Genomic DNA, 230686 nt, shown 5'->3' with positions numbered 1-230686 from the left:
GCGCTGCCTGACACAGTGAAAGACTTCGCCTCATGTATGTCTTTGGTACTGATCTGGCTGATCTTTTCTTTGCTAGGCTACAGCAGGTAGATGTAACGGCTACTTGCTTTTACTGACACATTGTTTTTCGTATCCGCCGCAATGGCATCAAATGCGTTTTTCTGCTGTATCAGTGTGCCTGCCATCAGGTTGTAGTGGCTCAGGGTTCCGTTACGTTCAGTCAAAATAACCGACTCTCCCTTCATGTCTTTCACACAGTCCAGCAGCTCTGCCGTCTCAAAGATAGGAGTCAGCTGGTTATTGTCGATATCAATGATGTAGGCTCCTTTGCTAGCAGTATAACCAATAAATTTATCTGCTCCTTTGGCATAAAAGATAGACCCGATCCACGCTGTACCGAAAGAAGCGGGATACTCGATCAGGTGCTGCTCACCGCTGGCTTCTACAACCAGTATGCCGCTTGCAAAACCGAACAGTACAGCTTGTCCATCTGAGGCATTGCCATGAATGCCTGCAACCTGAAGGGTCGATGCATGGACGATTTTGCCTTCGTTGTCAATGATTCTCACGCGCTCAGGAAGTACTCCCGATATACTACCGTCTTTTTCAGCTTAATTTAGTAAGGTAAGAAAATGCTATAACAGATGTAACGGAAGTGGGAGTTAACCTAGACAGAGATGGATTTGTAGTAGCTCAAGAAGAGCATGAACACGCTATCCATTTTCGTCAATGATCCTTACTCAATTAGGAAGCGGGTCTGAAATACATCCATCTTTCTCAGGGATTACAGACAAACCTTTGCTGAACATTTAGTATAGCTCATGATGTGTACCACACTAGTTTAAACCTGCTTAAAATTGACGTTGGTTCCATAAAAATTCCCCTCATTTCTGATACTCAAAGTCACATTCCCATTATTAATAACGATCATCTCTTAAAAAGTATATCCGATACTCAATAGGTAGTTTCTTGGCGCACCCGGGAACAAACGGGCATAGCTGTAACCGCCAACCCAATATGTTTTATCAAATACATTGTCTACGGTAAGCGCAACTTTTACTTTATTGACCTTATAGGAAATTCCTGCATCAAAAAGTGTATAGGCTGGAAGCTGTAAGTCCTGATCAAAGGTATTTCTATTCGAAACGAAGTGAGCGCCCACATTTAGGTTCAAACCACTTAGTCTTCCGTCAAAGGCATAGTTGGCAAAACCGCCACCAGAATGGAGAGGTGCATTTTCTTTGATTTTCCCGATCAGTGCTTCGTCCGAATCTTCTTCAATTGTCGCCTTGTTATAGGCATAGTTGGCTGTAAGGCTTAGGTTACTGCCAATGCGACCGTTAACGTCTACCTCTATACCCCTTGATCTTTCCGCACCTCTTTGTTCTACCAGTCCTGTATTAATGTTGGTTGTCAGGATATTCGTATTGGTAATATCGTAGGCTGCTAAAGTTGCAGAAAGACGATCGTTGAAGAAGGTACCTTTAGCACCGATCTCTAGCATTTTTCCTTCTGAAGGATCATAAGATCCCTCAGTGGCCGTTGCGATAAGGTCAGTAGGGTTTTGTGGCTGGAAGCTTTCTGTATACGTACCATATAGGTTTATAGCTTTATTCAAGGCATACACTACCCCAACTCTTGGTAAGAATTTTTGGTGTACAGTTTCTTCCTCATCATTCTGCTGGTAGTTATAGATGTCTGTGTAAAATTCCTGACGTAAGCCTAACAGTACCTGTAAACGTCCCCACTTCATCTGATCCTGAATATATACCCCTTGCGTATAGTATCGGGTAGACGGTAACTCATAAGGGTTAAGTATATAATCACTCGTATACCCGATGGTATAGTCCGGATTTTCCAAATCGAAGTGAGGTATATTAGGTTGAGGTAAGCCGTCTACCATGATATAATTCTCAGGGTTCTCAGGGTCATATGCTGCCAAACCTCCATCTACAGTACGGTAAATGGAACTGCCACTTGTATAGATTGCAGAACCTCCTACAGGCCGTATGCTTTGGATAAAATCATAACCAAACAGCACCTTGTGCTCAATACCTCCCGTTTGCGTATCCCATACAAAATAAGAGCTAAGGTTATCATTGATCTGCTGTTGCAGACGTGCCGATATACGCATTCCCATTAAGGTTGGAATTTCATTTCCTTCAGTGTCCACTGCATAGTTACTGGAAGTTCGGTGCTCATACAAATCCTCTTCATAGGCATAGCGCATATAAGAAGCATTGAAGCTAAAGTTGTCAGCAAACTTATGGTTCATAGACAATGTGCTATAAACAACATTGGTCTTGTGGTAATCATTGGTTGCTCCAATAGCGAAAGAAGTTGGCGTAGAGTAAAGGTTTGTTCCTGCCGTTCCACCGAAGATTGGTTGTCCACGGTCCAGTTTGCCATCAAAATCGGTAATCACCAAATCAAAGTTGATACTCGTCTTGTCAGTAGGGATAAATGAGAAGGAAGGAGCAATCATTAAAGACTTGAATTCCTGTAAGTCTCTAAAGCTGTCTGCATTCTCATAGGCAACATTCAGACGGTAAAGCAGGGTTTTCTTCTCGTTCAATGATCCAGTAAAATCAAGGGTAGAACGAAGGGTATTGAAGCTACCTGTAGTGAAGCTAATGGCTTTACGCTCCTCTTCCAATGGCTTTTTGGTAACGCGGTTCATGGTTCCACCCGGAGAAGAGTTTCCGAAGACAGCAGAAGCAGGACCCTTGATCACTTCTACACGCTCAAGATTGGCTGTTAAAGTTTGAGGACCGAAAAGGGTAGGTACTCTCAATCCATTGATCAGCTCTTGCTGAGACTGAAACCCACGGATAGTGAAGTTATTGTAATAAGAATACTGACTAACACCACTGATGTTTTCTACTACATCGTTTACCCTATAGGCTTGTCTGTCATCCATCACCTCTTTGGTTACAAAACCAATTGCCTGAGGCGTATCTTTAATAAGGGTAGCTGTTTTGGTTGCGCCGAATGATGAGCTATTGTCATAGCTTATACTTTTACGTCCCGTAATCTCAACTGTCTGAAGCTCGGTACTGCTTTCCGTAAAGTCAAAATCAACCTGTAGCGCTTGCCCGGCAGATAGCTCAACTGTTTTTTCCTGTTTCAGATAATTGATAAATGAAGCAACTAAGGTATAACTGCCTGCACTTAGGTTCTCAAGCTTGTATTCTCCATCCTGATTGGTCGTGCTACCAGTAGAAGTGCCTTTTATGGTGATGTTGACAAATTCCAGAGGTTTTCCACTTTCGTCTTGAACGGTACCGAAGATAGAACCGTCTTGTGCAAATGCCATACTGTGAATCAGTAGGATTAAACCTAGCAGTAAACTTTTTTTCATAGTTTGGTTGTATAGTATGTATATCGAATTCGTTCCTGAATATTTAAGCCTAAAAATACTTGATCAACTTCGAGGAACTCTGACGTTTATAAATGGAAAACCATTTTGTTGGATAGTACAGAACGACTAAAAGTATGACGGTAAATAACCAGATCTGCCAGAGTGCGTCAAACCCAAAGTACTCTCCTTGTTGGATGCCATAAACCGCGACAAATATTTTGTAGAGGATAAGCAGAACGTATAAATGTAAAATGTAGAAAAACATAGGGGCTGCCCCAAAGATCCTTAAATTCTCTGTCCACTTAGATTCAGTTTGTTCAAACCAAGAAAGCAGTAAACAGGCAATCCCAATTGTCAGCAACAAGTAGTCTAAAGAAGGAGGATATTTAGTGAAGTTCAGGAAAGACATGACTGACTTGATCAGCGTCTCTTGCGGTTCCCAAGGCAATGTTTCCCCATAGAGATTAAATCCTCTCAAGATCAACAACAAGGAAAGCAAGCCAAGTCCCAGACCAATTAATAGCTTGTTTCTTTTCGAAGCCGATATTTTACTGCTGTAAAGCGGACCCGCAAAGTAGCCAAGTAATATCACGCCAATCCATGGCAATACCGGATAAGACGCTTTTATCTTGAGTGCCCCATCAGAGATAAGATACCCTCTGTCATGTAGAATGGTCCACAATGTGTAACCCCATTCACCTGCTTCAAAAGAAATCGGAACCAAAGTGTTATGTCCAAAAACAATCAAAGCGCCAATACCCCCGATCCAAAATCGGTTCAGCTTACACAGTACAGATAAGCTGATCATGCTGAGTCCTATTGCCCAGATCACTTGCAGATACAGCGTCTGATAGTAGCCAAACCATGATAAGTTGATGACAGTTACCTCAAGCAAAACTAAGAAAAGACCTCTTTTAAACAGAAAAGAACTGGCTGAGCGAGGAGCTTTACCTTTAGGGTTCGCATATAACCAAGCAGACAAACCCGTCAGGAATACAAAAACAGGAGCGCATAAATGTGCCAATATCCGAGTAAAGAATAAGGAGGCACTTGTTTGTTCTATATCAATAGGATCACTGATTGGAATATGGTAAAAGAAGCGTTCTCTTACATGATCCAACAGCATAATCATCATTACAAGACCTCGTAAAATATCAATAGATGAAACTCGTGATGTTTTGCTTGTTTGTTTTTGTCGTTCCATTAGGACATGATAAATTCAGTAATAGTCTAGTCAGTTTTTCATAGTGGTTGTCATTCTCATCTTTTACAATGTCAATGCAACGTAGTCGCAAATATAATGAGGTGTGAGTTAAATGCAATAATGTTGCATTTAACTTGTTGCTGATAATGCTAAAAATGAAAAGTAATTAGGAGACCTAACCTGAACTCTATAAAGAAAAATCATGTAACAGCTTTATTAGATCATCAAAAGACGATCTTGAATAGGTTGCTTTCATTTCAACTGTTGCATTGTCCTTGAACACGATTTGGCTGATCTGACCGTTTTTGTGGTCCAGTGAAGTAATCTCTTTTTCGATGATTGGAGTACTGGAATACGATTCTGATTGATTTTTTCAATCTGTTCTAGGGTAAGGGAGGATTTTCCATTCGTGAAAATCGTAAGGTCTTTTGTCTAATTACGGATGAGTAGAATGAAATGTAAAGCTCCTGTTTGCCATAATTCCAGTTTTTTCATTTCTGACTTCGTAACCATGACAGTATGGACAATGAATCACCGAAATACTCCAACACTCCAAAAAAATCTTTGATGTTAGGCATGATGTCTTTGACTCCTGTTGCAAACGCAAGTTGCTTGGCCTTAAATAGCTCACTTGATTTTGTGGTAATTTCAAAACCATTTTCGCTTTTCTTTCCACTCACCGCAAAATCATTTAAGAATTCGACGGTATTGTATTTCAGGACTTGTACTTTCGTCTTTTCCGCAAAGCTCTACCTAAAGCCATGGCAGCGAACAGCCCTGCATGGCTGCCCCCACAATGACCACATCAAAATTTTTATTCATAGATTAAATTTCTGTTGGAAATAGATCGTTGAATCGAATATTGTTGTCAAACAGGTGCTGTTCGCTGTCCTGCAGCAGGCATCTTTCCAGATCAGCAATCATTTTCGGCTGATCGATATCCTGTCCGATAAACACCAGTTCATTCATACGATCGCCCCATTGCTTGCTCCAACGGCTTTCAATAAAATCCCTGTTCTCGACATAACTTGGATAGAGCATTCTGTCACCGTGAGGCATGCTGCACCACCAGACACCTGCTCGTTCCATTCGGGAGGAGCCGCCTGCCTGTGAGAAGTTAAGGGCATCATTCGGTCTTGAAGCCAACCAGAACAATCCTTTTGCCCTGATAATGCTATGCGGGTATTCCTCATTGAGGTATTTCCAGAATCTTTCAGGGTGGAAAGGTTTCTGAGTGCGGAACACAAAGGAGCTGATGCCGTACTCTTCCGTTTCGGGTGTATGGCTTTCGGCTTGCAGCTCTTTCTGCCAACCTGCTGAATTTTGGGCTTCCTCAAAATTGAACAGCTTTGTATTCAGGATTTCTTTCGGTGCCACTTTCCCGAATTCGGACGTGATAATCTTGGCATCTGGGTTAAGCTTGTGGATGGCGGCTTTCAGCAAGCCTAACGTATCCTTGTCAACCAGATCGGTCTTGTTCAGGATAATGACGTTGGCAAATTCCACCTGATCGGTCAGTAGGTTGACAATGGTACGGAAGTCTCCGTCTATATCGGTCAGGTCACGCTCTAGCAACAGATCGCTGGAACCGAAATCCTTGAAGAAGTTCAGGGAGTCCACGACCGTTACCATGGTGTCAATATAACTGAATCTGGAAAGGTCAATGCCGTTTTCCTCATCTACAAAAGAAAAGGTTTGCGCTACGGGAACGGGTTCACTGATGCCTGTGCTTTCGATCAGCAGGTAATCGAATTTCCTTTCCCTTGCCAGCTTCTCAACCTCTACCATCAGGTCTTCCCGAAGGGTACAGCAGATACAGCCGTTGCTCATTTCCACCAACTTTTCTTCCGTCCTTGAAAGGGTATTTTCATTTTCAACTAACCTTGCATCCACGTTTACTTCGCTCATATCATTGACGATAACAGCTACTTTCAATCCTTCTTTGTTATGCAGAATATGGTTGAGTAAAGTCGTTTTCCCTGCTCCTAGAAAACCGCTCAAGACGGTTACTGGAAGTTTATTTTCTGAGATCATATGTATTAAATGATTGATGATTTTTGTCCTGATTAGCCTTAAGTTCTGTTGTAGACAACATTCGTTAGGGTTGATAAACTTTAATGGTCTGAGAGTTTATGGGAGTTTCAATTCGCTTCTATATATGCGACATTGTTGCAATATAGCTCTAACTTTTATAAATGCAACACTGTTGCATTTGCGTTTAAGGTAAAAAGTGAGATATGAAAGAAAAGTAGGGTAACCTATTTTACTGACGCAATAATTAGTACTATAAAACTCACAAAAAAAGACTAGCGGTTTAAAACCACTAGCTTTCATTTTAATTAAAAACTGATCATTCAGTCTTTTGGGATAAACTATTTACTAAAACTTCAAGATAATACCAGGGTCACCCTGAGTTGTAATGATTGGTGCTGATGGTCCTTCTTCTGCATTCGGATCATATGTATAAATTCCCACTCCATCATTGCCGGATATTCCAAACAATATCTCTGTGTCCGTTACCAAAGGAGAAGCTGCATAGCTATTGGAAAATGGAAGATCCAATACTTCTATTGTTTGGTTATAGAGATCTAACTTAAAGCTACCAAATGTACGGTCATTGATATAGTCAGGTGGATTACTTGCTAGTGCATAAACATTTCCTGAACTGTAAAGCATTCCATTGCCAGCATATGTAGGTCGGTAAAGGTAATCAACATGATTTCCCTCAATACCCTCAATCAAGAAGTCTGTAGTGTTGAAGAAGTAGGAATCATCAAATGCCAATTCACCACTCTTTATTCTTAAAAACCCTGCTTTTTGACCTGGTCCAAAACCATAAGAGCTCACACAGTAAATATAGATATCACCTTTCTCATCCATGAACAATGAACCGGGAGTTTCTACACTTCCTGCAAATGATGCACGATCATCCGTAATACTGGTTACCGTATTGTTGTTTGAAAGGTCAATCACTAAAATCTCAGCAGGATTAGTACTTGTAAAAGTATCTGTCGTTTGAGAGACTGCAACATAAAGTAAATTGTTATGCAGTAACATCACATTTGGATCAGGACTACCATCCCCTTTTGCAAAAGAAGAAAGGTCAATGGTTTCCGTAAGCGTCATGCTGGAAGGATCCAACACTGCAATTTGCCCTGTGTTATAAAGTGAGCAAAATGCACGTGAGCTATTCTCTACTAATACATGCATAGGTTGTGAATCTGCAGGCATGGTGATTCTTCCACTTTCTACCAGATTACCGTCTTCCGTACGTGTATATTTGATCACCTGATCTCCTTCCCTGTTTTGAGTAACAAAAACATCATCCCCAAAAATACTTACAAAAGGATAAGAAGTTGTTTGATATGCATTTGCATTCGTATAGCTCCCAACAGTAAGGTCTTTAAATGTTCCCAGGTAAGAGTTTACATTAGAAGTTGTCGTAATATTGGATACGATAAGGTACTCATGCTTTCCATCCGCTGTATTAACTCCCTCTTCCTCACTACAAGAAATGAAGCCAGTCGTTAGTAGTATGGCAAAAAGTATTCGATTGAAAACTTTCATAGTGTATTGATAATTAATTTTAAAAGTGTTTTGTTTTATTCGTCTAGCAATAAATACCTAAGCTTTATTCTAAAGATTCTCCCTGCCAATGGCTGATTCCAGTTATTAATAACAACGGCATTGGTCAGATTCTGAACCTCTCCTGTAATCGTCCATCTTTGATTGCGCAAACTATGCTCTAAAATAATATTATGCGTCAGAGAAGTAGGTATCTTGAAATTATCATTCCGGCTCAACTCAAAGCCATAGTTATAGGCATGTACATATCCCCCTTCATAAGTCAATCGTGTTCGGGAATCCTTCCCAACGATATTATCAGCATGGTATTCCAAGCTCCAGTTAGAAAAAAGTTTAGGGATATTAGGAATCTCCTTATCATAAGTTGGATTCTCAACATTATTGGTTCCCGGAATATACTTATTGACATCCTTTACAGATTGGTAGGTAGCATTACAGCTTACATAAAAATGCTTGGACAAATCAAACTTCCAATCCATGTCCATCCCCACTATTTGTGCTTGAGCATAATTCGTATACCCGGTTGTTAGCCCCGATCCTGCAAGCTGAATTAAGTGGTCGACCTCAAGGTAAAAGACGTTAGACTCCAATTGAAGTCTTCTATCTTGTTCTTGATACCTATCATACACCATTCCTATCGAATAGTTATAGGCTTCTTCTGGCTTGAGGTAAATAGAAGGAGTAATCAAGGCTCCATCACCAAATAACTCTGAAGACAAAGGCAAACGAATGGCTAATTCATGACTCGCTTTCAGGAAAAGTGTTTTGGTAAAATTATACCTCATCCCCATATTATAGCCCAACTTATTGGTTGTATAAGACACCTCATCAGGATCTCCTTGTATATAGAGGTTGGTATTATAACCTGTTACCAGGCTGTAGTAATGCTTAATGGCTCCTGATAATAGAAGTCTTTTGTTCAGGGTTTCAATTTCTCCGGTAAATCCCAATACAGAACTTTCAAGATAGCCATCATAGTTATAAACATTCCTACTTGCATACTCATTTCCCAAATCATCTTTAGGATTGAAATAGCTCGTCCTGAAGTTATGATTAAGGTTTAAAGATAAAGATGGGGATACCTGATAATTAAAGTTTGCTCTTGCCCTGAACTCATCTTGTTTGGTTTCGGATAAATTTGGACCAATACCCAGCTCCCCACGACCTATTAGACTAGCTACTCGAGTACCATCCCAGTTATAAGCATAGACACTGGTATCAGTAAAAGTACTATTGATATTGAGCTTCAGGAGATTGATTTTCAAATCAAGCTTATCATTAAGAAGATCTGCTTTTTCCAGTTTACTGGCGATTACCATTGTTTGGGCAGTAGAGGTCACATGCTGAATATTTCTCTGTATTCCCTGATGTTCTTTATAGACATCATTATGAGCAAATTCTACTTCCACCTCATCAAACCATAATTTGTGAAAACGAACCGATGCCCCTATGAGCAGATTATGAAACTTGTCATGGTCCCTTTTTATATCCATATTCTCTTGGTAAGGAGACTGCATGATATAATCATTGTCACTACGGTTATCGAAAATTCCTACCCCTGCTTCTATTCCTGCCTTATCAAATGCTTTCTTTACGATCAACCCGGTATTCGTCGTGTTAAAGGACTGCCTTGCAATATTGGCATCAATATAACTGTAGTTACGGTGCTTGGTCACTACATTGACAGCACTGCCTAGCCCATCCCCTCCCAGATATGCGGGAATCGTGCCTTTATAAATCTCTACCCTTTCAATTAACTGTAAAGGAATATCATTGATACCAAAACTACCATCGGGTGTATTTACAGGATTACCATCTATAAAAACCTGTACACGCTTCCCTTCCAGCCCTCTTACTGAAATGGTAGCAGTGGAACCAAAACCTCCTGAACGCCTGATCTGTACGCCAGCTTGTCTCGTTAGCAACTCATTCAGGTTACTCGCCCTATTTTCAAATTCCTTGGAAGTAATCACCGTCACCGGCATCACTTTTTGTTTTACTTCCTTCGCTCTTTGTACTTCCTCTGATATCCCAAATACCTTCACTTCCTCAAGACTTTCTGATGATTCAGCTAGTAAAACTTCAAGACTGGTACTAGGCTTATCTATAGTAATAAGACGCTTTTGCTCCTGATGACTTACATAGGATACTTTTAACTCATAGGTTCCGTATGGAATACGCTCTATTGAGAACCTCCCAACGCTGTCAGTATAAGCTCCTTTTTTAAGGTCATGGATAGACACAGTAACAAACTCCAGCGGATTCTCACTTGACTTATCCTTTACAACACCTTTTAAAGTACCCTGTTGAGCTTGTATAGAATAGTTCAGAAAAAGAATAAGTATTGTCGTTAGCCAGAAAGAAAGTTTTCTATAAGGATACTTTGTAACGTTCATTTTTTTGATAATAACAAGCTGAAGACAATCAATAGATAGACAATAAAACAAATTGCTAACCTAGTGGAGCAAACGTTAAGTCTACTGATAGTAAATTCTATCTATAAGTAAACTTAGCGATCAATTCATCCGCAATAGATTATATTTCGCATATGCAATCATGTCGCAAATGTAAATATTAAATAATCATATGCAATCATGTCGCATTTATTTTTAAGACTATTTGCTGATAAGACTTCAATTAAATCATAAACACACGAATTCACTCTTTCTATGTTCATATAACACCACATTAAATAAATGCAACATTATTGCAATTGGGAATCACTTTTCTATATTTGCAACAATGTCGCATTAATTAATATTTACTCATGATAGAGATACAAAATGCAGGAAAATCATTTAAGGGAATGACTGCTGTTAAGGATTTAACTATACAAGTTAAAAAAGGAGAAATTCTAGGGCTTTTGGGAGCCAATGGAGCAGGTAAGTCTACAACCATCAATATGCTGTTGGGTTTTTTGGAGCCTGATTCGGGAAAGGTAAGTATCAATCAGCTGGATACTTTCCGTCGTGCTCATGAGGTTCGTAAAATGATTGGGTACATTCCTGAGAATGTGAACCTGTACCCGTACCTGTCCGGGGTGGAAAACTTGGATTACTTCTGCCGTCTAGCGGGACTGAAATACACCAAGGCTGAGTTGGAAGTGTTTCTTCTGGGTTGTGGTTTGCAGAAAGGGGCGCATCACAAGAAAGTGTCTGGCTATTCGAAGGGAATGCGACAGAAAGTGGGCATTGCGATTGCCTACGCCAAAAAAGCGCAGGTCTACCTGCTGGACGAGCCTGCAAGTGGTCTGGACCCTTTGGCAAGCAATGAGCTGTCTGACCTGTTGAAAAAACTGGCTGCTGAAGGCGCAACGATCGTTATGGCTTCCCACGATATTTTCCGTGTTCGGGAAGTGTGTCACCGTATCGGGATCCTCAAAAACGGATGCCTGGTCAAGGAGCTTCGCAGTGAGGAAGTAAGTGCGAATGAACTGGAAAAACTGTACCTGAACTTTATGCAAAACTAATCGGAACTATGTGGCAAATCATTAAGAATGAATGGCATTTTCTGATCAGGACAAGTGCCTTTCTCCGAATCAGTATTGGCTTTCTGCTGACATTGCTATTGGCGGTTTATCTGGGGAACCTTCAGTTTGATCAGCAGGAGATTCATTACCAGATAGCTAAAGATCACCTTCGAGCACAGTGGGAAGACATTGACGAAATGAATCCGCACAGTGCCGCCCACTATGGAACGTATGTGTTCAAGCCTGTTAACCTGTCCAGCAGTCTTGACGAGGGGATTTACTGCGTTACAGGAAATGTACTGCGTGTAGAGGGACATGTACAGAACGAGGTCGTTCATTCGGAAGCGTCCCAGATGCAGGCAGTTTCCAGGTTCGGAAAACTAAAAAGTGCGTTGCTGCTGCAGTACATTCTTCCGCTGCTGCTGGTATTTCTGGCTTTCCATAGCGTTAGCAGCGAAAAGCAGAGCGGAAGACTCAAGCTGCTGATACTTCAGGGAGCAAAGCTGTCTTCTCTTGTCTGGGCAAAAGCACTCTCGGTCTGGTTGTACGGCATTGGACTGCTGACTCTGACAGTATGGGCATATGCCTTCGTCAATCTGACAGAAATCAGTACTGAAGTGATGGTCAGGACACTCTTTTTCTACCTGTCTTACGGCATGTATTATTTTATAGTCAGTACACTTACCATCTACCTTTCTGCCCGTTGGCAAAACGCCACCGTTGCCCTGACGTCAATGCTGGGCATCTGGATTCTCTGGACGGTTTTCCTGCCCAACATCCTGATGAGTGCCGTAGAGAGTTGGTACGAACTGCCCAGCCGCAATGTATTTCAGGCTGCGATGAAAGAGGACCGTTCAAAAGGTCTGGACGGGCACAACCCTGCTGATGATCGGACTGCAGCGCTGGAAGAGAAGGTGTTGAAGCAATACGGGGTGGACACTATCGCCCAGCTACCCATTAATTTTGATGGCATTCTGATGCAAGCGGATGAGGAATATGGCAATCAGGTGTGGGACAAGCACTTCGGAAACTTGAGGACGACACTAAGACTGCAGAAACAACGCTATCAGCTGGCAGGCATCATCAATCCGTTTATTTCCCTGCAGAATGCCAGTATGGGCTTTGCGGCAAGCGACAACCTGCATCATCATGAATTTTTAGTTCAGGCAGAAAATTACCGAAGAGATCTGATCAAGGCATTGAATAACGAGCACGCTTACGGGGGCTCCAGAACTGGCGATTGGAGTTGGAAAGCGAACAACGATTTTTTTAGATCAATTCCTGACTTTGAATACAAGCCGGTTGCGCTGGTCTCTGTTTACTCACATTACGCAATGGATATGGCTATGATGGTCGTCTGGGTACTTTTCGTGAGTGGTTTATTGTTTGTCGGAACCCAAAAAATACAGATACTATGAGAGGTCTTCATATATTTTTTTACGAATGGAAGCACTTTACCCGCAGTCCTTTCAAGATAGTCGCTTTGCTGCTATTTATCGTGACTAGTGGTTATGGTCTTCACAATGGTGCCAACCTCTTCCGAGATCGTTTGGCTGAAATTGAACATATAGAGGCAAAAGCTGAGAAGGAAACCAAGGAATACCTCTCACTCTACGAAAAAGGAGAAAGTAGCCCCGAAGGTCGTCCGTGGGTTAACCTGTCAGATCCTTTCTGGGCAATCCGATACAGCAATATTTACCATATAAAGGCACCCTCGCCGGCACTGGTTTACAGTATTGGACAGGCGGAGGAATACGGTTACTACAAACATGTTACCTTGTCGGCAAGCCCCTACGATGCGGACATGGCCAAGGAAATTGCAAATCCTGAGCGTCTGCTGACAGGAACCCTGGATTTTTCCTTTTCCTTGCTTTACTTTCTGCCCTTGCTTTTGCTGATATGGCTTTACAACCTGAGAAGTGCCGAAGCGGAACAAGGGTTCCTGCCGTTAATTGAAGTGCAGACAGCTTCACAGCACACCTGGATGCTTTCAAGAATTGCCTTTTACTTAGGGTTACTTTTTCTGGTTATTGTAGGGCTGCTGCTGTATGGGGCAATGCTGACCAACATTCTAATCACTGCAAGTGGTGCTTTTGGTCAAATGGTGTTGTACAGCTTTTTGTACCTCGCTTTCTGGTCAGCGGTTTATTACCTGCTCCTGAGAAAGGGGAAAAGTATTATGGGTAATACCCTTAAGATGGTAGCCGTCTGGCTGTTGTTTGCTTTCATTGCCCCAGCCATTGCCCATCAGTGGATCAGCCTGACCCATCCAACTAACTTGATGGTGGACCTGATTGATGTTCAGCGGGACAAACGCGAAACGCTATATCAGCTTCCCAATGGTACATTGCAAACCAAACTCGATGCTTTGTTTCCTGAACTGGCGGATAGCCCAGTAGCACAAGATGCTGAAAAAGCAGGCATGATGACAAGACGATCGGTGCCTGCTCTGGTCAATGAGATGATGAAAGAGAGCATTGCTGCCATTGAGGATGACCATTTGGAGAAAAACAGGTTGATCCGCGTGTCTTTTTGGTTCAACCCGATTCTTTTTTTCCAGAATCAATTCAACGCAGTCTCTCAAAGTCACTACGATGATTACCAGACTTACCGGAATGAGCTTCAGGAATTAATTGATCAGCAAATCCAAACGATGGTGATGGATATCTGGCATGAAGTGAAAGTGGATAAAACGAAGTTTTTAGAATATAAGAAGGGGTTATCGAAAAAGTAAACCTCACTAGTAGATCATAGTACTACCCTGTTAAGGAGTGGATGGTTGAAAAGAAAATCCTGAGTTAGATCTTTGTAGTGTAAACAAGAAGATCAATGCTCAGGATTTTTTTGTTTGAACGACCAATATCTTGGGTACGATCATCATTTGTTCGGCAAATTGTTTTTCTATCATTCTTTTGTTATAAATGCAATAAAATTGCATTTGCGATTATATTGAAATAATTTTGCTGTGGAGCCATTTACAAAAACTTATAAAGTGTAGGATTACATGAAAATTCAACCGTGTGTGTTGTTATGCTGCTTGATAATGGGAGCATGTGGTACAAAACATGAAAGGGATGAAAAGACCCTAAAACAGGCTGCTGAAATTCACAATGAAATGATAAAATCAGCCCATATTCTTGAGGAACGCTTGGAAGATTATGGACGAGATTCTCTCAACAATGCTTTAACAGATTCAGTTAAAGTTTGGAAAAAATATCTCGATACGTGGGAAGAAGATGTTGTTGAGGTTCCTGGTAACAAAGATCATCATGATCATGAAGGCGGGCACCACCACCATGATCACCAGCAAGTGAAGGTTACTCCGAATCAGATGCTTGCCATTCAACAGGAATTAAAAAAACGTCTTGATCAACTTCACCAACGCATGAGTATCGTTCGTTCGTCACAATTAGATGACCGTGAAAGAAATTGATTCTCATTTCTTCATAAGGTAGTATTATAGAATAAATACCTAAACGCCTTTTGGTTGTTCTGTCCTATTTAGGATGAGACGACCAAAAGGCGATTTTTCTTTATCAATCAACGGTCAAATAAAAAGGATACCGTTACTGAATCAGCTGAAGAAAGCTCTCCCTTAATGCTTTGTCATTGAACTCACCCCCGTATTCCAGCGTCACCGTTGAGCTGGTCGGGTCTTTTATTCCCCTGCTTGAAATGCATAAATGCTCCGCTTCCACGACCACTATCACACTCTCTGTCTGCAGTGCTTCCTGAAGGGTGCGGCATACCTGCAGCGTCATACGTTCCTGCACCTGCGGGCGCTGACCGAAATATTCCACCAGCCTGTTGATTTTTGAGAGACCGATCACTTTTCCGGAAGAGATATACCCGACATGTGCCTTGCCGACAATCGGCAGGAAATGATGCTCACAAGCCGAATGGAAGGTGATATTCTTTTCGACCAGCATCTTGCCGTACTGGTACCTGTTGTCAAAAACCGATAGGGAAGGCATATTGTCAGGGTTCAGCCCGCTGAATATTTCCTTCACATACATCTTCGCTACCCGATAGGGGGTTCCTTTCAGGCTGTCGTCCTTCAGGTCCAGCCCAAGTGTTTCCATGATACCGGCAAAGTACTCCTGTATCGTGGCAATTTTTTCCTCATCACTGATATTAAATGCCTGAGGCAACATAGGCGTTTCTATATTGCTCATCAGGTGCTGATCACCCTGTTCCTCAAAGAGCAGTTGTGCTTCCTTGTTCTTGTCCATTTTTATTATTTCTCTATAAAATCCAGTTGTTCTTCTTCGATATCGTACCGGCGGTAAAAACAGCTCTTGCGGGGTTTCCCGGACTGACTGAAGGTATGGCACGCACCGTTCCTCTCCATGGTGACCTGATAGACCAGTGCATCCTGGTCACAGTCCACCAGTATGTCGACCATCTGTAAATATTCACCGGAGGTTTCACCCTTGGTCCAGAGCGCCTGCCGGGAAGTTGACCAAAAAGTGGCTTTACCGGTTCGGATCGTTTTTTCGAATGCCTCTTTGCTGACGGAAGCCAGCATCAGGATCTGACCGGTAGCGTGTTCCTGCACTGCGACAGGCAGCAAGCCACCTCGTTTCTCAAACTGAAGAAGGCATTGGTTCCCTTCTTCAATGGCTATTAATGACGTTGATAGCATAATAAGGGGGTAATAAATAGGTACAGGACTATGACGAACCACGAGGGATCAAAAAATGTCACCAGCCCTGCACAGTTTTTCTTATTGGATATTCAGCACAAATGTCAGATCAAAGTCAGTGTCACCGTCATTAGCGCCAGTAGACGAGGACTTGATGTCTGGCTGGTGCTGAAGACGTACCGTAAAGGTTCCATCGGACAGTGCGTCGGAAGAAGTCGTCCAGGTGGTTAATAACCCTACCGGATTGTTATTGTCATCCGAGTCGGCATAGTTGACCGGGTCCGAGGTGTTATCGATATTGCCGTTCCCTGTCGGGTCTGAGAAAGCATCTTCTGTAAAGCTGAAAAAGAACTGGTGTTCGTCATCCTCTTCGGCAATCTCTTCCCCGATATCCTCACCCGGAGAGTCCAGGTTATTCTCAATCTCAAACGTCAGCGTGTAGGTGGTACCTGCCGTCAGGTTAATCTCATCGATGATTTCCAGGTCATCCACGCCTTCTCCGTCAGGATCTTCAGCCCGTGCCGTTACTACATCGCTAGGGTCGGCATCATTGGTAAAGACCAGGGTGACGTCCGTGATTACTTCCGTCTCGTTTTCAGGTGCTGGCGCATCATCGTCATCATCACAACCCATAAAAGCCAGTCCGGCAAGCAGTAGGGCATAGCGTCCAAATCGTTTTAAGTTTTCCATTTTTGAGTCATTAATTTTAGTGAATAATTGAGTGAAAAAGCTTGATGGCAACTGCCTGTCATCAAAACAATACTATAGGAAGGAGGCTTCGAAATAGACTGATGAAGCGCTCCGGTAAATCCAAGAGGGTTTATTTACTGCAAAAGGTAACGGACTGTCAGCAGGAAGTTTCTGCCAGGCTCGTCAGCGAAGTACCGCATCTCATTCAGATAGTTGCGGTAGCGGGTATTAAGTAGGTTCTGTACCGCAATATTGGCTGCGAAATCTCCCACTTTGAACCCCCAGGAGATATCGAGCAGAAAGTAACCGTCCGGTGCATCCCTGAAATCGAATATTTCGGAATCGGGTGTGATGGTGACCGAACCGTCAATGATCTGGTCGGGAGAAACGGTGCGGGGTGCCTGGAACTGCCGGAAGGTATAGCTGGGTTTAACCGTTAGGGTGGATTGCCTGATTTCCCAGAAATCGGGCGTCGTCCATTCCAACTTGTAGGCAGTAGTGAGTGGAGGCTGATTGATCAGTACCTCATCGTCCTCAATATTGCGGAACCATAGGTAGCTAAGGGAATAGCGCCCCTGTAGCGAAGGGCTCCATTGCTGCTGCCAGGTAAAGTCCGTTCCCAAGAAGAGAGCGTCCGCCTGTTCAAAGATAAAGACAGGCATAGGACCTCTGACAGAGCCTGTGACGGTAACAGGTCGGTCATAAATAAAGTTCTGTATGTAATGGGAATAGGCTGTCAGGGTAAGGGAATGATCCTGTTGCTGTGTTTGCCATTCGTTGATCCACTTGAATCCCCTTTCAGCCTCTATGTTGCTCTCATTCAGCTTTGTCACTTCATCAGTGGTGAGTCTTCCGTTTTCTACTCCGTAACGTAACAGTCCGAAAGAAGACTTGAAGCCATGCTGACCGAAGCTGTACAGCTCTGCCATATTGGGGGTACGCCAGGCGGTTCCGAAATTGGTGCGAAAGGTCGAGCTTTCAGACAGCTCACGGATGTACCCCAGCGAAGCCGTCAGGTTGGTGAATTCGTAATCATCCCGGAATATATCCTGATTGGTTTCACGTCCTCTTACATTGTTATGCTCATAATCCAGGCGCAGCCCCACCTCAAAAGTATTCTGCTCTTTTCTGAGGCGCTCAATGATAAAACCACTGTAGCGGGTCGAATTGTAGTTGGGCACAAAAGGAGTAGTACCTGTACCGGGATTGTTGTCATTGTTCTGGGTAAAAAGTTGCAAGCCCACCAGTCCGTCCAGACGGGCCCAGTCCGGGTGTTTCCATTCCAGCTGATAATCCGCAGTCAGCAAATCTAAATCAATGATGGGGCTGTTCGCGTTTCTTCTCACGTCAAATTCCTGCCGCTTGTTGAGCTGCAGGCCTGTCCTGAATGTCAGCTTCCCGTTTTCGGCATAGTGCCAGTCTATTTCCGCTTTTCCCAGGTGGTGGACAGTCAGCTGATTGGGTTCATTGATGTCGTACGAGAAAGGAAATATGTAAAGCGGTTCATCTGAATTGATGGCATTGGCAAAAGCATCACCGCTGTCTGCAATCGATGAGCACAGGAGCGCCAGATTTTGGTCTACAAAGCTGTAATAAAGCTTGGCGCTCCAATCCTTGTGGCGGTAGCGCAAGCCTCCTTGCAATGACAGCTCTTCCTTTCCGGAGTTCGTCAGAGAGTAGTCCGGCGCGTGGCGGTCCCCAATTCTGGTGTAGCTGCCGCCCACTTGATAACTCCATTTTTCGCCTCCTTTGCCGGTTTTGAGTGAGGTCAGTATTCCTCTGCCATTGGACTGGAAGCCTGTCGTTGCCTCCAGTTCGAACGGTTCGTTCAGGTAAAGGGGAGCCGATTCCACCAGCAGCGCTCCTCCCAGTGCTTCCGGACCGAAACGCACACCGGCAGCACCTTTCAGAACCGTTACGTTGTTAGCTGCGGCCAGTGAAATCTCAGGTGCATGGTCGGTGCCCCAGTTTTGGAAACCGTGTTTCAGTCCGTTGTTCAGGACGAGAATCCGGTTGCCATAAAGCCCATGAATAACAGGAAGTGCCACATTCGGGCCTGTGGAAGTAAACGTCACACCAGCCTCCTCCGAGATGGCGGCTGCCAGTGACTGCGTCAGATCCTGATCGATTACACCGCGTCCGAGTGTTGCCTGAGCAAGGCTGGCAGTGCCGGTGGTCTCTACAGGAGAAGCCGTAATAACGACCCCATCCAGCTCTCGCACTTCCTGCCTCAGGTAGATATGCGGAGATTTGCCATGCTGATGATTCTGTTCACAAATTGAATCGCAATACCCGAAACATGAAATGATCAGGGTCTGTTGCTGCTCACAGAGTTCTTTCAGGACGAAATTACCCTCAAGATCAGTCAGCGTATATTGATTGGAATCCTTTACCTTGACCGTCACATAAGGAATGGGTTCCTTCGTTTCGGCATCTAGTATTTTGCCCTGCATGTTATAAGTGCATTCCTTTTTCTGTGCCTGAAGGGAAGCTGAAATGCTGAAAAGTATGATCCAACTGAAGAGACGTCTCCAAAATTTCATATCTGATTTACCTTACTTGATTGATCTATGAATGCAAATCATTCGCCCTTTGCCATTTCACTTTCTGCTCTGATTTAGTTTATGGCAACTTTTCACTAAAACAATTTTTTGCAACTATTTTGTAAATAGCGGCTATTTTTCTAATCACTGTTAGTGATTTACGCTTTCAACTTGACAGCATTGGGCTTTACATCGGCATTGCTGAAGATTATAAAAATGTAGCGTAATCAGGGTAAGAGCCGGTACATAGATCAGGTAAAAAGGAAGTTCTATCTCTAGGGTATACTCTTGAATAACCAGGAATGCCAGAATTAGCCAAGAGAAAAGCAAGCCTGTACTGACCCATTTAAGAGGAGAGGTTTGAACGCTTTTCACAACTGCCATAAATGAAAGAACCAGAAAAAAAACATCTGTCCATACCCACCAAACAGGACTCTGCTGACAGCCATGCATCGAACAGCTCTTAACGGCAAAAAGAAATGGGGTTGCCACACAATGCAGTAGACAAACTGCCGAACTCATAATTCCGATATGGTCTGATTTCTTATGAAGAGATGCGATCATGATGATAAATAATCTTTTTTAAATGCAACTATGTTGCAAATATAGAAGATATTTCAATAATGCGACACTGTTGCATATATTATTTTTTTCACCTTATTTTGTCAAAATAATTTAGACTATTATGACCGAACCAAAGACTCTCCTTCATCAACATCAGCTCAGAAAAACAACTTTCAGAATTGAACTGCTGAAACTTCTAGGAGAATGTAGTCATGCGTTATCAATTGGTGAGATCAAAACCCGATCAAAAGGCAAGGCGGACAAGGCAACGATCTATCGAACGCTGGCTACCTTTCTGGAGTGTGGACTCATTCACAAGGTACCGGAAAAGGATAACGTAGCCCGGTATGCTTTGTACTATCCTGAAGATACCGAAGAAGGAAACGTCAGGCAGCATGCCCATTTTATCTGCCAGGCATGTGACAAGACTTTTTGTATGCGAGAAATATCAGTGCCTGCTGTCTGTGATACTGCTGGATTTCAAGTGAATACCTGCAGCCTGACGCTGGAAGGAATCTGTATGGAATGTTCTTAATTATACACTTTGTCTATTTTTTTATTGACCAAGAGAGCAGAGGAACGGTTTAATAGCGTACTGTTGTGTTTTATGAGTATTGACTAACGATTAAAAAAGCACCAATCCAATAGACATGAGAAAATACCAGCACATAAGATTTACCAAATTTTTACAGCGTATAGCATTCACTTTCATTTTTGCAGAAGGCATTATAGGCGGACTTTTAGCGCAAACCAACACCACCATTGAGGGATGGAAGCTTTTCAAGAATGTCAAGTTTACTCCCAAGTACATAGAGGAATTTGGAGGAGAGGTGCTGCACCCTTTCTTTACAGACGACATCAAAGCGTACGAGGGAAGAAAAGTTAGACTCAAAGGCTATGTCATGCCGTTTGATTATACCGGAAAAGACATGATAGTACTTTCTAGGTTTCCTTATGACCAATGCTTTTTCTGTGGAATGGCTGGTCCAGAAACAGTAGCAGAGGTTTACCCAACCGAAAAAATCACTTACGAGGAATACCGTAAGCCTATCATTATGGAAGGTGTGCTAGAGTTGAATGACCATGATATCCAGTATATGAACTTTATACTCCGGGAAGCTTATATTGTGGATGCCTCCCAATGAGGGTAGTTAGCAGTATTTGGTATACAGGCAACCTGTTTAAGCTGCTGGCAATTTATCATTATTTTATTTACTCCATTGAAACGAAATCACAGGATGTATCAAAACCCTCCAGAAAATATAAGTGAAACGATCTTCTATTTACTGGAAAAGTGCCAATTGCAGAAGAGCATGAATGCTCTAGAGGCTGTACTGCAAATATAACTTATGGTCGAGAAGGTCAGCCCTCCTCCACCAACCGAAACCTCCTCGGAATTCCATATTCACTCTGAAACCGTTCAAATTCTACAGGCGATAGCCGTTCTCTGGTATCAATCCCGATACGTTTGCAGAGGGCGGCTACTTTGTTTCTGCCGATGCCATACAGAAAGGACAAATCTTCTTTGGATACAAAAGGGCCGATGTTCATTTTCATCGCTTGAGTTAGTTTTAGTTGTTTGTAGTTTTCAGTTCCGTGATCATTGTTTGTCGAAGTAGCACGAGTCTAAAGAGTCATTAGATCACGATGATGATGCAATATAATCTTTCCAAGATAGACTAATTTTCGGATTTGCCACAACTTGCTTTCATTTGCATCAAGTGCGCTATTTTGCCTTTTTTTAGCTCATTTCCTCACTCCCTGCTTTGTCTTTTTTAAAGATGATCTCCTTTGAAATCAGCGATTTGCAAGCCTTGATTTTCCCTTTCATATTTGACATGAGTATTCTGAAGTGGCATTGTGAAACCAACAAACTACTTCATGAAAAATTTAACCTGGATTGCAGGAGCGGGAGGATTGGCTGCCTTGGCTTATTGGTACTACAACCGTGTAGTGGAAGAGGTCAAGAACAGTGTCTCTACCAGTATACAGTCTTTCAAGATCCATAAGGTCAGCCTTCAGGAATTGACTTTTAAGCTGCAGGTCAGCATTCGGAACGATTCTCCTTATGGCTTCGATATGGAACACCTCAACGTGTCTGTTGCGGTGATGGAGGACAGCGGTACCACGACTGAAATTGCCAATGGTGTCCCCTTGCAGAAAGTGCGGATTGAGGGAGGTGGGAAACCGATCCTGCTGCCTGAGATTACGATCAAGGCTTCAACCTTGAATGTAGGGGTACTGGCCTTGTCGTTTCTGAGTAGCAAACAAAAACCGAAGCTGCTGGTGTCGGCCAAGGCGAAGGTGGGCGGTGAAATGATTGAAGAAACAAAAGTATTTGACCTGAATGAGCGGAATGAGAATTAAGTACCTGGATGGGGGACTGGGAGTGGTCGCCGACAGGAAACGAAAGCTTCGCTCCGGGAAAGAATACGAGCATCTGTTTCCCAAGCCCAACAAGCTGGATCCTTACCTGAAATACAATGGTGATACCTATGACACGATTGCCTTTATGGAGGATATTGTCCGCAAGACTTTGCCCGACACAAAGGGAATCGCAGCGGTGCTTCAGGGAGATTCCCTGAAGAAGACCAGCCAGAACATCTTTGACTTTATCTATCGTCATATCCAATACAAGCCGGACAAGGCAACGGAAGAAGAACTGAGACGTCCTGCCCGATCGTGGGCAGACCGAAAGACAGGTGTGGACTGTGATTGTTACAGCATCTTTATCTCAAGTGTGCTGCACAATTTGGGTATTCCGCATGCTTTCCGGAAAACGAAATATTATGGCCGAAGCTATTTTCAGCATATCTATGTGATTGTACCAAAGCAGAAGGGGCTTTCCCTCAACAAACGAGAAAATTACATCACCATAGACCCCGTGCTGGACCACTTCGATCAGGAGAAACCGTTTTCCCAGAAGCATGACCGAATCATGATTCCATCCCCACTTGCATTGAATGGCTTTCCCTCCGGTTTGGGAGGGCTGGAGGGAATGCCCATTCGTTATTTGGATGGCCTGAGAGGAAGTATACCTGAACATGTCTATTACAGTACCGATGCGGCTAACTACCAGCGTCGTTTTGGATTGCAAGGAGCAGTTTACTTCGATGGGGTGGATTACTACGAACCACTTCTGGCCTTGAATGGACAGCCGCAACTCGGCTTCCTGAAAAAGCTGAAAAACTCCAAGTTCTGGCAAAAGGCCAAATCCTTTGCCGGTAAAGTAGTGAAGGTGGCAACGCCTCTGGTAGCCTCCATTATTCCGGGAGGTGGCGCTGTGATGAACGTCGCTTCCAATCTGCTGAATAAGGATGGCAGTCAGGCCACGCAACCTCAACTTACCCCTGTTTCAACTGTCACACCAGCTGTTCAGGCACAAGCTGCTTTACCGATTCCCAAAGGAAACACAGCCGTAGAAAAGCTGCTGGCCAAAGTGGAAGACTACAAAAGTCTGGCAGGCAAGTATCGCTCTGTGCTGGATGCAGTCCAGCAAGGGAAAGGGGAAGACGGAAAACTGCAGATGAAGGAGGTCTTTGATATCGTCAGCAATGTCAGTAAAGGCGTTTCGCATGAGGAGGTGATGAACCTCTCAAAAGCAGTTGGGGTATCAGCAGAAGATGCCCAGAAGTTTGCAGCCCTCTTTGCCAAGAAGGAAGTCAGCGCCCTGGAAGCCAAAGCTGCCACGAAAGATGAGGTAGCCGCTAAGCTGGACAAAGGGGATGCTGAAAAACTGATCAAGGCAGAGGCGAGCAAAGCCTATGCGGCATCGAGACTTTCGACAGAAAAAACAGTGTCCAAAATGGAGAAGGAACTGCTTGCTGCCAAGGCATCGGCGGACCTTGCCAAGATGGAAGCCAAACTGGAAGCGAAAGAAATGGTCGATAAGGCCAATCAGGAAACACAGCTTCGATTGGCTGAGCTGGAAAAAACACGGGACGACGACAAGAAAAGTCAACAAATGCTGCTGATGGGCGGACTGGCGCTGGCAGGAGTCATCTATTTCATGCAGAAAAAGTAATGCAGTCCATTTCCCCAATACAGCAAATCCATTATCAATCAAATCAATAAACAATTAGCAACTTGAAAGACAACTATCAAAAAGCACTGACCCACGGTGGTGCGATTGCTGCAGGTGCTGCCCTCGGAAAGCTGACGCTCTCCAAGATGCCTAGCCCCATTGTAGCATTGGCAGCGCTGGCTGGAGGGGCCTACCTCTATGCCTCCGGCAAGGGAAACCCGGCAATCGCCACCGGGGTCATGACTGCAGGGGTGATGGGCACCCTTTCCCATGCAGCCGTGCAGGCGAAGCTTCCATTTCTGAAAGGATTGGACGGTAACGGCCTGAATGGCGTCAATGGAGGTGTGGGACAAATCATCTTCGACGCACAGGGCAATCCTTACCATGTCAGTGGTATCAACGGAGCCATGGCTGGCGGCGCACAACTCGTGCAGGACCAGTATGGCAACAGCTACTACACGGTAGGCGGACTGGCCGGTGAAAATGACTTCGATGACTTTGAGGACCTGAGCGGTACCGAAGCAGAGATCGACAAACTTCTGGGAATCACTGCCGGTATGGAAGGTGATTACGATGCGTATGAAGACCTGGACGGTTTCTACGGAGACTATGAGGATGACCTGATGGCAGACCTTGAAGGCCTCAATGGCGAAGATGAAGCCATCATGAACATGATGTAAGCCTATCTATTTTAAGCGTCCCTCTGCAAAGGGGGACGTCCTTTCTACTTCATTATCAATCAACAAACGAACAAACAACTTGAAAACACAAGACACGACCAGAGAGCAGCGCTTCCTCTTTAAGAAAGCGCAGAAGCCGGGTGATATCTTTGAGGCAACCCGTAAGGAAATTCTGGAAGGCAAGGCCCGATTTATGGATGCCGACGTAACGCACCGCCATGATATTTCCAATGGTGCCGGTATCTACAACTTGCTTTTGCCGACCAACGACAAGATTGTCGGAATCTCTGATTTTCAGGGTAACCAACTGGATCCGGGTATGAACGTGGCGGCTGGTAGAATCAAGATCGGTTACGGCAAAGCGGCGTCGGCAGGCAATCCAAAACCGCAGGATATCCTGTACTCAAGTAAGAAGACAGACTTCCCTAAAGAGCTGTTGAATGCCAACCCGATTGATGCAGGAACGGCCAAGCTACAGAAGCTGGTAGGCAGCAGCTGGGTGACGGTCAATACCATCGATTCCTTGTATGCCGATGGTAAACATGTGGACTTGGTACCCGCCAATACAGAAGTGGAATACCGCATTACCTACCAGTCAGGAGGGAAGCCTTACACCGAGCAGGCACTTGTCTACGTGATGGCAACTGACTTTAGCACGCTAAAGCTGGAAAAGGATTCCAACAGTGTCAACCTGCTTTGGAACCTGACGGATAATGACGGACAGACCCAGACAGATTTCAGGGTATACCGAAAGAACATCACCGATGGAGAAGCCTATTACCGTGAGATTGATCCAACCAGAACGGGAGGAGCAACCAACTCTTATTCAAATCTCAATACGGGTACGGATAAAGTAGATGCCGGTAAGGAATACAGCTATGTACTTGAGGTGATCAAGACAGGAGGTATCGTGTATCAGGTTTACCTGGGAGAAATCACTTTTTAACCAAAAACGCACCAATAAATGGCAAAGACGATTACAGAAATAATCGGGTTGTCCGTAGATGGCAACGAAAAAATAAACCTAAGGCTTAAGCAACCACATGTAGCAACTGCTTCCTTTCAGCTGCGAATGCTGGTCAGAAGACATACAGATAATATGCTGCTGATTTCAGAGGCTTACACTTTCCCTGCAGGCACGTATGAAAGCATTCAGTTTGATGCGGGCACTTTTTATAACAACGCTTCTCCGGCAACAGGAAAAGATGTGATTTATAGACTCTCAGGAACGGGTGTATTCAGTGTACTGGCCATCTCAACGCCATATGGCTTTACAGATTCCCTGAATGCTTTTGCAACCAAACACCTGATGTACGAAAGGTCTGCCGGTAGCCGTAACAGTGCAGCTTCCAAAACGACAGCTGTGGCAGAAAGCGTCCTGGGTACCTATGAGCTGAAGAATGGCAAGAAGCAACTTCGTGTCACAACCCGTGGACTGGTAGAGGAAGGCAGAGCCTTGTTCGATCCGAAAAAGGCAACTTACCGGGTGCTCAATATGGTAGGCAACAGGATCTATGGCGCTAAGAAAAGTGCTGCAGATTTTATGAGAGGCATTACCACTGTGAGAGCAGGTAAATCGCTGCCTATGGTAGATGTAAATGGCAATGTGGTGGAGGTTGCTTCCACAACTTACCTTTCTGATGGTAGCCAGCAGGTGTCCTTCAATAATGTCTATAGGCTTCCTGTTCCTTTGGCGGCTGGTGTTGTGGGTGAGGCAAGAAGAAAAGATCCTGAATCAGGGATTGAAAAAGTCAATACTTCAGAGAGTCCATATATCACTATCCGAGTAGCTCAGACTAGAAAAGCACTGAGGAATAAATACACGGCTATTCCTTCCAACTTTAAGGGTATCAACTATGTATTGAGGTTCCCATCCAATACAGTTGGAGGTGCTTATGAGTGGGACTTTTATATTCATTCGGATGAGTTTGCGCACACCACTGATGAGGACCTGATCACCAACCAGGTACTGGACGGTGCCGTGATTCCTTATACACACACTTTGCAGGCCTACTACATCAAGAGTGATAACTCGTATGTCTCGCTGGCCATGATTTCAGACTTCCGAAGTGAAATGGAGTTGGCACCTTACAAGGAAAGCGAATTGAATGCTTACAGTGTAAGTAATCCTGCAGCTGCTCATTCTTCTATTGTGGCAGGTGCCCTGATGCCGGGTATCAGCTGGGTGGTATCAAAGTTCCTTCCGCTGAGAGAGCTAAGAGCTTACTATCACGGCAGAGATCTGAGCGATAACTTTGTGATAGGTTTTGGTTTTGACGAAGGAATGACCCGACTGAATAATGGAGCGTTTACCCCAACAGCCAAATTCCCTTCAGATTTTCCGGATAATGTGGCCTATGTCAGGCCTCAGTTGAAATACACAAGAGAGTATGACAATGGCGCATTCTGGACAAACGGAGGAAATATTCAGGTACCTATCTCACCATTCTCCGTTAGCTGCAACGTAAGCACGATTACTTCAAAAACGCAGAGCATTACGTTATCCTGGAATGCCAGAGGCAGAAGGGTGACTTCTTACAAGGTAGAGGTGCAGGAGGGAAGAGGTTATGTAACGCTTCAATCAGGCACTGTAGCCAGCACAATCAATAGCATCACTTTACCGGCAGGCTTGCAGACGACCGGTACAGGAACGGTTACTTACCGTGTGACCCTGACCAATGATAGAGGTTCGGTATCCAGCACCAAGACAGTCAATAAGAATATCGTTACGCCTATCTCGGTAAGTGTAACTTACTCTGACAACGTGGTGCAGTCCTCAAGTGAAACTGTTCAGCTAACGATAAACGGTTCAGGTCCGATTGGACGTCTGGAAATTCTGACCGATAGAGGCAGTGAAACAGCGCAGGTATCCTGGGTATTGACTCAGCAGTTTAACTCCCCATCTTTCCCGATGACAGTCAATGTCAAACCATCCAACGGTTGGAACATGAACGCTACCAATGGAGGTATCAAGTTCATCGCCTCTGAGCCTGTGTACGGACAAAGTAAAGAGTACCAAATGGCTGTGTGGATTGTCCAATAACCGCTTATCACTATGATGTCACTTATAGATAAAATAGGAGTCGCCACCATTTCGATGGCGGTTCCTTTAAGTATGATCTCAACGATCAGTAATATCCGGCTGACCATGGACGATGTGGATGCCATTACGCTGATCATCACGTCTTCTCTCTCTACCACCTGGCTTCTTCTTAGAATTTATCGAGAGAATAAAGAGATCAAGAAACTGAAAAAAGAAGAACATGAGCGAGAAAATAAAACGCCTTGAGCCCATCCCAACCATTCGGGTAAATGCGCAGCGCAATCCCGTAGCCCAGCAGATTATTCAGGAAAAGAATAAGCAGCAGCAAGCACAAACGGTGAACTCTTTAAAATCAAGAGTAGGGAAGTTGACGCAGTTGCTGCAAAGTGCCCAGAGCAAAAACAAGCAAGCCATTCAGCAGCTCCAAAAGGAGCGAAAGAAGGGAGGCGTCAGCAACCAAAAGGTCAGAACCTACATGGGGAAGATCAAGCAGCAAAATGCAATGATCTCCAGGCTTAAGAAAAAGCTTTCGGTACTGAGTCAAAGAGCCAAAAGCAATACTTCAGCCAAAGGTAAAAGGACAGTACTCAGACGTAAGAAAAGCTTGTTGGCTAAACGTAGGATCGCTTTACTGAATCGTAGAAAACCAAAGCCTAAAAAGCCTACGTCTTTACCCAAAAACAGAGTCGTAGTTGCAAGACCAAAAAAGGTCGTAGCACCTAAACGAAATGTGAAGGTTCAAAGACGCAAAAAGGTCTCTTCCGTAGTCCAAAGAGCGCTCGGCCTGAAATACAAAAAGGCTTTGGCCAATAAACTGAGAGCTGCACTGAAACGAAGACGTAGCGCAAGAAGAAAAAGAAGATAATACCCAATACTTGGCTTATGCAAGCAAACTAAACGATAACGCCCCGATGAACACCACCACCATTAATCAAATCAGTAAAATTCTGGCCTTGGACGAATATGGATTTGATATACTCGCTGACCTGCAGGGAGAACGCAAACTGCTCTATGAGAATATCAAAAAACATGACGCTAGTGATATCGCCCATTTTCTCCGGAACATCGCCAATAGCTTCGAGCTGGACCAGCTCCATATCCAGCGAAGGAAAAAGAATGGATCCTCAGCCAAGCTGTTGGATTACTATACCACCATTCGCTTATCGGAAACGGAGTATCCCGGCTTGTCAGGAGTAGCGGTTACCGCACCTCCAGCAGCGCCAGTGGCTCACCCGGGTATGGATGACTACAAAAACTTTGTGATCAACCGCTTGGAACGGGAAAACAATTCCCTTCAGAGCAAACTGGAATATCTGGAAAAAGAAAACCAGGAACTCCGCAAGGACAACTTCAATCTCGAAAAGCAATCTGCTTTTAAGGACAAGGAGTTTGAGCTGATCCAAAGGCAGGTGGAGTTGGAGAAAAGTGGTGGCATGAATGGGGTACTGGAGAAAGTCGCTGCCAACCCTGTTTTGGCAGGACTCGCAGGAACAGCACTCGCCCGCATTATGGGAATTGATCAGTCACCGCATGCGACACTTCCGATGACCATGAACGGAGAACAGGATGAAATGCCTCATGTGAAAATGGAAGGCGCTGATGAAAGTGTGGCTGCAGAAGTGGGAGAGAAGGTGAAAGAGTGGCTCAAAACGCAAACAGAGGAAGTGGTGAGTAAGTACTATGTGCTGACGCAAATCATCGGGGCTAACCCATCGGTATTGGACAAGATATTATCAAAATTCAAAGTAAACCATGAAGGCAAAAGTAACCATTACCCTGGAGGTGAAGAACCAGGAAGAGGCGCTGCGGAAAGCTAAGGCCTTGCAGCAACTGGGCAATAACCTGACGGAATCTTCTCTGGCCATTGTAGCGGCGAAAAGTGGCCTGAATGGCATCAACCAAAAGATTAAGCTATTCCAGAATATGATATGAGTAGTCTCATCAATCTTACCCCTCAGGGGATAGCTGCCAATGCGGCCAAAGACGTACTGCTCGACAAGAGAGTACTGCTCGGAGCAGGCGCATTGGTGGTGCTTGGCATCGCATGGTATTGGTCCAGCAGGGCCAATACCGATGCCAAGATCAATGAAGTCAGCAAGCAGGTAGGAAGCGGCACCCGGGAAGGAATGGCAGTCGAGCTGGCCATGCGAATGTATGCAGCCATCAGCGGATGGGGAACCGATGAGGAAGCCCTCTATGAAGCGGCCAAACAGATGCGCCTGTACCAAATTCCTTTTTCCGAAGTGGCCAGCTATTATAACAAACTCTACCAAGAACATCTGATCAGTGACCTGCAGGGAGACCTGAGTGCTTCACAGATGGTCAAATTCAACCAAATACTCAACCAACGAACGACACTATGACCGGACTTCTAATTGGAGGGGCACTGGTAGCGGCATACCTGATAAGCAACAGCAGCAAACGGCTGGAAATTGCCACACCTGTACAGCCCTCAGACCCTTTAACGATTGTGCCCAAACCCGCCTCATCACCTTTCCCATTACGCTACGGATCCCAAAACAGCTATGTCAAGCAACTGCAGGAAGCCATGCTCAAAATCGGAGACAGCTCCGTAAGACAGGCGATCAACAGTACAGGAGGCGCCGATGGCAAATGGGGACCGGGCACCGACAGGGCAAGAGTGCATATGGGTTTTCCAGCTCAGATTGATTAAGCCCTTTTCCAATCCATCCTCGGTATGGCCGCCACCAATCAGAAAACGGATGCTTCCAGCTGGTGGAACTGGCTCCCATAAAACAACGCTCACCTATGAAACGATTTGAACGATCAAGAAACGGACACCTCTATACCAATATGACAACCTTCGAATACATTTTCAACAAGACGATGAGCCACGAAGGCTATTACGCCAATGTTGCTCAGGACCGTGGTGGGGAAACCTACCGGGGCATTGCCCGAAAGTACTGGCCCAACTGGGAAGGCTGGAAGATTGTAGACCAGGAAAAGCGCAACAATGGAGGTAGCCTTCCACACAATTACCGCATTGTAGATGCCACGTTGGATAAGCTGGTGCTAAGCTTCTTCAAGACGCATTACTGGGAAAAACCACTATTCGACAAGGTAAGAGACAAACAGTTGGCAGGTTTGCTGTTTGACTTCTATGTCAACTCCAGCAGCTCAGCCATACGAGTGGTACAGGACACCCTGAATAAACACTTCGGGCAGATGCTGAAAGTAGATGGCGTAATGGGCAACAATACTCTTGCAGCCATCAATGCAGTGAATGGTTATATGCTATTCAATCAGCTGGTGGAAGAGCGCAAAGCCTTTTATCAACGCATAGTAGCAGCCAACCCCTCACAGTCCGTCTTCCTGAAAGGATGGCTGGCAAGAGCCCAAAGCTATGCTTACGAGTCGATCAGTGGCTTGCTAATCCTGACAGCAGGGGCAGCCTTCTATTGGTTCAAATACAGATAGTAAGAAATTTAATTGCTTCAGAATACTCAAAACAGCCCAGCCGTCGTGTTGGGCTTTTTTAAAACTATACCACTAGTAATATGATGGAAATAATTGCCATTGCAGGCTTAGGTTTATTGCTGCTTAGCTCAGGAACCAAAAAGAAAAAAGAAAGCACACTGAAAGGAGTAGACACCAAACAGGTACCCTCCAAGCTAAAGGGAAAAGTAAGAACCTTCGAGCTATGACACTGGAAGCGATCTCAGACAAACTGATAAAGGGAGGGACACTCACCACAGCAGAAAAAGACTGGCTACGCAACTACGACCCCAAACGAGGCAGCGGACAAGGATTGCTCTACGAATACTTCACCCCAACCTATCTATGTGACTTGATGTACCGCCTGGCAATACATTATGGCTACAACGAGCAAGGAACAATTCTGGAACCAGCTGCAGGAATCGGTCGCTTCCTGGAGGTAATCCCCGAACACCTGCATTCTAATGTTACCGCTTTTGAGATTAACCCACACTTATACCATGCAGCCAAGGTGCTGTACCCGGAAGCAAAATGGCACAATCAATACTTTGAAACAGCCTTTCTACAGCCACCTCGTTTTACGACAACACTGAAAGAGTCAGCCACCTGGTTACCGGATGCTCCTTACGATTTGGTAATAGGTAACCCACCGTATGGAAAGCGACAGAACCGTTATAGCTTCTACTTCAAAACAGAAACTTTGAATGGACAGAAAGTGAATGTAAAAGGGACTTTTCCACAATTGGAGACCTTCTTTATCTACAAGAGTCTGAAGCTATTGAAAGAGGGAGGGCTATTGGTATTTATTACGGCGTCAGGGTTTCTGCGGAATGGAGGGATCTATGATAAGAGTAAAGAAGTGATTGGAGAAATAGCAGAATTGGTGGATGCTTATCGGATGCCGAAGGTGTTTGGGAGTACGGATGTGCCGACGGATGTGATTATTTTGAGAAAAAAATAAATTAAAATTAAATCGTTGTGTATTTTGTTATATATTAAAGGTGTGGAATGAAAAAATTAGATTTTCACATAAAATGGGGATAAAGCAATTGCGTTTTATTTCCTTTTTTTTGGAATAAACACCATTTGACGTTTATCAGATTCTTGGCATTAATAATAAAACTAAAACATAAGAAAAATGAAACACGGACAAGTACCTAATGACTTTAAGAAACTCATTAACCTAAAAGCACAAGAACATCCAAATGAAGTTTTTTTGGCAATGGCCAGTATTATGGGACCGGCGGATGAGCCCAATGTAGAAACACCATCTGGTTGGACATATTTCGGTCAATTTGTTGATCATGATATCACTTTTGACAAAGGAGAGGGTATCAATGCAAGGACACCAATATTTGATTTAGATAGTTTATATGGAAATGGTCCCGGCTCGCAGGAACATTCAAATCTTTATGAAGGTGATGAGGGTAAGGAAACATTTATTGTGGGTAACGAAAGAAACCCTGAAGGAGATCTTCAGCGAGATGAAAATTTCAAAGCCATGATTCCTGACCCAAGGAATGATGAGAATATTATCGTCGCTTCCTTACAACTACTCTTCCAACGGTTTCATAACAAACTCATTAACAAAGAAGATCTTAGTTTCCAAGATGCGAAAAAAACAGTTCTTAAGGATTATCAATTTGTAGTGTTAAACGAGTTTCTTCCTTTAATCATTGGCAAAGAACGTGTTGAATCCATAATCTCTAATGGAAGGAAATTATTCATAGCATCAGACCTTTCAGAGGTTTTTATGCCCCTAGAATTTGCTGGAGCGTGCTACCGTTTTGGACATAGTATGGTTCGAGATCGGTACAGTTTTAACGATACTTTCAACAATAGTTTCAGCAACCCTCGTTTGTTCTTCGATTTCCCTGGAGGACGACCAGTTGATGGTGGTCATCAGATTACCGATATTTGGACACTTCAAGGAAATGGCAATACCTTGATGAGGTTTTTTGACCCAACAATTTTAAGACCATTAGTTGATGCTGATAACTTTGCCGGTAAAATAGACACAAAGTTACCTCCGGTGCTCTTTAATCTGGAAGTTGCGCCCAGAGAAAACAACATTTTAGCCCATAGAAATCTTATATCTGGTCAGAGATTTGAACTCCCAAATGGACAGCAAGTAGCAACTGCTTTAATTGATCTTGGCATTGAGGTCACAAGACTTTCACAGGAAGATATTTTAGAGAATGAAGCACCGAGTGCAATCGCGAATAATACACCTCTTTGGTATTACATCCTAAAAGAAGCTGAAAAACAACATTCAGGTAAACATCTAGGTGATGTTGGAGGCACAATCGTAGGAGAAACAATTATTGGGCTACTACAAGCAGACCCAAACTCAATAATGAACGACAATTCAGAATCGCCATTTAATATCCCAACGGACGAGGAAAAACTGTCAATAAAGGATATCATAAAATATGTTTCGTGAATAAAAAAAGAAGGTATGCCTAGTAAAATTTTAAATATTTCAGATGTAAGTCTGGAAATCGAGAAAACAAATCCTCTTCGTTTGCTTATTAAGGCAAAGGGAACCGTTCCAACTGATGGTTGGACAAATGGAATATTAGTCCCTTTTGTTTATGTCGTTCCACCTATTGATGGTATCTATGAATTTGACTTTGTTGCTGATCCGCCGACAGGCATATCAACGCAAGCAATTTCTAAAATTGATGCTGAATTTGTTTGGGAAGATTTTCCAGTTGATTTAAGAGGGATTAAAATTTATGCCTCTGAAAATTCGGTGGTTACTATGATAGATGCCGAAACTAAAAACAACCTTGATGAAAGCAGCACTCCTTCAACTTTAAGAAAAGTGACAGCAAGTGAATTACTGGAAGCTAAAAAAGCAAGCAATCATTTTTCAATAGTTAATGCTTTTGTCTGGGAGAAGATGCTTGAAGTACAAGTTCGCTTTGGTGGCGGATGTAAAGAGCATGATTTTGAATTATTATGGGATGGAACTCAAAAAGAATCTTTTCCACCAATTATACCTCTTGTTATTACTCATGACAACAACGGAGATCCATGTAAAGCAATTGTTATACAAAATCTCCAGTTCGATTTAACTGATGTCTTCGGAACAGAAATCATCATAGAGCTAGAAGGATGGGGTGAAAAGCTAAAAATGTAATGGGTTATGGCACTTATAGATAAAGTAAAAGACATTCTTGATGAACTTGGTCCACATGGTTGGGAGACGTTATTTAATGAGTTTGGCTTAGATATTACAGTCGACGACTTAGAACATGAATTACATAAAGAACTGAATATCGATAGAGACTTTCCTGGATTTAAAGATTTTTCTTTGATCGGTACGAAGGCTATTGAACCTGGAAAGCCAGAATTAAGTCTACTATATCATGCATTTGCATCTCCGAATGTAGTCTGGGTTGACAAAAATGCGCAGAACAAAATCCCTAAGTTCCCAAGCTATGAACAACTGGAAATCATTGAAAATTACATCTATGCTTCTTCTCAAAAATCACTCGATGATTTTTTAAGTGCTCATGCCAGCGGAGACCTAGCCATTGTTGTATTTTCTAATCAATATCGGACTGCAGTTGATACTCCTCATGAAATGCATGCAGATATGGTTTATTCTCGGACCGGTGTAGCAAGACTTGGTAATGCTAGCTCTTTATACAATGCTGAAAAGCGAGGATTTGAACCGCTTACTAAAAATCCGAATGAGATACGCGTGCTGCCGGCAAAGTACAATTTGTATATTGGATTAAGACAAAATGGTTCATCAGATATCCTTGGAAAACGATTTAATCTAACCTTACCCATTGACTTTACTAATACTCCTAGCGATGAAAATCTAAGTTTTTGGGTTCCAATTCATAAACTATTTAATGGAGATGAATGTCTTGAAGGTATAAACTTAAATTTCAATCTAGATTCTGTGCATAGCAACGAAAAAATTGCCAGAATTCACAACTACATTTCAAGTGCATTTTCTTCTGATACAGGAAGTAATCCTGCAGATCGGGATTCTTATCCTTACAAATTTGAAGAGAACATTGCCGTATTCGACAAAACGAATAACCTGGTTCAACCAGTTGTGCATCCGGCATTGGTTGAAAAAGCTGAAAAAAATGGAATCAATTTCACGTTAAAGAAGCGTTTTAAAATACCGGTGAACTCAGAAGGAAGGCCAAGACCTCTGATAAGAAACAATAACTCTTTGGCACTATTCAGTTCAAGCTTAGAGATGAGAGAAAGCGGTCGAGTAAACCCAATTTCTCAGGTGAGTACAGGTGATCAGCGTTCAGTACCTGAATACGCTCACATCAGAACAGAAATCAATAATGGAAGTGAAACGGATTTAAACAACCTTGCTAACATTGAAGCTGAGCTTGCTAGAAAAGATTACGAATCAATCCACTACGTAGATTTTTCAGGTGATGGTTTTGTTGGTGTCAAATTTGATGATGGGTCATTCGACTTTGCCAATTGGAGAACAATCAATGCATATTCAATAGTTGCTCCACCTGATTATTTTCCGTACTGTGATCAAGTAGAGCTTTTTGACTCTTTAAGGCACAGAAGAGTTTGGTCGAGAGCAGCTCAAGCTCTCTGTGACTTAAGACTTCTTCCTAATATTCAATCGCATCAAGAACTTCTTTTCGAGGGTATTGAGGCGTTCGATACATGCACATCACTTATTTGCGCAAACACATCAAATGGTCGAACACAATCAGGTCATGAAACTAAAATTGAGCATAGGATTTCTTATTTAACTGATGCCGCTTCCGGCGTTTTTGCACCTGGATGGGATACAAGCTTTGACATGGTTTCAAATGGTCAAGTGAACATTCCTCATCTTGCAGCTTATGGCTTGGGAAGTCCGTTCCCTGAAGATGCAAAACTTTGTGCTGCTTTAAGCTCATTTTGGCCAGCTGTTGCTCCAGATATTGCACGATCGTTCTTCTGGAATGGACGAATAGGAAACACAATCATCCCTTTGACTGATGAAGAAATCGGTTCTAATGGCGACTTGGGCTGGGATGGTGAGCATGGACCTGTTATTACAGTAGTTGAGGGAGAAGAATTAATAAGATTTAAAAAATTTGAATATGTAGACTACACGATCAATGCTTTTGAAAATAAATTTGACTATCACAAATTGGCAAAGATTGATACGGAAGAATATTTAAATCGTGTTAATCGCTTCATTCAGGTAAAATCTAGAGTTCAAAATAGTGAAGGGCTAATAAGTTTCAATATCAAAAACAATGACTACATCTTTCGTTTTTTACTCGATTCCTCTGTTGACTCAGAGGGGATGGACTGGATTACATTAAAGATTAAAGATAGTGTCACTATTGTCGTTGACTCAAACAATCAAATTCAAGTAACTTGAGTAAAATCATTATTCTAGGAGCCGGTCCTTCCGGCTCTTCTTGCGCCATATCGCTGCTGAAAGCTGGTCATGAGGTTACAATCATAGACCGCTCTCACTTCCCAAGAAATGCTCCTGGTGAAACCCTGCATCCTGGCATAGAACCTTTGTTAAAAGAACTAGGTGTTTCTCGTATTCTTGAAAACGGCTACTTTATGAGACATGAGGGAATCGAATCATTAAAAGAAAGCCAATCAAAGTTCATCGCATATAATGAAGATGAAGCCTGGAAAGGTTTTCAGCTTTTTAGAGCAGATTTCGACCATCAACTTCTGAATGAAGCAATTGGCCTGGGCGCTCAATTCATTCCAAAATGTACCATATCCAAGTTAAGTACGAATCAGGGATTTGTAGAATCTATTGAAGTAAACAATACCGTCATAAATGTTGATTTTATAATTGATGCCACAGGGAAAAGAGCTTGGCTGGCTAACGAGTTGGGGGTGAGATTTAGCTGGAAAGGTGCTCAAAAGATTGCATACTACGGTTATGTAAAAGAAGCTTCGTTTCAACCCGAAAATCCAAGAATCGAATGGGATGAAAATGGTTGGACATGGATTGCGCGGGTTAAGGATGATCTTACGGCTTGGGTAAGGTTAGATTTGGATGTGCACCGAAAAGTGGATAATGATTGGATTCCAACAAAACTCAAAGATGGTAAGTCAACGGGAGGAAGAAAAGCGGTGGATGTAACTTGGAGAATTGCCGAGCCATGCAGCTTTGCTAATTGCTTCTTAGTAGGCGACGCGGCATTTGTTTTAGATCCAGGAGCTTCTCACGGCGTGCTGAAAGCTATTATGAGTGGCATGATGGCTGCCCATTTGATTGAGCAATCGAAAACTCACTCCATGGCAAAGATTCATGAACACTACAATTCATGGATGCAAAACCAATTCGATCATGATGTTACGAAATTGAGGGAATTGTATGAAAAATATGAGGTTAAAACTAATGCCAACAATGTATAAAAAGCATTAAAACGCCTTGTTATACTAAACGTTACGAAACAACAAAATGAACAACTCGCTATGAAACCCCTAAGAAACCACATCCACACAGCCCTCTCCCAAACCTCCCCAACCAAAGCGCCGAAAGTCCACAATCTCCTCCAAACCACCAAGGGCTATCAAAATATCGAACAGAAAATCATTGAGATGATGGTGCAGGAGCATATCTCAGCCACTGCCTGTATTCCCCACTTGGAAGCACAGCTATGACAAAAGATGCCAGCTACTATCGGGCAAGGAATCACTTATTGGATCACCGGAAAAAATTGCTCTATGAGCCGTTGGGTTTGGATCGGGAAGAGGAAAAGGAATATGAGAAGAAGTACTACCAGCAAGGCGTAATTCCCAAAGAGCATGAATCCATTTTCAATGAGCAGCTAACCAAACTACTCCCCAGCACAGCTAACAAGCCCTTATCCTTTTTTGAGCTAAGCCGCCACGATACCTATTTCAACTTATATCCTGAAAAAATTGCCGGAACACCTTTTTATACTACCTCCCTGTACTTTCCGGTACAAGTAAGAGGTACCAAAGAAGAGGTGATCCGTACCATTGAGCGAACGATTGGTCCTGCCAAAATACCCTCCTCCCTTTCCGTCCTGGAAGCAGAAGCCGTCGCCCTAGCACTCGAATTGTTTTTACTAGACCTATGATAAAACGATACAGGGGCCAACTTGCGCCCCATATACAGCAACTGATCCGTACCCACCAAAAATCCTTGGAGGCACTGATCGCTTCAGTGGATGGATTAGGCAATGCACCTGCCGGAGATTTTGACACCACCGTCCAGCGCCTGAACAAAGGCATTACCGAAGATGAAATCAAAGCTTGGGTATGGTACAAACGCCAGCAGAATGTACCGATGACCAACTGGCTGCAATCCCAGAAGTACTTGCTAAAAGGCACTGAAAAAGACCTGCAACAACTGGTGAAGCGAAAGGCGTTATACGTAACCGAAAAAGGTTATGTGCCTTATGCAGTTTTCACCTATGGCAATATGTATGACCGCCTGAAAGAAGTGGAAGCGTTGCAGGAAACGATTGTCAAACAGTTTGGGGAAGTGATCTATCAGCACCATCTGGAGGTGATTCAGAAGAACACCCCCAAGCGGTTAACCATTACCAACCCTCAGGCATCCGAAAGACCAAAGATTCTATCCATTTCTCAGTTTGCCCTGAACTTTAAGGTCAGCACTTTGCGAGATGAGACCGGTGTGATTCTGGAAGAGGAGCGCACGCTGCAGGAAGCTTATTCAAGCTGGTTGTATGCGATTGACTCCAATGAAATCAAGGGAGGCATTTCGGCCAATGATATTGTCAATTACTATCTGCTGTCTAATCCGAAACCCCGTTATGTGGATAAGGAAGCCTGGAAGTCGATCAAGAAACTGACCCGGGATGAAGGCGAACGTCTTTTTTCAGAATTCCTTTACCGTGCCTTGGAGATCAGCGATCAACAAAAGATCGATATTCACTGGAACCGTCTTTACAATGGACATTCTGATGTCAACTATCAGAAGGTACCGATTGCCTTGGATGTGTCGCCTACTTTCCATGGCTTTCCTTTTGAGTTGCGGAAAGCACAGCGGGAGGGAGTGGCCTTTATGGAAATGACAGGCTCCGGCATTATCGCCTATGATGTCGGCGTGGGCAAAACGATCACCGCTATTTCAGAGTTGGCTTCAGCCATTCAGTCCGGAAAATGCAAACGTCCGCTGGTGGTGGTACCCAACCCGACTTATAGCAACTGGATTGCGGAAATGGTTGGCAAGCATGAAGGAGGGGAGCAGCTGAATGGCATCTTGACCGGCACAGGTATTACGATCAATGAGTGGTATAACTTAGGCGCAGGCATTGAAAAGTCGATCGACCTTAACAAAGTACTTCCGGCTAAGTCCATTACGCTGGTGACTTACGAAGGCTTTAAGAAATTGGGCTTTGGTGACAATGTGGAAATGCAGTTTATCAATGAGCTGTCCAATATCCTGGATCAGGAAGATTTCTCTGAACGTGCCAAGGAAAAAGCCAATGAGAAATACCGTGAAAAGATAGGGGTGGGGCAGTCGGGTACCATTGCGGATGTGGAGACCTTGGGCTTTGACTATATCGTAATCGATGAGGCCCACAATATGAAAAACATCTTTACCAGTGTCAAAGGCAGGTCCGAAGAAGAAGACGGTAAATCCGTTAAGCGATTCCATTTGCAGAACGGTTCCGAACCGTCTTTTCAAGGGTTGAAAGCCTTCTTTATCTGCAACTATATTCAGCGAAAGTTTGGCCGCAATGTGATGCTGCTGACTGCAACTCCCTTTTCCAATAGCCCGCTGGAAGTTTATTCCATGCTTTCCCTGGTGGCTCGTGAGCAACTGGTGCAGATGGACCTTTTCAATATCAATGATTTCTTCGAGACGTTTGTGCTGGAAACAACTGAATATGCCGTTGGGGCTGATGGTCGGATTGTGGAGAAAAACGTGGTACGCTCTTTCAATAACCGATTGGTATTGCAGAAACTCCTTTACAACCATATCAACTACAAAACCGGAGAGGAAGCAGGTGTGCCAAGACCTTGCAAGATCAACCTGCCGAAAGTAAGCGAGGTGCGCAATGGGGAATTGGTTAGGCTGCCTGTTAAGGAGCAAACGCTGACTTACCTGCAGATGACACCAGAGCAAAAGGAAATACAGGATAAGCTCTCTGAACAAGCCTCCAAAGGAGCCAGTCGTAACGACCCCGGACGATTGCTGCGCATTATGAATGACTCGCTGAACAATGCGCTGTCGCCTTATATTTACAAGGGTTCAGCGCCTAAGAGCTATATGGATTTTGTGGAGTCATCACCCAAGATCAAATATTCGCTGGACTGTATTCAAAGCGTGAAGCAGTATCATGAAAAGCGTGGAGAGGCAGTGTCGGGGCAGGTACTTTATATCGACCGGGGCAAAGACTATTTCCCATTTATCAAGCAGTACCTGGAAGAGAAAGTAGGCTTCAAGCGAAACATCACCACCAAGTTTAACCCTCGTCAGAAGGTGGACGAAGTGGAGATTATTTCCGGTGGCATTTCGCAAACTAATAAGGAAAAGATCAAGAATGCTTTTCTGGAAGGAACCTGTAAGGTGCTGATCGGTACCTCTACGATCAAGGAGGGAATCAACCTGCAGAAAAAGGGAACGGTGATTTATAACTGTTATCCCAATTGGAACCCCACCGATATCCGTCAGCTGGAAGGAAGGATCTGGAGACAGAAGAATGAATTTGGCTTTGTACGTATCGTGATGCCACTGGTGGAAAACTCCATGGACGTATTTGTCTTTCAGAAGCTGGATGAAAAGTCTGCCCGTATCAATGACCTATGGTACCGCTCTGATCGTGGCAACGTACTGGATGAAGAATCGCTGGATACCAATGAGGTGAAGTATGCTCTGATCTCGGATGAAAAGGTACTCGCTGAACACGATATCAAGATCGAATACAAGGAGATTATTGGACTGAGAAGTCAGGTGCAAAGCAATATTGAATTGCTGGAGGAATTTCAGTCAATCAAAAGCAATTATCACCACTACCGGGATGAAGTGCTGAAAGAAATCCGTACCCGATTCGAACGGTTGGAAAGCTATGACTTTATCCGCAACAAGCCTTCAGAGGAAGAAATCAAAAAGCGGTTTGACACCAAGAAACTGCAGGATGAAGCCAGAAAGGGAATTGCGCTGCACGAAGAAACACTGGAGAAAGTAATAAAAAGTTCTTCGATCAATGACAAGGACATTATCCGCATACGAACCATTTTCAGTCGCCTGTACAAAGAATTCTATGGAGGATTAAAGGTGGAGAAATTCAAGGAAGCACTTAAGAAGTACAACAAGATTATCTCTCAAATTCTGACGCCAAAAGGCTTAACGCCTGAAGATAATATTCAAGGACTGATCGATGAACTGAAACGGGAATATCAGGCTATTGAAAAGGACCGTCAGCGTATTCAGTCGGATAACTACTTTCTGGAAGTCGCCAGACGAATTGCCCAAAAGAAAAAGGAAATGGCAGTGTCCGGAGCTTCTATCGAGCAGCGGGTAAAGGAGTTTAAAAACCTGAATTACCTGCTGAGTTATCAGTTTAAGGATATTGATCATACCCATTGTGTCATTCCAAAGACAGAGAATAAACCAAACTCACGACCAAAAGAGGAAGCTACAGAGCTGGCACTGATCGAAGTAGAAGCCTTAGCCCTGGAACTAGAACTAGCATTGTTGGAAATCTAATAAACGAACTACCATGTCAATCACAATTAAAAACTATCTCACCCAACGAAAAGATATCAACTTCTCCCAACTGCCGGACGCTTTGCAAAAGACAGATCAGCAAATGGAAAAACTGCTTCCTGCATACAGTCAGAGTGAAGCCATTAAGCGTGTTGTGGATTTATACCTGGACAAATTGAATAAGGCTGTCGATAAACAGGAAAAGCCCAAGGCAGCACCTAAAACAAAAGCAAGTAAGGCTACTGCTGCAGCAAAAAGCTTGGCGGAACTCAAACGGTTTCTCAAAAAAGGAATGACGCTTTACGTCGTGTATGGAGGTAAGTCTACCTTCTTTAATGAGAAGAATATCTCGCACTTTACGCTATCATCAATCAAGGAGAAAGTATTTGCCGAAAAGGAGAAGTTTAAGCGTACCGTGACAAAAGTCGGGACTTCTGATTTTACCACCAGCTACGAAGGCAATAAAGATTCAGGTGTTTCCATGACTTGGGGAAAAGCCACTGAATGGAAATTTGAAAAAGGATATGTCCAGTGGATAAGCAGCCACAAAGACGGAAACGATGTATTTTTCTTCTTTGAAGACCCTATCAAAAGCGGGTTACTTCAGTCTAATAAGGAAGGTGCTACTTCTATTGCAAAGACGGTTAAAAAGGCTCCTGCACCGAAAGCCGCAACAACCAAAAAGCAACCTACACTGATCTCTCATTTTACTGAAGATATCCGTTTGCTTCGCCGTTTTAAAGCGCTAATCGGAAAAGAAAAGACCCGTAAACAGCTATTGGGAGTGTATCAGGATATGGAGCGAAGGATGGTAGAGCAGAAGGTGCAGAAAGAAGCCAAGTATGCCTCACTGCTGCAGCAAGCTCATCAACTATTGGCGCAAATACTCAAGAATACCAAAGAGGAAGAACTGGTTAATGTTGAAATCAAGAGTAAAGCAGGTCAAGATTTCTTTGAAAAAGTGGTTCATGCAGCCAATGAGAACCGGGTAAGAACCTCTGTCGTTTTGCTCAAATCCTTTATCGGTTTGGAAGGCAGCATCAACCCTGATAAGCCTAAGGTAGAACGTTTGCTTAACCGCATCAACAGTGCTTTGGGAAAAGAGCAGGTGACGTCTAAAGATATTTTCCATAAGGAAATCAAGGAAGCCAAATCAGCGCTCAACCAATACCTGCAGGCCAAGGAAAGCATGATTCCAATCTCACCTATGGCACTGAATGGCATTCACTGCGCCTGTGGATTGTCAAAAAAGTAAATGCTACCAACCCAAGCGGGGCAACCGTTGGTAGCATTCCCCAAAGCCAAGCCCAAAAACAACAGTCCAAGGTTATCGGAAATCTAGTGCCGATTGATACGGTAGGCCACAACAGCCAATTGATCTATCTGGATGGAGACATTGGCAAATTCCTTCATGCCGTCGAACGAAAAGAATATGCCTTGGTACTCAGAGGCGTTAAAGGAGCCGGTAAAACCCGCTTTCTCTATCAGCTGATGAATGCTTTTGCCAAAAAGCATTTTAAGGTGGCTTACTTCTCCCTGGAAATAGACCGCAATTCCAAGCTGGTCAAATCCATGACCGATGCCTATATCCAAAAAGGGTACCAGCCCAAAGTCTATATCACCTCAGACGCTCCCAATGGCATGCAAGATATCCGAAAAGCAGCCAAACAATTTGATGTAGTCGCCATCGATTCATTCAGCAAAATTAAAGGCGTAAAACAGGAAGATTTCGACAAGCTACGCAAGGAATTTCCGAATACTTTCTTCCTGGTCATTTTTCAAAGTACCACTGGCGGAACGGCTAGGGGAGGACTGATGAGTGAATACGATGCACAAGCCGTGATCCAGATTGAAAAAGGAGGGATTGCGGTGGCGGAGAAGAACCGCTATTCGGAAGGGGAGGATTATAAGTATAGTGTATTTGAAGAAGAGTTGATAGACAAGAAGTAAGATGATAATAGAGTTACTAGCCTTGTCAGGGTTAGGGTTTGTCTTAACCCAAAATAAGGCTCCCAAAGTATTGGTTGCATGTGAGGAATCTCAAACAGTGACCAAGGCATTTAGAGATATTGGCTTTACTGCTTTCAGTTGTGATATAAAAGAAACATCAGGGCAATATCCCGAATGGCATATTCAAGGAGATGCTTTAGAAGAAGCATACTCCGGCAAGTATGATATGATGATTGCACATCCTCCATGTACGTACTTAGCAGTAAGTGGCAATGCATGGTTATATAATAAGAATGGAACCAAAAATAAGGATCGATGGCATAAACGGAAAAAGGCTTTGGAGTTTGTTAAAGATCTGATGGAAGCTCCAATTGATCACATTGCAATTGAAAACCCTGTTTCCGTGATAAGTTCACAAATAAGAAGACCAGATCAGATTATACAACCCTACCAGTTCGGTGACTCATTTCAAAAGAAAACATGCTTATGGTTGAAAAACTTGCCTGCATTAGAGTTTACCAATGTCGTCTCCTCAGGAGACTTTGTGACATGGGTAGATAAAAATGGCAAAAAGAAAAAACAGCCCAAGTGGTATTATGAAGCTAGCTTCAAACCTAAGGAAGAACGACAAAGAATTAGGTCGAAGACATTTCAAGGAATTGCTAATGCAATGGCTGATCAATGGAGTAAATGCCTTATCAAAGATAACTAATGGATTGGATTAAAAAACTACTAACTGCTTCTGCTGGAGAACTGATTGAAAAAACGGATCACCTGATTGACAATATTACCACTACCAAAGAGGAGAAACTACAGCTTAAGCACCAATTCTCTGATATGATCTTACAGCATCTTACACAACTGACACACCTTAAAATGCAGATAGTGATGGCAGAGACCAATGGCAATATGCTCCAGCGTCTTTGGCGTCCTATCCTGATGCTCAGTTTTGGCTTTGTGATCTTGTACGCCAAGTTTGCAGCCCCAGCTTTTGGGTTGCCTAACACGGAACTAGAGCCTCAATTTTGGGAACTGCTGGAGCTAGGAATTGGAGGGTATGTGATTGGTAGGAGTGTGGAAAAAGTTTCTGAAAAAATTGTAGAGAAAATGGACACTATCCCACGGAAGTAGGATTAATAGTTATTAGATAAGGGCTACTGATCATAGATCTTATTTCACCATTGTCTCGATTTGAAATACAGTTGATCTACGAGGTGATCACGCCTGACCTCAGCGTGAAGACCTATGCTAGCATGCTGATGAACTCATGAGAAACTATATGTTTGCGGGGGTAAGCAGACAGCTGAAAATTCAGTTATCTTCATGTCTTATTCATGAATTATAAAACCTATGGTAACGATCCATACGAATGGCTCAAGGTTGTACTAAGACAAATTCTCTCCCATTCAATCAATAGGATAGTTGAAATCGCTTAATTGACTTAAAAGCTGGCCCTTCCTCTATTTTGCTGATTTATAGTTAGTCAATATGGGGAATCCTATCTCTTTTGATAGGCGAGTCAAAATGAAATAGGGGAGACTTCTAATTGAGGCATCATACTAGATTTTCGATCCTAATTGTTTTGGAGAGTCTTTAGATTATTAACTTACGTAACTGAAAATCGAATGCTATGGATAAAATACTAATAATGTAGTTTGTTGAGTGGCTAACCTCGCCAATTACCGATTACTTGACTGATATAAGAGTGTTTGCCATCATCATTGTTGTTTTTGGTGTTCCTATGTGACTTGACGCTAAATACTTTGAAAGGAAGGTAACCAAAGGAAATAAGGAACATGAGGAAGGGCAAAGAAAGAAGAAAAAGAATATTCCGTAACTTCTCTACCAAAAGCTATGCCTGACAAATTCAGTAGCGAAGTGCGAAGTAAAATCATGTCCTCTATCAAAGGTAAGAATACGAAACCTGAGCTAATTATTCGTCGGTTCCTACATCGTTATGGGTTTAGGTTCAGGCTTCATGGCAAATATAGAGGTCGGTTGCTTTCTGGGAAGCCTGATATAATCTTACCTAAATACAAGACCGTGATTTTTGTGCATGGTTGCTTTTGGCATGGGCATCAAAACTGCAAGTATTTCAGGCTCCCTAAATCTAATACAGAGTTTTGGCGTTGGAAAATTGCAAGAAACCGTGCTAATGATATTATCCATAAGATGGATCTTTTGAGAGAAGGATGGAATGTAATTACTATATGGGAATGTGAAATAAAATATAATGAAGAAAAACAAAATGTGATTTTGAATAAGCTCAACGGTTTTCTAAGAAGTATACAGTTACCCCACAAATCGGACTGCCGCTTAAATCAATAATTTATTTAGTTGCAGTACCATGAAATGCAAAAGAAAATTCACCCTAGAATTTAAAACTAAAGTAGACAATCCAAAGACCATGCAAGAATGTATCGAGACATATGATAGGCCCGAGATCGTCAACATAGACCAAGGGGCGCAGTTTACTAGTGAAGTACTCACCAATTAGCTGATTGACGAGGGCGTGAAAATCAGTATGGATGGAAAGGGAAGAACCACCGTAAGTGGTTCTGGTGGAGCCTCAAATATGAGAAGATTTACAAATACGCTTATACTAACGGGCAGGTGCTAATGTTGGCAGTGATAGAGTTAGTGAGCTGCCCCAATGGATTTGCGTGGTAAGGTGGCCGGTATCAAAGCCAAAAGTAAAATCCGAACCCACGCCTTGTAAAGGCAAAGACAAGTGGTCTGCCGCAGACGAACACAGGCCAGTCTTTACAAGACGCTAGTTGGATTTTGAAAAAGGCTTGAATTTGCCTCTTCGAAGAAAAATAATTACTATAATACCTGAGGCAGTCCAGCGGTTGGGAAGAACCTCATAGAGGTCTAAAACTTAATCTATTTTAGCTTTCATTAACCTAGATAAAGTAACAGAAAAAGGTAATGCGGATTCTCCAGCATCCTTATATTCTTGGAGTTTCTTAATATCCCATGATTTACCTTCTAGTCCACTCTCAATTACCTTTTGTATTTTATAAACAAGATAATAATCTTGTGATGGAGTCGATGGATATTCATTTTTCAAAAGCTCCTGCTTTGAAAATACGCGTGGACCTTGTTCTATAATTTTAAAAAGCTTACTTGTCTCACTTTCACTATCCGTATGCAATAATACATAATTAGCACCGGCTTCACTCGGTCCTAGCCTCAAAGAACCTCTGCTACTATCAATTCTAATATTATATAAGCCTTTTTCAATAATCCATTTATAGTTACTCTCTCTATAATAACCAACTAATACGTATGTTTGATCCGGTAATAAATGCCTATTGTTTCCATATGGCTCAGGTAAAGACTCATGAAGTTCAGATCCTTTAAAGGGTTTGTCTTTAAATATATCAAATGTTCTAAAAGCGATTTTTTCCCTTTGTGAAGCTCTATTCTCGAAATGGTTAATAACAGACAAAATAAAAGACTTTAACTCACCTATTCCATCATTCAATTTTGAGGGGCGAACGGGAAAAGCCCCTAACCCAGGTATCACCTCATGAAATCCCTTTCTATTTACAGACACATCTCCAGGGTATAAAACATATGCCCCACCTGTTCTTCTAATTGCATCTTTATAGGCATGCATTTTAAGCAAATCTGCATTCTTATAAATTCCCTTTCTATTTTCTTCTTTCTCTATCTCTAATACATCATTACTTGAGCTATGTAATAAATCTGGAAGATTTGCTATTTTATATTTTGCATCAAAGTGGATATGTACTATCAACTCTTCCAATTCGGCATTTTTTTCGGGTACGCCTTCTGGCCAAAATGATAAGGTATAATCTGGGCGCATAGTAGTTGTCCAGCTCCCTCCAAGTGGATAGCCTTTCTTACCACTAAATGATTTATTATAGTTAAAACGAACATTCAATTTACGATTTCCTGTATCGTAAACACCCTTTAGGGCTGTATGATTTCCTTGCTTTAATTGAAGACTTAACCCATCATTAGTTTCCTTAATCAAATTCGATATGTCTTCTTTTTTTATTTGAAATATCTCTTCAAATAAAGATAGTAACTTAAAGAATACCCAATATTCATATAATGTAGCAATATCTTTTTTTCCACCCTCATAAACGTCCTCTCCTCCATGCCAAACCAACTTAGTTGCTAAATCAAACATTAACCATACCTTAAGTATTTCTCTATACCCTTCTTTTCGTTGAAGTATAGGACTATTCAACTTCAGTGTATGAGGCGATGATATTTCTTTAAAAAGAGAATGATGTAAAAAACTCTCTAGTTTATTCTCTAACAAAAAAGACTCTTTCCATAATCTCGAATCTTTTGCTGAGCGTTTATTTATTTCAGAGCAAAATATAAGGAAGCTCTCAAGAGCAAACTTAACAAATCGATTTTCGGGAGTATCCACTGAGTCTACCTTACGGCTAGAATATAGTTTATCCGGTATTGTCTTCAATCCATATCGACTACGTAAAAAGTGTGACTTAGATAATTCAGTACGTTTAGAGCCTCCAAGAAGATCTTTGATATGAGAATTTTTAAAACGTCTCACGTTCCTAATGTCTCTCTCTGAGGTGATTTCTTTCCATTGGGTCACTGGAGCAGATACAATTTTATGTACAGACTCAGAAAACTCATCTGTCTCCATAATTGATCTTATAAAAGTGAATTTTTGATAAAGAGACTTACTATCTTGATTGAAATCGGTTTCAAAGTTATGAGTTACAGGAGAATTAACTTGTAATAATAAATCCGTACACTGTTGTGTTATAAACTCTAGCATATCACGATAATCACTTCGATAGCTAGATTTTAGTGATTGCACCTCTAAAAGTACTTTCCCTACTTGTTTATCATCGCTATAAACAAATAAGCTTAGTGTCCCGACATAAATATTCGGTGAAATCGTGCCAATATGGTGTTTACGTGTATGTGGCTGAACAACAATATCTTTTAAAAATGAAAACCTATTGTCATTAAACTCATAATCATAAGTAAAGCTTTCTTGTAATTGATACTCTACCTCTCCATTTTCAGCCGCATCAGGCACATAGAAAAGAGTGTTTTTAGTTTTTGCATCAATTGTTAGTGTCAGTCCATTCTCAATAAAGTCTAAGTTTATTTCGATATTATTTCTCACTTCCATAATTAAGCCTCAGCATAACTAGCAAAACCATTATCTATTGCCCCACGATACATTCGATATATCTTGTTTAAAGAAATTGGATACATAATTCCTTTCTTATTTTCATCAAACGATTCTGCATTGAATATATCCTTTTCGACATCAGTAATCACCTTACGATCTACACAAAAGCTAGCCAATATTTCCAAAACGGGACAAAGCTTTCTGCGTGAGCCATGAAGTTTAGGTAATAACTTCTGCATGACAGCAATATCTATCTTCTCACTCTCTTTTAATTTTGTATCTACAACTGTCAGTTGATTAATCAAAAGTATCATTTCTGATGCAGTCCTATAGCCAAACTCGGCTCCAACTTTTTTAAGCTCCCCAAAAAAGTCTACAAAAACTTTATATGTATCGCTCAAATCCTGATTATTAAATCGTCTATTCATCGATAGTTTTAAAAAACTTGTAACCATCGAGACACCTTCTGATTTAAGTTTCGATAATGATATTTCCTGTTGGTTGTTAAAAAAGTTTTCTATTTCTTTTTCAGTTACTCTAAACTCAATAGTATTTGCTCGGTCTAATACCTTGGGACTAAACATATACGTAGTCTCATCAATATTAACCGTACCAATAATAAATAAATTAGGAGGAAGCGTTATACTTGATGGGATCCCTTGGATATCTGATTCTTTTGAGTGTAGTGATATCCCATCTTTGGACTCCATGACACTTAAAAAATCTGCAAAATACCTTTCAACATGACTCAAATTCATTTCATCTAAAATGAGAAAGTAAGGTAACTCAGGATTCTTACTAGCCTTTACCAGGATATCTAAAGCCCCATTATCCGGTCTAACATATTCATCCGAATTTAATGCATTAGGATACCCTAATAAAGGTTCTCTATTTGTCCAATCAGCTCCAACAGGGACAATACAATATTGACTATCATCTTTAGTGATCCATTGTACAAATGATTGTGCTAACTTTGTTTTTCCAGACCCAGACAAACCAGTTAAAAGGACAAAAGGCTTCGTCAACAATGATGATACAAACCTTTTAATTAAAAGAGGTTCAAACAGTAATCCAGATTCTTTACAAGCCAATTGAAAAGATGATATATCGAAATCATCATCACTAACTGAAACTGATGAGTCACTTTCAGACTCATCAGTTTTACCTTCATTTACCACAATCTCATGATTCCCTTTTTTCAGAATATCTTTAAGATATTGATACTCTGGTGAGGCTTGAGGAAAAAATTCAAATTCATATGAATCCTCTTTTTTCTTCTTAAATAGAAGAATATCATCTATCTGTGCATCTAAAGTTTCTCTTAAAAAACTCTTTAGTTCTCCATCAATACGTGATTCACTACGTTCGGCATATAGACGAGTTTTTATTACTTCACCATTTTTATTAGAGTAGTGTAACCCTGATTTTTGCTCTTTAAAGCTAAACTCTATTTGTCGATCTTCATCAGGTTTTTGATAATCAAAATTAAAAAAAACATTAGATATCGCTTTTGTAAATGCTATCTGCTTTCCATCACGTAAATCTTGCTTAAAAATATTCCTTATATAAATCATTCTATGATCTAATTTTCATGAGTTAAACCTTCATAAACACTCTCTGCAATCGCTTTTGCCATAATTGGAGGTACAGCATTACCTACCTGTACATAAGTATCTTGTTGATTACCTACAAAAGTAAAATCGTCTGGAAATGATTGTATTCTTGCAGCTTCTCTCACAGAAAGTGTTCTCAATTCTGTTGGGTGGATGTACATATAACCATCCATACCGATATGAGCCAAAATAGTCCATGAAGGATTTTTTAAAACCAATCGTTTTAATCTGTCCTTAAATATATCTTCTCTAAATGGTAAAATTTGACGAACTTCTTTTGGTAAATCCATGTAAATATCACCTTGCTTCATATGAGCAAATACTTTTTTTGCTCTCTCATTTGACATTCTACATATATTATTCGCTACTGTACCATTTGTATTTTGGCGCATTAATTTCTGATAATCATCAAGGTCCCCATGCTTAGAGTATTCACAAATACTCACTCTCCAATTATCTGTGATATTAGGTAAATCAGATATTGCACTTTCGACATTTACATGAGGCTTCAAGCTATTTATATCAATATCGTCATCGTTTGGATTGATATTAAAATTAGAGCCTTTATACCAATGAGTAATAGTAGGATACTTAAAACTATACCCCTTAAGGTGTCCTATCAATATCATTCTCCTTCTACTTTGAGGAACACCATAGTTTACGCTATTCAACACCTTAACATTCTCAACAATGTGGTAATCAGGTAAATCTCTCTCTATAATCCTCTTAACCTCCTCGAATGTTTTTCCTTTATATTTTGTCAAAAACTGAGGAACATTCTCCATGACAAACATCTTTGGTTTGAAATACTTCACATATTCCAAATAATCCATGAATAAAACATTACGAGGATCTTCAGTAATACAGCCCCCATTATCCTTATTAACCGATTGAATCTTTGCATGTCCAATTGTACTAAAAGTTGGACATGGAGGGCCTCCAATGACTACATCAACATCTTGATAATTAATCATTTTATGAAACTCCTCAGGTGGGAGCTCCCTGATATCTGCATGGACAGATACAGAATTCTTAAAATTTAATTTATGTGTCTCAACTGCTGCTTTCTTATTATCGATCCCTCCAATACATTTAAACTGATTAGACATCTCAAACCCTTTAGCAAAGCCACCTGCACCACAAAATAGATCAATAAATTTATATACTTTATTTGCCATAACCACTCTAGTAAACCTCTTACACTTATGATAGTGAAAAATTATTTTATGAATTCCTTAATAGCTTTAGCTATTTGCTTTGCCATTAATGGAGGTACTGCATTCCCTACTTGTTTGTATTGATTGGTTCTCGACCCTACAAACTTAAAATCATCTGGGAATGATTGTATTCTAGCAGCCTCCCTCACAGTAAATGTTCTATTTTGCTTATGATCAGGATGTATAAATAAATTTCCATCCTTATATAAATGAGCTACAACAGTTCTACCTGGTTTATCTTCTACTTGAACAGTATATCTATTGCCAAAATGTTTAGGGTCATGATGAATTAAATCTGGTCGGACTTCTGCCAAATCCTTAAGCTGCCACTTATTTTTGCTTAACAGCCTATATCTTTCTTTATCTAGGTCATTATGTTTTCTAGCTACATGATTAAAAAGCTGAGAGGCACTATTAGGCCTAATAGTACTTAAGTAAGCATTCTTTTTTTCTACCATATGATTAACCACTTCCTTCCCTTCTCCCGGTAACAGCTTCGGTAAATCATATATTGCATCTTTTACAGTTAGATACTTCTTAAGACCTAACGTTTGATTCTTGGCTTCCATTTCAGGGCAATAATGAGTTTTCTCAATTGCCTGATACACTTCTAAAGGATCTATATTCAAATCTTTTCTTACTCCAATTAGAATTACTCTTTTTCTGATCTGTGGTACACCATAATGAACAGAGTTTAATAAAATAGTTTTTTTATTATCACAAAGAGAATAATAGTCAGACATGCCATCGATAATTTCTGGGAAAATATAATTCCCATTTGGTTTAGCAGAAAGCAACCCTGAAACGTTTTCGAAAACAAATATTTTAGGCTTATGTTTTTCTAAAATTTCTAAGTATGATCTAAATAGATAGTTTCTAGGGTCATTTCGCATAGAATGTTTGTCCTGTGCTCTTCCTACAGAAGAAAATGATTGACAAGGTGGACCTCCTACTAAGACATCAATTTCTCTAGATGCTATTACATTGTCAATTTGTTTATGTACCTCTTTTGAGGTCAAGTCACCACAAATTACTGACTGTTCTATTGAACTCTCTGAGTAATTATAATGGCGCATTCTTTCCTTGATAGTTTCGCAAGCTGGGGCATCAAAATCAACATGGACAACAGATTCAAATCCTTCTTGATAAAACCCTTCACTAAACCCTCCACAACCTGCAAAAAGGTCTATAAATGTTAATTTTTTACTCATGTTCAACTAATAAGTCTTTAACACTGATATTTAATATTTCAGCAATCTTGTAAAGATCTTCAATACTAGGTTGTCTTCTGTTTTGAGCATAGGAGTTAACCATGTTATAGCTTTTTCCTAATTGTTCAGCCAACCAAGTTTGTTTGATACCTTTTTCTTCTAAAACCACTTTTATTCGGTTCATCTGCGAATTATTTAATTCAAGCAGTAAAATTATGGATTATTCCTTGATATCTCATCAAATGAGTGTTAAATCAATCATGTTATTTGTATGAGAGTATGCCTTCGAATTTTTCAATAAACTTTGCAATATATAGGTAATGATCCCTGACTCTTATTAAAATTCTTGATTAGCATGCTCTTTCAGACTCCATGTGTTAATACATAATACCTGTGAGTGTGTTAATTTTTAGCAATACTTATTGCTGTGTTTCTTTTTTTTACAAGAATAAAAGAGCAGACCGTAAATGAATTACGATCTGCTCATTTCTAAAAATATTACAAAACTTTCCTCATCTCATCAATCACCCCCTCCAGCATCACCTCCGCATAATGCGATTGGGTAATCCTTGTGTCCGAGTGCCCCAACATCTTCGCTACAGCTTCCATACTGATCTTCTTTTGGTTAACCATATGGGTGGCAAAAGTCCTTCTGCCCATATGGGAAGTCAGACGGTCAGGAGCGATGCCCAGTTGTACCGCAACCTGCTTGAGCTTTTTGTTGTAAACCTGGTTACAGTAAATCTTCTTCACTCTAAAGTGACCAGAAGCAGGAAGTTGCCCTCCCCAACGGTCCAGGATTACCTTTGCTTTCAGTGACAACGGCACGACAAAATCACGGTCCGTCTTGGAGCGAGTCATACGGATAAACTGTATATCATCACGCTCGAAGATATACTGCTGCTGGTCAAAGCGGGCCAATGTTTCGTAGCTCAACCCGGTATAGCATTGGAACAGGAAAAGATCTCGGACCTTTTGCAAAGGAACACTTGCTGGCTGAAAGGCTTCCAGTCGTTGCAGCTCCGCAACACTTAGTGCATCGATCTTCTTTCGCTTCGCCTTCGGCAAACTTAATTGGATAAGTGGGTTAGAAGCCATATATCCATTCTCTACTGCCAGACGCAATGCCGCTCTGATTGATCCAATAAACAGTCGAGCGGTCACCAGCGAGGTGTGTGTTTGGAAATCCATATACCAGGACAGCATTTTTCGTCCTTCCTGAATGGTCATTTCCTGTACACCCAAACTCAATAGCTTATGCTCCGAGAGGTATTTCTGCAGCAATCCCTTAAAAGTGTGATAACGCTTTAGCGATACCGGCTCCAAGCCCTCTACCTTTTGCTTCAGCTCAATCAGGTCATCGTATGCATTCAGCAGTGTAGGTGGCTTCTGAAAACCTTTTCTGTACACCATACCCACTCTTCTGGCTGTTATATTTTCTTCCTTGATTCGTAATTCTGTAAACACTCTCAGCAACTCTGAACTCATCACTTGCTGTTGCTGATTATACTGGTCCGCCTCCTTTAGTTTCTTACTCACCTGCTGTCTCAACTTATCCCAATATGCTGGGCATATTTTAATCCCAGTTGACACTTCTGTTCTGTTACCATTGATCGTAATTCGACACGTAATGATCGATTTTACTGATGCTCCTCCAGCTTTCCTAAGCCAAAAAAGTAATTGCATTTTTTCTATTTTCTTACTCTTCATAATCATTGATGATTAAGTGGGAGTAAAAATATAAATGGGTTTGAAACATCAAATATGCATTGTTTGATATGTTTATTTGTAGTGAGCTTTGTTAATTAGGTGAAGCCTCTAAACTTGTACTTTTTCCTTTTTTGAGTTCCTGGAAAAGACCTTGCAAGTCAAAAAGCAAAATATTTTATGGATGCTGATAGTAGTGTGTTTTAGTTATATTTTGTTAAATGAACGTTAACGGTCCCTTTTCTGCTCTTCCAGCATTTTTTCAAGCTCAAACTTCAGTCTTTCGATAGTCACTTTGGCGTAATGAGACTGTGTAATCCGGGTGTCTGCATGCCCCAACATTTCCGCAACGACCTCCAGACTGACACCCTTATCATTCAACATTCGAGTGGCAAAAGTACGCCTTCCCATATGTGTCGTCATGCGCTGAGGTTCAATCGAACAGTCAATGGCAAGCTCTTTCAGTTTGCGGTTATAATTGGTGTTGTGGTAAATTTTATGCTTGGAAGGACGGTTGGAAGCAGGCGGCAATCTTTTGCCCCACCGCAACAGGATTGTTTTGGCTGGATGGAATAAAGGTACGACAAAGTCCCGCTCTGTTTTGGCCCTGGTCATAATGATATATTCAATACCTTCTTCCAGGTGGACATGCTCATCGTACTCAAAGCGGGCTAATGCCTCATAGCTGAGCCCGGTATAGCACTGAAACAGGAACAGGTCCCGCACTCTGCGAATATCTTCCGTTTTAGGATGATAATCTTCAATCAATTTCAGCTCTTCTTTGCTTAACGCATCGACTGTTTTCTTTCCCTTCACTGTTGGAAAGCGTAAATCACTCAAAGGATTGAAAGGAATATGCCCATTCTGAGCTGCCAATCGCAAAGCCGCACTGATGGAACGCACAAAGAGTTTGCTGTTGAAAAGTGATTCATGCGTGCTTTGCTTAGCATACCAGGTAAAGATCCGTAACCCATGTGCCGGTACAACTTCAAGTGCCAGCATACTGGGATATTCTTGTTCTTCCAGGTACCGCACCAATACCCGACGGAAAGTATAGTATTTTTTAAGGGTACTCTTTCTGAGCTGCTCAATATTGATTTTATATTCAATCAGCTGATCATAGGCATCGATCATTTTAAGCGGCTCTTCAGTTCCCTTGCGGTAAATCTTAGAGATAAGAGCAGGTGTGACTGTTTTGCCTCTCCGCAACTGTTCCTGATGAATCTCGAATAATTGAGCTTCCATCATTAGTAGTTGCTGATTGTAGCTAGTATGTAGTGGTTCAGACTTCTTTACTTTCTTTTTGTCCTGATCCCAATCTTCTCCTTTGACAGAAATACCCGTTGAGATTTCTGATCGCTTATTCCCAATGGAAATGCGACAAGAAATATGAAAGTTGTCTCCGGCATGTTTCCCTTCCGAAGCTCTTTTCCAGAAACTAATAGTCATTTCTATGGACTGTTTTGTAAGAAAAATTGAGGTGAAACAGTCACATGATCTGCTCAGAAATTTTGCCGTAACCTAAATCGGCTGCCGTAACCTCAGCCGTAACCTGAAAGCGCATGTAACCGAATCTGTAACCTCGAAAATTACAAATCCATAAAAGGTTGGAATACAGCTATGTGGGAGCTATTTGCATAAAAAAACAGCTATTTAGCGAGGGGCCAAATAGCTGTTTTTGTCTCAAAATCAATGGTTCAGTAGCACCACCAGGAATCGAACCTGGATCTAAGGCTCCGGAAACCCGCGTGTTATCCATTACACCATGGTGCCATTGCCTAAAAAAGCAATGCGAATATAGAAAAGTTTTAGCTTCGTTAAAACCTAACTATATCTTAAAATATTCACATAGCAATGTGGAGAATGATTAAATACTCATTCTCATAGAGTTATTTAATAAGGATTACTGAACTTATTTTTTTAACTCATGATCATCACGGTGAACGGTTTCAACGGAGAATGCATCCAAACAGACTGCAATATACTCAGCACCACCTTCATAAGGTGAGCTGTACTGTACCCATTGATATTTCGGTGCTACAAAAGCTTGTCCTGCTCTCACATCAAAGTTACCTTCTTTGGTCTTGATATGGAGCATTCCGCTAAGTACGAGTGTGTATTCATCGAATTCTGGCGTTTGACCAGGCTCTTCCCACCCTTCGGGGCTTACCATTTTGGCAATGCTTATTTCAGGTGTACCAGTGTTAACTCTGCCGACAAATTCTTCGATCAACTTGATTTTATTGCCAGCTGCTTCTATGACTGTTGGTTTAGCAATTACTTTGGCCATGGTTACTTTATTGTTGCTATTAGAATAATAGTGCAGTTTACGAATTTAACCCTATATGTGTGTGCTGACAAAAGCCACCTTTTGTTAATGACTTTTGTTATGTTAAACTCTATTAAGTTTACTCTTACGAGTTTTAATTAGTTTTTGCTTTTAGAATTTTCTTAAGGATAATTATTTTAATACTTCTTGTTATTATGGAATAAATAGGACTTTTCGGTTAATATTGTGCTGTTTTTAACACTCTGTATATCATTATTTTAATACTAAAATCCACAAATGGTAGGACAGTACCCAATTTTAGGGATTCTCAAGAATGGTTTTCGGAGAATATTTTCCTACTGATTATAGAATTTTACCGCGCCTACTGTATACACCGATCCAACCTCAGAAAAATTAAAGGTTAATCTTTAGTTGAAACTATTGATCATGACAGAAGGAAAAGTGCATGGAGTCTTTGATATCTATAGTGCTTTGCTATATATCCAAATATCGGGGGCTTTTCCTTTGTTAGGATATCCCACCGAAAAAAACGCTAACTTTGCTGCCGTTTTAATAATCAGCAACATACATGACAATTGATATATCCCGCTTTGATCTGCCTGTAAAGGAGATTGTTTCTGACGTGCAGCAGCAGCTAACCGATAATGTAACCCTGATCGTAAAAGCCCCTCCAGGTGCAGGTAAGAGTACCCTGCTGCCACTTGCTTTATTGGAAGAAGAATGGCTAGGAGGCAGGAAAATCCTGATGCTGGAGCCAAGGAGGTTAGCGGCTAAGTCTATCGCTACCCGTATGGCATCCATGTTGGGAGAAGATGTGGGGCAAACAGTGGGCTACCGTGTACGCTTCGATAACAAGGTAAGCAAGGATACCCGGATTGAGGTACTTACAGAAGGTATTCTAACCCGAATGCTGCATTCTGACAATGAACTGGAAGGTGTGGGGATGGTGATATTTGATGAGTTTCATGAGCGAAGCTTGCATGCCGATGTGGCCATGGCACTTTGCCGTGAGTCGCAGCAGGTATTACGTTCTGATCTCAGGATTTTGGTTATGTCCGCGACACTGGATATGTCACGTTTGTCTGCATTGCTTAAAGCCCCAGTAGTGGAGAGTGAAGGCAGAATGTACCCTGTACAAATGGAATATGTAGGGGAAGCAGACCGTTACCTGTTGCCGGAACTGACGTCTCGGGCTGTGTTGAATGCAGTCCGTAAACATGAGGGAGATACATTGGTATTTCTTCCGGGAGAAGGTGAAATCAAGAAGTGTGAAGCAATTCTGAGAAACGAACTGAAGGACTTTGCGATCCATCCTTTGTATGGTCAGTTGCCACAGGGAAAACAGCATGCGGCAATTATGCCCAACAGGCAAGGGAAGAGAAAGGTGGTATTGGCTACTTCTATCGCCGAAACCAGTTTGACTATTGAAGGGGTATCTATCGTGGTGGATACCGGATTGGGAAGGACATCACAATTTGATCCAAACACAGGACTTTCAAGATTGGAAACCGTTCAGGTTTCCAAAGATGCCGCCGACCAGCGTGCAGGTCGTGCAGGAAGATTAGGTCCTGGTGTATGTTACCGTATGTGGACAAAGGGAACACATGACAGGCTAGCGGAACACCGAAGCCCTGAGATTGAGCAGGCTGACTTAGCTCCATTGGTTCTTGATATGGCACAATGGGGAATTGTGAATGCAATGGAACTGACCTGGCTGACACCTCCACCAAGAGGTTCGCTGGCACAGGCTTCCGATATGTTGCATCAGCTGGAAGCTTTGGATAGTAACAGGCTGACGGAACATGGTAAATCCATTCATAAGTTACCTTGTCATCCGAGGATTGCCCATATGTTGGTCAATGCGGAAGAGAACGATCACTTGGCATTGGCTACCGATATTGCAGCTATTCTGGAAGAGCGTGACCCATTGCCAAGGGAGGCAGGCATTGATATTAACCTGAGAATAGAAGCTTTAAGACGTTTCCGTAAAGAAAACAGGCAGGGAGGTAAAATGGCACGCATCGAGAAGGTGGCTGCTTCGTACCGAAAGCTGTTTGATCTGGAAGCGGAAAATGGTCCTGTTGATCCTTATGCGACTGGTGTGTTGCTGGCATATGCCTATCCGGAAAGAATTGCCTGTGCGAGACCGGGCAACAATGCACAGTTCCAGCTTTCCAATGGGAAGATTGCTGCGGCTGGACATAAGGATGAACTAGCCTATGAGCCTTGGCTAGCCGTAGCGCATATTGATGCCCGTGATGGATTGGGTAAGATCTTTATGGCTTCACCTTTAAACCCTCGTGACTTGGCGCCGATGGTCAAGGAAAAGGAAATTATCACATGGGATACAGATGATGGTGGACTGGTTGCTACACGTGACCTTCGAATAGGAAGCATTGTGCTGAGCAGTAAACCTTTGCCGGATCCTGATGAGGAGCACCTGACCAAAGCCATATGTGATGCTATCAAGAAAGAAGGAAAGCGATTACTGTCTTTTGATGAGGAAGTGACGCAATGGCAGTCAAGAATCATGAGTCTCCGTAAATGGAGACCGCAAGACCAGTGGCCAGATGTGACTGTGGATACGTTGTTAATGACTTGTGATGAGTGGTTGACGCCATATTTGGATGGCGTCAAACGCCCTGATGACCTGAGAAAGCTGAAGCTAAAAGATATATTGCACCACAGTTTGGATTGGGAGAAGCAGGAGGCATTGGAAAAACTGGCACCTGAACGTATTGAGGTACCAAGTGGTTCCAATATCAAATTGGAATACCGAATGGATGGAGAAGTGCCAATATTGGCAGTTCGCTTACAGGAGGTTTTTGGTTTGGCAGAAACCCCTCGTATCAACGAAGGGCAAACGTCATTGCTGATGCACTTGCTGTCTCCGGGGTTTAAGCCTGTACAGGTAACAGCAGACCTGAAAAGCTTCTGGGAGAATACCTACTTTGAAGTAAAGAAGGAGCTGAAGCGCCGCTATCCGAAACATGCATGGCCAGAAGACCCTTGGACTGCTGAAGCAGTAAGGGGCGTAAAGAGGAAGACTAAGGATTAAAACTTTTTATAACATTGATGGTTAAAATCTCAGGAATAACTTTTGTAATAGCTGTAATTTAAAAACTAAAATGACACTGAACTTTCAATCCAAACCTGCTCTGTTGCTAATCGATATCCAGCAGGGCTTTGATGATGTTGCCTATTGGGGTGGCGGGCGTAATAACCCTGATGCTGAGAAAAAAGCAGGTGAACTGCTGCAGATATGGCGAGAGAAGGATTTGCCTGTATTTCATATTCAGCATTGCTCTACAACACCTGGGTCCCGTTTGCACCCATCACATCTGGGTAATGCTTTCAGGGAGGAGGTTAAACCTCAGGGCGAAGAGTCTGTAATCAAAAAGAATGTAAACAGTGCCTTTATAGGAACTGACTTGCAGGAAAGGCTTGAAAGCTTAGGGATCACCCAGCTGGTTATTGCCGGACTGACGACTGACCATTGTGTATCAACGACGACCCGTATGGCAGGGAACTTTGGTTATGAGGTGTTTTTGGTGGAAGATGCAACAGCCACTTTTGATAAGGTTGGTGTCAATGGCGAAAAATATACGGCACAGCTGATTCATGATACCGCACTGGCTAGTCTGCATAAAGAATTCGCAGAAGTGGTAAGCATTGAGGAAGTGAAGAATGCTTAGTTTTGGAAAATAAAAAGAAAATCCCCTATAAGTGAGCTTTCTACTTATAGGGGATTTTTCAATTTTATAACTATTGTTTAGTTATTATCAGTTTCTATTCTGAACTGCTTCCAATGGCTTGTGATTGTCGCTAGAATAATATCAGGGGCTTCATCTAGGTTTTGAACTTTAATAAAGACAGCAGTGCCATAGCCAAAGTCGTTATGCTTCAATTGCATTTTATATGTTCCTCCATATCGCTTGCTAACCTTTAGCTGTTTCAGGTATTTCTCCTCGTTTTTGACATCAATCAATATCATATTCTCAAATCGATTGTCGACTCTAATACCTGTGATGTCACACCATTCAATAAGTCCATAATTTACCCATTCTATATGATCAACCAAGCCCTTTTTATTAAGCTCAAGTGAAGCGGACTTTTCCCTTTTTAAGTGAGATAAGAATGATAAACCAGACACAAAGCTTGTAATACCTCCTATGGAAGTGAAAAGAATGGCATCTGTAAATATCCCCATAAGTGTGACCAATATCCCAATACATAAAAACCGTAAGGCATCATCTTGTTTCTCTTTAATTATTTCAGGCTTATAAGGTATTTGAGTAATCATTTAAAAATAGATAGTTTTTGTAAGCTAGTCGTTGTTTGATTTTAAATAGTGTAGGGCTTTATTTAATTCCTTTTTTGTTGAAGTACTTGCCTAAAGTTGGGAGTTTTATTGTATTTCCTTGTTAGGATTTAGTGAACTACTTCCCAAGTGCGTATTTCACCATATAATCCAGTAACAATAAAACGGCTATCTGAGGAGAATTTCACAAAATTAGGCGTTTCATTCTTTAGCCTTGCTGGATAATCTACAGCCTTTCCAGTTTGAAGGTTCCATACTCTAACAGCACCATATATACCTGTTGCTATATATTTTCCATTGGGAGAAAAGCAAACAAAGTTAGGAGTCTCATTTTTTAACTTCACTTTATAATCTGTAAACTTCTCTGTGTTTATTTCCCAGATTCTTACAGCACCATAAACTCCAGTAGTAACGTGTTTGCTATCAGGAGAGAAGCATACGAATGAAGGAGTTTCATTTTTCAGTTTTGTCTTATAGTCTTTAAACGAACTTGAGTCGGTATTCCAAACTCTAACAGCACCATACACTCCCGCAGCAATATACTTTCCGTTATTTGAAAACTCGGCACAATTTGGTGTTTCATTCTTTAAGACAGTTTTATAAACTGAAGGAGTTACTTGACTAAATAAGTCATTTGTACAACCGAAATAGCTCAGTAAGATGATAATTAAAAATTTAGGCATTTCTTTATGTTTTTGGGGATAGCTTATTATGCTATATATGTGAAATTTTTAAGAAGTTAAGTCTATCTGCTAATATCAGGGATGAATATTAGCTTTCAAACTTTTATCTTGTCCGCTTATAAAATCACTTGCGTAAAATTAAAGGCTTTGCTGATGACTATGATAAGAACATTATTTTTTATTCTACTGACATTTTTGAGTACTAATTTATTTGCCCAGGAGTTGCTTTGGCAAAAACCTATAAAGTTAAGTAGTGGTGTAAACGATAAGAGGGAGGCGTATGCGCTTGAGAATAAAGAGAAGGGAGAGCTGTTGGTATTTTTGATGGATAATCAAAGTATCTATTTATCTGTGTTAGATGAGGAGGTGAATACGGTAAATGAATTTATCATAGACAGGCCCCTGAAAAAGTATACAACGCTTTTAGGTGGATGTATTGAAGGGAACGATTACACTTTATTTTTTCTTGAGGATCGAAAGACATCATTGTGTATCGTAACTATAAATGCAGAAGCGAATACTTCTAAAATCTCAGAGATGCCCTATCAAATGCCCAAGGAAACATTTTTGGAGGCATTCACCTATAACAATGAGATGTTCTTGCTGAATATTGAACATAAATCTTCAAGGGTGAAGGTTTACAATTTGACAAAGAAGGGTTTTCAGTCGTTTGATGTTGTCGACTTTGAGGATCAACTAAAGACAATGGGACAGGAGAAGGATTTATCTAGGTTATTGGAGTCTAACAAGTCTTTGTTAAGGTTAACCTTATCTCCTAAAATCAAGAAAGTGGATAATCATATGCCTAATTCTATAGAGGTGGTCGGTGCTGAACATAAACTTTATGTAGAAGATAGTAAGGTATGGATAACATTAGATCATGAGGAAGCCAAGACAATTATACTTAGCTTTGATCTTAACGAGTATGTACCAAGAGGGACACAGGTTTTTCATCGAGGTATTACAGCAATGAACCCATTGGCACTTGAATCAAATTCATTCTATCAGCAGGGAAAGCTATATCAAGTAGTAGTTTCAAGTGATGAGATGTGCTTATCAGTAACAGACTTGGTAAAGGGTGTCAGATTAAAAGAACATAGAGTAAAGAAAGACGATGAAATTTCCTTTAAAAATTCTCCATTGGTACAAGAAGGAGGTAGTACAATTTTTTCACAAGGCAGTAAGAGAGAACTAACCAAAACCCGAAAAATCTTGCGAAAGATGGTTGATTCTAAACCAGGTGTTTCGGTTTACCCGATGGATAACTATTTAGAGGTAACTATTGGAAGCTATAAAGAAATGAAAGGAAATGCTCCTATGATGGGAGGATTTGGACCAGGTATTCCTGCAGGAAATTTCTTTTATTCGGCATCATTTTCTTTTTCAGTTAATTATACAATGACAAAAGCAACTTATTTTAAAAGCATATTTGAGAAGGAAAGCTTCGAACATATAAATGGAAATATACAGATGAATGCTTTTGATAAGGCTAAGGAGTTTACAGATAAGTATGGTGATCAGGTATCAAAAGCACAGACAATCTTCAGGTGGAATGATTATTATTTACTGGGCTATTATATGAATGGTACCTATGATTTTAGGAAATTTACAGACTCACCACAGGTAAACTAAAAAGATACACGAATAATAAAGGAAGCGTTCTTGGCAAAAGTCAAGAACGCTTTTTTGCTTAAATATTTTTTCAATTCCTTAACAGCTCTTGACCTAATTACTGCTAAAATTCTTTTCAAAGGTTAAAAAACAGATTGGAGGAATGGTTTTCTCACTTTGGTAGCCAACTGCCACTAGAAGGCTGCCAAACTATCACTTTATAAACCAAAAACCTTTAACTGTATTATGACTAAGAAACTGTTTTTTGTAATCGCTACTGTGTTAGGAATTGCCGCTACTGCCAATGCCCAGACAGCCCGTTTTGGTATCAAGGGTGGTGCTAACTTTGCCAATATTAAAAATCTGGAGGCTGAACGGTTAGTCGGCTTGAATGCTGGTGGTATGTTATCTTTTAGAATGTCAGAAGGGGTAGGAATCCAGCCCGAAGTAATTTATTCCCAGCAGGGAGCCAAGAGAGAAGAAAACAATGTGACGGTGAAATCAAGATTAAATTATTTGAATGTGCCCGTAATGCTGAAGTTTTACCTGACTGATGGTTTTAACCTACAGATGGGACCTCAGGTTGGTTTTTTGTTGGATTCCAAATTGGAAGCTGAAAGTGGAAGTTTGGGACTGAATACGGACTTTGAGGATAATACAAATGAAATAGATTATGGTGTCAACTTTGGCGCTGCCATTGAGGGTAGGGAAGGCTTTTACCTGGAAGGGCGCTATACTTTAGGAATGAAAGATATTATGCAGGGCAATGCTTCAGATAATGAATACAGAAATAATGTAGTCTCGGTTAGTGTGGGATATTTTATGGGAAGATAAGCGTATAAAATCTTCAAGAACAAAGCCCCTGTGCAACCTGATATTTTGCATAGGGGCTTTGTTTATATTTTTAGGTAAGTATCTACCTCCATTTTCCAACGGTTTACTTCTTGTTCAAAGGTATGGGAACCGGGAGTTGTTGTACGTTTCTTGACAAACTCGAATCCTACCTTTTCCAGTGTTTTGTTGGGTGCTGGATTCAGGGCATACGGTTCGCAGTAAAGCGTTTTCAGTTGGAGCTTTTCAAAATAAAAGGGAAGCGATTTTTTGACCAGCTCTGTACCAAAGCCTCGTTGCCTTTTATCAGACTTCCAAAGGTGAAGGTGCATAAAGGCTTTTTTCCCAAAATCAATGTTGCTGACGTTACAATGCCCTACAGGTATACCATCCACAGTCCAAATTAAGGCATAGGATTTTCTTTTCTCAATAGGGAGAGCAAGTTGCCCCTTCAGCATTTGAGTGAATTCTTCTTTGGTAAACATCTTGTTAAGGTCAACCCCCATGCCTGCAAGAAAGTCAGGGTCTGAGTTTACCCAATAATTAGCTACCAGTTCTATATCTTCTGCTTGTAGCTCACGGACGGAAAGGATTGATGTTTCATTCATCGGTTCAAGATTTAAAAAGTTGGTAATGTATAAAGGTAAATCATTTTTAAATAAAAAAACGACATAGAAAATCTATGTCGCTTTAAGGGGTTTTGGGCTATTGAATTGATAGACCACAGATTAGTTATGTGGAAAAATCAAGTCACACTTATCATAATAATGGGTCTAGGTCTTAGCTTTTTATCGATCACGGTTTATACATTCTCTATCTAAAAACGACAGACTTATTGTAGTCTTTGATATTCAAAGGCTGGGTATCCTTTGTCACCATTTTCATTGTAGAAATCAATGAAACGTAGTTTTAGAAACTCACCCTTTTCTGTTTTGATCACATAGTACATGTTTTCTACCATTGCGTATTTATAAGTAGCAAAATCCAGTTGTTTCCAGTTATAACCAATAGATTGCATATCATCAGTAAGCTCTAGTGTCATGGCTTCTTCTAGCGTCAGCGTCTCGAAGTTTGTATCGTTAATGGCAACAGCTTTAGCACCTCCTAAAGTATTAACCAGTGCACCCGTCACATCGTAAGGGTAATATTCACCTTCACCCATTGGGATAAGAATATGGTACTGAGTAAATACTACATCCCAGCTGTCAAGGATATTGGCTTCAACTGTTGTCTCTTCTGAAAAGTCGAAAGTGGTATAGTTACTTTCTGTTTTTGATACAGAAACGGTATTGTTTTGATCAAGGTCAAAGTCTATAAATACCTGTGTGCTGTAGCCTGTATCCAGTTCTACCTGCATAATGTTTCTATCATAAGAAAGCTCAGGGGCGGTATCCTCTTCTGAACAAGCGAAACCAAGAAAAGCCAATGCGATGAAATAGAATTTTTTCATTTTTGAAATAGCGTATTATAGTTGTTGAAAATTAAATTTAAGGCTGACAAAAAAGCTTCTTCCCCAGCTGACAGGTTGTGAGCTGCTGCCACTGGAGTGGGCTGTATTGGAGCTGCCAGTATTCTGTATATCCGTAATGTCCAACAGGTTTTTGACCCCTGTTCTCAACATGACTTTCTTATTTAGGAAATGCTTGTTGATACTGAAATTCAGTATCTGATAACCTTCTCGTTCACCAACTTCAATCGATTCACTTTCTTCTGTATTGTATACTCGGGGAGTGTTTTGCTTACCGAATATTCTGTAATCAGCCTGAAGTGTCATATCATAGCGTTTGAACGTATATGATAGCTGACTTGTCAGGTCCTGACCGAAATAGAATTGGTCTATTACATCATTATAGTTTCTTCCTGTCAGGTTGAAGGAAGCTGTCCATCGCCACCTTTGGTTTGACTGAAAGTTGAAAGAGATATTTCCTCCAGCAGTTTGTTTTTTCAAAAGGTTACGGTAAGTGTATAAGGTGTTGTCATCGCCTATACTTACCAGTTCAATGACGTTATTGAGATCATTGAAATAGGCTTTAGCTTCCAGTTCCAGACCTGTGCCAGCTGAAAGGTTCAGCCTTCTTAGCAGTTGTCCCGACAGACTATGGGATGTCTCCGCTTTTAGGTCCTTGTACCCATAGATATTGTGGTTACTGTCCACAAACTCCATAAAGCGTTCCTTCAGTGTAGGGGCTCTGAAACCTCGTCCGTAAGAGAGACGGGCTGTCCACCTGTCATCCAGTTTCCATTTGCCATGTATGGTTGGGATTATTGGCGCTGAATATGTGGAGTGATGAATAAGGCGAACCCCAGGCTGAATACTCCACTTGTCGTTGATACGCCATTCTATTGTACTCCAAAGAGCTGCTTCATACATATTTTCTGTATCAGTGAAGCGTTTGCCCTTGCCATTTTCATTGCTTGCCTCTATTCCTGACTGCCACAGTAGTTTTTCCGTGTCATGAGAGAAATTCACTCTGCCCTCATATCGGTAAAGGGTTGTGGTATCATGCTTTGTGTTGTCTTCAATCAGTTTTGATGTATCATTGAGTCTGTTCCAGTTATACAGGTTAGACTTCCTGTTATAAAGACTGTAGGACAACTGTGAAGTCAGCACAGATTGTTTTCTGATTGCATGGCTACTGCTTACGTAGGCAATCATTCTTTGGGTCGTAAATAGGGTGTCAAATGTATTCAGGTTAACAGGCTCGCCCAAGGCTTCGAGTTCCTCATGCCACAGGTTGACGCCTGTTTTTACCCAAAAGTTGTGGCTATTGTATTTGTAGTAGGGCTGAAACCCCAACTGATTTTTTTGTTTCCAACTTTGGCTTCGGTCATTTCCTTCTCTAGTAATGCCTGCAAAGTTCTTATGGTTGGCGCCAATGCCAATCTCATGTTTGTTAAGTTTGGTAGAAAGGTGCAAGTTGTTATTCCATTCTCCAATAGACTCGTAGTAGGAGCTGATATTGCCCTTTAGCTTCGAGTGTTTGTTCTCTTTGGTAATGATATTGATGGTTCCTGCTAGTGCATCCGTTCCGTAAATTACGGATAACGGACCTTCTACTACCTCTATACGCTCAATGTTGGCAATATTGATCTGGTTGAGGTCAATGTTCCCGTCCTGCCTTCCGACAAGAGGAATGCCATCTACCAGAATCTTGACATATTGGGAGCTTAGTCCTTGCATTAGGATAGACTTGCCTAGGGCAGGGTCCTGTTGCATTTGAATGTTGCTTGTAAACTGTAATGCGTCACCCAAGGTGTTGGCTCCCATCAGTTCCAGTCTCTTATTGTCAATCACGTTTACTTGATAAATGGATTGGTCCTTGGTCCTTGGTGTATAGGAGCCTGTCAATACTACCTGATCGAGCATAAACAGGTTCGGTTCTAAAGCCACCGTGATGGTTTGATTGGGTTTAGTTTTTAGCCATAGAGTTTTATATCCGACAAATGATATGGCACAGTGCATATTGTTATGCCAAGTGATTTCGGTCTTGCCTTGAGTTGAAGTACTATAGTAACTTTGGTTATGGGTCAGCGTATCTTCCAAACAGATATGCGCTGATGGCAAAGGCTCTTGGGTCACCTTGTCGATTACCTTTATCGCTACTCTTTGGGCATAGTTCACCTGTGTCAAACTGCATAGCAGCACGACAGTGGAAAGTATAATCCAGCGCATGACATTATTTGGTTATCAGTTTTTGAGATAAATTGCGAGTGTTGCTGTATGCATACAGCCAAAAAAGTGGTTGGTGTATATTGTTGAGACAGGACATTCCCTGTCTCAACAATAGTTCCTGTCTCAACGAGAGGAATAGGATTATTTTTTCACGAATGAATTGATGATACCCTTGATCTCTTCTTTAGGAGTTTCAGTTGGTAGTGGGAACAGGTACATGAAAAGCTTCTTGCCTTCCACTTTGCTGTTCAGTTCCAGTTTCTGCTTTTTAGCAAATACTTCATCCCACTCGTTTCTGACAGTACCCCAGAATTCTTGGTTTTCTTTCCACCATTTCTGAGCAACTGCACAACGGCTATCATCCACCTTGTGGTAAGTGTTCATGCCTTTTTCTTCAGCCAATAGCTCATCACCAGCTTCTGAACGGATGATTTTTTTGTTGTCTTGTTCATGTACCCAACCAGCGCTTGTGATTTCATGACGGTTACCTCTGACCATCAGGTTATAGTCACTTCTTTTAGAGAATTCTCTTCTTGGTAGTGGACTTGGAGTTGCGTTTTCCCAATAGTGTTTGCCATCCACGTGTACCCAAGAAGCTGTGCCTTCGTAGCGTGGGCTGTCATCTACTTGGAATACTTTCTGTGTCCACTGACCTTTTACCTGATCTTTAGGTAGTGAAACATACTCCCAAGTATTATTGGCGCTGAACATATACAGGTCAGTGTTTTCATACAGCCAGTCTTGTCTCCAGTGTTTGATGATCATCGTGTCACCAACAATAAGTAAGTGCTGCATGACAATTTTCTTGTCAGTGTCTTCTACCAGTTCTACCCATTCCAATCCACCAGTTTTGTAGTTGTCATGGAATTGATATGCTGTGTCTGGTGCAAATGTCTCACTGTAGTTAAAGGTTACTTCGTAACAGCCACACATGTCTTTGATGGCCTCTTGATCTTCCTTGATCTTTTTCTTTTGTGCAAATGAGAAGCTTACAGATAACGCAAGCATCAGGGCAGAAATAATAGTCGTTCTCATTGATTTAGTTATGATGATTTTTCCAATGTTTGTGATGCAAATGTACTTTAATTTAGATTAATTACAAATAAGATATTAGAATTATTCTAAATAAGAAATTGAGATTAAATTTTGAAAACTCCATTATTGGGTTTTAAGATGTTGGTAATCAAATTTTTATTTAAATATTGCTGTTTTGGCTGAAGTGATAGTTTTATTGCTGTTTTTCAGAACTGATTTGATTTTTATTTCATGTTTGCAATTGTGTCGCAAAAGAGATATAATTGCATTGTATTTATAACACTAACCTCAGAAACAAGATGAAACTAAGAAACATCCTTACTATACTGTTAGCTACAATGGTGATTTGGGCTTGTGATGACTCTGATGATGAAATAGCAGATGGACCTGTCATTGAACAGTTTGCTGTTCATGCGGCTGAAGGCGAACACAATCATGAAGGAGAAGAAGAGGAACATGACGAAGAGGAGGTACATGTTACGATTGGAAGCACAATGGACGTAGAAGCGGTTATTTCAGGAGAAGCAGGTGTGACAGCTTACAAAATCACTATTCACCCAGCATTTGATGGACATAGCCACCGTGTAGCTGTTGACAACATAGGTTGGAACTTTAATAGCAATGTAGACCTTACAGGTACAACTTTGGTAGATGTAGAGGATGAGATTGCAATTCCATTGTACATCAACTCAGCGACTGGACTTGAGTGGAAAGAAGAGGATGGTGAAGAAAATAAGATGGCTACTCCTGAAGGAGATTACCACTTGTTGTTATTTGCATTGGATGCCAATGGCAGGGATGCAATGAAAGAGCAGGTGTTGCATTTGGAGAATGAACAATAAAAACTGAATTGGAAATATTGAAAAGGCTGTGAACCGATGTAGTTGACAGCCTTTTTTTTATTGGGTATACCATGCCTTTCGTATCTGATACACCACTTGTTTGATATGTAGCAAATCCACCTCATCAGGTAGGGGAGAAGTGGCTGCCAGCTGCTCGATATGTTGCAGCTTTTCCTGTGCCATTTCCACCAATTCCTGATAGCTGAAAGTCCCGCTTTTGACAGCCAGCAGAAACTCACGGTCTGCTCTCTTGACATTGACCTGACCGTCTCGCAGTATTTCCTCAGCCATATTCAGCAGGCGGAACGTATGCATCATATTCTTGGCATCGTAGTTTTTGCCATGCTCCAAGGTGGATTGATACCTTGCCTCATTTCGGTCTTTTACCCAATCCCAATACGCCTTATGGTCTTTGCAATACTTGGTATAGCCATCCTTGTTGAAGTACAGGTAAGTGGCAGGTTCCAGTCCTTTTGGTATACTGCTTAGGCTTACGGCATTGGCGGTTTCCTTTTGCATGATTCCCTTAAAACCATAAGCGCCATCGGTATCAGTATAGAGGGCATACAGGTCTTTCATATTGGCAAGGTTGACCAGTCCACACTGTTCCTGTGTCAGTCCGTTGGTCTCTAGCCATTTGATCAGCGGAAGGGTTTTCCCTTCAACAGTGACATAACAGAAATGTAGGATGCTTTTACGTTCCTTCTCCATCGGGTTATGGATTTTCTTGTTCAGTCCTTTGGCTTTCTTGACCTGAGAGTTTGCATAACCGGCAAAAGAGTCTTTACATTTTTTGGTCAGGAACAGACGGGTTTCCAGTTTGTCCATCAGCGGATGCCGGTAAAGCACCTTATCTTCGGAAGTGTTCAGGACTTCGAGCGCTGTTGGATTGTTGGCAGCCAATAGCTCCACAAAACGTCCCAACTCGAAATACATCAGGTCTTGGGTGTCATTGCTGACTTGTGGTACATAGTCCAGTCCGAAGTACATCGCTTCAGGCAATAGGTAAATACCTTTGATATCCGTATCAGAAGTGGGTGTGTCCAATCCGTACGCCCTACTTCCGCTGATGCATTCAAAGATCAGGTGCCCGCCCTTTTTCAGTTGTTCAATTGACAGCAATCGTGTTTCCATATTCTTTCAGTATAAGTCTGAAAATGTCGTCCAGTTTTATGTAATTAGCCTTCTTGGTGGCAGCGGTATTAACGGCTTCTGACGCTTTTGCCATCAATTCCTGAATCAGGATTGCAATGGCGGTAGGTAAGACTGTTTTTTCCTGTTCTCCAGCTTTCATTTTTTCGGCAAGCAGCCTGTCCAATTCCTTTGACTGTACTTCTGATACGATCAGTTTTCTCAACTCTTCAATTTCAATAGGAGGAATGGTCTGATAGGTTGCCACCCAATTGGCAGCCAGTAAAGACCTGATAATGTACAGCACTTTTTTGGCGCTGACTTTCTCCTCTAGTAGCAGTTCGCTGAAGTTTTTTGCCAGTCCAAGGTAATGGTATATTACTGCCTTGGGAGAGAAACAGTCAGTAGTTGCGGCTTTCAGCAACTCTCTAATCTGTGGTGTTTCTCTATAAATGATCGGGGAGTTCAGGTGTTCCATTGATGCGACATTGGACTTGGCAGTCAGTTGCAATACCTTTCGGATATCCCATCCCACAAGATCGAGATTATCAGGTGTGATGGTTTCAATGGTGTCCTTTTTTCCTTCCGAAATGCTCCAATACCATTCCGGTTCACGGACATAGATAAACCGGATATCATAGTCACTGTCGGGAGAATGCATGCCCCATGCACGGCTGCCGCTTTCGCAGGCGTACAGGATGCGGATATTGTAAGTCTTTTCGATTGTATCAAGTTGTGCTTGTATTTTCTTTTCCATCTCAATTTTAAAGTCTAGGGTCAATGGCTTCGCTTTCAAGTGCCAATACTGAAAATGTACATTCGTGTACCTTGGCAAATGACTGTTTGGCAACAAATCGTTGCAATCCTTCAATGCCCAGTGCAAATTCCCGAACCGCCAAGGAACGTTTATGGGAAAGTCTTCTTTGCTTCAGCACACTGATCTTATCAGGATGTGTGTAATCAGGTCCGTAGATGATTCTCAGGTATTCCTTTCCTCTGCACTTCAGGGCAGGTTGCAGGAGTTTTCCATCCTCAAGGCTGATAAAGTCAAGGGGTTTTACCACCATTCCTTCTCCACCTTGTGAGGTCATCTCCATCCACCAATTGGTAGCCTGTTTACATGCTTCTTCTGAATCCAGATTTACCACTTTGTAAGTAGTGGCTTTCAGGATGGCAGGGTCTGCTGCGCATAGCTGATGTAACTGTTCCATATGCCATAAGTGTGTTTTATCTGTATGGACTTTTCCTTCTGTAGCCAAAATATGGAACGGAGCCAGCTTGTAATCTTCCAAGGATTTGACTTCCCAGCAATGGTGTCTGTATGCATCTGTAAACAAGGCAGCCGAATCTTTTTTATACTGAAAGTCATGAAGTAAATCTCCTACATCTATGCCCCGTTCTGCTGTATTTTGCAATGCTGCTATAGCCATTTCCAGTCCTGTATTGGCAGCACAGCCGACGGCTGCATACTGCTTTTCGAGTAGCTCACCTGCTTTGACAGACCAAGGCATCAGTTCGCAGTCCAGGCAAACCCAATCTGTCTGCATTTGCTCCCAGAAGTTTACCTTGGTCAGCGCTTCCTGAAGTCTTTTCAGTAATGCCTGTTCGGTGTCTTTGTTGTCAAAGAATGCCCTTCCTGATCGGGTATAGCAGGTTCCGATTCCTTCCCCTTCAATGCCGAACCTTTTTCTGACCACGGCTTCGTTACGGCAGACAATGACAACTGCCCTTGAACCCATATGCTTTTCTTGACAGATTACCTGTTTCACTTCCCGATTGGCAAAGTATTTAAAGACCTCGTCGGGGTGTTCAAGCATATCAGGTAAGGAAGAAGTCTCTGCTGGAGACATCGTTGGAGGCAGGTAGATCAACCATTTTGGGTTTACTGCAAACCGTCCGATGGTTTCTAGTGCAGCCCAGTTGTTTTCTTCTTTGATGGTAACATTTCCCATTAGGGAAGTGCTGACCACTTTTTTGCCTACCACATCCTGTATGTTTGGAATGGTATCCTGATTGATTACTTCCTTGAATGGTCGGGAAGAAACGGCATAAGTATCCAAAGCCTCAACTGAGATAATCTCCTTTTCAGGGTATCGCATGGCGGAGAGTTCTCCACCGAATACGCAGCCTGTATCAAGGTTAATGGTATTGTTGGAGAACTCGGCTGCTGCAACCGGTGTATGACCGTAAGCAACCAATGCAGCTCCCTTGTAATCCTGTGTCCAGTCATAACGGACAGGCAATCCCAATTCATCCGTTTCTCCTGTGGTATCACCGAACAGGCAGAATGACCGGACAGCGCCAGATGTCTTGCCTTGCATCTCCTCTTTCAGTCCAGCATGTGCCACGACAAGGTTCCCCCCATCCAAAACAAAATGGCTGATCAGCTGATCTATAAATGAACGGATATCATGCAGGAACTCAGGAGAGGCACCTTCCAGCTGTTCCATCGTTTTTTCCAATCCATGCTTTACCTGTACTGGGTTTCCTTTCAGTTTTCTCATCAGTTTGATGTCATGATTACCGGGAACGCAGAGTGCTGCCCCTGAGCGAACCATGCTGATAACCAGTTTCAGTACTTCAGGTGATTTTGGACCACGGTCCACAAGGTCGCCTAGAAATATGGCTTGTCTGCCCTGAGGAGGTATTACCTGAAGTCCGTAGTTACCATTGGCTTCCGGTACTTCTGTGATTTGGTATCCCAGTTTGTCAAGTAGTAGTACCAGTTCATCAAAACAGCCGTGGACATCTCCGATGATATCAAACGGACCGGTCAGCTCTGTCTTGTCATTGTATAGCTTGGTTCTGATGATTTCCTCTACCGCTTCCATTTCTTCTACAGAGCGGATCACCTGAATCTGACGGAATCCTTCTTTTTTCAGTTGACGTAATGACCTTTTCAGTTCCTTGTGCTGTCTTCTGATTGCATAGTCCGGAATTTCACGGTCTGTCCTGTTGAGGTTTCGCTCCAGACAAGTTTCGACAGGAATATCCAAAACAATGGCAACAGGCAATACATGATGCTTTTTAGCCAATGCCACAAGTTCTTTTCTGCCCGTATTCTGTGTGTTGGTGGCGTCCACAACTGTCAACTTACCACGTTTCAGGCGCAGGGAAACGATCTGATGCAAGAGCTGAAAAGCTTCGTTGGTAGCAGTTTTTTCATTTTCGTCATCGGCAATCATTGCCCTGCATCGGTCAGAAGAGACAATTTCTGTGTCCTTGAAATGCTTTCTGGCAAAGGTGGATTTTCCGGAGCCGGATATGCCTACCAGTGCCACCAGCGATATATTGGGTATATTGATTTTCATGTTTTTGCTATTTTTTGGTAAATACAGCCATCTGAGAGATGGTACCGAATGTTGGGTTTTCTTCAGGACCCAATGGAAATACTTCAACCATATAGCCGAACTGCAAGGCAACCTTCTTTGTCCATTCCTTGAATTGCATCCTGTTCCACTCGAAGCGGTGATCCTGATGTCTGAATCCCTGAGACTCCTCAAACAGGGCATTGTATTCCGCATTGGGTGTGGTTACGATCACATACTGAGGCTGTGCAAACCCGAATACATTCTCCTCCAGAACAGGCAGTCTGTTTTCATTTATATGCTCAATTACCTCAGAAAGAATGGCAGCCTCGTAGCCTTTGGTTCGCTCATCCCGATAGTTCAATGCACCTGCCATCAGCGTGAGACGGTCTTTTACCCGTTCGGGAAGCTGATCATAGTGAAGCCTTCTTTTGGCTTTTTCCAGTTCCCTGATGGAAATGTCCATGCCTGCTATTCTTTTGAACTGCTTCTCCCTGATCAGTAACTCCAGTAGTTTGCCATCGCCACAACCCAAATCAATGACTGATTGGATGCCGAGCGTTTTGAGCTGATTTACGATCTGTTCTAATCTGTATTCATGGACAGGCTGACTGAAACTTTCATCCGTTTCAAGCAGATCGGAGGTATACTTCTGCAAATGTTTCAAATACCTTTTTGTGATCATTTCCTTCAGCGGATGTGTATCCAGCCAGCCTTTCCCTTTCTGTATCAGCTTCTCCTTTTCAGACTGATCAATCCAGTAATGTTTGTCATTGTCCAAAACAGGAAGTAGCACATATAGGTGTGAAAGCACACGTTTCAGTTTTTCCTTTTTCTTTAGTTTGACTGTATAGTAAGGGCTTTTGCCCCAAGTTGGAAATTGCTCGTCCAACATATGTTCCTTGAGCTCTACCTCATATTGAAGCGGTTCAAAGAGATCACGAATAAGCTGTTCACCACCAGTTGATTTCAGTACGGCAATTTCCACTTCAAGTGGAATATCGGTTGTTGTCAATTCAGGTTTTGCATTACATGTACCGTTCATGGCTGAAGAAAAAGCCTTAGAAAGTGCCGTTCCCATAAAGGACGATGCCACATAAGGACGGTCATTTACATAATGAGTGAGCTGTAGCCTGTCACCTGCCGGACCTTTCCTGTTTCGAACCATTTCTACAGTATCAAGTTCAAGCAGTAATGCCACCGTACATTTCTGTTCTGAAGCTTTTGGGTAAAATATATGTGCCTTTCCGCATGACAATGGTACTGACTGCATCCTGTCCGGATGCTTGTGCAGTAGATATCCCAAGTCAGTGGCAGGGTAGTGAGTAGTTGTGATCGTCAATAGCATAATTTCTTTTCTCTTTGTTTACGCTTGTAAAGCAAATAAGCATGTGCGCAATCTTTTTGCACACATGGATTTATTTCCGATTTTTAGTGAAAAATTTTTCAGAACCTATGCCAATCAACCGAAATGCCCTTATACGATACCGTACCATTGACAGCTGTCTGAGAAACCGCTATAGAAAGTGGACGATGCCTGATCTGATTGAAGCTTGCTCAGAAGCCCTGTATGAATATGAAGGAATAGAGAAAGGGGTAAGCAGGAGGACAGTACAGGCTGATATCCAAATGATGCGCAGTGAAAAACTGGGCTACAATGCGCCCATTGTGGTGGTGGAAAAGAAGTACTACACCTATGAAGACCCTGACTATACCATTACTAATCTGGGCCTGTCTTCTCAGGATTTGCATACCATTAACGAAGCTGTATCCATTCTAAAGCAGTTCAAGGGATTCTCGCATTTTCAGGAATTGAATGGCATGATTTCCAAATTGGAAGACAAGGTACATACGCAGGCAAAGAAAGAGGACTCCGTTATTGACCTTGATACCAATGAGAACCTAAAAGGACTAGAGTACCTTGATTTCCTGTATCAGTCGATTATCCATCAAAAGGCGTTGGATATTTCTTATCAGTCCTTTAAGGCAAAAAAGCCAGGCAGAATTCTATTTCATCCTTACCTATTGAAGGAATATAATGGTAGGTGGTTTGTGGTAGGAGCAAAGGGAAACAAGAAGAAAGCGCCTTTGGTATTTCTAGCGATTGACCGTATTGAAAATGTGGGCTACTCCCAACACCATGCTTACCGAGAAAACACAACTATTGATCTGAAGGAACTATTCAGCAAGGTGATTGGTGTATCAGCGAATCCGGGACAAAAAACAGAAATGGTTCGTATTTGGGTCGGTAAAAAAGATGCTCCTTATCTTTTAACTAAGCCATTTCATAATACCCAAAAGCAGGTAGAAGAACGTGAGAATGGCGTTGTATTGGAGTTTGAGGTTCAACTGAATTTGGAGCTGGAATCTAAGTTACTGAGTTATGGAGACCGTATAGAAGTACTGGGACCTGAGAAGTTACGAGAGCGGATTAGAAATAGGGTTTTAAATGCTTTTAAGTATTATGAATAATAGAAAAGTGGATATTTATATCCGTTAGGTAGTATTTGCATTAACAATTGGGGGAATGTATATTTGAATATACTAAATGGGACAGTAGCTAACTCATTTAGGCCTCGTAGTTCAATGGATAGAATAGGAGTTTCCTAAACTCTAGATCCAAGTTCGATTCTTGGTGAGGCCACTTTCGTCAAATTTAAAACTCTGTAAATCAACAATTTATAGGGTTTTTATTTTTATTGTTGCACAGTTTGTTGCACACTTTTCATAGTCCTGACCTTGCCTCCAGCTGTCTCTTCAGTCGGTAAATCTCCAGTTGCTGCTCAGCCACCAGCGCCCTCAGGTCCTGCAATTCCTCCCCATCTTTAGCCATCTTTTCCCTGCACTCCGAAAGCTCCTCCTCGAGTTCCCTGCGACTCTTGCGACGCTCCCCATCTTCCGGTGTCCCGGAAATCCCCTGCTCAAACTCATACGACATGATAAAGACCACCAGTGGGTCATCCAGCCGATCACTGGGCACCACCTCATTGAATTCCACCCCTTCAGAAGCCAGCACACGCCAGATCATCAGCATCGTCTCCAGCCTTGGGTTGCCGTTGTTGAGCATGATATTGAGGTTCTGCGGCGTAATGCCCATGCCTCGGGCCAGTGCAGACTTACGCATGCCTGCCCGCTCAAGGGCTGTTTCCACCAGTTTCCGGAATTCTGTTGTTGTATTCACCTCCATACATTTAAAATGTGTAGTTAATTTACCATATACAAGTTATAATTAAATTTGTTTGATTTTATATATCTCAAATATATATTTATAACGCTTAATATTATTAACTAACTTTATCATGAGAACGATAACCTATATAACCCTATCGGAGAGTGAACTTAACGAACTGGTAGAGTCCTCTGCCCGGAAAGCCATCGAGCTATATCAGCAAAGTGAGGGGTGGAGCATCAACAGCGATGACATTATTACCCCGGCAGAAGCCGCAAGGATCCTCAACATCAGCCTGCCAACCGTCTACAGTTTGCTGAAGCAAGGGAAGATTCCTTCCAAGAAAAGAGGAAAGAAGATCTTTATTCGCAGGAGCGAGCTTTGATGGGCCACTCCAATATTTTTTCATGTTTTAAAACCTAATCACTTTTATGGTACACCTAATTGCCAAAGGCGTCAGCCCAAAACTTAAAACCAGGAAGGTAAAACAGTTACTAGCATCCGACAACGTTTCCCAAAAGGCCAGACTTATCTATGCCTATGTAGCCAAAAGGCTTCCCCATTGGCGCATCCGTTATTTACCCAGCATTTCCCTGAACCCAGACATCTACCCAGTCGAGGGCTTTGAGGAACTGGTCAGGCATGGCTTGGCCACACACCAGCTTAAGCACAGCAAGACGACCACTTCCCATGAGTGGACGATCCTGTATCCACCTGAATCTACTGAAAGCCTATTCTGATTTTGTCTACAGCAGGCAGGTAACAATACCTGCCTGCCATTGCCCATTCCAAACCCAATATCCCATGTCCATCGTAAGACTTCCCAACCGTACCCACGGCTTCACCACCGTAGACAACTCCTTTGCCACAGACCGACGCCTGTCCTACAAGGCAAAGGGCATTATGATCTACATCATGACCAAGCCCGACCACTGGCGCATCAACCTCAAGGACCTTGAAAAGCAATCCCCAGACGGCACCACCGCCATCCGCTCCGGACTCAAGGAATTGCAGCAGTTTGGTTATGCCGAGATGCGTACCCTCCGCACCCGAAGCGGCAGGGTCACCGGAAAGGAGTGGATCATCCACGAGAAACCACAGCGTGCTATGCTTCAGAAACCAACCGTCAGCAAAACCGATACTCAGCTCAGCCGACATTCAGAAAACCCGAATATCGGTTTACCTGCACCTATAGTAAATACTGACGTTAGCAAAGACTTACCTAAAGCAAATACTGACTTAAGCAAGGGTGCTTTCGCACCGACCTCACCACAAAAACAGATTGATTTCAATAAATCGATACAGACCAAGGAAAGGGAAGAAGAGAAACCCACACCGCAGGAAAAAAGAAAAGTGCCGCCAAAAGAAAAAAGCAACCCATACCTCCAGGCTTACGACAGCTTCTGCCACAAGCAACTGGGCATACCACCCAACCGCCATGCCTCACCTGCAGCAGACCGCAAGGCACTCCGCAGCATCGAAAGCTACCTGGAAGCCGTCGCCTGGCACCACTACCCAAAGGCATCAAGGCAGCTGATCGCAGAAAAGAAACTGACCCTCTGGCAAAAGGTCCTCACCGAGTGGAACACCATCAAACAGAAAGATGCCTTCCTCTCACGGCAGACCCGCCTGGTGCAGATCGCCGCCAATATACAGCAGCTCATACAGCTTAACCTCGAAGACCATCAACAAGCAAACAGACAAGCAAGACATGGAGAAGTACCCAAAAAATTCAATACCAACATCAACCCATTCACAGGAAAAGTCATCGGCAACTACATCAGCGTATGCTAGCGAACAGGTAGCCCGTGACTTCGCCAACCAGTATTTCAGCATTATGATCGAGGAAGCTCGCTCACGATACGGCACCATTGACGACTGGACAAGGGAACTCTACACCATCCTGACCGCTTACTGTGTCGGCAGCATCTCCCTCTGCAAGCAGTACGACATCCAGCCCCACAAGGGACTGCTGCTCTCTGGCGCACCGGGCATTGGCAAGACAGCCGCCATCAGCCATTTCCGACGCAAGTTCAGGAAACTCTCAGGACAGCTCTACTACTGCCACGACATCATGAACGAGGCACGCGCCTCAGACCAGTACCTGGAAGGCTACCGCAAGAAACAACCCATGATCTTTGACGACCTCGGCATCGAACACAAAGTCAAGCGTTACGGCAACGACATCAACGCCATGGACGAGATCCTCTATATCCGCCACAGGCTCTTCACACAGCATCAGGTCGCTAGCCACTTCACCACAAACCTCACCATCACAGAGATGGAACAGCGCTACGATATCCGCATGGTGGACCGCCTCCACGAGATGGTCAATATCATCCACCTCAACAGAACCACCTCCTACCGCCGCTCCCCATAGGAGTTGGTATTCCAAATGGCATCCCAACACCAAAGGACTCCATTTGGATTTAGTGAACAGTGGGTTTTCTCTCAGCCAGTATCAAGGCAGCCAAGGACAGTGGGTTACTTCCTCCAGCTGCCAGTGCAACTGAAATAAAAGTAGAAGCAGAAGGCATCTTGCCCTCTGCCTCTCTTTTGACAATAACCCATCAAAACAAAAAGCCAAACCTATTAGGTCTGGCTTAGCTAAGCTTTATTATTGCCTTTAAATAACTTCCTTACCTCCATGCTTGCCACCTCTCCACCAAAATGCAGGACTTTCCGAATGGCTTATAACGTTTAGTGTAAAATGAATTTTTACACAGTGTTATGGATTGCTTTATTTCTTAATAATTCGACTAACTCAATCAAGTCGTCATTAATTTCTTCATTAGTATTCCAATCCAATTTTCTGTCATTAGTTTCAAACTGGCAGAATAATCCATCGAGAACTATTCCTCCCCAATTGGTCAGTTCAAGTTTAGAATCTAATAATTTATTAATCGTTTTTGACTCTTGTGAATTCAATTCAACTTTTCTGTCAGTTATTGCCAACCTATCAAGATTAAAAATCCCTTTATCAAATCTTTGGTTGTCATATTCAGCATTCCAAGTTTTCAGAACCAGCTCTCGAGGATTCTTTTCAGTTAGAGTAACCGAAAACCCGTGAGACAAGAGTTGTCCAATTTCGAGATATTGAAATCGAAAATCTCCGGAATCATTTACATCCGATAACTCCTTTTTAATCTGATTCCAATAATTCTCTCTATTATTTGAAAACTTTTCCATTCTTCTGCTTGCCTATAACGATCAGCTATGATGAGTGAGGATTAAAAAGCACTAACCTCTCGTCTCACAAATAGCCACGCCTTGATTAAAAATTGTGGTAGACTGGGCGTCCCCGACTTTCCAATCCTCACGAAAATTTCCTGACCGATGAAACCTCATTCATTCATAGCATTTGTTATCCACTTTTATTTCTTCAATGATATGGTGTCCTGCCTTTCAGTTCGCTTCAAAGGTTCTTCGTCAACTGGAGTTTCATATAGTTCGTAAATTGTTGTCCGTAGAACCTTTCCATCAATTTGCTTGGAAGTTGTTTCTGTTGATTCTTCGATTTCAGGCGCATCAATCTTGGCAAGTTCAAATGTTTTCTCAACCTCATTGCTTGAGTTTAGCACCTGTGCATAGTATGTGTCTTTGATTCCTTCACTAGTTGTGTCGTTTTTCAAAATCAACACTATATTAGAGTCGCCAATTGCCGTTCTTCCGAAATAAAACAATCTTGAGTTTTCCTTGTCTTCAATGTCGATGATTTTTTTGTCAGCAGTTGTTAGCTCAGAAAGTTCGAAATAGTAATTATTCAGGCCACGTTCAGAGTGGTACTTCGTATATCTAGATTTCTGTAGTTGCTCTGAATCAATATCAAGAGAATTGATTTCGGGGAAGTTGTTAACTATAGTGCTATAGTCAGCTTGTATCTTTTTAGTTTGTTCCACCTGAATTGGTTCAGTCACGAGATCTGGTTTTGCAATAGAATCATTCTGCACCTTGTCTTCCTTCGCGGTTTGTTGGCTGCAACTAATAGTCAAAATAACCAATAGAAGTATTATCTGTCTCATTGTATAATTGTGGATAACGATTTGTATATGGCAAGTAGGGCAGTAGAAAGCACTGAACTTTCGAGTTACTTCGAGCCAAATCGTTTATTTTGTTTTTAATTTATTCATTCTTAAAAGCCAAATCAACGATTTGGCGGTGTTTCAAATAACCATAGGACTTTCCTAACCCAATGAACGCCCTATTTGCTATATACCGTGTTGTGGTGTCGTAATTTTAGTTTCCAAACAGTCGTTTCAAAAATCCTGCTTTTGGTTTATCTCCAATTTTTGGTTCACTTAACAATTTACCCGAAAGCCAAAATTGACCGTGCACAACTCCACCGACTCTAGGTGTAGAATTTTCAAAAAATCGAAGGTCTGCTAGTACATCAATTTCACCACCAAGGGTGTCAACAAGCATCCAATAGAACTCCTGACCTGTAAATTCATTTTTTCTTTTTTCGGTTTGTTTGATTATACCAGCAAATAGTCCTAAAGCTTCTGGTGGATTTGGGTCATCTCTTTCTCCTGGATTAAATAATCCACTTGGTACAAATGATTGTGAAGCCCATTTAGGTTCGCCTTCCTGTCCATTGGCGAAAGCTTCTTCAGAATCATAATAATCAAATTCCTGAGCAAATGCCGAAAGCTGAATCTCGATTATTTGAGGTGTTTCAATTCCTACATATTTCTTGTGATTTGGAACATCAAAAACAAACGGGTAGGCTCCACTTTCAGGATTTTCATTATCCAACGGGTCTGCCCAAGAATGAAATGCACCATCTAAAACACTTTCAGATCTATCAATACTGGCTGTTATTGAAATCTTTCTCTTACTTTTTCCTTTGAAATGCGGATTTGCTCCTAGTAATTCATTCTTTTTACTCATTTGAATCCACAATTCAGCTCCAGATTTATCGGAAAATTGAAAGTAAGTACCCTTTGTCGTATTTAAAGGAGTCGACTTTTCATATGCTCTCTCAAGTAAAGAATAAAAGTCTTCTTCACTTTGTATGTCAAAACCTATATCTGATAGATTACTCATTTCTTGTTCTTTTTAATGCACCACAACGACTCGACTAAAAAGCATTGAAAAGAACTTATGTTCCGTCTACTAAATAGCTACAAGACTTTTAAATTTTTTTTCATTTTGTAGTGGGATTTCTTTCACACAACAACCCACCAATTTCACTAATAACGCTATGCTTTTTTAGGCCTTGTTATCTATATATTTTTTAAGTATTTCAGGTAAGTCATATAATATTACTGTCCCATCTGATTTCAACCTTAATTCCTTTAATTCTTTTGGAATAATTTCTTCCGAAGAAAAAACCCAATATGCTAGACCATTAATTATATACAAATATGAAATACCTCCTGAAATCTCTATACTGATTGGTGAGGAGACAATTCCTCTTTCCTCTTTTGATGAATATCTCCAAGTTGACAATATTATTGGAAATTTCGTATCTTCTCTAGCATCTCCATCATTAATCACCTTCTTAATTTCATCTTCAAGTGTTTCACCTAGTGATAGGTAGTTAAACATTGGCCTTGAAGAAATACTAGACCTCCATAATATGAATAATTTGAACCGTTTATAATCAAAATTTGAGAACTTTAATAATTCTCTTGAGCCATTAAAATTATATGATTCACGAATAGGAGGGTTTTCAAAATTTTTCCCGTATAAGATTTTTGCAACGTATCTTTCTTCACCTCCTAAAATATTATTATCGCACTCCTCACATAATATCCCACCTTCAAATTCTCCTGATTGAAGAATAGCATGGTTAATCTTACCACTACCATCAAAAGTTAGCTTATTTAACCTTCCTTTTTCATCTTTCATATCCTTGTACATAAAATTAGATATGATATGGGATTTTTTTTATCAAAGGTTTTTGTTTATCGCAGAGTTTACAGATCTTCATATTTTCTTATAGATAACGACCAACTATCATCCGTAAGCTGGACTTTTCAAATTTCTATAAAAGGATAGCACCAGTCTTTGCAAATAGCTCAGAAAGCTTATGGAATGATAGTATATGTTAGCATCATTTCGATATTTGCCATTTAACAACAGGCTCTATTCCATTAAAGACTAATGATATGAAAAGAATCTGATGTATGCCATCTTCTTTAAGCTCAAACACATATTCACGTTCGTCTATTTGCGACATTGCGGCATCTAACTCTTTTTCGATTAACATGGTATTTGAGTTTTCAGGCACCTTCTTTATTTCGAATATTACACCGGGATTTCGCTTGTCCATTGGATTTAGGCAAATATCATAGCGACCGGTTCCTGACTCTTTGTTTGATTTCACAAGGTACTCTTCTAAGCGCCCTTGAAGGACCCCTAAGAGATACACATGGAATACTTTCTCTTTATCAGTTGAACTGATATCATAATAACTTGGTATATAGAGAACTCGTTTAATCTTAAATATAAACTCTTCATATCTCTCATTTTTAAGAGAGTCTAACAGGTCATTTTTATCAAGTAGTTCATTTAATTTATTCAGGTAGGATTGAACTATATTATTGATCTCTGCACTGATGTTGGAGTTATCCACCTCTGTCAAGGACTTGTTTTTTTCAATCTCAATTGAAATTAGGTTGAGACAGTCCTCGATAACTTTTTTCGTATAGTTCTGCTTGTTCTTTTGACATGCTGCCTTATATTCGTATAGTTTTTTCAGGGTCTCAACAGGACTCAATTCGTCAGTTATTCTCTCGTAATCCAGTCGGAATTTTTCGTAAACAATGTGTGATGAAGTATGAACAAGGTTAATTAACCATGTTAAAATCATCATATCCAACATCCCCAAATCTGCTTTTTCCTCCATTTTTTTCTGGTAGAATTCGATTGACTCAAGGGGTTCGGATAGAAACGGGTGACTATGACTTAAATTATGAACTTGGTGGTCTTCAGGAATTCTTTTTAGATTTAGTATTGAAGATTGGATATCATTTCTGGAAATAGGACATTGTTCTTCATTTATCTTGAAAGGATCACAGTAATCCAGCAAAGTGTAGTAGAACTCTATTCCAGTTAGAATTTGCTTTGGAAAGTAGCGATGCTTATATATTTCACCAAATGAAAAATCCATTATTCTGATCTATTGATGCTAACGGTTTGCATATGGCTTGTGGCGGTTTCGAAGGACTTTCCTGTCCACCGAAACCAAAGCTGGCTACGGAGCGAAAACCTTGCTGGCAGCCGTTCATCCACCATAAGCTATATGCCGTGTTGGCACCAGTTATTTTATTTTGTAAATCGTGTTTCCTTTTTTACTAATTCTGGTCACGACAATATTCTTTGATAGTAATCTTCTAAGGCTTTCCCTTATTTCTTGAGTCTCATAATTTTTTAAACCTTCAAAGCCACTTTGTAATGCTCCCCATTTTTTAATTCTTAAAGCTGAGAAAGCCCATTGACTGTATTGGTTTAAAAACTTCGTCACTAAATCGTCCAAACTACTATCATTATCTTCAGTTTTTTCTGGAAGTTTTGCTTTTAGTTCGTCAATTTGTCGCTGTAAGTCAGCAAGTTCTTTTGAGTTCCCACGAGCCTGAGTTTTGACTACATTTTCGAGTTCAATCATTCCTATTTTCTTAACCCTAAATCCCATTTTGTCCCAAGGTAAATTGATTACTATCAAGATTACTATCAGAGCAATGAGAGTTGTCGGCAGCCCAAATTTTTCAGGGTCTATATGACCGGGGTTGCAAACAATTATTATACGCATAAATTCCAAGTATTAAAGCTATCAGAATAATTGTGGGAATACTGATAGTCCTTTTAATTGCATTCGGCAATTCGAAGCTTAAATCCTTATCGAATTCTTCTTCAGGATTGTCAATGTTGTCTTGGTTTGCCATAGTTTTATTTTAATTGGTGCCAACGTCCAGATAAGCTCAGTGAGCATACCCTTTCAAATTAATTCTAAAGTTACTCTTTCATACTGAAATTTGATTATGACTAAGCCTGTTCATTGAGCTTATTATTTGTTGTGAGTAGTATCTTGATTGCAGTATAGGAGTCTCATTCTACTAACCTCATTTATTCTAAATGAATCCAATCCAATCAGAGAACCAACCATACCTAATTCATTACATAGTTCATTATACTTCTCCAAATTCTCAAAAGTTTTGGCCTTATCAACATGAACATACATTATGGTTGAATCTAATTTGAGTGCCCGGTCATACTCTATTAATGCTTTTTCATATAGGGTATATAAGCCAAGTTCCATCCCTAAATTATTGTAGGATGCCCCTAAATATGATCTTGCTTCATAATTATTGGGGTTCAAATCTAAAGCTTTCATAAAATAATTAATTGATGAAGTATAAAACGTCATCACTGTATCCAGATTTTTACTATTAAAAGCTCTGTCAAAACTCTTTACTCCTAAAAGAAATTGCAAAGTACTTTCACTTTCATTAATTAAGTTTGAGTTCAAAGCTTTTAACAAATTTCCCTCATTATTCTTTTCGCCAATCAATCCACTTTCAATAAGAAATTTCAACTTTTTTCTAGACTCTGAAATATCGTCTTCATTTAGTAGAGTTTTTATTCTTTCTTGAGTGAAATTCAATTTCTCTATATCTATCTTATTTTGAATAGTCAAATTTGTTGTTACAATTGATATAATAACAGTCAATAAAGGAATCAATGTTGATACCCATATCGTGCTATTTTTTAATCTTTTCTCTCGAATCTCTATTTTCTGTTTTTGGCTTTCAAAGTCATCCATGTTTTTAAATTTCAACTATTACACTCAACGTTCCGGCTAAAATGTCGTGCGGCTGGGTATGCATTTTAGCTCTTGTTGTAGCGCGTTATTTTTTGTATTTATTTTCTATTAATTGGAATACTTCATCAGTCACTTTGACCTTTAGACTCTCGATTCTATCTGCATATTCCATTTTCATTTTTTGACTATAGAAATCGTTATGAAACAATTCCATGCATTTGTCCAAATTTGCTAAGACAACAAACTCCTCGTCCGTTTTTTCACTAGTCCCTTTTGGTCTTGGTTCTCTTATTGGGTCACTTACCCATAGCAATTCACTACCATGTTTGCAGAAGAGGTTATATGTGTCTTTGGTGATTTTCATTTTCCAATGCGCTACAACGGTTAATGTAAAATGCGTTTTAATGCAGTTTTAGGTTTTGTTGGTAGCTGTTTTTCTTTCTTCAGTCCAAAATTTTGTCTCAGCCACGTTAATCAAGTGATTAATAGAGACCTCTTCAATTCTTAGTTTTTCACGAGCAGATTTTGAAAAAATAGATTTCACTATTAACCAAATTTCCAAGTTTTCCGAAGTAACATATCTATCTAAATCAAAATCTTGAGGATTCTCTATTTCAAATTCTTTAAAGAATTCATGGTAGAAACTGATGGTGTCAAGTCCTGCCATTCCAAAATCAGACTCAATTTTGGAGTCCATTGTTATCTGTTTTTTGGGAACACCTAACCTCGATGAAACAAACTCTTTGACTTTTTCTTTCATTCTTTAATAGCTACCAACGTTCCGGCTAAGATGTCGTGCAACGGTTAGGTTGGTTGGGTATGCATTTTAGCCATTGTTGTAGTTCGTTTTTATTTTTTAAGATTCTACAGAAAAGTGAAAAGGTTCATCACCTTTCATTTCAACTATTATTTTTGAAAACCCGTCCTTTAAGTTTAATAAGTCAATTTCCCACTCCATTTTATCCCTCTCAATGTCAATGGGGATTGTCAGAGATTCAAGTCTATATTCTTTTCTAAGTTGCTCTTCAGTAATTATGTGTTCACTCTTTGCAAGGAACGATTTTATGTTAATCCAGATTTTAGGAAATTCCTTTTTGATTTCTTCAAAAGCTCTCTGCTGGTTATTATTTGACCTCTGATCATTTGATACAATGTATAAGATTACAGGTGTATGTATCGATTCAAGTACAATATCCTTATCAAGATAATAGCAACTTTCAATTTTGTCATAGGTCGAACCCATCTCACCGAAGTAAGAATCCTTAATGGCCTGAGTTTTCAGAGTATTTATAAGTCTTCTTATCATTTTTCTAATGAACTACAACGCCGTAGCTATGCTCCGTGGCGTGTTTAAGTTCGTATTTCGTTTCGTTTATCTAAGTAGCGAATTCAGAGAATTCGCGGGATATCAAGTAACCACAAACCTATCGTAACCCACTGACACGCCATGGTGTCATAGGTGAGGTTAGGCATATTTTAATTTAGTTCTTCGTAATCTTTCAAAGCGGAAATTATTTTTTCTCGACCATCTTTCTTCGCTAGTTCATAGAAACGTTTGAAATAACCTATATCCCTAATACCTGAATTAATGTATTCAACTAATAAGTCGTCTTCATTTGTTCTGTATGCATTGAAAGCAAAACGATCATTCGAATCAATTTGCCAAGGCTTTAATACACCGTATTTTGGGTCAGGTTTATGTAAAACAGGTTTTTCATTATCTATTATTTGATGCATAAGATCACGAACATTGTTTTCCAGGTTTAATTCTTCTGCAATTATATAACCGTCTGTTCCGTCACTAGCACCATGATCCACACTTCTGTCCTTGTGAACTTCAATGGATAAACCATGTTCACTATCAAGTAATTTAATGTCAAAATAAAGACAGTAATATGCTTGATTATCTCTGTTCAGTGTGTAAATCGAAATCTGATAAAGTCTAAAATACCTCTGAAAATCGTCAATAGTAACAATTTCAGGGTAGAATTGAGGATATTCCTCTTCTAGAAAAATTTCTTCTTTATAATATGGATAAATTACTTCTTTTAAATAGCCAATTATCGATTCAATGATACTTAATTGATTCTTTTCGTCAAGAAGAAAATTGATGGTATTAATTTGTTCCTTTTTAGGGTCAGGGTCAAAATCTTGGTATTCATCGGCAAATACTAATTTTATTTCATTTCCTTGTTTCTGTTCCAGTTCAACTCCACTTGCAGAATATTTTTTTGAATAATAAGTGTCAAAATGGTGGAGATTAATGTACGAGCTCCAATTTCCAGAAAATTTAAAATCTTTCATTTTAGTTATGCCTAACGAATCGGGCATGGTATCGCTGGCAGGTTGCGTCGCAACTGACAGTGAACTATGCCCCTTGTTACGGCTAGTTTATTTTGGTATAAAAAACCTATGAAACTTCAAAATCAAAATCTAACTGTTTTAATTTTTCACCTAATGCTTCAATTAGACTTTTATCTGAACTCTCTAAAACATTTGTTTTTATAGCCGTATCCTCTTCTAACATATATTTTATATTCCACTCTAAATTATTTAGTTTATAATCATCGCCTACCACCTGTTGAATTTCAGAACTAAAATCTTTAGCTAATGACTCAATGTCTTTTACATTCATCAGATTACCATTATATCTAACAATCTTAATTTTCCATGAAATTTGTTCACCAGAAATTGCTCCATGACTTTCTAAATAATTGACTATTTCAGTTTTATCTTCCACTTTAGCTATATCTAAAGCCGTAAAACCTGCAGGAATCATTTTATTATCTCTAAGTGGAAAGTAACAGCGATTCCCAAGTCTACAGTTTATTCCAACTCCTTTCTCAACCCAATATTTCACATCATCTAACTTCCCATTGGAAACAGCCATCATCAAGGGAGTTAAATAATAAAATCCATCTTGAGCTTCTACTTGCAATTTTGCTCCATGATTTAATAATTTCTCAGATACTTCTTTATATTCTGAAATCGATAAAGGTAATAATCTATCATCTGTTAGGGTCGGGTCATTGAGATTTGGACTCTTCTGAAGAAAGTAATCTAAACGATCTATATACTTTTGTTTATCTGCTTCAAAATTGCTACCGTAGTACTTATTTATCGATGGTATTTGTCTAACTAGGATAAATACAGGCGATTCATCCGTGTAATAATTTATATCCCACCCATATTCTAGTAGCATTTTAAAGAGATCTTCCTCAAAAGGGAACAGACTTTCCCTAAGCATTCTCTTATTATCTCCCAAAAGAGGATCTGATCCTGATTCAATTAGTAATTTTACACATGCCATAGATGTTTCAGGAGGTGCATATGAAGCACTGTACATATACCAAGCTATACTTAGAGGGGTATTATCTCCATCAGTAATGTTAGGATTTGCTCCAGCATCTAATAATCGTTTGATCCATTCATAATCAGCCATACCAGCGGCTTCTAGGATTTCTCTTTCTTTATTAGGTAAAGGAGGTAAAAGAGACATTGTTTCTTCAAGTAAATGTGGTTGTGAATTTTTTGATAGAAAATCCACACATTTATTGAATATTGTATCTAGAGGCTTTGAATTCCACTCAAATAATATCTCACTGTCTTTTTTACTCACTTCATCACTCTCATCAAGTACATTAATAGCTTTAGAACGATTAAGGAGTGATATATAATCATCTGCATTTATAAGCTTAAAAACAGTATCAATTGTTTCCCAACCTAGATATTGAGCAGGACCAGTACTTAGTTCATAAATTCCTTGATATCTATAATAATACTCAACATGCAAACAAACTCCACAGACATCTGCTGCATTAAAAATATTAATTTTCTTTGTTCTCTCTAATACATCCCCGAAATGAAACTGTAAATGATTTACAATCACATATGCATCTGTTTCCTTAATCATATATAAAAAATCTTCTTTGCTTGATTAGCCGTAACAATTGTATATAATGCACAGTGGTATATATTCCGTAAAATCAGGGGGTAAAAGCACCATGGTTGATATACGCACTGTGTCAAAAACTCCTTTAATCTAGCGGATTCTTGATTTTGTTCAAATTTTTTGTTGCCACATGCGTATAAATTTCTGTTGTCTGGCTTGAGTTATGCCCCAGCAACGACTGAATGTATCGTAGGTCTGTCCCATTTTCCAATAGATGTGTGGCAAATGAGTGGCGAAGCATATGGGGCGTCACTCTTTTACGGATTCCTGCCCACTTGGCAGCTCGGCTGACAATCCTGGCGACACTTGTGGTACTGTACTGTCCTCCCTGCTCACCCTCAAACAAGTACTTTTTGGGTCTGTGTTCTTTATAATAGGCTCTCAGTTCCAATAATAGCTTTTCCGAAAGAATGGTGTAACGGTCTTTTCCTCCCTTGCCTTCCCTTACCCTGATCAGCATCCGATTACTTTCTATATCACGTGGTTCAAGGTTCAGCAGCTCCCCCCTTCTTAATCCTGCCGAGTAAAGCAGGCTAATGATGTAGCGGTGCTTCAGGTTCCTTGTTTTCCTGATCATGGACAGTACCTGCTCTTGGCTTAATACCTCCGGCAGTCGCTCTTTCTTGTGTGGCCGTTCGACTTCGTAAAATCGGTTGGGCATACCCTCCACAACTTCATAGTAGAACTTAATGCTATTGAGTGCCTGATTGACAGTTGAGTCGGATTTCCCTTCACGAATCAGCTGCTGGAGATAAGTCCTGATTTCCAGTTCATTGATCTCTAGCAGTTCCCTGTCCTTAAAATGGTTGATAAATGCCTCAAAACAGCCTACATAGGTCCTGACCGTGTTCATGGCATACCGCTTCAACTCAAGTTTTTCCAGATAGGATTCAGGACATGGACGGTATCCTTCGCTGAGCTTGCGATGCCGGTATGCCTCCACATCAGGAAACGGATTTCCCTTTTTGGCTCCTCCTGTACGGAAAAAATACTGCCCATTCACCCAAGCCACTCCCTTAAACCTCCGAAATATCAGTTGCACATTTTCCTTGGTGTTGGGAATAAATACCATCCGGTACTGCTCGCTCCACCTCGGACTGGGCAGCTCCTTGACAAGTGCCTGTACCACCTTGTCCGGGTAGAACTGCAACCCGATATACTTTCTGCCCGCTATCAGCAGATGCTTGAGCGTAATTTGGCGTGTTTTCATACCTGATAAGATACAAAACCATAATAGGCTAACCGTTGATTAAACGTTTAATATACGTATAATCAACGGTTAGCATTCTAAAACCATTTATGGATCACATCGAAAAACATTGCCTATCCTGTGGTAAATCGCTTACAGGCAGAGCTGGCAAGAAATTCTGCGACAATTACTGCAAAAGTGTCTATCACTATCAGAAAACAAAGGAAGATGCCCCCGATTTCTACCATCAGGTAAGTCAGCAGTTAAGACAGAACCGAAGGATCCTGAAAGAATACAACAAGGCAGGAAAGGCAACAGTACGTTGTGAGGCGCTATTGGCTGAAGGGTTTGACCCTAATTTCTTTACCCATTACTGGAAAAATGCAAAAGGGGAGGTGTACCTCTTTGTCTTTGAGTATGGCTTTCTGAAAATCACCGAACATGACCGAAATAAATACGTGCTGGTACAGTGGCAAGCATATATGAAAGCCGGTAACAGCTAAAAAAGAGAAACCTCCTATATGCCTTAAAGAAGGCATTAGCCTATACACTACCTCCTCATCCTTTCTATCATCTCCTTCAGCTCCCGAATCTCCGAAATGGTACTTTCCTGCTTCTGCTCAACACTCTCCCTCATCCTCCCAATCCTTTAAATATTTAAGATCAAGGTTCAGACATTTAGGTACAATTGGTCACAAAAAAAGCCAAACCCATCAGGGTCTGGCTAAACTTTATTCTTTCCTTTAAATAACTTCCTTACAGCTATATTTCTTTATATCCTCAAAACACAGGACTATTCCGAATAGCTTATAGCGATGTGACTATAATATATTATAGTCCTTGTTAACTATTTTCATACAGACGACTTCTATACAATTTCCAAAGATTGAATTAGCTCACCCTTAAATTCATAATGGTAAGTCAATACAAGCGGACTTCCTGGGAAAGTACCTGTGATTTCGGCTTTTAGTCTTTGTTCTGTTTCCAGATATTCAAGCGGTTTCATTGTCACTTGATATTCTTTGTTGGCTTTTGCTATCCAATTTTTTATTTCTGCTTTCCCCGTATAAGTTTTCCTTTCGTCAAAAACCACAGCTGTTTCAGTAAAACAATTGGCATAAGCCGTACTGTCAAAATCGTCTTGTGCTTTTACTAAGTCTGCGATTACTTTTGGTAAGTTCATGGTTTATATTTTTTGATTTTTATTAAATAGTTGGGACCGTTCCACCATCGATTACAAATTCTGTCCCTGTCAAATAATTGGCTCTTGGTGAAACTAAGAAGCCTACCAATTCAGCAACTTCTTGAGGTTGCGCAGGTCTGCCTATAGGTATTCCACCCAATGCGTCCATTACGCTTTGTATAGCTTGTTCTTTGGTTATGTTTGAACTGTCAGCAATTCGTTCCATCATTCTGTCTGCTGCAGTAGTCATAATCCAACCAGGTGAAACCGTCAATACTCTTACACCTTTTGATGAAACTTCATTGGACAAACCTTTGCTATAATTGATTAACCCTGCTTTTGCAGCAGCGTAAGGCAAAGTAGAATCATACAGTGGCAACCTTCCTTGGATTGATGCAATGTGAATAATCACACCTCTTTTTTGCTCAATCATTTTTGGCAAAAAGCCCCTATCTAAACGAACCGGCACAAGCAAATTAGTCTGAATTGAATATTCCCAATCTTCATCGGTCAAAGCAGAAAAACCTCCACCTTTTGTTTCAGAACCGCCCAAGTTGTTTATCAAAATGTCTAATCTGCCATATTTCACTAAAACTTCTTCAACTACTTTTTGTGTTCCGGTTGAAGTACTTAAGTCCGCTGAAATAAAATGTAATACTTTGTTGGTGGTTTCAGGTGCATTTCTTGCCGTAATAATTACCGTTGCACCTGCATTTGAAAGTCGTTCTGCAATGGCTTTTCCTGCTCCTTTTGTTCCGCCAGTTACCAATGCAATTTTGCCCGATAATTCATTGTTGAAATTAAATACTTGTTCCATTGTTGTAATTAAATACTTGTTCCAATGATTGAAATGTTTAGGGCAAATTTCAGTCTTATGTACTGTTCTCACAAGTACGGAAATACGATTCATATAGGGATAAACTATTCCCCTATTGCGCATTTTAGAACATAGGTTTATTTTTGTCTTATGTACGAAAGGAAAACTTTACCGAACCTAAATTGCGGTTTGGATTTGATTGGCGAAGTGTTGTATGGCAAATGGAAAATCCGCTTGCTGTGGTTTATCAATGAAGGATTTTTACGGCCAAGTGAACTGCAACGCAAAATACCCGATGCGACTAGACGTGTACTGAATATTCAACTGAAAGAACTCGAAGAACACGAATTAGTTACCAAAAAAATCTATCCGGTAGTACCCCCCAAAGTGGAATACCGTTTAACGGAATTTGGCAAGACATTGATTCCCGTAATTTCTGCGCTAGGAGAGTGGGGCGATAAAAATGAAGACCGTTTACGATCGGTCATTTTAAAGCGTTTAAAGCCCGAAAGTTAATAGTTTTATTTTTAAACGTGAGGTCAATTGTGAATTGAGCACAGTGACACATAGCCGTCTATTTCAAGGATAAAAGAAAAATTATATTATACACACTATATCAAAAACTTCTTTAACCTAGCGGATTCTTACTTTTGTTCAAATTTCTCACTCCCCCTTTCAACTTCCTAATCTCCGAAATGGTACTTTCCTACCTCTGCTCAACACCCTCCCTCATCCTCCCAATCCTTTAGATCTTTAAGATCAAGGTTCAGACATGTAGGCACAATTGGTCACAAAAAAAGCCAAACCCATCAGGGGCTGGCTCAACTAGTTGAAAGACGTCTTTCAACTACATCACCTTTTACACATTGTTTATTTAGTAGTGTTTCTTATTTTTCCATAAAAAAATTTAAACGCTATTATTCATAAACTTTTTTCAAATATTCTTCCACTGAAACAGGTTCTCTTCCTAATATTTCAGCCAAATCTTGAGTAGGATGATCAAAATACATCTCTCTTACCTGAGCCGCAAAGTCAAGATTAGCTATAACATACATTTCAGGAACACCTGCTTCTTTACTTTGCTTTTCATAGGTATCTGAGGTAAGTGCAGTATAAGTCAGATTCTTTCCAATTAATTTAGACAGTATTCCCAAAATATCATCAAAGCCATAGGAATGTATACCTCCAAATTCATAGGTCTTGTTATCATGTCCTTCTGTGGTTAAAACTTTAGCTGAACCAATCGCCATATCAGTTCTGGTAGCAAAGGACAGTTTTCCACTTCCCATAGGCATAGCATATCCATTGGTCAAAACATTTTCACCTAAGATCATAGGTAATGACTCCATATAAGGTGCATTACGCAGTATGGTATAGATTAACCCAGATTGCTTAATTGCTTCTTCAGTCAATGCATGCATACGAGCCGCGCCGTTAGCGTTATCACCACCAATAGGCTTATCACCTTGCGTGCTGGTATATACAATTCTTTGAACACCTGAACTGACAGCAGCTCTAATCACATTCTTATGAATTGTAATGTCCATTGCGGCTTCATGTGTGGATACAAAGAATAAGATTTCAATTCCACTAAAGGCATTTACTAACGAATCATAATTGGCATATTCACCAATTCTAACATCAACACCTAAAGCTGTTATTTCCTTGGTTTTGTCACTTTCCTTACGAGCTAACACCGCTATTTCGTCTGCTGATTTCTGTTTTAATAGTTCAGTTAAGGTCAGATAACCTAAATGACCTGTCGCTCCTGTTATTAATATCATGATTTTAGAGAATTTAAAGTTGATTATTATTTATTTGGAACCTCACAACCATTTTCATCGCATGTATATCCGGATGGGCTTTTGCTTATCAGAGGCTTGTAAGGACCATCATCTTTTAAAATACCTGAGAGCGTTTCTTTAAACACCTCTTTAGGTTGTGCACCAGATAGTGAGTATTTCTTATTGATGACAAAATAGGGTACACCCTGTAGGCCGTTATTGAGACCTTCTTGTATTTCCGATTTGATTTCAGTTCGATATTGGTCGCTTTTCAACATGGCTAAGGTTCCCTCTTTCGAAATGCCAAATTCCTCACCTATTGCTGCCAATACATTTGGGTCGGCTATATTTTTAGCTTCCATGTAGGAGGCTTCAAAAAGGCGCTTTGCCATTGCTTTTCCATAACCTTTTTGTTTGGCCATATAAGCCAAACGGTGCGCATCCATGGTATTGACCATAATAACCGAGTCCATATGTAGTTCCACATTGGCTCTACTGGCCATGTCCTCAATATATTTTGACTTTTTCTTGGCTTCCTCCAAGCTAAACCCGCTTTGCCTCGCAATTTCACTTACAGTATAGGCACCTTGCAATGTAGGGTTGGATTGAAAACTCTTGTATACTACTATAGCATTGATACCCAATTCCGTAATCGCATTATCAAGGTTTGCTTCACCGATATAGCACCAAGGGCATAGGTAATCAGACCAAACTTCAACAAGTACAGTAGACTCACTTTTAATGTCTGCCTGAATTGATTTATCTCCTATTATCATCACGTCTTGATTTTGATTAATTGACTTGGCTGGAGCCTTCAGAATTCCAAAAATGCCAAAGGTTATAAGGCAACTACCCAGAAGAAATACCATCCTTAACCTGTTCTTTTTATTAGATTTTGTAATGCCCATCAGCTAAAATTGGAATAATTGTCTATCGTATATGCATTGTTGTAAGACAATAATAGACAGGTGTTTATTTATCAACAAACGTTTATTTACCTTTGCTGAAAGATTTAAGAAATGGTTTACATCTTTTGTTGTTTAATCAACAATATGGATCAAACTGTTGAGTAATAGTAACAGTAAACAATGGACAGACGAGTTAAAAAATCAAGGCAGGCATTATTTGATGCATTCACTAAACTAATGGTTGAGCATCCTTTTCAAAAGTTGTCTATTGCTATGGTTACAGAAGAAGCCGATGTAAACAGAGGGACTTTTTACCTTCATTTTAAGGATAAATTTGATTTAAGAGAACAATGTATTGACATGCACCTTAATCAGCTTATGACTAGCTGTACAGGCGGAGACCAGAAGCTCTTCACATCCAAAAAAGCTATGCTTACCACTTTTGACTATTTGAAAGACAATGCTTCATTTTATAAAGTAATGCTCACAGGGGAGGACAACACTTTCTTCCGCAGAAGAATGGAAGAAATTCTTCGGATAGGTTTAACCGACTTTGTAGAAAGTAAGACCATCAAAGACCCCATAGACAAAGAAATAATGATGCAAGCTATTATTTCAGCAGGAGCAGGTTTGATAGAGTGGTGGCTCACTAATAGAAATGACCTTGAGCCTAATTATCTAGTAGATAGGTTTTTGAAGATTATTAATATTGACCTTTAGCTTGTGTATTCAGGCTTTAACCTTTTCAAGATAGGACTATATCAACATTGAATAAACAGATACTAAATGTTATAAACCGTATTAGTAGAAGCACGATAGATCCTCATAAATCCCAAAGCAAAAATAACCCCACCCCAAAGCCACTACCTCCTCATCCTTTCTATCATCTCCTTCAGCTCCCTAATCTCCGAAATGGTACTTTCCTGCTTCTGCTCAATATTCTGAAGCTTCAAGTCCACCACCTCCCGAGACACCATCTCCGCCTTCAGTACACTCACCTTCTCGGTCACCTCCGAAAGCGTCGCCTGCTGCGTTGCACTGGTAGCCTGGTTGGAAGAAACCTGTACCTGTATCGTCACCAAAAAGGACATAATCCCCAAGGTGGTAATCACATTTTGCAAATCGATTTTCTGTAAGTTAACTGACATGGCTGTACGTTGTTAATATTGAGATACCACGCATGTATCCCAAGCATCAAAATTAGGTTAACGGCATTAGCCTCTTACAGCTAAGCGCCATACAAAAGATACACAAATCCATTGCCTGTTATAAAGACATACCTTACACCAGCGGTAGAATATCATTCCCAACCTTACATGCCCCCACTGCCAACCCTTCCAGCCCCTGTCATCCGGCGGGTTTCGGCAGCCAATCTACCCTCAAAAAGCTCTTTCGGTCTGCCGCTCCCATTCGCCTGCTGCCAGCGGCTCCCACGCCGACACCCTACACACAGCTCGCAGTAATGTAGCAGTTCCACACCCACCCACCACATAGGACAGTATCCCGTGACAGGACAGTAGTCACCCTAACTACCACCACACACTATCAAGTGCAATACTCCCCCGAAAAGCTAATCCCCACTGCACCAACGGCATGCACCCCCATTATGCTGCAAGGTAACCATGGCCGCCAAATACCAACCCTGCAATTCCAAAAGCAAAAGCCGCACAGAATCACCCCAAAATCCCAACTTCTTTTGCTTTTGGCCCAAGCCATGGACAGTAAGTACAGCATAGGGGTTCTGCAGCCGTGGCTCCGTCGGGGTAGCTTTCTTTCCTGGGCTTTTGCCCTTGCATTACCCACCCCAGTTAGCAGCATTCGCTTCGCTCATATCTTAAGAAGAAGGGGATGCGCCGCCCTCCCTCAGTGTATAGCTTTTCTTTCTTTAGTACAAGTTTTCAAGGTAGTATTTTCGATCAAAAAGCAAACTTTAATTCATTATAAATCAGCTTTATACATTGAAAAAGTGGCATTTTTTAGCTATATTAGGGTATAGGGTTAAGGAAATAAGCACCCCGATCACCTTCCTTTTATCCTCTTATAGTTCAACTTTCAATCCACAAAAAAACGGACTGTATCCCTCGGCAAAGTTTTGCAGCCCGTTTAAAATTCATCGTTATGAAAAATAACCAATCTCCAGCAGTTTTCACACCTTCTTACGCTAAAGTTTTATTGCCTGTCGTAGAAGAGCACGCCATTCGCAGCCTGTGCGCCTACCTGTACAACCTTGCCTCAGATCGGCACTACAAGACCAGAGGCAACGATTACACCAAGCAGAAGCGAGAAAAAGCGTTGCAGTGGCTCTCCCTCTTGCATACCTGTTTGACAGCCATCGGCACCCCCCACCGCATGTACCTATCGGTACGTTACAGCATCCGCCGCCATGCCATCAAGATGCTTCGCCAGTGGTCAGACTTTGAGCAAGACCACTATGTCAGCATCCAAAAAGCAGGCATCAACGAGCTGCCTTTTTAGCCCCACAGGGGCAGGCTTACAGGTCTGCCCTATATTTTCCCATCCCTCACCCCCTCAACCAAAATGAAAACCACCTTCAAGATTATGCAGCGCAAGTACTACCGCCGCCGCTTCCGCGAGGTATGCTTCCCTTCGTTAGCCCTAGAAGGCAAACAGCTCCAAACCGCCGGTTTTGCCGCAGGCGAAAAGGTCAAGGTCAGCATCGAGCACCACAAAATCACCATCGAAAAATGTTGATACCAGGCTTTTACCTCTTCGAGATCAGCGCCGACATCCTTGGCGCTGACTTCACCCTCCGCATTTCCGGTTATGTCGATGAAGATGACCCCCAAACAGGCTACAAGGCATTCTTCAACCTCCACAGCGTAGAAGCCATGACCCCATCAGGCCACCCCGTCAACATCACCGACACCATAGAAAACCTCAACCTCACAGAAGCCATTACCGAAATCTTCTACGAAACACACCTATAACAATGAAAAACATCACACGAACCAAATCACAAAACACCGTAAAGTATTACGAAGGAAGCCCCAAACAGTACCGAGCAGACTGCAAGGCAGGTCAGTTTAACCTCAACGGCATAGAGCCACTGGGCAACCAACTCACCTTTCAGCCTGTGGCTTGGCGTTTCTTCACCGATGAAATCCTCGGCATGGACAGAAGAAAATGGGTCGAACTGTTTTTTGTCGACGCCGAAGGCTGCCTTTCCGCCCTGCTTTTTCACGGCTACAGCCGAGAAAACCTTGAAGGGTTGGCTGCCAAGCTCTTCTATTCCGAAGTGACCATGGCAGAGATTATCCTGCATTGCAGCCTATCAGAAAAGAAAAACGAGAAAGCCAATGCCAAGTACTTTATAGCCGAGTTTGACTTTGAAGTGGCAGACACCGAAGCAACCAAAAAGCTGAAAGCCGCCACCGCCAGAATGAAACTCTACCGCACCGAAACCATCACAGGAACCTGCCAACTCGAAGCCTTCTACCGCTACGAGATCACAAAAATCGAAGCAGCCCGCGAGGAACTTAACCGACTGAACCCCTAGTCGGTATACAGTATTGAAATCGGCCTTGGAGCATGGGCGTAAAGAATTCGACAGACTAAGGCGTAAAAAAATGCTGCTGTCTGAGCGCAGCGAGTTTCAGCATTTTTAGCCGAAGGAAAGAGAATTTAGCCCAAGCTCCACAGCCTTGATTTTTTGGTTCTTTTTCATCAAGGAAAAAGAACAACACAAAACCACAGATACCAATGCTAAAAGTCAACTACAAAATCATCACCATGCCCGAAGCAGAGCAAGCCCCTATTATAGGCTACAACCTGACCCATATTATTGAAAACATAAAATAATACGGCCTTGAAGCATGGGCGTAAAGAATTCGACAGACAGAGGCGTAAAGAAAATGCTGCTGTTTGAGCGCAGCGAGTTACAGCATTTTTAGCCGAAGGAAAGAGAATTTAGCCCAAGCTTCACAGCCTTGATTTTTTGGTTCTTTTCCATCAAGGAAAAAGAACAACACAAAACCACAGATACCAATGCTAAAAGTCAACTACAAGATCATCACCATGCCCGAGGAAGACTACCGCCGCCTTCCTGCCATCTCCAATAGCGACCTGACCACTGCCAAGTATTTATTGGCAGGCATTCCCCAACCCAAGCCTCAAGTAGCATTCAAGTTCGGCAGAGCCGTACACATGGCATTACTAGAACCCGAACGTTGGAAGATATTCTCACAGGACAAAGAACCGGAGCTATGCGCCAAGGTCGAAGAACTGGCTGCATTCGCAATGCATAATTTTCCACTTCAAAAAATGCTAGCCAAGTCATACACTCGCAAGGAACAGGTAGTGCTATGGCAATGCCCTAGTACAGGAATAGCTTGTAAAGCCAGATTGGACCTCTATAGAGAACGTCAGTTTATAGCTGATCTCAAGACCACTTCGGCAAGCAGTAGGAACGAGTTTCTTAACCACGCCGAACAGTTTGACTATGACAGGCAGTTAGCCTTCTACGGCATGATCCTACAGCCCGAACGCTACACGCTTGCGGGTATCAGCAAAAAGAAACTCGGTACTGTGTATTTTATCCACTACTTCCATCAGGACCGTTTCATAATGAGAGGCAGACAGAAAGCCATCCATCTTTTGCAAAATTTACAGAAAAGACCAGACATCATCAGGCTAGTACTACAGGCAAGGGAATAGCAACAAAATAGCCACTGCAAAACTTATCTTGCCGTGGCTATATCAGCAAGCCACCGTGGAAGTAGAGATCTATTCGCACCTACACTGATTTATATGTTACCACCACGTTCCCCCTTAGGTTTATATAGAAACGGGCAAAACCGTACAGTACAGCCCGAAAATACCACCAGCTTACCAAATGCGACACATGAAAATAAACTGCTTGAGCATATCAGTAAAATGTTTCCATTTAAGTGTAAAATGTCTTCCGACTTCTGAAGTGATATATGGTAGATTTGCTTCTGTAATAAATTAATTGTCAACAAATTGAATAACAATTATGGCTCAAAAAGTAAATTTCAAGAACAGTAATAATGAGCAAATCACTATGTCTGCCGTTATCAACTTTCCCGAAGGATTTGATAAAAACAAGCATTACCCCGCTGTTGTAGTCAGTCACCCAGGTGGTGGTGTGAAAGAACAAACTGCAGGACTGTATGCTCAGAAGTTGGCAGAGAACGGTTTTGTCACTATAGCTTATGACGCATCCTATCAAGGCGAAAGTACAGGTGAACCTCGCCAGCTAGAAAACCCTTATATCAGGACAGAGGACGTTAGTGCTGTCATAGACTACCTGACTACACTTCCATATGTTGACAATGACAGAATTGGCGCTATGGGGATTTGTGCTGGTGGCGGGTATACAGCCAATGCAGCAATCAATGACCGTCGTATCAAAGCTGTTGGAACCGTAAGCGCCGTTAATATTGGTTCCATGTTCCGAAATGGATGGGACAACAATGTAAAAGATGCAGAAGCGATTCCTTACGTGGATGCAGGTTCTCAAGCAAGAACAAGTGATGCAAGTGGTAATGATATCGCTACCATTCCATTGGCTCCATTGAGAAAAGAAGATGCACCAAATGCCGAACTGGAGGAAGCATGGGAGTACTACCATACTGATCGTTGTCAATATCCTACTGCACCAGGGTATGCAACAGCCAGAAGCTTAAATCAGATCATTACCTATGATGCCTACAATAAGGCAGAAGCTTTCCTTACTCAACCGCTTCAGGTTATTGCAGGTAGCAATGCCGGCAGTAAATGGATGAGTGATGACCTGTTCGAACGAGCATCAAGTACCAACAAAAAATTCCATGTTGTAGAGGGAGCAAATCATATGTCTTTGTATGATGTACCAAAGTATGTAGATGAAGCGGCTTCTGTACTTGCCCCATTCTTTACTTCCAATTTGTAAGAAGCTTATTGATAGATTGAAACCGTGAGAGTTTTCTCACGGTTTTTTTATCTCCATTAGCTGACTGCTATTTGACATAGACTATGGGTTATAAATACCAATACATGGCGCGTAGTAACCCCTATTACTGTTCAATAATGCCCTTTCAGAGCTCTTGCTTATCTAATATATTGAATTCTGTAAAACCAGATTACCATCTGGAGTTTTCTGTAAGAGAAGATAATCCCAAAGGGATTCAACAATAGTAGCCACAGGTAAAAGCCTGTGGCATAAGTAAATCACATTGACCCAACTCCATAGGAGTTGAATGTATTTTAACCTAACGTGTATAACCGTTTTAGGCGCAACCCTATAAGGACTAAAAACGATATTGCAAACAGTCAACTTATTGCAAGACAGGAATAGCTTATGATGTTTCTAGAAACTAAGGAAATCTGTAAAAAATGTATAAGTCTTGGGTTATAGATTACCATTATTCACTCCTTTTAGAGCTTAATATTGCATACATCATGTCAATGGGATAATTAAGATTGACTTTTTATTTGGAGGTATACACACCTGCCCACGAAAGGACAAAATATATCAGCGATGGCTGTTGCAAGCGCGATTATCCCATCGTCATGTAAATGATATTCTCAGCCCCGAAAGGGCAGCATAATCCATGGTTCACGTCATTTATTCAGCCGAGCATAATATCCATCATGCTATCCTGAAAGAGTGTCGAACTTATCCTGATTCACTTTCCTGAATTCGGTAGGAGTAATGCCCGTATTATTCTTAAAAAAATAATGAAAGTTCGAGTAGTCTGAAAACCCTACAATATAACTTATATCCTGCATTCCTAGAGAGCTTTGACTTAGCAGAATCTTGACCTGTTCAATTAGACGATTCCTGATATGTGTACTCACATTTTCACCTGTCTGTTCCTTCAGTATCTTGTTAAGATAGTTAGGATGTAAGTCAAGGGATACGGCATATTCTTTAGCGGTACGCATTTTCAATGGATTGTCCAGCCCAGCTTCAGCGATTTGCTCCTCAAGCAGCCTGAAGAACCTGTGTACATGGCTATACTCTCCTCTGACTGGTTCCGGACTTGAAAATTTCCCTTCCCTCATACTGTCCACTAGTAGCAGCTGTAGATGAGCCTGTACAGATTCAAGTACAAAATCCTTATTGGACTCAACCTCTTGATGAATATTTACCCACAACCTCTCAAATCTGGGTATTACCTCATTACCCAGTGTGATCACACTTCTTGCTTTGTTTGAAAACAGTCCCAATGTATCAATGGTAAGCTTCAACATCGGGAGGTGACCTATAAAGTTTTTCCTGATCAACAGGAAATGTCCTTTCTCTTCCCCTGGAGCAGCAAGACTTCTCCATGAAAGGATATCATTTGGGTGAAGAAATAAAATGGTAGGTTGATGGATATGGTAATGATTCAGCCCAATGGTCAGTAGACCCTCTCCTTGGGTAATCAGGTGTATTTTATAGAAGTTACGTCGGTTAGCGGAAAGGTAGTTCTGGCAAGGGTATTGAGTCCTGTTAAAAACCTTGATGTTCCAGTCGTTGAAGTAGCTGTTGTACATAGGAATAAGATCTGAGAGGTTCTCTAGCATGGTAAAGACTTTCGCATCGGCAGACTCATTGGCAGGTATCATGTTCATAAAATTTGGCAAGTGATGTTGCTTTTTTAAATAACAAAGGGAAATAGGAAATCAATCGTGATATCAATTTCCCATTCCCTAAATTGATTGATACAGAAAAAGTCAATTAGTTAAAATGTACTGGTAATAAATGCTGATAGTGGTATTGCTATTCAGTACTGAGTTGGCTATCGTCCTTCTATTCCTTTCGCCAAAGGCTTGACCCTGAATATATAAAATGGCGACGTAGTCCTGTCTTTTCCCTCGTTGAAGGTAGCTCCCAGATGCAGCTGAGCATCAGAAATGTACATATACCCATCGTTGGCATTGAAGCTCAGCGAAGTTGGCCAATCCAACAGTTCATTGATGGCATATTGATCCACTGACTTATCAGACTGGAAAATAATATCCACACTGGCATTTTCCGGATTGGTCAGGTAAAGGTTATTCTGACGGTCAATGCTTAAGCCACTGTTATTGGGTTTGGCAGCATAGACTTCTATCCCAGCTTCCATTTGCTGAATGGAAAGGTTCGGGTCAATCAATGCTGCAATTTTCATCCTATAAACTTGTCTTCCATTCAGAGGGGCAAAGTACAGCCATTCATTTTTCCTGTCAGCCGTAATGCCATCAACACCTACAAGAATAGGTTTCCCATTCCTTGACAGGTGTTTCTGCTTGTAAAGTAACGGTACCTCCTCAGGGGTTGTCGTGTAGTGCCCCTCCAACACCCTTCTGCTCTGGCCTGTTTGCATATCCAGTACCACAAGCCCCGCCTGACTACCGTCGCCTTCACTTGCAATCCCCACGTCGGCAATAATAAATACACCATGCAATAGGTCTACAACAAAGTCATCAAACTGGGATGTCTTTAGACAAACCTGATCAGGAATATTATAAACCTTGAATAACTTATCATTCTTCGTATCCCATCCTACCATTTTTGGTGCAATATTGTTGGCAGTACCCATGTCAAGCATCCATACCACACCATTTGCATCGGTTCGTACAGCGGATACGGCAGACAGGAAACGATCACTATCTTCACATGGTGTATTCCATGCCAGATTGGGAAATGGTTTTGTGTCAGTTCCGGATATCACTTTTGCCACCCTGATTTCTGGATTGAAAAAGGGATGGTAGCTCACCACTAATTCACCTTTAGCAGTAAAGGCGATATCACCCACTGCTTCTCGGGTGATGGCATAGACTTCCGCATTTTCAGGCTGTCCATAAGCTGAAAATTGACCTGTCACAAAAAGTAACAGGAGCGACAGCAGGAAATGGATAACATTGATTTTCATAGTCTTTTTCTTTGGGTTTTACAGTAGTCCACTTCAGTTTAGATTGTACTGAGATGTCTCTGAATCAGTCTGTGAATGGCTGGAATCGGTTAGGGGGAGCTCTAAGTCAAATGCTGTATCCATTGTTACCGGAAGCCACTGCTCAACCATATAATCCATTTTAATGGCTTTTGTACGATAACGGTCCAACGCATCTGCCCCTAGCAATAAGTGCACAGGTGGTTTATGGCTGTAGGCGATTTTGGTAATGGCGCAGGCAAACTTATCAGGATCCCCACTCTGTTTGTGGTTTGTTGCTGTGGTAAGCCATCTCATTTGTCCTACTGTATTACTGTAGTCTTCTATTGGTTTGGCACCTCTGACAAGTGATGATTTATCTAGAAAACCTGTTCTGAAAAGTCCAGGAATCACGACAGTGGCTTTAATCCCAAACTGATCCATCTCCTTAGATAACCCCTCAGTTATACCTATTACCGCATTTTTTGCCGCATCATAGATCGCCCAGCCAGGGTAAGCATCCAGCCCCCCTATAGAAGCAATATTGATGATATGACCTGACCTGGCCCCACGCATGTAAGGCAGTATGTTGCGGATCACATTCAATAGCCCAAAAACATTGGTGTTGAAGTTGTCAAATACCTCTTTGGCTGACGCCTCTTCCACGCCCGCCAGCAAACCGACACCAGCATTATTGACAAGGACATCTATTCGTCCAAACTTGTCTAAAGCCTTAGCTGTAGCCGCTTTCACCTGCTGTTCATTGGTGACATCCAGTTTCAGAATATACAACTGATCTGTACTGTAGCCTAAGTTCAACCCTTCTGAACCTTGGCGTACAGTAGCAATCACTTTGTCGCCCATTAGCAGGGCAGCTTTTACGATGCTGAGTCCTAATCCCTTCGAAGCTCCGGTAATAAACCAGACTTTTCTTTCTTCCATCATATGTAACGATTTATATTTCAGTCAATCGAATAGGTGATGTCGCTAAATTAGCATGTAGGTGAGTGTAATTCTGCATGAATGTCAAACCTGAAAGTATGAATATCAAACAATGCGAAAGTCATGTTATCTTTTGTCATTACTTTTACCCGCCAAAAAAAGTAGGGCTCTTTTTACAGTCACATGAAACATTTAGGAAACGAAGGAAGGTTGTATGATTACAAAGGAACTTTCAGTGTGGTTTTTACACTAATTTTCTCATTTTATAGATTTACTAATTATCAGTTTCCGACCCACTTAGTCTCCGTTAATAGGCTCCTGAGCGGATTTATACCGATCCTGCCGAAGTAGCCGAAGGATATTTCATTAAATTTAACTCAAGGGTCTATAAATTGAATCTTGGAGTTACTATAAACAGATAGTGCAAAATGATAACATTCAAGACTATAGCTGAATTCAACGAGTACGTTGGTCTGCCAAAGCCGGTAAGTGAGGATATTGATGTAGGGTTTTATGAAGGAAATAACCTGAAGCTGACTTCCAGTAGCGTAGCGGTTGATTTTTACCGGATTTCCATAAAGTCAGATTTTTATCCCGATGAGCGGTTTTTTCCAAATGCAGAAGAGCTTTTCGGTAAAACAATTGTCTTTTTCAACAGTCCCGAAAAAGAATATGGCTGGAACGTCAAGAAACCTTGGAAGGGGTTATACCTTCAGCTGTCCAAGAAATTCCTTCATGAGCATCGTTACCTTTTCCAGAACTACATGGAATATGGGGAGCATGAGGCTTTGTTCCTCAACCAGCAGGAGGCAGACGAAATCAAGACAATTTTTGACTTCATCATCAGCCATTCCCAACAGTATAATGACAGGTCAGGGGTAGTACTATCTTATGTCCAAGTACTCGTCTCATTGGTTGAAAACTTCTATAAAAGACAGTTCTCAACAAACATACAAAAGTATAACCGCATCGTAATGGAGTTTCAGGTGTTGCTGAACACCTATTATGACCATGATGTCAAACAGCAACCCAGCGTTCAATACTTTGCAGATAATTTAGACCTTACCTCCAACTACTTGGGAGACATCATCAAACACCACACCGGTAAGTCAGCTATAGCCACCATCCATGAGTATGTGATCAAAAAAGCCACTTCCATGATCAAGGAGGGGGTGCTGAACAACTCCGAAATCGCCTATGAATTAGGCTTTGAATACCCTAATTACTTCGCAAAGGTTTTCAAGAAATACACCCGCTTTTCCCCCAACGAGTACAGAAAAAATCTGTCAAAAATAAGTAAGGTTTAAATCACGGAACATATGCCAATGTGGTCATAAGTAAAATGTTTCCATTCTATCGGGATATTTATCCAACTCCCATCCTGCTTACAATTAACTTGCATAACACAATCAGTAGGTCAATGAAGAAGGCCGCATAACTGCAAAAGCTTCTGATCATTCTGCAGGTATCACATCACAACTTCTAGAAGCTTTTTAAGCTTGAGACATTTCTTCATTAATCGGCTTAAGAACTACTTAGGCTTCCCCGTACAAACTAAAAAAACTACTATGGAACATCAGATAAATCTAGACGGTATCGAAAACCAGCCAACAAGTACTGCCAGAATGTCGAAGGAAATGATGGAAAATGCTGTCGACCAGATGAACAGAATTTCTGAAGAAGACTATGCTAAAATAATGGGAATGGTCAAAGTCTGTAAACGGGAATGGAGAAGTCTCCTGCACAAAACCCCAGACGATTACGGAATGAAAGGTTGGGAAGATATCTATTTTCAAGCCGATGATGGTGTCCCTTTAAACGGATGGTATATCCCTGCCAAAGGGGGGGAGAGTGATAAGCTGGTCATTTTCAATCACGCTTTACCTATGAGTAGGGCAGGTTTCCAAGGTCATATGGGAGAACCTTGGAGTGGCTTTGAAGCGGTTGAAATCGACTTCGTCATCCAAATGAAACACCTGACTGATGCAGGGTACAACGTGCTGGCCTATGACATCCGAAACCATGGTCAGAGTGGCACTGCCAATGACGGTATGTGTGGCATTGGCTTACTGGAGTGGCGAGACTGTGTGGGCGTGAAAAAATATGTAGACGCACACCCCCGATTAAGTAAAATGAAGGTAGCACTCTATAGCCAATGTATGGGTGGTTGCTCACAGTATGTGGCAATCGACAAGAAACCCGAATTATTTGAAAATGTAAAATGCATGTGCAGCCCGTTGGTACCCTCCATGCGTTCTATTTACAATGCCTTCTCAAAGCTGCTGGGTGTAAGTGACTACCTTGACCTATTGGACTTTGAACTCATCAGGGCAGGGGGCTTTACCCGCGATGAAATGGATCCTAAACTGTATACCAAAAATATCAAAATGCCCTTGCTGATGTGGCAAGTAAAAGATGATGCTTGGGTAGAGAACCCGGGTGATGCACAGGCAACCTTTGATACCATTCCAAGTACTGAAAAAGAATTATTCTGGATTGAAGGTACCACCCACAGGTTCAAAGATGGCTATAACTACTTTGGCAGAACACCTGAAAAAGTATTGGCCTTCCTTGATAGTCATATGAAATAAAATTGAATCAGTACAAAAGTCGGAGTATTCCTCCGACTTTACTTATTGCACATAACAATGAAGAACATTCTCATATTAGGGGCAAGTGGAGCAATTGCTAAACATGCAATAGAAGCGTTACAAAAAGATAGTAACATCAGCTTAACGCTTTTTGCCAGAAATACCAATAAAATAAAGCAGTTCGAAAATCCCAGTACACAGGTTGTGGAAGGGGATGTATTGAATGAAACTGCCTTAAAGGAAGCCCTAAAAGACAAGGACATCGTCTATGCAAACCTGTCTGGTCCAATGGAAGCCTTAGCCAAAGCAATTGTTCACCAGATGGAAGAAAGCAAGGCAAAAAGACTGCTATTTGTCTCCTCATTGGGTATTTACAATGAAGTTCCAGGCAAGTTTGGTGAGTGGAATAATAGCATGATTGGCGATGCCTTAAAAACCTATCGAAAAGCAGCCGACATTATTGAGGCATCAGCGCTTGACTACACTATTGTCAGACCTGCATGGCTAACAAACAAGGATGAAATTAGCTTTGAAACCACTCAGAAGGAAGAAGCCTTTAAAGGTACGGAAGTGTCCCGAAAAAGTGTAGGCCATTATATAGCGGATATCATTCTACATCCTGAAAAAGACAGCAGATCAAGTGTCGGCATAAACAAACCTGGTACTGAAGGGGACAAACCTGCATTTTACTGATTCACTAACTGGACAAGTATTGAAATTCAAACACAAATATAAAAGAATGATTTGGGTAGTGGCAGGACTCTGTCTGTTGTTAGTGATAGGATCAGTAATCACCATTGTATCAATTGATGGATATCAGTACCATCAGAACCAGAAAATAATTCAGTCAATAACTGAAACGGTGACACCCTCCAATACCTTAGTGGTATTTTTCTCCCGCTCAGGCAATACCGAACTGATGGCCAGGAAAATTGCCGATATAAAAAAAGCACATGTTTTCCCCATCACTTCAAGTCAGTACCGTATCGGGGTGAAAGGTTGGGTTCAGGCGTTACAGGATGCCCGAAACACTGAAGCCCAAATAACGCCCTCCAAAATAGACTTAGCCCCATACGACACCATCTATATTGGATCACCCATATGGCTGTACAGCCCTGCTCCACCTGCTTTTCAGTTTGCAAGAAACAATGATTTCTCAGGTAAAGTGGTGGTACTGTTCAACACCATGAACAGCAAGTTTGAGCAGTACTACATTGATGAGTTTAAAAAGCTGATTGAAAAAAATGGAGGCACTTTCCTTCAGCATATTTACATCATTCGTGGTCGTATGACCCAACAAATGGACATCAATACTTTCTTGAATGAAGTGGAACAAAAACTGAAAATTTAATCAGTCAACTAAATCCGTAAAGTATGGCTTTGGAAGTAATCAGATCAGAAATAGGCAGCATGGAAGTGATGCAAGTGGTAGAGCAACCCATTGACCAGTACTACACCAAGTTTCTGCCAATGGCAACTCCTGAAGAGATTCAGAAAATCAGTTGGCTAAAAGCATCGCACCATGTCAATAAGGACTTTTCCCTGAAAGGAAGCTCCCAGATGTTTATTGTCAAGGTAAACAAACGGGTGCTTGTTGTCGATACCTGTGTCGGTAACGAGAAGCAGTTACTGGAGTTCCCACTCTTAACAAACCTGAAACTTGAATTCCTGGAAACCTTGGATGAAATAGGTTTTGACAGGAATTCCGTGACCGATGTACTGTGTACCCATTTGCACTTTGACCACGTGGGCTGGAACACCTACAAAAAAGGTGGCCTCTGGCTCCCAACATTTCCTAAAGCAAAATACCATTTCGCAAAAGACGAATATGACTGGTGGCATGAAGTTGCACCGGTTAATGACTTCCTTATCACACACAAGGACGTACTGATGCAGTCAGTATACCCTGTAGTTCGTGCAGGGTTAGCCAATTTTGTCGACAGGGATGCTGATCTAGGCGATGGGATTTCATTATTGTCTACACCGGGGCATACAGCCGCTCACATTTCTGTTCAGATTAAAAGTGGGGGGCATACCTTTATTATTGGAGGCGACATGTGCCATCATCCTTGTCAGATAGCCAAGCCAGATTGGGCGATGGCGGCCGATTTCAGTAAGGAACAGTCAATAGAAAGCCGCCGGAGAATATTCAAGGAAATTGCGGACACCGAAACACTCTACACCTGTATACACTTCAAGAGTCCATCCTTCGGCAAGGTAAAGAAAAATGAAAATGGCGAGTATGAGTACAGGAGTATAGATTTTACAGAATAGCCGACATGTCTAGCAGAAAATGTCATAAAGTCTTTCTTTCAATAGTACTTTGTATTTTTTCACTTGCTGCATCTGCACAGGTAGCAGTGGATGAAAAAGGGACATTTCTCTTTACAGGGGTCTCTATGGGTATTCCAGGCAATAATAAGTTCGTGTTTTATTATGGCTACAGCCCTTCGGACAACTTTCAGTCATTGGTAGCCTTACCTTTCTTCAAGCTGCATAAGAATATTCAGTTGATGCCGGGTTACATGATGACCAAAACCGATGGCAATGATATATTCACCAACTTGCAGCACCACTTCCTGCCCAGCCTCATCTTAAACTTCAAATTAGGTAAGCGGTTTACCCTTACCGACAGAAACATGTACTTCAGGCTGAAAAGAAAAAATCAAGACGCCGTATCGTTCTACAGAAACCGGATCGGACTGATCTACCAAACCAGGCTGTTTAACAAACCTGCCGATATTTTTGTACATGACGCCCTGTTCTGGAGTCTGGACAACGGTAACTTCACCAGAAACAGGGTGATCCTTGGGGCGACCCTCAAAGCATTTGACTGGCTCTCACCACAATTCTGGTATGTACTGCAGAATGATACAGGGCTTTTCCCAAGGCATCAGTTTTATCTCATCCTGACTGTGCCGTTAGAGAATTTTGGAGTTTTCAAAAGTAAAGATAAAACGAACTGATAGGTCAATCCATGAAAAAAGAACGCTTTGAGGCGATCACTGATGCGGTGATGGCCATCATCATCACCATTATGGCACTGGAAATTGAATTGCCTAACTTCAACGAACAGGGGATTTATGAGTTCCTGATTCAAATAGGCATTTACATGGTCAGCTATGCCTTTATTGCCATCCTCTGGATTAACCACCATAATATTTTCAGGCATGTAAAAATGGTGGATCACACAACCTTGTGGATTAACTTCCTGCTCCTGTTCTCAACCTCATTGATACCTTTGGCTACCAGAACAATTGACAAGTCATTTTATGACAACAGGAGTCATATCATGTTTGCCATTGTGCTCGGTTCAGCAACACTGTTCTACTTTTTGCTGGACGAAAGCGCCATCAAGCTGTCCGGAGATAAACGGACGGCAGATACACGCAAGATGAACCTGATCGCTACGCTATTGTTTACTTCGGCAATACCTCTAAGCTATGTGAATATCTACCTATCTTCAGCTATATTTATACTGGTACCGACTGCATATTTCTTATTGCCCCGTAAACAGATTAAAAATGTAATATAAACCTTGAAGACTATGGACAGTAAAGAGTTGGATGAAGGGTTGTTTATAACCAAAAAGGAGCCACGTAAATCCCTGCAAACTTTTCTGAGAAACCAGAATAAGATGGTCATTAACGCTTTCAATATGATTGACCGGAAGGCGGCAATTATGATCAGGATCAATGCCACAATTATTTCAGCCATCATCGTGTTTTTCGAATATATCAAAGGGATTGAAATGGGAGAGTATATCGGTGCAGTCATGGTGATTGCTTCCTTTATCTCTTTAATACTGGCTATCAATGCATCAAGGCCCCACATCTTCAAACTCTACAGGAGGTTTAACCAGTTGATAGGCACAGGTCACCACAGGTTGGAAGAAAAAGTTTTCTCGGTAGGGATGTTTGACAGCACTCCTCTGCAAAAGTACCTGGAAGCTTACGATAAAGTGTTTAAGAGTCAGGACCTGCAATTAGGTAACCAGGTCAGAACCACCTATATACTGGAAAGATACATAAGAGATGCATTCCTGCATCTGGAACTTTCCTACTGGGCATTTATGCTAGGGTTTACCGTAATGGTCGGACTATTTATATATGGAAGTGTTCTATAAGATGCTAAACTGTTTCCTGCTAGCAAACCGGGCAATACTTAAATCCTGATACCGCTAATAACAACAGGTAAAATTATTGGCTCGGCAGGGTGTAGTCGAATGAGTCTTGACCTGTACAGTTCCTATTAATAGAAAGCTTGAGAATGTGGCAACAGGACATAAGCAGCTTTTCAAGAACAGTAAAATCTGTCATTCCTTCATTAAAATGTATAATGACTCGTGCTATTTGGATGATTACCTTTGCAGGTTAATTAAGGTGAACAATACTCATGATAAAAGAATACCAAATTCCACAGTTTTTAAAGTACCTAAATATCTCGGGTAATAAGAGTGACATGATTCATATATCAAAGTATGATGCACACCCAGACCTGCGTCTATACTCTGAACCTGTTCTGATCGACTTCTATTTCTTAGCTTTAAAAATGGATTTTGAAACGGAAGAAAACTTCGGGAAAACTGAATACGATGATGGACGCAATTCCTTTGCCTACTTCGACAAGCCCAAAACCTTGACTGGCTGGAATGTGAAAAGACCATGGAAAGGATTCCATATTCTAATACACAAGAGCCTTTTCAAGGATTATGCGAAGAATTATAATTTCTCAGGGTATGATAGGCATGAAGCACTTTTCTTAAATCAGGAAGAAGAAACCCTGTTGGCTGATATCTTCAACAAAGCTTATGCGGAATACCTAAAGCCCAATTTCTCCGAAGATATTTTACTGTCCTACTCCAATTTAATCCTCTCATACATTCATTCATTCTACAAAAGGCAATTTGATACACGCCAAAAAATATATAATCAAATTGTCTCCGATTTCAATTCGTATCTAGATCAGTATTTTGACGAAAAGAATGAGTCATACCAGTTGCCAACTGTCACATTTTTTGCAGACAAAGCCAACCTTTCTTCCAATTATTTTGGGGATGTTATTAAGCATTTTACAGGCAGGCCACCTGTAGAGCATATCCATGATCACATCATTCGGCTGGCTAAAATAAAACTGTCAGAACCTAACGCCAACATCAGTCAAATTGGATATAGCCTTGGTTTCGAATACCCCTCATACTTCACCCATTTTTTTAAGAAGAAAACAGGCTTTACACCTTCCAAATTTAGAAACAAGTAAAATGTATAATTGATACGGTATTTTGTTTAACAGCTTAACCCAAGCAGTGAGATACCTTTGTGAGGTACTTAATATTAAAACCTAAGCAAGGTAAATCAAATGAAAAAAATACTAATCGTAAATGGGTTCCAGCCTAACTCCTTTTCTGAAGGGAAGTTAACGGCTTCACTGGTTGAAAGAGCGAAACAACAATTTGAGGCCAATGACATTGAAGTAAAAGTGACAACGGTTTATGAAGCTTACGACATAGAAGAAGAAGTAGAGAAGCACGTTTGGGCTGACATGGTTTTGCTTCAGACTCCCGTTAACTGGATGGGGATAACATGGGGCTATAAAAAATATATGGATGAAGTTTTTACGGCAGGTATGGTCGGTAAACTCTGTCTGTATGATGGAAGAGATGAATCTAACCCACACACCAATTATGGCACAGGAGGAAGCTTAAAAGGTTCAAAGTATATGCTCTCGCTAACATTTAATGCACCAAAAGGAGCTTTTAACAACGAAGAGGAATATTTGTTCCAAGGTAAATCTGTAGATGACCTATTCTTTCCACAACATATGAACTTCCGATTTTTTGGAATGACAGCATTGCCAACTTTCGTATGTTACGATGTTTGGAAAAACCCAACAATCGAGGAAGATTTTAAGCGATTTGAAGATCACTTGGACAAGTATGTAATAAATCCAGAGGTAGTCGCTTCTTAATCTTGGAGTCTTTGAGATATACCTTCATCACAAGTGCAAATACAGGTATAGCCCCATTCAATAGTGACAAATGGATTGACGGCCCCTTGAATTAAGCACTAGACGAATTTCCTTTGACTACTTCGGCAGGCTCAGCATAAATCCACTCAGAAATCTGGTAGTGGTAGCTGAGTATAGCCGAAGTAAACTTTTAATTAGCGGGCTTATATTTACTTTTAATATTGAAGTTCACCCACACCAGATAGTGACCTGCCCCCCTGATCACCTCCCACTCATTACCACCCTATCCAATGCAAAAGCACCCTTTGTATAATAGCTGTAGTTAGACACGGAAGAGATAAAGCAGTGACATCAAGAGACACACAATCCCTAAGGGTATATTCAAGCTTAGAGGAGAAATGACTTTATTCAGAATGATGAAAACTGAAAAGGCTTACTAGATTATGGAAATTGTGATAAATGCTATTACTCAATACTGTAATCTAAATACAAAAACCACAAGCCCCTCCCGAAGCCTGTGGTCTTGCCCATTCATATGTCCATGCAAGCAAAAAACTGTTACGATATCAAGAAGCCCGCACTGCGGCTCACATTCACCCCATCATCCAAAAAGTAGAATACATCATACTCATCCGAATCATCCCAGTTCCTCGGAATCACCGCCTGCCCTGTGGCATCCAACTGCCCTTCGTGCACCACCACCGCCTCAGGCGTGTAGCTGTTCTGGTTCAGCATCAGGATATGGTAGTTGGCATTTGCATTGGCAGGGAAGTTCAGCGTAATATTGGTATAGTCACCAGTGGCTGTTCCACCTGACGTGTCCAGCACATTACCCGCCGGATCACTTACCGTAAACTTCGTTGCATCAAGCACCACCGTCCCGTTGGCCTCATCCCAAGTGAAAGCCGCCGTATTGCTCTTCACAAACAGGTTCCAAGGTGTGTAGGAAGTACCCTGCGCCCTTTCATAAAAACCAATCCTTGCTGCCTGTGAAAAATACTTCAGCATCGAGACCACCGTCTTGAAGAAGCCACGCTGCTTCTGCTGCGCATCCGTATTCGAGTTGTTGGAAAGTGGCTTGGACTTGAGCACGTTGATGCCCTTCCAGGTGGAAAACACCGCATTGGCCATTGTGCCACTTGCCCTGCCGATAATCGGGTTCTGTACCGTTGCCATAGGCTGTTGTCGTAATTAGGTTAAACACTGGTTGAAAAAAAGTAAGGCATCACCTTTGGGAGCCTTTCCCCGATAATACCCAGCCAGCCACCACAACTCCAAACCTCACCGACCACCCTGACCGTTCTGGCAGGAAATTACCGCCATTGTCCTCCCGATTCACCTCCCTGATCCTTATCTTGTAATCAATGTTAACCTGACCTCGACCATATGAAAAGAATCTGCATCTACCCCAAGGACATCCAGCTCCTGACCGGCAAAAGCGAACGCACTGCCCGCCGCATCCTCTCCGACATCCGCAAGGAGTACGGCAAGGAGCCAAAGCAACTCGTCACCATTACGGAGTTCTGCCTGTACACCGGCCTGAAGGAGCAGCAGGTTCTTCCCCTCCTCCACTGACCAACATTGTAATTGTCCAACACACTACCCCATTACACAAACTAGGTTAACTAGTACCTTTCTCCTATTTGTCTCCCATTTGGGGCTACCTGCTGTAATGGTACTGTATACTTACTCCTTCCTTGCCTAAATACATTTGGCTACTCAGCCCAGAACTGCTCCATGGCTTCCCGCTTCCCGCTTCTGGCTGTCTACCAGCCTGACATATTTCTGGAAGCTCCTCTGGTCACTGTGTCCCGTAACCGCCTTGACCATCTCAGGGTTCATTCCCCGTGCCAGTGATAACGTGGTAAAGGTACGCCTGCCGGTATGCGTTCCGAGCAATTGCCACCTTGGTTGCTTTTGCTCCAACTTACGGCTGCCTTGGTAACGGATCACGGTAAAGGATGCATCCATTCCAGCCAACTGGCCAATCTCCTTCAGGTATTCATTTGCTTTCTGGTTGGAAATTTTCGGCAACGCATTGTTATACTTCTTCAGGATTGACAGTGCCGTAGGCGAAAGGGGTATTACAACAGGAAAAGTTTTTCTCCCTTTACCTTGTACATTGTACCAGAAACGTCCGTCCCTGATGTCCAGTTCTTTTTGGGTATCACCGAACCGCTGTCCGGTATGGCATAGGAATACAAACAAGTCCCTTACACGACTGAGTCGGTCAGGAAGTTGAAGTTGAATAATACGCTCCAACTCTTGTTCAGTAAGGGCAAAGGTGTCCGCTTGTTCCTGCTTGATATGCCAATCCTCAAAAGCACTACTGTTGTGGTACTCATGTTTTCGTGTCCAGTTCAGGAATGTCTTGAATGTGGCAATATAGGAGCTGGCAGAGTTGTTGGTTAGGTTCTGGTCTATCAAAAGGAAAGCCGTGATCAGTTCAAACAGCTTGCTGTCAAGGCGGTTAAACTTAAACTTGAGGTGGCCTTGCTCAAAAGCCCTCATATGTTTTTCAGTAGACCGAAGCTTTTTCATGCGGGCAGCCGAAACCTCAACCTGCTTGATCCTAAGAAATTCATTCCAGGCATCCCAAAACTGCATATGGTGATCCTCTTGCAGTATCACTTTTCCATTCACCATACGGATAAGCTCCCGAATATGCTCTTTGGCCTCCTCCATTGGCAGGGCTTTGCCTTCCTGTTTCCTGAAGTATTGGATAACCTCAGTCTCCATACGTGAAAGCCTTGCATTGATTTCCTCATTATTGCGGGTGCGTTGACGCTTCTTCAGCCAATCGGCAGGTTTGCAGGAATGTCCGGTACCAAAGAAAATCCGTTTTCCATTAATGGATATGTAGAGTGCAATGGAGGAAGTCTTGCCCCTTCCCACATTTTTAAGATAGAAGTTGATCATCAGTCTAGGCTTGTGTAAGTGTTCACACTGAAGTTGTGCTTTTAAAATGTTGCACAGTTGTTGCACAAAATCTGTATAAAAATTACAAAAAACAGCCTAATTCTATATGGATAAGTGATGAAAAAGTAGTGTTTTTAGTAAGTTAAATCAAGATATTGTTAATACATATAAAAAGGTTCGATTCTTGGCGAGGCCACTTACTGTAAATTTAAACCCCCTTGTAAACTCTTAAAGCTTACAAGGGGTTTGTTTTATAAATGAAATGTCTGGTTTAAGAAGCTAGATTGTTACTCAATTAAACTAAAACATTTTATCGAATGATTTTCCATTGAATTTACAGACACTACCATCTGCTAAACCAAACCATAAATCATTCTTTTTATCCTTGTAAATTACTCTTACAAACATATTAGTCAGACCATCAGAAGTAGTGTAATTGGTTAAAGTCTGACCGTTGTAGCACCATGCACCAGAATCTCTATCTCCAAACCAAATGTTGCCTTGGTGATCTTCTGCTACCGTAAAAACATGATAGGGGAAATTGTTTGAAGAGGTAGGTTTAGGAGTGATTTTATCTGATAATTTGACGGTCGTTTTACCATCATAAAATAGTACTCCGATTCCATTGTTTCCAATCCAAAGGTTTCCTTTACTGTCTTCTAGAATACCTCGGACATGATATTCTATACCGCGTTCACTGATAAAAGCGAAGGATTTACCATCAAACCCAATTACTCCTCTATAATTGGCAATCCAAAGCATATTGTTTTTACCTTGACTTATGCCAGTGACAGTTCCAGCAATACTAAATGATTCACCTTTTGGGTCTACCACAGGAAATTTTAATAGATTAAGGTGTTCGCCATCGTACCTGTAAATACCTCCTTCAAGTTCTCCATTGAACCACAGGTCATTAGCTTCCTTTTTCCAAATACTAGATGCAGTGAGCGTATTTATAGCATAAGGTTTAGAAGTGTGTGTGGTAAACTTTTTTCCATCATAACTACTGATTCCATTTCCTGTTGCAAACCAAATATGACCATGCTGATCTTCTTGAATTGTTCTAATTTGGTTATCGCACAGACCATCTTTTGTTGAAAAATAAGTGAATGATTTTCCATCATATCGACATACACCTTCCTTGTCGCTTCCAAACCAAAAATTACCCTTACTGTCTTCAAAAACAGATCGTATCATAGAGTGGAATTCTAGTCGTAAAACTGAGTCCGTTTCACTTTCATTACTAGTTATGGAAACTTCTGTGGGTTTGTTGATAGAAGTGTTTTGGTTTGTACAGGAACCGACAAAAACAATCAAAAGCATTAAGTAAAATACTGAAATGAGTTGTGAGTGTCCAGTTTTTTTCATGTTGAGTAATGACTTTGCTAACTGTGAAAGAAACATCAGTAACCAGTTGTTTTTATTCAAGTTCACTTCTTATTTTGAATAAAGTAATAATATTTAGCTGTTCATTAATTCTTTTATTTTTTCTTTTGCATTTGTATTTTCAGGATTCAATTCAAGGCTTTTCTTATAGTTTTCAATTGATTTTTTGATGTCGCCACTCATCATATAAGCTTCACCAAGAGAATCAAATGCATCATAGGATGTAGGGAAGGCTAATACTTCAAGTTCAAATAGGTCAATAGCTTTCTTGTAAAAACCTCTTTTGATCATTTCATAACCTTTGGCATTGATGTCAAGTTCGGATAATTCAATTTTAGAGTTTGTTATAACCTTTTCTGCATATGCAATGTCATTCTCTAAATAAGCTTTGATCACTTTTTTAGTGAAAAAGTAACTATCCAGCTTTGGTGTAGGACCAGTAATTGTTTTTTCTATAAAAAAGCGTGCGTCTAAGAATCCTTGGTCTAGGTCTTTGTTAGTGAGCAGAACTACAGTGTAATTTTGCTTTTCAAAAACCCTCCATTCAGCACCTACTCCAAAATGTCCGCCACTGTGTCCATATATGCCTGAACCTTTTGCACCAGCGAATTGCATTCCGTAACCGTAAGAACCATTTGATGGTTCGGTTTTCATAAGCGTGGTATACTTGCTGTTTATTAATTGGTTGTTTTTAAATGCGGTTGCGAATTTGTACAAGTCATCTACGTTTGAATAACCTCCACCAGCTGGACTGCCTTTAACAGCACTCATAAAAAAGGTCTTTTGAAGTTTATTGGGGTAGACATCTGACAATGTGTAATTCTCAGCAGCATTTTCAATGGAATGATCAGCATCAAAATTGCCCGTGTTCTCCATTTGTGTTACTGAAAAGATATGTTCTTTTATATACTCATTGTAAGGCGTTTTTGTCACTGCTTCAATGATTCGACCAAGCAATATATAGTTTGTATTTCTATACGAAAACTGTTCGTTTGGTTTGGATTCCATTGGTTGGTTTTCATATAGAGGAGCAATACTTGCGATGGTTCTAAATTGTTCTTTTGAAGTATTGATATACTTTTCTGATCTAAAATAATTGGGTAAGCCACTCCTATGGGATAATAACATTTCAATTGTCAATGAGTCTCTTGCAATCTTATTAGGGTAATTGGGTAAGATTTTTCCAATTGGAGTATCTAATGATAGTTTACCATCCTGAATCAGTTGAAATATGGCAATTGCTGTAAATGATTTGCCAATTGATGCATATGAAAATTTAGTGGTTGTATTATTTTTTACTTTGTGTCCTAAGTGAGCAAATCCATAAGCTTTTTTTAATAGGATACTGTCGTTTTTGGCTATTAAGACAGTGCCGCTGAAGCCCTCTAAAGAGTCAAGGTAATGACTGATTTCAGTTACTTTCTTGTCCTGGTGTGGGGTGTTTTTTTCTTGTTTACAAGAGAAAACAGAAAAGATAGTTAATATGTATATTGCTTTTTTCATTTTAGTAAGTGCAGTTTTGAGTTATTTTTTTGAGTAAGTCAAATAATTGTATGAGCTCTGCTTCAGTAATTCCTTTTAAAGCAGTACTTCTATTGAGTTCTATTATTGGGTCTAATAGCAAAATGGCTTTTTTGCCTTTTTCTGTTATTGTTACAAATGAGCGTCGCTTATCATTGGTATCAATCTCCTTTTTTATGTAGCCTTTGTTTTCCATCAGTTTCAATATCCTTGTAATGGAAGCATAATCTTTGAAAACTAGATCTGCTAGCTCCATTTGTGTGTAGCTATTGTTCTTGTTCAAGATGATTAGAATCAAGGCCTGATCAACAGTGATATCTGGTATTACTTCTGAGATATTTTTTGTGCACAGTTTGCGATATGCCTTTATAGTCTCTTCTATTGAGTATAGAACAGTTGAAGTGGGTGTCTTAAATTCCATATTGTCTGTGTTTTATAAGGCAAAAATATCAAATTGTTTGATATATCAAATAAATGTTTTTGAATTAGCCTCAACACAAACAGAAATACGGTGCCCACTTTAGTCTAGAGAAACAAGTCTTAGTAACCTAATATGTATATTCTTGAGAGGCTAACTTGATTTACGGTACTGACTAGGTGATATACCAACGTATTTTTTAAAAAAGCGGCTGAAATGAAACTGATCCATAAAATTCAGGTGATGCGCAATTTCTTTGATCGTTAGCTGCTTATTGTTAAGTAGTACTTTCGCTTCTATATTGACCATTTCGGTAATGAACTCCCTTGTTGTCTTTCCTGTCTTTTTCTTTAGCAGTTGGGTAAGGTACTTTTCATTCATGTGCAATTTTTCAGCGTAAAATGTCACTTCCCGATGCTCCAAATAATGTTCTGAGAGTAACTTCAAAAACCTGTAGATTACGGTGGACGTGACAGCATTATCTATATGCATCTCATCATAATACTGCCTGATTTTTAATAGGGTTGCTTTAAAAATACTATTAACAACCTCTGTGTCATTGGAATGAAATGCTTCATTGTTAAGTAAGTCTGTCAGTGTTTTTATAAGCTGTAAGATGATGTTATAATCTGCTGGTTTTAGCTTTTGGCATGTTGAAATCCCTTCTTTTAAAAAATTGGCTATGCTGAGGTATTTCCCCATCAATGCAGATTGCTTTAGAAATTCCTGAGTGAATAGAATGGATTTGAAATGGATATTTTGCTGGAATGTGAACTCCCTAATGGCAGATGGTGGTATGATAATGATTTCACTTTCTTGTAATGTATACTCAAGAAGGTTCACTTTTAGTTTTAGCGTTCCTTTAGTAACAATGAGAATAGAAAAGTGATTGGAACGAAAGGGTTTTTCAAAGATAAACTCAGTGGGGTTTTGTAGGGAGTCATACAGGGCTAGTCCTGATACCTTTGAGGGACTTCCAATCTTATGGGTGATTGCAGAAATCTCTATGCTTTTGAATGGTACTTCACTGGTTGTGCTCTCAATATTACTTTTAGACATACAATGTTTTCTTTTATGCATGGATACTCTATTGAAGAGTAAGGACTTTTGCCTATTCAAATAACTCTTGAAGTTGACTTCATATTGAAAACAATAAAAGTCGCCTTTTGTGTGATTTTTTATATGCTTAGCCTCTTTTGCTTTTGTGAAAACTAGAGATAAAAGTTTGACTAAGTAGTCTAAAATCCATTTCTGAAGGTGAGGTTATAAGGAGTCGTATTCATTTACATACATCCATTTTGAATATTTAATTATGTCCATATCCAAGCCACAGCGTGTCAATAAAGTGACTGTTCAGTTGTTTCAGAAAATGAAGCAACATAAGGAGAAGATTAGTATGCTGACAGCATATGATTTTACGATGGCGAAACTCATAGATCAGGCTGGAATTGATGCCGTTTTGGTGGGAGACTCTGCTGCCAATGTAATGGCAGGTTATGATACAACGATTCCGCTTACATTGGAGGAGATAATGTATCATGCAAGATCGGTAAGAAGAGCCTTAAAGCGTGCGTTGCTGGTGGTAGATATGCCATTTGGTAGCTGTAGTGGAAACCCTTACAAGTCGGTGGAAAATGCGACTACTATTTTTAAAAATACAGGAGCAGAAGCCTTGAAGATCGAAGGAGGGGAGGAGCTTTTACCTGATATCAAGAAAATTATTGCGGCAGGCATTCCTGTAATGGGGCATTTGGGTTTGATGCCACAGTCTGTACATAAATATGGAGGTTTTGGATTAAGAGCCAAAACGGATCAGGAAGCTGAAAAGCTGAAACGAGATGCACGATTGCTAGAAGAGGCAGGGTGTTTTAGTATTACACTCGAAAAAGTGCCAGCCACTTTGGCGGCGGAGATTGCCTCGTCATTACGTATACCCGTGATTGGTATTGGCGCAGGTAATGAGGTTGACGGGCAAGTACTGGTCTCTCATGATATGTTGGGAATGAATCAGGAATTTTCGCCAAAGTTTGTTAGGCAGTACACAAACCTAGAGGAAATCATGACAAATGCTTTTGCCACTTACCATCGTGATGTGAAAAGTCAGGATTTCCCATCAGCAGAGGAAGCTTATTAGTGCTTACTTTCATCAGTATATATTTTTTAAGGAGCCGAAGCGTGTGTGTGCCTTCGGCTCTATTTTTTTATTAAATATTGTAGATAGCGGTACTACAAAAATCTAAAGTTGTATCCTTGTTTATGTGTATATTAGATACATTTGAATAGGTTGTCAATCAATTATTTAAAAGTATTTTAACCCTGATTTTTTCTTAACCAAAAACCCAAATAAATATGAAAGCCATCGTATTGTACCACCCAGGTGGTCCAGAGAGTTTTTCAATTGAGAATAGAGATATACCAACGCCTGCCGAAGGAGAAGTTTTGGTGAAAGTGAAAGCCTTTGGACTGAATTGTGCCGAACTGATGACCCGAAAAGGTTTTTCACCTGATGTCACATTTCCGAGAGTATTGGGAATAGAATGTGTGGGTGAGGTAGAGGAAGATCCTTCAGGTACTTTCAAAAAAGGACAGAAGGTGGCTGCTTTTATGGGAGAAATGGGGCGCAAATATGATGGCAGTTATGCAGAATACACTGTATTGCCAATGCAGATTATTACGCCATTTGAAAGTACACTTTCGTGGGAAGTACTGGGCGCTTTACCTGAGATGTTTCAGACAGCCTATGGCTCACTGCATTTGGCACTTCGAATACAGCCTGAAGAAACCTTATTGGTTCGTGGAGGTACTTCTTCTGTTGGTTTGTTGGCAACACAATTAGCTAGACAGTATGGGCTACAAGTTATAGCCACTACCCGTAACAAAGAAAAAAGTGAATTTCTTATCGAAAATGGAGCCGCAAAGGTTTTGATTGATGCTGGAAATTTGGCAGAAAAAGTAAAGGCAGAAGACATTCAGGTGAATAAAGTACTTGAACTAGTCGGTACACCAACACTCAAGGATTCCTTGAGCTGTGTAGTACAAGGTGGCTGTGTTTGTATGACAGGTATGCTTTCTGAAAAATGGTCATTGAATGAATTTGCTCCTATGGATTTTATTCCTGCCGCAGTGTATCTGACAGTCTATGACAGTGGACAGCTAAGGGTGGGGGATAAGGCTTTTCAGGAATTCATCAGAAGTATTGAAAGAGGGGAGTTGATGCCTAAGATAGGTAAGTTTTTCCCTTTTTCGGAGCTGAAAGGGGCCCACCAATTTATGGAAGGGAATCACGGAGCGGGTAAAATTGTACTAGTAGTTTGATGAGAAAGGAAGTAGGGCTAAATGCGCTACTTCCTTTTGTATATTGCTTTACAGTGCTTTCAGGTTATCAAACAAATTTTCATCATTTCGAAAGCCATATGGATCAATTCCAATATAAGCAGGCTTTTGATCTACGATAATTCTCATATTTGTAGTGCCATTGGTCAGCTTATGTGCTTCCCAATAAAGCATACCCTGATCTTTCCTGACATTTCGTGGATGAGTATTGAATATACCAATCCTGATAGGTTCATCCAATGTGATTTCTTTCTGATCTCCCGACTTATTCATCTCAAAGCGTTGAGCATTCAGTTGGAAATCAATTTGAAATTGTCCATTTGTCAAAGGTAAAACTTCAGCCTGCTGAATGGACAAGTCATAGGTTATGACACGTTTGAACCAGTCATCAACTAACTGATGATATGCTTTTGGGCATACCTGATACACCTCATCCATAAACTCTAGCGTTGTCAAGCGAAGTTCAGCATTATTCCGATATTTATCCGCCAACTTTTTCAGGACTGTATTGACAGCTTCTTCCCCAATCAGGTCTCGTAAGGCCATCATAACCGTGTAATTCTTTCCATACGCCAAGTAAAACTCATCATCCTGTAAATAGATAGGTGACTCTGGATTAGAGGTGAATGACCTCCCAGAAAAGTACTGGTGATTTGCCGTTTCACTCAGTTGGTATAGTGAACCTTTTCCATTTAATTTTTCCAAGACTACTGCTTCTGTATATTTGGCAAACCCTTCCACAAAAAGTGGGGCTCCTTCCACTACCTTTGGCGAAAGACTATTTCCCCACCACTGATGGGCAACCTCATGGATAGTCCGCTTGCTGACAAGGTCAAATGCTGTGGTATCTCTTTGATCTACCAGATATAGTCTATCCTCTACCATACTGATGGTACTTGGGTGTGAAGTTCCTCCAAAGCCCCAATGCCCCGGAATCTCAGCTATTCGCAAATGGTCAAATGGATAGGCTCCAAAATTTTGGAGGCAATATGCCAGTGCTTCCTGGGTAGCCGTCTTTATGCAATCCAAATTGTAGTCGTGTCCCTGATGGTAGTATTGTTCGATTTGAATTCCTTGATAATCTGTAATAACACTTTCATATCTCGCAGAGAAATAGGAGATAAAAGGAGAAACCTTGATCGGTGTTTTGTAATGGAAATAGTTTCTGCCATTTGAAGTCCATTTCCTAACTAGGTTTCCAGATGTGATTGCCCGCTGATCTGCTTCTGTTGAAATAATAGCTTCAAAATTTACCTTACCTAGCGTCTGCTTATCCTGCATCAGGTGAACTTCCGCATCTTCGGTAACCTCTAATGGTGGCAGTCCCCTTTTCTTTCTTTCAAAAGCATCCAAAATTTCCTTGCCTGTACTGTAGCCCAACATAGGTTCAAAATCTCTTATAGGAATGAAAGTTCCATTCTTGACAATTGCCTTATTAAAGGCATATCCTTTGGGTTTGTAAGTCAATTCATATTCCAAAGCAATGGTGTCTTGTGGGGCAATAGGTTTGTCAAACCGAAAAAGATAGGCACCCTGAATGGAATCATAGGCTTCCAGTCGTCCGCCTTCCAATGAAATTTTGCTTAGCTTCTCTCGCTCATTGATAAAAACCTGTGAGATAGGGTTCTCATTTTTATTCTTTAAAAGGTGATGTCCCTTTACATGATAAGAGTTATGTGAAGGATAAAGATCCAATTCCGTGTTAAAGGAAATATGGTTCAGCCTGTCCAAACTATCGTACTGTTTGTATTGCGACTCATAAGCTTCCTGCAAGTCAAGTTGCTCCTTAGATGTCAGGTATGGTGATGCAATATTGGTATGGTAAAATACAGTTGCCATTGACACCAAGAGCATCAGCGTGAACAATGCCAGCATCAATTGTTGCGGAATGGACCAGCCTAGCCATACCTTTGGCCATTTGTTTTTTAAACTGGTAACTATTCCTCTTTGAGAAAACTTAAAGGCAAGCACAGCCAATACACCTCCAACTGAAAGCCAATAAAACGATAGGTGATGAATCTGCTTGATGGCTGCGGAGTATCCGTTCATGGCTGTATAATTGGGAACTGGAATCATGCCCAGCCTCAGCAAAGGATGTTCGATGCCAATATGAACGGAGAAGAAAGCAAACATCAGGATACATAACCCTGACAGTCCCATTCCTGCATATTTATTCGGAATGATGCTTTGGACAAAAAGTGTAAAAAGACTGTAAAACAGTAGCGGTACGCCATAAAAATAGTAGGTAGCAACATACATAGACCAATCAAATACCGGATAGGATGTAGCTAGTTGAAAAGTGATTGCCACAAGAATACCGGAAGTCAACAGCAACAGTGGCAGCATAAATACAGTTGTCAGATTGGCTAAAAAGAACGCTGCATTGCTGACAGGAGTAGCATCTACAATTCCTGAAAACTGATAGTCACGTTTTGCCCAAACCAATTCTCCTGCATAAAACAGAATCAATACTAGTCCCAAGAGTTCCAATGGCCTTCCCATCAACCTGACGAGCAAATGTGTGGTAGCATAGCTGCTGTTGTTGTATTGACCACCAACGATTACATTCCCATAAAACTCCCCAATGATCAATGCTAGCCAAAGCAACATTACTCCCCAAAAAGGAAGACTCTTGAAAACAGTTTGCAGCTTTAACTTGACCAGTGACCTCCATGCTTTCCATTGCATGTTAAAGTTAATCACAACAGAAACAGGATGATATGAATATCCTATCCTACCTGCAGATATGGTATTCTTCTTATCTGTCTTCTTTCCCCGTTGAACTTTTCTGAAAGAAAATACCCTGTAACCAATGTACAGCACTAGGCTTAGCAAGCTGCTCCACAATACCCTATTCCAAAGCAGGAAGCCAGTGAAAGAAAGTGACTGGTAATTTTTCTGGTAAATGGACCAAAATTGTATTTGCTCAAAAAAGGCTGCCATTCCAAAAGGGTCTGCTAATGATGCCATAACCAAGCTTTCTTCGGATGCTGGAGGGGTATTGGCAATGATAGGTGAATTGAGTACTAGCGAACTCATCATATACAGCAGATAAAGGAAAATCCCGCTGATATAAGTGGCTAGCCTGTTTTTGGTCAGCAATGCAACCGTAAATACCACCGCTGTACAGACAAAAGTATTCGGTACGATAAAGATCAACCAACTTTGCAGGTAAGTAAAAAAGTCAAAATCCCCTACTCGCTCTGGATCCAAAGAAGGAGACAGAGACCCCAACATAAATCCAATTGTAAAAGGCGTAATACTTAGCAAGGTAAATCCATACACCCCCATAAACCTGCTCAGGAAGTATTGTCGCTTAGGGAGTGCTGTACTGTAAAGGATTTCTTCCATGCCATGATGCTTGTCACGGATAACGCCACTGATAGAAAAAAACATGGCAATAAATGCGGCTCCCAAAGTGAAAATCCCAGTATAGAAATGAATCTGGTAGCCTGAGTTAAAGTTCAGTCCAGAAGGAGCATGTCCCTGTCCGCCAACCAGTAGTCCATAGCCTAGCATAATCATGGAAAGGATAGGAAGTGCCAATTGTTTGCGTTGGTACAGCCATTCAAATTTGAGTAAGTTGATCAGCATTAGTTCAGGTTTTGGGTAGCTTCAAAATAAACATCTTCCAGATTGGGATTGGCTTTTTCAAATCCCCCTTCAGGCAGTTGGTTTGCTTTTACACGTATTTGTGTTTGCCCTGCAACCAGTCGGCTCGAAAGCACCTTTTCTGCAAAAGGCGTATGGGTATCCTCCTTGGTTAAGGTTTTGGTATAAATCTGCCCTTCCAATTCGGCAACCATCCTGGCCGGAGCACCTGTCTTGATGATTTGCCCATTGGCTAGAATGGCCATGTCAGTACAAAGTCCCAAGACATCTTCTACAATATGGGTGGAGAGAATCACGATTACCTGTTCCCCTATCTCACTCAGCAGGTTAAGGAAACGATTACGTTCCTGCGGGTCCAACCCTGCCGTCGGTTCATCCACGATCATGATTTTGGGTTGCCCCAACAATGCTTGTGCAATCCCAAACCGCTGACGCATGCCTCCCGAAAATGTGTGGACAGCTTTCTTGCGGTGCTGATAAAGGTTGGTTCTTTCCAGCAAAGCATTTATCTGCTCCTTACGGTCTTTTGATGAGACAATGCCCTTCAATACCGCAATATGATCGAGTAGTTTTTCAGTAGAAATTTTAGGATATACCCCAAACTCCTGAGGCAGGTAACCTAAAAATTGTCTGATACAGACAGGATCTTCAAGAATGGACTGTCCATTGAAAATAATATCCCCTGCAGTAGGTGTCTGCAATGTTGCAATGGTACGCATAAGGCTTGATTTGCCAGCCCCGTTTGCGCCCAGCAATCCGAACATCCCGTTCGAAATCGTCAGGTTAATATCCTGAAGTGCCTTTACGCCATTTGGATAGGTTTTACTCAGCTGTTTGATTGTTAAGTTATTCATCAGAAATGTTTTTAATTGATTTTTGATGAAAGTAATGGAGACTTTGGGTGGTTGAAAAAAAGAATGAGCAACACCCAATAAGGCATGACAAACCTTACTTTATCAATGCTGAAACAGGTTGGTATAAAAAACGAATGGGTTGAAGCCAAAAATTGATGCGTTTATCCTTTTAATTAGGGAAGTTTGGGTCAGAAGTTAATTTTGGGGTATGTTAAGATGGATAAAGAAATATAAGGGTTTTCTAATGGGGTTAGGTACCCTTTGCGTATTGACACAATTGCTGAGTTCAATCGGTTTTATAAGAATTGACAGCAGTGAAGTTACCGTCAATACCATACTTTTTATCTTTTGGTGGATAGTACTCTCCTTGCCATTCCACTACTACCATTTTCTCAAAAAGCGGCACCATACGGTTAAGAAGGTCTTGTTGCTTATCCTGCTGATGGTAGTGATGATCTTACAGGATTCTTACCTGAATATTCCTGATAACCCCTTGTCCATCTTTATGATTATCACATTCTGGATGGGTTGTGTCTATTTGGTAGTGCCGACATTTTTCAAAAAATACAGCCCTTACTTTATCGCTGCCTATGCTTTGATTTTTGTTTACTGGACTTATGTTCGGTTGGCATCAGGAAGTTTTGAAGTTTATCAGCAGGAACATAAGGCCTCTGTCATCATTTGGTTCCTGTTGCCCATTCCGCTTGTATTTGTATTATGGGTTTATGAGCAATGGAAGTGGCTGAAATCCCTGAAGGCAGACAAGGCAGCAGCTGAGTTGGCTTTACTGAAAACACAGGTAAACCCACACTTTTTTTTCAATACCCTAAACAACCTTTATGCACTGACGGTACAGCATTCAGACAAAGCACCCGAAGTAATTCTGAAGCTTTCAGACATGATGCGATACACCATCTATGAAGGCAAAAAAGACCTTGTATCTTTGGGAGATGAAGTTACTTATTTGCAGCATTATATAGATTTGCATAGCATACGTTATCATAAGAAAGTTGATTTACAGTTTGATCATTCACACTGTCAGGAAGAGGTGAAAGTAGCGCCTTTGCTCTTTATTATTTTGTTGGAAAATGCCTTCAAGCATGGGGTTGAAAATCTGGAAGCTGATGCCTATATCCATATGACGCTCAGCAGTACAGATGATGTAATTCACTTTACAATCTGTAATAATTTTGATCCTTCGGAAAAAAGCGAAACAAAAGGGATTGGATTGGAAAACCTGAAGCGCAGGTTGTCCATGATTTATCCTCACAGACATCATTTGGAAATAAAAGAAGAAGGAGAACAGTTTCAAGTAAACCTAAGCATACAGACTATATGATTACCTATATTATCGTAGATGATGAGCCTCTGGCGCATGACCTTATTGAAGGTTTTTGTGATATGCTACCGCATATGTCACTGAAAAAACACTGCTACAGTGCGATGGAAGCCATGCAGTTCTTGAACGATAATGAGGTGGACCTTATGTTTCTGGATTTGAATATGCCTAAGCTGAAAGGGTTTGACTTTCTCAGAACCCTTACCAATCCTCCGAAGGTGATCGTTACAACTGCCTATCAGGAATATGCCTTGGAAGGTTATGAGCTGAATGTGGTAGACTACCTATTAAAGCCTTTCCGATTTGAGCGCCTTGTACAGGCTGTCAACAAGGCAACAAACACTAAGCAAACACAGCCAAAAGAAGAGAAAGTCCTTCCGTCTACGCCTATGGCTGATCCTGTCAGCAGCTTTTTTGTCAAGGGAGACAAAAAACACCATCAGGTTTTCTGGGAGGATATTCTATTTATTGAAGCTTATGGCAACTACTGCAAGCTGCACCTGAAAGAGGAGATTATCCTCAGCCATGAGAAAATCTCCTACTTTGAAAGTCTGCTACCGGAAGCGACTTTCCTGAGGGTACATAAGTCATTTATCGTTTCCATTCCAAAGATCAACGTCATAGAGGGAAACAGAATCATGATTGGTGAAACAGAAATTCCTATCGGTCAAACGTACAAGAGGATTGTCAATCAGTTATTCTGAAACTTAATTGTCATTCAAATACAGCAATAGCCCGAACAGGAGAACCTGTGCCTCCTCTGATTTTAAGAGGTAAGCCAATAAAACGGAACCTGCCGCGTCCTATCAGCTGATACAGGTTGACCATGTTTTCGTAATGAGTAAAACCCAATTCACCACAAATATGATGTACTTCCTTGTTGGAGACGCCGGATACACCAGGAGACATGGTCTCTACGCCAAATGCTGCAATTTTCTTTTCACCTAACCAACGGGCAGCTTTAGCCGAAACACCTGGACCTTTGCCCCAATCTTCTCCTCCAAAGTATTTTCTGAAGTGATCTGTATAGATCAGTACTGTGTCACCTTGTTTTATTTCAAGTTGTGCTTTCTGTAATTGCTCTTCTATTTCTTCAGGTTCTATCAGTTCTTTTAGCCCTTTATGAGAAAAGTCCAGACATATGCCTTCTGTATAAAACATTGAAAGGGGCATAGTATCAATGGACTGTCCTTCGTATTCACGAGCCATATGGTTAATGGCATCTACATGGGTTCCTGTATGTTCGCCAAGTTCCAACCGATGAACACTGGGTGTTCTGGTTACAGGATTCTCAATTTTGTCCCATTCTTCATGTGATTTGTGAATTGTCATCTTAAATTGTGGAAGGTCTTTAAAAACAGGCATCCCCACATATATTTCTTGGCTCAGATCAATTATTTCCATTGTATGATAAAACTTTAAAAGCGTCTTTATTTTACTAACCCTGTTCTGATCCAATAAGCCCAATCCGAACGATTAAGTTTTTCAGCCTGAAGGGCAGCGTGTTCAAAATCGTATTTGATATTTCTTTGTGAGATCGAAATTACTTCGTCCTCTTCAAGGTCAAGTATTGTGTATTTAGCATATGGGGAACCAGATTCCATCTTATGGTAGAATGGAAAATCGTCATCATAGGCAGGAAGCCCTACACTGCCCGGATTGATGACCCATTTCTTGCTTTCCTGAAGCTGTAATATATGAGGTACATGGGTGTGACCGCATAAGATAATCGGTTGCTTCAGTTGCATGATTTCTTCTTCCAGTGTCTTAGGGTCTTTTTTGTGGACTTGTCCATTCTGAAATGTTTCAATCAATGGCACGTCATCGTGTTGTAAGTTACCGTGACACAGGAAAAATTTATTCCATTCCGCTACCTGCTCCAGTTGTTGTAACCAAACAAAAGCATCTTCCGGAAGCGTTTCCAGTACAAATTCAAGTGTAGCATTGGACTTGTTTTTGAACTCTCTGCTTTCAAGAATAAACCTATCCTGATTGCCCGAGATACTAATCATCTTCAACTCTGAAATAAGCTCGAATGTTCCGGCAGGGTCCAGTGGACCATAAAGTGAATCTCCTAGATTGAGAATAGTATTGACATGGTTTTTCTCCATATCCTCAATTACTGCTTCCAGTGCAAGGCTATTGCCATGAATATCTGATATGATTCCAATCCTGTTTATCATGCCGTTAGTATTTTAAAAAAATCACCAAAATGAGTCCCTGTATGTCTTAATAGAAATATAGTAACAGTATACTAAGGTATAAGTTTTCAGTTTTATATTTACTTCTACTTTGCTGTTCACGACTTCACAAAATGAAATTGAAATGTATAAAATTGGTCTTGCTGTATTGATTGTATTGGTAGGTTTATTTTGCCAGTCATGTATATCTAAAAGGAAAGCACAACATAGGTTAAAGGAGGTATTAAAAGAAGACTATGATGATATCTGGAAAGTTGTAGAGATAGAACGTTTCTTCAATGAAGGGAATATGAATCCAAATATGTTTGTGATTGTACTTGCTGATAAGGACAATGAACAGATTCAGTTTCATTCTTTTTGGGATGCCAAAACTGGTGAATTTAGCTATGGTTATCGTGAAAACTCTCCAACGTTAAGAGAGCTTTATGAGGATGCTGTCGAGGAGTATGAGATGGAAGAAACCATCAGAAAGCATATGGGTAATTCGTATAGCAATATCCAGTTTTCTACTTTCAATATTAAAATCACGTTAGACATTGATCCTGATAAGTCATTTATGTTGGAAACATCCAAAAAGCTATGTGCTGAATTGGAAAACTTTCCAGAAGCATGGGCAAATAGTGTTAAGGTGATTTTCCTGACCCCATCAAACCCTAAAGGGTTGTATTATGTATACATCACTCCCGATGTCTCTGAAGCGTTGCCTGATGCGGTTATATCTAGGGATTATATCCCTTACAGTTTTCACCTGATTTCAGGCGAGAGTGATATGTTTCAACAACTGACAGCTAAAGTAACAGCTAACTTTAACAGTTTGGTTAATCAAAAGACAGACAATAAGGCACGTATGATAAACGAGCCTTCTAAAACTTGGTTAAATCAGGAAAACCTGAAGGAGTTTTATGCCATCTATTACATTGAGAAAATACCTGAAAAGCAATACCAATATTCCCCATATGTTGGTTACCTCATTGTAAAATATGAGATGGAGTCAGAAAGTGTTTCATTGGATAGGGTAGAGGTTTTTGAGCAATTGGACTTTAGTAGCTTATTTCACAGAATTGAACAGACTTTGCCTCCAGCTTACCAAACACTTATGCCAGTTGAAATGGATAAATAGTTTTGGTTAAATGGTGGTGCTGTAGATTGCCGGCTTGCCTGTGGCTGCATTTAAGATAAAGCGATAAGATCCGTCGTACCCATCAAAAGCATCGCATAAAATAAATAGATCAGGGTTACCTTCTATTTTGAAATATAAAATAGGTATTGCCTCAGTTGAGGATAGGCTGTCATAGGCGATTAAAATATCAAAGGGGTTATAGGTGATATGCCCCTCTTTTTTTGAATAGATAAAGATGCTTTTGTTTACCAAAACAAAGACCTTATCCAACTCTTCTTGAATTTGAAAGCCTTCAAGTTGTATATTTCCCCGTGCTTGTTGAATGGTTTCAAGTACTAGATTCCAGTGTTTTTGCCATGATTGGGAGGTGTCAGATGTAGACATCTTTTGCTTTACTTTTTGTTGTATTACATCGTATTGTGCCGAAATAAGAGCTCTGATTTCTGCCTCAATTTGTGGTGAAACAGGAGCAATAGTAGGAGCAAAACTTTTAATCTTTATGGTAGAAGACCATTCCAGCAGTGGACTTTTTTGGTCAATATATTGGATAGGTGCATCTATTCCGATATCTCCTATATTTTCGGTATTGACTTGCTCAATGGAAAGCTGTAGCATTTTGCCATCCTTAGAAATGGTGTGAAGTGGCATGTTCTTCTTGAAGCGACTGTTGATTACAGTTGGTTGGAAAGACTTATCAGGTACAAAGCCATTGTTTTGATAAGTGCCTATAAAGGGAAAACCACCTGTTGCAAAAAAGGTAGGCGACTGGGCATTTATGGACTGTGTAGTCAGTATAAATAAAAGAATAAGTAGAGATTTGCTTGTAGTCATAGTCAGGGTTTATCTGCTTGGGACAGAAGTTATTTTAGTTTTAAAAATAGTTTTAGCGAAGCTAATGGATTCCTGTTTTTGTTCAAAAGCAGACAAGACTTTAGTGATGGTTAAGCAAGTTGGTTCAACTTTAGTTACATAATTTCGGTTATAGAAAAGTATAGCATTTTTTAGTCCACTAAATTCTACCGTATGTCTGATATTATTTCCACGATTTTCTTTTTGATTGCCGTAATAGACCCATTTGGAACTGTGCCCGTTTACTTGGAAGCAACCAAGCAATTTGACGACAAGCATAAGAAAATGATTGCGATAAGAGCTTCCATTCTGGCGTTTTTTATTTTACTCTTTTTTATTGTAGTAGGTCAAATGATCATGGAGGGAATGGATATCACCTTAAGTGCATTTCAGATTTCTGGTGGAGTTATTCTCTTTCTTTTTGCACTGACGATGGTATTTGGAGAAGGTAAACCTGAGAGTGAGAAGCATCTGATCAGAGATTACAAGCACGTTACAGTCTTTCCGATTGCGATTCCATCAATGGCTTCACCGGGAGCAATCATGGCTGTAGTACTGATGACAGACAACAATATTTATAGTATACAGCAGCAGGCAATGACAGCATTGCTGGTATTGGTTGTAGTTGGTATTACTTGTTTGATGCTACTGGCAGCTCGCTTTGTACAGGAGAGAATAGGGGATTATGGAATCACTGTAATCAGTAAGATTATGGGGCTGATATTGGCGGCTTATGCAACACAAAGTATTTTGACAGGTTTGAAAGACTTTTTCAAGGCATAATCCATCTTCCTTTAGAAACATTGCTTGGCTTAGCTGTACTGATGGCTAAGCCTTTTTTTATGCTCAGAGTAAGGGTAATGTTAGAGAAAGGAATCTAGTATGTGAGAGGAAGCTGTGAAACATTCAAAATTACAGTGATTTTTTTGGGTAGATGAAAACAAAATGAATACTGATTGGTAATTAAATGTGGACTAACCAAAACAATAGCACGATGAAGAAAATTTACTCTCTGAAGCAACATCGCAGATCAAAAAATTACTCGGAGACATTTGAAATAGCACTCAGAAATTATGATGCATTTTTAAGAGATGAGGAGAAGCGCAGTTATGAAAATTTGATCAGGAGAATGGAGTCAAATATGGTCAAAAGCTAAAGGGCTTTTTAAAATTTAAAAGTAGTTGGGCGGAAAGCGGTGAGTAGCTTATCCGCTTTTTTTATGCAGGAAAATGGGGTATTCGGTCAAACCGTCATGTTTAGGACAGTATAAGAAAAACACTTATACGAAATTGTGTGCATTACATTGTTAAGCGACTAAATAAGAAGCTCTAACATATAATTATTTCAATAAAGCATAATGGGATAATTGAATTTTGTTAACTTTTATTATTGAATAAGCAATGCTGTAACCAAATGGGCTTGGAAAGCTTTTTATCATTCTTCACAAAAACACTGACTTTTCTGATGCGAATATTACTGCTTGTGGGCTGCCTGATGACTATTGCTACAACTCTTTTTGCCCAAAAGGGAGAGATAGAGGTGAATGTGGTAGATACCCATTTTAAACCTATTGTAGGTATTTCCATTACAGCTATCAATGAGGCAATTGGGGTGAGTGTAGATCGAGTGACCAATGAGAAAGGAGTGGCAACCTTTAGTGGCTTGAATACCTCAGGTGAGTATTTCGTTCGTTCGGCTGACTCGGAAGACTTTCATACGATTGAGTCTGGAAAGTTGACATTGCGTTCCAACTTTAAGAGGAATGTAACGCTAGTGCTACCTTCCAAAACAACTGTACAGTTGGACGAAGTAAGTATCTCGGCTTACAATACCACCCGTATCAATACCTATAATGCTGAAGTCTCAGCGGAGATGGAAGCTGAAAAAATCAAGGAATTACCTGTTGAGGGAAGGGATATTACCCGCATGCTTTATCGCTTGCCAAATGTAACACAGGCGACAGGCTTTTTTCCGGAAGCACCCAATGTCAGTATTAATGGGGCGAACTCACTGTTCAATAATTATATGATTGACGGATTGGATAATAATGAGCAGTTTTTGGGAGGGTTGCGCTTCAATACACCCATTGGTTTTGTGCAGAATGTGACAGTACTTACCAACAACTACTCAGTAGAGTTTGGCAATACTGGAAATGGAATTATCAATATCACAACCAAGTCAGGGAGCAATGATTTTAGGGGAGAGGCTTTTGTGTTGTCCCGTCCTGGGATATTTGATGCTTCATCGCCTTTTGCACAACGTGATCTTTCCGGAAACTTGGTAAAGGATGGCTTTCAGCGGTATCAAGCTGGAGTGGGGTTTGGTGGTGCTATTACCAAAGACAAGACATTCTATTACATCAATTATGAACATACCTCTGACCTTAAGGATAACTTGTTGAACAGTCCTGAACTAGGTGTCAATGAGACGGTTCGTGGCAACAATACTTTTGATTATATAAGTGGTAAGTTAGACCATTTTTGGTCAAGAAGGTTCAAGACATCTGTCCGGACCAATATAGGTTTGGTCTCTGTAGGCAGACAAGCAGGCGGATTAACCGGAGGACTTAACTTTCCATCAGCGGCTAATTCACAGGTTCGAAATTCTTTAAACCTAGCCACCTCCAACATCTTTACGAGCGGCAATCTTACTTCTGAGACAAACCTTCAGTTCAGCCATTTTCGTTGGGATTATGCCGAGCCTGAAAATCCCGATAGCCCAAACGTCACAGTCAATGATCCTTCAGGACAGACCATTGCAGTACTAGGACACCCCGGCTATATCTTTGAGAGTTTGCAGAATACTTGGCAGTTTCAACAGAAAGCAACTTGGACAACAAATAACCACACCTTTAAGGTAGGAGGAGAAATCTTGAGTACTGATCATAAATTGTATGGTGGTGGAAACCCCAATGGCAGTTATACTGTACAGTTAACGGCTGATCAGGTAGAGCAAGTAAAAGGACTGAACAAGGGGAGTGACCTTTCAGTCAATGATATTCCATCTGATGCATTGGTAACAGCGTATTCGGTAGAACTGAGACCTGCGTCATTCGGTAAACGTCAGAACATCTACAGCATTTATGTGGAAGATCAGTTAAAGGCAACAGAGCGTTTGAACTTGAGTTTTGGGTTGCGTTACGACTATGATAACCTCTCTGAAGGAGGAGGAACCGAGGGCGATTACAACAACTTTGCTCCGCGTTTTAGTTTCAATTACCAGCTGACACCCAAAAGTAGTATAAGAGGTGGTTACGGACTTTTCTATGACAAGATCCTTTATGCGATTTACAGTGATGCATTGCAGCAGAATAATGTCTCTTCTGATTTTCGTAAGCAAATTCAATATTTTATAGATGAAGGACTGCTCCCTGAGAATACTGATTTGGACAAGGTGACCTTTAACGGAAACCTGACAGTGGGAGAAAGCAATAATGCGGGGTTACCATATGGATATTTGGATGGACCATCCGCTGAAAGCTTTGAAGGACAGCGAGACCTTTTTAGCAATGAGCGTCGCATCCTGAATCCAAATGGCTATCAGAATCCATTTACACATCAAATGACGTTGGGCTATCAGCTTCAGATAGAGGATAACAAGTTATTTTCTTTGGACTTGGTGTATAACCGAGGGGAAAACCTTTTCAGAACAGTCAATCTGAACGCACCAGCAGCATGGGATTATAACCGAAGCCTAGAGGAAGGAGTGGCTAGAAGTTCAGCTTGGGCAGATCAGACCAGACCGCTACTGATCAATGGTAACTCAGCTATAATAGATGGAGAGTTGGTAAATGGGGTATCAAGAAACTTGGTGATGACTACGACAGATGGTCAGAGTAATTATTATGCAGCAAGCTTCAATTTGCAGAAGGACAAAGGAGTTGACAATTACTCATTCAGGTTGATTTATACCTTATCATACCTTGAAAACAATACAGAAGATATCAATTTCAGGGCAATGGATGCCAATGACTTTGAGGCAGAATGGGGACCGAGTATCAATGACCGTAGGCACGTGCTCAACGCCATCTACAGTTATTATCCAATCAGAAATATGACGGTAACACTAGTGGCTTTACTACAAAGTGGACAACCCGTTAACCGTATTCCTGATGCGACCCAGTTTATGGTCGTGGATGAGTCAGGGAACCCTGTTTTGAGTGGAAGCGGAGATCCTGTATTTACCAATGACTTGAATGGTGATGGTAGTGCATTTGGTGATGCTTATGTTGGGAACAGTGATCGGTATCCCGGAGAAGAAAGAAACAGTGACCGTTTGCCTTGGTCCAATACATTTGACCTGAGTTTACAGTACAATATCCCTTTTGGAAAGGTAAACAAGGGAGGACTGGAGTTAAGGGCAGATGTGTTCAATATTTTCAATGCTGAAAACCTGAGTGGCTATTCAAACAATGCCACACAAAGTAACCAGATACAGGTAGGACCTGCTTCCAGTGGTGTATTGGTAAAACGTAATGCTGCACCACCGAGACAATTTCAGTTTGGAGTCAGGTATGTTTTCTAAAAGGGTTAATAGATTGGATATATTTTTTAGGATGAATATGAAAACAGGATACAAAATTATTTGGCTGTTTGCGATCCTTATGGGGCTTTCTGCATGTACGGCAGAAAAGAAGCAGGAGCGGATAGCATTGGCTTCCATGACATGGGAAGAAGTAACTGAAAAAGCGCAAGACAAAGAAGTCAATATGATGATGTGGCAGGGCGACCCACTGATCAATACTTATATGAAGGACTTTGTAAAGCCAAAGCTAAAGTCGCTGTATGGTATAGAGTTGAATATTTCATCAGGGCAGGGAAAAGATCTTGTTGGGCATGTGCTTGGGGAGCTGGAAGCCGGTAAAACTGATGGGGAGATTGATATGGTTTGGATCAACGGGGAGACGTTTTTCCAGCTTCGGGAGCTGAATGCACTTTTTGGGAAGTTTACCGACTTGTTACCGAACAACCAGTATGTTGATTGGGAAAACCCTTTTGTCTCGCAAGATTTTCAACAGCCAGTGGATGGTATGGAATGTCCATGGGGAAATGTACAGTTGGCATTTATCTATGATGAAAACCGTACGGAAACAGTGCCGGTGTCTTTTTCAGAAATAGCGCAGTATGTCAAAGATAACCCGGGGCAGTTTACCATTCCGAATGAATTTACCGGAATGACCTTATTGAAGTCGTGGATGATTGCTTTGGCAGGGGAGCAGGAATTAGAGGGCGCTTTTAATGAGGTCAAATACAATCAATACAGTCAACAGCTGTTTGAGAAGATCAATCAGTTGAAACCTTACTTCTGGAAAGAGGGTAGGACTTTTCCTGCAACATTGGCACAGCAGCATCAGTTGTTTGCCAATGGAGAGATCACCTTTACCTTCAGTAATAATGATACTGAAGTAGATAATAAGATTTTGCAAGGGCTTTTTGCCGCTACAGCCAAGGCGTATGTACCTGCTCCTGGTACTATTCAGAACTCACATTATTTAAGTATTCTGCATAATGCACAACACCCTGAGGCTGCCTTAATGGTTATCAACTTTTTGATTTCACCTGAAGCACAATTTGAAAAAGCGAAGCCAGCTGTTTGGGGAGACGGAACAGTACTGGATATTGAGAAACTCCCTGCTGAATGGAAAGAGCGATTTGCTCATATCCCTGAAAGGAAGAATGCGCCAAATAGGCAAGCAATTCAGGATAAGGCATTTCAGGAGCTAGCTCCAGAATATATGATCAGGCTGTATGAGGACTTTAGAAAAGAGGTTATCGAAAAATAGGATGCCTAAACTTTCGTCTGGTATTCTGAAAAGCGTATTTCTAGTATTAGCTGTATTACCTGTAGCTATCGGACTTGGGTTCGCGTTACTGTATAGCCTTGGTATTATTGGTGTACTTTCAGAGGGTTTTACACTGTCTTATTGGGAAGAGGTATTGTTAGGAGGAACTTTTCTGAAATCATTAGCTTATAGCTTTTATATCGGAATCGTAACAATTACAGTATCACTCTCCGTAGCCTTTTGGTTAGTGCTGTATTTCAAGGAGTCCTTGACGAGAGGAGTTACAGGATATCTAATGTTTCTGCCGTTGTCAATCCCTGCTGTGGTAACTGGTTTTTTCATTTTTCAGCTGCTGACAAAGTCGGGAATGCTGTCACGGGTTTTCCATTACCTAGGTTGGATAGATACTTTGGAGCAGTTTCCTGAACTGGTTCAGGATGATTGGGGAGTAGGCATTATACTGGCTCATTCACTGATGGCTATCCCTTTTTTTACCCTGCTCCTTAATAGTATTTACCATGATCAACATTTGGATCAGTTAAAAGAGGTTGCCCAAACATTGGGAGGGAATCAGCAAACATTTCTTATAAAAATAGGAGTTCCGCTGATGTTAAGAACAGCTAGCCCTAATATTTTACTGTACCTGCTGTTTGTCGTGGGGGCATATGAAGTGCCATTGTTGGTTGGTAGCCAACGTATTCAGATGGTTTCAGTATTGGCAGTGCGGAAGTTTCAGCGGTTTAACCTACATGATATTCCTGAAGGATATGCGATCAGTGTAGCGTTCACAGTATTGTTGTTGGGGTGTATTTGGGGGCTTGTAAAATTGAATAAAAAGCATGTTTAAGAAAGGGGTACTGCTGATTGTATTATTGGGTATTCTATTGCCTTTTCTGCTGATGGGGTTACTGTCTGTCAGTAAAGGGTGGTTCTATCCTGATATTTTCCCTAAAAGCTTTACACTTGGACATTGGCAGTTGCTTTTGCACCAAGAAAGTGAGTTACAGCAAAGTTTACTGCTTTCGTTATTGATGGCTTTGGGAGTGGCATCCGTTGCTACGTTGTTAGGATTTTGGGTAAGTAAAGAACTGGCTTATGCCAAACAGCGAAACACTTGGCTGCTGTTGGCTTACTGGCCTTTTGTTTTGTCACCTGTTGTGCTGGCAATCCTGTTACAACGGTTTTTTATTTATGCCGGATTGAGTGTCAGTTTTATAGGTGTTTCTCTTGGGCAACTGTTGTTGGCTTTCCCATATACCGTGATACTATTTCAGAGCTTCTGGAGTAATTATATACTTGAGCTGTATCAGCAGTCTGTCACATTGGGAGCGAGTACAGTACAGGTATTTCGTCAAATCCTATTACCGATAGCAGCACCCATTCTTCTGATCTGTTTCTTTCAGACATTTCTGATATCTTGGTTTGAGTATGGTCTTACACAGTTAATAGGGGTTGGTAAAATTAAAACACTGACCATATTGGTATTTAAGTATGTAAACGAAGCCAATATTTTCCATGCTGCATTGGCGTCTTTGCTGCTGATGCTACCACCTTGTCTGTTATTGTGGTTGAATAAACGATTTGTGTTTTCAAAACTGGTTTGATGCTGAGGGTAAATTCAATTGAAAAGCGCTTTGATAAGCAGGATGTACTGAAAAAAATATCATTCAGTCTTTCAGAAGGAGAGGTACTGGCAGTGCTAGGAAAGTCGGGCTGTGGTAAAACAACTTTGCTGAAAGTATTGGCAGGCTTGGAGTCTCAAGATTTAGGAGAAATCAGTTGGGACAATCAACCGGTTCACCAGTTGTCTGCTGCTGAACGGGAAATGGTATATGTTTTTCAGGAACCCATGCTATTTCCACATTTAAATGTGTTTGAGAATATCGCTTTTGGGTTACGAATCCGAAAGTATTCTGAGACTGAGGTTCAGCAAAAAGTAGACAGAATGATTATGGAGCTAGCGTTGGAGGGACATGAGCGAAAGTTGCCAAGTCAGCTGTCAGGAGGACAGAAACAGCGAGTAGCTTTTGGAAGGGCTGTGGTATTTAGTCCTAGGGTTTTGCTCTTGGATGAACCTTTTGCAAGCCTAGATCCTCAGACACGAAGTACAATGCAGCAGGTTTTCCTGAAAGTAGCCCGTGATTATCAGATAACAGCACTTTTTGTAACACATGATGTCAAGGAGGCTTTGGTGATAGGAGATCAGTTTGCCTTAATGGAAGATGGGCAATTCACTGTCTATAAAGACAAGGAGACATTTGTGAAAGACCCTGTAACAGGTGTACAGCGTGAGTTGTTGTTTTGGAAAGAAATTGAACATAAAAGCATAGAGATACGATGAGTGAGCAGAACTTTGAACATATCGAATCAGTCTATTGGGTGTTTACACAGCTTTGTAATGATAAATGTGACCATTGCTATAACCTGTCGGGACCACAAGGGGCTAGGATTAGTGAGGAGGATTGCCTGAGAATCGTAGACAATCTTCCTGAAAGTATGGGAAGGCTGATTTTGTCTGGTGGAGAACCACTGGCAGAACGTAAAAAGCTTTATGCAATTCTGGATAAGTTGAAAGAACGGTATCAAGGGCGGGTACAAGTAATGTTGCAAACCAATGGAGACCTGTTAACAGGTGAAATTTTGGATACCTTGATAGAAAAGGGGATTTCCCGTTTTGATATAGCAAGTATTGATCGCTACCACAAGTATGCGGGAGCTAAGCTGGAAGAACTTGCTAAATTATTTGAATCCAGGGGCGTAAATGGAGAAAACGAAGCGCCATTGGTGGAGAAAGATACTTACCTTTCTGCGTTTCCGCTAAGTTGGGGGCATTGGGGTGCGACAGAAGATATGTGGTTGGGAGGTAACTGGGCTAGAGGAAGAGCGATGCAGAAGAACATTTGGAAACAAGATCCAAATCATAATTTCTGTGCCATTCTTTCAGGAGGGATTGGTTTTTTGACTGGAGGAAAAGATATACCACAGGAAATATCAATTCAGCTTTGGCAAATTAACCCATGTTGTCCGGGAACCAAAAAGCCAATTGGTGATGCAAGAGAGGAGAAAGTAAGTGATGTATTGAAAAAAGTGGCTCAGTCTGAAGTGTTTCAAAGGATCAATGAGGGAGATCCATTTAGGATGGGAGAAAGTATTGGGGTCACTGAAGAATATGCCCGTAAACGGACTGAGGTATTGCAGAATGTATGTCTTTGGTGTGATGAGTTTTTTGAGAAACACTATGATATAGCCAAAATGGAGAAAAGATGTAATGGCTGCTCTTCTCATTCAGCATGATGAAATAATAGCAAACAAAATAAAAGGGGGACAAGGTAAGTTGTCCCCCTTTTTTATTTGACCAAGCGGGTCGGTTTTTTACGTATGTGCTTTTGTGCTTTAGGGTTACGGTAACAAGTAATTACCTCTTTGCCTCTCACCACGACAGCTATATACCTACATTTTTCTATGAGTTCATGGTCAAGGAATTCAGGAAAGCTTTTGCTGTCACCCATATAAAATTGGAGACCTTGTTTACGGATAACTTTTCCATAAGTAAGTACGACTTTGATCATTTCATCGCTGATGCCCCTCTGACTGCATCGTTGTTCTGAGTGGGAGGTGTGGAGGAATACATTGGTTAAGTATTTACTCATATGGAATGCCTCAGCCCTACAGCTGCAATCATGTGCCCGCAAAATCAGCAGGTGCTGGTGGCGCTTTGAGGTAACAGATTCTTGATAAAAGGGACTGACTGTCATAACTATTCGTATTTAGGGTAAACGATTGGTTAGCTTTTATCAGAGAAGTCTAACAGTTATTGACGCAAATACCTTTTGCCTGAAATGTATCATCAGCATGTTGAAAAATAGGATCAGCTAAAAGAGTTGACTATGGAAGGAATGAAAAATTGGTAATTGGAAAATGCTGAAAAAGTCTATGGTCCTTTGGCAAAAGCAGTAGCTAATATTAGGTGTTGTTATCTAATGATAGTGATTTTCAGGCAGTATTAAAAGGTTGTGTGACGGGGTAAGGATGTAGGCTTTGAATAAAAATAAAAGAATGCAATAGAATAATACCCTGACGGAATTTAACCGTACAGGGTATTTGGTATATAGTTTTTAGCTAGATAATTCCTCTTGATTTCAGCTCGAAAAAACACTTTGTGGTAGCTTGTACATCTGCCATGGCATTATGGGCACCATCAAAGTTGTGTCCGAACAACTTAATATACAGCTCTTCAAGCTTAGGCCATTTGTATGTACCGTAATTCCCTTCAATTCCCACAAATTCGCAGGTTGAAAGCATAGTACAGAAGAGTGCTGGGTAATGAACCTTTTGGTTGAGCCTCAAAAATTCACAATTGACAATAGGAAAGTCAAAGTTGATGTTATGGGCTACCATCATATCAGCTTTCAGGATCATTGCTTCCAGCCGATGCATGGCGTCCTTTACAGGAATTCCATCTTTCATGGCACGTGCATGACTGATACCATGTACTGAAGCAGCACTGGCATCAATGCTAAAACCTATTGGCTGTATAATGGTCTGATACTCTTCCATAATTTGACCTTGTTCATTGGCCAAAATACATCCCAATTGGATGATGCGAGGCCAGTTCTGGATATCATTTTCTGAAACCATCCAGCTTTTTGGTAATCCGGAGGTCTCTGTATCAAAGAAGAGATAATTCATGTTGTTCTTATTTTAAATGGGTAAAAAAGTTTGTGATGCTAATCTCGGTGGGGAGGACGTAATTGAAGTACGGACTGAAATAATAGATTAAAAAAGTGCGGTGATCTGTACATTTCCTACATGGGCTACGGGCTGTTCAGGAGATTTTCGCCCATTGTAGTTTAAGCTGATTTGTAAGCCATTGGCAAGACGTTGCTGGCAATTGACACCCCAAAGGTAATTCTTGCCAGGCTGTAGTGCTTCCATTATTTCATAAGCGACAGGCGTATTGGTATCTCCATTGAAAGCAATTTCAGTCAGTTTGAAACTGGTAGAGATCATGGTAGTAGCTGCTTTAGCCCACCTTATTTCAGAGCCTGCTTCCCAAAAGGTACTCAGTAAGGTATCGTTGGATTCTGTCTGAATAGGACTTTGCTTGTTTTTATAACTTGTCAAGGCCGTTATTCTGAAGCTACTGCCAAGTTGCCATGCCAGCTCTGGTGCGATTTCGTATTGATTGATGATATAGTTACGGTCGCTGATGTAGTCGGATTTACTCTCACTTTCTTTTAAAGCGGTACGGCAAAGTACTGACCAGCCTGCTGCCATGTTCCATCTTGATGTGAGGTTTTGTTCGTTGTAAAGCCTTTGTTCAAAGCCATTGGTCAGCAATTGCTTTTGGTTTCTGTTGAGCCATTGGAAATCAGCACTGAATTTTGGGTTGGCACGATTGAAAAATACGGTATGCTGAAGCTGTAACTTTTGTGAAAGTAGATCTCTTTCAGGAATGTTGGATAGCCAAGGACTAAAGCGTTGTACAAAACTTCCTGAAGTCACTTTACGGTCTGATATAAATGAAAACTGCTGCGTAAATCTTGCTAATAGTGGCTTCAGCCCCGTAGCATTTTTCCACTCTTGAGGCATCTTGAGTTGTAGGCGGTAGTTAAAACTGGACGCATATGCAGGCAAGTACTCAGTGGTTGGGGTGTAAAACTTGGCATAATTACGTTCATCAGGGTTGATAGCCTCAAAGAACTCTTCCAAATCTTGTTCTCCATCTCCATTTAGGTCACGCCAAGTGTGAGTACCTCTTCCATTTTCAACTTTGACATAGATAAACTCACGTTTCAGCTCACGGCTAGCAGATGTGGAGAAGGTCAGGTTGGATTGTATGTTTTTCTTCCATGCAGTTGCTCGCCAGTCAATTCTACTGGTAAAGTAATTTTCATGACGGTTCTCTGCATCCCTGAAGTTGTCCACTTCACGGTAGGTAACCTGCAAGTTGAGGGATTGTGTTTTACCATTATATCCCGTATTGACCGTAAGTGTATTGGCATTTGTATTTTTGGTCAGGATGCCATTCTCTGGCCCCATGTCTTCTCGAAGCGCATAATCAATACGAAACTGCCATTTTAGGCTGTCTCCGTTTTCCAGATAGAAACGGTGTTCTCTGTAATTCATGGCGGTACTGATAATAGAATCCGTTTCGGTATTAGTTAGCAAGTTTCTGTCATCTGTGAAACGATAACCCGGAACTATGATGTTGTTTCGCCAAGCAATTTCAGAAGCAACCCTTTTCCATTCAGCATGTGTATCGGTCATGCTGTTGTTCAGTAAGAAGAGTTGGTTTTGCCATTGAATATTTTTCCATGTATTAGATGTACTGGCAGTATGTTGCCATCCATCAGAATGGTCGCCTCGCTTACGTTTAGTGACATCGTAACTAATTTTTTGTTGGTTATCTTTATTGAGCTCAATACTTCCCGAAAGGATTTCTTCTCTAGCAGAGGCAACATTAGTTGTGAGTCCCCAATTCCTGTCAAACTCAACAGAACGAAACCTGTCAATTGGTGTAAAAGCAGCTTCATCTATTTCGGCTGTTGCTTGAGTACTCCATTTCCATTTAGAATTTCCTATTGCCCTTTTTTCACTTTTAAAACCTGTTTTTATGGCTTTTCCTGCTTTTTGGGTTAAGGACTCATCAGCAAAAAGATTACTGTTTTGTTCAGAATAAGCTATCTCTGTCCAAATTGTCTCATGCTTTGATAATGCAAGTTGGGCACCTGCTGTTACCATTCGTTTTCTATTGGGAGGGGTGAGTTTTCGAATAGGAACATAATTTCCTTGTGCTTTCCCTTCAACAGGTGCAACCCATCGGTAAACTCGACCTACAGCTGTAATTTCATCCAGAATGTAATTGCCATTTCCTTGCCCCACTTCTGTGAAAGATACTTGCAGTAATGGACTGTTACCCGCTTCAGCTTTGGTTAGTGTCTGGTGTGTATTGCCATTGTCATCTACTTGATCTGTATAGGTGTACAGTACTCTATTGGCGTCAAATGTATCAACAGTGTCAATAGCAGGCGCTAAAGCTTGCTCGTTTCCAGCTTGAGAAAGAATACGTTTGTCTTCTTCTGATAATGAAAAAAGGAGTGGGGCATTCTTGTTGTCTCCTTCCTGATACACATTGACAAATGTATTGAGCTTTCCGAATTGCTGGTAATGGCTCGCTTGCTGTATACTTCTACTGTATTGTTGTACGGCATATTCATAATCAATACGGATTCTGGAATATTGGGTAATAGGAACCTTACTTGTAAAAGTGACTTCAGCCAGATTGTAGTCGATAATATAATCAGCATTGAATCCCCGTTCCAATAAATTACCATCTACATAGACCTTTTCAGATCCAGCGATGACAATTACATAAGTTTCATTTTCCGGTCCGCTGAGTCTGTATGGTCCCTGAACACCTTCCTGTGCTTCAAGCTGTTCAGAGCGAAATTGTCCCTTTGCGATTGATATTCCAGCTTTTGTAATAGCGGAAACTTTTGATGTATCACTACCAACAGTTACCACAACTTGTCCTCCTTGAACATTCTTATTGAAACGTAGGAATTCAGATTGTTCATTCTTGAGAATGATATCGCCAGCAGCCAATGAGGCGTATTTATGCCGAAGCTGGAGATACACTTTGTCAAAATCCTGAATTTGTTGGGTGTTTCCTTCGGGTTGAAGCGGAATATTCTGATCTGTGATTGTAGCAGTCAGTTCTATATCCTCATTTAACTTTCCATCGAGTTGAAGATTAAGCCCTGAGTTAATCAGTACATCCTGTCTGTTACCTACAGAAATTCCTCTGCTTATGCTGCCTGTTTTTTGGATTCCTTCGGTATGAAAAATTTCTTCTCTTTCCTCTCCAAATGAAATTGGCTGAGTAGTTTCATGCTCTTCAATAGGGTGTTCCTTGGCATATTTTCCTTCTTCATAATCCTTTTGAGACCTTAGTGAATAAGGTTTTTCTAATGAAGGAGGAAATACCCTATAGGAGATCAGTATCGAGTCCTTGGTATTGGAAGTTAGGGAGTCTGTTAATCCTTTGAAAACAAAAGCATCTTCAGATAGTGAATAGACTATTTGGGGAAGTTGTGTTCCTTTGGAGTACTGTAGAACCTTTATGCTGGAAGGTGAAACAGATAGCGAATCGAAGGTAAAAGGAACAGCTGTTACAGGAATCCACTTCTTCCTCAAATTAGAGAAAGGCGTATCCTGAGCAATTCCCTTTTGCCATATCATTAAACACAGAATAAGGGTCAGAAAACAAAAGTGATAGATTCTCGCCAAAAAAACTTCCTTTTAGTATAGCCAAGTTTGAAATATGCAGTCAAAAGAATAATCCCAACCTTTTGGGTTGGGATTCAGTGTAGACTGAATTGCCTACAAAGTAAATAAATCTTAAATGCTTCAAAAAAAATTAACAAACAGGGAGTGCCATTATACCCCTCTACAGTACCGTTTCATTTCCAATTGGGCAGAAAGGCTTCCGAGCTTTGCCGCCTTTTCCCAAAATGAACAAGCTTCTCCTTTTTTCCCTGTTTCAAACAGGCACTTACCATGAATGTTGTATACTTCACCTCTCTCTGGACGCATAAACTCAGCCCATAAGCAATCTTTGAGAGCATCTCCGTACTTGTGTTCCTTACAAAGCAGTTTGGCTCTGGTATAATACACTTCAAAATGTTCTTCAGGGACTTCTTTCGGTGAAATGACCACTGCATAGGCAGAGCCGTATTTTGATTTATAACTTTCAGTTGCAATATGTGTGGCTTTATTCAGGTAGTTGATACTGACATCTGTTTCCCTGAATTCTTCATCATATAAATGTGCTAACTCAACATATACTCTCAGGTTTTTGGGTTCACGCATGAGCCAGTATTCCAAAGCACCAACAGCTTCCATATTTCGGTCAAGGTACTTGAAACTCATTGCCATATAGTAAAATAAATCTCCCGTAAGCTCACGCATGCCATTGTCTCGCATAGGCTGTAAAAGGAACAGCACTTTTTTATAATTACCTTGATTAAAAGCTTCGGCAGCTTTTTGCTTGAGGTCATTGAGGGCTTGGTATTTCATCCTTACCCCATAGATTTCAAACTCAGGGTACTGCCGTAATATGGTGTTGACTTCCCATATTGCTTCACCTAATCGCTCTTCACCAATCAATTCTTGTGCACGAGCAAAGGTTGAGTCTCGTCTTTCAATGGTGGCTTGGTACTCCTGTTCTTTGAGGTATTGTCTGAGTTGTATCAAGGCAAAAACACAAATCATAAATGCCAGTACAGACATGATGATCCATTTACGAGCTGCTTGATCTTCTCGTAAGAGCTCTTCTCTACTTAAGGCACTGTCAGTAGCACTATAACCAGTTTGGTTAAATGGATACGAATAGTAGGTAGAGGAAGAAGTAGTTGCGGAGCATGTAGCTGAGTGTTTAAACTGAGAATAACTCAAATGGAGGTCATATAGCGCTCGCTGTGCTTCATTTGATAGCACTTGGTAAGCAGCTAGTATTTCCTTGAACTTTTCTTCAGAATGTAGGTTGTCGGGGTTCTTGTCCGGATGATATTTAATCGCCAGTTTTTTATAGGCAGATTTGATATCCTTGTTGGCTGCATTCGGACTAACCTCTAGAATTTCGTAATAAGTATTCATACCACTTAGTTTTGGGCTACTATCGTGATGTGTAGTAATTGTCTGATATATACAGTTGGGTTAAGTTATTCTAGGTATATACGGATAACAGTACACTATAGTAGAAGCAAAAGATTATAAATAAGCTTCGTTAATAGAGTTTCTTGGATTAATGAAAAAGTGAAAGTTATGATGGTAACTGTGTGTTAGTGGCTGTGTACGCTAATTCCGTTTAGTAAATTAATTGGTCGAAATAAAAAAGGTACAATTCCTTGAAGTGATGGTTAACGTTGTTTGCTATGTAATTAATATACTAAAATCTGAAGAAATTAAAGAGTATAAAGCAATGAATTAATGCTGTATTAAGTTTCGTTAATAAAGAGGGATTACTAACGAGGGAACTATTCGTAGAAAAGTAAAATCATTTCTTATTCAATGAATATATGTAATATTTGTGGCGAAAAATTAAATTAGTACAAAACAGAATGATCATTTCGATATGGTTATTTGATGAAGCTTGTTAGGTGCTATAAATAAAAAGGTGGAGAACAATGTGTGTGGCGAAGAAGCTTCTATATTGAGTTACCTCTTCGGATAATAATATTTATCTTTGATTAGATATAAAACCAAATAACATAATAAGACAACCACCATTAAAAATCTAAAAATGGATCAAGAGATTAAAGCAAAAGTGGATCAGTGGCTTGAAGGAAGCTATGATCAAGATACCAAAAACGAAATCAAAAGACTGCTACAGGATAACCCTACTGAAGCAGCTGACAGCTTTTACAAAGAATTGGAGTTTGGTACAGGCGGCCTGAGAGGTATCATGGGCGTAGGTACCAACAGAATGAATAAATATACAATAGGTATGGCAACTCAAGGATTAGCCAATTACCTGAAAAAGACAGTTGGTGGTCAGGAAATGAAAGCGGCAATCGCATATGACAGCCGTAATAACAGTGATTATTTTGCTGAAGTGACAGCTAAAGTATTTGCTGCCAATGGTATCAAGGTCTATCTTTTTGATTCATTGAGACCAACTCCTGAACTGTCATTTGCTATCCGTCATTTAGGTTGTCATACAGGGGTAGTACTTACAGCTTCCCACAACCCAAAAGAGTACAACGGTTATAAGGCGTATTGGGCTGATGGCGGACAGTTGGTACCTCCACATGACAAGAATGTCATTACTGAGGTACAGCAAATCCATTCCATCGAAGATGTGAAATGGGAAGGCAATGAAGATCTGATTGAAAAAATCAGTAAAGAAGTGGATGAGCCTTATTTGGAAATGCTGGAAGGTAATGCGATTTCTCCTGAGACAATCAAGGCTGAAAAAGATTTGAAAATCGTTTTCACATCAATTCACGGTACTGGTATTGTGATGGTGCCAGAGATTCTGAAAAGATTAGGTTTTGAGAATGTACACGTTGTTGAAGAGCAGAAGGAGCCAAATGGAAACTTCCCAACGGTAGTTTATCCTAACCCTGAAGAAGCTGAAGCCTTGAGCATTGCTCTTAAACAGGCAAAAGAACTGGATGCAGATATTCTTTTAGGTACTGACCCAGATGCTGACAGAGTAGGTATTGCTATCAAGAACCATAAAGGCGAATGGGTACTTTTGAACGGTAACCAAACAGCTGCGTTGCTTTTCAATTATGTAATTGAGAATCGAAAAGCGGAAGGACTAGCAAAGGACAATGACTTTGTTTGTAAGACCATTGTGACAACAGACCTGATAGATGAGTTTGCTAAGCAACAAGGAATGGCTTGTTACAATGTTTTGACGGGCTTCAAGTTTATTGCAGAGGTAATCAAGGAGAAAGAAGGTAAGGAAAACTTCATTATTGGAGGTGAGGAATCGTATGGATACTTGGTAGGAGATGCAGTTCGTGACAAGGATGCAGTTGCCTCAGCGGCCATGATCTGTGAGATGGCAGCACATGCCAAGCACCAAGGGAAGTCGCTGTTCGATCAGTTGATTGATATTTATGTGAAGTATGGCTTCTATAAGGAAAAGCTTATTTCTATTACCAAAAAAGGAATGAGTGGTGCTGAGGAAATTGCCACTATGATGAAAGAACTGAGAGCAAATCCTCCTGCGAGTATCAATGGCTCTGAACTACTCGAAGTTAGAGATTACCAGTCAGGTATTGCAAAGAATATTAAAACAGGTGAGGAAACGGCAATTGACTTACCAAAATCAAATGTATTACAGTTCTTTACAGCCGACGGCTCAAAAATCTCTGCACGTCCATCAGGTACAGAACCGAAAATCAAGTTCTATTTCAGCGTTAATGCCAAGCTAGACAATAAAGCGGACTTTGATAAAGTGGATGCTGACTTGAATGATAGAATAGAAGGAATTATTGCAGATATGAAACTGAGATAATTTGCTTTTAAGTTATAAAGCAGTAAAAAACCTCTGGTATAGTGCCAGAGGTTTTTTTATATCTGCTAGTGAGAAAGTTTCTATTTGTCCTGAACAACGTCATCCAGCATCCGCATGCTGCGACTTTCAAGATCCCTGTCAGATATAGTATTGGAAGATCTTGTAGCTCTGTTGTTCAGACGCCATTTCTCTTCTTCTTTTACTTGCTGATAGTAGTCTTTGATTTTAAGCCATTCTTCAATTGGAATGACCACGGCAGTAACATCACCTTGATCATTGTTTATAAATTCTAGCTCTTTTACCATAGCGTATTTGTATTGGGTATTAACACAATCCCTTCAAAACAGAATTAAATAATTAAAAAGTGTCTGAAAGGTAAAGAACATCAGGCTTTTGTATCCTGTAAGCCTAGTCTTATAACTGCAAATACAATCATATCTTATGTAAAGATAAAATACAATTTAATATTAAAAAATTAATGAATAGTAGTGATTAAATTTTTGGTTATTGTTTGATCAACTTTAGAATAATTTTTTCATGTTGGTCTATAGCCTGCAAAACGGAAGGACCTTGAGGGAGCGGAACTGGCAGTCTAAATGTGGTAAATCCCTCTTCGAACATCTGTTTTTGCTCCAGAATAACTCTCCCGTGTAGGTCCATGACTTGAATGATCAGTGATGTGGATGAAGGTGTATAGACTTGTAGTGCAAGCTGATCTTGAGAAACGGGATTTCCTGACAAGTTGGTAACTGACAGACCATTTTCCTGATTACTGACTTTTACTATTGGGGAGTATTCAAAATCGCTGTTGAAATCTTGCTGTCTTAGCCGATAATAGGATACACCTCCAAGGGGAAATCTATCATTGAATTCATAGTCAATTCGGTATTGGGTATTGCCATTTCCTTCTACCTTTCCAATAACTTCAAAGTTGGCGCCATCAGCTGAACGTTCAACTTCAAAAAAATCATTGTTAACCTCAGATGCAGTTGCCCATTTTAGCAGGATACCGTCCACAGTAAAATTAGCGGAAAAGAAAATCAATTCAACAGGTAATATGGCTGCAGGTGCTACCAAAGCTGTTGCAATCTCAGTTGTGATACTGGTATTGAACTGAAGTTCTGTCAATGCATCAATCAAGGATGGATTGATTTCTCCATCGATGGGAGTGTCTTCATTGTCAGGTAGCGTAATTCTTTGTGTTAGCTCATCACTTTGTGCAGTATTGGCAGTCGATGAAATCAAAGTGCCTTCATTGATGATTTCTGTGAATTCTCGGCTGAAAAGATTTCCAACTATAAGAATGCTTCCTTCCCCTGAGTTTTCGAGGGTATTCTGATTATTGATATTCTGACCTTCTCTAATACTTAAATCACCTAAAACAATCAGAACACCATTGTTAATGACTTTACTGACTTTGACACCTCCACCGCCTGTACCGCCGACAGATTGAGTTACCTCCATATTGCCATTGACGATTACCACGTTGTTTTCTGCAATATTCAGTTCTGAACCAATAATAGAAAGATCACCTTCATCCATCTGTTGTTTGGTGATGAATACATTGTTGACATCATTGATTAGTCTGTTTTGTGTAATGACCTCTGGCAAGACAATAATACCTCGGTCTCTGATGTCAGGAATATCTTGTGCATAACCCTGAAACGGAAATGCAAGACAGAAGAAGACTAAAGGCAGGAGTAAGGTAAATGTTTTCATAGCAGTGTAGTGTTTGATAGGGAAGTTGTATTGAAAGTGTTTGTAATGATTTGATTACTAATTCATAAGGAAGGGGAGGAGTAGTTGAGAGACTCCTGATATATTTACCGAAGTTAAGGGATGTATTTTTCAAAAAATATGATTTTTCTTATTGAACAAAAAAAGCCAGACCTGTTTAACAAGTCTGGCAATGGAAATGGAGTGTGTGCGTGTTTAGCGTATAATTTTAATGGATTTCTTTTGATCCTTTGAGTAAACCGTAAGGACCATTATGCCTTTAGAAAACTTGTTGTGAGGGATTGTAAATAGTGATTGTCCTTGTTGAGCTGAGATTGTTTGGTGATACAATACAGTTCCATTAATATTCATCAGGCTAATTTGCATGTCCTGTGTATCAGGAGAGTAAAGTTGAATTTTTAGGTGACCTTGTGTTGATGTATTATTGGCTAGGGCTTTAATGTTCCACTTTTCAGGTTGGGTATGGTTTACCACAAGGTGAAAGTATTCAAAAGCACCATTGTAATCCACTTGCTTTAATCTGTAGAATAAATTTCCGTTAAGGGTTTCAGCGTCAAAGTAGCTGTAGTCAATGCGTTGTTGAGCTGTTCCATTTCCCTCCACAAAACCAATAGAGGTAAAGTGTTTGCCATCAGTTGAGCGTTGAATTTCGAAGTAATCGTTGTTGACTTCAGAAGCAGTAGCCCATGTCAGGTGTACTCCACCTTCGCTGTTCGGTTGAGCACTCATGAATATCAATTCAACTGGAAGTACAGAATTTCCTGTCTTTTCATTTGCCTCAAGTATAAGATTGTATAACTCTGAGTCATCTCCTTCAATTGAAGATGTATTCTTGGGTGAGTTACCTTCAATGTCGCCACCTGTACTGTTGACGTTTTCAGCATAAATATTACCACCAGTGTTGTCTGTGTTTGACTGTGGACCGGCTTTAGAGTCTGTGTATGTTCCAAAAGTAACAATGCTGCCGGAAGTATTGTCGATGTTTACATTTCCTTGTTGAGATACGATAATATCACCATAAGCGACAATATAATTACTGTTATTCACCTCACCCAAGTTGTTGACCTGAATACTTTCAGTAACTACTAAGGCTCCGTTAGCTCCAATATTTACGGTAGCACCATCAACAGAAAAGTTACCATTCACCAACAATACCCCTTCTATGATCAGCGTGGTACCTGACCCGATAATAAGGTCGCCATCATGATAGACATATTGGTCACTTGCCATGACTTGTGTTGGGGTGTGTGAAGTGGCAGGAGTTTCACTCTCACCAGGGTTTGTGATAAAAATACTGTCATTGGAAGTGGAGGACGAAGGGGCTCCTTGTACTAGGTCTTGCCATGTTGTGGCTATAGTCCAATTACAGCCATCTAAACATCCGCCAGCATTACTTCTATAGGTAGACTGTGCTGAAACTAATTGAAATGATAATATTGAAACGATAGTAAATAGGATCTGTAATTTTTTCATAGTGGTAATAGTTTGCTGATTCACAGGTGGTGGAGGTGGCAGATATTCGTAGATTTATGTGAATTGGTTTTCCTCTGTAAGAATATCCGGATATTTGTATAGTTGAATAGTAAATGTGCTTAAGTGTCTGTTTCCCTTACGCATAATCAAATGTGCTAGTAAACAAATTTTAATGTAGGCGTCATAATCACTTTTCATTACATATGAAAGAAATAGGAGGTGTTGGGGTTAGGTAGGAGGAAATGTATCGGAAAAAAGGCAAAGTAATCTTCTAGAAGTTAAAAGAGGGTTGAAGAATGTCACTTTATGTAAAGCACTAGCTTTGAAAAGTGATATTGTGAAGAAGCTTTAATTTGTAATTTATTTTATCAAAAAAGTTGAAATTATTTGTAAATCAGGGATTTTTCTGTTGAAATATATTTAATAATACCTGTGATTTCAGGTGGCGAACCAGAAAATATAGGTGCAGATCTGTGTGATTTTTGAAAATACAGTCAGTAAAAAGCAGGTTTTAGCTAGCGTTTTTTATTAAATATCACTTTGTAAGAATTCTAGATAGTTTTAGGTATAAACAAAAAATCCAACTTTGTACAGTTGGATCCTTTTTGATAGCAGGGATAGAGATGTTTTTATGGTTTGATGATTTTTATACTGTTGCTATAACCGTTGGTCGTGCTGTGAAGAATAAAAAGTCCTTTGGGAACTTCAGAGAAAAGCTCTAGCAAGGTTGTACCTGAAGGAACCAATACCTGATTTTCATGGACGAGTGTACCATTGATGCTCACCACCCTAAAATGAAAATACTGACTGATTGGACTGTAAATTTGTACCTGTAAAGTGCTGTTGGTAATCGGGTTGCCCGAAAGGTTCTTGACTTCCGTTGCTGTACCTTCCAAATCTCTTAATGAAATTGTGAAAAGTTCAAATTGTCCATTGTAATCCACTTGTTTGAGTCGGTAATACAACGTTCCTTTTGGTGGCTGTTCGTCTGTAAATTCATAGTCAATTCTGGTTTGGCTGTTACCACTTCCTTCAATAGCTCCAATCACCTCAAAGCTTTGACCGTCGGTTGAGCGTTGTATTTCAAAGTAATCATTACCTTCTTCTGAGGCAGTTGCCCAAAAGAGCTCAACTTTTCCATCCTGATGTCTGGCATTGAAGAAAATAAGTTCAACAGGTAGTACAGTGACATAATTGATATTGGAAGCTACCTGATCGCAGCCTGTTCCTGTACAGTTGACAGTCATTCCTGAATCATCTTTTCTTTCAACAGTGAAGTCAATATAGTACTGAAGTGTACCTCCACCTCCTGATATATCAGTTCCAGTGGGAGCATCTGTAAATTGGTAGGAGGCAGGGGAGTTGAAGTCTCCCGTTGGAGTAAAGCCCGTAAGTTCTTCTCCCGGATCAAGAACTCCATCACCATTATCATCCCTGTAGAGGTTGATATCTGTAACGTTCACTTTGTCAGTATCCACTGACGTGACGTCCCAATTGATATCAGCTGAGCCATTGCCTGTTGCATCAGTGAGTATGGCAGTGAAGTTCTCTACTCTTACCGAAGTGCTGATTGTACCTGTATCATCTACTCCTCCTGCACATGAGATATCATCAATTTCACCAGCAAGATATTCAACGAAATCACCGTCACCAAAAATGGCATCTCCATCACCATTGAGGTCTTTCAATATATAAATCTTAGGCAGGTTGCTATTCCCCATACCTGTATTGACAATGATACCGTCACTTCTAGGACAGCCGTTGTCGTCTTCAATAATTACTTCAGAACCTTCAGGTAAGAGGAGGTAGTTGTCGTTAGAATTGGATGCATTCATGACAAAATAACCACTGGGTTCAATGGTAAAGGAAACGGGAATGTCAATGGGGGTGAGATCAACCACAATGTCCATATTGCCACTGGTGGCACCTACATAGCTGCTAGTGATATTTATATAGGCTCTTGTACAGCTACTGCCTGCTCCAGAAGTATAATAGTTAATCACATCTGTGAGTGGAAAATCTTCAGCTTGATTGGGGTTGGCACCACCGCCAGTGACGGTATAGGCACAAGCGTTGGAAAAGTTAGGGAATAAGAGGTAACAGTCAGGGTCTGTAGTAGGGCAGTTTAAAACACCTGCTCCAGTTACATTATCCAATATTTGTGGGACACCACTTGAATAGTCAAAACTATTCGTAATAGTTAATACACCATCTATATCCATTCCGGCATCGGAGTTCATCAGGAATAAGTCACTGACAATGACTTCACCACCACTGTTGATTGTCATGATTCCATTATCAAAGGATAATTGCTGTTCAAATGTCACTTTGCCACTGACTTCAATATCTTTTCTATTTTGAAAAGCCACGTCATCAGTAAAGGTCAATTCCACTCCACTTTCTACCACTATCAGGTTATAACTGTTGTTCCAATCGTTTATAGTAAGACCATTTATCGTCAAAAAGTCATTCAAGTCAGTATATGTATCTGTACATGTTCCGCTCACTGTTATGGTTGGTGGTGTAAGGGTTACTGTACAACTTTGTGTATAGCCATTTATAGAAAGAAAAATACAGCAGAAAATGGTGAGGGGAATGATATAATGCCCTTTCATATTAAGTGAAAGGCGTATAAGTGATTTCATACAGTTACAGTTGTTTAGTTGGGTAATAGATAGTGGAAAGGGGATAGGTTGGTGTTTTTTGAGGGCTATAGGGTGTTTCAAGTTTTTATGTAAACATTCACAAACTGTATTTTTGTTCCAATGGGAGAGATTGGTTATGGGTTGTTATTGTTGTGGTGAATGAAAAAAAGCCGACTTCTCTTTGAAGAAATCGGCTTTCAATTTTGACCTGTGATTAGGCTATTGTTTTATTATTTTCAGTGTCTTTTGGAAGTCATTGGCAATAACCTGTAGTAAGACAATTCCCGGAATAATCCTGTCTGAGCCTATTGTCAGTAAGGTTACCCCTGTTGGTACAGTTCTCTGTTCAGAGTGCAGTATTGTACCGTTTTGTCCGATCAGGTTGAACCATACTGTTTGAGAAGTCGCACTATAAACCTGAAGTTTGAGCTCTTGTCCACTCATCGGGTTGCCTGACAGGTTGGTGATATCAAGGTACTTGTCTGCACTGTCTTTGATAAACAGGTTGAAATACTCAAACTTGCCATTGTAATCTACTTGTTTCAGACGGTAATAAACTGTGCCTTTAGGAGCATTAGTATCTATAAACTCATAGTCTATTCTTGCTTGACTATCTCCGTTTCCATTAACAGAACCAATGATTTCAAAGTTTTTGCCATCAGTGGAACGTTGTATTTCAAAGTAGTCATTGTTTACTTCTGATGCGGTTGCCCAAGTAAGCATAACATCAGAAGATTGACGTTTAGCAGAAAAGAAGATCATCTCCACAGGTAGAATTGTAGTACACTTACCTGACTGAGAAGATGTATACTCCTGTCCGTTGACTGTTAGTTTACCAGTAGCACCTGATTGTATGTCAATTTGTACCTTGATATCTCCACAGTCAAAGTCACCATAAATATTGACATTTTGTGTACTGTTCTTCTCAAGAGTTATGTACCATTTGAATCCACTGTTATCTGGAAATGTAAAAGTCTCACAAAAGTATATGTTGATATCTTCAGTATCACCTTGTTCTACAGTAGCTGTAAATGTGTTACTGATACTAACATCACCTTTGGTAATAATTGTACTACCACCCTCCATGTCGATATTCTTCATGCTAATAGCTCCACCTGTTCCATCAAGGATTACTTGTTGTCCATCATAGATAGTGAGGGTTCCTTTCATGCTTGTGTCAATGGTATAGTTACCACTTGAAGGTGCTGAGTTGTCAACAGTGTAACTTCTATCACATGGTGCCAAATAGTTGTTTTTACTCAACCAGTCAGCTAATTCTGGATCAGGATCATATGCACCAGCAGAAATGGAACCATCTCCATTTATGAAAGTGGAACAGCTTCCACAGTCGTCATATTTAGCCCAGTCAGGGATTGATAATGTCCCTCCAATTTCAAGATCTCCGTTAATCAGAGTGAGGTTAGCACCACCACTGTTGATAATTGTAAAGTCACAATAAGACTTGAATTCCCCTTCCAAGATAGCCCCTTCACCAATTTCAGCATTATTGACCTCAATGTACGAGTTTGGGTAGGCGTGAAGGTCACTGCTTCCACTATTTGTCAACGTAAATTTACCTGTAGTACAGCTAGTGCAATCAGAGCAAGGAGAGCCCACATACAGTTTACCATAGATTTCAGCAGTTGTTGAAATACTGAGGTCTCCTGTTACATTCATGGTGCCATTACTGCCAATAGTCAGTTTTTTTCCTCTCGAATCATCGATATTAACATCTGAATTGATTGTGATCTCACCATTAACTTCTAGCTCAAGATTCCATGGGTTGGTATCCCAGCTGTTAAAGGTGGCATGAACTCCTTCGTTGATTACAATGATATTAGCTCCTCCTGACAATACAGTTGATTTATCATAGGTACCATCACATTTTATGTATACAGTATTGCCTACAGTTTCAGTGCATTGGGAGTAGCCGAATGAGTAAGAAAGAATTAAAATTATTATTGTAAAAAGTTTATTCTTCATATAAAAAGTCAGTATAAGTATATAAATGCGTGCGCATATATAGAGGGAGAGTTGTATTTTTCTGAGAGAGAGGTATTTGAATTCTAAAATTTTGTGAATGAAAAAAGTTCAACCTTCACTGCGAAAGTTGAACTTGAATTACTTTTAATAAGGTATTGTTACTGCCTTATTAGTTTCAATGATTGTGAGAAATCGTCTGTTGCCGCTTGTAGTATAACCACGCCTGGATTGATATGTCCAATGTCAATAGTTAGCAGTGTATTACCACTAAATACTGTTTTTTCTTCTAAATAGTAGACCATCCCATTTTGACCAATCAGTTTAAACCAAATTACTTGATTAATAGGACTGTAGACCTGAAGTTTTAGGGAAGTACCTGTTACAGGATTGCCTGACAGGTTAAGAATACTCAATTCTCTCGCTGCATCACTTTTAATGATAAGTGGATAGTATTCAAACTGCCCATTGTAGTCTACTTGTTTCAATCGGTAATAAATGGTGCTTTTAGGAGCTTCTGTATCTATAAACTCATAATCTATTCTGGCTTGACTGTTTCCGTTTCCATTTACAGAACCAATGATTTCAAAGTTTTTACCATCAGTAGAACGTTGTATTTCAAAGTAGTCATTGTTTACTTCTGAAGCTGTCGCCCAAGTAAGCATCACATTGGAAGATTGACGTTTAGCAGAGAAGAAAATTAACTCTACAGGTAGTAGATTTTTACCTTCAAGCCAATCTTTTAGGCAGGGAGGGTTTGTCTGTTCTACAGAAATGCTTCCTGACCCACTGATTTTATTGCTTAAAGATCCTCCACTATCAGAACAACTTGTATCCCAAGTGTCAATGTTTAGTTCTCTACCAATTTCTAGTTCACCTTCAATTAAAGTAAGCTCTGATCCACCACTATTAGTAATTTTAAAGTCACAATAGACTTTCATTTTGCCTTCTAATGTCACTCCTTCTCCTATTTCTACATTATTGGCTTCAATGTAAGAGCCTGAGTAGGTGTGGATATTGCTACTTCCACTATTTGTTAAAGTAAACTGGCCTGTAGAACAGCTATTACAATCATAGCAAGGTGAGCCTACATACAATTCACCATAAATTTCAGCAGAAGTAGAAATAGTCAAGTCGCCTGAAACATTCATGCTGCCGTTGCTATTGATAGTTAGTTTTTTACCACCTGAGTCACTGAAGTTAACATCTGAGTTGATAGATACTTCTCCATTGACTTCAAGTTGCAAGTTCCAAGGACTAGTGTCCCAACTGTTAAAAGTGGCATGAACTCCGTCATTGATTACAATGATATTAGCTCCTCCTGACAATACAGATGATTTATCGTAGGTGCCATCGCATTTGATGTAAACAGTATTACCTATTGTTTCTATACATTGTGTATAACCAAATGTAGATGAGAATAATAGGAAAATGATGGTAAAAAATTTCTTCTCCATAAAAAGTTAGTTATGAGTGTTAAGTGCAAAATTGAGTGCGAATATATGGAGAGAAGATTGTATTTTTCTGAGAGGTAGTTGATTGAATTCTAAAACTTTGTGAATGAAAAAAGTCCAACCTTCACTGCGAAAGTTGAACTTAAATTACTTTTGATAAGATAATGTTACTGCTTGATCAACTTCAGTAATTTCGAATATTGACCTGTTGTAGCCTGTAATATAATCATTGCGGGATTGACATGCTCAATATCAATAGTGAGTAGTGTATTACCACTAAATACTTTCTTTTCTTCTAAATAATAGACTACCCCATTTTGACCAATTAGTTTAAACCAAATTGGTTGGTCAATAGGACTGTAAACCTGAAGTTTCAGTGTATTACCTGTTAGAGGATTCCCAGAAAGGTTAAGGATACTAAGGTCCCCTGCAGCATCACTTCTTACAATAAGTGGGTAGTACTCAAACAGGCCATTGTAATCCACTTGCTTGAGGCGATAATATATATTTCCGTTAGGTACTGTAAAGTCAGTAAATTCATAATCAATTCTAGCTTGGCTGTTACCATACCCCTCAACAGAGCCGATTATCTCAAAGTTTACTCCATCGGTAGAGCGTTGTATCTCAAAATAATCATTGTTTTCCTCAGATGCCGTCGCCCAGATAAGCAAGATAGAATTGGTTTGTTTCTTGGCGGAGAAGAAGATTAATTCTACTGGTAAAACTCCTTTGTCGTCAAGCCAACTTTCAAGGCAAGTAGGATTGGTTTCTCCTACTTTAATGCTTCCTCCTCCTGAAACATCTAGTTTGTCTGATATAGCAGCATCACTGCTACAGTCTGAAACTCCTTCTAGCTTTAGCTCTCTTCCAACTTCAAGCTCCCCTCCAATCAAAATCAACTCAGCACTTCCACTATTTGTGATTTTAAGGTCACAGTGTATCTTGATTTTACCTTCTAGTTGAACACCTTCCCCAAACTCTGCGTTGTTGGCTTCAATATAGGATCCTGCATATGAATGAATATTACTACTGCCACTGTTACTCAAAAACAACATGCCATCTGTACAGCTATCACAATCACTACATGGAGAACCAGCTTTTAGCGTACCATAAATATCAGCATTTTGAGATATTGAAATGTTAGCAGCTTGAATAATTCCATCACTTGCTAAAAATAGGTCAGCAGCACCACTATTGCCAAGTGAGAAGTCTCCTGAAGCATTTATTTCTCCATAAATATCAGCTTCATTTGATAAAGTGACATTTGTAGCTTGAACCAAACCTGTATTTCCTAAAATTAGACTTGTACCTCCACTAGTGGTTAGTGATATATCTCCAGTACTTGTGACACTACCATTAATATCAACAGTACCTTGTAAATTAAGTGAACCTCCATTGATATTCATTTCACCACTTTCTGCTATAGTAAGTGTTGAGTTATTTCTGACTGTTCCCCCATTAATTATTAGAGAACCTCTTATATCAAAAGAAACAATAGGGTAATACTCATTCCAACTATTAAAAGTTGCTATTACTCCTTCTTCAACTACGACTAAGCCATTGTTAGGTAGATCAGATTGGTTGTAAGTACCACTTGTAGAGATTATATATTGTGAGTAACCATATGTGGATGATAGAAGAAGTAGCAGAGTAAGTGTGAAAAATCTATATTTCATACTAATGGATCCTTATTTTTAGCAAATAATTGTAAAAAAAAATATTTGTTAAGTTTTTTTATTAGGGAATAAATGTAAATAAAAAAGTCTAATTTCAAGCTTGAAATTAGACTTTTAACTCTTAAAATATAAAAATTTAATTTTTTATTAGTTTGTGTGTTTGAAGTTCTTGATCAGTGGCTATTTGTAAAACAAAAGTACCTCGCTTTATTTCTTTGGCGTCAATTGTAAGCAATGTTGTTCCTTTTGAAATAGCTTCTATACTATCATAATATACTGTACCATTAATGCCTATAAGGCTGATAGATACATTTTGTGCGATAGGACTGTATACTTGAAGGTTTAGCTTGTTTGAATTGAATGGGTTTCCGCTTAGGTTTCGGAATGTTATACTATCTTCTTTATGACCATTTACAACTAATGGAAAGAATTCAAATACACCATTATAATCTATTTGCTTAAGGCGATAATAAATTATTCCTGAGAATATGAATTCATCAGTGAAATCATAATCAATTCTTGATTGGCTATTGCCATTTCCTTTTACAGAACCAACCACTTCATAGTTTTTACCATCTATTGAGCGCTGTATCTCAAAATAATCATTGTTTGTTTCAGATGCTGTAGCCCAGGTGAGTAGTATGTTGTTAACTTGTTTTTTAGCGGAGAAGAATATTAATTCTACAGGTAATGGGGTAATAGCTTGGTCTGAGATGTACGAATTTACCTGAAAAGAACAAGTGCACGAACTGCTTGGGTCTTCATCAAGGATGGCACCACTTTCAGCACTTCTTATCTCAATATCTAAATAGTATCCATGGTTGTTAAGATCAATTACATAACTATCCTTTACATCGTTGAGCGTATCATATGTTTCAGGAGTATAGGTATAATAAAGGTCATCACTAGAGTTATCTGCATATATTGATAGTAACTCTTGACTTGTCCAGCTGTTAGGGTCATCATAATTTCGGATACTATTGATAGTGAACTGACTTAATGTCCACTGAGCAGAGTCTACAATAATGGCGTCATCTAAATACCATGAGAAATCTACTAAAGTAGTATCAGGGGTACCTGGAATAACAGATACCATCTCTGCTTTAAAAGATTCTACTGTTATAAAGTCGTAAGTTTTATCCCCACCAGGTCCATAACCATCTTTGCTAGCACCTCCCCCACAGTTCATGCTAGAAAAATCATTTTCTTCATTATAGGTTGTATTGTTTCCAAATCTGATAGATGATGTACTAGTCCACCTGAATGCAGTATTATTTATTAATGCATTTGAACGCGGGCATCCACTATAAAGTGTTGTAATGGTTAATATAGCATCTTCATCTAATCTTATACTAGAGTAATTTCCCATTGTAAGACGTCCATCATTAGTTCCTGTCTCAATATTGGCCACATCTAAGTCATTATCAATGATCAGGTTAGTGATTACATCATTGCCATCTTTATCAGTAATACCTCTAAAGTCTAAAGTAGCGGTTCCACCCCAGCCTCCAGTAAGTGATATTTGTCCTTTTAGTATTATATTAATTTGTCCACAAGAGGTTGTGCTTAAACCGGCATCATCAATACTGTCTTGAATATCATTTACAGATAAGTCAACTCTTCTATCATCTGAGTCCCAAGCTGATATATCATTGACCCAAGATCCTGAAATAGTTACAGAGCAAGTTGAAGCATCGGCTGTAATGCTTTGAGAAAAGCTGTTTACTGAAGAAATGAGTAGTATTAAAGTCAGGAGTGCTGGAAACACACCTAAATATATTTGTCTGTTAGTATTCATAAGTTTGTGAAGCAAAGTTGTTTAGTTAAGAGATATAGATATATATTGATAAAACGATGTTTTATGTAGTTTTAGTAATTGAACTTAAATAAAAAATCCAACTTACTAAGGGTAAATTGGATTTTCTATTGATGAATTTAGAATTTTCTAAAGTATTATCAATTTACAGTGAAATTGTTGGAGAGGGGGAAGTTACTTTGAGTATGAAAATGCCGGGTGGAAGTTGTTGAAAAGTAATTGCTACTAGAGTAGTGCCCATTGATAGGTTTATTTTTGCTAGATAATAAAGGTGACTATTTATGTCAATTACTTGTATCCTTGTTTCTTGCATTTCAGAACATTTTACCTTCAGTTTAATTTGATTATTGTTTATAGGGTTGGAAGATACGAGTCTTATGTTATTCTCTCCTAAATTGTTATTGAAGGCTAATGTGAAGTACTCTAACTGACCACTATAATCAATTTGTTTGAGACGGTAGTATATTACTCCCTGAACTAACCCTTGATCTTCAAACTGATAGTCCGTTCTTGATTGGCTATTTCCTTGTCCATCTACTATTCCAATTGCATGATAGTTTTTACCATCAATAGATTTTTGGATTTCGAAATAATCATTGTTCTCCTCAGATGCAGTAGCCCAAGTGAGTAATATACTATCGGATCGTTTTTTAGCTGAGAAAAAGATAAGATCTACAGGAAGGGTAGTGCCACCAGGTGTAAAGTCTTTGTTCAATTCTCCAGGTCCTATCAAATCATCGCTATTGCACCCAGTACAACTTCCCCATAAATCTTTACCTCCTATACTTATTAGTTTTGTAGTACCTCCTCCAGAATCATTTGAGACAATTTTTGCATTGTTCTCAAAGATGATTTTTCCATCAGCATCTTGAATGTCTAAAGCACCACCATTTTGAAAAGTAACAGTTACATTTTCTTGAATTGTGATTGTCAAGGTATTTGTACCGTTACCAGGAATTGGGTCATTTTCACCTAGTGTAAAAATGTTCTTAATATTGATATCTGAAGCGATACAAATATTACCTTCATAACTGCTGTTGGGAGCAGCAGCTGGTGTAGTTCCACCACAAATCCATTTTTTTCTATTTCCCCATTCATTATTTCCAGTACCATTAGCACTATCAAATATACAGTCACATTGGGCAAATAATTGATTTGATTGTAAGGCTAGTAAAATGAGTAGCAACAAATAGTACTTTTGCATAATGAATAGCTTTTGAGTGAGTTAGCGATGTAGTGAAATTTATTTTGTGTTATGGGATAGAAATTTTTAGAGACTTTTGATCGTTGGGAGTTACGATGTGGAGTATAATATTGCTTGGTGAAAGTGCAGGTAGATGAATCATTAGTACAGTTGTACCTGATGGGATTTCTTTATATTCCTGATGTATCACTTTTCCATCCAGACTAATGAATCGCATTTGCATTTTCATTGACTGGGGGCTATTGACCTGTAATTTAGCTTGATGGTTTGTGATAGGGTTTCCTAAAAGGGTGATATCTATTTTTTCATTAATCTGATGGATGTATTTTAGATTAAAATACTCATACAACCCATTGTAATCTATTTGCTTTAATCGGTAATAAAGAATACCAACAGGAGGGTTATCGGTATATTTATAATTAACTCTAGACTGTGTTGTACCATTACCATTTATTTTACCAATAGTTTCATAGGTTTTGCCATCTGTTGACCGTTGGATTTCAAAATAATCATTGTTCTTTTCAGATGCAGTAGCCCAAGTAAGTATTACGCTCTCGGATTGTTTTTTGGCAGAAAAAAAAATGAGTTTAATGGGAAGTACTTCTACTCCAGTTCCATCCATAATCACAGGGCCGTTTACTGTACCATCATCGTTATAATCCCAAATTTCCTCTCCGCTGGTTGTTTCAATATAAGTAGGAAAGAGACCAGGAAGTAGATTTAATGCTGTTATGCTGCCACCTTCTAGTATGACTACCTTAGAATTATCAGGAAGAACTAACCGGTTTGAGCCATAAAATCTAAGAACTCCTGTACCTGAAATAATGAATAATGTCTTGGTCAAGTCATCTTTTACAAATTCCAACCTAGTATCTAAACCTGAAATAGCAAACGTTGTTATATCGTCATCAATCACCATTATATCACCATTATCCCAATCATTTAAAACTTCTTGTACTGCGCTCTCTTCATCTGTGTCTTGATAACTTATACCTAAGTCACTTGTGTTCCAACTCCCTCCAGTTTGACTTGTAGATGCAAAATAAGTCGTATTATCTTGAAGGGGAGTTACATAATTAGTCCAGTCATATGTTTGTGTACTCAGAGGCCATGTTCCAGAATCCAGATTATTTGCTCTGTATAATGTTTGGCATTTCGAATACATAATGAACATGGGTATTTGCATAATGAGTATGAGCATAAAAGCCTTTTTGATTGATAGTAACATAGTTGCTTGTTTTTTTATAGGTTGGGTTTTATAGGTTACTTGATTTTCAGAGTTTAAGATCAGGTGTTAATAACTTTAAAATATAAAGACAGCTATGTTGTTTTAGTATGTTGAAAAAATACAGGAATCCACCCATGTAAGAATCCTTAAACAAAAAAATCCAACTGCCTTGCGACAGTTGGATTATTATTTTGAAGCAAATAATTGCTTATGCTTTCGCTACTGTTAGTTTGACAGTGACATCGTCCAGTTCAACATCAGTGGCGTTACTCACAGAATCATTCAATGAAAGGTCTACAATCTGTGTTTCCGTACAGATATAGTCTTTGAATGTTTCAACAGCTTCAGCAACTGTTGTATCACCTTTTTCAACTTGTACGTTAATCTTGTCCTGTACTTCCAATCCCATATCCTTACGGATATTCTGGATCTTGTTGATAAGGTCACGAGCGATACCTTCTTGTTTCAGTGCATCTGTCAATGTAATGTCCAAAGCGACTGTGATACCAGAGTCCTTGGCAATTGACCAACCTGGGATATCATCTGACTCGATTATTACATCTTCAAGGGTCAGACTTACCGTTTCACCATTCACTTCGAATGCAAATTCTTGGCTTGTTTCGAAATTTTTAATGGCTTCCTGATCCATTTGGTTGACTGTTGCGGCAATGCCTTTCATCAGTTTTCCAAACTTTTTACCCAATACCGGGAAGTTAGGCTTGATCTTTTTGACAAACATTCCTGCATCTTCCTCTGTCAGGAATTCAACAGCTTTGATGTTAGTTTCAGACTTGATGATGTCTTCCACGTGCTTGATCTGAGCTGTTACTTTCGCATTTACATCAGGAATCAGGATACGTTGCAGTGGCTGTCTCACTTTCAATCTTTCCTTTTTACGGATAGAGTGTGTCAGTGAAGAGATATTCTGAGCCAAAGCCATTTGCTCTTCCAAGTCCTTGTTGATTACAGTTTCGTTCGCCTCAGGGTAAAGTACTGTATGTACTGACTCTGCTTCATTACGGTTAGTTACACCGTTCAGATCTTGGTACAAACGCTCTGCATAGAATGGAGCAATAGGAGACATCAGTTTGGCAATTGTTTCCAAACATGTATAAAGTGTTTGGTAAGCAGCCATTTTGTCTGTGCCATATTCACCTTTCCAGAAACGCTTACGGTTCAGACGTACATACCAGTTAGACAGGTCATCAATTGTGAATGACTGGATTGCTCTGGCAGCTCTTGTAGGCTCAAGGTTGTCAAAAGCACTTTCAACTTCCTTGATCAATGTGTTCAGCTTAGAGATAATCCATCTGTCTGACTCCGTTCTTTGCTCCATTGGCACCTCGGCTTCAGCAAAAGTGAAGTTATCCAAGTTAGCATACAGCGCAAAGAATGAATATGTATTGTAAAGCGTTCCGAAGAACTTACGTCTCGTTTCATCCAAACCTTCAAGGGCAAACTTCAGGTTGTCCCAAGGGTTGGCATTCTCGATCATGTACCAGCGAGTTGCGTCAGCACCGTATTTGCCCATTGTTTCAAATGGATCAATCACGTTACCTTTACGCTTGGACATTTTCTCACCGTTCTTGTCCAATACCAGACCGTTTGAGATCACGTTCTTGAAGGCAACACTTTCACCAATCATGGTAGCGATGGCGTGTAGTGTAAAGAACCATCCACGAGTCTGGTCAACACCCTCTGCAATAAAGTCAGCAGGGAACAGGTTTTGGAATGTTTCCTTGTTCTCAAATGGATAGTGCCATTGAGCAAACGGCATGGCACCTGAATCAAACCAAACGTCAATAAGGTCAGTCTCACGTGTCATTGGTCTGCCACTTTCACTTACCAAGATCAGGTGATCTACATGTGGTCTGTGAAGGTCAATTTCAGCGATCAGTTCACCATTTTGGATATATTCAGAGTCTGATGACATTACGCCAGCTTCAACTGCTTTCTTCACTTCAGTTCTCAGCTCTTCAACAGATCCAATACAAATCTCTTCTGTACCATCTTCTGTTCTCCAGATAGGGAGAGGTGTACCCCAGTATCTTGAACGAGACAGGTTCCAGTCCACCAAGTTTTCCAACCAGTTACCGAAACGACCTGTACCGGTTGCTTCTGGTTGCCAGCGGATTGTTTTATTGAGTGCTACCAGTTTGTCCTTTACAGCTGTTGTACGGATAAACCATGAATCCAGTGGATAGTATAGGATTGGCTTGTCTGTTCTCCAGCAGTGTGGGTAACTGTGCTCGTATTTCTTAACATCGAAGGCACGGTTTAGCTCTTTCAAGTGGATGGCTAAACGTACATCCATTGACTTGTAACCGTCTGCTTTTGCAGCTTCCTCTTCGTATTCTTCTTTGACGAATTGGCTACCAAATTCGCCCATTTCAGCTACGTAACGACCTGTTTTATCAACAAGCGGAAGTGCATTTCCTTGCTCATCCTTTACAATGATTGCAGGAACACCTGCTTTCTGAGCTACACGCATATCGTCTGCACCAAATGTAGGAGCAATATGAACGATACCTGTACCATCTTCAGTCGTAACGAAGTCACCAGGAATTACTCTGAATGCCTTGTCAGCATCTTCTGGCTGTACATACGGTAACAGTTGTTCGTATTTTGCTTCAGTCAGTTCATTGCCTTTGTATTCAGCAACAACCTTGAATGGGATTACCTTGTCACCGGCTTGATAAGCATCAAAGTCAGCATCCTGTTGTTTTTTGCTGAAGTAAGCATTGATACGGTCTTTAGCCAAAATAACCGTGATTGGCTCAAAGGTGTATTGGTTCCAAGTTTGAACCTTGGCATAAGTGATGTTTTCACCAACGGCTAACGCAGCGTTTGAAGAAAGTGTCCAAGGAGTAGTCGTCCATGCAAGGAAGAACAAGTCTCCATGTACATCACTGAACAATGCCTCTGACTGTTCATTGCGAATTACCTTGAACTGAGCCGTAACTGTTGTGTCTTTTACGTCACGGTAACAGCCAGGCTGGTTCAGCTCGTGGGAACTAAGTCCTGTACCTGCAGCAGGTGAATATGGTTGAATTGTATACCCTTTGTACAACATATCTTTGTTGTAAAGTTGCTTAAGCAACCACCAAAGGGTTTCCATGTAGTTTCTTTCAAATGTGATGTACGGATCATCCAAGTCTACCCAATAGCCCATCTCCTGAGTCAGGTTGTCCCATTGTTCCTTGAACTCCATCACGGTTTTCTTACAGGCCTCGTTGTACTCTGCTACCGAGATTTTGGTGCCAATATCTTCCTTAGTAATGCCTAGTTCCTTCTCAACTTTTAGTTCAACAGGCAAACCGTGTGTATCCCAACCGCCTTTACGGTTAACCTGAAAACCTTTCAGCGTTTTGTAGCGACAAAAAATATCCTTTACGGTTCTACCCATTACGTGGTGAATACCTGGTGCGCCATTGGCTGAAGGAGGTCCTTCATAGAATACGAAAGAAGGGTTGCCTTCTCTGGAAGTAATTGATTTTTGGAAAATGTCGTTGGTTTCCCAGAACTGGCGGACTTCCTTATTTACCGCCACCAAATCGAGACCTTTGTATTCTTTATATCCCATTTTTAACCTTCTGAAAAATATGTTGAGAAGAACTGTTTACAGTATAATTCCCGTACGGTATATAATATTTTCGAATGATACTTTTTTAATTGAACTGATTTTAATCAGTCCGCAAAGTTAAAAAATTCATATTGACTAACCTAAATCATACAAGAATGATTGTATGACAAATGAAGGTAAGTGACATTGATTAAAAAGAATAGAAGGAAGTGCATTAGTTCATCGGTATCGAGGTGTGTTTCAGAGGTGAAAAAAGTATTGAAAAGTAAGAGAGGGGGAAAGTGATAGGACGATACAAGTAGCAGAAGTTGAGAACATGGTACTTTATGCGGAAGTCTTGAAATGGGACGATTAGTTGGCGAAATAATATGGCTGAAGACCTTCGAGAGTCAAGAAGCAAAATATAAGAAGTAACTTTTAAAATTGATATCAGTTTGTAATCAGTGATTTAGAGTGAATACAGTATAGGCTTTTCCTTTGACTTTTAATCTATTTTGGATGAATTGTTAAAAGTAGCATTTGCTAATTCTTAAAGCGCCTTTGTAAAGCCGTATATCTTGCAGAATTTTCAGTAACTTTACATTTAGGTAAAGATTATTCTGGAGAAGCAAACGAACACGGATTTGGTAGACTCTTACAAACATAAGGGACAGCGATTGGCATTGGTTGAGAAGATAAAGGAGAAGGGGATTACTGATGAGAAAGTACTAGAAGCAATTGGTAAAATCCCACGGCACTTTTTTATGGACAGTGCTTTTGAGGCGCATGCCTATCAGGACAAACCGTTTTCAATAGGAGAGGGACAAACAATTTCACAGCCATATACTGTAGCGCTTCAGACAGAGCTTCTTGAAGTAAATGAAGGGGATAAGGTACTGGAAGTAGGAACAGGTTCAGGTTATCAGGCAGCTGTTCTGATGGAAGTGGGAGCGGAAGTATATACAATAGAATATAACCGGATACTTCATAACCGAAGCCGCCACCTATTGCAAAGTATGGCATATCAGGGACGTTTCTTTTTTGGGGACGGCTCCAAAGGCTTGCCATCTTTTGCTCCTTATGATAAAATTATTGTGACAGCAGGAGCACCTTCATTGCCAAAAGAGCTTATCAAGCAGTTAAAGGTTGGTGGTATATTGGTAATTCCTGTAGGAGATGATCGTGTACAGCATATGACACGCATAACCAAGATTGATGAAAAGACCATCCAAAAAGAGGACTTTGGAATGTGCAGCTTTGTCAAGCTAAGAGGAGAGTACGGATGGAAAGGTTGATATATTAATTGATTGTGATACGAAAAGCTAGGTATACAATCACCACTTTTAGAACTATAACTTAAAATGCGTACTAAAAAATACCCCAAAGACTCTTTGGCCGAATCTTCTGAGATTGTATTGCCCAACGATACCAATACTTATGGTAACTTGATGGGAGGTAGGCTTATGTATATGATGGATGTGGTAGGCGCTATTGCTGCTCAACGTCACTGTAACAGAGCTGTTGTAACAGCATCGGTTGATAACGTTTCTTTTAAGAACTCACCTGCATTGGGTGATGTAATTACTTTAGAAGCAAAGGTGACTCGTGCATTCAACTCTTCTATGGAGATTTATATTAAGGTTGTCTCAGAGAAACCATCCAAAGGAACAGTCACAGAAACCAACACAGCCTTCTTTACTTTTGTGGCGATTGATATGGCTGGCAACCCTATCACTGTACCAGAACTGATACCTGAGACTGATCAGGAAAAAGAGTTATACGAAGGTGCGTTGAGAAGGCGCCAGTTAAGGCTGATTCTGGCAGGGCGTATGAGTCCTGATGATGCAACGGAACTGAAGGCTTTGTTTGATAAAAAGCTTCGAAAGGCATAATACAAACAACGAATTTGTTGAAAACAAAAACAGCGCAACCTTGTGAAAGGGTTGCGCTGTTCATTTATAGTAAGTTTACAGAAAGACTAGTTTCTGTAAAGAACTTGCTTCACAGCTTCTACAGTTCTGCTAACATTTGGAAGAGTAGCTTCCAACAGTGTTGGTGCATATGCTACAGGAACGTCCTTAGAGTTTACTCTAATGATAGGAGAATCCAAGTAATCAAATGCGTTACGCTGAACGTGGTGGCTAATGTCCGTAGAAAGTGATGCTACAGGCCATGCTTCCTCAACAATTACAAGTCTGTTTGTTTTCTTCACAGATTCGATGATTGTAGCGTAGTCAATAGGCTTAACTGAACGAAGGTCGATAACCTCAGCGTTGATGCCTTCTTTAGCCAACTCTTCAGCAGCTTGGTTAGCTACTTTCATCATTTTACCGAAAGAAACCAAAGTAACATCATCACCTCTTTTCACTACGTTCGCTACTCCGATAGGAATGATATATTCGCTTTCAGGTACTTCGCCTTTGTCACCGTACATCAGCTCTGACTCCATGTAAATTACTGGGTTGTCATCACGGATTGCAGCTTTCAACAGACCTTTTGCATCATGTGGGTTAGAAGGAACCACTACCTTCAGACCTGGAGTATTTGCATACCAGTTCTCAAAGTTCTGAGAGTGCTGAGCAGCTAGCTGTCCTGCGTTACCAGTTGCACCTCTGAATACCATAGGAGCCATGTACTGACCACCAGACATCGAATAGATTTTGGCAGCACCGTTGATGATTTGGTCAATTGCTACCAGAGAGAAGTTAAATGTCATAAACTCAATTACAGGACGTAATCCGTTCATGGCAGCACCTACACCAATACCTGCAAAACCAAGCTCTGCAATAGGGGTGTCAATTACTCTTTCAGGGCCAAATTCGTCCAACATACCTTGTGTTACCTTGTAGGCACCATTGTATTCTGCAACTTCTTCGCCCATGATGAATACGCGCTCATCGCGTCTCATTTCTTCCGAAAGAGCTTCTCTAATCGCCTCTCTGAACTGTATTTCTCTCATAATTTTTCGTTTTATAAATATTCTTCAACGAGTCTTGTTAGTGCTTATTTCGTTTTCGGTCGGCAAGATAGCTGAATTATGTAAGATTTAAAAGGGTTGTCGAGCGGGACAATTCATGGAAATAAACCTAGAAATCTTTATACTGTAGCAACATAGGGTGAATTGCAGTATTTCTGGACTCCTTTTGTACAAATGTAATAGGAGGTAAAGAAAATGCAGGAGGTGAGAGAAAGAAATGAGTCTGTGAGAACGAGCCCAATATAACTTTGTTTTATACCAATAGAAGTCTACTTACTATAACCAAAGAACATAACCTCATGGAGCTATATAAGAGTGATTATATGACTATTTCCTATTTGCAGGATTCAGCATTGCTGGAGTTGGTTTGGCATGAACCCACTCGTGATATGTCAGATGAGCAATTTAAGCATGAGATAATGGTCTACTCTGGTTTCCATTCTAAAAAGAAGCCACTGAAAACCTTGACTGACCACTTGCATTTTCACTTTTATATCCATCAAGGGCTTCAGGATTGGATGAAGGACCATGCTTTTCCTAAAGGAATTCCACCCAATCAGGTGTCCGCTTTTGTGGAGCAGGATGATTTTTTTCTTCAGGTCGCAGTAGAGCAGGCATTGGAAGAGGTGGATGAGGTGACAGAAAACCTTGGCAATGTAAAGCATTTTGCAACAAGGGAAGATGCACTCAATTGGCTACTTAAGTAGAAGTATATAATTAGATATAAAGAAAAAGCCCTGTTATCCGAAGATAACAGGGCTCTCTTGTATATAACTAACCTAGTTAGCGAATCAAATTAGTTTTTGATTGCCTCAAGGAAGCTAGCATCTTGCCAGTAACCAGCGAACTCAAGATCTTGAGCAGCTTTCTCAGCCAATGAGCTGTCAGCTTTAACAGCATCACCCAGTGACTTAGTTACCATCTCAGCGTTAGCAGTTCTAGCGCCAATTACAGCAGCCAGGTAGTGAGCTTTCGCGTTGTTTGCATCAGCAGCAATTGCTTCTTTCACTGCAGCTTCAGCGCTAGAGAAGTCATCAGACAGCTCTTTAGAAGACTTCAGTGTGTAAGCCAAAGCTTTGTTGTAAAGAACGTCAGCGTCGTTTCCTGCAGATGACAGGTACTGGATAGCTGAGTCATACTCACCTTTAGTGATTGCAACGTAACCGTTTACAGCGTTAACTGAAGCAGCTACAGAAGCGTTGCTAGAACCTGAAGCTTTAGCCAATGCTTCTTCAGCACCTGCTACATCACCTTTCATCAGTTTAGCACCTGCAAGGTTAGCGTAAGCTTCTGGAAGCTCAGACATTTTAGCAGCAGACTCGAAGTGAGGAACTGCTTTCTCGATCAACGCCATTTTGTCTTCTTCAGAAGTAGCTTTCTTAGCTTTAGCGAAGTAAACAGCGCCCAAGTTGTTGTGAGCAACAGCATCATCACCTTTTCTCAGTGCAGCTTCGTAGATCTTCTCTTTTTCGTCCATGTCTGGAGTCATGTGAGCAGCGTAACGCAACTCTTCTGAGCTAAGCGCCTCAAGGCTTTCCTGACCAGTAGAGATTTTAGAAGCCAAAGCAGCGATTTCCGCTTCAGTTTTCTTCTCTTTGATTTGCAGGATTTCAGCCTTAGCATTTCTCAAAGGAGGGTATACGTAACGAAGCAGTTTCTTGTAAGAAGAAAGTGACTGAAGTTTCAGCTCTTTCGATACGAAGTCACCTGAACCGTTAACGATAGACAGGATCTCATCTTTCTCAGTGTCTGTCAGCTTGTCAGTAGCTTCCAGTTCAGCTTTGAATGGAGTCCAGTTTTCGATAACTGGCTTTGTAACAAAGTTAGGAGATGTTACAGAGTCATCGTATTTGTATTTAGACTGAAGCTGTCCGTAGTATTTCTCTACAGCAGCAGGTCTTTCGTTAGCCAACTTAGTGTTGATATCAGTAGGACCCTCTGGAGAGTGAGAACCTGTAATTGTTACAGTTCTTGTAGGGTTTTTAGCAGCAACATACTCTTGCAACTCTTTACCCTCTTCACCTCTTTTCTCTGAGTATCTCAGAGCAGAAGAGTTCTTCAGGAAGTAGAAGTCTACATTTTGTGGCTCATACTCTTCACCTGTGTTGTAGCCGTGATCTGCGAAGTTCGCAATGAATGTAGGCTTAACCAGTTTTGAAGTAGTGATGATACCTTGACCGTAGTTAGGGATTGCAGCATATGCACCAGCATTGCTTTCCTTAACTTTACCGTTCTTAGTTTTAGTAACTCTACCAAGGTATTCGATTTGACCTCTGTCAAGGTTTTCGTCGAATGCAAAAGCGAATCTTTCTTTTGCTGAAGGTGCTGCGTTAGGATTGTCAGCATAGTCATCACCGTTGAAAGAAACAGTACCAACTTCAATTGGCTCACCGTTTTCAGGGTTGTACTGCATCAGGATATCGTAAGTATATCCTTCTTTCATCATTTTTGCTGGCAGTTGTGCTTCTGCTTCAAACACTACGGAGTCACCGTGAACTTCTAGTGGAGAAGGAGCTACAGACAGACCTTGTTCTTTTGCTAATTTTTCAACGTTAACTGAGTTACAGGATACCATCATGGTACCTACAACCAGAACAGAAGATAGTGCACTTGTGTACTTGTTCATAATCCTCATTTACTTATACTTTTATTTCAAGGGAAATTAAAATACCTGCCGAATATCAGCATTTCAATACATTGTTCCAAATAGTGCGATTCGTTGTATCGCTTATACAATCTCAAGATTAAGCAATTCCGGAACCAAAATGGTTATCTTAATTCTTAAAATATTATAAAAATGATTTTGAACGCTTTTCAATCATTACATAAAACTTACATATCTTATTGAATAAACGATATTCTAGTGAGAAAATCTAACCCATTATAAGTTGTTAAGAGCCTGTATACGCCATAGAAATTGGGTTAAAATTTGCCTTTTATAACCATAGGAAGTATTATAGTTTGGGTAACGTTTTAGTCAATTAACCAAAGAGTCATTCCTTCGTATTGGTTAAGAATAGAAATCCATTGTGATTTTATTTTTTTGAGAAAGTTATGCCAAAAATAAAGATTGGGGAGTTATAAAGTAGACTTACATTACATCGACTGTAAGAAGATTAGAGGAGAGAAATATCAAAAAGCCTGAAACTTTTACAGTGCGATGGAACCCATATTCACACATCAAAATACTTTTCAGCATATGAAACAGTGGCAGTATTTTATTGAAAAACAAGCCTTCGGAGTTTGCTCCAAGATTGGAGAAAAGCTTGGGATTGCGACCAGTGTCATCCGTATGTATTTCATCTATGCTTCATTTCTTACATTTGGGTCACCTTTGGTCTTGTATTTAGCGATCGCATTTTGGATGAATGTCCGCAATTATGTCAGGAGGGGGAAGGCATGTAGAGAGACGAGTTTATAGCAAAATAAAAAAAGAGACAGGTTTTGAATTACCTGTCTCTATAAACCTGTTCTTGTCCAGGTTTGAATTCTTTTAGCTTCATACCTAACTGTTTGAAGTCTTTTTTGCCTGCCAGAAAATACTGGGAAATAAGTAAACCCTTCCAATGTCCGTTCAGGTAACTTAGCTTTTTTTCTTCTTTTCTTTTTTTGTGCAGATACGGTAAGTGTTGATAAAAAGCACCATGCGCTTTCAGTATTGCCAAAAGGTTGTTGAACTGTCCTTGCGTAACAAATCGAACCCCTGCAACACCATCCAACACCATTCGAAGAAATATAAATGGAAACAGCCTTGATGTAGGTAGGTTTTTGTAGAGCATAAACAGGCTGTTCCTAAAATTGAAATAGGTTTTTCTAGGGTTGGCATAGTCTAGCGTACCTCCACCAACATGGTAGACTTCACTTTTGCCTGTATATGCAACCTTGTGTCCATGCTTTTTTAGTCGCCAGCACAGGTCAATTTCTTCCATGTGTGCAAAGAAAGCGGCATCCAAACCTCCTAACTGGTGATAAAGATCGCTCCTTACCATCATACAAGCGCCAGTGGCCCAAAATACTTCTACCTCATCATCGTATTGACCGTTGTCTACTTCCAAATCCTGAAATATTCTACCTCTACAGAATGGGTAACCCAACTTGTCAATAAACCCCCCAGCTGCGCCTGCATATTCAAACTTGGTCTTGTCATGGTACATCTTAACCTTGGGTTGGCAAGCAGCAATTTCAGCATGGTTTTCCATCAGGTCAAACATTGGGGTTAGCCAGCTTTCAGTTACTTCTACATCTGAGTTGAGCAGTACATAATAATCAGCGCTGATCTGTTTAAGGGCACGGTTGTAACCATCGCAGAAGCCATAATTCTTATCGAGTTCAATAACTTCCACTTTATCTGCATATTGGTTTTGCAGAAATGAAATGGAGTCATCACTGGAAGAATTGTCTGCGACAATTATGCGAGCACCTTGGCTAAAGCTGGTGACTGAAGGTAGAAATTGCTCGAGGTATTTTTTTCCGTTGTAATTCAGGATTACAACAGCCACATTTTCGTAGTTCATTCTTTCCAAATAGGGTGTAGTTTATGTCGAAGTCTGTTCAGTAGAACGGGTCTTGATACAAAAGTACATAAAAAAGGCTTCCGGCGTACCGGTTGGGTACTTCCAGAAGCTCAGCAATGTATTGACTTCCTTAATTGGATTAGAAACCGAAGTCCATGCCAGGAATATTAGGAAGCATTCCTTGTGTATGCTTTTGCATTTCTTCCTGTGCTTTGCCCTCTACCTCTTCCATTGCCTTGTTGATGGCTGCAATAATAAGGTCCTGCATCATTTCTTTGTCATCAGGCTTACATAATGTTTGATCTACTTCGATCTTAATCACTTGCTTTTTGCCATTGACAATTGCTTTTACCATTCCTCCACCTGACTCAGCTTCAGCAGTGATGTGAACAAGGTTATCCTGAGCTTCTTTAATCTTGGATTGCATCTCTTTGAGCTTTCCAAGCATTTCCATCATATTCATAACAATAGTTATTTAAGTGGGTATGATTGTGAGTGTATTCAATATGGTATAGTCTGCAAAGTAATCGGAATCCGACTCACTTTGCAGACTGTATAGTAGTGGTTGATTATTTACGCAACATGAAGGCGCTTAGCCTCTGCTGAGCTTTCAAATTTCTCTCTTGCAAATTCTTCTGTGATTGCGAATTCCTCTATTTCCTCAGACATTGAAGGAAGCTCGTACATAGGATCCAACATAATGCCTTCACAGATACTTCTTAGGCCTCTAGCTCCAAGGTTGTAATCCATTGCTTTGTCAACAATATAATCCAGTGCCTTTTCATCAAACTTCAGCTTAATGCCTTCCATTTCAAACAGCTTTTGATACTGCTTTGTTAATGCATTTTTAGGCTCTGTAAGGATGTTTCTTAGCGCTTCTTTAGAAAGAGGTCTTAGGTAAGTCACAACAGGTAGACGACCGATCAGCTCAGGAATTAGTCCAAACTTACGGATGTCATGTGCTGTAACGTATTCCAACAGTTCTGCTTTATCCTCAATAGTAGCCGAATGGTCTACACCACTGAAGCCGATAGGACGTGTATTCAGACGGTTGGCAATAATGTCAGCAATACCATCAAATGCACCACCACAAATGAACAGGATGTTTTCAGTATTAACTGCAATCATCTTTTGCTCAGGGTGCTTTCTACCTCCTTGAGGAGGAACATTGACAATAGAACCTTCCAATAACTTAAGTAAAGCTTGTTGAACGCCTTCACCACTAACATCCCTTGTGATGGATGGGTTGTCAGATTTACGGGCAATTTTGTCCAACTCATCAATATATACAATGCCTCTTTCTGCTGCTTCAACATTGTAGTCTGCAGCTTGCAAAAGACGTGTAAGGATTGTCTCAACATCTTCCCCGACATAACCTGCTTCCGTAATTACTGTTGCATCGGCAATACAGAAAGGAACATCAAGTGCTTTGGCAAGTGTCTTAGCCAATAACGTCTTACCTGTACCAGTATGTCCGACCATCATGATGTTGGACTTTTCGATACTCACTTCGTCATCAGATGCTTTTTGCATCAGTCGTTTGTAGTGGTTGTATACTGCTACAGAAAGTACGCGTTTAGCTTTATCTTGCCCGATAACATATTGGTCAAGGTGAGCTTTCAGTTCTGAAGGCGGGATCAGTTTGATCTTTGATTTTCCATCACGTTTTGGCTTTCTTTCCTCCAGCAAGATCTGGTGTACCTGATCGATACAGTTATTACAGATCTGTGCATTTTGGCCTGAAACCATTAGTTCAACAGCTTCTTTTGGGGCCCCGCAAAATGAACATGTATTCCTCATCTAGTATTTACTTGGTCAAAAAAACAGTTAGGACTGCTCTTATGTAATATATAATGTCTTCAATTTGAAATCAAACCTGTCAAGCCATCTGCCTTGTATCACAGGTCAAGTTCTTTTCTTTTCAAGAGGGAGGTGTTTTGGGTAAGGGTTTGTTGTTAGGTGAAACGATCAGTGCTACCCATTTTAGTTTCCTTCCTCAACACGTTAAAATACAATATTCTAACATGTATAGTTCAACGGCTCATGTTAATAAGCCTCATTTGACATGCACAATGCTTCTTCAGAAATACAACTGTACATGAATATCTTTGTTTGCTGATGACGACTAGAAAAGTATTCTTTGCAGAAGCTAGTGATAGTCTTGGTACTCAAAAGTATTGCAAAAAAAGCCCTGAGGTCCAATCTGCCGTCAAATGGACGCAAGATAAGACCTTTGGGCTTTTCTTCCATTTTACTTGGCTAAAAAGATATGAATTACGGTCTTCTGCTCAGAATTTCATCGATCAGTCCGTATTCTTTTGCTTCATCAGCTCGCATCCAGTAATCACGATCAGAGTCTTGGTAGATCTTGTCGTAATCCTGTTTAGTATGACTTGCAATGATCTCGTACAGTTCTTTCTTCATTTTTACGATCTCACGTGCAGTGATTTCAATATCTGAAGCTTGTCCCTGAGCACCACCAAGAGGTTGGTGGATCATTACCCTTGCGTGTGGCAGTGCAGAGCGTTTGCCGTCAGCACCAGCACAAAGCAATACAGCACCCATAGAGGCAGCAAGACCTGTACAGATAGTTGCTACATCTGGTCTTACATATTGCATTGTGTCATAAATGCCTAACCCCGCATATACTGAGCCACCTGGGCTGTTGATGTACATCAGGATGTCTTTTTTGGAATCCAATGATTCCAGAAACAGCATTTGCGCTACAATGATGTTGGAGATATAGTCATCAACCTGAGTGCCCAGGAAGATGATTCTGTCAGCGATCAGTCTAGAAAATACGTCGATTTCAGCAAATCTACGGTCTCTTTCCTCGATCACAGTTCTTGTCATATTCTCCATGTTGCCGATGTAAGAGTCAACAGCCATGCTGCTTAGACCATGTCCCTTTACGGCGTACTTGCGGAATTCATCTTTAAATATCATAGTATGGATATGGTTTAGTTTCCAGAGTCACTCAAAATATATGCTGAAAGCAGTACTTATGACAGATTGTCAGCCAAAGGCAAAGCCTATAAGGCAAAAATATATCACTTTAATGTTGCAGACAGGTTCAATCAACAGACTGAGGAATAAATACCTGATTTTCTGACTATGTTGGTTAATATCTTTTAGGCTCCACTAAAAGATAGGTATATCACAGTTATAGTCTTATACAAATATAAGAAAATTGCAATCCGGTGAAAGTGGCAGGACAACTTCCTTTAGGAAACTTAGGAGAAAAAAGAAGAAAGGAAATATGTGTAGACAATAAAAATCCTCGCCACACAATGATTAAAGGCGAGGATAAGACCTTTTGTAACATGGACTTACAAGTACAGTTCGTCTCCGAGGTAATCAGCAGCATCCTTTCTAGAAATAGTCAGGATTTTGTCTCTGTTAAGTTTCTTGTAAGCCTCTTCTTCAGTCGGCAATAGAAAAAACTGACCTTGCGGAGTGACGTAAAGGGTGTCTTCATGTTTCAAAACCCTGAAATGTTCCGCAGCCTGCTTTTTCAGTTCTTCAGTCAATTTCATAGCATGCAGGTTTTAGGTTCTATTTGATTGTCAAAATCACCTCCACCCACCTATGAGATGAGATCAAAGTTGGGCAATTGGTGCTATTCCGAAAAGTAATCAACCAAAGTAAACGGTCTGTGACTGATAGCTTGCAGTTGTATTATTTTCGCCCTCCCTGATATTTCATGATTGTTAAAAGTCAATGAGTTAGGTATAGGGGGGACTTAATATTTACGAAAACCTTACACAAAAGTTACATAGGAGGTAGAATTTTACTGAAAAAAAATAGAAAACCCTCCTTTATTCCGGCTTTTGATGGAATAAAGGAGGGGATTATTTAAGACCAGCTTAATATATGATTACTTCTGTAATAGCTTGGCAGCTTCTTTGGCAAAGTAAGTCAGAATGGCATCTGCTCCTGCGCGTTTGATGCTCAGTAGCATTTCCATCATAGCTTTGTCGCCTTCAAGCCATCCCTTTTCAGCTGCAGCTTTAATCATGGCATACTCGCCACTAACGTTGTAAGCTGTAATTGGAATAGCATAAGTATCTTTTAAAACCCTGATGATATCTAGGTAAGCCAGAGCCGGTTTTACCATCATAAAGTCAGCACCTTCCATATAATCCAATTCTGCTTCAATCAGGGCTTCTTTTACATTGGCAGGGTTCATCTGATAGGTTTTCTTGTCTCCAAACTTAGGAGCAGAATCCAAAGCATCACGGAATGGACCATAGAAAGCACTTGCATATTTGGCAGTATACGACATGATCGATACTCCAGTAAAGCCATTTTCATCCAGTAAGTCACGGATATATCCAACACGACCATCCATCATATCAGAAGGGCCTATGATGTCAGCACCAGCCTGAGCTTGAGCTAAAGACATTTTACCCAACACTTCCAAAGTTTCATCGTTCAGGATTTCTCCATTTTCAACAATACCGTCGTGGCCATCAGAACTGTATGGGTCCATTGCGACATCAGTCATGACACAAGCTTCTGGGTATTTAGCTTTGATTTCCCTGATTGCTTTGAGGTAAACACCTTCATGGTTCCAGCTTTCTGAAGCCATTTTGTCTTTTTTAGCTTCAGGGATGCTTGGGAACAAGCAGAAAGTTCTAATGCCTAAGTCCATGCTTTCTCCAACCTCTACCAGCAGGGTATCTAGAGAATAGCGGTATATGCCAGGCATTGAAACGATTTCTTCCTTCTTGTTTTCTCCTTCAATGATGAAAAGAGGGTAGATGAAGTCATTTGCAGATAGTGTTGTCTCGGCTACCATTGCTCTGATTACTTCAGATTTACGGTTGCGTCTCGGTCTTCTGTTGTTTAGTATCATTGCTCAGCTGTTTAGGGTGCTTGTTTATGTTGCTGATGCAAATCTATCCAATGAATTGTGAATAATGAAGTAAGATAGTGTTCTAATGCAGGTGAACAGTTGTTAATATATGACTAAAGCTATTTTTCATGGTGAAAGGGATGTCTAAATTATAATACTGTACTTAAACACCTCTCATTGATGAAAATCAACCAAATAACCATCCTACTGCTGATACTATTCTTTCAGTCAGCTTGCCAGTCAACAACGGAGTTTCCAGGAATCAGTTCACCACCTACAGCAACCTATCAGACAGGTAGAATAGTGTGGCGAGACTTGGTGACGCCTGATGCGGAGGCTGCAAGAAAGTTTTACCAAAATCTATTCGGTTGGACCTATACTGAAGTACCGAATGGGAAAAGCACCTATACCGTAATTCATCACAACAATATTCCGATTGGAGGAATATTTCAGATGCCCGATAATATGGCAAATAATGCAACAGGGGAGTGGGTTGTGTCCATTTCGGTTCCTGATGTGAAAGCGACCGTTAATGAAATAGGAATGCAGGGTGCTCAAGTGGTATTGAAAACAATTGATGTAGGTGGTCGGGGCACTTCGGCTGTTATGCGAGATGCTCAGGGAGCGGTTGTAGGGTTAGTTCATTCGGCAAGCGGTGATCCCAAAGTAGAGGAGCCTGTAGCCAATAACTGGTTGTGGACGGAGCTTTGGTCCAATGATACCAATGCCAGTATCGATGATTACAAAAAGCTGCTGCAATACGAGGTGGAAAAGCTATCGTCAGACGGGAAAGACTATTGGCTTCTGAGTAAGGGCCAGTATAAATGTGGAGCCATTATACAAAACCCAGTGGATGGAGCACGTTCTCATTGGGTGTCTTATGTAAAAGTGATGGATGTAAAGGCAATTGTTGAGACTGCTAAGAAATCAGGTGGGACAATTTTGATGGAACCTACACAAGAGGTTAGGAGTGGGAAAGTAGCTGTGATTATAGATCCGGGAGGGGCTCCTTTAGCTATTCAGGAATGGGAATAAACTTAAGAATTGAATAAAAAGATGAGATATTTCAGAATAATACTAATAGCAGGGTTATTAATGATGTTGCATACAGGATGTGCCAATATGCATATGGGAGCCAGTTATGGTTTGAGTATTCAGTCAGGGCCATATGGACCCACTGTTCGTCCTAATATGAATATTGGAATGTATGGAGGTGGACGTATAAGGTGAAAAATCAGATGGGACTTGAAGCCCCATCCAAATGAGTCTTCTTATATAACCCAAGCTTCTTGTCTGTATGCACTTTCCCAGAAGAGGTACTCCATTTTGCAAGACATGGTAAAGGCTTCTTTCATTTTGGCTCTTAAAGTTGGAGAAGCTTCTTCTGCCAGTTTGTCGGTTATGGCAATGGCTTTTTCAACAGCATCCGCAAATTCTTCACCTGAGTAGGTGTCAATCCAAGCTTGAAACGGATTGTCTTTTGCTGTATTTCCTAAAATATGGAGACCAACTTCTCTGTAAATCCAGAAGCAAGGAAGTAAAGCAGCCATGCCTTCTTCTAGACTCTTCAGAGAGCAGGTTGCTAACAGAAAATTGGTGTAATTCAGACAAGTAGGGGATTTACTCCCTGAAAGTTCAAAATCAAATTGCTCAAAGTAGCTGCCATGCAATAGCTGTTCTGTAACAATAGCTCCTTCAGCAAACTTGATAAAATCCAATACCAGTTTCGTGTCAGGAGATTTGGCTGCCATTATAGAAAGTGCTCGACCGTATTCTGCTAAGTAGTGAGCGTCCTGGTTGACATAAAACTTGAATTTATTGGTATCCAATGTACCATTGGTTAACTCCTGATTGAATGGAAGCGCGACAATCTGTTCATAGGTCGCAGTATTTTCTTCCCAAAGTGTTTGTGTGAATTTCATTTTTTGTTTTTCCAGTAGTGAAAAAAGTGATGAACAGGACCGCTTCCTTTACCTAAGTGCAGATTGCTGCCTGCCATGATTGTCATCTTTACATAGTCAATTGCTTTCTCGATCGCATTTTCCAATACAATTCCCCGAGCTAGTAAAGCTGTAATGGCACTGCTGAGTGTACATCCGGTACCGTGTGTGTTTGGGGTGTCGACTTTTTCGTGAGAGATAACCAAAGGTGTATACCCACGAGCAACCCATGTGTCACGAATCATTCCCGACATATGACCACCCTTTAAGAGTACAGAATCACTACCCCACTGGAGTAACTCCTGAGCCTCTTTGAGCATGTGTCCCTCATCCACCTGATGTCCCAGAAGTAAAGAAGCTTCGGGCAGGTTTGGCGTAATCACTGTAGCCAAAGGGAAAAGATATTCCTTTAGGGCATCCACCGCCTCTTCCTGAATTAGCCTGTCTCCACTTGTAGCTACCATTACTGGATCCACCACAATAAACTCAGGCTGATATTTACGGAGTTGTCTTGCGACAGATTCGATAATTTCAGGTGAGTGAAGCATGCCAATTTTGACTGCTTTAGCACCCATGTCTTCAAATACAGCAGCGATTTGTGCCTCTACAATGTCAGTCGGAATAGGGTGTATGGCAGTTACTCCTAAAGTGTTTTGAGCCGTGACGGCTGTAATAGCAGAACTGCCATGGCAGCCTAATGCTGCAAATGTCTTTAAGTCTGCTTGAATGCCAGCCCCACCACCGCTATCAGAACCGGCTATGGTAAGTGCTTTATGATATTGCATATTCTTTAATGATTTTAATGAATTCGGCAGTTGCCAGTTTAGGATCTGGAACACCACATATTGCAGAAACCAAAGCGAGATCATCTGCACCTGCTTTCAGAACTTCTTCCGCATTGGTAATACTAATCCCCCCGATGGCAACGAGTCTATGCTTGGAGATTTGTCGGATGTGTTGTAATCCATCCAGTCCCCATTCTATTTTTGTGTCTGTTTTGGTTTGTGTGCCAAATACTGGACTTACACCCAGATAGTCTACAGGTAAATTCTCTGCTTCCTTTACTTCCTCCAGTGACTCAACAGATAAGCCGACAATACTATTTGGAGGTAGGAGTCTTCGTGCACTTTCTACCGGCATGTCACTTTGTCCAAGGTGTACGCCTTCTGCTTCAACTGCTAAGGCTACATCTACTCTATCATTGATAATCAATGGAATGTTAAAGGGCTTCAGTAGTGTTTTCAGTAGTAAGCCTTTTTGTATAAACTCACGTGTACTGGCATTTTTTTCTCTGAGCTGAACCATTCCAACCCCTCCTTCAGCAGCCATTTGAATGACGGATGCTAGAGAATGGTGTCGGCAATCAGACTCACTTGTGACCAGATATAACTTATTCATGAATGACTTCAATTTTAGCTTTATCCATAAAGGTATCTTCATTGAGATTATAAAGCGCATCTAAAAAGTACAGTTGTAGTGTACCCGGACCTTGTGCCTTTTGCATGGCAACCTCACCAACTACTCCCATTGTCGCCATTGCTGCTAATGTAGCCATGAATGGGTCTGAAGTAACCGCCAAACAAGCTCCAGTTAGTGCTGTAGCGGTACAGCCCATTCCTGTAACTTTGGTATAAAGCGGAATGTTGTTTAGCACTTTTGCCTTAGTAGTGGAAGTGATGATCCAATCCTCTTCCCCTGAGATACAAACAGTCCCATTGGTTATACCTGCCAGTTCCGTTGCAGCATCAGTAGCAGCTTGTGCCGATATGGTACTGTCAACTCCCTTGGTAGCTGAGGCAGTACTTAGGGCAGCCATGATCTCACTCCCATTTCCACGGATGACAGTAGGCTTAACAGTATCTATAAGTGAGGCAAATGCTTCGTTGCGGTAAGGGGTAGCGCCTAGTCCAACTGGGTCAATGACGATAGGAGTCCCTTTCCTTTTGGCTGTAATCATTGCCTTTTTCATGGCTTCTACCCATTGAGGCTCTAATGTGCCGATATTGATGACAAGACTTCCTGCAATGCCAGCCATATCTTCAACTTCTTCCAGTGCATGAGCCATAACAGGGGATGCTCCAAGTGCTAGCAGTGCATTGGCAGAGTTATTCATGACTACATAGTTGGTGATATTATGTACGAGAGGAGCTTGTTCCTTTACAGCCTTTACAGTTTCCCAGAGTTGTTGTAGCATATCCTTTTATCAAATTGCATGGTGAATGAATCTTGTCAAGGTATACTTCAGGGGTACTCCGCTGCTATAATTGAAATAGGAGAGAGATGCCTAGCTTTTCCCTACGACAGTGCCAGCTGTATCAGGTTCAAAGGGTATTTCTCAGTTCCTTAAACGGAACACCCCTAAAGCATATATCGCAAAGTTAATAGAATTTTTTTAGGGAAAAAGTATGACGAAACAAGGTTTCTTGTCACTGAAATATAACCTCTAGGTATTTGTCGATTTATATGAAGCTGGGTTTATGCAACCGATTTAAAAGTACTTATAACAGCGTGTAAGTATGATGATACCGTTATGCTTTTCTATTAAAATGACTTATGAGATAATGAATTTTAGCGTTCAATAAGCTTCTGAGTATAAAGACGTAATGCTTGAGGTATTGGCTTGAATCTATTTTTAGTGTAAATTGTACATATTTAATAATTGATGTAATTTATTCATCATACAACACACTAACACATACAAGTCAACTTGTTGTCTCTAATCGACTATGATAGCTAATATATTGAGATCAATAGCTGTTCTGTTGTTTACATGCTGGTCATTTTATGTATCAGGTCAAACAACGATTCAAGTAATCAGATTGCCGCAACATACCCCAATTACAGATACTGTTTTTATCTCTGGAAGTTTTAATGATTGGTTAGCTAATGATCCGAATTATGCATTAAAACCAAATAAGGAAGGCATTTTAGAGGTGACGATGCCTGATAGCTTGAAAGCTTTTGAATTCAAGTTTACACGAGGGAATTGGGAGTATGTAGAAGGGACTTGGGATGGAAAGCCTTTGGCTAATAGGACCTGTATTCTACCCTCCTCAGTAACGGATACAGTAATTGTAGCATCAGTTCAGAGCTGGGAGGATTTGGCTGCGCAGGTAACTTTCAAGCTTAAGCATTTGCCTGCTTATACGCCTGAGCCTGCCAAGGTTTTTATATCAGGATCATTCAATGATTGGAATCCTGCTGATAGCCTGTATCAGATGCGCTTGGATGAGAATGGAACCTATAGCGTTACATTGCCTGCTGATGCAGATACTTTTTATTACAAGTTCACAAGAGGGAGTTGGGAGACGGTTGAAGGACAGGTCTTTGGGATCAGTCGTGCGAACCGTTACTATGCCAAAAGTTCAAAAATGCCTGAGACTATAGCAATTCAAATTGCTTCTTGGGAGGATTTCAATGGGTATGGTATCTCTCCTTTATTGCTTCTCCTGCTTTTTGTAGGAGTACATGCATTGGTTATGGTACTGTTTGTCATGCTAGATGGAAGCGAACGCTATGAGAAAGGCATGGTGAGTTTGCTGGCTTGGTATGGAGGTACTTTGTTGCTGAAAGCGATCTTTATGAACAAGCATGTGTTTCACCTGTTTCCGTGGGGTAACCTATTGGCTGAATATAGCCTGATTCTTCAAGGAGGTTTAATACTTTCCTTTGTCGGGTATTCTTTTCCGTTAGTATCCAACCGAAAATATAGGCAGGGCTTGACATTCGTCGGAATGCTAATTCCTGTGCTTTTCATTTTTTATTACAATGCTGAAGCTATAAAAGCTGAATATGTAAACCAGCGGGTTGGTTGGCTGATATTGGGGGGCAGGTGTGTAGCCGTAACTTTTACATGGATGGTTATTGGAAAGGTGCCTAAAACCCAAGGTATGCAAAAGGTACTGAAAGGTACTGGAGTACTGCTTGGGTGCTGTACAGTCATTTTGTTGTTAGAGCTTGTATTTCGAGGGTTGGGAATGTTTTGGGTAGAGTGGTTTGATGACTTGTATTGGGTTTTGATTTCTCTCTATACACTGTATATAGCTTTTGTACTTTATACGACTAGAAATGGAACAACTGGGCAGGGTGAGAACCTGTCTTTACAGCATAAGGTTAATTCCGTTTTAGAAGAGGAAGTAGTTGAAACTATGGAACTGGAATATGAAGCCATTACTGCACAAGTGATGACTTTGATGGAGGCAAATAACTTGTATGACAATCCATCTTTTTGCTTGGCAGATCTGGCGGAGGCATTGGACATGTCAACCCATAAAATGTCCAAGGTAATTAATCAGGGTTTTAGTAAGAGCTTCCCAGATTTTGTGAATGAATTTAGAGTGAAAGCCTTTATCCAAAAAGTAGATGCAGGAGAAGCGGAGCATAAGACATTATTGGCTTTGGCATTGGAAGTAGGTTTTAAGTCAAAGAGTACGTTCAACAGGTCATTTAAAAAAGTGACAGGACAAACACCATCTGCCTATTTTTCTACTGTAGAAGATTTCTCTTAGAGGATATTAGTGTTTTATCTACGTTTTATGGGTGTCATTTTATGATTTTTGAGCTTTCATTTCTTTCGACTTAACTAGTTGAAATTTAATTACTTATGAGTGTCATTTTATGAGATGTGTATCTTGGTGAATTGAATTGAAACCTATTTTTATCATAATAAGGCGAATAGGTGTAGTTTTTACGTGATGTTTGAGGTGTCAATACTTGACTTGTTTATCATTTACCTAACCAACAACCAACAATGACAATATCCTCAAACTTGCTGAAAGCACTGACAGCCGCTGTCATGGGACTTTCGCTTATTGGTTGCCAAACCGAGACAGAAGAAACTTTTGTGCCAGACAAAGCTGACAAACAGGCAGTCGTACAAGTAACTACACACGATGGAGCTCCATTTATCACCAACAGTAACGCCAATGCAAGATATGCAGCCGGACCAGGCGGTGGTGTCATGATGCAGGCATTCTATTGGGATGTGCCAGCAGGAGGTACATGGTGGAATACAGTGAAAGGGAAAGTAACTGATTGGGGCAATGCAGGAATTGGTGCCCTATGGCTGCCACCTGCGTCTAAGGCTCAAAATGGTCCTTTCTCAATGGGTTATGATCCAACGGATTATTTTGACTTTGGTGACTATAACCAGAATGGTACAACAGAAACCCGTTTTGGTTCCAAAACAGAATTGACTTCCCTGATCAGTAAAGCACATACTGAAAATATGGAAGTATATGCGGATATCGTATTGAACCATAACAGTGGTGGGCAGCTGGAAAATAACCAGTATACAGGAACCCAAACATGGACCCTGTTTAATGTAGCCTCTGGGAAGTTCAATAGAACACAGCATGATTTCCACCCTAACTGGGTACAAAACAATGACGAAGGTGTATTTGGAGGGTTTCCTGACCTTTCTCACAGTGTACCATATGTACAGGACTGGCTATGGAACCGAAGTGATGGTGTGGCAAAGTATTATAAAAATACGATGGGCTTTGATGGCTGGCGCTTCGACTATGTCAAAGGATTTGGTCCTTGGGTTGTAAAGGAGTGGAACAATAGTGTAGGAGGTTTCTCGGTAGGAGAACTATGGGATAGCAATGTGGACTACCTGAACTGGTGGGCAAATGAAGCCAATAGTAGTGTTTTTGACTTTGCTTGTTACTATAAAATGGATGAGGCATTTGATGGAAATAACCTGAACCGTTTGGCTGATGATATGATGTGGAAGCGCAACCCATACAAGACAGTGACGTTTGTGTCTAACCATGATACGGACCAAATCTGGAGCAAGATGCTTTCGTATGCCTACATTCTGACACATGAAGGCTATCCGTGTATATTCTACCGTGATTATGAGGAGTGGTTGGATAAGAGTAAGCTTAACAACCTGATTTGGATTCATAATAACAGGGCAACAGGAAATACTTCTATCCTGCATGTGGACAACGATGAGTACATCGCAAGACGTAACGGGTATAATGGAAATCCTGGTTTGGTAGTGTATATCAACAATTCTGACCAATGGCAGGAGCGTTGGATTCAAACCAACTGGAGTAGCACACAGATCAAGGATTATACAGGAAGTTCGGGTTGGTATCCTACTACACAAGGTGATCAGTGGGTGAAAATTCAGGCACCACCGAGAGGTTATACCGTGTGGTCTCCTGTAAACTAATTATTTATACATAGTTAATCGGTTGAGTTTTTCGAGGCTGTGGGTGAATATACCCGCAGCCTTTTTATACAATGATATGAATAGATTTACACTACTTTATAAGTTGTTGTTGATATGTAGTTTAGGGGTGGTGGCTTGTCAGTCTCAGGGATCTTTTCAGAAGGCTAATACAGGTGATCCTCAGGAAACTTCAGCTCATATTGCGTATCAGTTGGAGGCTCAAAAGCATAATACTTCTGAAGTAGGGGTAGTTCCAAGAATGGTGGCTGACCCAGAGACAGGTTATTTGAGTCTGAACTTGTTGCTGCAAAATCTTACAGAAGAGGCAAAAGTAATTACGCTGAAAGAGCTATCCCTGATAACCAGACAAGGAGTGAGGTCACCATCACTTGAACATGCTTTTACAGGGTTTATATTACCTGCCAAGTCCGATTCTGTTATTTCGGTGACTTTTAATCCCATTAATGATTTAAAACTCTATCAGCAGGTCCAGCTTCATGGTTCATTACAACCCATCTACCAGTTAGAGTTTGCCTTGCAACAAGGGGATGCCCAACCTTTAGACTATCAGTTTTGGGCAAACGCAGATGAGGAAATGTTTACAGCATACAAAGATGAGTGGAACGCAATGGGAGTTCCATCAGTCTATCAGTTTGCTGAGTTGGATACCGCCAAAGAGACAAGGATCATACACCACCTTGAAAAGTTGTATGATGATCAAAGAAAGCCTTTTGTCCGTCAGGCAGAATGTGAACTGATAGCCAATGGGTTGCTTTTGAAAGCCGCAGTTTACCATCATCAGGATAGCTTATATATCACAGCACGTTGGGTCAATCATAGTACTTTGGATTATGTACTTATACCTGACAGCTTGACATTATATATTGAGGGGAATCCAACTGTCTGTCATTGGAGTGTTCGGGAGCAAAATCTAGTAATAAGAAAGTCTCAGCGACTTACCGTCAAGACAGCAGTACATTCTCCATCACTTCCAGAAAAAATTGCATTAGGAGGTCAGGGACTGCAAACCCTTGATCGTTTACCGGCATATCCGGTCCCATTATTATTCAAATACACACCGCCGTCATTATAGTGTGATTTTAAAAGTGAATTTAGAAAGCCTGCTTCTTTTGGAGCAGGCTTTTTTGTTGAGCAGTAAAACACCCTGCAGGCACACCCAGTAGTGTGACACTCCTGCAGGGTGGTGCATGTCAGCTCAAAAAATAATACAGCTTAGTTACTATAGAAATAAATCGAAGATGCTGCTTTTTGGGTATCTGTGAACCTTGGATGTAAGTCTCCACCCATTTCATAATCACTGAAACCAAGAACTTTACCATTCCCAACTTCAGAGATGTAAATACGTTTTGAACGGTTGTCGTAAGCTACATCAATTGGGTTACCCAATTTTGTTTTCGGACCTGCTACCCTTACTTGGTCTGTCATTGGCAGTGTAGCACCTGTTTCAAGTGCTGCCAGTTTGGAAGTGAAATCGTAGATTACGTGGAAACCCCCGTCATCGGTTGTATTGGATGCAGCTCCTATATCTGTCATGATCAGGATATCATCAGAAGCACTGAACGTAATGCCGTGCGTACGGACAATCCCTTCAATGGTGATTTGCTTATCTGGCATGATTGCTCCTGACATGGTATTGGCAAAGAAGTTTTGGAATACCGCCAAGTCGCTGGTATTGTCCACTACGGCAAGTAAATCATTTCCCATAAATGTGATGCCCCATACATTGAAAGGAATATCAAAAGTGTTGGTCAAGCTGAAGGAAGTGCCATCATAGGAGTAGACAAAGAATTGGTTATTTCCATTATCAGCCACAACGACCTTATTGCCAAAGACCGCAATCTCTCTAGGACTTGGCAAGTCAGGATTGCTTACAAAGTTTGGTGCGACTGTAGAGCTATCACTGACAGTGGTAAATGGTGAATAGAACTCAAGTCGATTATTAGCCCTTGAAGCTTGAATAATCCCGTCAGTACTGCCTGAATAGTAGATACCTTCAGAAGCAGCAGATGCTGTTGTGATACTTTTTGAAAGGTTGTTGACAAAGTCATAGTAGGTGACATCGGAGTTGAAGGTGACTGTTACAAACATTTCGGAGCGGAAGTCGGTAGAACTTTCGCCAATGTCACCATCTGTTTCCTCACTAGAGAACTGTATAGAGGAAGCAGCAGGAAGGTCTGCTATAAAGGTTGGGGTAAGGTTTCCTCCATCCCCAATATTGGTGAAGCCAACTACTTTGCCGTTGCCAATTTCAGATATGTAGATGGCATCAGTAACGGCATCATAAGCTACGTCAATTGGGTTTCCTAGCATGGTAGCGGGTCCTGCAACACGCGTCTGGTCTAGTACTGAAAGTGCTTCTCCATCAGAAAGAGCATCAAACTTTTCAGAGAAGTTCGGAATAACGTGAAAACCTCCATCATCAGTGGCATTGGCAGCATCTCCGATGTCTGTCATGATCATTACATCATCGGAGCCACTGTATGTCAGTCCGTGTGTTCTGATGATACCTTCGATGGTTACTCTTTTGGATGGTCTCAGTAGTCCGTCAGTAGTATTGGAGAAGAAGTCATAAAAGACAGCAAGGTCACTTGAATTGTCGACTACGGCATATAGGTCTGTACCTTTGAACGTAATTCCCCATACATTGAAAGGAATGTCAAAAGTATTGGTCAAGCTATAATTGTCTCCACTTTTGGTATAGACAAAGAACTTGTTGGAGCCATTGTCTGAAACGACATACTTATCTTCAAGTACAGCCAATTCTCTGGGACTCTCGAGGTCTGCTGAACTTGTAAGGGCTGGGGCAGGGCTATCACCATCCATCAGACTGCTTACATTCGCATAAGACGCTAGCTGTAGGTTGGAGCGTGACGCTTGTGTGACAAGGTCTAAAGCTGCATCGTAGTGGATGCCTTCTGCTGCTGTGGAGGAGGTAGCTATGGATTTTGATGTTTCATTGGTGAGGTCATAGATCGTAATATTTCCATCTGCATTGTTGGTGACATAAAGTTGAGCACGTCTTTCTGCCAAGCGTTCTGGAGCTACAGTCTGGGTGCGCAGCAAGTCATTACTATCATCATTAGCATTGTCTGCACAAGAGAACATGCAAACGCAGGTGGTTGCTAGCAACCATGATTTAAAATTTTTCATCAGCTGTTTTATTTAATGATTTAACATACAAGCAGGTAATCCTGCTTTTGGAATCAATAAATAATGGAGTGAATAGTTAGGTGGGAATAAGGAGTGGTTGATAGAGGTCTATCAGGTGATAAGGGGTGGAAATGTAGGTGTTAGTACTAACTCAATCTTCTTTCTATTTTCCATAGGCGTTTTGATTTTACATTTCACCTGTACCTACGAAGTCTTTTAGGTAAGTGGATTGCAATTATTTGAAAAAATAAAAGGCTGCCTCTTTTCAGAAGCAGCCTTTTGATATATACGCTAAGTTATTTTATAGTCTTACACCAACAATGGTGATGTCATCTCGCTGTGCAACTTTACCCTGATGCTCTTCCAGTGATAGCTCAAGAGCCTCAAGTTGGTCAAGCATGGTTTTCTCAGCATTTTGCTCCAACAGCTCAATCAGTTTGACTTTACCATACTTCTTGCCTTCACCATTGTTCTGGTCAGCCATACCGTCAGAAGATAGGTAAATCAAGCTACCTCTGCCAAGCTGTACTGTATGCTCTTCAAACTCTCTTGATGATTTCTTGAAGCGCAGTCCACCGATAGATTTGTTAGTACCTTTAAGCTCCACCAATGTGTTGTTGCCATTCTCAATGTACCACATCGGACGTTTTGCTCCGGCAAATATGATTTTGTCAGTTTCAGTACCACTTTTCTCAATAACACAAAGCGATACGTCCATACCGTCGTCATTTGACTTGTTCTCCTGATGAAGGGCGCGGATAATACCTTCGTCCAATCTGTGCAGGATTTCAGCAGGATCGTAAATGTGCTTCTGGTTGATGATCTCATTCAGAAGTGTGTTACCAATCATGGACATGAAACCACCCGGTACACCGTGTCCTGTACAGTCAGCAACTACAAGGAATATCAAGCTTTCTGTGAATGGGTTTCTCAGGTTACCTCTTACCAAATCATCCCCTTCAATTTTTGAATACCAATAATAGTCACCAGATACAATGTCTTTTGGACGGAACATAATAAAGGAGTCCAGCAAGTCCCGCTTCAGTTTGGCAGGAGTAGGGAGGATCGCCTTCTGGATCGTTTGCGCATAGCGCATACTGTCCGTAATATGTTTGTTCTTCGTGTTGATCTCTTTGTAAGCATTGGCGTTGGTCAAGGCAATTGAGATGTAAGATGCCATTGAACGAAGGATATTGACATCCTTTCTTGTGTAGGCATTTTTCTCAAAGCTTTGAACTGTCAGTACACCAAGAGGCTTCTGGTCAGCTGTCAATGGCATGTAAACCAGTGATTCAGGTCTCTCCCCTGTTTGGAATACAGGCTGGCTTTTCAGGTATTGAGAGATTTGTAAGTCCAGTTCACTGATCAGGATTTCTTCCTGACTCTTGAAGCAAAGCACCGAAAGGCTGTTTGTATCCGAAAGCTTAAAGCCAAAGTGTGGAACCGAAACGCCATTGTCCAACAGGTTGATATAGTTAATGCTGTCGTAAGTCTCATCGTAGATACCGATGCCAAATACTCCGGCATCCATCAGTGAGTTTACATAGGCAAAAGCTGTCCAGTTAATTGGCCCAAAGTCCAGTGTTGAAGTAATTTTCTGACCAAACTCTGAAAGTACCTGGAAGTCATCGTTTACTTTTTCAACTTCCTGCTTGGCTACTGAAATCTGGTCACGCTGCTGCTCAATTTCTTGTTTCTGCTGTAGAATCTCATCGTTTTTGGCAGCCAGACGCTTATTCTTCATTCGGTTCTGGAAGTAACCAATCAAGATCAAGGCAAGTACCACACAAAGTAGCGCCATTGAGGCAATGAAGTACTTTCTTTTTTCCTCTTCCTCTTTCAGTTTAAGCCTTCTCAGTTCGTTTTCACGTTCCAGAAGCTCAAATGCTTTCTGTCTTTCCCTTTCCTCTACATCCTTTTGTCTCAGGAGTAGTTCGTTCAGTTTCTTTTCTTTCTGGAGTTCGTAGATTTCCTGCTGACGCTTTTCCAAGTTAAGCTGCTCTTGGGCCATCAGTAGCTGCTGTTGCGTCTGCATGCCTTCCAACTCTTCCTGACGAAGTTTACTGTTTTTCAGTGCACGCTCTCGTTCTAGCAGTTCCAGCTGTTTCTTACTCAGCTCGGCATCAATACGAAGCTTGTCGATCTCCTGCTCACTCATCTTCTTCTCCATCAGAACTTTTTCAAGTTCTTTCTCCTTCTTCTGAGCTTCCTTCCATTGTTTCTGTTGCTCTGTTAGTGAGGTTCTCTCCATGTTTAGGAGGGAGTCTTTCAGAGCCAGGAAGGATTTCATGGTTTGCAGGGCTTTCTTATAGTTTCCTGAGCCTTCATATACAGCCAGCTTACGTGTGTAGGCACTGGTTAGTACATCAAAGTGCTGTCCTTGTCTTGCTAGTTCAATGGCAGCATCAGCGTGCTTACGGGCTTCAGAGTATAACCTTAAACTTTCGTAGGCTGACGCAACATAGATATGGGCATTTGAAATTTCTCGACTGGTACCGTGCTTCTGTTGGATTTCCAGTACCTGTAAATAGTTTTCTAGACCTTTACGAACATTTCCGGAGTTCATGTTGATTACCCCCATGTTCGTAAGGAGTGTAGTGTTAGCTTTTTCTGGTAGACCTTCTTTACGGTTGTGCTCCACGGCTTCTTCCAGATAGCGGAGTGCCATCTTGGTGTTGCCAAGTCGCTGGTAGCTATAACCTACGTCGTTAAGGTAAGTTGCAAGACCTTTCGTATCATTTGTCTGACGCTTGATACGGATGATTTCGAGGTTGGTAAGCATGGCAGCCTGAAAGTCTCCCTTCTTGGATTGAATAGAGGCAATACGGCTAAGCATGGACACATACTGAACGTTATCTCCTGACTGCTTGTGGTAGTCTCGACATTGGATCAGGTATTTCAATGCCTGGTCATCCTGTCCCATTTTCATATAAGAGAAAGCCAAAAGCTGAACAACATCGAATCCCTTCTCAGGATCTTTCAATTGATTAGCTACTGCGAGTGCCTTTTTCTCATAGTCAATGGCATTGTCAAATACGTTCCAGTCCTGATAGAGATAAGCTACTTCTGTGTAGGCTTGGTACAGTGCAGGAAGGTCATCCTTTTCCTTGTAAATGTTTACCCCCTGTAAAGCATAGTTCAATGCTTGTTTGAACTGTCTCTTCAAACGGTAGACATTCGCAAAATTCAGAAGAGCTGTGGCACTACCCTTGTAGTAGTCAAGTTCCTCTGCCAGATCCAATGCCTTCTGAGAATAATCAATCGCATCCTTGAATTGGTTGTACTCAATAGCATTGCTGGCCAATAGGTTGTACTTGTCAACCTGTTGGTGCTTGTCCTGCGTTTGCTCAACCTGCTTTTGCAGGGTTTCTACTTCGGTTTGTGCAATCAGCTGTTGGGAAATGAAAAAAGTACTTGTCAGAATCAAAAGTCCCACCAGCCAAGGCCTGTGTGTAATCCTCATATCTATTGTTTGAAAGTCTTTAGCTTATAAAGTTCAGTCAGTCGCTCTCGAAAAATAACAATATTTTATTAATAATATGATATTAGAAAGTTTAAATCTCTTATTTATTGTGCACTTGGCAATACTTCTGCATCAATAAGAATATCTTTCATTGGCCAATGGTCACCTTCGCTGACTTCTACTTTCTCTATTTTTTCTACAACATCCATTCCTTCAACCACTTCGCCGAATACAGTGAAGTCTCCATCAAGCCCCGGGACACCTCCAATTGACTTGTAGACTTTTCTGACATGTTGAGGGTAGGATTTGGTGAGGTCAGACACTTCAAAACCAAGCAGGTCATCCTCGGTTTGCTTGGTGCCTAGAATAATGTAGAAATCGTAGCTTGATGAGCGTTTTTCTGGGTTCTGCTTGATCTCACGAGCCATGGCTACAGCACCTCTTTTATGAAAAAACTTGGATGGTTGTAACTCAGCAGGAACGGTGTACTTGCCAAAGTTCTTTTTCTTTTTTCCAAACTTGTATTCATCTGAGTCACCACCCTGAACCACAAAGTCTTTCATGACCCTATAAAACTGTGAATTATCGTAATAGCCCCGTTTGGTAAGCATCACAAAATTGGCGCGATGTAAAGGAGTTTCTTCATAAAGCCTGATTTTGATATTACCCAAGCGGGTTTTGAGCAGTACCTCTGTTTCAGGGTTTTCACTGCCATACCAAGCCAGTTCCGAAGCCGCGTTCTCATCATTCAGTTTCTGAATTTTTCTGACAGGTTTCTTTTCAGCTACTTTCACTTGAGGAGCTTTCTGCTCGGGCTCCGATTTTTCTTTCTTTGGAGTGCTGTCACATCCAGCGATTACTGAACTAAGTAGTAATAAGAAGATGGCTGATTTGATAGTCTGTAACATGTTAGCTTTTTGTATTTTATCTTTTTGCTTCCAATATAATGTGGACGACCCAATTGTATGAAATAAATAGTTTCTTCTAAAAAGAGGGGATAGCGGTAGTTTAAATAGCTATTGTTTTGTTAATGTTAATAAAATGCAGCGCTACCCTTCCTTTACTTCACACAGTGTTCAATGTTGAGAAGAGAACCTTTAAGTACTGTTAAAGCCGAGTAGACTCCGAGGTCATATATGCCCTATACATTTGCAGCGAAATTAATATTAAAATTGTATGACTAGGGTATTTATTTTAACAATTTCTGCTATTGTATTCACTTTTAGTGCTTTTGCACAGAAGGGTACAATAAAAGGACAGGTAAAGGACGCTGAATCAGGTGAAGAGATTATCGGCGCAAACGTAATGCTTGAAGGTACTACCACAGGGGCTAACACTAACGTGTTTGGTCAATTTGAGTTTAAGGCCAATCCTGGCACTTATAACGTAGTGGGTAGTTATATTGGTTATAAGAAATTCGTACAGCAGGTGACCGTAACCGCAGGACAAGTGGTTAGTGTAGATATGAACTTGGCATTGGATGCTACTGAGCTGGTGGAAGTAGAAGTAGTAGGTAAAGCCAATAAGGAGAGTGCTGAAGCGCTGATGGTAGAGCGTAAGAATGCCAACGTGATGATACAGAGTATCGGGGCAGAAGAAATGTCTGTAAAAGGGGTTTCCAATGTGGAGGATGCTGCTACTAAAATTTCGGGTGTATCCAAGGTAAGTGGTAAAGGTGTATTTGTTAGAGGTCTAGGAGATAGATATAACAATGCATTGCTGAATGGATTGCCAGTGCCTTCTACAGATCCTGATTTGAAAGTAATCCCACTTTCAATTTTCCCATCTGATGTAGTGAAAAATATTGATATGGCGAAAACATTCTCTTCAAGAATGTATGGAGATTTTGCCGGTGCCACAGTGGATATCACAACAAAAGATTTCCCTGAAGAAGGTGCATTTACGATCGGTATTGGAGGTTCTTACAATTCTCAAACTACAGGAAAAAGCTTTAAGTCATTTAAGGACGGTGACATGGAGTTTTTCGGAATGACAGGAAAAGGACGTGTAATGCCTTCTCAAATTGAAAGCGTCAATGTATTTGAGGCAAAGGGTGAGAATGCATCCAACCTTTTTACTTCTAATTATGCACATCAAGTGGCAAATGCTCCGATTGCAAACAGCTTTAAGTTGACTGGTGGTAACCTTTACGATTTGGCAGGAGAGAGTCAGTTTGGTTTTATGGTGTCAGCAGCTTATGATAATAATTATACTTACCGCAATGGTGTAACTAGGAACCTTAACGCGCAAGCGGCTCCGTTGATTAGTTACAACTTCGATACATATGAATATACAACCAGTACTTCTGGACTAGCCAACTTCTATTATAGAATCAATTCTGATCACAAGGTGAACCTGAATGTGTTGTATGTGAATGAGTCGTCTAACGAACTTAGTGAGTACGCAGGTTTTTCTAATGATTTAGGTACTGAAGTGGACTTGTCTACAAGAAGAGGTACTTATAGACAAAACATGTTGCTTGTAAACCAATTGCTTGGTGAGCACAACATTAAAGATGAGCGTATCCAACTTAACTGGGGAATTTCTTATTCAATTGCTAAAGGGCAGGAGCCAGATAGAAAGCAGCTTTCTGTGACGGGACCTAGAGATGAGGCGACACTTTTTACACTGAATGCCCCTAACAACCACCGTTTCTTCAGTTTCTTGAATGAAAATGAGTATGCTGCTAAGGTGGAAGGAAAGATTGGCTTTGGTGAGCAAGGAGCTGAGGGTTTTGCAAGTTCACTGATACTAGGCTACCAAGGAAGACTTAAATCAAGAGACTTTAACTGGAGACAGCTTAATATTGTGGAAGCTGATAACAGTACAATGTCAACTTTTGACTTTGATAATCCAGGAAGCTTTATCGAAGATCAGCTTCAGGCTGGCAATATCTACTACAAGGATCAAAATGACCCATCTAGAGAGTTTGAGGCGAGCCTGAATGTACACGCAGGATACGCTGCTTATGACTTTGACCTTGTGCCTGAAAAATTGAAAGTAGTCGCAGGTGTAAGAACAGAGTTGGCAAACCAAACAGTTAAGTATAAGAAACTGAGTGACCTTTATTCGTCGCCACTTCGTGTGTCAACATACGATACATTGTCAATCTTACCTTCACTTAACCTGAAATATGCGTTGGATGAAGAGTCAAACTTGAGATTCGCTGTAAGTAAAACAGTAACACGCCCGAACTTTAAAGAAGTAATTCCATTTCAGTATCAGGAAATGTACGGTGGTGCACTGATTCAAGGTAATGCCAACCTGCAGAATAGTGATAACTATAATGCTGATTTGAAATACGAAATTTTCCCTAATCACGGAGAGCTATTCTCGATGGGAGTTTTCGGTAAGTACATCGAGAGTCCTATTGAAAAAGTACAAATTCCAGAATCAGGAACACTCTTCACTTTCCAGAACGGAGACAAGGCGCAGATTTATGGTGTGGAAATGGAGCTGAGCAAACGACTAAACAACGTTTTTAATAACGGCTCGGAGTTCCTTTCAAGATTCGTGGCAGGACTGAATGCTTCGTATATGTACACACAAATCATTATTGACAATCCTAACTCAATTCTAACAAACAAGGAAAGAGCACTACAAGGAGCTTCACCATACATTATTAATGCTGACCTGACATATGAGGCAGAGTTTGGTGCTTCTGTAGTTTCCACATTTACGGTTACTTACAATGTGTTTGGTGATCGTATTTACTCTGCGGGTGCACAAGGGGCAGGTGATATCTATGAGCGTTCATATAGCACACTGGACTTCATTTGGAAGAACAGAATTGCAGAGAAATTAAGTGTTGATTTCAAGGTGTCAAACATTCTGAATCCAGAAGTAATCAGAGAACAGGAGGAGTTTGCCAACGGAGCAGACACCAAACTTGTGAACTCATATTCAATGGGAACAAATGCTAGTTTCTCGCTGAATTATACCTTCTAAATCAATATGAATAAGTGGTTGGTGATAATTAAATATTGCATAACATTAGCTTAACTTGATTGTGCTAACCACTTACTAAATTGCATTCAAATCTTAAGGAAATACAATTCTCTATCTAAAATCAAATCAAAAACTGACATGAAAAACTTTAACAGATTCATGACTGCTGCAGCAATGTTGGCTGCTGTTTCATTCTCATCTTGTGATAACGAAGACGAAGACGGTGATGTAACACCACAGCCACAAAGCGTAGTTCTGAATGGATCTATTTCAGAGGATATGACATTGAAAGCTGGCGACGAAATCATTATCGCTGGTGGTGTACACGTAAAAGCTGGTGCTACTCTGACTATCGAGCCAGGTGTAGTAGTTAAAAATGACCTAGACGAATCTGTAGCTTACCTTTTGATCGAAAGAGGTGCTAAAATTATGGCAGAAGGTACTGCTGATGCACCAATCGTATTTACTTCTGATAAAGAAGAAAGAGGTTCTTGGGGTGGTATTATCATTAATGGTTATGCGCCAATCAACAGAGGTACTGAGGCTACTGCAGAAGTAGGTGACGTAATGTACGGTGGTTCTGATGCTGATGATAACTCAGGTGTTATTAAATATGTAAGAGTTGAGTTTGGTGGTAACCAAATCAACGATGAGAAAGAGCACAATGGCTTCACTTTTAACGGTGTAGGTAGAGGTACTGAAGTTCACCACTTGGAGTCTTACATGGGTTCTGATGATGGATTCGAGTTCTTCGGTGGTACTGTAGAGGCTAACTACCTTGTATCTATCGGTTCTGGTGACGACTGCTTCGACTGGACTTACGGTTGGGCTGGTAAAGGTTCAAACTGGTTTGCTCAGCAAATGGAAGGTGCTGGTGATAGAGGCATCGAGGCTGATAACAACAGCAAAGACAGAGCTGCTTCTCCATACTCTAACCCAACTCTTGAGAACATCGTTCTGATTGCAAACGAAGGTTCTGAGTCTGACGGTATGAAACTGAGAGAAGGTACTAAAGCAAACATCAACAATGTTTATATCAAGAACTTCAAAGATGCTATCGAAATCGAGCACAACGAAACACTTGATAACCTTGCTAACGGTGAGATCATCCTGACGAACATTAAAGCTGAAGGTCAAACTAATGATTTGAAGTACAAAGGTACAATCCTTAGCGAAGAAGATGGTTACTCAGCTGAAGAAGTAGAGCAGTCTAAATTGGATGCAGAGCCATACGAAACTAAAGCTGCTGACAATGCTGCTAAAATTTCTGTAGACGCAAATGTTACTTTGTCAACAAGCCTTTCATCATTCGAATGGGCTGCTGGTTGGACTAGATAATTATTACAGACTATATAGTCTTTAATATATGGCGGACTGGTACATAATGTATCAGTCCGTTTTTTTTATCTGCTGAGTGTAAGTTAGCATCACCACTGATTTATGTTTAATTGTAAAATGGGCAAGTAGAAAGGCTACCTTTCACTTGCCCATTTTTTGTTGTGAATAGATTTCAGTCACTTGTACCTGTTACATTCTGTGGATTTGTTTTAATCCAAGACTTATTCCTCTGCTTTCTCTCGTCTTTTCAGTCATTCTATTGCTTATTTTCTGTCATTTTAAGGTTAAAAAAGCCTCTCTAATGTTTCCTTAAGCTTTATTTAAAGTTACATATGTTAATCAAATGTTACATCAACAATAGTTCATTTGTATTGTGAAAATACATAATAACCATATAATATTCTTATTTATGACATAGTGATTATACTAAAGTAATTATTAAGTGTATTTGTACACTTAATGCGTCAACATGTTATTAACAACATCGTGATTATGTTCATTATTCATTAATTGATTGGACAATTCCTAGTCATATTAGCCTTATACTTTTGTGACATCAACAATTAGGACTAGGAACAAAAAAACATGACACGGGTATTACTATTAGTTACAAGCTTATTATTTTCTCTTACTGCGATGGCGCAGAAGGGTATCGTAAAAGGTACTGTTAAGGATGCAGAAACAGGTGAGGAAATTATTGGTGCCAGCGTAATGCTGGGTGGAACCACTACTGGAGCTAACACAAATGTGTTTGGCGAATTTGAGTTTAGTGCAACACCAGGAACTTATGAGTTAGTAAGTAGCTATGTTGGTTATCAGAAATTTGCAAAATCAATTACAGTTACTGAAGGACAAACCACAAACATACAAGTGCTTTTGTCAATAGACGCACAGGAGCTAATGGAAGTGGAAGTTGTTGGTAAAGCCAACAAAGAAGCTGCAGAAGCCCTGATGGTAGAACGTCAGAATGCAGATGTAATGATTCAGAGCATTGGAGCACAGGAAATGTCAGCAAAAGGTATTTCAAATGTGGAAGGTGCGATGACGAAAGTAACTGGTATTTCAAAAGTAGGATCAAAAGGACTCTTTGTTAGAGGTCTAGGAGATAGATATAACAATGCACTGTTGAATGGTCTTCCAGTGCCGGCAACCAACCCGGATAAGAAGATGATTGACCTTTCAATTTTCCCTTCAGACTTGGTGAAAAACCTGAATGTAAATAAGACATTCTCACCAAATCTTTACGGTGATTTTGCTGGTGCGACAGTGAACATTATGACAAAAGATTATTCTGAAGAGCCTTTCTTTAAGATTGGAGTAGGTGCTGGTATGAATTCATTGGCAACAGGACTTTACTTCAGACATTACTCTGACGGAGATAATGAGTATGCAGGGTTCTCGGGATATGGCAGAAAGCAGTCTACAGTAGTGAAGGCGAATACAGAAGGACAGGATGTAATGTCGACTTCATGGGATTCGAAGACTAAGAATGCACCACTGAACCAAAATTTCAATGTATCTGGTGGTAACTACTTTGATGTAGGAGAAGAAGGTGGATTTGGCTTTATCGCTTCGGTAGCATATGACAACGACTACGAATACAGAGACGGTGTTTATAGAAACTATCAGGCGCAAGGTCGTGCAAGAGTTAACTACGACGCAACGTCATTCAGATACAATACGACAACATCAGGTTTGTTGAACTTCTATTACAAGATCAACAACAGACACTCATTCAACTTCAACAATATCTATGTGAATGAGTCTCAGAACAGATTGGACGAATACTTCGGTAACAACGCTGAGTATGAAAACCTTTACTCATTCAGAAATACTTATACTCAGAACAAGCTTCAAGTGCACCAATTGTTAGGTGACCACAGCTTTATGGAAAATGACAAGCTGAAAGTAAACTGGGGTGTTTCTTACGCAAGAACAACAGCACTTGAGCCAGACAGAAAGCAATTGATCTTTGATATGGGACAAGGTAAGTCATATAATGAGATCAACTGGGGTGACGGTCGCCTTTACACAGATGAGTCGGTTGCAGACAACCACAGATTCTGGAGTGAAATGGATGAGAATGCATATGCGGCAAACCTTGAAGCGGAATTGGGCTTAGGAGAATACAATGGTGATACTGAGTCATATAGAAGCACGCTGAAACTAGGTTACCAAGGTAATATCAAAGAGCGTGAGTTCAACTATGACCAAATCAACATCAGAAGGGCAAGTGGTAACGCAGATGGTATTAACGTACTGCAGCCAAATGAAGACCTTAATAGCTACCTATCAGCAGGAAGCCTTGTTTACGAGCCATACAACATTGCAGATACTTACTTTGATGCAAGACAGGATGTACATGCAGCATTTGTAGGATACGGTTACGAAGTAATCCCAAGCAAACTGAAAGTGAATGCAGGTGTTCGTGCAGAAATCGGTGAGCAGAGCGTAAACTATAGAACACGTGAGGATGGCTTGAATGATCCATACAGAAATGAGACTTATAACTCAACTGAGATCTTGCCTTCACTAAGTGCTAAATACTCAATCAACGATGCTTCAAATGTACGTTTTGCAGCAAGTAAGACAATCACTCGTCCAGGAATGAGAGAGCTTAGCCCATTCGAATACCAAGAAGCAGCAGGTGGTGCATCGGTAATCGGTAACCCAGCGCTGATCAACAGTGAGAACTACAATGTGGACCTGAAATACGAAATCTTCCCGAACCGTGGAGAGCTGATCTCAGTAGGGGTATTCGGTAAGCAGATTCAGGACCCGATTGAGAGAATTGCAATCGCATCTTCATCACAGCTGTACACATTCGAAAACGTAGGTAGTGCAACTGTAGCTGGGGTGGAAGTAGAATTCAACAAGAGGTTAAGTAACCTGTTCCAAAGTAACCGTGAGGTATTGACAAGAACAAAAGTGGGTATCAACGCAACTTATATGTACTCAGAAATTGACTTGAGTGGTACAACTACTACCATGACCAATACAACAAGGGAAATGCAAGGTGCTTCACCATTCCTAATCAATGCTGACCTTGGTTATGAAGCTGATCTGATGGATGGCAATGTATTCTCAAACTTCGCATTGACCTATAGCATCTTCGGTGACAGAATCTTTGCAGCAGGTGTGCAAGGTGCTGGCGATATCTACGAGCGTTCATATGGCACGCTGAACTTTATCTGGAAAAACAAGATCAAGGATAGATTAAGCGTAGACTTCTCAGTGAAAAATATCCTGAATCCTGAAGTGACACGTGAGCAAGAGTTTACGGATGGAGAAGTGAAAGTAGTGAATGCTTACCAATACGGAATCAATGGAGGTGTATCAATCTCTTACACTTTCTAAGAATAAAAAATACCAAAAGGGGGAGTGGCTTAGCTCCCCCACCTAAAAGAACTGAACTTTCAATCAAGAAAATCAAACAGACATCATGAAAAAGACATTCAAATTAGCAATCGTAGCAGCTATCGCAGCAACTTCATTCACTTCATGTAGTGACAGAGAAGATGATAGAACAGTAACACCAGACGTTGAGTCAAATCTGGTAGAAGAGGCAGGAGTGAAATGGGCTGGCCTTACAGGTGAAGATAACGCTACAGGTGTTGGTGAACTGAATGGTGATAACCTTCCTGCTTGGGCAGAAGGCTGGGCTGTCGCTGAAAGCTATGCAGGGACTACTGTAGATGCAGCGGACATTCAGGATGCAAAGGATAACAATCGTGTATTGAATGGCACTTACTCAGAAAGTGTAACTATCAACGCAGGTGAAGTTTGGGTACTTGAAGGTGCTGTACACTTCAAAGCTGGTACTACCTTGACAATTGGAGAGGGAGCTATCATCGTAGATGAAAGAGATCCAGATTCAGAGAATACTGAAGCAGCACAACAGGCAGTAGGTTATATCCTGTTTGAGCAAGATGCTAAGATCATGGCAGAAGGTACTGCTGCAAACCCAATCGTATTCACTTCCACTAAGCAGGAAACTGGTGCTTGGGGTGGTCTGATCCTGAATGGTAGAGCTCCAATCAACGTAGGTGAAACAGCACAAGCTGAGGTTTCAGGTACTACATATGGTGGTAGCAATGTTGCAGACAACTCTGGTACATTGAAATATGTAAGAGTAGAGTTTACGGGTAACATCATTTCATCTGAAAAAGAGCATAACGGTATCACATTCAACGGTGTTGGTAACGGAACTGTAGTTGAATATGTACAAGCATTCAAAGGAGCGGATGATGGATTTGAGTTCTTCGGAGGTATGGTAGAAGCAAACTACATGATTTCAACTGGTTCTGGTGATGACTCTTTCGACTGGACTTACGGTTGGTCTGGAAAAGGTACAAACTGGATTGGTGTACAGTCTGCTGACGCTGGTGATAGAGGAATCGAGGCTGACAACAACAGCAACAACAATGCTCTTGAGCCATTCTCTAACCCTACATTGGAAAACATCACGCTGATCGGTAGAAATGCAGAAGGTAAGTCAGGTGTAAAATTCAGAGAAGGTACAAAAGCAAACGTGAAGAACCTTTACGTGATGAATTTTGAAACTGCACTAGACGTACAACATGACGTAACACTTGAAAACGTGATTGATGGTGACCTGACTATTGATACATTCAAAGCAGTAAGTGCATCTACAGTTTTCAAATTTAAAGGAGACGAATAAGATATAGGATTAAAATCCAAATAGTTACATATATACCTGAGTCCTAATCCATATATGTACCCCAAGCCCGCACTTCCATTGGAAGCTGCGGGCTTTTATTTTTAAAGAATAGAGTGCTGCGGAAGTATGCTTTTAAAGTTAAGGAATTATTAAATGCAAGCGCTTAAGCTTCAATCATTGTTAATGATCAAATTAAAGCTATTTCGTGGGTAACGTGTTATATTTGTGCAACTCATTACCTGAGTCCTAATCCATAAGTACCCTAGCCCGGTTTCCCTTTGGGAGATCGGGCTTTTTATTTTTTACGGATAGGTGTGCTTCTTTTATTAATTGAATTTGCCTTTTATAAATGGGAACCTGTAACGTGTAGAGAACTACTTGTTATACTCATAATAAGTGTCATATTTTTTAAATATAAAGTTATATGAAAATGAGATTCATAATCACATTCCTTTTGTTTTTAATGGTTGCTTGTGGTGTAAGCGAAGTGAAAGATACTACTGTCAATGTTGAAAATCTTACCCCATATGTAGACAGTCTACAAGAAGTAAACAGGGTGCTTCTTCAGGAATATACAGTGCCGGTAACTCAACCCTCTGTTGTAATTGGTAAAATGGGATTGAAAATAAAAGTGGAGCCAGAGAAGCTTGAAACAGTGGATGGTTCGCCATTGGGAGAAACAATTGAAGTTCAAATTAAGGAGCTGCTTACCAAGCAGGATATGTTTTATGAAAATGCTCCTACTGTTTCAGAAGGCAGACTGTTGGTGTCTGATGGTGCTTACCTGATCAATATGCTGTCTGATGGAAAACAGCTAAAAGTTAAGGAAGGAAATTCTTTATTGGTCAATATTCCATCCAAAGCAAAAGAATCAATGGATTTGTTCTTTGGGGATACAGCAATAAGTGGACAAGTCAATTGGGTTCATGCAATTGATATGCAGATAGAAAGTGATAGTGTAACACCTGATAAGGCGATTTTTGAAAGGATAACCAAAGATAATCCTTTATACTATGCATTGAAGGCAGAAGTGAATGTATTGGATCCCGATACACTTTCTGAACAGGTTATAGAAACTGATGCATATAGAGTTACTGACGGGATAAATGGATATTATTATTTAGACCTATCAAAGTTTGGTTGGATCAATTGTGACAGATTTTATGAGGATACTAGACCGAAAACAAATATTAGTGTAAGCTTTGATATGACAGAGAGACAGCATGTGATGTTTGTTTTATTTTTTGAAAATATAAATTCAGTGATGAGGTATTTATATCTAGGAAAAGGTGGAAAGAGAGCGGACATATTTTCGGGAATCCCTGTTGGGGAGAAAGTGCATTTAATAGCTTATACTTCGAGAGGGTATGCCTATCATAAAAAATTGGAGGTGGAAAAGGGACATAATGAAAAAATGAAACTGAAGCTTATGTCAAAAGACGAATTGACTAACCTTATCAATACCTTGTAAGCTTGGAACAAAGCTCTTGTTATACGTAGAGATATTACTATATTGAAATAAAATTTTTTATCTATTAATCAATTGACAATGAAGAATATCTCTACTTTTTTACTACTACTATTAGTGCTTTCTGCTTGTTCCAATAGAAAAGAATACAAAGCTGAAGATTTTAAGAAACAGCAACAGGAGTACGAAACTCTGAAAGCGGAAGTATCACAAAGTAAGCAGTTGTTTTATACAGAACATAAAGCTAAACTGACGAGACTTATCCAAAAACTAAATTATTTAGAGGATGAAAACACAGATTTTGGAGCTGTAGCTATAGATTCAAACTACTATAAAAGTGATATCCTGCTAGAGCCTCTCAATCTTGGTCATAAAATATCCATATATGGAAAAAATGACAAGGATGATCATTTAAAGGACTTGCCGAAAGCCAAGGCGGTTTTTATAATCAGATCAAAAGACGAGTATATCAGCAAATTGGTTTTTGATCCTGCAAAAGACCTGCGTAGTTGTTATGATAGTGTATTGGATATGGATTGCCTGTCTGTTAAAGAGGAAAAGCTAAGTGAACTTATGGAGGTACAATATGCCTTCGTAATTGACTTGATGTATTTGGAAAAACCTTCAGTAACAGGTAGCAGTCAGTTCAATGGTGGTACATTTGCTGGCATGGTGACCTTTTATGATATGGAAGAAGAAAAGGCTTTGTTGAGATTTGTAGTGACTGCTACTAGCAGTGATGAGATTCAAACACATTCGTCTTTTGGTAACCGTTCTATTGGGAGGGTACTGGAATCAGACTTTAAGCATAATATTAAAGAAGGGATTCTGGAAACCTGCCGAAAACATTTTGTTTTTTCAAACAATCTGACTGTCCCGAAAATAGGAATCTAGGTTGTTGATCTTAACCGAAAAACGCTTCTGAAGTAATTTTAATCTTCAGAAGCGTTTTTTGTATACTATTTGTCAAGTTCTCGCCTTTTGATCAATTCCAATTTATAATACCCTTCTAACGGAGGAATCTTTACGGGTTTGAATGTCTCTCTATACTCTTGTTCTATTGCAGCTTTTATGGCGTCTCTGCTGATGTTCATTTCATTGAAAGCTTGTGTCTCGACAGCATCAAATGCTTTATAAAAATCATAGCTGTCGTTGGAAGACATTTTCTGATATAGGTAAGGGTAGAGTGAGATAAAAGAAGTAGTACTTTCATCGTACTGATTCACTTTTAGTACAAACTTATCACTTTCCCATCTATCAGGGTCTTCATAGCGTTGAAATACATAGTAATCCCCTGTAGTTGGATAGTCGATCAACATTTTCTTTTCTTCTACTCTGTTATAGAATGCATCTTCCCGCTCTTGCTTTTTTTGTAATTCACCAAGGTACATGAATAGGCCAACTGCCATGGCGATCAAAATAAGGGAATAAGAGTACCAAGGTGTTTTGATCTCACCCTGATAGTTTTGCAGGATAGCTGCTTTTACCTCTTCAGGCATCTGATAGAGGTCTTTGCTGCCTGGAACTCTGATACACCACAGCTTACCGATTGGGAAAAATGGAATCCAGAAGATATGTGCATAACGTTGTCGAACTTCAAAAGAAACCTGCTGGTCTCCTTCTTGTACAGGTAGTCTAACTTCTTCGGGTGTAAAAGCTTTAATGAGAAAATTATTATGTCCAAAAATTATCATTTTGTGTGGAGTTGGTATAAAAAATCTTTATCAAAAAAGGTGAAATTCTAATTCACAATATTATGATTTTATTTTTCAACACAAAGTGGAAATTTCAATCAACGAGTAACTTATGAAAGTGAAGTTGTTTTTTGTATGATCGAAATAATCGTTTTTGGTGAAGTGTTACTAATATTTATTTTTCATATACTGCATTTTAATTGCTGCTTTTATATAAACTATTCTACTAACTATGAACAAACGATCTTTTAGACTGGGAGGACCGGGAGTATTGGTTGCTGCTGCCTTTATTGGACCAGGAACAGTAACTGTGTGTACGTTGGCTGGTGCAGGTTATGGGTTTCAGTTATTGTGGGCTGTTATTTTATCTACAGTTGTTACAATCCTTTTTCAAGAGATGGCATCCCGTTTAGGAATTATTACCCGTCTTGACCTTACTGCACTGATTAAAAGAGAGATCCAGCACCCTATTGTCAGGTTGTTTACACTGCTAATCGTTTTATGTTCTATTGTGATCGGTAATGGGGCTTATGAGGCTGGAAATATTGCTGGAGGAGCACTGGGGTTAGACACCTTTTTTAGCTTGCAGTCTGGGAGTTTTAACTTTACGCCTGTAGTCATAGGAACTTTAGCTTTTAGTGTTTTGTGGTTAGGTAAATACAAAGTGCTGGAAAGGAGTCTGGTAGCCCTTGTAGGATTGATGAGTCTTTCCTTTATACTGACAGCCATATTGACCCGACCAAACATTTCTGAGCTGTTGAAGGGTATGTTTCTTCCTACCATTCCCGAAAATGGGTTGATCATCGTATTAGGAGTAATCGGGACTACCATCGTACCTTATAACCTGTTCTTACATACCTCATTGTCTAAGTCAAAATGGAGTAAACCAAGTGACTTAAAGGAAGCTAAGTGGGATACTAGCTTATCCATAGCATTGGGGGGCTTGGTATCATTGGCTATTGTTATCTCAGCTTCGTCATTGCAAGGAACCACACTTGCAAACGCGGTAGATTTAGGAAAAGGATTAGCGCCTGTATATGGAGTATTTGCCAAGTATATGATCTCAATAGGACTGTTTGCTGCAGGTATAACCTCAGCCATAACAGCTCCTTTAGCGGCGGCTTATGTAACCACAGGATGTTTTGGCTGGGATTCCAGTATGTCATCATGGAAGTTCAGGGGTACTTGGGTGGTGATTTTGGTATTGGGTGTTGTATTTGCCTCAGTAGGGTTTAAACCAATTGATGTTATTCGTTTTGCACAAGTGGCTAATGGGATGTTGTTGCCAGTGATTGGTTGTGTGTTAGTGTGGTTATGCAGTAAAGATACTGTGTTAGGTAAGTACAAAAACAAACCTGTGATGACACTGATAAGCGCTGTGATGGTATTACTGATTGCTGCATTAGGAGCTAAAAGTATTTGGATGGTAATAGGATAAGTTAATTCATATAGATATCCCATGGAATCACTCAACGAGCAACTGATGGTAGCGCTACCTTCTGATCATAAAATCTTGACAGAAGTTACTAAAAGGTCTAAAGCTTTTTGGGGATATAGTCCAGAGCAGATGGAGAAATGGGAAGAGGAACTGACCATTACGATGTCCTATATTGTCGCCAATCAGGTGTATAAACTTATGATAGACAATAAGCTGGTTGGGTATTATGCATTGCTTAAAGCTGAAAATACTGATAAGATTAAGTTGGATAACCTGTTTGTATTGCCTGAGTATATGGGGAAGGGGTATGGAAAAGTATTATTGGAAGACTGTATCTGTAGAGTAAAAGAGCAGGGTTTTAATGTATTGACCCTTGATGCAGACCCGCATGCTGAGTCCTTTTATATCCATTGTGGTTTTAAAACAGTAGGGAAATTAGCAAGCTCTATTAGTGGGAGATATTTGCCTCTGATGGAGTTTAGTTTAATGAGCTAGAATGTTATATAAAGTAGATGGTTTTTTATTTTAAGTGAGTTGCTATTTTTGCAGGGACATTTAAATTATCACTTTCAATGATTAGAAATTCTTAGTGTCAGATCGGGTTATCAATTCAATTATTTCAACTTATTAATTAGAATGAAAAAAGTTATTAGTGTACTGTTTATTTTATTACCCCTACTTGTAAATGCTCAATTAAGAACAATCACGGTACGCTTACTGGATCGTCAAACCAAAGAGCCAGTCAGAAACGCATCTGTCACTTTAGCGGATACGGAACAACAGTTGTTCAGTAATTATAAGGGTTATTTTCAGGTGAGTGTAAAAGGAACGGAAATATTGACTATTTCTCATTTAGGCTACTTGACCAGCGAGTTTGGAGTACCAGAGCAAAATAACTTTACCGTCTTATTGGAGCAAAAGTTTACAGACTTAGGTGTGCTAGATTTGAATCAATTTCCACTAACGGCAGATATTTCCACAATTTTGCCTGACAGCTTGTATATTCCTGAAAACTCAGCTCTCTATAAAGATGATTGGCCCACGTTTTATCGAGACCTTGGGAGTTATTTAGTAAGCAAGCCGGAGTATCAAGAAATGCAAAAACTTTTTGAGTTGACAGTGCTCTTTACGATTAATGCAGAGGGATTGCCTGAAGACATTACGGTAGTTGATGGGGAGGTACAGCACTTGATCAAGGCAGAAGAAGTAGTTAATTTTGAAAAACTAGTCGTAACTTCTTTGAGAGGATTGGGACAATGGAAGCCAGCTGAGCAGAACAAGATACCTACAACACAGGTTTTCAGATTAAAAATTTCAAATGCCTTTAGTACCTCGTCGTATTTAAGTGTGACAAGTCACGATTTTATAAATTATATAGGCAAAAATCTAAGATACCCTTCATCGGCAAGAAGGTTAAGACAAGGAGGTAAAATATATGTAGCTTTTGATGTGAGTGATGACCTAACTTCAATTTCAAATATTGAACCGCTTAAAGCTTTTGGGAATGGGGGTAGCTTTGAAGGTGAAGCAAGAAGGCTACTTAACTCAGTACCAAAAAATGTGATCGAATCACTAGAACAAGGAGGACGATATTTGATCCCAATAGGGTTTGAGATAGGAAACAACAACGGAACTTTGAGAAGCAGCAGTCCTAAGAATTCCCAGAAACAAGAATTTCAGGAATTAGTAGTGAGGGCAATGGGTGTTTCATCTGCTCCAATTAGTTCCTCCCCTGTGATGCCGGTTCGGCAAAAAACTTACTATTCCTTAGAGGAAGCAATCACGGATCAAAATGTACAAAAGCTTTCGCTGATCAATAAAAATTTATCATCCTTATCTCCAAAAATTGCAGAGTTGACAGAGTTACAGTTCTTGGATTTGGAAAAAAATAAACTGATTGAACTTCCCAATGAAATTACCCAGTTAAAAGAATTGGTAGAATTGTACGTACCATTCAATCAGGTAAGGGAATTACCTCATGATTTTGATCAGCTCAAATCCTTAAAGGTACTTGGACTTGCTGATAACAAGTTCTCAGAATTTCCAATGGTTCTTACACAGCTAAAAAAATTAGAGGTTATGGACTTGAGTAATAATCCGATTTCTATTATTCCGACCACTATTTCCGAGATGAAAAACCTTAAAATATTGGCATTGAATGGTACAAAGGTTCGGAGCTTCCCGGATGAAATCCGAGAGTTGAAAAAACTGGAGCAAGTTTACTTGATTGATACAGCATTATCCCCTGAGGAGGTAAGTGAAATTCGTGAAAAACTTGATAAGGTTGAACTGATCCTGAATTAGAATACCAAAGCAATTACTTCAACAGGACGTTACAGATGTTTCGTCCTGTCAGGTTGTGAGATACTTACTGATGTGAAGCGTACAATACTGTGTACTAGAAAAAGCTAACTGTTGGTGCAGATTTTTATAGCATCTTGAATAAGGTCTTTTAATCCTGAAATACTTTTTGCGTATTCATCATAAATTAACTTCTCCCAATCTTCATTTCTAATGATCCGAACTCTAAAATAACTATTATCAGTTATCTCAAAATTTTCTGGATACCATCCTATATCAATACAATAATCTTGATTATCAGAGTTGTAATATACTTGCAATATATCTTCTGTTAATTCAAATAACTGACTATGTAAATCTTTTTCAAGACTAAGCATAATCTTATTATTTGATAGTATACCTCCCTTGAAATCAATATGATCAATTAAAAAGTTCGACCGCATATTTAAATCTATATTGTGTTTTCAAGATAATCTCAAATTGTAAAACTGCTGTTAATACTATAACCTTCGAAGAACCGAAGGACTCGAAATTTTTTAAGATAACATTCTAAATGTTGTTATTTTTGTCTCTGCTTTTTTGATCGAATAAGGTTTTTTAAAGTGAAGGCACTAATTCAATTAACTCCATTTTTAAGATGAAGACTAGAATCATTTTATTTTTTCTATTACTGCTGCCATTTTTTTCAAGTGCTCAATCAAGGCTGATTACAGTTAAGGTTTTAGATAGCCAAACCAAAGCATCTGTCAGCAATGCGGCGATTACTGCAGAAGGTATGAACAGTGTGGTGTACAGCAATTATAAGGGGTATTTTCAGCTTGATGTAAATGAACTTGAAAAGTTGAAGATTTCTCATATAGGATATTTGACCAGTGAACTGCAAATACCACCACAAAATAGCTTTACTATATTGTTAGATAGAAAGTATGTAAACCTTGGGTTTTTGGATTTAAGTCGCTTTCCAGTTCCACAGGATTCGGTAGTGTCGGTACCTGATAATGTGAATGTCATCGAGAATTCAGCACTTTATAAAGACAATTGGCAATCTTTTTATAAGGAATTGGGAAACCTTATTGTGAATGCTGAAGCATATAAGGATGTGCAAACCCCGTTCAGTATGTCTGTCTTTTTTACGGCAAATTCTGAAGGAAATATTGAGGATATCATATTACCTGAGAATCGTTTGCAAAAGGCAATATTAGGGGAGCAGATAGTAAAGCCTTCTTTATTGTCACTGAAAGATTGGCAACCGGCATCTCAAAATAACATGCCTACCTCACAAGTCTTCAGATTGGAAATAATGACCATTACCCAAAATGATCAAGCGCATACTGAAAAGCCAAAAGAATTTTATCGTTATGTCGGAAAGAATATCAAGTATCCCCAAATAGCATTAAGAACGGAAATTGAGGGAATGCTTTATGCAGTTTTTGATATTAGTGAAGATCAATATAGCATTTCGAATATTCAGGTTATAAATGATATAAAAGGGGTGTTCGAAAAAGAAGTTATTCGTGTTATTGGGACTATTCCTCCTTATCTAATTAAAGAACTTGAATTGGTTGGTCGTTGTGTTTTACCTATTACTTTTTGCATAGAAGACTGTCCAAAAGATGAAAAGTTGGAGCATGTGCCTGAAGGGAATATGCTAAATGGAGTTTACATTACAGCATTAGGTACACAAGGTCGTGCTCCTTCTTCAAAACCATTGAGTTATTTGAAAACTACCTCTAGAGTGTATAATTCTGTAGAAGAGGTAGTTATAAAAGATGTGAATTGTCAAAGACTAATATTAAATGATAGAGAATTAGAAACTTTATCTCCACGTATAGCTCAACTGAAACAATTGAAATTCTTAGATCTGGAGAAGAATAAGCTTAGTGAGCTTCCAAATGAAATCTGTGAACTGACAAAACTGGAAGAAATATATCTGCCATTTAATCAATTGGAAAGTTTGCCAAATGATTTTGGAAGGTTAAGGTCATTAAGAGTAATCGGATTGGCAGAAAATAAGTTTTCTCAGTTTCCTATCACCTTAACTCAATTGACAAAGCTTGAAGTGCTAGACTTAAGTAACAATACGATTGCAGAAATACCTGTTGAAATAGCAAATATGAAAAACCTGAAGGTATTGGCATTGAATGGGACAAAGGTTCATAGCTTTCCGGATGAAATCCGAGAGTTGAAAAAACTGGAGCAAGTTTACCTGATTGATACATCACTATCACCTGAGGAGGTAAGTGAAATCCGTGAAAAGCTTGACAAGGTTGAGCTGATCCTGAATTAGAATACCAAAGCAATTACTTCAACAGGACGTTACAGATGTTTTGTCCTGTCAGGTTGTGAGCGTTCTGCTGACTGAAGTGAGCCACTACGAGCGATTACAGGAGTAAACGGCTGGTAGAATAAAAATCTTTTGATCCTTTCAATCTTTAAGATCAGGGTTCAGAATAAAAAAACAAGGCAACCTCTTTTCAATGAAGTTGCCTTGCTTTTTATAAGAGGAGAATACTTTTTTATTCTATAGCTCCCGAAATAATGGCATTGACTGCATCTTCATGTACAATGCTGCCATTGTTTCTGTCAAATAATCCGAAGCCATTGTTGCCCGTATAGCCATTGTCCCAGATAAAAGGAACCATGCCGTTTTCCTTGGCTACTTTAGTAACTGTTTTTAGATAGTAGCTATGGGAGGCAATATGCTTTTCGAGTGCCTCACCTGTTAGGCTGCTGCGAATCAAGGCGCCGTACTCTCCTAGGATTACAGGAATCCCGTGATCTACAAAGTTTGTTTTGACTGAGCCAAATTGATCATTCAGGTAGTCTTCCTGTCCCCATGATGAGACGTCTGTATAGCCTTCCCCCCATTGGGACTTATACCCACTATCTGTTTGTCCACAAAAATCCCAAGGGTCATAATAATGGACTTCCAGCATCAACCTGTTGTCCACAACATCATTTGGCATATTATGGTAATTGACACCATGTGCAATATTGGTATTATAGGTCTGTACAATCAGGTTACGGTTGGCGTTTTTACCTCCAGTAGCACGTACAGCATCCACAAAAGTTTGGTTAAAGGACTGTTGCACTTTTAGGTTTTCTGTTGAAGGTGTATTGTAGTCTGAATGTACTTCATTGGTACCCGCAAAAAGCAGTTTTTCATTATAGTCTCTGAAGTATACCGCGATTTGTTGCCAAAGCGCCTCTTGCTTTTTGTTGATTTCCTCTTGTTTATCGTAGGTTGGGTTATCCTCAAGCCATCCGCCATCCCAGTGTATATTTAGGATAACGTACATATCATTATTGTAACAGTAGTCAACGACTTCCTTTACTCTGGTAAACCATGTATCGGATATACGGTAAGTGGTTTGGTCAACTATATAGCTATCCCATGCACAAGGAATCCTAACTGCATTAAAGCCAGCAGCTTTTACAGCATCGATTAGCGTTTTTCTGACCATAGGATTACCCCATCCAGTTTCGCCGCCATTATTTTTGGGTACTTCCATGGTATTACCAATATTCCATCCTGCAACCATTTTAGAGGCCAGTGTTGAGGCATTGCTTTCTACACCGGTCATGTCAGAAGGTATGGTCGCAGCTTTCCCTATTTGGGTAATGGAAACTGTTTCAGATAGGTCGCCTAAAGTAAAAGTGATACTGCCGTCACGAGCAAACAATGTGTAGTTGTTTTCAATTTCGAAAATGGGAGCGTCACTAGAATTGCTTTTCTGTGAAATCCAATCACCGATAATCTCGACTTCTACTGAGCCTGAAGCTTCATAAGCTACAGAAAACTCCTGTGCTTGATCATCTAGTTCAATTTCATTTTTGGAGAGTGTTAACTGGTGATTGGCAGCTTGCATAATCGAAATTTCCTCGCTTAAGTCAGCTGCTTTGATCAACAATGTTGCAATACGTTGATCAGTCGAATTATTAGCAGAAACAGAGATCTTTACAGGAGTGTCTCCTGATGTTCCTGAAGTAGGAGATACAGTGCACCACTCCTGACCTCCTTCAATGCTCCATTCAACATTACTGCTTAGAATAAAGGTCTTTTCAGTGCCTTCTTTTGTAATATCCAGCTGGTCAATTGAAACAAGTAATTCGGGGTCTACTTCATTTTCATCTTTGGAGCATGCATTAAAAGTAATCCCCAGTAGTACAGCTACTGTGTAAAAGAAGAGTTTTGTTTTAGTCATTTCCATAGTTTTAAAAAAAGTGTATTAAGGATTAAAAAAACTGCTTTTTCCATTGGGTAAGCATGTCTTTTTAGTGTTCAATTTTGGTATTTTGTTTATGCTGCTTTTTTTGAAATTACAGCAATAGGGGCGTCTAATTAGAAAATATGTTTCTAATCTACACTTAATGTTTGAGAGCTTAGTAAGGGGTTAACATATCAGCTATATATATTATCAAAACAGCATTTTAGCGTTTCTACAGGTGATTTAAATGAGTATAGGTTCCATGGAAAAATGAATAAGTTAATTTTATCATAAATTGAATTATGGGTTCCTAAAAATGTTAAATCATACGGTGTTATGTGATTTTGTTTGATTAGTTAAGTAGTTGAATTTTATTTTTTTAGATGTGGTTTTTGAGTTTTCTTAAATCAAGTTAAGGAGGTTTTTTGACTTAAATTTACACTTACCTTTATCCTATCAATCATTAATAATTCATCCAATTATTACATCAAAGCCAAAAAACTATGAGGTTACTATTTTTTAGTCTGTTTGTATTTTTTAGCCTTTCAAGTTGTAAGCATGAACCTTCATCCAACAAGAAAGAAGTATCAATACAACCTTCCGAGGACAACAGTGTTGAATATTCAGCAGAAAGGTCAGAGGTAGATCCTGATAAGGGGATCACACTTATTGGAAATGCTAATTTCAAGGCAGGTGTTCTGGAGATTCAAGATGCAGACTCATTAATCTATAATCCGGAGACAGGAGAGATCAAAGCCATCAGGTATAAAGGAATGACCTTTACAGGATTGCTTCAGGTGGCACAATGTGTAACAGAGGAAACATTGACTTACCAACTTGGTGATTCAATCGCTTATGTCTATTGATTCCTTGATAGTGTGTGTGTATTCCTGATGTGAAGGAGTAAGAAATACAGTTCCATTTAAAATCCAATCAAAAATGAGGATACTTTTTATGAAATCGATTTTTAAAATTTCGGTATTTTTTTGTCTGATGGGCTGTGCTCATACAGCTACTGTCCAACAAAGTAATGGTTGTTGTACTATCCCTGATGGCGTGAGTCTATTAGGGAAAAGCTCCATTTTGAGAACTGGACCTAATTTATTAATCCTTTATGGAGAGGCGGGCGTAGAGTCGTCATTTTTAAACCTATCAGGTGCTGATACCTTAATTTATTATGCTGATTCTAGAAGAATTGAAGCAAAAGGAGACTTTACTTATGAATTTAAAGGTAAGGTCAGGCAGTACCCAAAAAGAGGTACAAATAGCTTAAAATATACATTTGGAGAAAAAGTGTTGTACATCAATCAAAAGTAGTTAGTATAATTGTGTATCAAAGGTGAATCTTAGGTGTTAAAGCAAAACTCTATTAGGGTTTTGCTTTTTTGTTTTACATTTAGGCAATTCTTTAACTGTTGGTATTGACTTGCTGACAATTTTTAAACTAACTGATCCTTTATATGCCAAGAACCAAAAGAGATGAAATCCATATCATCAGCAGAAACAGTAATTGGTCTGCTACAGGAGTAGAAAAAGCTTTGAAAGAAGAAGTTTATAATGGAGCCAATTCGTGGAAAAAGTTTTTGAAACTGCTCTTGGTAAGCCTTGGAGTGGGGTTTACAGTAGCGGGTACCGTATTTTTCTTTGCTTATAACTGGACGGAGCTGCCTAAGTTTGCCAAGTTGGGAATGGTAGAGGTAGGCGTCTTGATCACGGTACTTTTATTTTTTGTGGCAAAGTTAAATCAGGAGCTTCGGAACATTGTGTTGACAGGTGCGGCTGTATTGGTAGGAGTGATGTTTGCCGTCTTTGGACAGATTTACCAGACAGGGGCCAATGCCTATGATTTCTTTTTGGGCTGGACTGCTTTTATAGCGCTGTGGGTGTTGGTCGCGAACTTTCCGCCATTGTGGTTACTTTTCCTGACTTTATGTAATACCACTTTTATTCTCTATTCAGAGCAGGTTGCTTTTGGTTGGCATCCATTGCTTGTAATGGACGCCTTAGTCGTTTTCAATAGTGTTTCTTTTATAGCCTTTACTTGGCTCTCTGCCAAGGGAAAAGTAAAAGCACCACGCTGGTTTACTTACATTATTGCTATGGTTGCTGTCAGTATAGCTACTGTATGTATTGTGGGCGGAATGTTTAATAAGGTAGAGTGGCAGTTTATGGTATCCTTGCTACTCACAGTCGCAATATATATTGGAGGTGCAGTATATGCCTTTAGGCAGCGAAACATTTTTCTGTTGGGGTTGCTGGCGCTCAGCCTTATTGTTATCATATCTGCGTTGATCATCAAGGCAGATGGAGAGGTAGGAGGCTTTTTGACTGTGACTGTTTTTGTGACGATCAGTGTGCCGATTGTAATTATGAAACTGATTGAATTTCAAAAAACTGCAAAATAATGGAAGGAGAAAATATAAATGCACTGATCAATCAGGTAAAACATTCGGAAGGAGATAGCTTTGTCTGTGATGAACAGGCCATTGTTGAGGAGTACGAGGCTATTTCTGAAAACAGCAGCCTTGTGATCAAAGTGTTTACAGTTTTGGGCGTACTGATAGGAGTAGTTGCTTTTATGGTGTTCCTATTTGTTGCAGGGATTTATGAGTCTTCGTTTGGGCTGTTGACCTTTGGGGGCATATCCTTGGTAATTGGAATATCCTTGAATAAGGTGAAAGCAGGGGATTTTAAGCTTGACTCTATTAGTGTGACAGCTTACTTGGTTGGGATACTCTTGTCCGTGATTGGATTGGGAATCATGAATGTAGACGAAAACCTGATTGTCTTATTGGTGGTTTTCGTCGCACTGATTTCTTTGTTTATTACCCAGAGGTTTACCATTTCTTTTATATCCATATTGCTGTTGAATGGAGGGATTGTAATCCTGATGTTTGAAAATGAAGCATTCAACTTGTTGAGTGTATATGTCGCCTTTAACTGCCTGTTTTTTACTTTCTGGTTGTTGAATGAAGCCAAGTTGATTACTTATACATCCATGATCGCAAGACTTTACACACCTGTTAGGGCAGGAATGTTGGGGTCTTTTATTGGCTTACTCACCTTAATGAGCTTCTCTGACGCATTGGATTTGCCCATAAATAATATCTGGATGGCATCAGCTGCAAATGTACCGGTAGTGCTTTTTATCCTGCCAAGGATTCTACGGTTATTGAATGTGCAAAGAAAGGCTAGCTACATCATGGTATTTGTATTGGTGATATTGGTATTGTTACCTACAACACTCTTTTCACCATCTATTTCGGGTGCCCTTGTTGTATTGTTTTTATGCTTCTTGGTTAATTACCGTGCGGGGATTGGTCTGGGAATCCTGTCATTGGTAGGTTTTATAGGACAGTTCTATTATGACTTATATGCCACTTTGTTGACAAAGTCTATTATCCTGTTCTGTGTTGGTGTACTATTTCTTTTGACTTATTTATTCACCTACAAAAAATTGAAGTAACATGAGAAAATATAAAGAGGCGGTTATACTGCTGAACCTTGTGGTATTGATACTGTTCTTCAATTATTCTATTGTAGAAAAAGAGAACATTCTGGAGGATGGAGAACTGATATTACTGGAGTTGGCACCCGTAGACCCACGTTCCCTCATGCAGGGAGATTATATGCGCCTGAATTATAAGATGTCCAATGATTTGGGAGAGGATGAGCTGCTAAAAAGAGGCTATTGTGTTGTTAAGCTAGATCAAAATGGTGTGGCTGAAAGAGTCAGGTTACAGGAGTCTGTTGAACCTGTTGGGGAGGGGGAGTACCTGATTAAGTATACAGAGGGAGAATGGCGTAACCGTATCAACATAGGAGCATCCTCTTTCTTTTTTCAGGAAGGTGAGGCTTCAAAATACGATCAGGCAAAATACGGAGGATTGAGGGTCGACAAGAAAGGGAATAGTGTCTTGACAGGGTTGTATGATAAACAGTTGAAAAAGATAGAATAGGACTAATTTCCTGATATTTATAACAAGTAACAGCCCGTAATTATCATCATGGATGAATGTTACGGGCTGTTGCCTTTTTCTTAAAAAAACGTTCATGATTGATGTAGGTTTTTCTAGTATAGGAAAAGGTAAATTCAGTATGTGATTGGATTAAAAGACTGAGGTATAGTTATATAATCACACATGCTACTATGAAACTACTGCTCTTGCTGGTGACTTTCTTGTCCCTTCTCACCAGTTCTACCAAAGCCCAAAATGGAACATTGAACGGTACAGTCACCGATGGTGAAACTGGCGAACCTGTGATTGGTGCCAGCGTTGTACTGGAAGGCACTACACATGGTGCCTCTACTGATATTGATGGTAATTACCAATTTGCAGCACCTGCAGGAGAGTACACCCTGATATGTACTTTTATTGGCTATGAAAAGACAAGTAAGCCAGCCTCTGTGGTAAGTGGTGAGTCAACCAAGTATGATATAGTCTTAAAGGTCTCAGCAGAGGAATTGGAAGAGGTTCAAATTGTAGGGAAAATAGACAAGACCAGCACTGAAGCCTTGATGGTAGAGCGCAAGAAAGCGGATGTCATGATTCAGAGTATTGGGGCGAGCGAGATGTCTGTCAAAGGTGTGTCGGATGTGGAAACAGCCTTGACCAAGGTATCAGGAGTGTCAAAAGTAGGCAGTAAAGGAATATTTGTACGAGGGTTGGGTGACAGGTACAACCTTGCCATTATGAATGGAATGCCCGTTCCATCTACTGACCCAAATATGAAGGTGATTCCTTTGACCATTTTCCCTTCAGATATTGTGCAGAACCTTGAGATTTCCAAAACCTATACACCCAATTTTTATGGGGATTATGCAGGAGCTCTGACGGATATCAACATAAAGGAATATCCTGATGAGCCTTTTCTGAATGTATCTATAAAAGGAGGGTTTAACACACAGGCAAGCTTCAAGGATTTCAGAACCTATAAAAACGGTGACCTAGAGTACTTAGGTTTTACAGGAGACGGGAGGCAGATTCCTGATGATATGTTGAATCGGCACTTTGTTCCTCCATCAGATGTAGCACCTGATTTCTTTTCTAATTCATGGACACCGGAGACTATTACCGCACCTCCTTCCCTTGGAGTTGGCGTGATGGGGGGTAACTATTATGATATAGGAGCAGAGGGAGGTCTAGGGTTTATAGCCCTATTGGATTTTGAGAACAGCTACGAACGTAGAGACGGGTTTTATGGAGCGCCTCACAATGCTCAAGGTGGACAACGTATTGCTTACGATGGGGTTGAGTGGGAGTATGATGCCAATACGGCGGCAATGCTGAATGTCTTTTATAGGTTTAACCTTCGCCATTCCATCAGCTTTAATAACCTGTATGTCAATGAGGCTTCCAATGAAGTGGGAGAATATCAAGGTAGGGACAATGAGAACCGTACTGTATTTTCTCGACGAAATACCTATGTCCAAAATCAGCTTTATGTAGGTCAACTGTTGGGGAGACACCTGTTCGGGGAATATGACCGTTTTGGTGTGGATTGGGGAGTTTCTTATGCCAATGCCCAAGGCGATGAACCAGACAGGAAGCAGAATATCTTTAACCTTGCAGGGAATACTTCAACGCTGTCAAGGATACCGGGAGAGAATAACCGCTTTTACAGCGACCTGAATGAAGATGAAATAGCAACAAAGCTAGGAGTGAAATATGGTTTGGGAGCCTTTGATGCTACAGCAGACCGCTATCGCTGGACGATTGAAGCGGGTTATCAAGGTAAATTCAAGGATCGGGAGTTTGATTGGTACCAAATGAACCTCAACAAGCTGACTGGTTCAGGCAGTGCGGATCTGATAGATATTGATAACCCAACCCCCACCATTAATGATTTTCTGGCTTCAGGAGATTGGCAATACCAACCATATTCAGGGCAGGATACGGAGTTTACAGCCAAACTAGATATTAACAGCGGGTACGGCATGGCAACTATAGATGTCATTCCATCGAAATTGACTATAGGGGCAGGAGCTAGAGTAGAAGTGAGTGAGCAGAAGGTCACATTCAAAGGTCGGACAGACAGGTTGGAAGACCCATTTCGGGAAGTGGTTTATGATGAAACCGAGCTGTTGCCTGCAGTCAACGCCAAATACACTTTGAAAAATGAGGCTAATATTCGCTTTGCAGCAAGCAGAACCATTACCCGTCCAGGTCTGAGAGAGATTACACCGTTTCTTTATCAGGAAATTCCTGGTGGTGCATTCGTGACGGGTAATCCAGATTTGATCAATGGTTCCAACTATAATGTAGATTTGAAGTATGAGGTTTTTCCGAACCGAGATGAATTGCTTTCTATAGCTGTTTTTGGAAAAAGACTGGATGATCCAATAGAGAAAATAGCCATCTCCGCAACAGAGACACGCTACTCTTTTGCCAATATTAGGCAGGCATCTGTTGCAGGAGTGGAAGTGGAGCTGAATAAAAGGTTGAACAACTTATTCAGTAAAAAATCTGAACTGCTGAGTCATTTTATTTTGGGCTTTAATGCTACAGCACTTTATACCCGTACTGACTTGCGGGATACCGACACTCAAAACACAGAAAAAGAAAGAAAGCTGCAAGGCGCTTCCCCATACTTGATTAATGCTGACTTAGGGTACGAGAGCGATTATTTGGGAGGAGACCTCAATACCATTTTTACCATAGCATATAATGTATTTGGTGACCGCATCTTTGCAACAGGGCAGCGGGGAACAAGTGATATTGTGGAGAGGTCATATGGAACATTAGACCTGATTTGGCAAAATACCATCAGGGAACGTTTCGGAGTGAAAATTTCCGTTAAGAACCTCACAAATCCGACAATTAGAAGAGAGCAGGAATTTGGTGAGTACATCCGCTATGATGCAGATGGCAACGTGATTGGTGTGGATGATCGTATTCCGTTCACTTTCGGTACTGACCCAGCTGATTGGCCCGACCAGCAAGCCATAGGTGTAGTTGCTACTGACAAGGTAGGAGAGTTTACACGTACTGTGGAGTCCTTCAAAAGAGGTATTAATATCTCAATAGCCCTTTCATATAGTTTTAAATAAGACCATAACAATTCAACCAAATCTAAAACAGTTTTAATCCATGGAAATGCTAAGAAAATTCTTTCCGATAGCACTTTTAGTCACAGCTATTTCCTTTACAAGTTGTGACGATGACGATGGCGGAGATAATAATGGAGGTGGAGGAGGTAACGGTACGCTTGCAGAGCAGGCTGAAGCAAGCGGTAACATTGTGACAAGTGATTCTTCTTCTACAGGAGCTACTTCCTTAGAAGACCTGTTCAATGAAGACTTTTCCGAAGGAAATAGTTGGGCAGTAGGTACTTCTTATCAGGGATTGTTTGCTGAAGGTGAACTTACAGCTGAAGAAATTGAGGAAGCCAAAGATGGAGGCAACGTCAAGAGTGGAGCCATTACGGCAGATGAGACTTGGTCAGGGGTTGTGATTTTGGATGGAGCTGTCTTTGTAGACGAAAACGTTACATTGACGATTGAAGCAGGTACCAAAGTCGTCGCAATTTCTGATGGAACAATCGACTATTTATTGGTGAGACAAGGTGGAGTAATCAATGCAATTGGAACAGCTGAAGAGGTAATTGTTTTTACTGCGGTTGATGATGAAAATAATGACGGAACTTATGAAGCTCCGACTAGGGGTGATTTCGGTGGACTCTTGCTCAACGGTAGGGCTAGTATCAATAATGGTGATTCAAATGGTGAAGCAGCTGCAGAGGTGGATGTAGATGAGGCTTACGGTGGCAGTGATGACGCTGATAACTCGGGAACACTACAATATATCCGTATCGAGTACTCAGGAAACCAAATTGACCCTGAGACAGAACATAACGGATTAACCTTGAACGGAGTGGGGAATGGAACAAAAATAGACCATATCCAGATATTTCAGGGAAGAGACGATGGTATAGAGTTTTTTGGTGGCACAGTTGAGATGAGTGACATTGTGGTCATTGGTTCTGGTGATGATCAGGTAGACTGGACATTTGGGTGGAGAGGTACCATTACAAACTTGTTGGCAATTGTGGCAGAAGATGGAGGGCATAGAGGAATCGAAGGAGACAACCAAAACGAAAATAATGCAGCAACTCCTTTCTCTGAACCATCAATTACCAATGTGACACTTATAGACTTGAACGAAGGTGCTGACAATGATGAAAATGAGGCGGTCCTCTTGAGAGTAGGAACCAAAGGTGTTATCGAAAACTTACGTACCGAGGGTTTCAAAACAGGTATCAGAATAGTCAATGACCAAACACTTCTGAATGTAATTGATGATGACCTGAATGTGGAGAGCAGTATCAATGACGATGCAGATAATATGACAATTTTTGAAGGGGATAGTTAATATCTCAATGTTAATTTAATATGAATGGTTTTTAAAGGTCTTTCTACTTGAAAGACCTTTTTTTAGCTAAAAACACTTAATGTAGCTACACTTTCTTTTCTCAATGTTAATTTAATGTTACATAAATGTTTATATTGTAACGTAAATGTTAATTAAATCTGAAGAGAGAGGAGGAAGTCATGAAAAAACTTGTGCTACTGTTTGTATCCATTTGGGTAATGTTGAGCTGTCAAGCAGCTCAAGCACAGTCGTTTGTAAAAAACGAGACTTCCTCCATGCTCGAGTATTTTGTTTTAAATAACCCTGATGAAGCATGGAATACAGATGAACTGTATGTGTTTCTAGCTACGGAATCAGGTATGTCTGGAGAAACCTTGACAGACATCAAGAAAGACTTGAATAGCTTTATTGGTTATTTGAAATCAAAGAATGAGAAGTATAAAAAGGATGAATCCTTCCTTAAGTTGGTATTCAAGGAAGTCCAGAAACGATACTTAAAAAGCTATACACCTGTCAGCACATTTGCCAATACCATGCAATATGGAAAATACGATTGCCTGACAGGGACTATGCTGTATGCAGTCATACTGAAAGCACTAGATTATGACTTTGCTGTATATGAAACGAATTACCATGTTTACTTGAAAACGCAGACAGAAGAAGGCAAGGTAATCCTGTTTGAATCGACAGACCCATACAAAGGGTTTGAGAGCAGTGATTACAGAATCAGTAAGCGTGAGAAAGGATATGCCCTTAGACAGGGAGGTAGTTTTAGTTATACAAAGTCAATCCATCAGGTAGTATCCTTGAAGGAGTTAGCCGGGTTGCAGTATTTTAATTTGGCGGTTGAAAGCTTTAATAATAGAGACTATGATACTGCCTTGCTTGATCTGAAAAAGACAAGTGTATTTTATTACTCCAATAGGTTGACAGAAATTGAATTGTTGATTCTGGCAAGTAACGGGCTACCAATGAATGACTCGGAAGTTGTGAAGTGGTAGTCGGAAAGACCTTAATTAAGATAAAAAGAGAAAACCTCCGAAATAAGAAAACCCCTTTGAAAAGTAATTTTCAAAGGGGTTTTCATTTATAAGTTTCTTGGGTAATACCTAGTCTACATTGTCATGTAAAAACTTGTTGTCACCTAAGATATCTTTCTTGTCATTGACATTCAGTCTGGACTGTTCCGACTCAGAAGAGTGCGGTACATCCTTCAGTTTAATTCCTCTTCGAATGTAGGCAGGAGTCTCCTGTTTTTCTTTCAGTTCCTCATTACTCCATTCATTGACAGAAACAGAACTCAAATAGCTGCTGATCTGGTGACGACCTTTCGGTGTCGTCTGTTCTTCAGCTTTTTTCTGCTCTGAAGCCTGATTGTTTTCAATGATTTCGTAATCCTCATTCAGGTTATAAACCTTTTTAGCTGGTTGCTGGGGAGCCGGAGTTGGATTGTCCTCTTTCTTAGCTTCAACAGGCTTTTGTGGCTGTTCAGGCTGTTTTTCTTCTACTTTCACCTCAGACACTACAGGCTCAGCCTTAGGTTGTGGTTGCTGTACTACTGGACGCTCCTCCTCAGTCGATGGTCTCGTCTGAGTTACTTTACTGCTCGACTCCCCGCCCCGAAAAAAATCATCGTTGCCTGTAGGGTATACGGATGACTGAGGTCCTGTCGGACTTGTCTTACGTTTACCTGTATTTAGGTCGATAACCTCTTTGGTTTTCAGGTTGTCGGCATGCTCGAAGCCTGTCGCAATAATGGTAACATTCAGCCCTTCACCCAATGACTCATCTTGTGCAACACCAAAGATCATCTCGGCATTTTCACCTGCCTGTTGCTGGATGTATGCAGTGATTTGCTCCAACTCTTCCATTTGGAAGTCGTCATAGTCACTTACCACAATACTCAGCAGGATGTACTTGGCATTGTCAATATTGGTATTGTTCAGTAGAGGTGAGGTAATAGCACCTTCAGCCGCTCTGATAGCTCTGTCTTCTCCAGATTCAGTTGCTGATCCCATTACGGCAGCACCTGAGTCTTTCATTACCGTGTTTACGTCCTCAAAGTCCACGTTGATGTAGCCATCAACTGTGATAATCTCAGCGATAGACTTAGCACCTTTGGTCAGGACGTTATCTGCCTGTGCGAAAGCTTCCTTCATAGAAGATCTTCCGTAAACATCTCTCAATTTGTCATTGAGGATAACCAAGACAGTGTCACAATATTTCTTCAGCTCATTGATACCTTCAATCGCACGCTTCTCCTTAGGCTTGCCTTCAAACTTAAATGGCATCGTTACAATACCTACTGTAAGGATGTCCATGCTTTTGGCAATCTCAGCAATAACAGGAGCGGCACCTGTTCCGGTACCTCCACCCATACCAGCTGTGATAAACACCATCTTGGTGTTGTCTCCCAACAGGGCTTTGATTTCGTCCTGGTTTTCGATTGCAGCCTCTTTACCGATCTCCGGCTTGGCACCTGCGCCTAATCCTTGGGTAAGCTTTGTACCCAATTGAATCTTGTTAGGTATCGGGCTTGATTGTAATGCTTGTATGTCCGTGTTACAGATATAAAAGTCCACATCATGTATACCCATTTCATACATGTGCTTTACAGCATTTCCACCGCCACCACCGACGCCAAACACTTTGATGATCTTAGAAGGTCCGCTTGTCGGTATATCAAACTCGTAGTTAGTATCCATATAAACGTTTGTTTTGAATCTCGATCAGATAAAAAAGCATTCCAGTTTATCAGCAAAAGCTGTATAGCCGTTCATAGTATCGACCTCACTGTTAATCAGTTTGGTGTTGTAGTTTGAGCTGAAAAGTTCCTTGCTTTTAATCGGGAAACAATATAATAAATTGAATACCAAAATTAATAGTATTTCAGTTCAAATACGTTGAATGGCTTATAAATCTTGTGGAAGAGGTGCGGAAAATTTGCAGGATATCATCGATCACGCTGATTATCAGTGTGATCGATGATATTAAATTTAATAGAAGCTAACGGCTAGAAATATACGTTTTAATAACAGCTGTTGTAACACTTTGTTTTTTGGAAACAGTTGATACTGACCAATTAAAACATATGTTTTACTCTGTTAATAACTTCCCTGATCGTCAAAATCATCAATCAGCAAGTCCTTCGCTTTGCGGAGCATGCTGGAGAAGAAGTTGTTTCCGGCGTGAGCAGAAGTGTCAGAGATTTTAGCATCCTGTAGGTTGGCGTCTTTCAATTGCCCAGGACGATCGTCTTCTCGTCCGTCCAATGGCTTGAAACCAGCCAATACCAATCCTACAGCTGTGGAGTATTTAGGGCTTTTCACCTCTTCACT

Annotated in this window: 203 protein-coding genes, 2 tRNA genes and 1 riboswitch (1 of these 206 running past the window's edge); of the genes, 104 read left to right on the top strand and 101 right to left on the bottom strand. The window is 40.5% G+C overall.

The window, feature by feature from the left end:
• Positions 1-77: 77 nt before the first annotated feature.
• The 7 genes from V6R21_RS25010 to V6R21_RS24980 all read right to left on the bottom strand — a co-directional run bounded on the left by V6R21_RS25010 (position 78) and on the right by V6R21_RS24980 (position 10546).
• On the bottom strand, positions 78-569 hold the full coding sequence (locus V6R21_RS25010) for a hypothetical protein (RefSeq protein ID WP_334246261.1): 492 nt from the start codon (positions 567-569) through the stop codon (positions 78-80).
• 365 nt (positions 570-934) lie between these two features.
• Positions 935-3361, bottom strand: coding sequence for a TonB-dependent receptor (locus V6R21_RS25005; protein ID WP_334246260.1), 2427 nt, complete (start codon positions 3359-3361; stop codon positions 935-937).
• Positions 3362-3410: 49 nt separating this feature from the next.
• Complete coding sequence (locus tag V6R21_RS25000) at positions 3411-4565, bottom strand: DUF1624 domain-containing protein (protein ID WP_334246259.1); 1155 nt, start codon at positions 4563-4565, stop codon at positions 3411-3413.
• 491 nt (positions 4566-5056) lie between these two features.
• Positions 5057-5245, bottom strand: a complete 189-nt coding sequence (locus tag V6R21_RS24995) for a hypothetical protein (protein ID WP_334246258.1) — start codon at positions 5243-5245, stop codon at positions 5057-5059.
• A 145-nt stretch (positions 5246-5390) separates the two neighbouring features.
• Positions 5391-6599 carry a GTP-binding protein gene (locus V6R21_RS24990; RefSeq protein ID WP_334246257.1) on the bottom strand — a complete coding sequence of 403 codons (1209 nt, stop codon included), beginning with the start codon at positions 6597-6599 and terminating at the stop codon, positions 5391-5393.
• A gap of 345 nt (positions 6600-6944) precedes the next feature.
• A complete protein-coding gene (locus V6R21_RS24985; RefSeq protein WP_334246256.1) occupies positions 6945-8132 on the bottom strand; it encodes a hypothetical protein in 1188 nt (395 codons plus the stop codon).
• 35 nt (positions 8133-8167) lie between these two features.
• Entirely contained in the window at positions 8168-10546 is a 2379-nt protein-coding gene (locus tag V6R21_RS24980; protein ID WP_334246255.1) for a TonB-dependent receptor, read from the bottom strand.
• A gap of 371 nt (positions 10547-10917) precedes the next feature.
• Between V6R21_RS24980 and V6R21_RS24975 the strand changes: the two genes are divergently transcribed.
• The 4 genes from V6R21_RS24975 (at position 10918) to V6R21_RS24960 (ending at position 15052) form a co-directional block, all read left to right on the top strand.
• Positions 10918-11619, top strand: a complete 702-nt coding sequence (locus V6R21_RS24975) for an ABC transporter ATP-binding protein (RefSeq protein ID WP_334246254.1) — start codon at positions 10918-10920, stop codon at positions 11617-11619.
• A gap of 8 nt (positions 11620-11627) precedes the next feature.
• Positions 11628-13037 (top strand): ABC transporter permease, encoded by a 1410-nt coding sequence (locus tag V6R21_RS24970; RefSeq protein ID WP_334246253.1) that lies wholly within the window; start codon positions 11628-11630, stop codon positions 13035-13037.
• On the top strand, positions 13034-14353 hold the full coding sequence (locus V6R21_RS24965) for a hypothetical protein (RefSeq protein ID WP_334246252.1): 1320 nt from the start codon (positions 13034-13036) through the stop codon (positions 14351-14353). The genes V6R21_RS24970 and V6R21_RS24965 overlap by 4 nt, the downstream gene beginning before the upstream one ends.
• Before the next feature lie 270 nt (positions 14354-14623).
• Positions 14624-15052, top strand: coding sequence for a hypothetical protein (locus V6R21_RS24960; protein ID WP_334246251.1), 429 nt, complete (start codon positions 14624-14626; stop codon positions 15050-15052).
• Between the two features lie 133 nt (positions 15053-15185).
• Here the strand turns inward: V6R21_RS24960 and folE are convergent, their stop codons facing one another.
• From folE to V6R21_RS24935, 5 genes are all read right to left on the bottom strand, one after another.
• The gene (folE, locus tag V6R21_RS24955) at positions 15186-15851 is read right to left on the bottom strand and encodes a GTP cyclohydrolase I FolE (RefSeq protein ID WP_334246250.1); all 666 of its coding nucleotides are present in this window, start codon (positions 15849-15851) and stop codon (positions 15186-15188) included.
• A 5-nt stretch (positions 15852-15856) separates the two neighbouring features.
• A complete protein-coding gene (locus tag V6R21_RS24950; protein ID WP_334246249.1) occupies positions 15857-16264 on the bottom strand; it encodes a phosphoribosyl-AMP cyclohydrolase in 408 nt (135 codons plus the stop codon).
• Between the two features lie 81 nt (positions 16265-16345).
• Positions 16346-16756 carry a hypothetical protein gene (locus tag V6R21_RS24945; RefSeq protein WP_334246248.1) on the bottom strand — a complete coding sequence of 137 codons (411 nt, stop codon included), beginning with the start codon at positions 16754-16756 and terminating at the stop codon, positions 16346-16348.
• A gap of 332 nt (positions 16757-17088) precedes the next feature.
• Positions 17089-19497 (bottom strand): TonB-dependent receptor, encoded by a 2409-nt coding sequence (locus V6R21_RS24940; RefSeq protein WP_334246247.1) that lies wholly within the window; start codon positions 19495-19497, stop codon positions 17089-17091.
• A gap of 150 nt (positions 19498-19647) precedes the next feature.
• Positions 19648-20061, bottom strand: coding sequence for a MerC domain-containing protein (locus V6R21_RS24935; protein ID WP_334246246.1), 414 nt, complete (start codon positions 20059-20061; stop codon positions 19648-19650).
• A gap of 121 nt (positions 20062-20182) precedes the next feature.
• Here V6R21_RS24935 and V6R21_RS24930 point away from each other — a divergent pair, with 121 nt between their 5' ends.
• A complete protein-coding gene (locus V6R21_RS24930; RefSeq protein WP_334246245.1) occupies positions 20183-20596 on the top strand; it encodes a Fur family transcriptional regulator in 414 nt (137 codons plus the stop codon).
• 115 nt (positions 20597-20711) lie between these two features.
• Positions 20712-21206, top strand: a complete 495-nt coding sequence (locus tag V6R21_RS24925; protein ID WP_334246244.1) for a hypothetical protein — start codon at positions 20712-20714, stop codon at positions 21204-21206.
• A 217-nt stretch (positions 21207-21423) separates the two neighbouring features.
• On the opposite strand, the gene V6R21_RS24920 is transcribed toward V6R21_RS24925, so the two are convergent.
• Positions 21424-21612, bottom strand: a complete 189-nt coding sequence (locus V6R21_RS24920; protein WP_334246243.1) for a hypothetical protein — start codon at positions 21610-21612, stop codon at positions 21424-21426.
• 330 nt (positions 21613-21942) lie between these two features.
• On the opposite strand from V6R21_RS24920, the gene V6R21_RS24915 reads away from it, so the two are divergent.
• The 25 genes from V6R21_RS24915 (at position 21943) to V6R21_RS24795 (ending at position 46223) form a co-directional block, all read left to right on the top strand.
• On the top strand, positions 21943-22428 hold the full coding sequence (locus V6R21_RS24915; RefSeq protein WP_334246242.1) for a hypothetical protein: 486 nt from the start codon (positions 21943-21945) through the stop codon (positions 22426-22428).
• Entirely contained in the window at positions 22418-24085 is a 1668-nt protein-coding gene (locus V6R21_RS24910; RefSeq protein ID WP_334246241.1) for a hypothetical protein, read from the top strand. The genes V6R21_RS24915 and V6R21_RS24910 overlap by 11 nt, the downstream gene beginning before the upstream one ends.
• 62 nt (positions 24086-24147) lie before the next feature.
• Entirely contained in the window at positions 24148-24765 is a 618-nt protein-coding gene (locus V6R21_RS24905; RefSeq protein WP_334246240.1) for a hypothetical protein, read from the top strand.
• 79 nt (positions 24766-24844) lie between these two features.
• Positions 24845-25711 carry a hypothetical protein gene (locus tag V6R21_RS24900; RefSeq protein WP_334246239.1) on the top strand — a complete coding sequence of 289 codons (867 nt, stop codon included), beginning with the start codon at positions 24845-24847 and terminating at the stop codon, positions 25709-25711.
• Positions 25712-25729: 18 nt separating this feature from the next.
• Entirely contained in the window at positions 25730-27808 is a 2079-nt protein-coding gene (locus V6R21_RS24895) for a hypothetical protein (protein ID WP_334246238.1), read from the top strand.
• Positions 27809-27820: 12 nt separating this feature from the next.
• A complete protein-coding gene (locus V6R21_RS24890) occupies positions 27821-28054 on the top strand; it encodes a hypothetical protein (RefSeq protein WP_334246237.1) in 234 nt (77 codons plus the stop codon).
• Positions 28029-28673 (top strand): hypothetical protein, encoded by a 645-nt coding sequence (locus tag V6R21_RS24885; protein ID WP_334246236.1) that lies wholly within the window; start codon positions 28029-28031, stop codon positions 28671-28673. The genes V6R21_RS24890 and V6R21_RS24885 overlap by 26 nt, the downstream gene beginning before the upstream one ends.
• 46 nt (positions 28674-28719) lie before the next feature.
• Positions 28720-29625, top strand: a complete 906-nt coding sequence (locus tag V6R21_RS24880) for a hypothetical protein (RefSeq protein WP_334246235.1) — start codon at positions 28720-28722, stop codon at positions 29623-29625.
• Between the two features lie 111 nt (positions 29626-29736).
• Positions 29737-30171 (top strand): hypothetical protein, encoded by a 435-nt coding sequence (locus V6R21_RS24875; protein WP_334246234.1) that lies wholly within the window; start codon positions 29737-29739, stop codon positions 30169-30171.
• On the top strand, positions 30168-30482 hold the full coding sequence (locus V6R21_RS24870; RefSeq protein WP_334246233.1) for a hypothetical protein: 315 nt from the start codon (positions 30168-30170) through the stop codon (positions 30480-30482). Before V6R21_RS24875 ends, V6R21_RS24870 begins: the two co-directional genes overlap by 4 nt.
• Positions 30483-30577: 95 nt before the next feature.
• Positions 30578-31246: a glycoside hydrolase family 108 protein gene (locus V6R21_RS24865; RefSeq protein ID WP_334246232.1), complete on the top strand. Its 669-nt coding sequence runs from the start codon at positions 30578-30580 to the stop codon at positions 31244-31246.
• An 80-nt stretch (positions 31247-31326) separates the two neighbouring features.
• The gene (locus tag V6R21_RS24860) at positions 31327-31473 is read left to right on the top strand and encodes a hypothetical protein (RefSeq protein WP_334246231.1); all 147 of its coding nucleotides are present in this window, start codon (positions 31327-31329) and stop codon (positions 31471-31473) included.
• Complete coding sequence (locus V6R21_RS24855; protein ID WP_334246230.1) at positions 31470-32225, top strand: class I SAM-dependent methyltransferase; 756 nt, start codon at positions 31470-31472, stop codon at positions 32223-32225. Before V6R21_RS24860 ends, V6R21_RS24855 begins: the two co-directional genes overlap by 4 nt.
• Before the next feature lie 177 nt (positions 32226-32402).
• Positions 32403-33707 (top strand): peroxidase family protein, encoded by a 1305-nt coding sequence (locus tag V6R21_RS24850; RefSeq protein WP_334246229.1) that lies wholly within the window; start codon positions 32403-32405, stop codon positions 33705-33707.
• A 15-nt stretch (positions 33708-33722) separates the two neighbouring features.
• Positions 33723-34409, top strand: a complete 687-nt coding sequence (locus V6R21_RS24845) for a hypothetical protein (protein WP_334246228.1) — start codon at positions 33723-33725, stop codon at positions 34407-34409.
• Positions 34410-34415: 6 nt separating this feature from the next.
• A complete protein-coding gene (locus V6R21_RS24840) occupies positions 34416-36644 on the top strand; it encodes a hypothetical protein (RefSeq protein WP_334246227.1) in 2229 nt (742 codons plus the stop codon).
• The gene (locus V6R21_RS24835; protein ID WP_334246226.1) at positions 36641-37651 is read left to right on the top strand and encodes an NAD(P)/FAD-dependent oxidoreductase; all 1011 of its coding nucleotides are present in this window, start codon (positions 36641-36643) and stop codon (positions 37649-37651) included. Before V6R21_RS24840 ends, V6R21_RS24835 begins: the two co-directional genes overlap by 4 nt.
• A gap of 60 nt (positions 37652-37711) precedes the next feature.
• Complete coding sequence (locus V6R21_RS24830) at positions 37712-37900, top strand: hypothetical protein (protein WP_334246225.1); 189 nt, start codon at positions 37712-37714, stop codon at positions 37898-37900.
• Entirely contained in the window at positions 37897-38343 is a 447-nt protein-coding gene (locus V6R21_RS24825; protein WP_334246224.1) for a hypothetical protein, read from the top strand. The genes V6R21_RS24830 and V6R21_RS24825 overlap by 4 nt, the downstream gene beginning before the upstream one ends.
• Complete coding sequence (locus V6R21_RS24820; protein ID WP_334246223.1) at positions 38340-41945, top strand: SNF2-related protein; 3606 nt, start codon at positions 38340-38342, stop codon at positions 41943-41945. The genes V6R21_RS24825 and V6R21_RS24820 overlap by 4 nt, the downstream gene beginning before the upstream one ends.
• A gap of 13 nt (positions 41946-41958) precedes the next feature.
• The gene (locus V6R21_RS24815) at positions 41959-43200 is read left to right on the top strand and encodes a hypothetical protein (RefSeq protein WP_334246222.1); all 1242 of its coding nucleotides are present in this window, start codon (positions 41959-41961) and stop codon (positions 43198-43200) included.
• Positions 43201-43286: 86 nt separating this feature from the next.
• Positions 43287-43895 (top strand): hypothetical protein, encoded by a 609-nt coding sequence (locus V6R21_RS24810; protein WP_334246221.1) that lies wholly within the window; start codon positions 43287-43289, stop codon positions 43893-43895.
• A 1-nt stretch (position 43896) separates the two neighbouring features.
• Positions 43897-44607 carry a hypothetical protein gene (locus V6R21_RS24805; RefSeq protein ID WP_334246220.1) on the top strand — a complete coding sequence of 237 codons (711 nt, stop codon included), beginning with the start codon at positions 43897-43899 and terminating at the stop codon, positions 44605-44607.
• The gene (locus V6R21_RS24800; RefSeq protein WP_334246219.1) at positions 44607-45026 is read left to right on the top strand and encodes a 3TM-type holin; all 420 of its coding nucleotides are present in this window, start codon (positions 44607-44609) and stop codon (positions 45024-45026) included. The genes V6R21_RS24805 and V6R21_RS24800 overlap by 1 nt, the downstream gene beginning before the upstream one ends.
• Before the next feature lie 723 nt (positions 45027-45749).
• Positions 45750-46223, top strand: coding sequence for a very short patch repair endonuclease (locus tag V6R21_RS24795; RefSeq protein WP_334246218.1), 474 nt, complete (start codon positions 45750-45752; stop codon positions 46221-46223).
• A gap of 553 nt (positions 46224-46776) precedes the next feature.
• Here the strand turns inward: V6R21_RS24795 and V6R21_RS24790 are convergent.
• From V6R21_RS24790 to V6R21_RS24750, 9 genes are all read right to left on the bottom strand, one after another.
• Entirely contained in the window at positions 46777-49047 is a 2271-nt protein-coding gene (locus V6R21_RS24790; protein WP_334246217.1) for a DUF2357 domain-containing protein, read from the bottom strand.
• A gap of 2 nt (positions 49048-49049) precedes the next feature.
• Entirely contained in the window at positions 49050-50624 is a 1575-nt protein-coding gene (locus V6R21_RS24785) for an McrB family protein (protein WP_334246216.1), read from the bottom strand.
• A gap of 8 nt (positions 50625-50632) precedes the next feature.
• A complete protein-coding gene (locus V6R21_RS24780) occupies positions 50633-51841 on the bottom strand; it encodes a DNA cytosine methyltransferase (RefSeq protein ID WP_334246215.1) in 1209 nt (402 codons plus the stop codon).
• A gap of 41 nt (positions 51842-51882) precedes the next feature.
• Entirely contained in the window at positions 51883-53091 is a 1209-nt protein-coding gene (locus tag V6R21_RS24775) for a DNA cytosine methyltransferase (protein ID WP_334246214.1), read from the bottom strand.
• A complete protein-coding gene (locus V6R21_RS24770) occupies positions 53084-53275 on the bottom strand; it encodes a helix-turn-helix transcriptional regulator (RefSeq protein WP_334246213.1) in 192 nt (63 codons plus the stop codon). Before V6R21_RS24770 ends, V6R21_RS24775 begins: the two co-directional genes overlap by 8 nt.
• 314 nt (positions 53276-53589) lie before the next feature.
• Entirely contained in the window at positions 53590-54801 is a 1212-nt protein-coding gene (locus tag V6R21_RS24765; RefSeq protein ID WP_334246212.1) for a tyrosine-type recombinase/integrase, read from the bottom strand.
• 225 nt (positions 54802-55026) lie between these two features.
• Positions 55027-56247 carry a site-specific integrase gene (locus V6R21_RS24760; protein ID WP_334246211.1) on the bottom strand — a complete coding sequence of 407 codons (1221 nt, stop codon included), beginning with the start codon at positions 56245-56247 and terminating at the stop codon, positions 55027-55029.
• 252 nt (positions 56248-56499) lie between these two features.
• A tRNA-Arg gene (locus V6R21_RS24755) sits at positions 56500-56571 on the bottom strand.
• Between the two features lie 139 nt (positions 56572-56710).
• Positions 56711-57088: a cupin domain-containing protein gene (locus V6R21_RS24750; RefSeq protein WP_334246210.1), complete on the bottom strand. Its 378-nt coding sequence runs from the start codon at positions 57086-57088 to the stop codon at positions 56711-56713.
• A 568-nt stretch (positions 57089-57656) separates the two neighbouring features.
• Here V6R21_RS24750 and hrpB point away from each other — a divergent pair.
• On the top strand, positions 57657-60146 hold the full coding sequence (gene hrpB, locus V6R21_RS24745; protein WP_334246209.1) for an ATP-dependent helicase HrpB: 2490 nt from the start codon (positions 57657-57659) through the stop codon (positions 60144-60146).
• A gap of 70 nt (positions 60147-60216) precedes the next feature.
• A complete protein-coding gene (locus V6R21_RS24740; RefSeq protein WP_334246208.1) occupies positions 60217-60783 on the top strand; it encodes a cysteine hydrolase family protein in 567 nt (188 codons plus the stop codon).
• A gap of 77 nt (positions 60784-60860) precedes the next feature.
• Here the strand turns inward: V6R21_RS24740 and V6R21_RS24735 are convergent, their stop codons facing one another.
• Positions 60861-61391: an STM3941 family protein gene (locus tag V6R21_RS24735; protein WP_334246207.1), complete on the bottom strand. Its 531-nt coding sequence runs from the start codon at positions 61389-61391 to the stop codon at positions 60861-60863.
• Between the two features lie 128 nt (positions 61392-61519).
• Positions 61520-62092, bottom strand: coding sequence for a WD40 repeat domain-containing protein (locus V6R21_RS24730; RefSeq protein ID WP_334246206.1), 573 nt, complete (start codon positions 62090-62092; stop codon positions 61520-61522).
• Between the two features lie 153 nt (positions 62093-62245).
• Between V6R21_RS24730 and V6R21_RS24725 the strand changes: the two genes are divergently transcribed.
• On the top strand, positions 62246-63724 hold the full coding sequence (locus V6R21_RS24725) for a hypothetical protein (protein ID WP_334246205.1): 1479 nt from the start codon (positions 62246-62248) through the stop codon (positions 63722-63724).
• Between the two features lie 225 nt (positions 63725-63949).
• The gene (locus V6R21_RS24720) at positions 63950-64537 is read left to right on the top strand and encodes a porin family protein (protein ID WP_334246204.1); all 588 of its coding nucleotides are present in this window, start codon (positions 63950-63952) and stop codon (positions 64535-64537) included.
• 62 nt (positions 64538-64599) lie between these two features.
• Here V6R21_RS24720 and V6R21_RS24715 read toward each other — a convergent pair whose 3' ends face one another.
• From V6R21_RS24715 to V6R21_RS24700, 4 genes are all read right to left on the bottom strand, one after another.
• On the bottom strand, positions 64600-65142 hold the full coding sequence (locus V6R21_RS24715) for a GNAT family N-acetyltransferase (protein WP_334246203.1): 543 nt from the start codon (positions 65140-65142) through the stop codon (positions 64600-64602).
• A 224-nt stretch (positions 65143-65366) separates the two neighbouring features.
• A complete protein-coding gene (locus V6R21_RS24710; protein ID WP_334246202.1) occupies positions 65367-65984 on the bottom strand; it encodes an HmuY family protein in 618 nt (205 codons plus the stop codon).
• A gap of 15 nt (positions 65985-65999) precedes the next feature.
• Positions 66000-68207, bottom strand: coding sequence for a TonB-dependent receptor (locus V6R21_RS24705; RefSeq protein WP_334246201.1), 2208 nt, complete (start codon positions 68205-68207; stop codon positions 66000-66002).
• Between the two features lie 141 nt (positions 68208-68348).
• Positions 68349-69242, bottom strand: a complete 894-nt coding sequence (locus V6R21_RS24700) for a DUF6607 family protein (RefSeq protein WP_334246200.1) — start codon at positions 69240-69242, stop codon at positions 68349-68351.
• A gap of 299 nt (positions 69243-69541) precedes the next feature.
• Here V6R21_RS24700 and V6R21_RS24695 point away from each other — a divergent pair, with 299 nt between their 5' ends.
• Positions 69542-70084 carry a DUF4625 domain-containing protein gene (locus V6R21_RS24695; protein WP_334246199.1) on the top strand — a complete coding sequence of 181 codons (543 nt, stop codon included), beginning with the start codon at positions 69542-69544 and terminating at the stop codon, positions 70082-70084.
• Positions 70085-70141: 57 nt separating this feature from the next.
• Here V6R21_RS24695 and V6R21_RS24690 read toward each other — a convergent pair whose 3' ends face one another.
• Genes V6R21_RS24690 through V6R21_RS24675 form a run of 4 tightly spaced genes read right to left on the bottom strand, consistent with a single transcriptional unit; the run spans position 70142 to position 75871 of the window.
• Positions 70142-71218: a nucleotidyltransferase domain-containing protein gene (locus V6R21_RS24690; protein WP_334246198.1), complete on the bottom strand. Its 1077-nt coding sequence runs from the start codon at positions 71216-71218 to the stop codon at positions 70142-70144.
• Positions 71193-71972 carry a nucleotidyltransferase domain-containing protein gene (locus V6R21_RS24685; protein ID WP_334246197.1) on the bottom strand — a complete coding sequence of 260 codons (780 nt, stop codon included), beginning with the start codon at positions 71970-71972 and terminating at the stop codon, positions 71193-71195. The genes V6R21_RS24690 and V6R21_RS24685 overlap by 26 nt, the downstream gene beginning before the upstream one ends.
• A gap of 7 nt (positions 71973-71979) precedes the next feature.
• A complete protein-coding gene (locus tag V6R21_RS24680; protein ID WP_334246196.1) occupies positions 71980-74526 on the bottom strand; it encodes a polynucleotide kinase-phosphatase in 2547 nt (848 codons plus the stop codon).
• A gap of 7 nt (positions 74527-74533) precedes the next feature.
• The gene (locus V6R21_RS24675; protein ID WP_334246195.1) at positions 74534-75871 is read right to left on the bottom strand and encodes a 3' terminal RNA ribose 2'-O-methyltransferase Hen1; all 1338 of its coding nucleotides are present in this window, start codon (positions 75869-75871) and stop codon (positions 74534-74536) included.
• 107 nt (positions 75872-75978) lie between these two features.
• Here V6R21_RS24675 and V6R21_RS24670 point away from each other — a divergent pair, with 107 nt between their 5' ends.
• Positions 75979-76995: a helix-turn-helix transcriptional regulator gene (locus V6R21_RS24670; RefSeq protein WP_334246194.1), complete on the top strand. Its 1017-nt coding sequence runs from the start codon at positions 75979-75981 to the stop codon at positions 76993-76995.
• 100 nt (positions 76996-77095) lie between these two features.
• Positions 77096-77167: transfer RNA gene (locus V6R21_RS24665), tRNA-Arg, on the top strand.
• Positions 77168-77248: 81 nt separating this feature from the next.
• On the opposite strand, the gene V6R21_RS24660 is transcribed toward V6R21_RS24665, so the two are convergent.
• Positions 77249-77710 (bottom strand): helix-turn-helix domain-containing protein, encoded by a 462-nt coding sequence (locus V6R21_RS24660; RefSeq protein ID WP_334246193.1) that lies wholly within the window; start codon positions 77708-77710, stop codon positions 77249-77251.
• A gap of 112 nt (positions 77711-77822) precedes the next feature.
• On the opposite strand from V6R21_RS24660, the gene V6R21_RS24655 reads away from it, so the two are divergent.
• Both V6R21_RS24655 and V6R21_RS24650 read left to right on the top strand, forming a co-directional pair.
• A complete protein-coding gene (locus V6R21_RS24655; protein ID WP_334246192.1) occupies positions 77823-78077 on the top strand; it encodes a helix-turn-helix domain-containing protein in 255 nt (84 codons plus the stop codon).
• A 46-nt stretch (positions 78078-78123) separates the two neighbouring features.
• Positions 78124-78432: a hypothetical protein gene (locus tag V6R21_RS24650; protein ID WP_334246191.1), complete on the top strand. Its 309-nt coding sequence runs from the start codon at positions 78124-78126 to the stop codon at positions 78430-78432.
• Here the strand turns inward: V6R21_RS24650 and V6R21_RS24645 are convergent.
• A complete protein-coding gene (locus V6R21_RS24645) occupies positions 78413-78781 on the bottom strand; it encodes a hypothetical protein (RefSeq protein ID WP_334246190.1) in 369 nt (122 codons plus the stop codon). The genes V6R21_RS24650 and V6R21_RS24645 overlap by 20 nt on opposite strands.
• 18 nt (positions 78782-78799) lie before the next feature.
• Between V6R21_RS24645 and V6R21_RS24640 the strand changes: the two genes are divergently transcribed.
• From V6R21_RS24640 to V6R21_RS24630, 3 genes are read left to right on the top strand one after another with little or no spacing between them, the layout of a single operon-like run.
• Positions 78800-79486: a hypothetical protein gene (locus tag V6R21_RS24640; RefSeq protein ID WP_334246189.1), complete on the top strand. Its 687-nt coding sequence runs from the start codon at positions 78800-78802 to the stop codon at positions 79484-79486.
• Between the two features lie 43 nt (positions 79487-79529).
• The gene (locus V6R21_RS24635; protein WP_334246188.1) at positions 79530-80072 is read left to right on the top strand and encodes a P-loop NTPase family protein; all 543 of its coding nucleotides are present in this window, start codon (positions 79530-79532) and stop codon (positions 80070-80072) included.
• A gap of 59 nt (positions 80073-80131) precedes the next feature.
• Positions 80132-80299, top strand: a complete 168-nt coding sequence (locus tag V6R21_RS24630) for a hypothetical protein (RefSeq protein ID WP_334246187.1) — start codon at positions 80132-80134, stop codon at positions 80297-80299.
• 111 nt (positions 80300-80410) lie between these two features.
• Here V6R21_RS24630 and V6R21_RS24625 read toward each other — a convergent pair whose 3' ends face one another.
• The 13 genes from V6R21_RS24625 to xerA form a co-directional block, all read right to left on the bottom strand.
• Positions 80411-80881, bottom strand: coding sequence for a hypothetical protein (locus tag V6R21_RS24625; RefSeq protein WP_334246186.1), 471 nt, complete (start codon positions 80879-80881; stop codon positions 80411-80413).
• 185 nt (positions 80882-81066) lie between these two features.
• Positions 81067-81714, bottom strand: a complete 648-nt coding sequence (locus tag V6R21_RS24620; RefSeq protein WP_334246185.1) for a hypothetical protein — start codon at positions 81712-81714, stop codon at positions 81067-81069.
• 214 nt (positions 81715-81928) lie between these two features.
• Positions 81929-82738, bottom strand: coding sequence for a hypothetical protein (locus V6R21_RS24615; RefSeq protein ID WP_334246184.1), 810 nt, complete (start codon positions 82736-82738; stop codon positions 81929-81931).
• Between the two features lie 165 nt (positions 82739-82903).
• Positions 82904-83545, bottom strand: a complete 642-nt coding sequence (locus V6R21_RS24610) for a hypothetical protein (protein ID WP_334246183.1) — start codon at positions 83543-83545, stop codon at positions 82904-82906.
• Between the two features lie 205 nt (positions 83546-83750).
• Positions 83751-84809, bottom strand: coding sequence for a PD-(D/E)XK nuclease domain-containing protein (locus V6R21_RS24605; protein ID WP_334246182.1), 1059 nt, complete (start codon positions 84807-84809; stop codon positions 83751-83753).
• Between the two features lie 150 nt (positions 84810-84959).
• Positions 84960-85448, bottom strand: coding sequence for a hypothetical protein (locus tag V6R21_RS24600; protein ID WP_334246181.1), 489 nt, complete (start codon positions 85446-85448; stop codon positions 84960-84962).
• A gap of 255 nt (positions 85449-85703) precedes the next feature.
• Complete coding sequence (locus V6R21_RS24595; protein WP_334246180.1) at positions 85704-86459, bottom strand: tetratricopeptide repeat protein; 756 nt, start codon at positions 86457-86459, stop codon at positions 85704-85706.
• 85 nt (positions 86460-86544) lie between these two features.
• On the bottom strand, positions 86545-86823 hold the full coding sequence (locus tag V6R21_RS24590; RefSeq protein ID WP_334246179.1) for a hypothetical protein: 279 nt from the start codon (positions 86821-86823) through the stop codon (positions 86545-86547).
• A gap of 48 nt (positions 86824-86871) precedes the next feature.
• Positions 86872-87219, bottom strand: coding sequence for a DUF1493 family protein (locus V6R21_RS24585; protein WP_334246178.1), 348 nt, complete (start codon positions 87217-87219; stop codon positions 86872-86874).
• 96 nt (positions 87220-87315) lie between these two features.
• Positions 87316-87765 (bottom strand): hypothetical protein, encoded by a 450-nt coding sequence (locus V6R21_RS24580; protein ID WP_334246177.1) that lies wholly within the window; start codon positions 87763-87765, stop codon positions 87316-87318.
• A gap of 170 nt (positions 87766-87935) precedes the next feature.
• Positions 87936-88763: a DUF6985 domain-containing protein gene (locus V6R21_RS24575; RefSeq protein ID WP_334246176.1), complete on the bottom strand. Its 828-nt coding sequence runs from the start codon at positions 88761-88763 to the stop codon at positions 87936-87938.
• 106 nt (positions 88764-88869) lie between these two features.
• Positions 88870-90372, bottom strand: coding sequence for an ankyrin repeat domain-containing protein (locus V6R21_RS24570; RefSeq protein ID WP_334246175.1), 1503 nt, complete (start codon positions 90370-90372; stop codon positions 88870-88872).
• 124 nt (positions 90373-90496) lie between these two features.
• Positions 90497-91621, bottom strand: coding sequence for a site-specific tyrosine recombinase/integron integrase (gene xerA / locus V6R21_RS24565; RefSeq protein ID WP_334246174.1), 1125 nt, complete (start codon positions 91619-91621; stop codon positions 90497-90499).
• 89 nt (positions 91622-91710) lie between these two features.
• Between xerA and V6R21_RS24560 the strand changes: the two genes are divergently transcribed.
• Positions 91711-92103, top strand: coding sequence for a hypothetical protein (locus V6R21_RS24560; RefSeq protein WP_334246173.1), 393 nt, complete (start codon positions 91711-91713; stop codon positions 92101-92103).
• 365 nt (positions 92104-92468) lie between these two features.
• Here the strand turns inward: V6R21_RS24560 and V6R21_RS24555 are convergent, their stop codons facing one another.
• Positions 92469-92783 (bottom strand): nuclear transport factor 2 family protein, encoded by a 315-nt coding sequence (locus tag V6R21_RS24555; protein ID WP_334246172.1) that lies wholly within the window; start codon positions 92781-92783, stop codon positions 92469-92471.
• Between the two features lie 22 nt (positions 92784-92805).
• Positions 92806-93600 (bottom strand): SDR family oxidoreductase, encoded by a 795-nt coding sequence (locus V6R21_RS24550; protein ID WP_334246171.1) that lies wholly within the window; start codon positions 93598-93600, stop codon positions 92806-92808.
• A gap of 150 nt (positions 93601-93750) precedes the next feature.
• Between V6R21_RS24550 and V6R21_RS24545 the strand changes: the two genes are divergently transcribed.
• Positions 93751-94116, top strand: a complete 366-nt coding sequence (locus V6R21_RS24545; RefSeq protein ID WP_334246170.1) for a winged helix-turn-helix transcriptional regulator — start codon at positions 93751-93753, stop codon at positions 94114-94116.
• A gap of 401 nt (positions 94117-94517) precedes the next feature.
• Here the strand turns inward: V6R21_RS24545 and V6R21_RS24540 are convergent, their stop codons facing one another.
• Positions 94518-95384: an NmrA family NAD(P)-binding protein gene (locus V6R21_RS24540; RefSeq protein ID WP_334246169.1), complete on the bottom strand. Its 867-nt coding sequence runs from the start codon at positions 95382-95384 to the stop codon at positions 94518-94520.
• A gap of 26 nt (positions 95385-95410) precedes the next feature.
• Positions 95411-96160, bottom strand: a complete 750-nt coding sequence (locus tag V6R21_RS24535) for a DsbA family oxidoreductase (RefSeq protein WP_334246168.1) — start codon at positions 96158-96160, stop codon at positions 95411-95413.
• 312 nt (positions 96161-96472) lie between these two features.
• Here V6R21_RS24535 and V6R21_RS24530 point away from each other — a divergent pair, with 312 nt between their 5' ends.
• Positions 96473-97012, top strand: coding sequence for a TetR/AcrR family transcriptional regulator (locus tag V6R21_RS24530; RefSeq protein ID WP_334246167.1), 540 nt, complete (start codon positions 96473-96475; stop codon positions 97010-97012).
• A gap of 143 nt (positions 97013-97155) precedes the next feature.
• Here V6R21_RS24530 and V6R21_RS24525 read toward each other — a convergent pair whose 3' ends face one another.
• Positions 97156-97440, bottom strand: a complete 285-nt coding sequence (locus V6R21_RS24525) for a hypothetical protein (protein WP_334243358.1) — start codon at positions 97438-97440, stop codon at positions 97156-97158.
• 970 nt (positions 97441-98410) lie between these two features.
• Here V6R21_RS24525 and V6R21_RS24520 point away from each other — a divergent pair.
• The 6 genes from V6R21_RS24520 to V6R21_RS24495 all read left to right on the top strand — a co-directional run bounded on the left by V6R21_RS24520 (position 98411) and on the right by V6R21_RS24495 (position 102203).
• Positions 98411-98767: a hypothetical protein gene (locus V6R21_RS24520; RefSeq protein WP_334246166.1), complete on the top strand. Its 357-nt coding sequence runs from the start codon at positions 98411-98413 to the stop codon at positions 98765-98767.
• Between the two features lie 63 nt (positions 98768-98830).
• Complete coding sequence (locus V6R21_RS24515) at positions 98831-99004, top strand: SymE family type I addiction module toxin (RefSeq protein ID WP_334241649.1); 174 nt, start codon at positions 98831-98833, stop codon at positions 99002-99004.
• Positions 98998-99240, top strand: a complete 243-nt coding sequence (locus tag V6R21_RS24510; protein WP_334246165.1) for a hypothetical protein — start codon at positions 98998-99000, stop codon at positions 99238-99240. Before V6R21_RS24515 ends, V6R21_RS24510 begins: the two co-directional genes overlap by 7 nt.
• Positions 99241-99242: 2 nt before the next feature.
• Positions 99243-99809 (top strand): hypothetical protein, encoded by a 567-nt coding sequence (locus V6R21_RS24505; RefSeq protein ID WP_334246164.1) that lies wholly within the window; start codon positions 99243-99245, stop codon positions 99807-99809.
• Positions 99810-100297: 488 nt separating this feature from the next.
• The gene (locus tag V6R21_RS24500; RefSeq protein WP_334246163.1) at positions 100298-100966 is read left to right on the top strand and encodes a PD-(D/E)XK nuclease-like domain-containing protein; all 669 of its coding nucleotides are present in this window, start codon (positions 100298-100300) and stop codon (positions 100964-100966) included.
• A 319-nt stretch (positions 100967-101285) separates the two neighbouring features.
• The gene (locus tag V6R21_RS24495) at positions 101286-102203 is read left to right on the top strand and encodes an alpha/beta hydrolase (protein ID WP_334246162.1); all 918 of its coding nucleotides are present in this window, start codon (positions 101286-101288) and stop codon (positions 102201-102203) included.
• A gap of 704 nt (positions 102204-102907) precedes the next feature.
• On the opposite strand, the gene V6R21_RS24490 is transcribed toward V6R21_RS24495, so the two are convergent.
• From V6R21_RS24490 to V6R21_RS24480, 3 genes are all read right to left on the bottom strand, one after another.
• A complete protein-coding gene (locus V6R21_RS24490; protein ID WP_334246161.1) occupies positions 102908-103870 on the bottom strand; it encodes a helix-turn-helix domain-containing protein in 963 nt (320 codons plus the stop codon).
• Between the two features lie 167 nt (positions 103871-104037).
• Positions 104038-105153: an L-dopachrome tautomerase-related protein gene (locus V6R21_RS24485; protein WP_334246160.1), complete on the bottom strand. Its 1116-nt coding sequence runs from the start codon at positions 105151-105153 to the stop codon at positions 104038-104040.
• A gap of 33 nt (positions 105154-105186) precedes the next feature.
• A complete protein-coding gene (locus tag V6R21_RS24480) occupies positions 105187-106095 on the bottom strand; it encodes an SDR family NAD(P)-dependent oxidoreductase (RefSeq protein ID WP_334246159.1) in 909 nt (302 codons plus the stop codon).
• 425 nt (positions 106096-106520) lie between these two features.
• Between V6R21_RS24480 and V6R21_RS24475 the strand changes: the two genes are divergently transcribed.
• The 10 genes from V6R21_RS24475 to V6R21_RS24430 all read left to right on the top strand — a co-directional run bounded on the left by V6R21_RS24475 (position 106521) and on the right by V6R21_RS24430 (position 114650).
• Positions 106521-107399, top strand: a complete 879-nt coding sequence (locus V6R21_RS24475; RefSeq protein WP_334246158.1) for a helix-turn-helix domain-containing protein — start codon at positions 106521-106523, stop codon at positions 107397-107399.
• Between the two features lie 261 nt (positions 107400-107660).
• Positions 107661-108683 carry an alpha/beta hydrolase family protein gene (locus V6R21_RS24470; RefSeq protein WP_334246157.1) on the top strand — a complete coding sequence of 341 codons (1023 nt, stop codon included), beginning with the start codon at positions 107661-107663 and terminating at the stop codon, positions 108681-108683.
• Between the two features lie 57 nt (positions 108684-108740).
• The gene (locus V6R21_RS24465) at positions 108741-109376 is read left to right on the top strand and encodes an SDR family oxidoreductase (protein WP_334246156.1); all 636 of its coding nucleotides are present in this window, start codon (positions 108741-108743) and stop codon (positions 109374-109376) included.
• 19 nt (positions 109377-109395) lie between these two features.
• Entirely contained in the window at positions 109396-110034 is a 639-nt protein-coding gene (locus tag V6R21_RS24460; RefSeq protein ID WP_334246155.1) for a flavodoxin family protein, read from the top strand.
• 23 nt (positions 110035-110057) lie between these two features.
• Positions 110058-110957 (top strand): MBL fold metallo-hydrolase, encoded by a 900-nt coding sequence (locus V6R21_RS24455; protein WP_334246154.1) that lies wholly within the window; start codon positions 110058-110060, stop codon positions 110955-110957.
• A 5-nt stretch (positions 110958-110962) separates the two neighbouring features.
• Positions 110963-111649 (top strand): hypothetical protein, encoded by a 687-nt coding sequence (locus V6R21_RS24450; protein WP_334246153.1) that lies wholly within the window; start codon positions 110963-110965, stop codon positions 111647-111649.
• Positions 111650-111660: 11 nt separating this feature from the next.
• Positions 111661-112218: a TMEM175 family protein gene (locus tag V6R21_RS24445; protein WP_334246152.1), complete on the top strand. Its 558-nt coding sequence runs from the start codon at positions 111661-111663 to the stop codon at positions 112216-112218.
• A gap of 12 nt (positions 112219-112230) precedes the next feature.
• Entirely contained in the window at positions 112231-112809 is a 579-nt protein-coding gene (locus tag V6R21_RS24440) for a hypothetical protein (protein WP_334246151.1), read from the top strand.
• 335 nt (positions 112810-113144) lie between these two features.
• A complete protein-coding gene (locus V6R21_RS24435; protein ID WP_334246150.1) occupies positions 113145-113942 on the top strand; it encodes a helix-turn-helix domain-containing protein in 798 nt (265 codons plus the stop codon).
• 99 nt (positions 113943-114041) lie between these two features.
• Complete coding sequence (locus tag V6R21_RS24430; protein ID WP_334246149.1) at positions 114042-114650, top strand: NAD(P)H-dependent oxidoreductase; 609 nt, start codon at positions 114042-114044, stop codon at positions 114648-114650.
• Positions 114651-115208: 558 nt separating this feature from the next.
• Here the strand turns inward: V6R21_RS24430 and V6R21_RS24425 are convergent.
• A complete protein-coding gene (locus tag V6R21_RS24425; RefSeq protein WP_334247604.1) occupies positions 115209-115781 on the bottom strand; it encodes a DUF6266 family protein in 573 nt (190 codons plus the stop codon).
• A 255-nt stretch (positions 115782-116036) separates the two neighbouring features.
• Between V6R21_RS24425 and V6R21_RS24420 the strand changes: the two genes are divergently transcribed.
• A complete protein-coding gene (locus V6R21_RS24420; protein WP_334246148.1) occupies positions 116037-116225 on the top strand; it encodes a hypothetical protein in 189 nt (62 codons plus the stop codon).
• Positions 116226-116369: 144 nt separating this feature from the next.
• On the opposite strand, the gene V6R21_RS24415 is transcribed toward V6R21_RS24420, so the two are convergent.
• The 5 genes from V6R21_RS24415 to V6R21_RS24395 form a co-directional block, all read right to left on the bottom strand.
• On the bottom strand, positions 116370-117569 hold the full coding sequence (locus tag V6R21_RS24415) for a site-specific integrase (RefSeq protein WP_334246147.1): 1200 nt from the start codon (positions 117567-117569) through the stop codon (positions 116370-116372).
• 300 nt (positions 117570-117869) lie between these two features.
• The gene (locus V6R21_RS24410) at positions 117870-118937 is read right to left on the bottom strand and encodes a ligand-binding sensor domain-containing protein (protein ID WP_334246146.1); all 1068 of its coding nucleotides are present in this window, start codon (positions 118935-118937) and stop codon (positions 117870-117872) included.
• A 93-nt stretch (positions 118938-119030) separates the two neighbouring features.
• Positions 119031-120458: a serine hydrolase gene (locus V6R21_RS24405; RefSeq protein ID WP_334246145.1), complete on the bottom strand. Its 1428-nt coding sequence runs from the start codon at positions 120456-120458 to the stop codon at positions 119031-119033.
• A 1-nt stretch (position 120459) separates the two neighbouring features.
• A complete protein-coding gene (locus V6R21_RS24400) occupies positions 120460-120897 on the bottom strand; it encodes a MarR family winged helix-turn-helix transcriptional regulator (protein ID WP_334246144.1) in 438 nt (145 codons plus the stop codon).
• Positions 120898-121047: 150 nt separating this feature from the next.
• On the bottom strand, positions 121048-121953 hold the full coding sequence (locus V6R21_RS24395; protein WP_334246143.1) for a helix-turn-helix domain-containing protein: 906 nt from the start codon (positions 121951-121953) through the stop codon (positions 121048-121050).
• A 253-nt stretch (positions 121954-122206) separates the two neighbouring features.
• Between V6R21_RS24395 and panB the strand changes: the two genes are divergently transcribed.
• Positions 122207-123028, top strand: a complete 822-nt coding sequence (gene panB, locus V6R21_RS24390; RefSeq protein ID WP_334246142.1) for a 3-methyl-2-oxobutanoate hydroxymethyltransferase — start codon at positions 122207-122209, stop codon at positions 123026-123028.
• 215 nt (positions 123029-123243) lie between these two features.
• Positions 123244-124209 carry a zinc-binding alcohol dehydrogenase family protein gene (locus tag V6R21_RS24385; protein WP_334246141.1) on the top strand — a complete coding sequence of 322 codons (966 nt, stop codon included), beginning with the start codon at positions 123244-123246 and terminating at the stop codon, positions 124207-124209.
• A gap of 48 nt (positions 124210-124257) precedes the next feature.
• Here the strand turns inward: V6R21_RS24385 and V6R21_RS24380 are convergent, their stop codons facing one another.
• On the bottom strand, positions 124258-127821 hold the full coding sequence (locus tag V6R21_RS24380; RefSeq protein WP_334246140.1) for an ABC transporter permease/M1 family aminopeptidase: 3564 nt from the start codon (positions 127819-127821) through the stop codon (positions 124258-124260).
• Positions 127821-128693 carry an ABC transporter ATP-binding protein gene (locus V6R21_RS24375; RefSeq protein ID WP_334246139.1) on the bottom strand — a complete coding sequence of 291 codons (873 nt, stop codon included), beginning with the start codon at positions 128691-128693 and terminating at the stop codon, positions 127821-127823. Before V6R21_RS24375 ends, V6R21_RS24380 begins: the two co-directional genes overlap by 1 nt.
• 208 nt (positions 128694-128901) lie before the next feature.
• Here V6R21_RS24375 and V6R21_RS24370 point away from each other — a divergent pair, with 208 nt between their 5' ends.
• Both V6R21_RS24370 and V6R21_RS24365 read left to right on the top strand, forming a co-directional pair.
• Positions 128902-130032 (top strand): sensor histidine kinase, encoded by a 1131-nt coding sequence (locus tag V6R21_RS24370; protein WP_334246138.1) that lies wholly within the window; start codon positions 128902-128904, stop codon positions 130030-130032.
• Positions 130029-130736 (top strand): LytR/AlgR family response regulator transcription factor, encoded by a 708-nt coding sequence (locus V6R21_RS24365; RefSeq protein ID WP_334246137.1) that lies wholly within the window; start codon positions 130029-130031, stop codon positions 130734-130736. The genes V6R21_RS24370 and V6R21_RS24365 overlap by 4 nt, the downstream gene beginning before the upstream one ends.
• A 10-nt stretch (positions 130737-130746) precedes the next feature.
• Here the strand turns inward: V6R21_RS24365 and V6R21_RS24360 are convergent, their stop codons facing one another.
• Positions 130747-131436: a cyclase family protein gene (locus V6R21_RS24360; protein ID WP_334246136.1), complete on the bottom strand. Its 690-nt coding sequence runs from the start codon at positions 131434-131436 to the stop codon at positions 130747-130749.
• A gap of 26 nt (positions 131437-131462) precedes the next feature.
• Complete coding sequence (locus tag V6R21_RS24355; RefSeq protein WP_334246135.1) at positions 131463-132215, bottom strand: metallophosphoesterase family protein; 753 nt, start codon at positions 132213-132215, stop codon at positions 131463-131465.
• A gap of 142 nt (positions 132216-132357) precedes the next feature.
• On the opposite strand from V6R21_RS24355, the gene V6R21_RS24350 reads away from it, so the two are divergent.
• Positions 132358-133353 (top strand): hypothetical protein, encoded by a 996-nt coding sequence (locus V6R21_RS24350; protein WP_334246134.1) that lies wholly within the window; start codon positions 132358-132360, stop codon positions 133351-133353.
• A gap of 6 nt (positions 133354-133359) precedes the next feature.
• Here V6R21_RS24350 and V6R21_RS24345 read toward each other — a convergent pair whose 3' ends face one another.
• Positions 133360-134184, bottom strand: coding sequence for a hypothetical protein (locus V6R21_RS24345; protein ID WP_334246133.1), 825 nt, complete (start codon positions 134182-134184; stop codon positions 133360-133362).
• Between the two features lie 192 nt (positions 134185-134376).
• On the opposite strand from V6R21_RS24345, the gene V6R21_RS24340 reads away from it, so the two are divergent.
• From V6R21_RS24340 to V6R21_RS24305, 8 genes are all read left to right on the top strand, one after another.
• Complete coding sequence (locus tag V6R21_RS24340) at positions 134377-134985, top strand: MarC family protein (protein WP_334246132.1); 609 nt, start codon at positions 134377-134379, stop codon at positions 134983-134985.
• A 211-nt stretch (positions 134986-135196) separates the two neighbouring features.
• The gene (locus V6R21_RS24335) at positions 135197-135358 is read left to right on the top strand and encodes a hypothetical protein (RefSeq protein WP_334246131.1); all 162 of its coding nucleotides are present in this window, start codon (positions 135197-135199) and stop codon (positions 135356-135358) included.
• Positions 135359-135666: 308 nt separating this feature from the next.
• Complete coding sequence (locus V6R21_RS24330; protein ID WP_334246130.1) at positions 135667-138726, top strand: TonB-dependent receptor; 3060 nt, start codon at positions 135667-135669, stop codon at positions 138724-138726.
• A 37-nt stretch (positions 138727-138763) separates the two neighbouring features.
• Positions 138764-139984 (top strand): ABC transporter substrate-binding protein, encoded by a 1221-nt coding sequence (locus tag V6R21_RS24325; RefSeq protein ID WP_334246129.1) that lies wholly within the window; start codon positions 138764-138766, stop codon positions 139982-139984.
• Between the two features lies 1 nt (position 139985).
• Entirely contained in the window at positions 139986-140831 is an 846-nt protein-coding gene (locus tag V6R21_RS24320) for an ABC transporter permease family protein (RefSeq protein ID WP_334246128.1), read from the top strand.
• A complete protein-coding gene (locus tag V6R21_RS24315; RefSeq protein WP_334246127.1) occupies positions 140824-141588 on the top strand; it encodes an ABC transporter permease in 765 nt (254 codons plus the stop codon). Before V6R21_RS24320 ends, V6R21_RS24315 begins: the two co-directional genes overlap by 8 nt.
• Positions 141588-142325 carry an ABC transporter ATP-binding protein gene (locus tag V6R21_RS24310; RefSeq protein WP_334246126.1) on the top strand — a complete coding sequence of 246 codons (738 nt, stop codon included), beginning with the start codon at positions 141588-141590 and terminating at the stop codon, positions 142323-142325. The genes V6R21_RS24315 and V6R21_RS24310 overlap by 1 nt, the downstream gene beginning before the upstream one ends.
• Entirely contained in the window at positions 142322-143278 is a 957-nt protein-coding gene (locus tag V6R21_RS24305; protein WP_334246125.1) for a radical SAM protein, read from the top strand. The genes V6R21_RS24310 and V6R21_RS24305 overlap by 4 nt, the downstream gene beginning before the upstream one ends.
• Before the next feature lie 53 nt (positions 143279-143331).
• On the opposite strand, the gene V6R21_RS24300 is transcribed toward V6R21_RS24305, so the two are convergent.
• The 4 genes from V6R21_RS24300 to V6R21_RS24285 form a co-directional block, all read right to left on the bottom strand.
• The gene (locus V6R21_RS24300) at positions 143332-143739 is read right to left on the bottom strand and encodes a DUF4258 domain-containing protein (RefSeq protein WP_334246124.1); all 408 of its coding nucleotides are present in this window, start codon (positions 143737-143739) and stop codon (positions 143332-143334) included.
• 364 nt (positions 143740-144103) lie between these two features.
• Positions 144104-144673 (bottom strand): 3'-5' exonuclease, encoded by a 570-nt coding sequence (locus V6R21_RS24295; RefSeq protein WP_334246123.1) that lies wholly within the window; start codon positions 144671-144673, stop codon positions 144104-144106.
• Positions 144674-144760: 87 nt separating this feature from the next.
• Complete coding sequence (locus V6R21_RS24290; RefSeq protein ID WP_334246122.1) at positions 144761-148228, bottom strand: hypothetical protein; 3468 nt, start codon at positions 148226-148228, stop codon at positions 144761-144763.
• Between the two features lie 198 nt (positions 148229-148426).
• A complete protein-coding gene (locus V6R21_RS24285; RefSeq protein WP_334246121.1) occupies positions 148427-149644 on the bottom strand; it encodes a DnaJ domain-containing protein in 1218 nt (405 codons plus the stop codon).
• Between the two features lie 646 nt (positions 149645-150290).
• Here V6R21_RS24285 and V6R21_RS24280 point away from each other — a divergent pair.
• Positions 150291-152018 (top strand): phospho-sugar mutase, encoded by a 1728-nt coding sequence (locus V6R21_RS24280; RefSeq protein WP_334246120.1) that lies wholly within the window; start codon positions 150291-150293, stop codon positions 152016-152018.
• An 80-nt stretch (positions 152019-152098) separates the two neighbouring features.
• Here the strand turns inward: V6R21_RS24280 and V6R21_RS24275 are convergent, their stop codons facing one another.
• The 11 genes from V6R21_RS24275 to ileS all read right to left on the bottom strand — a co-directional run bounded on the left by V6R21_RS24275 (position 152099) and on the right by ileS (position 170814).
• Positions 152099-152323: a hypothetical protein gene (locus tag V6R21_RS24275; protein ID WP_334246119.1), complete on the bottom strand. Its 225-nt coding sequence runs from the start codon at positions 152321-152323 to the stop codon at positions 152099-152101.
• A gap of 199 nt (positions 152324-152522) precedes the next feature.
• The gene (locus tag V6R21_RS24270) at positions 152523-153737 is read right to left on the bottom strand and encodes a fibronectin type III domain-containing protein (protein ID WP_334246118.1); all 1215 of its coding nucleotides are present in this window, start codon (positions 153735-153737) and stop codon (positions 152523-152525) included.
• Positions 153738-153950: 213 nt separating this feature from the next.
• Positions 153951-155228, bottom strand: a complete 1278-nt coding sequence (locus V6R21_RS24265; protein ID WP_334246117.1) for a fibronectin type III domain-containing protein — start codon at positions 155226-155228, stop codon at positions 153951-153953.
• Between the two features lie 629 nt (positions 155229-155857).
• Positions 155858-157873 carry a hypothetical protein gene (locus tag V6R21_RS24260; protein WP_334246116.1) on the bottom strand — a complete coding sequence of 672 codons (2016 nt, stop codon included), beginning with the start codon at positions 157871-157873 and terminating at the stop codon, positions 155858-155860.
• A gap of 219 nt (positions 157874-158092) precedes the next feature.
• Positions 158093-159856, bottom strand: coding sequence for a fibronectin type III domain-containing protein (locus tag V6R21_RS24255; RefSeq protein ID WP_334246115.1), 1764 nt, complete (start codon positions 159854-159856; stop codon positions 158093-158095).
• Between the two features lie 158 nt (positions 159857-160014).
• Positions 160015-161310 (bottom strand): hypothetical protein, encoded by a 1296-nt coding sequence (locus V6R21_RS24250; protein ID WP_334246114.1) that lies wholly within the window; start codon positions 161308-161310, stop codon positions 160015-160017.
• Between the two features lie 164 nt (positions 161311-161474).
• Positions 161475-162983 (bottom strand): hypothetical protein, encoded by a 1509-nt coding sequence (locus V6R21_RS24245; protein ID WP_334246113.1) that lies wholly within the window; start codon positions 162981-162983, stop codon positions 161475-161477.
• A 136-nt stretch (positions 162984-163119) separates the two neighbouring features.
• Complete coding sequence (locus tag V6R21_RS24240; RefSeq protein WP_334246112.1) at positions 163120-164781, bottom strand: hypothetical protein; 1662 nt, start codon at positions 164779-164781, stop codon at positions 163120-163122.
• A 163-nt stretch (positions 164782-164944) separates the two neighbouring features.
• Complete coding sequence (locus V6R21_RS24235) at positions 164945-166003, bottom strand: hypothetical protein (protein WP_334246111.1); 1059 nt, start codon at positions 166001-166003, stop codon at positions 164945-164947.
• A gap of 49 nt (positions 166004-166052) precedes the next feature.
• Entirely contained in the window at positions 166053-167231 is a 1179-nt protein-coding gene (locus V6R21_RS24230) for a fibronectin type III domain-containing protein (protein WP_334246110.1), read from the bottom strand.
• Between the two features lie 208 nt (positions 167232-167439).
• A complete protein-coding gene (gene ileS / locus V6R21_RS24225; protein WP_334246109.1) occupies positions 167440-170814 on the bottom strand; it encodes an isoleucine--tRNA ligase in 3375 nt (1124 codons plus the stop codon).
• A 623-nt stretch (positions 170815-171437) separates the two neighbouring features.
• Between ileS and V6R21_RS24220 the strand changes: the two genes are divergently transcribed.
• Positions 171438-172088, top strand: a complete 651-nt coding sequence (locus V6R21_RS24220) for a protein-L-isoaspartate(D-aspartate) O-methyltransferase (protein ID WP_334246108.1) — start codon at positions 171438-171440, stop codon at positions 172086-172088.
• Between the two features lie 66 nt (positions 172089-172154).
• Positions 172155-172685, top strand: coding sequence for an acyl-CoA thioesterase (locus V6R21_RS24215; protein ID WP_334246107.1), 531 nt, complete (start codon positions 172155-172157; stop codon positions 172683-172685).
• 86 nt (positions 172686-172771) lie between these two features.
• Here the strand turns inward: V6R21_RS24215 and V6R21_RS24210 are convergent, their stop codons facing one another.
• A complete protein-coding gene (locus V6R21_RS24210) occupies positions 172772-173752 on the bottom strand; it encodes a pyruvate dehydrogenase complex E1 component subunit beta (protein ID WP_334246106.1) in 981 nt (326 codons plus the stop codon).
• Positions 173753-174069: 317 nt separating this feature from the next.
• Between V6R21_RS24210 and V6R21_RS24205 the strand changes: the two genes are divergently transcribed.
• Positions 174070-174477, top strand: coding sequence for a hypothetical protein (locus V6R21_RS24205; RefSeq protein WP_334246105.1), 408 nt, complete (start codon positions 174070-174072; stop codon positions 174475-174477).
• A gap of 89 nt (positions 174478-174566) precedes the next feature.
• Here V6R21_RS24205 and V6R21_RS24200 read toward each other — a convergent pair whose 3' ends face one another.
• Positions 174567-176396: a tetratricopeptide repeat protein gene (locus tag V6R21_RS24200; RefSeq protein WP_334246104.1), complete on the bottom strand. Its 1830-nt coding sequence runs from the start codon at positions 176394-176396 to the stop codon at positions 174567-174569.
• Positions 176397-176969: 573 nt separating this feature from the next.
• On the opposite strand from V6R21_RS24200, the gene V6R21_RS24195 reads away from it, so the two are divergent.
• On the top strand, positions 176970-177191 hold the full coding sequence (locus V6R21_RS24195) for a PspC domain-containing protein (protein ID WP_334247603.1): 222 nt from the start codon (positions 176970-176972) through the stop codon (positions 177189-177191).
• Between the two features lie 28 nt (positions 177192-177219).
• On the opposite strand, the gene V6R21_RS24190 is transcribed toward V6R21_RS24195, so the two are convergent.
• The 6 genes from V6R21_RS24190 to hemB form a co-directional block, all read right to left on the bottom strand.
• Positions 177220-178284, bottom strand: a complete 1065-nt coding sequence (locus tag V6R21_RS24190) for a glycosyltransferase family 2 protein (RefSeq protein WP_334246103.1) — start codon at positions 178282-178284, stop codon at positions 177220-177222.
• 139 nt (positions 178285-178423) lie between these two features.
• Complete coding sequence (locus tag V6R21_RS24185; RefSeq protein WP_334246102.1) at positions 178424-178747, bottom strand: YbaB/EbfC family nucleoid-associated protein; 324 nt, start codon at positions 178745-178747, stop codon at positions 178424-178426.
• Between the two features lie 110 nt (positions 178748-178857).
• Positions 178858-180084 carry an ATP-dependent Clp protease ATP-binding subunit ClpX gene (clpX, locus tag V6R21_RS24180; RefSeq protein WP_334246101.1) on the bottom strand — a complete coding sequence of 409 codons (1227 nt, stop codon included), beginning with the start codon at positions 180082-180084 and terminating at the stop codon, positions 178858-178860.
• Positions 180085-180558: 474 nt separating this feature from the next.
• Complete coding sequence (locus tag V6R21_RS24175; protein ID WP_334246100.1) at positions 180559-181230, bottom strand: ClpP family protease; 672 nt, start codon at positions 181228-181230, stop codon at positions 180559-180561.
• A 383-nt stretch (positions 181231-181613) separates the two neighbouring features.
• Positions 181614-181820 (bottom strand): hypothetical protein, encoded by a 207-nt coding sequence (locus V6R21_RS24170; protein WP_334246099.1) that lies wholly within the window; start codon positions 181818-181820, stop codon positions 181614-181616.
• A 341-nt stretch (positions 181821-182161) separates the two neighbouring features.
• Positions 182162-183142: a porphobilinogen synthase gene (gene hemB, locus V6R21_RS24165; RefSeq protein ID WP_334246098.1), complete on the bottom strand. Its 981-nt coding sequence runs from the start codon at positions 183140-183142 to the stop codon at positions 182162-182164.
• Positions 183143-183322: 180 nt separating this feature from the next.
• On the opposite strand from hemB, the gene V6R21_RS24160 reads away from it, so the two are divergent.
• Both V6R21_RS24160 and V6R21_RS24155 read left to right on the top strand, forming a co-directional pair.
• Positions 183323-184177, top strand: a complete 855-nt coding sequence (locus tag V6R21_RS24160) for a VOC family protein (RefSeq protein ID WP_334246097.1) — start codon at positions 183323-183325, stop codon at positions 184175-184177.
• A gap of 21 nt (positions 184178-184198) precedes the next feature.
• On the top strand, positions 184199-184372 hold the full coding sequence (locus V6R21_RS24155) for a hypothetical protein (protein WP_334246096.1): 174 nt from the start codon (positions 184199-184201) through the stop codon (positions 184370-184372).
• Between the two features lie 41 nt (positions 184373-184413).
• On the opposite strand, the gene tenA is transcribed toward V6R21_RS24155, so the two are convergent.
• From tenA to thiM, 4 genes are read right to left on the bottom strand one after another with little or no spacing between them, the layout of a single operon-like run.
• Positions 184414-185064, bottom strand: a complete 651-nt coding sequence (gene tenA, locus V6R21_RS24150; protein WP_334246095.1) for a thiaminase II — start codon at positions 185062-185064, stop codon at positions 184414-184416.
• Complete coding sequence (thiD, locus tag V6R21_RS24145) at positions 185061-185867, bottom strand: bifunctional hydroxymethylpyrimidine kinase/phosphomethylpyrimidine kinase (protein ID WP_334246094.1); 807 nt, start codon at positions 185865-185867, stop codon at positions 185061-185063. Before thiD ends, tenA begins: the two co-directional genes overlap by 4 nt.
• Positions 185854-186480, bottom strand: a complete 627-nt coding sequence (gene thiE, locus V6R21_RS24140; RefSeq protein WP_334246093.1) for a thiamine phosphate synthase — start codon at positions 186478-186480, stop codon at positions 185854-185856. Before thiE ends, thiD begins: the two co-directional genes overlap by 14 nt.
• Positions 186473-187276 carry a hydroxyethylthiazole kinase gene (gene thiM, locus V6R21_RS24135; protein ID WP_334246092.1) on the bottom strand — a complete coding sequence of 268 codons (804 nt, stop codon included), beginning with the start codon at positions 187274-187276 and terminating at the stop codon, positions 186473-186475. The genes thiE and thiM overlap by 8 nt, the downstream gene beginning before the upstream one ends.
• Positions 187277-187357: 81 nt before the next feature.
• Positions 187358-187452, bottom strand: a riboswitch (TPP riboswitch).
• Between the two features lie 356 nt (positions 187453-187808).
• On the opposite strand from thiM, the gene V6R21_RS24130 reads away from it, so the two are divergent.
• The 3 genes from V6R21_RS24130 to V6R21_RS24120 all read left to right on the top strand — a co-directional run bounded on the left by V6R21_RS24130 (position 187809) and on the right by V6R21_RS24120 (position 192359).
• Positions 187809-189590 carry a helix-turn-helix domain-containing protein gene (locus V6R21_RS24130; protein ID WP_334246091.1) on the top strand — a complete coding sequence of 594 codons (1782 nt, stop codon included), beginning with the start codon at positions 187809-187811 and terminating at the stop codon, positions 189588-189590.
• A gap of 242 nt (positions 189591-189832) precedes the next feature.
• Entirely contained in the window at positions 189833-191266 is a 1434-nt protein-coding gene (locus V6R21_RS24125) for an alpha-amylase (protein ID WP_334246090.1), read from the top strand.
• 76 nt (positions 191267-191342) lie between these two features.
• Positions 191343-192359 (top strand): hypothetical protein, encoded by a 1017-nt coding sequence (locus V6R21_RS24120; RefSeq protein ID WP_334246089.1) that lies wholly within the window; start codon positions 191343-191345, stop codon positions 192357-192359.
• Positions 192360-192499: 140 nt separating this feature from the next.
• On the opposite strand, the gene V6R21_RS24115 is transcribed toward V6R21_RS24120, so the two are convergent.
• From V6R21_RS24115 to V6R21_RS24105, 3 genes are all read right to left on the bottom strand, one after another.
• Positions 192500-194437, bottom strand: a complete 1938-nt coding sequence (locus tag V6R21_RS24115) for a hypothetical protein (protein WP_334246088.1) — start codon at positions 194435-194437, stop codon at positions 192500-192502.
• Between the two features lie 301 nt (positions 194438-194738).
• Positions 194739-197900: a tetratricopeptide repeat protein gene (locus V6R21_RS24110; protein WP_334246087.1), complete on the bottom strand. Its 3162-nt coding sequence runs from the start codon at positions 197898-197900 to the stop codon at positions 194739-194741.
• 104 nt (positions 197901-198004) lie between these two features.
• Positions 198005-198808: a peptidylprolyl isomerase gene (locus tag V6R21_RS24105; RefSeq protein ID WP_334246086.1), complete on the bottom strand. Its 804-nt coding sequence runs from the start codon at positions 198806-198808 to the stop codon at positions 198005-198007.
• Positions 198809-199076: 268 nt separating this feature from the next.
• Here V6R21_RS24105 and V6R21_RS24100 point away from each other — a divergent pair, with 268 nt between their 5' ends.
• The 6 genes from V6R21_RS24100 (at position 199077) to V6R21_RS24075 (ending at position 210229) form a co-directional block, all read left to right on the top strand.
• Positions 199077-201848 (top strand): TonB-dependent receptor, encoded by a 2772-nt coding sequence (locus V6R21_RS24100; protein WP_334246085.1) that lies wholly within the window; start codon positions 199077-199079, stop codon positions 201846-201848.
• A 138-nt stretch (positions 201849-201986) separates the two neighbouring features.
• Positions 201987-203186 (top strand): hypothetical protein, encoded by a 1200-nt coding sequence (locus tag V6R21_RS24095; RefSeq protein WP_334246084.1) that lies wholly within the window; start codon positions 201987-201989, stop codon positions 203184-203186.
• A gap of 585 nt (positions 203187-203771) precedes the next feature.
• Entirely contained in the window at positions 203772-206543 is a 2772-nt protein-coding gene (locus V6R21_RS24090) for a TonB-dependent receptor (protein ID WP_334246083.1), read from the top strand.
• A gap of 85 nt (positions 206544-206628) precedes the next feature.
• Positions 206629-207867 (top strand): hypothetical protein, encoded by a 1239-nt coding sequence (locus V6R21_RS24085; RefSeq protein ID WP_334246082.1) that lies wholly within the window; start codon positions 206629-206631, stop codon positions 207865-207867.
• 430 nt (positions 207868-208297) lie between these two features.
• Positions 208298-209338, top strand: a complete 1041-nt coding sequence (locus tag V6R21_RS24080; protein ID WP_334246081.1) for a hypothetical protein — start codon at positions 208298-208300, stop codon at positions 209336-209338.
• A 78-nt stretch (positions 209339-209416) separates the two neighbouring features.
• Positions 209417-210229: a hypothetical protein gene (locus tag V6R21_RS24075; protein WP_334246080.1), complete on the top strand. Its 813-nt coding sequence runs from the start codon at positions 209417-209419 to the stop codon at positions 210227-210229.
• A gap of 65 nt (positions 210230-210294) precedes the next feature.
• Here V6R21_RS24075 and V6R21_RS24070 read toward each other — a convergent pair whose 3' ends face one another.
• On the bottom strand, positions 210295-211029 hold the full coding sequence (locus V6R21_RS24070) for a hypothetical protein (RefSeq protein ID WP_334246079.1): 735 nt from the start codon (positions 211027-211029) through the stop codon (positions 210295-210297).
• 232 nt (positions 211030-211261) lie between these two features.
• Here V6R21_RS24070 and V6R21_RS24065 point away from each other — a divergent pair, with 232 nt between their 5' ends.
• The 3 genes from V6R21_RS24065 to V6R21_RS24055 all read left to right on the top strand — a co-directional run bounded on the left by V6R21_RS24065 (position 211262) and on the right by V6R21_RS24055 (position 214771).
• On the top strand, positions 211262-212467 hold the full coding sequence (locus V6R21_RS24065) for an Nramp family divalent metal transporter (RefSeq protein WP_334246078.1): 1206 nt from the start codon (positions 211262-211264) through the stop codon (positions 212465-212467).
• Positions 212468-212488: 21 nt separating this feature from the next.
• Positions 212489-212962: a GNAT family N-acetyltransferase gene (locus V6R21_RS24060; RefSeq protein WP_334246077.1), complete on the top strand. Its 474-nt coding sequence runs from the start codon at positions 212489-212491 to the stop codon at positions 212960-212962.
• A gap of 141 nt (positions 212963-213103) precedes the next feature.
• A complete protein-coding gene (locus V6R21_RS24055) occupies positions 213104-214771 on the top strand; it encodes a leucine-rich repeat domain-containing protein (protein ID WP_334246076.1) in 1668 nt (555 codons plus the stop codon).
• 104 nt (positions 214772-214875) lie between these two features.
• On the opposite strand, the gene V6R21_RS24050 is transcribed toward V6R21_RS24055, so the two are convergent.
• Complete coding sequence (locus V6R21_RS24050) at positions 214876-215145, bottom strand: hypothetical protein (protein ID WP_334246075.1); 270 nt, start codon at positions 215143-215145, stop codon at positions 214876-214878.
• 260 nt (positions 215146-215405) lie between these two features.
• On the opposite strand from V6R21_RS24050, the gene V6R21_RS24045 reads away from it, so the two are divergent.
• The gene (locus V6R21_RS24045) at positions 215406-217055 is read left to right on the top strand and encodes a leucine-rich repeat domain-containing protein (protein ID WP_334246074.1); all 1650 of its coding nucleotides are present in this window, start codon (positions 215406-215408) and stop codon (positions 217053-217055) included.
• A 229-nt stretch (positions 217056-217284) separates the two neighbouring features.
• On the opposite strand, the gene V6R21_RS24040 is transcribed toward V6R21_RS24045, so the two are convergent.
• Entirely contained in the window at positions 217285-218979 is a 1695-nt protein-coding gene (locus V6R21_RS24040; RefSeq protein ID WP_334246073.1) for a cellulase family glycosylhydrolase, read from the bottom strand.
• 500 nt (positions 218980-219479) lie between these two features.
• Between V6R21_RS24040 and V6R21_RS24035 the strand changes: the two genes are divergently transcribed.
• From V6R21_RS24035 to V6R21_RS24000, 8 genes are all read left to right on the top strand, one after another.
• Complete coding sequence (locus V6R21_RS24035; RefSeq protein WP_334246072.1) at positions 219480-219842, top strand: hypothetical protein; 363 nt, start codon at positions 219480-219482, stop codon at positions 219840-219842.
• Between the two features lie 88 nt (positions 219843-219930).
• Positions 219931-220293 carry a hypothetical protein gene (locus V6R21_RS24030; RefSeq protein WP_334246071.1) on the top strand — a complete coding sequence of 121 codons (363 nt, stop codon included), beginning with the start codon at positions 219931-219933 and terminating at the stop codon, positions 220291-220293.
• Positions 220294-220436: 143 nt separating this feature from the next.
• Positions 220437-221381, top strand: coding sequence for a DUF2157 domain-containing protein (locus tag V6R21_RS24025; RefSeq protein ID WP_334246070.1), 945 nt, complete (start codon positions 220437-220439; stop codon positions 221379-221381).
• A complete protein-coding gene (locus V6R21_RS24020) occupies positions 221381-222442 on the top strand; it encodes a DUF4401 domain-containing protein (protein ID WP_334246069.1) in 1062 nt (353 codons plus the stop codon). Before V6R21_RS24025 ends, V6R21_RS24020 begins: the two co-directional genes overlap by 1 nt.
• Before the next feature lies 1 nt (position 222443).
• Positions 222444-222935, top strand: coding sequence for a GDYXXLXY domain-containing protein (locus V6R21_RS24015; RefSeq protein WP_334246068.1), 492 nt, complete (start codon positions 222444-222446; stop codon positions 222933-222935).
• A 191-nt stretch (positions 222936-223126) separates the two neighbouring features.
• Positions 223127-226027: a TonB-dependent receptor gene (locus tag V6R21_RS24010; protein WP_334246067.1), complete on the top strand. Its 2901-nt coding sequence runs from the start codon at positions 223127-223129 to the stop codon at positions 226025-226027.
• Between the two features lie 40 nt (positions 226028-226067).
• Positions 226068-227348 carry a hypothetical protein gene (locus V6R21_RS24005; protein ID WP_334246066.1) on the top strand — a complete coding sequence of 427 codons (1281 nt, stop codon included), beginning with the start codon at positions 226068-226070 and terminating at the stop codon, positions 227346-227348.
• Positions 227349-227527: 179 nt separating this feature from the next.
• Positions 227528-228349, top strand: a complete 822-nt coding sequence (locus V6R21_RS24000) for a hypothetical protein (RefSeq protein WP_334246065.1) — start codon at positions 227528-227530, stop codon at positions 228347-228349.
• Between the two features lie 108 nt (positions 228350-228457).
• On the opposite strand, the gene ftsZ is transcribed toward V6R21_RS24000, so the two are convergent.
• Together ftsZ and ftsA are read right to left on the bottom strand one after the other, a co-directional pair.
• Positions 228458-230053, bottom strand: coding sequence for a cell division protein FtsZ (ftsZ, locus tag V6R21_RS23995; protein WP_334246064.1), 1596 nt, complete (start codon positions 230051-230053; stop codon positions 228458-228460).
• A 399-nt stretch (positions 230054-230452) separates the two neighbouring features.
• Positions 230453-230686, bottom strand: the 3' end of a protein-coding gene (ftsA, locus tag V6R21_RS23990; protein ID WP_334246063.1) for a cell division protein FtsA. Its footprint extends 1083 nt past the window's final position; only the last 234 of its 1317 coding nucleotides appear in the window; the start codon falls outside the window, past its right edge; the stop codon is at positions 230453-230455.

This window comes from Limibacter armeniacum, from assembly GCF_036880985.1.
In the GTDB taxonomy this organism is placed as follows: domain Bacteria; phylum Bacteroidota; class Bacteroidia; order Cytophagales; family Flammeovirgaceae; genus Limibacter; species Limibacter armeniacum.
This window is presented reverse-complemented; position numbering and strand designations above follow the sequence as displayed.

Excerpts from the sequence above, each read along its gene's own strand:
- V6R21_RS24050 (WP_334246075.1), bottom strand. The coding sequence starts at position 215,145 with ATGCTTAGTCTTGAAAAAGATTTACATAGTCAGTTATTTGAATTAACA.
- V6R21_RS24535 (WP_334246168.1), bottom strand. The coding sequence starts at position 96,160 with ATGATAATAGGAGATAAATCAATTCAGGCAGACATTAAAAGTGAGTCT.
- V6R21_RS24550 (WP_334246171.1), bottom strand. The coding sequence starts at position 93,600 with ATGGAACAAGTATTTAATTTCAACAATGAATTATCGGGCAAAATTGCA.
- V6R21_RS24960 (WP_334246251.1), top strand. The coding sequence starts at position 14,624 with ATGAAAATTCAACCGTGTGTGTTGTTATGCTGCTTGATAATGGGAGCA.
- V6R21_RS24985 (WP_334246256.1), bottom strand. The coding sequence starts at position 8,132 with ATGAAAGTTTTCAATCGAATACTTTTTGCCATACTACTAACGACTGGC.
- V6R21_RS24420 (WP_334246148.1), top strand. The coding sequence starts at position 116,037 with ATGAAAAGAATCTGCATCTACCCCAAGGACATCCAGCTCCTGACCGGC.
- V6R21_RS24310 (WP_334246126.1), top strand. The coding sequence starts at position 141,588 with ATGCTGAGGGTAAATTCAATTGAAAAGCGCTTTGATAAGCAGGATGTA.
- V6R21_RS24235 (WP_334246111.1), bottom strand. The coding sequence starts at position 166,003 with ATGCAAAAGTACTATTTGTTGCTACTCATTTTACTAGCCTTACAATCA.
- V6R21_RS24580 (WP_334246177.1), bottom strand. The coding sequence starts at position 87,765 with ATGATAAGAAGACTTATAAATACTCTGAAAACTCAGGCCATTAAGGAT.
- V6R21_RS24605 (WP_334246182.1), bottom strand. The coding sequence starts at position 84,809 with ATGGATTTTTCATTTGGTGAAATATATAAGCATCGCTACTTTCCAAAG.
- hemB (WP_334246098.1), bottom strand. The coding sequence starts at position 183,142 with ATGATACTAAACAACAGAAGACCGAGACGCAACCGTAAATCTGAAGTA.
- V6R21_RS24000 (WP_334246065.1), top strand. The coding sequence starts at position 227,528 with ATGAAAAAACTTGTGCTACTGTTTGTATCCATTTGGGTAATGTTGAGC.
- V6R21_RS24970 (WP_334246253.1), top strand. The coding sequence starts at position 11,628 with ATGTGGCAAATCATTAAGAATGAATGGCATTTTCTGATCAGGACAAGT.
- V6R21_RS24830 (WP_334246225.1), top strand. The coding sequence starts at position 37,712 with ATGAAACCCCTAAGAAACCACATCCACACAGCCCTCTCCCAAACCTCC.
- V6R21_RS24185 (WP_334246102.1), bottom strand. The coding sequence starts at position 178,747 with ATGAATATGATGGAAATGCTTGGAAAGCTCAAAGAGATGCAATCCAAG.
- V6R21_RS24230 (WP_334246110.1), bottom strand. The coding sequence starts at position 167,231 with ATGTTACTATCAATCAAAAAGGCTTTTATGCTCATACTCATTATGCAA.
- V6R21_RS24935 (WP_334246246.1), bottom strand. The coding sequence starts at position 20,061 with ATGATCGCATCTCTTCATAAGAAATCAGACCATATCGGAATTATGAGT.
- V6R21_RS24035 (WP_334246072.1), top strand. The coding sequence starts at position 219,480 with ATGAGGTTACTATTTTTTAGTCTGTTTGTATTTTTTAGCCTTTCAAGT.
- V6R21_RS24920 (WP_334246243.1), bottom strand. The coding sequence starts at position 21,612 with ATGAACATCGGCCCTTTTGTATCCAAAGAAGATTTGTCCTTTCTGTAT.
- V6R21_RS24005 (WP_334246066.1), top strand. The coding sequence starts at position 226,068 with ATGGAAATGCTAAGAAAATTCTTTCCGATAGCACTTTTAGTCACAGCT.
- V6R21_RS24315 (WP_334246127.1), top strand. The coding sequence starts at position 140,824 with ATGTTTAAGAAAGGGGTACTGCTGATTGTATTATTGGGTATTCTATTG.
- V6R21_RS24870 (WP_334246233.1), top strand. The coding sequence starts at position 30,168 with ATGACCGGACTTCTAATTGGAGGGGCACTGGTAGCGGCATACCTGATA.
- V6R21_RS24325 (WP_334246129.1), top strand. The coding sequence starts at position 138,764 with ATGAAAACAGGATACAAAATTATTTGGCTGTTTGCGATCCTTATGGGG.
- V6R21_RS24570 (WP_334246175.1), bottom strand. The coding sequence starts at position 90,372 with ATGATTAAGGAAACAGATGCATATGTGATTGTAAATCATTTACAGTTT.
- V6R21_RS24170 (WP_334246099.1), bottom strand. The coding sequence starts at position 181,820 with ATGAAATTGACTGAAGAACTGAAAAAGCAGGCTGCGGAACATTTCAGG.
- V6R21_RS24270 (WP_334246118.1), bottom strand. The coding sequence starts at position 153,737 with ATGAAAACATTTACCTTACTCCTGCCTTTAGTCTTCTTCTGTCTTGCA.
- V6R21_RS24105 (WP_334246086.1), bottom strand. The coding sequence starts at position 198,808 with ATGTTACAGACTATCAAATCAGCCATCTTCTTATTACTACTTAGTTCA.
- V6R21_RS24075 (WP_334246080.1), top strand. The coding sequence starts at position 209,417 with ATGAAGAATATCTCTACTTTTTTACTACTACTATTAGTGCTTTCTGCT.
- V6R21_RS24530 (WP_334246167.1), top strand. The coding sequence starts at position 96,473 with ATGGACAGACGAGTTAAAAAATCAAGGCAGGCATTATTTGATGCATTC.
- thiE (WP_334246093.1), bottom strand. The coding sequence starts at position 186,480 with ATGAATAAGTTATATCTGGTCACAAGTGAGTCTGATTGCCGACACCAT.
- V6R21_RS24760 (WP_334246211.1), bottom strand. The coding sequence starts at position 56,247 with ATGACTATTAGTTTCTGGAAAAGAGCTTCGGAAGGGAAACATGCCGGA.
- V6R21_RS24545 (WP_334246170.1), top strand. The coding sequence starts at position 93,751 with ATGTACGAAAGGAAAACTTTACCGAACCTAAATTGCGGTTTGGATTTG.
- V6R21_RS24815 (WP_334246222.1), top strand. The coding sequence starts at position 41,959 with ATGTCAATCACAATTAAAAACTATCTCACCCAACGAAAAGATATCAAC.
- V6R21_RS24710 (WP_334246202.1), bottom strand. The coding sequence starts at position 65,984 with ATGAAAAAATTCTATTTCATCGCATTGGCTTTTCTTGGTTTCGCTTGT.
- V6R21_RS24155 (WP_334246096.1), top strand. The coding sequence starts at position 184,199 with ATGAGATATTTCAGAATAATACTAATAGCAGGGTTATTAATGATGTTG.
- V6R21_RS24560 (WP_334246173.1), top strand. The coding sequence starts at position 91,711 with ATGGATCACATCGAAAAACATTGCCTATCCTGTGGTAAATCGCTTACA.
- V6R21_RS24175 (WP_334246100.1), bottom strand. The coding sequence starts at position 181,230 with ATGATATTTAAAGATGAATTCCGCAAGTACGCCGTAAAGGGACATGGT.
- V6R21_RS24425 (WP_334247604.1), bottom strand. The coding sequence starts at position 115,781 with ATGGCCAATGCGGTGTTTTCCACCTGGAAGGGCATCAACGTGCTCAAG.
- V6R21_RS24825 (WP_334246224.1), top strand. The coding sequence starts at position 37,897 with ATGACAAAAGATGCCAGCTACTATCGGGCAAGGAATCACTTATTGGAT.
- V6R21_RS24700 (WP_334246200.1), bottom strand. The coding sequence starts at position 69,242 with ATGAGAACGACTATTATTTCTGCCCTGATGCTTGCGTTATCTGTAAGC.
- V6R21_RS24655 (WP_334246192.1), top strand. The coding sequence starts at position 77,823 with ATGAGAACGATAACCTATATAACCCTATCGGAGAGTGAACTTAACGAA.
- hrpB (WP_334246209.1), top strand. The coding sequence starts at position 57,657 with ATGACAATTGATATATCCCGCTTTGATCTGCCTGTAAAGGAGATTGTT.
- V6R21_RS24465 (WP_334246156.1), top strand. The coding sequence starts at position 108,741 with ATGAAGAACATTCTCATATTAGGGGCAAGTGGAGCAATTGCTAAACAT.
- thiD (WP_334246094.1), bottom strand. The coding sequence starts at position 185,867 with ATGCAATATCATAAAGCACTTACCATAGCCGGTTCTGATAGCGGTGGT.
- clpX (WP_334246101.1), bottom strand. The coding sequence starts at position 180,084 with ATGAGGAATACATGTTCATTTTGCGGGGCCCCAAAAGAAGCTGTTGAA.
- ileS (WP_334246109.1), bottom strand. The coding sequence starts at position 170,814 with ATGGGATATAAAGAATACAAAGGTCTCGATTTGGTGGCGGTAAATAAG.
- V6R21_RS24975 (WP_334246254.1), top strand. The coding sequence starts at position 10,918 with ATGATAGAGATACAAAATGCAGGAAAATCATTTAAGGGAATGACTGCT.
- V6R21_RS24860 (WP_334246231.1), top strand. The coding sequence starts at position 31,327 with ATGATGGAAATAATTGCCATTGCAGGCTTAGGTTTATTGCTGCTTAGC.
- V6R21_RS24925 (WP_334246244.1), top strand. The coding sequence starts at position 20,712 with ATGAGAAAATACCAGCACATAAGATTTACCAAATTTTTACAGCGTATA.
- V6R21_RS24820 (WP_334246223.1), top strand. The coding sequence starts at position 38,340 with ATGATAAAACGATACAGGGGCCAACTTGCGCCCCATATACAGCAACTG.
- V6R21_RS24065 (WP_334246078.1), top strand. The coding sequence starts at position 211,262 with ATGAACAAACGATCTTTTAGACTGGGAGGACCGGGAGTATTGGTTGCT.
- V6R21_RS24845 (WP_334246228.1), top strand. The coding sequence starts at position 33,723 with ATGCCTAGTAAAATTTTAAATATTTCAGATGTAAGTCTGGAAATCGAG.
- V6R21_RS24880 (WP_334246235.1), top strand. The coding sequence starts at position 28,720 with ATGAACACCACCACCATTAATCAAATCAGTAAAATTCTGGCCTTGGAC.
- V6R21_RS24695 (WP_334246199.1), top strand. The coding sequence starts at position 69,542 with ATGAAACTAAGAAACATCCTTACTATACTGTTAGCTACAATGGTGATT.
- panB (WP_334246142.1), top strand. The coding sequence starts at position 122,207 with ATGTCCATATCCAAGCCACAGCGTGTCAATAAAGTGACTGTTCAGTTG.
- V6R21_RS24215 (WP_334246107.1), top strand. The coding sequence starts at position 172,155 with ATGCGTACTAAAAAATACCCCAAAGACTCTTTGGCCGAATCTTCTGAG.
- V6R21_RS24895 (WP_334246238.1), top strand. The coding sequence starts at position 25,730 with ATGGCAAAGACGATTACAGAAATAATCGGGTTGTCCGTAGATGGCAAC.
- V6R21_RS24045 (WP_334246074.1), top strand. The coding sequence starts at position 215,406 with ATGAAGACTAGAATCATTTTATTTTTTCTATTACTGCTGCCATTTTTT.
- V6R21_RS24295 (WP_334246123.1), bottom strand. The coding sequence starts at position 144,673 with ATGAATTATCTCTTCTTTGATACAGAGACCTCCGGATTACCAAAAAGC.
- V6R21_RS24305 (WP_334246125.1), top strand. The coding sequence starts at position 142,322 with ATGAGTGAGCAGAACTTTGAACATATCGAATCAGTCTATTGGGTGTTT.
- V6R21_RS24510 (WP_334246165.1), top strand. The coding sequence starts at position 98,998 with ATGTTGATACCAGGCTTTTACCTCTTCGAGATCAGCGCCGACATCCTT.
- V6R21_RS24585 (WP_334246178.1), bottom strand. The coding sequence starts at position 87,219 with ATGAAAGAAAAAGTCAAAGAGTTTGTTTCATCGAGGTTAGGTGTTCCC.
- V6R21_RS24540 (WP_334246169.1), bottom strand. The coding sequence starts at position 95,384 with ATGATATTAATAACAGGAGCGACAGGTCATTTAGGTTATCTGACCTTA.
- V6R21_RS24360 (WP_334246136.1), bottom strand. The coding sequence starts at position 131,436 with ATGGAAATAATTGATCTGAGCCAAGAAATATATGTGGGGATGCCTGTT.
- V6R21_RS24520 (WP_334246166.1), top strand. The coding sequence starts at position 98,411 with ATGAAAAATAACCAATCTCCAGCAGTTTTCACACCTTCTTACGCTAAA.
- V6R21_RS24245 (WP_334246113.1), bottom strand. The coding sequence starts at position 162,983 with ATGAAATATAGATTTTTCACACTTACTCTGCTACTTCTTCTATCATCC.
- V6R21_RS24320 (WP_334246128.1), top strand. The coding sequence starts at position 139,986 with ATGCCTAAACTTTCGTCTGGTATTCTGAAAAGCGTATTTCTAGTATTA.
- V6R21_RS24160 (WP_334246097.1), top strand. The coding sequence starts at position 183,323 with ATGAAAATCAACCAAATAACCATCCTACTGCTGATACTATTCTTTCAG.
- V6R21_RS24265 (WP_334246117.1), bottom strand. The coding sequence starts at position 155,228 with ATGAAAAAATTACAGATCCTATTTACTATCGTTTCAATATTATCATTT.
- V6R21_RS24400 (WP_334246144.1), bottom strand. The coding sequence starts at position 120,897 with ATGGAATTTAAGACACCCACTTCAACTGTTCTATACTCAATAGAAGAG.
- V6R21_RS24370 (WP_334246138.1), top strand. The coding sequence starts at position 128,902 with ATGTTAAGATGGATAAAGAAATATAAGGGTTTTCTAATGGGGTTAGGT.
- V6R21_RS24410 (WP_334246146.1), bottom strand. The coding sequence starts at position 118,937 with ATGAAAAAAACTGGACACTCACAACTCATTTCAGTATTTTACTTAATG.
- V6R21_RS24715 (WP_334246203.1), bottom strand. The coding sequence starts at position 65,142 with ATGAATGAAACATCAATCCTTTCCGTCCGTGAGCTACAAGCAGAAGAT.
- V6R21_RS24775 (WP_334246214.1), bottom strand. The coding sequence starts at position 53,091 with ATGAGTAAAAAATTAACATTTATAGACCTTTTTGCAGGTTGTGGAGGG.
- V6R21_RS24375 (WP_334246139.1), bottom strand. The coding sequence starts at position 128,693 with ATGAATAACTTAACAATCAAACAGCTGAGTAAAACCTATCCAAATGGC.
- V6R21_RS24735 (WP_334246207.1), bottom strand. The coding sequence starts at position 61,391 with ATGATTACTCAAATACCTTATAAGCCTGAAATAATTAAAGAGAAACAA.
- V6R21_RS24600 (WP_334246181.1), bottom strand. The coding sequence starts at position 85,448 with ATGCGTATAATAATTGTTTGCAACCCCGGTCATATAGACCCTGAAAAA.
- V6R21_RS24125 (WP_334246090.1), top strand. The coding sequence starts at position 189,833 with ATGACAATATCCTCAAACTTGCTGAAAGCACTGACAGCCGCTGTCATG.
- V6R21_RS24495 (WP_334246162.1), top strand. The coding sequence starts at position 101,286 with ATGGCTCAAAAAGTAAATTTCAAGAACAGTAATAATGAGCAAATCACT.
- V6R21_RS24640 (WP_334246189.1), top strand. The coding sequence starts at position 78,800 with ATGCTTCAGAAACCAACCGTCAGCAAAACCGATACTCAGCTCAGCCGA.
- V6R21_RS24470 (WP_334246157.1), top strand. The coding sequence starts at position 107,661 with ATGGAACATCAGATAAATCTAGACGGTATCGAAAACCAGCCAACAAGT.
- V6R21_RS24855 (WP_334246230.1), top strand. The coding sequence starts at position 31,470 with ATGACACTGGAAGCGATCTCAGACAAACTGATAAAGGGAGGGACACTC.
- V6R21_RS24660 (WP_334246193.1), bottom strand. The coding sequence starts at position 77,710 with ATGGAGGTGAATACAACAACAGAATTCCGGAAACTGGTGGAAACAGCC.
- V6R21_RS24650 (WP_334246191.1), top strand. The coding sequence starts at position 78,124 with ATGGTACACCTAATTGCCAAAGGCGTCAGCCCAAAACTTAAAACCAGG.
- V6R21_RS24340 (WP_334246132.1), top strand. The coding sequence starts at position 134,377 with ATGTCTGATATTATTTCCACGATTTTCTTTTTGATTGCCGTAATAGAC.
- V6R21_RS24680 (WP_334246196.1), bottom strand. The coding sequence starts at position 74,526 with ATGAAAATCAATATACCCAATATATCGCTGGTGGCACTGGTAGGCATA.
- V6R21_RS24100 (WP_334246085.1), top strand. The coding sequence starts at position 199,077 with ATGACTAGGGTATTTATTTTAACAATTTCTGCTATTGTATTCACTTTT.
- V6R21_RS24690 (WP_334246198.1), bottom strand. The coding sequence starts at position 71,218 with ATGGAAACACGATTGCTGTCAATTGAACAACTGAAAAAGGGCGGGCAC.
- V6R21_RS24805 (WP_334246220.1), top strand. The coding sequence starts at position 43,897 with ATGATAATAGAGTTACTAGCCTTGTCAGGGTTAGGGTTTGTCTTAACC.
- V6R21_RS24200 (WP_334246104.1), bottom strand. The coding sequence starts at position 176,396 with ATGAACAAGTACACAAGTGCACTATCTTCTGTTCTGGTTGTAGGTACC.
- V6R21_RS24795 (WP_334246218.1), top strand. The coding sequence starts at position 45,750 with ATGCCTGACAAATTCAGTAGCGAAGTGCGAAGTAAAATCATGTCCTCT.
- V6R21_RS24120 (WP_334246089.1), top strand. The coding sequence starts at position 191,343 with ATGAATAGATTTACACTACTTTATAAGTTGTTGTTGATATGTAGTTTA.
- V6R21_RS24575 (WP_334246176.1), bottom strand. The coding sequence starts at position 88,763 with ATGAAAGATTTTAAATTTTCTGGAAATTGGAGCTCGTACATTAATCTC.
- V6R21_RS24195 (WP_334247603.1), top strand. The coding sequence starts at position 176,970 with ATGAAACAGTGGCAGTATTTTATTGAAAAACAAGCCTTCGGAGTTTGC.
- V6R21_RS24055 (WP_334246076.1), top strand. The coding sequence starts at position 213,104 with ATGAAAAAAGTTATTAGTGTACTGTTTATTTTATTACCCCTACTTGTA.
- V6R21_RS24635 (WP_334246188.1), top strand. The coding sequence starts at position 79,530 with ATGATCGAGGAAGCTCGCTCACGATACGGCACCATTGACGACTGGACA.
- V6R21_RS24070 (WP_334246079.1), bottom strand. The coding sequence starts at position 211,029 with ATGATAATTTTTGGACATAATAATTTTCTCATTAAAGCTTTTACACCC.
- tenA (WP_334246095.1), bottom strand. The coding sequence starts at position 185,064 with ATGAAATTCACACAAACACTTTGGGAAGAAAATACTGCGACCTATGAA.
- V6R21_RS24130 (WP_334246091.1), top strand. The coding sequence starts at position 187,809 with ATGATAGCTAATATATTGAGATCAATAGCTGTTCTGTTGTTTACATGC.
- V6R21_RS25005 (WP_334246260.1), bottom strand. The coding sequence starts at position 3,361 with ATGAAAAAAAGTTTACTGCTAGGTTTAATCCTACTGATTCACAGTATG.
- V6R21_RS24095 (WP_334246084.1), top strand. The coding sequence starts at position 201,987 with ATGAAAAACTTTAACAGATTCATGACTGCTGCAGCAATGTTGGCTGCT.
- V6R21_RS24330 (WP_334246130.1), top strand. The coding sequence starts at position 135,667 with ATGCGAATATTACTGCTTGTGGGCTGCCTGATGACTATTGCTACAACT.
- V6R21_RS24345 (WP_334246133.1), bottom strand. The coding sequence starts at position 134,184 with ATGACTACAAGCAAATCTCTACTTATTCTTTTATTTATACTGACTACA.
- V6R21_RS24840 (WP_334246227.1), top strand. The coding sequence starts at position 34,416 with ATGGCACTTATAGATAAAGTAAAAGACATTCTTGATGAACTTGGTCCA.
- V6R21_RS24210 (WP_334246106.1), bottom strand. The coding sequence starts at position 173,752 with ATGAGAGAAATACAGTTCAGAGAGGCGATTAGAGAAGCTCTTTCGGAA.
- V6R21_RS24875 (WP_334246234.1), top strand. The coding sequence starts at position 29,737 with ATGAGTAGTCTCATCAATCTTACCCCTCAGGGGATAGCTGCCAATGCG.
- V6R21_RS24090 (WP_334246083.1), top strand. The coding sequence starts at position 203,772 with ATGACACGGGTATTACTATTAGTTACAAGCTTATTATTTTCTCTTACT.
- V6R21_RS24595 (WP_334246180.1), bottom strand. The coding sequence starts at position 86,459 with ATGGATGACTTTGAAAGCCAAAAACAGAAAATAGAGATTCGAGAGAAA.
- folE (WP_334246250.1), bottom strand. The coding sequence starts at position 15,851 with ATGGACAAGAACAAGGAAGCACAACTGCTCTTTGAGGAACAGGGTGAT.
- V6R21_RS24615 (WP_334246184.1), bottom strand. The coding sequence starts at position 82,738 with ATGAGTAATCTATCAGATATAGGTTTTGACATACAAAGTGAAGAAGAC.
- V6R21_RS24040 (WP_334246073.1), bottom strand. The coding sequence starts at position 218,979 with ATGGAAATGACTAAAACAAAACTCTTCTTTTACACAGTAGCTGTACTA.
- V6R21_RS24515 (WP_334241649.1), top strand. The coding sequence starts at position 98,831 with ATGAAAACCACCTTCAAGATTATGCAGCGCAAGTACTACCGCCGCCGC.
- V6R21_RS24915 (WP_334246242.1), top strand. The coding sequence starts at position 21,943 with ATGAAAAATTTAACCTGGATTGCAGGAGCGGGAGGATTGGCTGCCTTG.
- V6R21_RS24685 (WP_334246197.1), bottom strand. The coding sequence starts at position 71,972 with ATGGAAAAGAAAATACAAGCACAACTTGATACAATCGAAAAGACTTAC.
- V6R21_RS24255 (WP_334246115.1), bottom strand. The coding sequence starts at position 159,856 with ATGAAGAATAAACTTTTTACAATAATAATTTTAATTCTTTCTTACTCA.
- V6R21_RS24800 (WP_334246219.1), top strand. The coding sequence starts at position 44,607 with ATGGATTGGATTAAAAAACTACTAACTGCTTCTGCTGGAGAACTGATT.
- V6R21_RS24780 (WP_334246215.1), bottom strand. The coding sequence starts at position 51,841 with ATGGCAAATAAAGTATATAAATTTATTGATCTATTTTGTGGTGCAGGT.
- V6R21_RS24300 (WP_334246124.1), bottom strand. The coding sequence starts at position 143,739 with ATGACAGTCAGTCCCTTTTATCAAGAATCTGTTACCTCAAAGCGCCAC.
- xerA (WP_334246174.1), bottom strand. The coding sequence starts at position 91,621 with ATGAAAACACGCCAAATTACGCTCAAGCATCTGCTGATAGCGGGCAGA.
- V6R21_RS24450 (WP_334246153.1), top strand. The coding sequence starts at position 110,963 with ATGTCTAGCAGAAAATGTCATAAAGTCTTTCTTTCAATAGTACTTTGT.
- V6R21_RS24020 (WP_334246069.1), top strand. The coding sequence starts at position 221,381 with ATGGAAGGAGAAAATATAAATGCACTGATCAATCAGGTAAAACATTCG.
- V6R21_RS24885 (WP_334246236.1), top strand. The coding sequence starts at position 28,029 with ATGAGCGAGAAAATAAAACGCCTTGAGCCCATCCCAACCATTCGGGTA.
- V6R21_RS24485 (WP_334246160.1), bottom strand. The coding sequence starts at position 105,153 with ATGAAAATCAATGTTATCCATTTCCTGCTGTCGCTCCTGTTACTTTTT.
- V6R21_RS24385 (WP_334246141.1), top strand. The coding sequence starts at position 123,244 with ATGAAAGCCATCGTATTGTACCACCCAGGTGGTCCAGAGAGTTTTTCA.
- V6R21_RS24740 (WP_334246208.1), top strand. The coding sequence starts at position 60,217 with ATGACACTGAACTTTCAATCCAAACCTGCTCTGTTGCTAATCGATATC.
- V6R21_RS24085 (WP_334246082.1), top strand. The coding sequence starts at position 206,629 with ATGAAAAAGACATTCAAATTAGCAATCGTAGCAGCTATCGCAGCAACT.
- V6R21_RS24730 (WP_334246206.1), bottom strand. The coding sequence starts at position 62,092 with ATGCCTAAATTTTTAATTATCATCTTACTGAGCTATTTCGGTTGTACA.
- V6R21_RS24115 (WP_334246088.1), bottom strand. The coding sequence starts at position 194,437 with ATGAAAAATTTTAAATCATGGTTGCTAGCAACCACCTGCGTTTGCATG.
- V6R21_RS24280 (WP_334246120.1), top strand. The coding sequence starts at position 150,291 with ATGGATCAAGAGATTAAAGCAAAAGTGGATCAGTGGCTTGAAGGAAGC.
- V6R21_RS24785 (WP_334246216.1), bottom strand. The coding sequence starts at position 50,624 with ATGATTTATATAAGGAATATTTTTAAGCAAGATTTACGTGATGGAAAG.
- V6R21_RS24490 (WP_334246161.1), bottom strand. The coding sequence starts at position 103,870 with ATGAACATGATACCTGCCAATGAGTCTGCCGATGCGAAAGTCTTTACC.
- V6R21_RS24610 (WP_334246183.1), bottom strand. The coding sequence starts at position 83,545 with ATGAAAGATGAAAAAGGAAGGTTAAATAAGCTAACTTTTGATGGTAGT.
- V6R21_RS24555 (WP_334246172.1), bottom strand. The coding sequence starts at position 92,783 with ATGAACTTACCAAAAGTAATCGCAGACTTAGTAAAAGCACAAGACGAT.
- V6R21_RS24590 (WP_334246179.1), bottom strand. The coding sequence starts at position 86,823 with ATGAAAATCACCAAAGACACATATAACCTCTTCTGCAAACATGGTAGT.
- V6R21_RS24790 (WP_334246217.1), bottom strand. The coding sequence starts at position 49,047 with ATGGAAGTGAGAAATAATATCGAAATAAACTTAGACTTTATTGAGAAT.
- V6R21_RS24725 (WP_334246205.1), top strand. The coding sequence starts at position 62,246 with ATGACTATGATAAGAACATTATTTTTTATTCTACTGACATTTTTGAGT.
- V6R21_RS24525 (WP_334243358.1), bottom strand. The coding sequence starts at position 97,440 with ATGTCAGTTAACTTACAGAAAATCGATTTGCAAAATGTGATTACCACC.
- V6R21_RS24990 (WP_334246257.1), bottom strand. The coding sequence starts at position 6,599 with ATGATCTCAGAAAATAAACTTCCAGTAACCGTCTTGAGCGGTTTTCTA.
- V6R21_RS24910 (WP_334246241.1), top strand. The coding sequence starts at position 22,418 with ATGAGAATTAAGTACCTGGATGGGGGACTGGGAGTGGTCGCCGACAGG.
- V6R21_RS24285 (WP_334246121.1), bottom strand. The coding sequence starts at position 149,644 with ATGAATACTTATTACGAAATTCTAGAGGTTAGTCCGAATGCAGCCAAC.
- V6R21_RS24620 (WP_334246185.1), bottom strand. The coding sequence starts at position 81,714 with ATGAGACAGATAATACTTCTATTGGTTATTTTGACTATTAGTTGCAGC.
- V6R21_RS24365 (WP_334246137.1), top strand. The coding sequence starts at position 130,029 with ATGATTACCTATATTATCGTAGATGATGAGCCTCTGGCGCATGACCTT.
- V6R21_RS24625 (WP_334246186.1), bottom strand. The coding sequence starts at position 80,881 with ATGGAAAAGTTTTCAAATAATAGAGAGAATTATTGGAATCAGATTAAA.
- V6R21_RS24930 (WP_334246245.1), top strand. The coding sequence starts at position 20,183 with ATGACCGAACCAAAGACTCTCCTTCATCAACATCAGCTCAGAAAAACA.
- V6R21_RS24765 (WP_334246212.1), bottom strand. The coding sequence starts at position 54,801 with ATGAAGAGTAAGAAAATAGAAAAAATGCAATTACTTTTTTGGCTTAGG.
- V6R21_RS24080 (WP_334246081.1), top strand. The coding sequence starts at position 208,298 with ATGAGATTCATAATCACATTCCTTTTGTTTTTAATGGTTGCTTGTGGT.
- V6R21_RS24025 (WP_334246070.1), top strand. The coding sequence starts at position 220,437 with ATGCCAAGAACCAAAAGAGATGAAATCCATATCATCAGCAGAAACAGT.
- V6R21_RS24290 (WP_334246122.1), bottom strand. The coding sequence starts at position 148,228 with ATGATATGGCAAAAGGGAATTGCTCAGGATACGCCTTTCTCTAATTTG.
- V6R21_RS24355 (WP_334246135.1), bottom strand. The coding sequence starts at position 132,215 with ATGATAAACAGGATTGGAATCATATCAGATATTCATGGCAATAGCCTT.
- V6R21_RS24260 (WP_334246116.1), bottom strand. The coding sequence starts at position 157,873 with ATGAAATCACTTATACGCCTTTCACTTAATATGAAAGGGCATTATATC.
- V6R21_RS24965 (WP_334246252.1), top strand. The coding sequence starts at position 13,034 with ATGAGAGGTCTTCATATATTTTTTTACGAATGGAAGCACTTTACCCGC.
- V6R21_RS24475 (WP_334246158.1), top strand. The coding sequence starts at position 106,521 with ATGATAACATTCAAGACTATAGCTGAATTCAACGAGTACGTTGGTCTG.
- V6R21_RS24240 (WP_334246112.1), bottom strand. The coding sequence starts at position 164,781 with ATGAATACTAACAGACAAATATATTTAGGTGTGTTTCCAGCACTCCTG.
- V6R21_RS24705 (WP_334246201.1), bottom strand. The coding sequence starts at position 68,207 with ATGCGCTGGATTATACTTTCCACTGTCGTGCTGCTATGCAGTTTGACA.
- V6R21_RS24015 (WP_334246068.1), top strand. The coding sequence starts at position 222,444 with ATGAGAAAATATAAAGAGGCGGTTATACTGCTGAACCTTGTGGTATTG.
- V6R21_RS24275 (WP_334246119.1), bottom strand. The coding sequence starts at position 152,323 with ATGGTAAAAGAGCTAGAATTTATAAACAATGATCAAGGTGATGTTACT.
- V6R21_RS24865 (WP_334246232.1), top strand. The coding sequence starts at position 30,578 with ATGAAACGATTTGAACGATCAAGAAACGGACACCTCTATACCAATATG.
- V6R21_RS24890 (WP_334246237.1), top strand. The coding sequence starts at position 27,821 with ATGATGTCACTTATAGATAAAATAGGAGTCGCCACCATTTCGATGGCG.
- V6R21_RS24720 (WP_334246204.1), top strand. The coding sequence starts at position 63,950 with ATGACTAAGAAACTGTTTTTTGTAATCGCTACTGTGTTAGGAATTGCC.
- V6R21_RS24350 (WP_334246134.1), top strand. The coding sequence starts at position 132,358 with ATGTATAAAATTGGTCTTGCTGTATTGATTGTATTGGTAGGTTTATTT.
- V6R21_RS24500 (WP_334246163.1), top strand. The coding sequence starts at position 100,298 with ATGCTAAAAGTCAACTACAAGATCATCACCATGCCCGAGGAAGACTAC.
- thiM (WP_334246092.1), bottom strand. The coding sequence starts at position 187,276 with ATGCTACAACAACTCTGGGAAACTGTAAAGGCTGTAAAGGAACAAGCT.
- V6R21_RS24060 (WP_334246077.1), top strand. The coding sequence starts at position 212,489 with ATGGAATCACTCAACGAGCAACTGATGGTAGCGCTACCTTCTGATCAT.
- V6R21_RS24415 (WP_334246147.1), bottom strand. The coding sequence starts at position 117,569 with ATGATCAACTTCTATCTTAAAAATGTGGGAAGGGGCAAGACTTCCTCC.
- V6R21_RS25000 (WP_334246259.1), bottom strand. The coding sequence starts at position 4,565 with ATGGAACGACAAAAACAAACAAGCAAAACATCACGAGTTTCATCTATT.
- V6R21_RS24030 (WP_334246071.1), top strand. The coding sequence starts at position 219,931 with ATGAAATCGATTTTTAAAATTTCGGTATTTTTTTGTCTGATGGGCTGT.
- V6R21_RS24675 (WP_334246195.1), bottom strand. The coding sequence starts at position 75,871 with ATGCTATTGACGATCACAACTACTCACTACCCTGCCACTGACTTGGGA.
- V6R21_RS24010 (WP_334246067.1), top strand. The coding sequence starts at position 223,127 with ATGAAACTACTGCTCTTGCTGGTGACTTTCTTGTCCCTTCTCACCAGT.
- V6R21_RS24750 (WP_334246210.1), bottom strand. The coding sequence starts at position 57,088 with ATGGCCAAAGTAATTGCTAAACCAACAGTCATAGAAGCAGCTGGCAAT.
- V6R21_RS24205 (WP_334246105.1), top strand. The coding sequence starts at position 174,070 with ATGGAGCTATATAAGAGTGATTATATGACTATTTCCTATTTGCAGGAT.
- V6R21_RS24110 (WP_334246087.1), bottom strand. The coding sequence starts at position 197,900 with ATGAGGATTACACACAGGCCTTGGCTGGTGGGACTTTTGATTCTGACA.
- V6R21_RS24335 (WP_334246131.1), top strand. The coding sequence starts at position 135,197 with ATGAAGAAAATTTACTCTCTGAAGCAACATCGCAGATCAAAAAATTAC.
- V6R21_RS24850 (WP_334246229.1), top strand. The coding sequence starts at position 32,403 with ATGAAACACGGACAAGTACCTAATGACTTTAAGAAACTCATTAACCTA.
- V6R21_RS24770 (WP_334246213.1), bottom strand. The coding sequence starts at position 53,275 with ATGAACCGAATAAAAGTGGTTTTAGAAGAAAAAGGTATCAAACAAACT.
- V6R21_RS24455 (WP_334246154.1), top strand. The coding sequence starts at position 110,058 with ATGGCTTTGGAAGTAATCAGATCAGAAATAGGCAGCATGGAAGTGATG.
- V6R21_RS24670 (WP_334246194.1), top strand. The coding sequence starts at position 75,979 with ATGCCAATCAACCGAAATGCCCTTATACGATACCGTACCATTGACAGC.
- V6R21_RS24440 (WP_334246151.1), top strand. The coding sequence starts at position 112,231 with ATGGACAGTAAAGAGTTGGATGAAGGGTTGTTTATAACCAAAAAGGAG.
- V6R21_RS24395 (WP_334246143.1), bottom strand. The coding sequence starts at position 121,953 with ATGTCTAAAAGTAATATTGAGAGCACAACCAGTGAAGTACCATTCAAA.
- V6R21_RS24940 (WP_334246247.1), bottom strand. The coding sequence starts at position 19,497 with ATGAAATTTTGGAGACGTCTCTTCAGTTGGATCATACTTTTCAGCATT.
- V6R21_RS24480 (WP_334246159.1), bottom strand. The coding sequence starts at position 106,095 with ATGATGGAAGAAAGAAAAGTCTGGTTTATTACCGGAGCTTCGAAGGGA.
- V6R21_RS24190 (WP_334246103.1), bottom strand. The coding sequence starts at position 178,284 with ATGAACTACGAAAATGTGGCTGTTGTAATCCTGAATTACAACGGAAAA.
- V6R21_RS24405 (WP_334246145.1), bottom strand. The coding sequence starts at position 120,458 with ATGAAAAAAGCAATATACATATTAACTATCTTTTCTGTTTTCTCTTGT.
- V6R21_RS24980 (WP_334246255.1), bottom strand. The coding sequence starts at position 10,546 with ATGAACGTTACAAAGTATCCTTATAGAAAACTTTCTTTCTGGCTAACG.
- ftsZ (WP_334246064.1), bottom strand. The coding sequence starts at position 230,053 with ATGGATACTAACTACGAGTTTGATATACCGACAAGCGGACCTTCTAAG.
- V6R21_RS24950 (WP_334246249.1), bottom strand. The coding sequence starts at position 16,264 with ATGCTATCAACGTCATTAATAGCCATTGAAGAAGGGAACCAATGCCTT.
- V6R21_RS24505 (WP_334246164.1), top strand. The coding sequence starts at position 99,243 with ATGAAAAACATCACACGAACCAAATCACAAAACACCGTAAAGTATTAC.
- V6R21_RS24435 (WP_334246150.1), top strand. The coding sequence starts at position 113,145 with ATGATTCATATATCAAAGTATGATGCACACCCAGACCTGCGTCTATAC.
- V6R21_RS24250 (WP_334246114.1), bottom strand. The coding sequence starts at position 161,310 with ATGGAGAAGAAATTTTTTACCATCATTTTCCTATTATTCTCATCTACA.
- V6R21_RS24445 (WP_334246152.1), top strand. The coding sequence starts at position 111,661 with ATGAAAAAAGAACGCTTTGAGGCGATCACTGATGCGGTGATGGCCATC.
- V6R21_RS24380 (WP_334246140.1), bottom strand. The coding sequence starts at position 127,821 with ATGCTGATCAACTTACTCAAATTTGAATGGCTGTACCAACGCAAACAA.
- V6R21_RS24430 (WP_334246149.1), top strand. The coding sequence starts at position 114,042 with ATGAAAAAAATACTAATCGTAAATGGGTTCCAGCCTAACTCCTTTTCT.